Genomic DNA, 203,687 nt, shown 5'->3' with positions numbered 1-203,687 from the left:
ACACCACCTTTTCGATCATCTCGACTGGGGGCTCAAGTCATACCGGGGCCGAAGGCCGGGAGCCTCCTTGCGAGGCCATGAAGAAGGTAACGGGGGATCAGGCGCGGACGGGTACGGCGACGACCGGTGCCGGACCGCGACCAGCGATGGGAAGGCCCGTCAGGCCTGACAGAGACAGCTGGTCGAACGCTTGAGGTCGATGTGGCGCCGACGCGAGAACCGGGAGAACACGGTGGCGCCGGCGAGGCGGGCGCTGACGTCACCACCGTGCCGCATGCCGGTCCTCCTCGTCTTCGGCCCCGGTCACGGGTCCACCACGCGCTTGCGGAGATCGTCGGTGATCCAGGGGGCGCAGGACCGAGTGCGGCTCAGGACCCGCCGCGCTCCCGGGGGATCTTCTGACCCGCCTCGATCGCCACCGGAAGCCGGTTCTCGGCCGGAGGCAGCGGGCAGGTGGCCAGGTCCGTGTACGCGCAGGGGAGGTTCGCGGCGCGATTGAAGTCCAGGACGACCGTGCCGTCCGCGGCGGGCGGTTCGAGGGACAGGGCCCGGTTGGCGGCGTAGGTGGTGACCCCGGAGGTCGCGTCGGTGAACAGCACCATCAGGTGACCCGGACCCTGGCCGGGGAACGCGGTCAGCGACAGCTGACGCCCGGCCAGCTCGAACTCGACCCTGCCCGGAGCGTCGTACACATGCTCAAGGCCCTCGACCGCGGCGCCCACGGTGGTCGGCCGTGGTGTGTCGAAGGGGACGTACCGGCCCGTCACGGCCCAGCGCGGATCGGGCTCGTAGGCGGGTGTCCCGCTGAAGGCGGTGCGCAACGGCGCGTCCGGGTGCCGGGGGCGCACGATGTCCTGGCCGCCGCGCTTGGCGACCTCGATGACGGCGTCTCCCCAGACGGCGTCGACGCCGCCGCGCTCGGGCAGCACCCCGAAGCGGTGTTCACCGCGCACCGGCGTTCCGTCGACGACCAGCTCCTCGCCCTCGTCGAGGTCTACGACGACCCCGTCCGGGCCGGTGCGCCACGCACCGGGCGCGTCCGGGAACCGCTGCGGACGGTCGTCGAGCCAGTGCAGACCGGTGATGGCCAGGAAGCCGTGCGGGGCGGCGAGCCGGGCCTCCTGGGCCCGGTACCACTCCAGCCAGGCCTCCGTGAAGTGGTGGTCTGTCGTGGTGGCCTCGATGGTCATGGGGGCATCTCCTTCGAGTCGGGGCGCAGGAGGGGGGTGTGGGCGGGGATGGCGAAGGTGCCGACGTGAGACCGAACTCCGCGTCCTTCTAAGCCAGTCGTGCGGCGGCTGCGACCTCGCTCGGCGTGTCGGGCGCGTCGAGCACTGCTCCAGCAGCCATGTCAGTCACAACGGGCGCCGGTAGGACCCGCATTCCGGTCCGTGTGTGACGGCTTCTTGTCAGTCATGTGTACCGGCCCCGGCGGGGGTGCTCAGCCGGCCTGTCGTCGGTCCGGCGCCGCCCGGTGGGTGAGGGGTTCGCGCAGACCGAGGTGCTCGCGCAGGGTGGTGCCGGTGTACTCGGTGCGGTAGATCCCGCGTTCCTGCAGTTCCGGGACGAGGAGGTCGACGATGTCGTCGAGGCCGTCGGGGATGAGGTACGGCGTGACGTTGAAGCCGTCGATCGCGCCGTGCCGGACGAAGTGGGCGAACTTGTCGGCCAGGCCGGAAGGAGTCCCGACATGCCCGCGCTGCGGGCCCAGTGCGATGACGGTCTCGCGCAGCGACCAGCCGTGGGCCTCCGCCTTCGCCCGCCATTCGGCCACGACCGAGCGCGGGTCGGCGATGCGCCGGGCGCCGAAGGAGCCGTCGTTCTCGGCGACGACCGGATCCTCCTTCGGCAGCGGCCCGTCGGCGTCGCGGTCGGACAGGTCGATGCCCCACAGCAGCCCCGCGATGCCCAACGCCGTGGCCGGGGTCACCTGTTGCAGCCGGATCCAGTGCTTCTTCTCCTGGGCCTCCTCCTCCGTGGCGCCGAGGATGATCTCGGTGCCGGGCAGGATCCGCAGGTCGTCGTCCGGCCGGCCGGACGCGCGCAGCCGGCGCCGGATGTCGTCGGCGAAGGCCAGCGCGTCGTCGAAGTCGCTGCCGTGCGCGGAGAAGATGACGTCCGCGTTGCGGGCGGCGAAGTCCCGTCCCTCGCCGGAGTCACCGGCCTGGAAGATCACGGGGTGACCCTGGGCGCTGCGCGGCAGGGTCGGGGCGAGGTCGACATCGAACTGCGGTCCCTTGTGGCGCACTCGGTGTACGGCCCCGGGCCTCGACCAGGCGGGCGCGCCGGCGGAGTCGGCGACGGCGCCGTCCTCCCAGCCGTCCCAGAGGGCGCGGGCCACGGTGAGGAACTCCTCGGCGCGCCGGTAGCGGTCGGCGTGGTCGAGGTAGCCGCCGCGGCGGAAGTTGGCGCCTGTCCAGGCGTTGTCCGTGGTCACGACGTTCCAGCCGGCGCGGCCTTCGGAGAGGAGGTCGAGTCCGGACAGGCGGCGGGCCAGATCGGCGGGTTCGTTGAAGGTGGAGTTGGAGGTGGAGACCAGGCCGATGCGGCGGGTGACGGCGGCCAGCGCGGCGAGCTGGGTGATGGCGTCCGGCCGTCCGGCCACGTCGAGATCGTGGATCCTGCCGTCGACCTCCCGCAGCCGCAGCCCCTCTCCGAGGAAGAAGGCGTCGAACAGGCCGCGTTCGGCGGTCTGGGCGACTCGGCGGAAGGAGGCGGGGTCGATCTGGGAGCCGCTGCCGGGGGCGGACCAGATGGTCCAGTGGTTGACACCCTGGAAGAACACCCCGAAGTGGAGCCGGGCGTGCGGCCGGGGGACGTCGAGAGGATCGGTGCGGGTCATCGGGAGCCCTCCTGAGCGGCCAGGGCAGCGGCGGCGAACCGGTTGGCGGGGCGCTCGAGACCGAGGGCCGAGCGCAGGGACGTACCGGGCAGCGGGCGCGCGAGGAGGCGCTGCTCGGACAGGGCTGGCAGGACGAGGCGGGAGAGGACGGGCAGATCCTCGTCCAGTACCAGCGGATGCAGCCGTACGCCGTCGACGTGACGGTGCAACTCCTGGAGAAATGCGACCAGTTGGTCTGCGCGGCCGAGGTGTCGCAGTCTTCCCCGGTCAGCCCACGGCGCGTGCCGTTCCAGGTCGGCGACGCGCTCGGCGGCCGTGGCCTCGGGGGTGTCCAGCGCCACCTCGACCTCGGCGAAGACGCGGGGCGTACCGGCTCCGGCGGCGGCCGCGGCGACCGACGCGAGGTCGCGCCCTTCGACGAGGGCGACGTCGAGCTGCGCGGGCGGAACCCGGTCCGGCCGGCCCAGCACGACGAGCTGGCCCTGCGGCGGGCGCGGCACGATCGCCGGGCCCTTGACGGCATACGTGTCGCCGGTGAAGTCGATGTAGTGGAGCCGCTCGCGGTCGAGGTAGCGGCTGGTGGCCACGGACCGGATGACCGCGTCGTCCTCCCACGAGTCCCACAGCGCGCGGGCCACCTCCACCCCGTCCCGTGACTCCCGGGCACGTGCGTCGGCGCCGGAGACCAGGGGCCGCCCCCAGGCGCGCGCGGCCTCCGGATGCTCCTCCTCCGTCACCACCCACCCGGCGCGACCGGCGGAGATGTGGTCCAGGGAGGCCAACTGACCGGAGACATGGAAGGGCTCGGCGTACGTCACCGGGACGACGGGCGCGATCCCGATGGTGCTGGTGGACGCCGCGACGAAGGCCGCCCGCTCGACCGCGCCGATACGACCCACCGGATCCGGTGCGGCGCCGGGCGGCAGCACGCCGTCGTCCAGCGTGATCAGGGTGAAACCGGCGTTCTCGGCGATGGCGGCGACCCGGGCCACGTGGCGCGGGGTGAGCAGCTGGTCGGGGGAGTGGGCGGCGCGGCGCCAGGCCGCGGGGTGTGCGCCGTCGCCGTCGATCTCGACGGCGAGGTGCAGGGCAGGGCCGGACATGGGGGTTCCTTCCGGGAAGCACGACGACTCGCGGCCACGGGGCGACGAGGTCACGGGGCCACGACGAGACGGCCGGCGGGACGGCCGGCAGGGGTCAGACGTGTACGGAAGGACAGACGGCGGAGGAGGTGCGGCAGTAGTCGACATGCCGCCGGGTGATCAGCCGCGCACCAGTGCACGCACCGCGCGGTGCCACGCCCTGTACGTGCATCACAGCCTCCCCCCTCAGCAACTTTCCCTTTCAACGTACGTGGTTCGCCCCCGACAGTGTCAAGGTGGGGCAGGGGCTGGGACGCCTGGGCGAGCCGCCGCGTCGACACATCCGACCGGGGTGTCCGCCATGCAAGACCTGTCTGGGAAGGCATTGACCAACGTGGTGGGCGTCTGCTGAACTCCCGTCCCATGAACCCGCGCGTGGACCTGACTCGGCGGCGCCACATCGATCTGGCGCACGTCTCCAGCGCGTTTTGTTGTCACTGACCCGACACGTGGCTTTCGCCGGCACCCGGTGTGCGCAGTCGGCGCATCCGGGACCGAGGCGGTGGCGAGCTGCCCGCACTGCGATTCATCCTCGCACGGTCGTCGTATCCGTCTTTTGGGCCGCTCCGTCTCCTCTCCTTCCTGCGTGAGCCGGGAGCGCGTCGGCGCACGCCGGCGTGGTCGCTGAGTACGCAGTGGTAGCGGTGCTGCGATCACGCATCGCTCTTTCCGGCCTGGTCGGTCCGGCCACTCCGGTGTCCTGAGGTCGGTCCATCAGGCCTGCGCACTACTAGACGCTTCGTACAACTCCCGTTCTTCCATTACCAGTTCGAGTGCCCACCTGCCCGGAGGGACCCTTATGCCTGTCTCCATCCGCAAGCTCACCAGCCGCATCGGCGCCGTGGTCGAGGGCGTCGACCTGACGGCGTCGCCCGACTCCTCGACGGTCACGGCGCTGCGTGACGCACTCAACGAGCACAAGGCGATCGTGTTCGACGACGTGCGTCTCGACAACGCCGGCCAGGAGCGCGTGGCCCGGTGGTTCGGCGAGCTGACGACCGCGCATCCGAATGTGCCGCCTGCCGACGGCACGACGAACGTGCTCGCCGTCGACAGCGAGACGTCCAAGGCCGACGAATGGCATACGGATGTCACCTTCGTGGTCAACCCGCCCCAGCTCACCACCCTGCGGTCCATCGTGACCACGCCCTACGGCGGTGAGACGCTCATCGCCAACGCGGCCGCGGCCTACCGGGACCTGCCCGAACCGCTGCGCGCCCTCGCGGACACGCTGCGCGTCGTGCACACCAACCAGTACGACTACGCGCGCCCCGCGGCCACGACCGCACAGCGGCAGGAGTACGACCGCATCTTCGTCTCGACGCCGTACGAGGCTGAGCACCCGGTCGTACGGGTGCACCCGCTGACGGGTGAACGCGGCCTGTTCATCGGCGGGTTCGCCAAGCGGATCGTGGGCCTGTCGGCCGGAGACTCGGCGGATCTGCTGCGCATCCTGCAGTCGTACGTGACTCGCCCCGAGAACATCCTGCGCTGGACCTGGTCCCCGAACCAGCTGCTGATCTTCGACAACCGGATCACCCAGCACTACGGGGTGGACAACTACGACGACCACCCGCGCCGCCTCAACCGGGTGACGGTCGCGGGAGAGGTGCCGACCGGTGTCGACGGCCGCCGCAGCGAACAGCTCGTCGGCGACGCCTCGCACTACAGCAGCGTGCCGGCGGTGGCGGCATGACCGAGCTCGGCCTCAAGGTACCGGCCGTCACCGAGCGTTCGGGCGCCGGGACGACGAGCGCGGGGGAGCGGGAGGTGTTCCTGCCGCGCGACGCCCGCCGCCGGACACCGCTCAGCGCACTGCGCGAGCGCCTGCGCTGGCCGCTGGGCATCTACACGACTCCGGTCGCGATCCTCGTCGCCTGGGAGATCCTCGCCCGGGCCGGCGTGGTGTCGAAGACGTACGCTCCGGCGCCGACGTCGATCGTGAAATCCGCCGTCGATCTGTGGCAGCAGGGCGTCCTCGGCCCCGACCTGGCGATCTCGTTGCAGCGCGCCGGCATCGGGCTCGCGATCGGTCTGACGGTGGGCGTCGTCACCGGTGTGCTCGGCGGGCTGCTGCGCAGCGGCGAGCACCTGTTCAACGGGGTCGTGCAGGTGCTCAACACGATTCCCCTGCTCGCCGTGCTGCCGTTGATGATCGTGTGGTTCGGCATCGACGAGCTGACGAAGGTGCTGCTGATCTCCTTCGGCGCGGGTGTCCCGATGTATCTCAACCTGTTCGCCGCCATCCGGGGAGTCGACCAGCGGCTGATCGAGATGGCGCGCACGACCGGCGCGGGCACCTGGCGTCTGGTGACCCGCGTGCTGGTGCCCGGCTCCCTGCCGGGCTTCCTCGTCGGACTCCGGTTCTCCCTCGCCTACAGCGTCCTGGGCCTCGTCGCCGCGGAAACGGTGAACGCGGACAAGGGACTCGGCTTCCTCATCACTCAGGGGCAGACATACCTCCAGACCAACCAGGTCTTCGTGGGGCTGGTGATCTACTCGCTCCTCGGTCTGCTCGCCGACCAGTTCGTCCGGGCTCTCGAGCGGGTGCTGCTGCGGTGGCGGCCCAGTTATGAGGCGTCATGAGCAGCACGATCGCAACGGAGTCCCGCCCGCAGACCGGGGCCGTCGCCGAGCAGGTGGTCCGTCGGTTCGGCGACCGGGTGGTGCTCGACCACCTCGACCTTTCCATCGCCGACGGGGAACTGGTGATCCTGCTCGGCCCCTCCGGCTGCGGCAAGAGCACCCTGCTGCGTCTGCTCGCCGGACTCGACCGGCCCGACGCGGGGCGCGTGGAGGTCCCGGCACGGCGTGCGATCGTCTTCCAGGCCGACCGGCTGCTGCCCTGGCAGCGGGTCCTGCGCAACGTCACGCTCGGCCTGCACGGGCCGGGCGCGGACCAGCGGGCCCGCGACGTGCTCGCCGAGGTCGGACTCGCGGGCCGTGAGAAGGCCTGGCCCAAGGAGCTCTCCGGCGGCGAGGCCCAGCGGGTGTCGCTGGCCCGAGCGCTGGTCTCCGAGCCCGAACTCGTGCTGCTCGACGAGCCGTTCGCGGCCCTCGACGCCATCACACGGCTGCGCATGCACGACCTCGTACGCGCCCTGCGCAGCAGGCACCACGCAGCCATGCTGCTCGTCACCCACGACATCGACGAGGCGATGGCGCTCGCGGACCGCATCGTCGTCATGAGCAACGGACGCATCGGCGCCTCGCACGAGGTGAGCCTCTCCGCGGCGGACCGCGAGGCGAGCGTCGCACGCGAGGAACTCCGCGCCCGACTCCTGGAAGACCTCGGCCTCGCCGGCCGGCACTGATCTCCCCGAACCCCCTCATCCGGCACACAGAAGGCACGGCAACCCATGCGAAAGACAACAACGAGGCTCATCGGAGCCGTCGGCACGCTCGCCCTGGCAGGCACCCTCGCCGCCTGCGGATCGTCGTCGGACACCGCCGCGCCGCTGAGCAACGCCGCCGACGCCAGCGACGCCAAGCACCCTGAGTGGAGCAAGTACACCTTCACCATCGGTGACAACGGCGGTGACGGCAGCCAGGCCCTGGCGAAGCTGACCGGCGTGTTCGACAGCGCGCCCTACAAGGTGAAGTTCGCCCGCTTCACCTACGGTCCGCCGCTCGTACAGGCCGCCGCCTCGGGCGACATCGACCTCGGCAGCGTCGGTGACGTACCGCCGATCACCGGCGCCGCGAAGGAGTACGGCTTCAAGGTCGTCGCCGTGAACCGCTCGCTCACGCCCGACCAGGCGCTGGAGAACATCATCGTGCCCAAGGGCTCGAAGCTGAAGACGGCCGCGGATCTCAGGGGCAAGAAGATCGCCGTCCCCCAGGGCAGTTCGGCGCACGGTCTGGCCCTGAACGCGCTGAAGAGCGTCGGTCTCACCCCGAAGGACGTGAAGCTGGTCTTCCTCGACCCGGCGGCCGGTGCCACGGCGTTCAACACGGGCAAGGTGGACGCCTGGTCGATCTGGAACCCGCAGTCGGCCATCGCGGTCAAGAACGGCGCGCGAATCCTGGTGAAGGGCCTGCCGCCGATCGACCAGACCAGCAGCTACTACGTGGCAACCGAGGAATCGCTGAACGACAGGACCAAGCGTGCCGCGCTCACGGACGCCCTGAAGCGGCTCTCGCGCGAGTTCGCCTGGGCGGTCAAGAACCCCGACAAGTACGCTCAAGCCCTCTCGCAGGAGCAGGGTGTCCCGCTGTCCGACGCCAAGGCTTCCCTGGCCGCCTACTCGAACCGGGTGACTCCGGTGCGGCAGTCGGACATCGAGCTGGAGCAGCAGCTCGCCGACGCCTTCCTGGAGGCGGGTCAGATCACCAAGAAGGTGGACGTCAAGTCGCTCACCGACAATCTGCTCCCCGCCGGCTACGACAGCTCCAGGCTGAAGGTGACCTCATGAACGCGAGCCGGCGGCCTCCGGCCAGTCACCAACGGCTTCTGCCAGGGTGCCGAGAGCGCCGAGTGCGACCGGCGCATACCGTCGTGAACTCGCCATCGGGGGACGTGAATCAGCCGGAGCGCGCAAGTATCCCTAGTTTTCCTATCGAATTACTAGGGAAGTGTTGACGGTGGTCGAAGGGGAGGGTGAGGATGTTGAAGCCGACGCGTCTCCGCGTACCGCTTTGCTCCCGCAAGGCCCCGCCGGGCGCCGCGTCGACCTCGGCCCCTTGGAGGAAGACGCCATGACCACAGCACTCGGCTGCGCCGACAGCCGCACTGGCCTGAAGCGGGCACGGGTATGACGGTGACGGCGGACGAGGTGACCGACACGGGGGCCGGGCAGGCCGAATGGCTGCACATAGCCCGTGAGGTGGCCGATGACCTCGCCGCGGACGCGGTCGAACGTGAACAGGGCGGCAAAGCGCCGCTCGACGAGGTCGCACAGCTGCGAGAGTCGGGGCTGTTGACGCTGCTGGCGCCGGCCGTGCACGGGGGAGGGGGCGCCGGCTGGCGCACGGGCTTCGCGGTCACCCGGACGGTCGCCGCGGCCGACGGGGCCATCGGCCACCTCCTGGGCAACCACTACTTGCTCTCCTTCAGCCCCCGCTTCTTCGCCGATCCCGACCGTGCCGCCGGAATCGAGCGGGACTCGGCGGCGGGGCAGTGGTGCTGGGGAGGCGGCATCGGATCCCAGGAGCCACCGCTCATCCTGACCCCCACATCGGACGGCGGCTGGCTGCTGAACGGCTACCAGAGGTGTGCCACCGGGGTGGGGGTCGCCGACCGACTGGTGGTCCGAGCAGCCAGGTACGGCACCGGTGAGCCGTTGGCCGTCCTGGTCGACCCGGCCCGCCAGGGCGTCGAGACCGGCAGTGGCGGGGACACCTTCGGCCAGCGGCTGGCGGCCGGTGGCGGCGTGGAGTTCGACTCCGTACCGGTAGGGGCCGACGACGTGCTGGGCTCCCTCTCGCCCGACGAGGGCGTACTGTCACCCTTCGCCTCTCTGGCCGCACCGACCGCGCGCCTGGTCTCCGTCCAGTTCTGCCTCGGTGTGGCCGAGGGACTCCTGGCCGAGGTCCGCGACTACGCCAGGATCCTCAGGGCCCCCTGGCAGCCCCTCTCGCCCCAGCCCTGGCCCGACAGCCCGCCGCAGGATCCGTACGCCCTCACCACGTACGGCGAGCTCGCCGTCGTCGCACGTGCCGCGTCCGCCCTCGCCGACCAGGCGGTGGACGCCCTGGTGCACGGCCTTGCACAGGGCGAGGGCGTCGGCGACGAGGAGTGCGCGGAGATCACCGTACTCGCGGGCGCGGCCGAGGCCACCGCTTCCCGGGCGGTACAGGAGATCACCACCCGAGTCCTGGACGTGATCGGCACCGACGCCGCCTCGGCGCGGCACGGCTTCGACCGCTTCTGGCGCAATGCCCGGACGCACACCCTGCGTGAGCCGGTCGCCCACCGGCTGCGCGAGGCCGGGGACTACTTCCTGAACGGCGCGCACCCGCCGTTCACCCTTCCTGCCTGACGGCGCAGCCGGTGACGGGCGGACACGGCGGTGATGGATAATCGGGGCATGCGGATCTCGGCGCGGGCGGACTATGCGGTGCGGGCGGCGCTGGAACTGGCCGCGGCAGGAGACGAAACCTCACTCAAGGCGGAGGCGATCGCCTCGGCGCAGGGCATCCCGCACAAGTTCCTGGAAGGCATCCTCGGTGACCTGCGCCGGGGCGGTCTCGTGGTCAGTCAGCGGGGCGGCAAGGGCGGCTACCGGCTGGCCCGCCCGGCGGACTCCATCGCCATCGCGGACGTGATCCGCGTGGCGGACGGTCCCCTGGTCTCGGTGCGGGGGGTGCGGCCGCCCGAGCTCTCGTACTGCGGCCCCGCGGAGTCGCTGCTGCCGCTGTGGATCGCCGTACGCGCCAACGTCCGCAAGATCCTCGGCGAGGTCACCCTGGCCCATGTGGCCGCGGCCAAGCTGCCCGAGGACGTCGTGAGCCTCGCGGAGGACCCGGAGGCCTGGACCAACCCCTGACGGGCGTCCGGTGATGCCGACGAGCAGGAGCAGGAAGACCGCCAGGAGAACGCCCACCCCTTCTTGAGCAGGGTGGACTCACCGCAGCCGGAGGCCCCCAGGGGGTGAGCGGCACACGTCACCGCCGCGGCGTCGCCGGCACTCACGGTGATCGCGGTGGTCATGGTCGTCACCCCCTGGGAACTCATCGGTCAGCGGGCCTGATTGATGCTTACTCTGCGCCGAGACCGGCGTCGTCGACCTCGCTCTTGCCCTCGGCCTTGAGGATCTTGTTGAGGAGTGTGAGGTCGTAGATGCCCTTCAGATCGGGCTTGTCCAGCAGGCCGGCCTTGACCGCGTGCTCCGCCTCGGTGTTGAGGGTGGAGGCCAGCGGGTCGTCGAGGAAGGTGATCGACTTCCAGGCCGGGTCGATGACGGCGGCGGGAAGCGCCTTGCCGGACAGCTTCTCCAGCGCCGCGTTGGCGGAGGCCTTCGCCTTGTCCGGGTTGGCGTTGATCCACGCATTGGTCTTCACCGAGCCGCGCAGCACGGCCTCGACGACGTCCGGGTGCTGCTTGAGGAAGTCCTGCCGCACGATGATGTTCGTGATCACGAACTTCTTGTCCGGCCACAGCGACGACTCGTCCAGCAGCACCTTGGCGCCCTCGGCGACCAGCTTGGACGCGGTCGGCTCCGGCACCCAGGCGCCGTCGATGGAACCGGAGGCGTAGGCGTCCGGGGTGATCTTGTTGTCGGAGCGGACGACCGTGACGTCGCCCTTGCCGCTCTGCGCGTCGACCTTCCAGCCCTGGTCGGCGACCCAGTTGAGGAAGGCCACGTCCTGGGTGTTGCCGAGCTGCGGCGTGGCGATCTTCTTGCCCTTGACGTCCTTCAGGGACTTGATCTTCTTCGGGTTGACGACGAGCTTCACGCCGCCGGAAGCGGAACCGCCGATGATCCGGAGGTTCTTGCCGTTCGACTTGGTGTAGCCGTTGATGGCGGGGGAGGGGCCGATCCAGCCGATGTCGATGGAGCCGGAGTTGAGGGCCTCGATCTCGGAGGGGCCGGCGTTGAAGGTCGCGGCCTTGATCGTGGTGCCGCCGAGCTCCTTCTGGAACAGGCCCTCCTGCACACCCACGAGAGCGGTGGCGTGGGTCAGGTTCGGGAAGTAGCCGATCTTCACTTCGTCGACGGAGAGCTTCTTGGCGCCCGCCGCGGCCGCGGTCTGCTTGCCGTCGTCGTCGGTGGACTTGGAGCCGTAGCCGCATGCGGTGAGCAGGAGGGGGAGCGCGGCCATGACGGCGAGGGTGCGCAGGGCGGTGCGCGGTCTTTCGGCAGACACGGAGGTGTCCTCTCAGGGAAGGAGTGGTGATCAAGGAGGTGTGGAACGGCGTGCTGAGGTCTCAGACCGGCCGACAGATGGCACTGGACGTACGGCCGAAGTCGACATGACGACGGGAGGTCAGCACGGGCAGCACCGGGTCCGCGCAGCTGAGCGCTCCCATCGCCACCCCCTGATTCCTAGTTTTCCTACCTGGCTGCTAGGGATCGTGGCAGAAGGTGATACCGACCCCAAGAGGCCGTTCACATGACGGACATGGCTATCTCAATAATTGGGATCCCTTCGGGCGGGCCGAGTTCCTGGGCGTATGACGTCGCCGCTCGTCATGAGCGATTCGGTGTGGCCCGAGGGGCGGCGCAAGGGCATCGTTCCACCGTAGGATCCGGCGATGCGCGGCCTGCACCTGCGATCCAGCACGTCGCACACGGCTCGCTGTCCCTCGGCCAACTTCTCCCAGCGTCCCCGGAAGGACACGAGGACAGTCCGCCGGCACCCTGGCACTCCTTGTCGGCCCAGTCGGTCGGCGGTGATCCGGTCGATACCCGGAAGGGTGCCGTTGAGGATCACGAACGCCTTGTGGCCCCGCGGCGCGGCCGGCGGTCGCGAGCGAGCGTGGACAGGACGTGCACACTGGGCGCGGTCCTGGTGGGCAGAGATCACACGCTGCCTGTCGCAGGGCTGCGCCGCGGTGGCGTGCGAGTTCGTTCGGCGGCGCAGCCACTGTCCAGGACGTGTGCACGGTCGCGCTGCCCGCTGCGCCGGCCGACCACCACCCCGGCTATCGGGAGCCTGCGACGGTCCGCATCAGCCAGGTCCGCTACGACGGCCGTGGCCGCGACGGCCGCTCCAACCGGGCGCCGAACAAGACACCTCAGGTGCCTGACACGTCACGTCGTCTGTTGCCGCTTACTCGGCATCGAACAGTGCGTCCAACGTGTCTCCGATCCGGACGAGGTCTCGGCGGAGAGGTCGGGCGCAGCCCAGTGATGCGTGCGTGCGCGGTCGACGAATGCCTGGTCCACCGGGACGTGGTAGCGCTCGACGTAGTGGGGGAGGTCTGAGTATCAGAACCACTCGCCATGGTGTGCAGTTCCAACGCGCCGATGAGCTCCTTGCCGCTGCTCAGGACGTCGTGGACCGGTGTGCCGCTGACTGCGAGCGGTGATCCTGAACGGAGGCAGCCCACGAGTTTCTCCTCGTCCGGAGAAGCTTGGTCACGTACGGATTCACGGAGCGCAGGGCCGTCAGGGCGTCCGTGTTGCAACTCCTGGAATTCTCCGATGAGCCGGTTATGAGGAAAGGACGCGTCGGGCCACGCGCGGCAGCCTAGTTCAGGTGTGGGTAACCGCAACTGGAGTTCACGCGGGTTCCTTGAGACGTACTGCGGTCGCATCCGTGCAAGTACGCAGGTGAGCACCCTGCACCGGGCGAATCAGCGAGCGTACGAGATTCTCGCGCTCACGGGCAGCTTCCGCGAGCTGAGCCGGGAACTTGCCCGTGAGTGCGGCAATCCGGAAGATGCGCGTCAGTCAATCCACGCCTCGCCGTGTCGATGCCGGCCCAACCCGACAGCTGAGAACTCGTCCTCGCCGGCGATTGCCAGTACGCCCAACCGCCGCAGCGCTTGAGAGATCGGACTGCCGGCTGGCGGGAAGGGCCGGCCCTCCTCCACGTGAAGCGGGCCCAGCACGATGGTGCCGCCATCCCACACGGCAGCCCGCTGCTCGCCCACGCCGCCGAAGTACTCGGCTTCCACGTAGGCCACCGGCCCACCGACTGACCAGGCAGCGAGGGTCTTCTCGAATCCTCCTGGCAACCGCCAGAACCCCAACGCGCCTATGCCGCTGCCGTCTGCGACGGAATCGAACAGGGCGTCCGTCATCGGCATCATCGACAGCCCGTGTCCGATCGACGCCAGCCGAGCGGCAGGCAGGTTCCGCGCCACACCCCGCAGCGCCTCCCCGTCAGCGATCACTGCTTGCAGGTCGTAACCCATCCCAACGCCCCCTCCAGATCGGAGGCCCCCATCTTGTCCCAGACGACGAACGCGAACCCGCGTGGTACTCCCTCCCAGGACCACCACACCCCCAGCGGGTTCTCGCCGGAGCACCGTCCAGATCGCTCAAACCCGCTGGTTTCTGCCTGCACTTCGCAGGAAGCGCTCGATCGCCCCGGGACCAGAGTTCTCCTGGTGGGCGGCGTGAGGGTGGGGGAGGTCCTCGAGGGTCAGCCCCGTGATCCCGGCCTCGGGCTCGCGGACAGCGAGGGCTTGCACGAGCGTTCCATTCCGAGGCGGATTCAGTGGCCGCGAGACCCGGACGTGGGGCCGTCTCCGCCCGAGGGCGAGTGACACACGTCGGCTCTCTTCGTCCTTTTCGTCGCAGCGGTACGGCCGGTGGGGACAGTCGAGGTACCGCGATGGACGTGGCCACCGGCAGGTGATCCGGCCGCGTGGACCAGCGTGATCAGTGACAGCGACCCGACGAACGCGACATAAACGAGGCTGGTGGTCCGCAAGCCCCAGACCGGTGTGAGGAAGCCGGCCGCGAGGGCGGGAAGACTCAGGGCCGCATAGCTCACGACGTACACGGCCGAGAACACGCCGGAGCGTGACTGCGCGGTGGTGACCTCGCCGATGGCGCGGAGGTTGCCGTTGTACGTCAGGCCGACGCCGAGGCCCGCCACGACGGCCCCGCAGGCGTAGACGTACGGGGACGGCAGCGTGATGGCCACGGCGAGCCCGGCCGATCCGAGGGTGAGGAGGGCCCCGCCCAGCAGCGTGGCCCGCCGCACCGTGTGCCGGGCTGACCACATACCGCCCAGGCCGCCGGCCAGGAACAGCGCGGCGATGTCCATGCCGCCCGCGGCGCCCCGGCGAACGTGGAGCACACCGGTGACCACGGACGGGGTGAGGGCGAGGAACAGGCCCGTGACGGACCAACCCGCCACCAGCGCGGGTACGGCGGCCAGGAACCGGTGCCGGGAGCCGGGCGGGACCCGCACGCTCGGGCGGAACCTTGGCGGTGCGTCCGGCGCCGGTGCCGCGGTCTCGGGGATGTACCACACCGCCACCGTGAGGAGCAGGAAGACGCAGGTGAGGACGGGGAAGACGCACGTGTCCGGGTGGGCCACCGATTCGACCAGCAACCCCACCACCGCGGCGCTGGCAGCCAGGCCCACGCTCGTCCCGACCGCCGTCACCGTGGTCCCCGCGTGCGGGCGTTGCGACGGCGAGAGGTCCACCAGCCCTGCGGCCAGTGCTCCGACGGCGGTTCCGGTGGCGAGACCCTGCACGGTCCGTGCGACGACCAGCGACAGCACACCGCCGGCCGTCCAGAAGATCGCGGTGCTGGCCGTGGCCAGCAGCAGCGCGGCGAGCAGCACGGGACGGCGACCCAGGCGGTCGCTCACCGGTCCCAGGAGCAGGAGCGCTCCGAGGAGTCCCACCACGTACACCGCGAAGACGACCGTCAGCAGGGTGACCGAGAAGTCCCAGCGTCGCCTGTACAGGGGGTAGATAGGGGAGGGCGCGCTCGCGGCTGCCATCAGCACGACCGTGGTGACCGTGAGCACGCCGAATGCTGCGCGTCGGCTCAGACGAGGAGGCGTACGGCGAGAACGCGACGAGAACATCGGACCGGTCCTGGCTTCCACCGGGTCACCGCGGCCAGGGGGCGCCGAGGACGCGCTCCACCGTGGACCCGCGCCGGAACCCGGGGACGAAGTGTTGGAGGATGTCCGCGTTGAGGGTCCCGTAGGCGGTGTCCGGGCGGTCCTTGAACGTGCGCGCGTGGAGGGAGCCGGAGAGAAACACCCGGCGCGAGTGGTGGAAGATCAGGGGATTCGTCCTCTCTCTGAGGAATTCCGTGACCTCCGCGACGACCGAGGTATCGGGTAGTCCCACCCCTGCGATGGTGTCGGCCATGATGCCCGCGCTTTCCGAATGCGATGTGCTGCGAGTGGACCGTGCGTCCGTACTCCACGGTGCCGACCACACGGGCCCCGGCGCCGCCTCGGTCCGGCCATGAACCACTCGAATCCGGTCGTCGCACGAGCAACCACCCGCTGGAAGATCGCGAGCGAACTCGTCAGCACAGCGCCATCGCACGCGGCTGTTCCGGGAGGTGCCGGGCACCGCACCGACCCGGTGCCTCGAGTGGCGCCTCTGCGCCAGACGGCCGGCCGCACGCGACGCCGTCCACGCCGCGCACGCGACGCCGTCCAAGCCGCGCCCGCGACGCCCCGCCGAGACCGTCCTCACCACCGCCACGCCCCCCCCGAGGCCACCACGCCCCCGAGACCACCACGCCCCCCGAGACCGCCGACCCCCACGACACCACGCGCGTTTCGTGCAGCCCACGCGTGAATCGTGCAGGACGTCAACCCGCCTCCCCTGCATACTCGGTGACGCCGGCGACGGACCGACCGACCGACGTACACGAATCCGGATGACACGCGGAGGCAGAGCGCAATGCGGACGTTCGTCTATACATCCCGCCCCTCGCGGGTGGTGTTCGGGGCCGGCACGGTCGGCCGGGTCGCCGAGGAGGTCGAGCGGCTCGGCTGCTCCCGTGTGCTGCTGCTGGCCGGCCCGTCCTTGGCCGGCATCGCCGCGCGGGTCCGCGAGGTGCTCGGGGACCTGGTCGTCGCGGAGTTCGACGGCGCCGCCATGCACACCCCCGTCGAGGTGACCGCACGGGCGCTCGACGTGCTCACCGAGGTGTCGGCCGACGTGATCGTGGCCGTCGGCGGTGGCTCGACGACCGGCCTGTCCAAGGCGCTGGCCGTACGCACCGACCTGCCCCAGGTGATCCTTCCGACCACCTACGCCGGCTCCGAGGTGACCCCCGTGCTGGGCGAGACCCGCGACGGGCGCAAGACCACCCGGTCGTCCCCGGCGATCCTGCCCGAGACCGTCGTCTACGACGTCGACCTCACCCTCAGCCTGCCGCTGCCCCTGACGGTCACGAGCGGGATCAACGCCCTCGCCCACGCCGTCGAGGCCCTCTACGCGCCCGACGCCGACCCGGTGACCGATCAGCAGGCCCTCGACGCGATCGCCCGCATCGGGCGGGCGCTGCCCCGGCTGGCCGCCGATCCCGCCGACCCGGAGGCCCGGAGCGACCTGCTGTACGCGGCCTGGCTCGCCGGGACCTGCCTCGCCACCGTCGGCATGGGCCTGCACCACAAGCTGTGCCACACCCTCGGCGGCAGCTTCGGCCTGCCGCACGCCGAGACGCACACCGTCGTCCTGCCGCACGCCATGGCCTACAACGCGCCCGCCGCGCCCGAGACCATGCGCCGTATCGCCGAGGCCCTGGGCGTACCCGACGCCCCGAGCGGCATGTACGACCTGATCGTGTCCCTCGCAGGCCCCACCTCGCTGCGCGATCTCGGCATGGCGGAGTCCGACCTGGCCCGCGCTGCCGACCTGGCCGTCGCCACGCCGTACCCGAATCCGCGCGAGCTGACCGCCGACGGCATCGCCGGACTGCTGGCCGGCGCCTGGCGCGGCAGCCGTCCCGAGGGGCCGCCCTCCACGGAGGCCGCGCTCGCCCGGCTCACCGAGGAAGTGGTGGCCAGCTTCGCGCGGACCCCCGACCCCCGGGTCCGCACGCTGATGAGCGACCTCGTCCGCCGCCTGCATGCCTTCGTCGCGGCCAACGACGTCACCGACGCCGAATGGCAGTACGCCATCGACTTCCTCACCCGCACCGGACAGATCTGCACCCCGACCCGGCAGGAGTTCGTGCTGCTGTCGGACACGCTCGGCATCTCCAGCGCCGTCGACCTGCTCACCAACTCGCGCACACCCCACACCACGCCCTCCGCGGTGCTCGGCCCCTTCTACGTGGCGGGCCCGCCCGAGACGCCCCTCGGCAGCGACATCTCCGGCGGACTGCACGGCACGCCGCTGTGGGTGGACGTGCGTGTCACCGACACCGACGCCCGGCCGCTGAAGGACGCGGTGGTGGACGTGTGGCAGTCCAACGAGGACGGCTTCTACGACGTCCAGCTCCCCGACCTGGACGGGCCGGTGCTGCGCGCCCGGCTCCGCAGCGGCGGCGACGGCCGGATCACCTTCTGGTCCATCCTGCCCGCGCACTATCCGATCCCCGCCGACGGTCCGGTCGGGCAGATGCTCGACGCGGTCGGACGCCACCCCTACCGGGCGCCCCACCTGCACTTCATGTTCGACGCGCCCGGCCACCGCCGGCTGGTCACCCAGCTGTTCGTGGCCGGCGGGGCGTACCTCGACAGCGACACCGTCTTCGGGGTCAAGGACGCACTCGTCGTCGGATTCACCCCGCAGTCCGGGCCCACCCCCGACGGCCGCCGGGTCGACGGCGAGTGGCGCCGGCTCGACTACACCTTCCGCCTCGCCCCCCTGGCCGGATGACCGAGGAGCGCCCACCCATGACGGCCCCCGACCCGCACGACCACGACACCGACGTCCTCGTCGTCGGCAGCGGCCCCGCAGGCGGCTCCGCCGCCCTGCTGCTGGCCACCTACGGCATCCGCACCCTGCTGGTGACGAAGTACGGCTGGCTCGCCAACACACCGCGGGCCCACATCACCAACCAGCGCACCATGGAGGTGCTGCGCGATCTCGGCGTCGAGGCCGAGGCGCTGGCCTTCGGCAGCCCCTCGCACCTCATGGGCGACACGGTGCTGTGCACGGCCCTCACCGGCGAGGAGGTCGGCCGCATCCGCAGCTGGGGCACCGGCCCCGCGACGGCCACCGAGTACGCCGCCAAGAGCCCCTGCCAGATGATCGACCTGCCGCAGACCTATCTGGAACCCGTCCTCGTCGGCAACGCGGCGGCCCGCGGGGCCAAGGTGCGCTTCGACACCGAGTTCCTCCGCTTCGACCAGGACGGCGACGGCGTCACCGCACTGCTGCGCGACCGCGTCCGCGGCGACGAGTTCACCGTACGAGCCCGCTACCTGATCGGCGCCGACGGCGGACGCAGCGCCGTCGCCGAGCAGCTGGGCCTGCCCTTCGCGGGCCGCATGGCCAAGGCCGGCAGCATGAACATCGTCTTCAAGGCCGACCTCACCCGGTACTGCGCCCACCGGCCGAGCGTCCTGTACTGGGTACTCCAGCCCGGCGCGGACACGGGCGGTATCGGCATGGGACTGGTCCGGATGGTCCGCCCCTGGAACGAGTGGCTGCTGGTGTGGGGTTACGACATCGAGCAACCGCCGCCGCAGGTCGACGAGGACAGCGCGCGGAAGATCGTGCGCGACCTGGTCGGCGACCGCGGCCTGCCGGTGGAGATCACCTCGACCTCGCTGTGGACCGTCAACCACGCCTACGCCGAGGAGTACTCCCGCGGCCGCGTCTTCTGCGCCGGCGACGCCGTGCACCGTCATCCGCCGTCCAACGGGCTCGGTTCCAACACCTCCGTCCAGGACGCGTACAACCTCGCCTGGAAACTGGCCATGGTGATCCGCGGTGAGGCCGGTCCCGCGCTGCTCGACACGTACACTGCCGAACGCGCCCCCGTCGGACGGCAGATCGTCGAGCGGGCCAACCTCAGCCGCGACCAGTTCGGGCCGATCTTCGAGGTGCTCGGCGTCGGCGGCGGCAGCGACGCGCAGGCCATCGCCGACGGCATCGCGGCGATACGCGCCCGCACACCCGAGGGCGCCAGGAAGCGGCGCCTGCTGGAAGAGGCCGTCCAGCTGAAGAACTACGAGTTCAACGCGCACGGCGTGGAGATGAACCAGCGCTACGCTTCCTCCGCGGTGCTGCCCGATGGCAGTCCCGCCGAAGTGTGGGAGGCCGACCGCGAGCTGGTGCACCGGCCGACGACCCGCCCGGGTGCCAAACTGCCGCACGCGTGGCTCGTCGACGCGCAGGGCGAACGCGTCTCCACGCTCGACACCGTCGGCCACGGTCTTCTCACCGTGCTCACCGGCCTGTCCGGCGGCGTCTGGCACGGCGCCGCAGGGACCTGCGCGGACACCCTCGGCGTCCCCCTGCGCGTGGTGCGGATCGGCGACGAGGACCACCGGGACGCCTACGGCGAGTGGAGCCGCGTCCGCGAGATCGCCGAGGACGGCGTGCTGCTGGTACGCCCGGACGGACACATCGCCTGGCGCCGCGCCACCGCCGCAGAGTCCGACGAGGCGGCGTACGAGGAACTGCTCGGCGCGCTCCGTCACGTCCTGGCGCGCGAGGCCCCGCCCGAGTCCGACGACAGGGTGCAGGTGGACGGAGGGTGCACCGTGGTCCCGTAGCCGGGGACGGCCACGGCGCCCCCGGCGTCGTAATCCGCACGTGGCTTCGGCTGCCTCGGGGAATGCAACGCCGGCGGCGTCGGTTGTCGCCGTACGGCACGTGACCCGGTCCCAGGAGGAAAGGAGAGCTGCGGGCATGGCCCTTTCCGTCGTCCTGGCCGTCCTCGCGGCCACCAGCAACGCGCTGGGGACGGTGCTGCAACGGCGGGCGGCCCTGACCGTGCCCGCGTCGACCTCCTTGCGCCTGGGACTGCTGGCGGACCTGCTGCGCACCCCCGTATGGCTCGCGGGCATCGTCGGCGTGACCCTGTCGGCGGTCCTGCAGGCCGCCGCCCTGGGTTCCGGCTCGCTCGCCGTCGTCCAGCCGGTCTTCGTCCTGGAACTGCCGCTGGCCCTCGTGATCGGCGGGATGGCCTTCCATGTGCGCCGCTCCCGCGCTTCATGGGCGTCGGTGGCGTTGATCGCCGTGGGACTCGCCGTCTTCCTGCTCTCCCTCGCCCCGTCCGGCGGACGGGACCGGGTACCGGCCCTGTGGTGGGCGCCGGCCCTCGCCATCACCGGCGCCCTGGGCGCCGCCCTGGTGCTGGCCGCCCTGCGCCACCCCTTCGGCCCGGCACGAGCGGCCGGCCTCGCCGTCGGCGCGGCCCTCGGCAACGCGCTCGCCGCGGCACTGATGAAGTCGGCCATGGGCGTCCTGGAGGACCAGGGGCTCGGCGCGTTCCTCCTGTCCTGGCAGACGTACGGCTTCGCCGTGATCGGCGGTACGTCCCTCTTCCTGCTGGGCACGGCCATGCAGGCCGGCCCGCTCATCGCCTCCCAGCCGGCGCTGGTCCTCACCGACGCGGCCGCCGGAGTGGTGCTGGGGATGACGCTCTACGGCGAGCAGCCCCGGACGGGACCATGGCTCCTACCGGCGCTGCTCGGCTTCGCCCTGCTCACCTCCGGTGTGTTCGCCCTCGCCCGGACGCGCTGCCTCGCGGGCTGTCTGAACGCCGAGGCGGAGGCACCGCGGCGGGGCAGGGACGACGGCGCAGCCGTACGGGACGACCGGGACGGCACGACGGCACCGCAGCCTCGGACGGGGGCCGCGGCGCCGCAGTACCGGACAGAGTCCGCCACGCCGCAGGACCGTGCGGAGTCCGCCACGCCGCCGGGCCGGGCGGCCGCCTGACCGTCAGCCGATGCGCAGGTCGGCGATCAGGCCGTCGCGCAGGCGGAAGGTCATCGGACCGGTTCCGTTGTACCGGTCGCTGGTGACCTTGAGCGTGACGACGTAGCTGCCCTCCTCCGGTCCGGCGGTCGCGTCGATCACTTCGAAGCGGGCCTGGACGCCGATGTTGTCGGTGCGGTTCCAGTCGAGCACGCCGTCGCGGCCGTGGAAGTCGCGCCCGTAGTCGTACAGGTGGGCGTCCTCGGTGAAGGCAGCGGCGAAGGCCTCGCTGTCGGCGCGGTTGGTGGCGTCGACGAAGGCGCGGACGGCGGCCGGGAGGTCGGCGGTGGGCACGGTGTCTCCTTGGGGTGAGGTGGCGGTCGAGAGGGACTCTTCTCGCGGAGTTGTGAGCGGCTGGGACCCTATGCCTTGAGGAGCGCGGCGGTCAGCTCGTCGGGTCGCGTGAACTGGGCTTCATGACTGCCGGCGAACTCGATGACGGGCGTACCGGGGCCGAGCCGCCGCCGGGAAGCGGGGTGTCCATCCGTACTCCTCCGGCGGCAGAGCCAGGTCCTCACTGCCGATGACGTACGAGGCGGGGATGCCGAGCGCCGCGGGGTCCACGGGGGTGACCGTCTCGGTGAAGTAGCGCAGGGGGTGCGGCACCAGAAGCCCATGGACGAGGCGCTGGGTGCTCTCGTCGGCGTCCTGCATGAAGCCGGCCTTGAAGACCTCGTACGGGAAGACGATGCTGTCGTTCCCGGACGCTGCGGCGATCTGCCGGAACATCTCCGCGTAACTGAGGCGGCACTTCGTCCAGCAGGGACCGCCCCTCCTGCGGCACGAAGGTGCTCCAGTACACGAGCTTGCGCAGCCGCGGTGCCAGCCGCGCCGCCGCCGCGGTGAGCGGATAACCGTCCCAGCTGTGACCTACCACGGTAGGTCCGGCGCCAGTACCCGATGGCCGGTGGCGCGCAGCCGTTCGGCCACCAAGCGCCAGGTCCAGCCGCTGTGGCAGGCGCCGGATATGAGGACATAGGTCTCCGCCAAAGTGTCTCCCAGGACAGGGAGCGGCAGGTTAAGTTATAGATACTGTATGTAATGAAACACTCGCCGGCAATGGGCTGACGCGGGAACGTGACGATGGGGTGCAGCCCATCGGACGCCTCACTGCGGTGCGGCGCCGTGTTGCCCTGATGCGGTCGTCCTGACCGCGGACGTCAGCCCGACCGGCGCAGGGCCGCGGGCGTGGTGCCCAGTCGGGCACGCATCACCCGGGTGAGATGCTCCTGGTGGGAGAACCCGCAGGCGACGGCCACCTCGGTGATCGGTGCGGAACCGGTGCGCAGCATCCGGCACGCTCGCTCCAGGCGCAGAGCGAGCAGGAACTGATGCGGCGTCCGGCCGGTGGTCGCCCGGAACTGCCGGGTGAACTGACTGCAGCTCAAGGAGACCGCTGCGGCGAGGTCCGTGATCGGCAGCGGTTCGGCGAGGCGTGCCTCCATGAGCTCGCGGACGGTGGCGAGCCGGCGTGCCGACAGTCCCGCCCTGCCGCCCTCGGACGACGCGGTGCGGACGCCGTACCGCCGTACGAGCTGTGCGGCGAGCATGGCGGTCAGGTGGTCGGTGTAGGTGCGCGCCGACGGCTCCCACGCACGCACCGCCCCCGCCAGCGCCAGCAGGAGCTGCTCGGTCAGGGGATCCGTCGCGCCGAGTTGTTCGGACAGCTCCATCTGTCGGCTGTCATTGGCCTCGCGCAGGGCTGCGTCGGTCAGGTAGGCGTGCACGGTGTCCAGCCTGCCGCCGAGTTCGACGGCGAGGGGGCGGCCGGCGGGCTGCAGGAAGAGTCCGCCCGCCGGAATGGTGCGCGAGCGCGTGCTCGCGCCGTGTCCCCGCCGGACAGTGACGGGTCCGCTCGTGTGGAGGATGAGGAGGTGGGTGGGGGCGGGACCGAAAGTGGCCCGGTAGGGCTGCTCCTCCTGCGTGGAGAGGTACAGCCGCTCCCACCCGAGACCGGTGCTGCTGTGGCGCTTTCGCACGCCGGGCTGCCGCAGGATGCCGATCGTGTCGGCAGGACCCAGTTCCGCCATGGTGCGACCTCCTCGTGGCACCCAGGTGGTTGAAGTGTAAACCGATGCGCCTAACCCTCAAGCGGTGTGCTGCGCGGACTCTGGGGGTCTTCTCCGAGGCGCGGCCGACCGCCTTTCCGAGACATGGTTGACCGTTGAACCAAATGGTTTAATATTCATCTACCGCGTCGGTGATCGCCACCGCGTCGCACTGTGTCTGTGCCCCGGGTGGCCCTCTTCCGGCGTCTCCAGCAACGCGTCCTGAGGATCGGAGATCACGTCCATGACCACCCCTGTCCGCCTCGCGGTCATCTACTACTCCTCCACCGGCTTCTCGGCCGAGATCGCCAAGGAGATCTCCGAGGCGGCCGAGAAGGCGGGCGCCGAGGTGCGCCTCCTGAAGGCCGCTGAACTGGCTCCCGAGGCCGCCATCGCCTCCAACGAGGCCTGGGCCGCCCATGCGGCCGCCAGCGCGGGCATCCCCGAGGCCACGACCGCCGACGTCGAGTGGGCGGACGCGATCGTCTTCGGCACGCCCACCCGCTTCGGCAACATCTCTTCCCAGCTGAAGCAGTTCATCGACACCCTGGGCGGCCTGTGGGCCCAGGGCAAGCTGGCCAACAAGGTCTACAGCGGCTTCGTGACCACCGCCACCGCGCACGGCGGCCAGGAGTCCACGCTGCTCGCCCTGTACAACTCCATCCACCACTTCGGCGGCATCATCGTGTCCCCCGGCTACACCGACCCCGTCAAGTTCGTCGACGGCAACCCCTACGGCACCTCGCACGTCGACGCCCAGGGCAACAACCCGGTCGGCGAGCAGACCCGCAACGCCGCCCGCCACCAGGCGGAACGCGTGGTCCAGGTCGCCGCCGCGCTGAAGGCCGGTCTCGCCTCCTGAGCCGTCCGGCACGCGGTTGCCCATTGCGGGCACCGTGTGCCACGGGGCGTTCCTTCCGGAGGTGTGAGGAAGGAACGCCCCGCGCGGCGACATGAGGCGTACTTGATCGGGGGTAGGGAGCAGGGCCGGAAGGTGCGCGGCAGAACGTGCCGTCGCACGCGGGAGGGGCTTACTCCGCGGGGTCTTCGTGGAAGGTCGTGAAGGCGGCGACCGGTTCGCGCGGGGTGCGCAACTGGTTCAGGGGGTGCGCCTGATCGGCGTAGCCGAGGGCGAGTCCGCAGACGATCAGCTGGTCGTCCGGGATCAGCAGATGCCGGCGCAGGACCGGTGAGAAGTCGATGAGCGATGCCTGAGGGCAGGTGTCCAGGCCTTCGCCCCGCGCGGCCAGCATCAGGGCCTGCAAGAACAGACCCGCGTCGACAAGGGCGCCCTGCAGCGGATGGCGGCTCGTCGTGAGGACGATTCCGACGGGCGCACCGAAGAAGTCGTAGTTGCGCCGGTGATGGCCCAGGCGCGCGGCGGTGTCGCCGGCACGGATTCCGAGTGTGTCGCGGTACAGGCTCTCGCCGAACCTGCGGCGGCGGGTCCGGAACGGCTCGCGCCATCCGTCCTGCGGGGGCTGGTAGGCGTAGTCCCTTCCCCGTTCCTGTCCCCGTCCCTCGTCGTCGCCGGACTGAGCCTGGAGCAGGGCGGCGGTGAGCGAGCGTTTCGCCGCTCCGGTCACCACGTGCACCTGCCACGGCTGGCAGTTGGAGTTACTGGCGGACCGGGAGGCCAGCGCCAGCAGCCGTTCGACCGTGGACCGGGGAACGGGCGTCGGGAGGAACGCGCGCACACTGCGGCGGCTGCGCAGAGCATCCTCCACGGTCGAGGATGCGGCCGAGGGTACGGGGCTCGGTGCAGGGACGGCCGCCGACGCAGAGGCGACCGAGACCGGCGTAAAGACCGACGTCGGGGTCGAGGCCGACGCCGGGGTCGGGGGGTGGTTCATGGTCGCTTCCATGGTTGGTCAGGTCCTGGCGAGTGCGGGGCCGGTGGAAGCGCACCTGGCCGCCGGGGCGAGCGGCGTGCTTGCCGCGGGAGAACGGCGGGGGTGGGACCACGGTGGCGCCCCGCAGGCCGGGCGGCCGATCAGCCCGTGAGCAGTCACCATCGTGAACTCCTCGTCTTCGATCACGTCACCACGCTCTGTGGTTCACGTCACGCTAAAGGGTAGTTCCATTACAGTCAATAGGTGTAAAGGAAGGGCTGCCCCGCCCTCGGTCAGACGCTCCCGGTCGCCCCGGGGGGTGCCGCCGGTTTCGCGTAGGGTGCTGCTGCGGCGGGGAAGCGTGTGCGTACCCCGGCTCCGACGGGACCTGTGCCGGGAAGGGAAGAGATGGCCAAGGCGAAGACGACGCGCGCGGGCGGGCGAGCCGGCGAGCGGGGGCGCGTGAGCTCGGAACCGGCGGCGCCGACGGGTGGTCGGCCGCGGGATCCGGCGATCGAGGAAGCGATCATCCAGGCCACGCGCAAGCGGCTGGCCACCGACGGCTATTCCTCCATGACGATCGGGGACATCGTCGCCGACGCCGGCGTCACCCGGCCGACGCTGTACCGGCGTTGGGCGAACAAGTACGACCTCGTCATCGACGCCCTGGAGTACGGCCTGCGGAAGCAGCGGGATGCCTACCCCTCGCTGGACCTGGACCAGCTTCCCCCGCGTGAGGCGCTCGTCGAGGCGGTCCGGCGTCTCGACCCCCGCTATCACAACGAGCGGGCCATGGCCCTGCACGGCAATTTCATGGCCGAGGTGGAGCGGGCGCCGGGGCTGCTGGAGCAGCTGCGGGAGCACGGTGTGCGGCCTCGCTGCGAGGAGCTGCTGATGACGCTCGTGTCGCTCCAGCGTCGTGGCGCGGTGCGCGAAGACGTGGACCTCGACATGGTCGTCACCCTCTGCTTCGGCAGCTATTTCGCCGATTACCTCCGCACCGGCCAGGAGGTGCCGGCCGACTTCGCCGAGCGAGTTGTCGCGACGATCTGGCCCATGCTCGCCGTGGACGGCGGCGACCGCGGGGTCTGAGAACGGCTTGCCCGTGCCGCTCGCGAGCGGCAGCGGTCGTCGATCGGCTGCCGATGGCATTTCGTTACAGATATTGACTGTAACGAAATGCTGGGGGATGGTTGTCGCGTCAGACGTAGTGGCGACACGAGAGGAGCCCCGCCCATGAGCGAGGACAGCCGCAAGGCGCTGATCGAGCGCAGCATCCCCTTCCTGGCCGAGGTGAGGAACCGAACCGCAGGCAAGGACCTGGAGAGCTGGCTGAACACGACCTACGGCCCCGACAGCGCCCTGTACCAGGACCTGGCCCGGCTCATCAGGATCGGTGTGCTGGACGAGGGCTGGGCGGCGAACATCGAGGTCGACGGCCCCCGCTACCGCCGCAGCCGCATCGCCGAACCCACGGAAGAGACGCACTACTTCAGCATCACCGCCGTCTACATGAACAGCGTCGAACGCTACCGTGGCCAGTACCACGCCCACCCCTACGGCGAACTCAACCTGGTCGTCCCCATCGACCCCGGCGCCGAGCTGGTGGGACCGAACGGCTGGCAGGGACCGGGCTGGACCGCCCCCGCGCCCGGCAGCCACCACTACCCCGAGGTGCGCGGCGGCGCGCTGATCGCCCTCTTCTACCTCCCCGCCGGACGCATCTCCTACGACATCCGTCCTCCCCGGCGCGCCGACGCCGACGCCGACGCCGTCGCCTAGAACGCGCCTCTGGGCGTGCAACGGTCATCCAGACCGCCGCTGAAAGCAGAGAACCCGTCCCGATCAGAATGGCTCGCGCTCACGACCAGCCGCGACCGCCGGCCCGCGAACATGCTTCGCGGGCCCGGGCTTCACGGTTCCGTGCAGCGAAGACTCCACGCTCGTCCACGCGGACGCCCCGGCTTCCCCATGGAGAAGTCAAGCTCTGTCGGGGGCCGGTGGCCCGTGATCAGTCGAACCAGACCACGAGTCGCACGTGCTCTGGTCCATGCAGCTCGGCTAGCGTCCGCATCACGTCCCAGACGGGTGCCCAGTGGCTCCCAGGCCCGGCGACCGCGCTGCGGCTGCGTGCGCCGGACCTGTCGGTCTCGTCCCGATCGGCAGCTGCCAGCTCGGCCCAGCTGATCCACGTCGTTCCGTGTACGTCCCTTGGCCCGCCAGCCGCGTTGAACGCGTCTCGAAGTCCGTCTGAGGCGTCGTGCGGGAGGCCACGGCCTTCGGTGAGCGGCCGGAACCCGAAGGCATTGCGGACACCGAAGAGGCAGGCGAGTGCGTCATAGGCGTTGCCGGTGTTGAGGAGGAAGAGGTCGATGGCTGCGTGCCAGACCGCGTCCTCGTCGTCCTCTCCCCAGATCCGGGCCAGAGGTCTGCACTCGATCATCCCGCTCACGTCGGTGGACATGTCCGCAGTCTGCCGAGAACCGACAAGGCTCGTCGCCTCGATTTCCAACCGGCAGGCTGGGGCGGTGCGGCTTCGTAGAGGCACCGGTCCGGGATCAGGGCCCACAGCGCGTTGACTCCGCGGCGGGCGAGGGCGATCACAGCCGACAGTGTCGTAGTCCTAGTCGGTGGTGCGCCGTCGCGCCCGTCGCCACGATGGTGCAGGCGGGCGGCTTGCTCCGCATCTGCGCGGCGCAGGCCTCACGCGCCGTAGCTGACCGGCATGCCGAGCGTCCGGCCCAGGTCCTGGACGCTCACGTCGACGCGGTGCAGATGCCGCAGCACCCGACGCGTGGCCCGGGTGTCATCGTCACCCGCCCCGGTTCCTACGGCGGCGAGCCGGGCGGCGACCCCGCAGCCGCCCTCGAGCGCGCGGCCGTCCCTGCCCGCCACTCGGCCGATCAGCGACGCGAGATTGCGGTCGATGCGGCACACTTCCGCCACCAGGGCCTCGTCCACCAGGTCCGCGTCGGTGCCCATGGGCACTCCGGCCCGCGCCATGCCGTCGGCTACTCCGCGGGTGTGAAAGGCGGCCGTCTCCAGCAGCCCCAGCACGGCGAGGGCGGTGCGCCGCCGCGACCGCAGCGGGCTGACCGGGATGACCAGCGGCTCCATCGACACGCGCAGCGCATCCAACGCCGAATCCAGCGCACGGGACGGACCGAACAGGTCCCCGCCGGGCCCGCCGTACCACCGGGCCGACGACTCGGCGAGCGCCACCCGCAGGCGCTCCAGCACCTCGCGCAGCAACTCGTCCGTGCGCTGCCCGGTCCCCACCGGCAGGACGAGGACCGCGGCGACCAGCCCGCTGCCCACGCCCAGCGCGGTCTCCTCGATCCGCACCACCAGCACGGCCGGCGTGAGCGTGTGGAGCAGCGTGTACAGCATGCCGATCATCGTGGTGACGAACAGGGACATCAGCGTGTAGGACACCGCGGTCGTGTAGTACATCCCGAACACGCTGAGGATCGCGAGGGCGAAGGCCCACCGGGAGTCGTGGCCGATCAGTGCGGCGAGGGCCAGGCCGGCGAAGACTCCCGCCACGGTGCCGACGAGCCGCCGCAACCCTCTGACCAGGAGGTCGCCGGTCGAGGCGGTGCCGATGTAGACCACCCAGGAGGTGAACACCGCCCAGTACCAGCGCTGCGGCGACAGCAGTTCTCCGCCCACGACGGCCAGCGCCGACCCGGTGGCCACCTGGAGCGCGGTCCTCGTGGTGGGACGGACACGGACGCACGCCGCATCCCCAGCGTCTTCTGGGAGGTGTTCCTCACGCGACTGTTCCCCGGACCTCGACGTACTCCCGACGACGGGCGCGGTGTTCTCGGCGACGGCCGCGGTGCTCCCGGCAGCGGTGGCAGGACTCCCGGCCACATCCCCGATGCCCTCATCGGGCGTTGCAGCCGAGTCGCGTAGGACGGAGGCGAGTTCACCGACCGAGCGGAAGACGTCCTGCAGCGCCGGTGACGCGTCGGGCAGGCGCTCCTCGCCGCCGCAGCCGGGCGGCAACCGCCGACGGGTACGGTCACCGGCCGGCAGCATCCGACCGGCACCCAACGCGCCGCGCAGTGCGCGCAGTTCACCGATCACGGTCGTCAGCGCCGCCGCATCACGCCCGTCGACGGCCGGCCCCACCAGGCGGGGCGAGCTCCGATGCCGGGTCAGCGTGGTGATGTCGGCTTCCGGCCACAGGAATCGGAGCACGGTGATGGCCAGCCGTTCCACCGCCGTCATCGCCTCGACCACTTGGCCCCGGCCCTGGAGCGGCGTGGCGGCGCTCCGGCCGGACGCGCCGCCGGCGGGCTGCCGGTCCCGCACCATCGAGGCGGCCCCGTGCAGGTGGACCACGCGCCGGCGCAGGCCGTCGACCGCCCGCTCGGCCCGTGGAGCCTGTGGGCCGCCCTCGGCCACCTCGATCAGTGCGTCGAGCACATGAGCCAGCCGTATTCGGAAGGCCCGGTGCAACCGTGCCGACGTCCGCTCCTCGCTCGCGCGCAGGACGGCGAACCGGACCAGCGCCGAGCTGCCGAAGGCCACCGTCACGGCGAGGAACAGCTGCGGCAGGCGTGCCACGCGGGCCTCGAGGAACTGCGTCACGAAGAAGAGCTGGAAGGCGAAGACGCCCAGGGTGGTGGCGCGCGGACCCAGTCGCCGGACATGGAGGGCGGCGAAGATCAGCAGCACGAACACCACGTCCGCGACGACCCGGTACGGCGTCAGCGCGCTGCCGAGCGCCGTGATCGCGAGTGCGACGGGCACCCCGGCGGCGAGGGTGAGCGCCTGGTCGCGCGGGCGGGGCTCGGTCACCGCGACCGTGCTCACCATTGCCGTGAGAGCGCCCGTCACGAGGACGGGCACCGTCGCGTGCAGCGCGGCCAGGACGCCGAGGGCGAGCAGCACCGCGCACACCGTGCCGCCGGCCGACAGCAGCCGGATCAGTCCGGGATCGGAAGCCAGGAACCGGTCCCGGACGCACGCCGTCTTCCGCCAGAGCTCTTGCATGCCCGCCTGCTCCTCTCACCCGGGCGATGGGGAGCGGGTCACGCAGCCGACCGGTCGAGCGAGGCCAGGAAGTCGTCCACGCCGACGACGCTGTGGGAGACCATGTTCAGCCCCCGCATCATCGCCTGGTACGTCACCAGGCCGCCGGGAGCGGCGATCGCGTCGGTGAAGGTCGTGACGTGGTAGCCGCGCTCCATGGCGGTACGGGCCGTCGACTCCACGCCCATGATCCCCGAGACACCGGCGATGGCCAGGTACTCGATGCCGCGTCGCCGCAACTGGAAGTCGAGGTCCGTGTGGGGGAAGACGTCGATGCCCTGGTGCGGCGGGAGGATCAGGTCGCCCGGTTCGGGAGCGAGGTCCTCGTGGAACCGGGTGCTCCAGGTCCCGGCCTCGAACATCCGCTTGTCGAACATCTGGCGGTGGATTCCGGAGACGTGCTTCCACGACGTGTAGTCCGCGTCCGCGAAGGCCGTCGTCGAGTACAGGAGGGGTATGTCCCCGCGCCGCCGCACTCCGGCGATCAGCTTCTTCAGGGCGTCGATCGTGCCCAGGCGCTCGTACTCCGGGGCGTAGACGGCGTACCCCTTGCCGTCCTCGGAGAAGTTCTCGTTGACCAGGTCCACGAGGAGCAGCCCGACTCGGCCGCGCTCGTAGTCACTCGCCATGACCTGTCCTCCACTCTGGAAGTCGCCGGACCGGCTCGCCGGCTCCGGCTGTTTAATTACAGATAATGACTGTAACGAAACTTGGGTCGTCTGTCATCCCTTCCGCGCCGCGCGACCGACCCGGCGGGCCGGCCGGCCGCGCTCTTGTGGGAGCCGTCGCGACGGTGGACCCCGGCGGCCTGCCTGTCCCGATTCGGGTGAGTCGTGGCCGGACCGAGGCGGCGCCGGACGCCGGGTGGGGCGCAGTGTGGAGGACGGACGCACCCGTCCATTCGTGGCAAACCCAGAACCGGAAGGCCAAGAGGTCATGAGCGAGATCATCGCCGGCGTCGAGATTCCCGAAACAGCGGCGGTCGCCGAAGCGAGCCGAGTGATGCAGAAGATGACCAGCCCCCTCATCTACCACCACTCGCGGCGCGTTTTCGTCTTCGGCGCCATCCATGCCCGCAGGCTCGGCCTGGAGGCCGACCCTGAGCTGCTCTATCTGTCCGCCATGTTCCACGACACCGGACTCGTGACGCCGTTCTCCGGCGAGGAGCAGCGCTTCGAGGTCGACGGAGCCGACCACGCGCGCAAGTTCATGCTCGAACACGGCTTCTCCGCCGCGGCCGCCGACGTGGTGTGGACGGCGATCGCGCTGCACACGACACCCGGGATTCCCGGGCGGATGGGCCCGGAGATCGCCGTCACGAGCTTCGGTGTCCTGACCGACGTGCTGGGGTGGGGCCTGGACGAGCTGGACCGCGGTGAGGTGGACGAGGTCGTCGCCGCCCATCCGCGCGGCGACTTCAAGAACGAGTTCCTGCGGGCCTACGTCGACGGGCTCAAGCACCGTCCGGAGACCACGAACGGCACCGTGAACTCGGACGTCCTGGAGCACTTCGTCCCCGGCTTCCGTCGCGTCACCACGGTCGAGCGCATGGTCGGCGCCCCCTGGCCGAGCTGACTCCGGACCGGCCCGACGGACGACGACACCCGGCGAACCGCCGCGCCTGATGCGCGTGTTGGCAGCCGGCCGCCCGAAGCCATGGCCCGGGCACGCGGCAGACGCCCGCACGCCCCACGAGCCGAGCCTCGCCGGACCACTCCCTCCGTCCGTCACCGCAACACCCACCCGAACCACAGAGCACACACCGCACGAAACGAACGAGTCGAAGGAACCATGACCGACACCGACATCCAGCGCGTCAACATCGGCAAGCAGCACCCGGCCGCCTACAAGACCCTCATCGCCCTGTCGTCGGAGGTGGACGCGGCCGCCGCTGCCGCGGGCCTGGACCCGCTTCTGGTCGAGCTCTTGAGGATCCGCACCTCCCAGATCAACGGCTGCTCGTTCTGCTTGCGCATGCACACCCGCGACGCCCTGGCCAAGGGCGAGAACCCCGACCGCATCGCCGTGCTGCCCGCGTGGGCCGAGACCGGCTACTTCTCCGCGACCGACCGCGCGGCGCTGCGCCTGACCGAGGCGATCGCCCGCGTGGCGGACGGACACGTCGCCGACGAGGACTACGCCGCCGCCGCAGCCGTTCTCGGCGCGGAGCAGATCTCGGCCGTCGCGTGGCTGGCGACCGTGATGAACGCCTTCAACCGCGTCGCGATCACCAGCCGTTACCCCGTCGGCAAATGACCAGGCACGGCATCCTTCCCCGGCCGGCCCGGACACGCCTCGGCACCGTCCGGGCCGACCGCGTGCCACCGCGAGGGCGCCGTGGTCCGTCCCCCCGAGCCGACCGCGGCGCCCCTCGCGGACGCATCCCGGCGACGACGGAGGCGGGTTGCTCACCTCCGGTGAGCTCAGGCGTCGCCCATGACCAGACCCTCGATGGTGTGCTTCTGCGTGACGGGGACCAGCTCGTCCACGACCGGGCAGTCGAGATGCCGGCGCACCCGCTCCGGCAGCCGCTCCCAGAAGCCGTGCGTGACGGCGAGGTCGTGCCGCTCGCCGTTGTTCGCCTCGGGACCGTCGACGCCGAGGACGAGGACGGGGCGGGACCGCGCGGAGCGGTTCTTGGTGCCGCGGTGGATCGTCAGGGCCGTCCGGGCGGAGATGTCACCGCGCCGCGGGTACTTGCGCACGGCACGCTCGACGTAGCGGTCGTACCGCGACTTGGGCGGAAACATGCCGTGCTCGAACTCGGGGCCGTCGTCCCACTGGGTGCCCGGGGCGATCTCGAAGGGCCCCATGTCCTCGGTGGTGTCGACGGTGGTGACGTTGAACGCGAGCGAGGTCAGACGGCGTTCCCTGCGGGTCTCCTCCGGCATCGGGAAGTCCCGGTGCCACGGCTGGTTCACGGCGCCCTCCAGCGGTACGTCGAAACCGACCTCGACGATGCGGTAGTCCGGGCCGAGCACGACGGTGCACAGGGAGCGCACCCAGGAGTGGTCGACGAGGTCCACGAAGCCCCTGATCTGTTCGGGATGGATCTCGACGTAGTAGCGGTTCGGGCCGCGGCCCACCGCGCCGCCCGGCCGCGACAGCGCTTCCTCGAAGGCGAGGTCGATGTCCTCGCGCAGCCTGTCGGCCCAGTCCACGCTGAACGCGCCCTTGCGGGCGGTGATGCCGTCCGAGTAGATGGCCTCCACGTCGGCCGTCACCTCGGCGTCAAGGGCGGAGGGATCGATGCCGGGAAAGAGATGTGCACTCACGAAGCGGCTCCTCGGGTGGGGACGGGTCCATATTGCAACGTTGCATTCCACGTAGCAATACCTACGAGCGTCCCGTTTTCAGCGCCTCCGGCCGCGTGCGAAAATGACCGGCGTGACCAGCCGCCTCAAGGACGTCGCCGCCCTCGCCGGGGTGTCGATCAGGACCGTCTCCAACGTCGTCAGCGGCTCCGGTGCCGTCGCCGAGCACACCCGTGTCAAGGTGCAGGCCGCGCTGGACGAGCTGGGTTACCGCCCCAACGTCGCCGCCCGTAACCTGCGGGCCGGCCGGACGGGGCTGATCGGTCTGGCCATCCCGGAACTGCACTCCCCGTACTTCAGCGAGTTGGCGGGGCTCGTCGTGCAGGCGGCGCAGCAGCGGTCCTGGACGGTCGTCATCGACCAGACCTTCGGCGACGCCGACGCCGAGCGCCGGCTGCTGGAGGGCAGCGGCGGACGGCTCGTCGACGGGCTGATCATCAGTCCCTGGGCCCTCAGTCCCGAGGAACTCGCCGCGCGCGCCCAACGGGTGCCCCTCGTCTTCCTGGGCGAGCGCAGTCCCGGCGGCCTCGCCGACCGGGTCGCCGTGGACAACGTCCTGGCGGCCGACGAGGCGACCTCCCATCTCCTCGCCCTGGGCCGCCGGCGCATCGCCGCCCTCGGTCTGCAGCCCCGCCTCCACAACGGCACCGCCCGCCAGCGTCACGCGGGCTACCACGCGGCGCTCGAACGCGCCGGTCTCGCCCCCGACCCCGCCCTCGAACGAACCGTCGGGACCTTGCACCGCGCGGACGGCTACGCGGCGATGTCGGCGCTGCTCGACGAGGGCGTCGAGGTCGACGCCGTCTTCGCCTTCACCGACGAACTCGCTCTCGGCGCGCTGCACTGCGCCCACAACCGGGGGCTGCGCGTCCCGGAGGACCTGGCGGTCATGGGTTTCGACGGCATCGACGACGCCCGCTTCGCCAACCCCGCCCTGACGACGGTCGTACCGGACAAGCGACAGATCGCCGAGCGCGTCCTGCAGTGTCTCGCCGACCGCATCTACAGCCCCTCCTCGGCGGTGCCGCCCCAGGACATCGTCGTCCCCCATCACCTGGAGGTCCGGGCCAGCACAGTGGGGCGCGAGACGGAAGGCCCCGAGCCGACGCGCTGACATCTCCGCGCCCGGTGCAGCCGTCGGCGTAACCCCTTTCCCCTTGCGTGGTAACAGAGTTCGGCATCCCGGCGCCCGCTAGGGTGGGACTGCTGTGGCCGAGATCTTGAACGGAACCGGGAGCGAGGGCTGAGGTGCCGGACACGAGCGAACCCGCGGCGGAGGGAGCTTCCGAGCGCGTGCTGAATCCGCTGTGGATCATCTCCCTCTTTCTGGGTCTGGCCGAGGTGACGGTCGGGGTGGCGGCCACCCAAGCCCAGGGCTGGATCCAAGGGATGCTCGCGATCTTCTCCGTGGCCTTCCCGTCCGCCGTCGCAGTGGCGTTCTTCCGGATCCTGCTCACCCGCCCGTTTGTGCTGTACGCGCCGCGGGACTATCCGAACTCGCCGAGCATCGAGGCGTATGTGACCGCCGTGTCAACGGCTGCCGGCCGCAACGTCGAGAACGTCGAGGCTGCCGTCAGGCTGGCCGTCGAAGAGGTCGTTGTTCCCCGGCTGCCGACAGCCGATGCGGACAGGACTCAAGACCTGGTCGAAGACGCCGTGCGGGCTGCGGTCGGTGACTTCCAGCGACGCTCGGTACAGGTGGACCTGAGCGGCATCGACCCCTCGATGCAGGTCGCAGTGCTCACGTTTCCGTTGGATGAGGTGACGGTGTCCCACTTGCTGGACACCGTCTACCTGACCATCTCCGACCACGTGGACGCGTACGCCTACGAACGGCAGTGGATCCTCGTCGACGCCGCCACAGGACGCCCGTTCAGGGGAATCGGCAGTACCTCCATCTCTTCGGGAGGCATACCGGGGGAGGACAGCCGCAACCTCCGGCAGATAGGCGTGCGCCCGGGCAGCCGCCTACTGGCAAAGCGCCTACTGCCGGGCGGACCTCAGCTCTGACGCACGGTTTTACAGGTACGCGGCTGGGGCAGGGCTGTGCCGAGCGGTCGGCCTGACGCGGCGGCTGCCTGACGGGCGGGGCCGATGGACATCGTGGACGAGCCGGACGGCCCCGGCCGCGCCATCACCGGTCACACGTTCGGCCGACTCAGCACACGATCAGCCTGCGCAGCGGGAAGGGATGCGGGGACCGTGGCCACGAGGCCAGGGAGTGCCATGTACGGGACGAGCACCACCCGCTCCAGGACGCGACCATGCAGACATTCCTGCCCTATGCCGATTTCCGGCGCTCCGCCCTGCTCCTGGACCGTCGCCGCTTGGGCAAGCAGCGGGTCGAGGCGCTTCAGGTCCTTCGCGGCCTGACCGTTCCCGGATACGGCTGGCGCAGGCACCCGGCCGTGCGCATGTGGAGCGGATACGAGGAAGCCCTGGTCCGCTACGGGCTCGAGGTCTGCCGGGTCTGGCGCGAGCAGGGGCATCAGGACAGCTGTGCCGCGTCGCTGATCGCCGGATACGCGGCAGGCCGTCCGGGTGCTCAGGTGCGCGAGCAGCCCGCGCTCGCCGCCGCGGGGGAGCTCCCGCCGTGGCTCGGTGACGAGGCCTTCCACCGCAGCCATCAGTCCGCGCTCGTCCGCAAGGACCGGGACACGTACGCGGCCGTGTTCCCCGGCGTTCCGGACGATCTGCCCTATGTGTGGCCGTCCTCCGACCGGGAAGGGGAGGCGGCCTGAAACCTTCCGTGCGGAGCAGGTACGCGTGGCGTGCCGACCACCGGCTCGGCATGAGGGCCGGTGGTTCCATGGCGGCCGTTTCTTTGGTGGCCGCCTGCGCCTCATCCTGGGGCGACTCGGTGGATCGCCAGTGCGTCGAAGCGGTGCATCCTCGCGTCGGAGGGCGCGCACACCAGACGCCCGACCGTGGAGGAGGGACGGGACAGCGGGTGCTCGCCGCGCAGGGCGGCCTCGACGAACCGGCTCAGCCGGTCGGCACATCTGCGGTAGAACCGCAGTTGGGTGCGGCGGCCGAACAGGCGCCATCCGAGGGCAGTGATCCGGTCCAGTGTCGGGGCGCCCTGCGAATGGCATGTGACCACGAACAGCACCTCGCCGGTGTCCTGCCGCTTGACGACCTCGTAGGTGACCTGGCCGCGTTCCAGGTGGCCCTCCAGGGTCTCGTAGGCCCATCCCCAGACGCGGTCGGTCTCGTCGCGGGTCTCGTCCACCACCTTGGTGACGCGCACACCGCAGTAGAAGTGCATGCCGTGGAACCGGGCCTCCAGCAGCATGTCGCGGCCGAGCAGCGGTGCGGCCGGGTCGTAGAGTGCCCGCACGATCTCCGGTGGCGAGAACTCGTAGTCGCGGACCAGGCGACAGGCCTGCTCCCAGGGGCCTCCCGGCTCCGGCGTGCCCGGTCGCTCCGCGGGCAGCGCGGTGCGGTGGACGTCGATGTTCCAGGAGGGCCGGCGTACCTCGTCGACCGAGTAGTTCACGCGTGCGTTCGCGAGGTTCGCCCACACCTGTGCGGCGTCGAGCCGTCCGAAGCCCCAGTCACCCAAGGAGATCACTCGAACTGTCGAGCGAGTCGCCGATCAGCCAGAGAGTAGGCGGCCACAGACCCACGAAGAGTGCGCGCCGCTCGGCGTTTCCCCGCTGCTCCTGGTCGACGGTCTTCGCGCGCACCCACAGCGTCACGCACAGACCGACGGTGGCGAGGGAGGCGAGGTGCAGATGAGCACTGCGCACACCAGCACGGTGCAGGAGCCGTACCACCATGGGGAGCCTCCGGGGTCGCTTGCCTATGACGGCATCACGTGGTGAGTACCTTTTTGTCAGGGTATACACCTGTTAATGATGTTTCGTGGGATCTCTTCGGGTCGAGGGTGGGGAATGACGCGTCCACAGTGTCCTCGGATGGTTGCCGTGCTCGCGCGGTGGCTGCTCGGCACAGGGTTGGTCACGTGGCGCTACCTGTGGGAGACGACGCCTCTGCACCGTGGCGGTGAGTGCCGGGGTGACGAGTCGGACCTTCCACCGCAGTTGTCGCCCGAACTGGTCGATGGCCGGGTGCAGTTGGCGCAGGACGGCTGTGGTCCCCTGTTCCACCGCCTCTTTCGCGTGCGCATCGCGGACGCCGACATCGGTCCGGAAGCCCTCATCGAACGGATCTGTTGCGACTTCAAGCGGTTCGTGCCGTCCGAGGTCGTCGACGTCCACACGGGTGAACTCCGCGACCACGGTCTCGACGTCGCCGACGAACTGCTGGTGGAGATGCCAGGACCCTGGAACGGACCCGTCAAGGTCGTGCGCCGCGACGCCGATCTGCTGCACCTGGTGACGCTGCGCGGTCACATGGAGGCCGGTCAGGTGCAGTTCCGTGCGCGCCAGGACGACGGCCTGCTGGTGTTCGAGATCGAACTCTGGGCGTGCCCGGGCAACCGGCTGGTGCATCTTCTGTACTCGCACCTGCGCTTGGCGAAGGAGATCCAGCTCAACATGTGGGTCCGGTTCTGCCTGTCCGCCGCCTCGATGTCGGGAGGACGACCGGTCGACGGTGTGCACATCTCCACCCGCCGGCTGGATGCGCCCGAAAGGGCACCGGCCAGCCCGCTGCCCTCGGTCGGGAAGAGCTCTTCGGGCGGGGTGCCGAGCCGGGCGGCACAGCCGACGGGAGGGCTGCGCGAACCCGGCGCCCATCGGGACCGCCGGCGAAGGAACGACACGTGACGGCCAACCCGCTACGGGACCGGATCGTCGTGATCACCGGAGCCGCACGCGGGCTCGGGGCGGCACTGGCGCGCGAACTGGCCCGGCGGGGGGCGCGCCTGGCACTTCTGGGCCACGAGGGGCCCGAGCTGGATGTCCTGGCGGCGTCCCTGCCCACCACGGCACTGGCCGTCGAAGTCGACGTCACCGACAGCTCCGCGCTGGACGAGGCGGCAGGGCACGTCCGCGGCCGCCTCGGCCGGCCGTCGGCGGTCGTGGCCAACGCGGGAATCGCCGAGGGAGGCCCTTTCGCGACGTCGGACCCCGCCTCGTGGCGCCGTGTCATCGATGTGAACCTGACGGGCAGTGCCCACACGGCACGGGCGTTCCTGCCCGACCTGACGGCGACGGCGGGCTACTTCCTGCAGGTGGCGTCGCTTGCGTCTCTCGGAGCCACCCCCATGATGAGCGCCTATTGCGCCTCCAAAGCGGGTGCGGAAGCCTTCGCGCACACCCTGCAGGCCGAGGTGGCGCACGAGGGGGTCGCGGTGGGCGTCGCCTATCCCGCCTGGGCGGACACCGACATGATCCGCGCAGCCGAAGGCTTCCCGGCCCTGCACAACCTGCGCGTGCGCATGCCCCCTGGCGTCCGGACCATCCATCCGGCCGATGCCGTCGCCGTCCGCCTGGCGCGCGCTGTCGAGCGCCGCAGCACGGCTGTGTACATCCCGGCGTGGCTGCGTCTCGTGCAGCCCCTGCGCTGGGCGCTGCCGCCCGTGGTACTACGGCTGGCCCGGCACGATCTGCCCCGCTGGGACACGGGACACCCGCTGAGTGCCACGGGCAGGCTGGGCGCCGGCGGACGGGCCGACCGCGCTGCGGCCGCACAGGACGACGGCCGGCAGCGCTGATCCACCTCCACAGCGCCGGACGAGAGCGGGACCACGTCGGACTGTCGCGGGACAGCGCCCGGGCGGGACAGCCCCGCGTCGCGGCATCGCCCGGAGACCCCCACGCTGGAAGAGCAGCAGCCGGACCGTCGAGACCGGCGCGAAGGAGAACCGGCACGGCGAAGAAGCGCGACGGCGAGGCCGCGGGCCGTATGGTCCGGGCTTCGCGGTGATGGCCGGCAAGGCGCAGGGCCGGCGCGGCCTTCGATCCGTCGCTCCCACAGGGCGATCGACAGCACCCGAAGGAGTCCGTAGATGAACGCCCCACCGCATGCCGGCGCGCGCCGGCGCCGTCCAGCCGGACAGGGCGCCGACCTGAAGCTGCTCGGCATCTATCTCAACGACCACCTCGCCGGCGCCACCGCCGGAGCCGCACGCGCCGCCCGTCTGGTGCGCGCCTCCCGGGGTTCCGCGCTCGGCCGCGCCCTCGGGCCCGTCGCGGTGGAGATCGCCCAGGACCGGGCAGCGCTGTTGGCCATCATGCGCGATCTCGGCGTTCCCGTTCGCCGCTACAAGGTGTACGCGGGATGGGCCGGTGAGAAGGCGGGGCGTCTGAAGCCCAACGGCGGCCTGGTACGTCCCTCTCCGCTGGGCGTCGTGCTGGACCTGGAAGCGCTGCGGCTGGCGACCGAGGGGAAGGCGGCTGTGTGGCAGACCCTGAGCCGACTGAGCGCAACCGACGAGCGCCTGGACAGCACACGGCTCGAGACGCTTCTGGAACGCGCCCGGCGGCAACAGGACACCATCGAGGAGTGGCGGGCCCGCAAGGCTGAGGCGGCGTTGCGTGGGACGGCCGACTGAATCCGCGGCCACAAGCTGCTGCGGCCCTACGTCCGCCCGTCGCCCCGTCGACCCGTAGCGCGCGGCAGCCCTGCGATCAATGGCGCCTGGGGAGACTTACGAGCCCGGGCCGGTGTGCGGGATGCGCAGGGCGAGCAGGGCGAGGTCGTCGTGGCCGTCGCTGGGGTGGTGGTCGGCCAGGGTGCGGCACCACTGGTCCAGGGGCAGGTGCTGGTGGGCGCGGGCGAGGGCGGCCAGTGCGTCCAGGCACTGCTCCAGGGGGCGGTCGGGGTGTTCGACCAGGCCGTCGGTGAAGAGCAGCACCGTGTCCCCGGGGGCCAGGACGTCCGTGTGGTCGGGGCGGGGCAGGTGCTCGTCCACCCCGAGGGGGAGCCCGGGCTCGCCCTCCAGGTAGCGGGTGTGCCCGTCGGGGGTCATCACCAGCGGAGGCATGTGGCCGGCGGTGGACCAGTGCAGGCGCCAGTTGCCGACGGCCGGTTCGATGCGGGCCAGGCACGCTGTGGTGACGGGGGCCTCGGTGATGGCGTGCAGGGTGTGATCGAGGCGGTACAGGACCAGGCTGGGCGGGGTGCGCCGGTCGTACAGCAGGGCACGCAGCATGTTGCGGATCTGCGCCATCGCCGCGGCGGCGGTCAGGTCGTGGCCCAGGACGTCGCCGATGATCATCGCGCAGGAGCCGTCCGGCAGCATCAGTGCGTCGTACCAGTCGCCACCCAGGTGGTGGCCGGGGGCGGTGGCGGGCCGGTAGACCGCGGCCGCGGTGAACGGCGTCAGATCGGGCAGGGTGGGCAGCAGCAGCCGCTGGAAGCGCTCGGCTGAGGAGCGGGTCTGCTCGAAGAGGCGGGCGTTTTCGATGGCGACACCGGCCGCGCCCGGCCAGTGCGGTGACGATCTCCTCGTCGTGGCCGTCGAAGGGCTTGCCGTCGCGCCGGTCGCACAGGTAGAGGTTGCCGTGGATCCGGCCGCGCACGCTGATCGCCACCCCGAGCAGCCCGCGCATCGGCGGATGTCCCTGCGGGAAGCCGACGGAGTCCGGGTGGCGGGTGAGATCCTCGACGCGCAGCGGCTCGGGATGGTGGATGAGATGGCCGAGCAGGCCCCTCCCGTGCGGGAATTCGCTTCCCGCCAGGTCCTCGTACTCCTGGGGACTGAGGCCGAGGGGGATGAACTCCTCCAGAGCCGTGCCGTCCGGGGTCAGCACGCCGAGCGCGCCGTAGCGAGCGTCCACCAGTTCCATGGCGGTGCTCACGATCCGCCGCAGCACCGAGGGCAGCTCCAGCTCCCGGCTGACGGCGAGGACCGCATCCAGCAGGGCCTGCATCCGCCGCTGCGCCTGGGCGAGCCGGCCGATCCGCTCCGAGATGCGGTCCAGGTCCTCGTCCCAGCTGAGTCGGGGCAGTTCCGGGCGCCGCCGGTCGTCGTCCCGGACCACTGTTCCCACCTCTCCTCGCACAATGACACGGCACTGGCAACCCTAGAACACAGAGCCGTCGCATCGACGTCTCCCGCAGTGCCGCGACGATGCGCTGAGCGGGGACTGTTCCTGCCGGCAGGGGGTAGGCGGCCGCTGCTGGCCGGGGCGGGCGGCGTGGTCCTGGGGAGGTCATGCGCCGCCCTGCCCTTCCGCTCATGAGGGTGACAGGGGGACGGTCCGGTGTCTGTGCCTGGGGGCCGGCTTTGGGGGAAGGAAAGCTGCCGCCGAGTTCTTCGGCGCGGCTGCCGAGGCGGCCGATTCGCTGCGGCGGGTGCCAGCGGCGTTGATGTCGCGGCCGTTGTCGGCCAAGACCAGGCGCGGGGTGTGATCTGGTGCCGCGGGCAGTACTTGTGGTTCTCCGGCCGCTCGGCGATCGTGTGGTCACGGTGGGAAGCGGAGCGTCGGCCTGGCACTCGCAGCCGTCTTCGGTCGGGTAGGGGCGGAGGGTGGCGCGTAGGGCGGCGGGGCGTGCCCCATCGGCTCTATTCGGCCCAGGCATGCTCCAGCAGGGTCCGGAAGGTGGCGGGCTCGCGACCGGTCAATTCGGCGAGGGCCGGGTCGACGGTGGTGAACTCACCGTCTCGTGCGGCCGTGAAGATGCTCAGCATCAGGTCGGCGATCGGGGCGGGGACGCCGTGCGTCAGAGCCTGCTCGCGGAAAGCGTCGTCGGGGACGGCGGTGCGGGTGAAGGGCCGCCCGGTGACCTGGGAGGCCGTCTCGGCGATCGCGTCGAAGTCGAGCGCCGCCGGGCCGGTGAGCGGCGGGGTGGGCCCCTCGAAGCAGCCCTCGTCGGTCAGGATCGCCGCGGCGGCCTCGGCGAGATCGTCGTGGCCGGTCCAGGCGACGGGGCCGTCGGCGGGAAGGGCGATGTCGCCCGTGTGGCGGGCGGATTCCAGGAACCGCAGGGCGCTGGCGGCGTAGAAGCCGTTGCGCAGCGCGGTCCAGGGCAGACCGGTGGCGCGCAGTAGATCCTCGGTCTGGGCGTGGTCACGGCATGCCTGGAAGTGGGAGTCGTGGGCGGCGCCCACCTGGCTGGTGTACAGGATGCGGCCGACTCCGGCCTTCACGGCGGCGTCGATCGCGGCGCGGTGGCCGGTGACGCACGCCTCGCCCGTGCGGTCGAGGGAGACGAGCAGCAGTTGCTCGGCGTCTTCGAAGGCGTGGGGGAGTGAGGCGGGGTCGTCGAAGCTGCCCTGCCGGACGCGGACGCCGCGGTCGGCGAGGTCCTGGGCCTTGCGGGGGTCGCGGACACTGACGCCGACGCGGCCGGCGGGGAGGCGCTCCAAGAGGCGCTCGACAATGCGGCGGCCGAGGTTTCCGGTGGCTCCGGTCACGATGATCACGGGATTCTCCCAACGCTGTTTCCAGTGGAATCGTTACGACGATAACATCGATACTCACGATGGAAGCAAATTTTTGTTATCGTCGATACATGCCTGTCCGTGACACCGCCGACGGCGCCCGCCGGCGCATCATCGAGGCGGCCGTCGAGCTGCTGGAGAGCGGCGGTCCCGCCGCGGTGAGCACCCGGGCGGTCGCCGCCGCGGCCGGGATGCAACCGCCCGCCATCTACCGCCACTTCGGCGACAAGGACGGCCTGCTGGAGGCGGTCGCCGAGCACGGCTACACGGAGTTCCTGGAGACCAAGCGCGCGCATCTCGACCCCGCGCCGAAGGACCCGGTGGAAGAACTGCGCCGGGCCTGGGACATCGTGGTGGAGTTCGGCGTCTCACGCCCCGAACTGTTCGCGTTGATGAACAGGGTCACCGGCTCGGAGGCGAACGCGGCGCACCGCGCGGGCCTGGAGATCCTCCGCGACCGGGTGCGCCGGCTCGCGGCCGCGGGATGGCTGCGGGTCGACGAGGAACTGGCCGCCCAGATCATCCAGGCGACTGGCCAAGGCGCGGTCGCAACCTGGCATTCCACCCCCGCGGAACGCCGCGATCCCGCCCTGCTGGCCGTCCTTCGCGAGTCGATGATCTCTGCCGTCACCCGCGCCGAACCGCTGGTCCCCACCGCGGAGACAGGCCCCGCCCCAGCGGCCCGCGCGCTGCGCGCCGCCCTCACCGGCGGCACCGGCGTACTGAGCGACGCGGAGGAGCGCCTGCTGTCCGAGTGGCTCACCCGTCTCGCGGCGGACAAGCCGAAGGCCTGATCCTTTGCCGGCCCCTCTCAAGCTCCAGGGCGGCGTCAGCCGGCCGTCACCGTGTCGAAGTCGTGGCAAGGAACCCGGCGAAGCCCTGAATCGCTTCCGTGCGTCGTCAGTGAGAGGTGATGACGTGACGGAGGAGCATCCTCGTGCGCGGGAGGCGTTCAGCCTCTCGTGAGGTCCAGCACGGTGTCGAAGCGTGTGCTTCGGTCCGCCTCGGCGAGGATCCGGGCGGCTGCGGCGTTCACCTGAGCCGGTATGTCACCGCGTTCCGCGACGAGCTTGTCGTAGATCGGCGCGTCGCCCCAGGCGTGCCGGATGCCGTCCTGCTGATTCACTGGGTGTCCTTTCCCGGGTGTACAAACGGCTGAAGAGTGTAGAGGTGTTCGGCGGGCTCGGCACTTCAGCACGAGACCGGCGCCCCTTCACCTGCGTGCTCTTCGAACACTGCCTGCGCCGCAGCGCCGACTTGCGAGTCGCCCTGGCCTGAGGGAGCCGCCTTCCCTGAGCTCTCTCGATCGGTTCGCCGGGAGGTGAGCAGGCAGGCGCCGTGCTCCCCCGCGAGCCCGGAGTCCCCATCCCCCGGTGGAGGCGGCGGCCTGCAGTGTCCCCCGCCGGAACGGCAGCGCGCTCTGCCGGTGGTGCTGCGTCTTCTTCCCTATGGGCCGCGCCGGGCCGGCGGCAGTCTGCTGGAAAACACGGCTGGGAGGCTCACAGTGACGACAGGCCCGGCCCCTGACGGGGCACCGAACGACGTGGACACCCCTGCGGCATCCTTCGCCCAGCGCCGGCTGTGGTTCCTGGACCAGCTGGCGGGCTCCTCCACCGGATCGATGCTCCCCCTGGTGCTGCGGCTGCGCGGCCCCCTGGACACGGGCCGGCTGGAGCGGTCGCTGTCCGGGATCGTGGACCGGCACGCGGTGCTGCGCACCCGGTTCACCGCCGTCGACGGCGAGCCGGTGCCGGTCGTGGACCCGCCGGCGGGCGTGGTGCTGGAACACACCGACGCCACCGGCCCGGCCGACCTGTTCGAGCGCCTTCTGGGCCGTCCGGTGGACCTGTCCGCTCAGCATCCGATCCGGGCGACGCTGGCCCGGGTGGCGCCCGAGGAGCACCTGCTGCTCGTCGAGGTCCACCACATCGCGGTCGACGGCTGGTCGTGGGGCGTCCTGCTGGACGAACTCGCCGCCGGCTACCGCGGCGAACCGGTCGCCCCGCCCGCCGTGCAGTACGCCGACCTCGCCCGCAAGCAGACCGAACGCCTCTCGGGTGAGCGCCTGGAGCGCCTGCTCGCCCACTGGCGGGACCGGCTCGACGGGCTGGCCCCGCTCGACCTGCCCACCGACCGGCCGCGCCCCCGCGTCTGGGACGGCTCCGGCGACGTCGTCCGGTTCGGGCTGAGCGCCGACCTGGTCGCCGCCGTCGACACCCTGGCCCGCTCCCGGCGTGCCACCCGATACATGGTGCTGCTCACCGCCTACCAGGCACTCCTCGGCCACTGGTCGGGCCGTACCGACGTCGCCGTGTGCAGCACCCTCGCCGACCGCGCGCAGCGCGGCGCCGATGCGTTGATCGGGCCTCTGGTGAACACCGTCGTGCTGCGCACGGACCTGTCCGGCCGGCCCGGGTTCGGCGCGCTGCTGGACCGGGTGCGCGGCCGGGTCCCGGCCGACCTCGCGCACGCCGAGGCGCCCTTCGACCTGGTGGTGGGCGCGCTCGGCGGCTCCCGCGACCTGTCCCGGCATCCGCTCGCCCAGGCGTCGTTCACCCTGCTCAACTCCCCGATCCGGCCGATCCGGATGCCCGGCCTGGACGTGAGCCTCGTCGAGCCGCCGCTCACCGAGACCCCGCTGGACGTCTTCCTGGACCTGACCCTGCGCCACAACGGCAGCATCGCCGCCGTCCTGCAGTACGCCACCGCCTTGTTCGACGCCGGCACCATGCGCGCGTTCGCCCGCGCCTACCCGGCGCTGCTGCGCGCCGTCCTCGCCGATCCCGACACACCCGTGCAGGACCTGGTGCGTGCGCTGCCCACCGGGCCCGGGGCGCCGGCCCGCCCGCGCCCCGAGTGGCACCGGGCGGACGACCGGCCCTCGGGTCCGGTGCCGCCGGTCGCCTTCCAGGGACGGCCGGACGCGACCGCCCTGCGCTGCGGCGCCGACAGCGTCACCTATGCCGAACTGGACGCCATGACCGGCGGACTCGCCGCCGCGCTGCGCGGGGCCGGGATCAGCGCGGGCAGCGCGGTGGGCGTGCTGCTGCGCCGCGGGCTGTGGTCGGTCGCCGCCATCGGGGGGATCTGGCGGGCGGGCGGCGCGTACGTCCCGCTCGACCCGGAACTTCCCGCCGAGCGGCTGCGCTTCATGGCGGAGGAGGCCGGGCTCGCCTGCGTGGTCACCGACCCGGCCACCTCCGGTGCCGCGACCGGCCTCGCCCCCGTCACGGTCGACGTCACCGCCGTCGTACCGGCTGCGGACGGCCCCCGGCACCGGCCCGACCCTCGTGAACTCGCCCATGTCATCTTCACGTCGGGGTCCACGGGCCGGCCCAAGGCGGTGGGCGTGGAACACGCCGCGCTCGCCTCCCATGTCGCCGCCGCCACGCAGCGCCTCGGCATCACCGCCGACGACCGGGTGCTCGCCTTCGCCTCCTTCTCCTTCGACGCCTCCCTCGACCAGGTGCTGCCCGCCCTCACCACCGGCGCCACTGTCGTCATGCGTCCCGACGAGCCCTGGCTGCCCACCCAGGTCCCCGAGATCGTCCAGCGGCACCGCCTGACCGTCGTCAACGTGCCGCCCACCTACTGGTCGGAGCTGACGCTGTGCCTCGACCGCCGGCAGGCCGCGGCCCTCGCCTCCCTGCGCCTGCTGGTCCTCGGCGGTGAAGCCGTCCCGGCCGACACCCTCGCCGCCTGGCGCGCCGCCGTTCCCTGGGCCCGCGTGTGCAACGCCTACGGACCGACCGAGACCACCGTCACCGCCACCACGTACGACGCCGACGAGCCCCCGGCGGGCAGCGTCCCCATCGGCAGGCCGCTCGGCGACCGGCGGGTGTACGTGGTCGACGCCGACGACGAACCGGTGCCCGTCGGCGTGTGCGGTGAACTGCTCATCGGCGGCACCGAGGTGGCCCGCGGCTATCTGAACCGGCCCGCGCTGACCGCCGAACGCTTCGTGCCCGACCCCTACGGGCCGCCCGGCGCCCGCGTGTACCGCACCGGCGACCTCGTCCGCTGGCAGCCCGGCGGAGACCTGGAGTTCGTGGGCCGCCGCGACGACCAGGTCAAGATCCGCGGCTTCCGGATCGAACTCGGCGAGGTCGAGACCGTGCTGCGCGCCTGCCCGCTCGTCGGCGCCGCCGCCGTCCGCCCCGACCGGGCCACCGGACGCAGCCTGACCGGCTACGTCGTACCGGCGCCGGACGCGCCCCGCGCGCCGGACCGGGCGGAACTGCGCGCCTGGTGCGCGCGCCACCTGCCGCACTACGCCGTCCCCTCCGACTACGTCGTCCTGGACGCGCTGCCGGTCGGCGTCTCCGGCAAGCTCGACCGCTCCGCCCTGCCCGATCCGGACCGCACCCGCTCCGGCGACGACCACGGACACACCGAGCCGCGCGACGAGACGGAGCGGATCGTCGCCGAGGTCTGGGCCGACGTCCTCGGCCTGGACCGGATCGGCATCGACGACAGCTTCTTCGACCTCGGCGGGCACTCCCTGCTCGCCACCATGGCGGTCTCCCGGATCGCCCAGCGGCTGGGCCGCGACATCGAGCTGCGCACCGTCTTCGAGCACCCCACCGTCCGCGGCTTCGCCCCCCGGGTGAGCGCGGCACGCGCCAGCGGGGCCGGCGAGGTGACGCCGGTCGACCGCGAGCGGCCGCTGCCCTTGTCGTTCGCCCAGGAACGCCTGTGGTTCCTGGACCGCACCTCCGACCGCGGCGACTCCTACCTGCTGTGGTACTGCTGGCGGGTGCGCGGCGGCCTGGACCGCACCGCCTGGCAGCAGGCCCTGGACGACCTGGTGGTACGGCACGAGGTGCTGCGCACCGCGCTGGTCGAGGCCGACGGCCGCCCCGTGCAGCAGGTCTGCGACCCGGTGGGAGTGCCGCTCCACTGGGAGCCGGCCCCCAAGGCCCCGGACGAGCCGTCCCGCCTGGAGGCGGTGCGCGCGGCCGCCGCCGCCCTCGCCACACGCCGCTTCGACCTCGCCCGGCCGCCCCTGCTGCGGGCCGGAGTGTGGGAACTGGCCGACGACGACCACGTGGTCCTGCTCGCCCTGCACCACGCCGTCACCGACGGCTGGTCCAAGGGCGTCCTGCTGGACGAGCTCGCCCGGCACTACGCGGCCCGCCGCACCGGCCGGAGTGCCGAACTGGCGCCGCTGCCCGTCCAGTACGCCGACTTCGCCGTCTGGCAGCGCGACCGCGCCGACAGCGGCGCCCTGGAACCCCAACTGGCCTACTGGGAAAGCACGCTGGACGGCGCGCCCGTACTGGAGCTGCCCACCGACCGGCCCCGCCCAGCGGTGTTCACCGGCCGGGGCGGCGCCGTGGAGGTCGAGCTGCCCGCCGCCCTCGTGGACCGCGTGGACGCCTGGGCCCGCCGGCGCGGCGCCAGCCGCTTCATGGTGCTGCTCGCCGCCGCCCAGGCCGTACTCGCCCGCTGGACGGGACAGCACGACGTGTCCGTGGGCACACCCGTCGCCGGGCGCGGCCGGCTCGACCTGGAGCCGCTGGTCGGCTTCTTCGTCAACACCGTCGTCCTGCGCACCGACCTGTCCGGGCGGCCGACGTTCGCCGCCCTCGTCGACCGGGTGCGCGACGTCGTCCTGGGCGCATTCGACCACCAGGAGGTGCCGTTCGAACGGGTGGTGGAGCGGCTGCGCCCGGAACGCGACCTGTCCCGCAACCCCCTGTTCCAGGTCATGGTGGACGTCCAGGACGCCTCCACCGGCGGCTCCGGCCTGCCCGGACTGGCGACGACCGACTTCACCCTGCCCTGGGCCTCGGCAAAGTTCGACCTGACCGCGACCTTCGTGATCCGCCCGGACCGGTTCGCCCTCAACGTCGAGTACGCCGCCGACCTGTTCGACCCGGCCACCGCCACCCGGTTCGCCCGGCACGTCGGCCGCCTGCTGGAGACGTTCCTCGCCGACCCGGGCGTCCGCGTCGACGAGGCGCCCCTGCTCACGCCCGGCGAGCGCGCGCGGCTCCTGGCCGCGGCCGGGGCGGACGCGGCGCCCGCGCCGGGGTTCCGCGTCGCGGGCGCTGCGGACGCGACCGCCGTCGTCTGCGAGGACACCGCCCTCGACTACAAGGGACTGCACGCCCTGACCGGCGGACTCGCCGCCGCGCTGGCCGGCGCGGGTGCGGGCACGGGCGACGCCGTGGGCGTGTGCGTCGGCCGGGGCGTGTGGTCGGTGGCCGCGATGCTCGCCGTGTGGCGGGCGGGCGGCGTGTACGTGCCGCTCGACCCCAGGCTGCCCGAGGAGCGGCTGCGGTACATGCTCCAGGAGGCCGGAGTACGGCACGTGGTCTGCGACGGCGGCACCCGGGACACCGTGGCGGCGCTCGGAGCGGCCGCGGTCGACGTCCGCGACGTCCGGCCGGACCCCGACGGCCCCCGCCACACCCCCGACCCCGACTCCCTCGCCTACGTCATCTTCACCTCCGGCTCCACCGGCCGGCCCAAGGCGGTCGGCGTCGAACACCACGCGCTGGACGCCCATGTGGCCACCGCCCGCGAGAAGTTCGCGCTCACCGCGCAGGACCGGGTGCTCACCTTCGCCTCGACGTCCTTCGACGCCTCCCTGGAGCAGATCCTCCCGGCCCTGAGCGCCGGGGCCACGGTGATCGTCCGCCCGGACGAGATCTGGACCCCCGAGCAGCTGGCCGCACGCGTCGCACGGGAGCGGGTCACCGTCATGGAACTCACCCCCTCCTACTGGGCGGAACTGGTGGCCCGCCTGGACGAGGCGGCGCCCCACCTGGCCTCCCTGCGGCTGCTGGTCACCGGAGGCGAGGCCCTGCCCGCCGACCCTCTGGAGCGCTGGTTCGACCGCCTGCCCTCGGTCCCCGTGGTCAACACCTACGGCCCCACCGAGGCGGTGATCTCCGCGACCGCGCACACCGTCGACTCCCCGCCGCGGGGCCGGGTGCCCATCGGCCGCGCCCTGGGCAGCCGCCGCGCCTACGTGGTCGACGCCCTCGGCGAGCCGGTGCCGGACGGCGTACCCGGCGAACTCCTCATCGGGGGCGCCGAGTTGGCGCGAGGATACCTGGGCCGGCCGGGACTGACCGCCGAGCGGTTCGTGCCGGACTCCTTCGGCCGGCCCGGCGGGCGCCTGTACCGCACCGGCGACGTCGTGCGCCGACTGCCCTCCGGAGAGCTGGAGTTCCTCGGCCGCAACGACGACCAGGTCAAGATCCGCGGCTTCCGCGTCGAACCGGCGGAGGCCGAGGCGGTGCTGCGCCGCCACCCCGGAGTCACCGGCGCGGCGGTCGTCATGCGCACCCTGAACGGCGAGCCCGCCCTGGTGGGCTACGCCGCCGGCAGCGGACTGTCGGAAGAGTCCCTGGCCACCCACTGCCGGGCCCACCTCCCGCACTATCTCGTCCCCTCCGCGTTCGTCCTGCTCGACGCCCTGCCGCTGACCGTGCAGGGCAAGCTGGACACCGCCGCCCTGCCCGAGCCCGCCACCCGCGCCCCGCGCGCCCTCGTCGCGCCGCGCACCCCCGCCGAGACCGTCGTCGCACAGGTGTGGTGCGAGGTGCTCGACCTGCCCCGGGTCGGCGTCCACGACGACTTCTTCGCCCTGGGCGGCCACTCCCTGCGCGCGGTCGCGGTCGCCTCCCGCCTGCGCACCGCGTTCGACTGCCCGCTCGCCGTCCGCGACCTGTTCGAGCACCCCACCGTCGAGCGGCTGGCCGCCGAAGTGGAGCGCAGACTGCTGGAACTGATCTCCCAGATGAGCGACGACGAGATCGACCTGTCGCTCACCGCCGACTTCTGAGGGCGCCACCGCCCTGCCCCGGCTGCTTCCCACAGACCTGAGATCGGAGTGCCCTCATGACCACATCCGACGTACGACCCGGACCCCTGGCCTCACCGGACGCCCTGTCCCCGGCCGCCCGACGGCTGCTGGAGCGGCGGCTGCGCGGCCACAGCGCCGCACGGGACGCGGGACCCGCCCGGGTCCTGCCCCGCCCCGAACGCGTCCCGCTGTCCGCCGCCCAGCAGCGCCTGTACTTCCTCGACCGGCTCGACCCCGGCGCCCCCACCTATCTGCTGCCGGCCGCCTGGCGGTTCACCGGCCCGCTGGACATACCGGCCCTGCGCGCCGCCCTCGGCGACCTCGTCGCCCGGCACGAGCAGCTGCGGGTCGTCTTCCCCGAGCACGAGGGCGTCCCTCACCAGCGGGTCCTGCCCGCCGGCGGGACACAGCTGGACGTGGTCGAGGTGACCGGGCCGGCCGGCGACGACCGCGAGCGGCGCCTGACCGCCGCCGTGCACGCCGCCGCCCTGCGCCCCTTCGACCTGGCCCGCGAACCCGCATTCCGGGCCACCCTGGTCCGCGCCGCCGACGACGACCACGTCCTCGTCCTCGCGATGCACCACATCGTCTCCGACGGCTGGTCCCTCGGCCTGATCGTCCGCGACCTCACCGAGCTGTACCGGGCCCGGACCGAGGCACGCGCCGCCCGGCTGCCCGAACTGCCCCTCGACTACACCGACTACGCGATCTGGCAGCGGGAGAGCGACCAGTCCGCCGCCCTCGACCACTGGCGCACCCGACTGGCCGGCCTCACCCCGCTGGACCTGCCCACCGACCACCCGCGCCCCGACACCCCCGGCAGTCTCGGCGCCACCCACACCCTCGCCCTGCCGCCCGACCTGTCCGGCGCGCTCGCCGACCTCGGCCGACGGGCGGGCACGACGCCGTACATGACGGTGCTGGCCGCCTTCCAGGCCGCGCTGGCCTTCCACAGCGGGCAGCGCGACATCGCCGTCGGGACCGTCGTCGCCAACCGCGAACGGGCCGAGACCGAACAGCTCGTGGGCTTCTTCGTCAACACCCTCGTGCTGCGCGCGGACCTCTCCGACGACCCGACCCCGGCGGCGCTGCTCGCGCGCACCCGGGAGCGCGTCCTGGAGGCCTTCTCCCACCAGTCGCTGCCGTTCGAGCAGGTCGTCGACGCGCTCAGCCCGGACCGGGACCTGGCCCGCAATCCGCTCGTCCAGGTCCTCTACACCCAGACCGACACCACCGGCTCCGACCTGGCCCTGGGACAGACGCACGGGACGCCGTACCGGATCGACCTCACCACGGCCAAGTTCGACCTCACCCTCGACCTGCGCGACGGCGACGGGCGCACCGACCTCGTCTTCGTCTACCGGCCCGACCTGTTCGCCGAGTCCTCCGTCGCCGCCCTGGCCCGGCACACCCTCGCCCTGCTGGAGGCGTTCCGCGCCACCCCCGACCTGCCGCTCAGCGCCATCGACCCCCTCACCCCCGCCGAACGCGCCCATCTCCTCGGCCCGGACGGACCCGCGAACACCGGCCACCGGCACGCACCCACCGGGCGCGCCGCCCCGGAACGGCTCGCCGAGCACATCCGGCGCGCCCCGCACGCCACCGCCGTGAGCGGATCGGGCCGCACCCTGACCTACGCCGAACTCGACGCCGCCGCAAGCACCCTGGCGCGCCGGCTGCGCGGCGCCGGGGTCGGGCCCGGCTCACTCGTCGGCGTCTGCCTGGGCCGCACCCCCGACCTGGCCGTCGCCCTGCTCGCCGTGTGGCGCGCCGGCGCCGCCTACCTGCCGCTCGACCCCTCCCACCCCCCGGCGCGCCGCGCCTTCACCGTCACCGACTCCGGCATCGACTGGATCGTGACCGACACCGCCACCCGTGCGGCCGTGGAGCAACTGCCGGTCCGGCTCGTCGTCCTCGACGAGGAACCGTCCGACCCGCCCGCGCCGGGCGACGACCTCCTGCCCGGCCCCGACGACCTCGCCTACGTCATCTACACCTCCGGCTCCACCGGCCGCCCCAAGGGCGTCGAGCTGACCCACGCCAACCTGGCCTGGCTGCTGGACGCCGCCGACCACCACTTCGACTTCGGGCCCGCCGACGTGTGGACCCTGATGCACTCGCCCGCCTTCGACTTCTCCGTGTGGGAACTGTGGGCGCCGCTGACCAGCGGCGGACGCGTCGTCGTCCTCACCGGCGACGAGGTGCGCGACCCGGAGGCGGTGCACCGGGTGCTGCGCGAGGAGCGCGTCACCGTCCTCAACCAGACCCCGGCCGCCTTCAAGGGCCTGCGCGCCCACCTGAGGGACAGCGGCGCCTCCTTCGCGGACCTGGCGCTGCGCACGGTCGTCTTCGGCGGCGACGCCTTCGACGTCCGCGACTACCGCGACTGGTTCACCGCGCCCGGACACCGGCCCGCCCTGGTGAACATGTACGGCATCACCGAGACCACCGTGCACGTCACCTTCCGCCTGATCACCGAGGAGGACGTCGCCGGAACGGTCCGCTCGCCCATCGGCCGGCCGCTCGCCGGGCAGCACGGTTACGTCCTCGACTCCTGGGGCCGGCTCGTGCCCCCCGGCAGCGTCGGCGAGCTGTACGTCGCGGGCGGCGGCGTGGCCCGCGGCTACCGCAACCGCCCCGAGCTGACCGCCGAACGCTTCCTCGACGACCCCTTCGGTCCGCCCGGCGCCCGCATGTACCGCACCGGCGACCTGGTCCGGGTGCTGCCCGACGGCCAGCTCGGCTACGTCGGCCGCGCCGACCACCAGGTGAAGATCCGCGGCTACCGCATCGAACCCGGGGAGATCGAGACCGCCCTGCGGGCGCTGCCCGGGGTCGCCGACGTCGCCGTGGTGGCCCGCCGCGACGGCGGCACCGCCCGGCTGGTCGCGCACGTCGTCACCCCCGAGGGCCGCCCGCTCGACCCGCCCGCTCTGCGCGCGGGCCTCGCCCTGACCCTGCCCGACTACATGGTCCCGGCCCTGTTCGTCCGCCACGAGCGGCTGCCGCTCACCGCCAACGGCAAGGTGGACCGGGGCGCGCTGACCGCCGTCGCCCCCGCCTCGACGGGACAGCGCGCGCACGTGCCGCCCCAGGGCCCGGTGGAGCAGGCCCTGGCCGGGGTGTGGAGCCAGGTGCTCGGCGCCGAACACGTCGGCCGCACCGACAACTTCTTCGAGCTGGGCGGGGACAGCATCCTCGCGCTGCGCCTGGTCGGGCTCGGCCGGCTGGCCGGGCTCGGGTTCACCGTCGCCGACGTGTTCCGCGCCCGCACCCTCGCCGACCTGGCCGCCCTCGTCACCGACGCGGCCGACACCCCCGCCCCGGTCGCGCCCTTCTCGCAGCTGGACCCCGCCGACGCGGGCCGCCTGCCCGACGGGCTCGCGGACGCCTACCCGCTCACCATGCTCCAGGCGGGCATGCTGCACGAGATGCTCGCCGACCCCCGCCGCGGCGCGTACCACAACGTCACCGACCTGAAGATCACCGTCCCCGAGGGCTTCGACCTCGGCGCCTTCCAGGCCGCCGTCGACGCGGTGGTCGCCGGCCACCCCATCCTGCGCACCTCCGTCGACCTCGTCTCCTACCGCGAACCCCTCCAGCTCGTCCACCGCACCGCCCACCTGCCCGTCGGCTACACCGACCTGCGCGGCCTGCCCCGGGAGGAGCAGCGCGAGCGGCTGCGCCGGTTCGTCGACGCGGAGTTCGAGCGCCGCTTCGACCTGGCCACCGCGCCCCTGGTCCGCATCCACCTGCACCACATCACCGACCACGACCTGCGGCTCGTCCTCACCGACTGCCATGTCGTCCTGGACGGCTGGAGCCTGACCTCACTCGTCGCCGACCTGCTCGCCCTGCACCGCGACGCCGTCGCCCACCGCATCGCCCCGCAGCCGCCCGACGCCCCCGCCTTCGCCGAGTACGTCGCCCTCGAACGCGCGGCCGTGAACAGCGAGGAGTCCCTGCGCTACTGGCGCGAACGGCTCGCCGACCTGCGTCCGGTGACCTTCCGCCGGCGCCCCGCGGGCGCGGACACCGGGCAGCCGCCGGTGCACGAGGTCCGCCGCTCCTACGCCCACCTCGCCGAACGCATCGGCCGGCTGGCCAAAGAAGCCGGCGTGCCCCGCCGTACCGTGCTCATCGCGGCGTTCCACCACACCATGAGCCTGTTCGCCGACCGCGACGACAGCGTGTCCGGGCACAGCATCGGGCTGGTGACCAACGGGCGTCCCGAGGTGCCCGGCGCCGACCGGATGCGCGGGCTGTTCCTGAACACCGTGCCGTTCGGCGTGGCCCGGCCGCGCGGCAGCTGGCTCGCCTACCTGCGGGACGTCTTCGCCGCCGAACAGGAGATGCTCCCGCACCGCAGGGTGCCGCTGGTGCACATCGCCCGGTTGCGGCCCACCGAGCCGAACCTGACCGACGCGGTGTTCAACTACGTCAACTTCCACCGGCTCTCGCACGACTCCTGGGACGACTCCCTGGAGATCGCCCGGACCATGTTCCCGCTGCTCGTGAACGCGAGCGTCAACGCCTTCACCCTGGACGTGGACCCCGCCTTCGTCGCCCCCGCCACCGCGGAGCAACTGGCCGACGTGTACTGCGCCCAGCTGGAGGCCATGACCGCAAACCCGCACGCCCGGGTCACCCGCCCCGCGCTGACCGGCGCCGCCCGCGCCACCGCCCTCGACGTGTGGGCGCGCGGACCGGAGATCCCCTCCTCGCCCCTGCTCTTCCACGAGCACATCGCCGGCCACGCCGCCCGCACCCCGCACGCGGTCGCCGTCGAGCACCGCGGACAGCGGCTGACGTACGCCGAACTGCAGCAGCAGGCCGAGCAGTTGGCGCGCAGGCTGCGGCGGCTCGGGGTCGGCCCGGAGACGGTGGTCGGCATCTGCGCCGAACGCGGCCCGGACCTGGTGCGCGCCGCCGTCGCCGTGCTCCGCTCGGGCGGCGCCTTCCTGCCGCTGGATCCCCAGCACCCCACCGAGAGGCTGGCGTTCATGGCAGAGGACAGCGGCATGCGGGTGCTGCTGACCCAGCGCGCGCTGGACGGGACCGTGCCCTTCGCCGGACCCGTGATCCACCTGGACGCCCCCGCGGAACCGGTGGACCCCGTCCCCGGCAGGGAGCCCGACGCCGACACCCTCGCCTACATCATCTACACCTCCGGCTCCACCGGCACCCCCAAGGGCGTCGCCATCCCGCACCGCGGCCTGTCCAACATGATCGAAGGCCAGCGCGACCTGGTGCGCCCCGCGCCCGACGACCGGGTGCTGCAGTTCGCCTCCTTCGGCTTCGACGCCTCGATCCTCGAACTCACCTGGTCCCTCGCCAACGGCGGCCGGCTCGTCACCGCGCCCAAGGAGGAGCTGCGCCCCGGCCCCGACCTCGCCCGCACCCTGCGCGAGGCACACGTCACCTGCGCCATGCTGCCGCCCAGCGCCCTCGCCGTGCTCGGCGACGACGACTTCCCCGGGCTGCGGGTGCTCCAGGTGGCCGGCGAGGCCTGCCCGGCGGAACTGGCCGACGTCTGGGCGCGCGGCCGGCGCTTCCACAACGTCTACGGCCTCACCGAGACCTCCGTGTGGTCCGTCGCCGCCGAACTCACCCCCGGCCAGGGCACCCCGCCCATCGGCACGCCGATCCGCAACACCCGCATCCACGTCCTGGACGACGACCTCCAGCCCGTCCCGGCCGGCGTACCCGGCGAGATCTACCTCGGCGGACAGGCCGTCGGCCGCGGCTACCTCGGCCGGCCCGCCCTCACGGCCGCCACCTACGTCCCCGACCCCTACGGCGCCCCCGGCGAACGGCTGTGCCGCACCGGCGACCTCGGCACGCACCGGCCCGACGGCTCGGTGGAATGGCTGGGACGCCGCGACTCCCAGGTCAAGCTGCGCGGCTTCCGCATCGAACTCGGCGAGATCGAGCACGCGTTGCGGCAACTGCCCGAGGTCCGCCAGGCCGTGGTCCTGCACCGCACCGACCTGCCCGGCGAACCCGCCCTCGTCGCCTACCTCGTCGTACACGGCGCGGACCGGCCCGCCCCCGAGGAGCTGCGCCGCGCGCTGCGCTCCTCGCTGCCCGCCTACATGGTGCCCGCCCGGTTCGTCGTCCTCGACGGGCTGCCGGTCAACCGCAGCGGCAAGATCGACAAGCGGGCCCTGCCCCTCCCGCCGGCCGAACTCGACCGGCGCGACGCCGAGTACGTCGCCCCGGCCACCCCGGCGGAGAAGATCCTCGCCGAGATCTGGCGCGAGGTCCTCGGACTGTCCCGCATCGGCGTCCACGACGACTTCTTCCGCATCGGCGGCAGTTCGCTGTCCACCGTCCGCGTCTCCCTGATGGCCGCCGGACGCGGGCTCACCGTCTCGGTCGGCGACCTCATCGAGCACCCGACCGTCGCCCAGCTGGCCGCGCACGCCACCAGGAACGCGGGAACGGCGCTGCCCGCCGCCGTCACCTCCGAGGTACGGCTGCGCGAGGGCGCGGGGCAGCCCCTGTGGTGCGTGCACCCCACCGGCGGCAGCGCCGCCTGGTTCGTGCCGCTCGCCCGCGCCCTGCCGCCCGGCAGGCCCGTGCACGCCTTCCAGGCGCGCGGACTGCTCGGCGGCGTCGACCCCAGCACGGTGACCGGCATCGCCGCCAACTACGTCGCCGAGATCACCGACCGGGAGGAGAAGGGCCCGCACGCCCTGCTCGGCTGGTCCATGGGCGCCAACATCGCCCTGGAGATGGCCACCCAGCTGCACCGGGCCGGGCACGAGACGGCACCGCTGGTCCTGATCGAGCCGTACCTGCCCAACAGCGCCGCCCGCGCCCGGCTGGACGGCGTCACCCGTGACCTGCGCACGGCACTGCGCCTGCGCGACCGGCTGCGCGAGATGCCGCCGTCCCCGCAGCGCGACCGGACCACGGCCGAACTGACCGCCACCCTGCTCGGCGCCGGCATGAGCCCCGCCGAGGCGGCGCTGGTCGAGGGCGCACCGATCGAGGTGTGGCACTCGCTGCTCGCCGCGCTCGCCGCCTACGAGGTCCGCCCGTACCCCGGTCACATCCACCTCGTCGTCGGCAGCGAGGCCGCCGGACTGCCGCGCGGTCGCACGATGCCGGGTCTCGACGTCGACTACGACACCTACGTCGAACGGTGGCGCGAAGTGGCCGGCGGCGGGCTCACCCTGCACATCAGCGACGGCGACCACATGTCGATGATGGCCGAGCCGAGGGTGGCCGGCATCGCCGGACTCCTCACCGCCATCGAGACGGAGGCCACCCGATGACCACCGCCGCCCCCGCCCCCGCCTTCACCGAGCGGTACCTGCTCTCCCCGGACATGGTCGCCGACCCCTACGGCTACCTCGACGCCCTGCGCGAGCACGCGCCGGTGCACTGGAGCCCGATGCACCACGCCTGGCTCGTCACCGGCTACGACCAGGTGATGCGCTGCCTGCGGGATCCCGCCGTCTCCGCAGACCGGGTACGGCCCCTGATGGACGCCGTACCGCAGGGCGCCCGCGAGGACGCCGAACGGGCCTTCGGGATCCTGTCCCGCTGGATGGTCTTCAACGACCCGCCGCAGCACCGCAGACTGCGCCAGGTCTTCCAGGAGGCCTTCGCCGCACGCGCGGTGGCCCGCTACCGCGCCTTCACCGAGAAGGCCACCCGCGCCGTCCTGGCCCGCAAGGCGGTCCCCGGCCGCGGCGGCGACCTCATGGCCGACGTGGCCAAGCCCCTGCCCGCGCTGGTCTTCGCCCGCTGGCTGGGCATCCCGCGCACCGACGCCCCCTCCTTCTGGTACTGGAACGCCCGCGTCGCCGACCTCGTCCTCGGCACCGCCCAGGAGGAGAGCGAGTACCGGGCCTCCCTGCAGGCGCTGGTGAGCCTGGAGGACTACCTCGCCAGCCTCGTGGCCCGGCGCCGGGCCGAACCCGCCGACGACCTGATCAGCCAGGTGCTGCGGGAGGGAAGGGTGGGGGAGTCGGTCACCGAGGCGGAGTTCGTCGGCATGCTCACCCAGATGGCGTTCGCCGGCGGGGAGACCACCAGCAACCTGATCGCGAACACCGTCCTGGCCCTGCACACCCGCCCCGCCCGGCTGGCTGCCGTCCGCGAAGCGCCCGAACTGGCCCAGGGCGCAGTGGAGGAGACCCTGCGCCTGGACGGACCGTCGAAGATGTCCATCCGCACCGCCGCACGCGACCTCGACCTGGACGGCCACCGGCTGCGCGCTGGCGACCGGATCTTCCTGGTCACTGCCGCCGCCAACCGCGACCCGGACCGCTTCCCCGACCCCGGCCGGTTCGACCTGCGCCGCACCGGCGCCACGCATCTCGGCTTCGGCTTCGGCGCCCACTTCTGCATCGGCGCCGCACTGGCCCGGCTGGTGGCGGTGACCGCCGTGGAAACCCTGGTCCGCGACCACCCGGACCTCGCCCTGGAGGCCCCGGAGCGGCTCAGCTGGCAGCCCTCCCTGCTCAACCGCAGCCTCACCGCCCTGCCCGTGCGCTACTGACCGGACCCGCCAACGCGTCCGCACCACGAAAGGCACACCATGGCCACCACCCTCGCCGGAGCCGGTCCGCGGCTGTGGGCACCCGCCCGGCACCGGCCCTTCCGACTCCTCTGGCTGGGCCAGTCGCTGTCCCTGCTGGGCGACGGCTTCAGCGTCGTCGCCTTCTCCTGGATCACCCTCGGCCTGACCGGATCCACCCTCACCCTCGGCTACGTCCTCGCCTTCCAGGCCGTACCGCGTGCCCTGCTCACCCTGGTCGGCGGCAGCCTCGGCGACAGCCTGTCCACCCGCACCCTGATGATCGCCTCCAGTTGGACCCGGGCCGGGCTGATGACCGGGGTCGGCGTGGCCGGCCTGACCGGACATCTGACGGTGTGGATGCTCTGCGCGGCGGCCGCCGCGTTCGGCGCCGTCGACGCCTTCTTCCAGCCGGCCCGCGTGTCCATCCTGCCCTCGGTCGTGGACGAGAGCCTGCTCACCCCGGCCAACGCGCTGCTGGGCGCGGGCTCGCGGACCGCCGCCGTGGTCGGACCGGCCATCGGCGGCCTGGTCATCGCCCTGACCCGGGCACCGGTGGCCTTCCTGGTCGACGCCGTCTGCTTCGCCCTGTGCGGCTGGTGCGTGGCGAGCATCCGCACCCGCCCCCGGACCGCCGACCGGGAGAAGCCCGGCGTCGCGGCACCGCAGGCGTCCCTGGCCGCCCGGATCCGCGAGGGCGTGGCCTACACCCTGCGCGACCCCCGGCTGCGCACCGTCGTCGCCCTCGACACCGCCGTCAACTTCTGTTACGCCGGGCCCTTCACGGTCGGCTTCGCCACCCTCGCCGAGCAGGTGCTGCGCGGCGGCTCCACCACGCTGGGCGTGCTGAACGGCTCCCTGGCCGGCGGCGCCATGCTCGGCACGCTGGCGGGCGGCGCGCTCGGCGGCCGGCCCCGGGTCGGCCTGCTGGTGGCCGCGCTGGCCGGCTGGCTGGCGGCCGGCATGGCCGTGCTGGGCCTGGTCCACAGCACCGCGGCCGTGGTGGCGACGGTCCTCGCCATGGGCTTCGCCATCGGGTTCCAGGGCGTGTTCGGGCTCAGCTGGATCCAGCGCAACATCCCGCAGGAGGTGCTCACCCGGGTCGTGTCGGTCGACATGGTCCTCGGCTACGCCGCGGCTCCGCTGTCCCTCATCGTGTGCGGCGCACTGGCCCGCACCGGCGCCCTCGCCCTGTTCGGCGCGGTGGCGGCGGTCCTCGCGCTCACCGGCCTCGCGGTGCTCGCCTCCCGTCAGGTCCGCGCGATGCGCTAGGAGTCCCGCAGGGCGGCCGACCGCGCGCACAGGTCCGCGCGGTTGGCCGCCCCCGTCTTCGTGATCAGACTGGCGATGTGCTTCTCGGCCGTACGCGGCGAGATGAACAGCCGGTCGGCGATGTCCTTGTTGCCCAGCCGCTCCGCGAGCAGCCGGAACACCTCGAACTCCCGCACCGTGACGCCCTGGGCGCGCAGATGGTCGGGGATGCCGCTGGTGCCGGTGCGGTGCTGGTGCACCGAGGCCCCGAGCCGCCGCAGCCCGGCCCGGCAGGCTCCCGTGACGGCCTGCACGTCCCGCTCGTGGAAGTAGTGCTCCGCCCGCCGCAGCCAGCTCACCGGATCACCCCAGCCGTCCTGGTGCGCCGCGTCCGCGACCAGCCGCAGCCCCAGGTGCTGGGCCAGCGGATACGGCTCGGCCACCGTCAGCGCGGACTCCACCGTCGCCGCCGCCCGGTCGCCCGCGCCCTCCCGGCCCAGCAGGACCGCGTCGGCCAGCAGCACGAACTGGCGGTTCCAGCGCATCCGGGCGACGGCGGTCGCGGTGACCTCCTCGTGCCGGGCCCGGTCCGCGTCCCCGGCCAGCACGTCCAGCAGCAGCACCAGGCCGTGGGTGCCGCTGAGATGGTAGGTGGAGGGGTTGCCCGCCTCCAGCGCGAGCACCTCCCGCAGTTCGGCGCGGGCCAGCTGGCGGTCCTCCTCCAGCAGGGCGCAGAAGGCGCGGGCCAGGCCCCGGCTGAGCGGCTCCTCCTGGGAGCCGGCGCCGTCCCACTCGGCGAACGCCGCGAGCGCCCGCTCCATCGCGGCCCGGTCGGCGTGGTGGGCCTCCAGCACGGCCTGCGCCATCAGGACGTACCGCACGGCGGGCGCGAGGCGCAGCCGCCGTACGACGGCCAGGCACTCGGCGGCGGCCGACCGGGCGGCGTCGTACCGGCCGCGCAGCACGGCGTCGAGGACGAGGATGCCGTCCACGGTGTGGACGATGTTGACCGAGCCGAGCCGCAGCGCCTCCGCGCGGGCCGCCACCAGCGCCGAGTTGTCGCCGTCGACCAGCCAGGTGTTGCCGGCGAGCCGGGTGGCCGCGTACATGCGCTGCAGCGGCAGGCGATGGCGTTCCGCGGTGGCGAGGGCCTGTTCGAGCATCGCCTCGGACTCGGCCGGGTCCCGCTTGCGGGCCACGGTGGCGAGGAGTTCCAGGGCCTGGCAGGCGACGACGGGCAGGCCGTACCGCTCGGCGGTGTCGGCGGCGGACCGGGCGAGCTTCTCGGCGTGCTGGGTGCGGTCGGGCCCCGGGGTGTCCAGGGCCAGATAGGCGGCCGTCACGTCGGCGGCCGCGGTGGCGGGCTCGTCCGGCGCGGCCGCCAGCACCTCGCGGGCGCGCGCCGTCTGCCGGTTGCCGTCGCTCCACCGGCCTGCCGTGTGGGCGACCTTGGCCAGCTTGGTGTGCAGCGTGGCCAGGCGCACGGGGCTCAGCCCGGAGCCGTCCAGCACGTGCAGATCCTCGGCCAGGTCCAGGGCGCGGGCGAAGTCGCCGGCCTCGGCCAGCGCGGGCAGCAGGTTCTCCAGCACCGCGGCCCGCGCCTGCGGATCACCCGCGTCGGCCAGCAGGTTCTCGGCCCGGCCGAGCAGGGTCACCGCGGAGCTGAGCGCCCCGGCGGACAGCGCCCGCTCGCCGGCGTCCGCGAACAGCAGCCCGGCCCGCACCGTGTCGCCGGCCGCGCTGCGCAGCCCGGCGGCCAGCGCGCACCAGTCGCCGGGCAGATCGGGGTGCAGTTCCTCGACCGCCTCCGCGCCGCGCCGGGCCAGGTCCGCGCGCTGGCCCGGGGTCATCTGCGTGAACAGGGCCTCGACGGTGAGGGAGTGCCGGAAGGCGTACCAGTCGGGGGCCGGCTCGTCGGGCAGCACCAGCCGGGCGGCGACGCCGGCGTGCAGATGGCTGAGCAGCGCGCGGTCGTCGACGCCGGTCATGCGCTGCAGCACCGTGAGGGGGAAGCGCCGGCCGAGCACGGCCGCGGCCGACAGCAGCGTCAGCCCCTGGGCGCCGAGCCGGTCGATGCGGCGCAGTATGCCGCGCGCCAACGTGGAGGAAACGTCACTGCGCAGATCGCCGACGGCCCGCCAGCCCTCCGGCCCCTGCACGAGGGTGCCGACGCCGATCATCGACTGCAGCAGTTCCTCGATCAGGTACGGGCTTCCCGAGCTGTCCTCCCACAGCCGCTCCAGCACCGCCGCGGGCACCTCGCCGGGGCTGTCGGCACCGAGCTGGGCCGCGATCATCTCCTGCGCCTGGTGCCGGGTCAGCGGCGGCAGTTCGACCAGGGTGGCGGCGCCGCGGCGGCGGGCGGACTGGGCGAGGTCCAGGGCGTCGCTGAAGTCGGTGCGGACCGTGGCCAGCAGCAGGACGGGCGTGGACTCCAGGTTGTCGATCATGTACTCGAGGACCCCGAGCGTCTCCGGGTCGGCGTCGTGCAGGTCCTCCAGCAGGAGTAACTGGCCCTGCCCGCGCCCGGCGGCGATGAGCAGGCGCAGCACCGCCTCGCCCAGGATCACCATGGACGTGCTGTCCCGTTCCCCGGTGTCCCACTCCGGGATCAGCCGCCCGAGAACCGGCCGGTACGGGCCGAGGGCCAGGTCGTCCAGGGGCGCGCCGCTGCGGAACAGTGCCATCAGGGCCTCGGTCAGGGGCCGGAACGGGACGGCCGGGCCCGTGGTGCTGCTGCGCCCCCGCAGCACCCGCATCCCGGCGTCGAGCGCCCCGGCGACGGCCTCGGCGGCGACCCTCGACTTGCCGACGCCCGCCTCTCCCACCAGGAAGACGACACCGCCGCGGCCCTGTCGCGCTTCGGCCAGGGCACGGTCGAGCAGGGCCAGTTGGGAGTCCCGTCCGACCAGAGAAGGCGCATGGGAACGCATGAGCGCAGATAGTAATCGGAACTGCGGGGCCGTGGCAGGTCGCGCAGACTCGCACCCGTTCCGTCACCGCTCATGGGGATTCCTGTGCCGAACGCGGCGGCGCGGGCCCGCCGAGCGGGCCCGCGCCATCACATCCGCCGGAAACCGGCCCGGCGTCACCGAGGGGCGGAGACCGAGGTGTCGAGAGTGCTGAGCGTGATGACGATGCCGCTGGTCAGGACCATGCCGGCCAGGACGCGGGCGCGGGCGCAGGCCCGGTTGCGGCCCTTGAGCGCGATCCCGCCCGCGGCGTCCTGCTCCTCGGCGGCGATCCCGGTGACGGCAGCGGTCTCGGTGGCGTCGGCGGAGACGGAGGCGAGGTGCTGGTCCATGACGGTGGTCCCCTTCTGGTGTCCCGTGCCGTACGCACGGGGGTGGTGGAGGAAGTGCCGTTAAGTCGGATGGAGCGGTGGAGCGTGCTGCGGTCAGTTGCCGGGCCGTCCCAGGAGCAGGACGGACGGCACGGTGCCGGGCTGGGCGAGGCGGAGCAGTCCGTAGCCGATGCCGGACAGGCCGGTCAGCAGTCCGGGGGAGGGCACGTGGTCGGGGGTGGCGCAGCGGTGGCTCTGCGCCTCGACGAGGGCGAGCACCTGTCCGGTGCGCCGGCTCAGCGCCCGCGCACAGTCCGTGTCGCCCCGTTCGGCGAGGACGGCGAGGGCCTCCAGCGTGCCGAGCGTGCCGTGTCCGAGGCTCAGACCGGGGGATACGGTGACGTCGGCGAGCCGGGCCGCCAGCGCGGCGGCGGACTGCGGGGCGGCGGCTGCCACTCCGGCGAACCCGGAGGCCCAGGACGGGTCCGCGGGCGCGTCGGACACCTGGCGGACTGCTGCTCGCAGCAGGGTGTCGGCGGCGCTCGCGTGCGGGTTGGCGCGCTCCGGGCGACGGTCGGCGTAGCGCCGCAGCGCCCAGCCGATGCCCGCCGCGCCGTCCGCGAACCCAGGGTGCATCCCGGCGGCCTGCCGGGCCGTCCGTTGCGAGCCGTCGCCGTGCACCCCGGTGCCGGGTCCTTCCGCCGGGCCGTGCCCCGCGACGGGGCCGCGGTCGTCGCCAGTCGTGCCGTCGGTGCGCGCGGCGGTCCGGTCCGGACCGCACGCGGTCGCCAGCAGCAGGTCGGCCACGGTGTCCGCCAGCCGCAGCGCCTCCGGCGCCCCGGTCGCCTCGTGGATGGCGACGGCCGCGGCCAGCGCCCCGGCCCTGCCACCGGCCAGCCCCGGATCGGGGCAGGCGGAGACGGCGTTCCCCAGCGCGGTGAGCGCGTCGGGCAGACAGTCCGTCAAGTCCTCGTCCAGCAGCACCGACAGCCTCGGCAGCGCGTACAGGATGCCTCCGAGCCCGTCGTAGGCGCCGGGTCCGGCCGCCGCGCCCAGGTCGGGATCGGCGGCCAGCGCCTTCAGCAGGGAGGGCAGCGGCCGGACCGCCTCACGGGCCAGCGCGGCATACCGCCCCGCACCGGTCAGCGCGTCCGCCTGGGCCAGGAACAGCGCGACGCCGCAATAGCCCTGCGCCAGCCCGGCGCCCATCGGCAGCACCGCCCAGTGCGGGCCCGAGACCCGCTCCAGACCGAGCCAGTTGGTCCGGCCGCCGCCGCGTACGGCGCGGGCGACGATCTCGTCGGCGATCCCGCACGCGGCGGCCAGCAGCCGCGAGGCGTCGGGCACGACCTCCGGCACCGGGGCCACGGCGAGTTCGGACCGCCGGGCCAGGGGTGAACCGCCGCCCCGCGCCGCCAGCGTGGCCGAGATGATCCACTCCTGGTCATGGCAGTCGACCTCGTCCATCCTGGCCAGCTTCGCGTCCACCGCGGCGAGACTCGCCACGGGCAGCACCTCCGGCAGCCATGTGCCGTCGGCCGTCCGGACCCCCGTGCCGGACGGCCGATGCACGAACAGGGGTACGTCGCCGCGCCACAGGTCGGCCGTCTCGTGCTCGACGAGCCTCCGGCGTGCCTCGTCCTGCTCGGACTCCGTCCACAGCACGGCGAACACACCCTCTCGGGCGAGAGCGTTCCCGAGCAGGGAGGGGTGGGTGGACTCCTCCAGCAGCGTGGCGTACAGACGGGTGGAGCGGACGATGAGCCGCGCCGGGCTCTCGGCGGCCGGCGCCAAGGGCCCGCCACGAGCCAGCAGTTCGCGGCCGTGCGCGGCGAGGGCGGCGTAGGCGGTGCGGAATCCCTCCAGCAGGGCCGCCCGGTGGTCGGCCCTCTTCAGGGGCGCCCCGTCGGGCAGCGGCTGGTTCTGCGCGGCCGGGCTGACGACCGGGGCCCGTACGGCCCGCATCGTGTCCCTGCCGCTGTCCTCCCAGCACAGACCCTCACTGGGGAAGGCGCCGTCGGTGGACCGGCCGAGCGCGGAGATGTCCAGCGCGCCGTGCTCGCCGATCAGCAGGTGGGGCAGCAGGCAGGTGCGGTGCACGGAGGCCTGCAGCGCGTCCGCGGCGGGGTCGGCGCCGGCCGTGGTGGCGTGCGGCAGGCCGGTGTGCAGCAGGGTCTCGGCGTCCACCAGCACCGGCTGGTCGCCGCAGGCGATGACGTTCTCGTAGTGCATGTCGGCGCCGTCCACCGCGTACAGCAGGGCCAGCAGTGCCCCCTGACGCCGGTAGAAGGCATCGGTCTCGGCCACCGACCGGCACCAGCGGTGCTCGACGAACTCCAGCCAGCCGTACTCCGGCCGGCGCACACTGCGGGGCGTGCGCAGCGCGAGGCCGGGCACCTTGGCGTTGAGCCACGCCACCAGGCCGTCGAGCAGGGCGTGCTGGTCGAGCGGGCGGGGCTTGTACACCAGCCGGTCCCCGCCGGCGAAGCGCAGGACCGCGACCGCCCGGTTGCCCTGGTGGGCGTCTCCGAGACCGAGCTCGACCCCGGCCAGCGCACCGGGCTCGCGCCCGTGGAGCACCCCGGCGACCAGCTCGTCCCGGTCGGCCTGGAACCGTGCCGCCAGCTCCGCCGCCGCCTCCACCGCGTCCAGTGCGGTCTGGGCGAGCATCCGGGCCAGCACCGGGTAGGCGGCGACGAGTCCGGCCAGACCCCGCCGGGTGCCGATGGCGGCGACGAACGAGGCGAACCGCTCGCGGGGGTCCGCTCCGGCGAGCCGCCGGGCACGCCGGGCGAGGGAGAGCTCATGGACCAGGGTGCGGGCGGCCTGCCGGACGAGCTGGTCCGTCAGCCGCCGCTCGAACGCGCCCCGCCAGACGGCCTGTTCGGCGACGGGGACGCCGGTCATGAGGCGGTCGAGCCGGTCCGCCGCCGGGGTGAGGAACGGTCGTACGACGGTCGCGAAGACCTCGGGACCCGTCCCGTCCGTGGTCAGCTCCTCCAGGCTCTCGGGCGCGGTCGCCACGGCCTGTTCGGCGTACCCGGCCCAGCGCGGCTTGGCCGCACGGGCGGCGAGCAGGTCGGCGGGTTCCGCCGCGAGCGCCGCCGCGGTCGCCCCGTCCACTCCGAGGCGGGCCAGCCGCAGAGCGAAACCCTCGCTGTCCCCGGCGGCCCAGGGAGCGGGCCCGCTGGGGGAGTCGCCGGCGGACGCCACCGGCCGTCCGGGGGCGGCGAGCCGTTCCGCGAGGGTCAGCGCCGGGGCCCACCAGTCGAGCGGCAGGCCGGCGCTCCGGGGAGTCGGGAGGCTGGCGGTCTCAGTCACGTCAACGAAGGTGGCAGACGCCCCGCGATCCCCACATGGGGAACTGGCCCCCATATTCCCTGCGGCCCGTACCACCGGTGGGGAACGGCCGCGGCGTCGGTACCGCGCACCGGGGAGAACCGCAGGTCAGCGGGGATACCCATCCCCTCCCCGCGACTGGGGGCGGGCCGCCCGCCGTACGGCCGCATCCCGCCCGGCGCACGGGCGTACCCCGCCTGCCGCGGCCGCCCGCCCCCATGCCGCACACCCGGCGCCCCCATACGGTCACGGCCCTCCACGCCCGCCCCGGGGCCGTACGCCCCCATCTTTGCGGCGTGCCGCCCCCACTCCCACCCGGCGCGCCCTCCTCCTGCGGGTGCCGGCCACCCCGTCCACCGCCGGACGGGCCCTGCGGGGCGGAAACACCGGACCGGTGCCGCCGATCGCGGCGGCCGGGGCCGGAAAAGGTGGGGACCGACTACCGATGCTCCCGCATTCCCGGCGGGCGCACGCTGCCGTGCAGAACCCCCCAGACCGCCCGGCCCGCATCGCCACCGGGTGGACGACCTTCCAAGGAGCAGCAGATGGGAGCACCTGTACCCGTCGGCGTGATCGCGCTCGACCCCGTACTGGAAGCCGGCACCCGCAGTACCCTCCTGGCCTGCCCGGAGCTGACCCTGTGCGAGCCCGCCGACGCCCGGGTCGCCGTGCTGACCGTGGACCGGCTCCGCCCGGCCGAACTCGACACCGTGCGCCTCGCCCGCGCCTACCCGCAGCGCCCCGCCGTCGTCCTGGTGGCCGGCGCCCTGGCCCCCGGCGACGCCCTGCACGCCCTCGCCGCCGGCGCCCGCGGTCTGCTGCTGCGCCGCGAGGCCGACGCCTCCCGCCTCGGCCACGCGGTGCTGGCCGCGGACCAGGACGAGTGCACCCTGCCGACGGACCTGCTCGAACAGGTCCTCCAGGGCCCGGACACCCGGCACGGCAACGGCGGCTGGGCCGGAGGCGCCCTGTCGGACCGGGAGCGTTCGGTGCTGCGCCTGGTCGCCGACGGGCACGAGACCGCTGAGATCGCCGAGCGACTCGCCTACTCGCCGCGCACGGTGACGACCGTCGTCCACGACATCACCCAGCGGTTCCGGCTGCGCAACCGCACGCACGCGGTCGCCTACGCCCTGCGGGCGGGTCTGCTGTGACGGCCACCCTCACGCCCGCGGTCCGCACGTCCGCCGGCCCCGCGGGCACGGCCGTACCCGCCGCTGCGCCGGTCCTGCGGGTGCTGCCCGGACGCGGTGCGGACCGGGTCCGGTCCCTCGCCCGACGCGCGGGCCTGAGATGCGCGGACGAGGGCGACGAGGAGGAAGGGACCGTCACCGTGGTCGTCGCGGAGGACGCCGAACAGGCCGTGCCGGGCCTGCGGAACACCGGACCGCTGCTGCTGGTGTGCGAGACCGTCAGCCGCAGCGGTCTGGTACGGGCCCTGCGCGCGGGCGCGGTCGTCCTGCGGAGCGCGGACCTCTCGCCGGAGAGCCTGGCAGCCGCCGTCCGCCGCGCCGGGCACCCGCACCCGACCATTCCCTACCCGGAACTGTCCCACCTGCTGAGCACCGGGCCCTCGGCCGACGGGCCGTCCCGGCGCGGGACCCGCCCGCCGGCCCTGACCGCGCGTCAGAAGCAGGTGCTGCGCCTCCTGGCCGACGGGCACGCCAACGCGGACATCGCGCGGCTGCTGGAGTGCTCCGAACACACCGTGAAGAACGTCGTCTACGAGATCATGGCGCGCCTGCAGGCCCGCAACCGGTCGCACGCGGTCGCCCGCGCGCTGCGGCACGGCCTGGTCTGACCCCCCGGGGACGGCCTCGACGCGGGCGACGGGAGACAGGGGCTGCTCGCACGCCCTCCCGTCGCCCCGCGCGGCCGACGGCGCGTGCCGGGTCAGAACCGGGGAGAGGGCAGCGACCGCGGTTCGATCCGCTCCTCGACGACACCGCCGTCCCCGCGGCCGACCACATAGGCCGCTTTGCCCGGCAGTTCCGTCACCGCCTCGACCAACTCGGTGCCGCGGTAGACCAGTCCTACCCCGTCGTCGGTGCAGTGGGCCGTGCGGAACACGCCCTCGGCCACCAGCCGGTGGATCAGCGGGCGCCGGCCCGCGTCGGAGTCGTAGTGCACGCCGTTGCCGTACGGCAGCAGCCCCAACCCGTCCGTCACGGGTCGCAGTCCGGGGCCGAAGGAGTCGGTCGCGCCGCCCTCGAACCAGCAGATGGAGCCCGCGCTGACCCCGGCGAGCACCACGCCCGCCCGCCATGCGCGCCGCATGATCCGGTCCAGACCGTGCACCCGCCACACGGCGAGCAGATTGGCCACCGACCCGCCCATCACCCACACCACGTCGTGATCCAGGACCGTGCCCTCGACGTCCTCGACGTTCGGCATGGGGAAGAGATACAGCGGCGTGAGATCGAAGCCCGCGGCCCGGGCCGCCTCCGCCACCCGCGCGGTGACGTGCTCGGCGTCGCCGGTCGCCGTGCCGACGTACAGGATGCGGGGGCGCCTGCCGTGCACACCGGAGAGGTCGACCGCGTGGTGCACCAGGGCGTCGAAGAGGATCCGGGTGCGCGTGCCGACGCGATGCCCTCCGGACGTGGCGAGGATGGTGGGTTCCGGGGCGGTCACGTGCGTGATCGTAGCGCCGTTTCCCGCCCGCACGCGGGGAGTTGACGAAGGCGACACCCCACCGGCACACGCGGAGCGGGGACCGGCCGTCCGGCCGGTCCCCGCTCCTGCTGTGCGGCCCTCACCCTGTCCGCAGGGCCACCGCCGCCGCGTATCCCGCCGGGACGAGGACGTCCCGCAGGGTCCACCGCGGGTCCGGCGCCGCCGGCAGCGCCCCGGTGCCGACGTAGTCCAGCGCCGGATCACGCACCAGCCCGGTGCCCAGACCCTTGAGGTAGGCCTCCTTGCGCACCCAGGTCCGGGTGAACGCCGCCGCGCGTTCGTGCGCGGGCAGCAGCGCCAGCTCCCGCCCCTCCACCGGGTGCAGGGCGGACTGGGCGTCGAGCACCGCCTGCGTGGTGGCCAGCCCCTCCACGTCGACGCCGACGGGGATCGGGGCGAGCGCCACCATCACCAGATCCCCGCTGTGCGACAGCGAGAAGTGCACCCCGGAGGTACGCAGCGCGGGCCGGCCGTGCGGACCGCCGCAGCCCGCGCACGGCTCACGCACCAGCGGCAGCGCGTCGGCGGGCACGCCCAGCAGCAGGCTCAGCACGCCACGCAGGGCCGCGTGCGCGATCACGTACGCGTCGCGGTCCCGGGACCGGTGGAAGGCGTCGGCCCGCGCCCGCTCCTGCGCGTCGAGCAACTCCTGCGCCCGCCGCAGTCCGCCGCGGTCCTGCCGTCCCACCTCCGCCAGGTACAGCTCCACCGGCCGCAGGGGCGCCCGCGGGCACGGCGAGCGGGCGCCGAAGTGCGGCACGGACAGGTCCATCACGGCCGGGCACAGCGGCCCGGGCGGCGGCGCCGACGGCGGGGCGTGCGCCGGCCGGGCGAGCAGCGGACCCGGGCGGGAGTCAGACATCGGCCCCGGCCAGCCGACGGCGCAGGCTGAGCGGGCGCATGTCCGTCCAGACCACGTCGATGTGGTCCAGGCACTCCTGCCGGGTGCCGCGCCGGCCCTCCGGGTGCCAGCCGGCCGGCAGCTCGCGGTCCGCCCGCCAGATCGAGTACTGCTCCTCGTCGTTGCGCACCACGAGGTACACCTCGTCGGTACCCGGGCGGACCTCCTCGCCGCCCGCGCCGGTCGCGGAATCGGTGTGTGTCACGGTGAACCTCCCGCAGGTGATGGGGCCGGCCGCAGGTCAGGGGCCGACGAGGTCAGCGTGCCCGCCACCGGCGCCCCCGGTCAGGGACGAACGCGCCGAACCGGGGGCGCGCGTTGCTGCCGGAACTTCCCTGGTGGGCGGTGAGCGCGGCGCGGGACCGTGCTGTCCGGTCGCGGGGCGCCCGGCACCCCTGGCGGAGCCCGCCGCCCGGTCCAGCCGCGCGATGCCCGCGCACCCCCGTTTCGGAAGGAGCACGCGATGTCGGACCAGCACGCACCTGTCCTGCTGCCGGGCGGAGGCTGGCGGCTGTGGGAGCAGTTCGCGCTGCGCGGCCCCGGTTTCCCCGCCGACGGCGTGCTGCGCCTGGCGCCGCCCGGACTGGCCGAGGCCGCCGACAAGTTCGGCCCCGACGCCGAGCTGTCCGGGCCCGAGTGGCAGGCCTTCGCCGACGACCTCGCCACGGCCGCCGTCCACACCGCCCGCCACCTGCAGCAGATCGCCGCCCAACCCCGCTTCCAGGCCGCCCTCGCCTGGCAGAACCCGGCCGTGCTGCGCACCGGCATCGCGCCGTTCCTGCGCTGGACGCCGAGCGCGGACAGCCGCAGCAGCATGCCTCGCCAGCGTGAGGAACTGGTCGCGCACTACTGGCAGCGGTTCTGCGTGAAGAACGACACCATCGGCTTCTTCGGGCCGGTCGGCTGGGGCCGCTGGGACCTGTCCGCGCCGGCAGCGGTCGCCGTGGACCCCGGTCGCGGCTTCCTCGCCGCGCAGGAGGTGTACTTCTCCGGCTGGGCCATCGACGCCCTCGCCAAGGTCCTCGCCGAGGACCCCGAGCTGATGCGCTGGATCCCGCCGCGCCGCGTGTCCTTCGTGCGCTGCGCCGACGGCGCCGTCCGGATCCCCGGGCGTCCCGCCCAGCCGGTCGGCGCCACCGAACTGGCCGTCCTCGAGTTGTGCGACGGCACCCGGCACCCCGACGCCGTCGCCGCCGAACTGGGCCTGCCCGCACAGGAGGTGACCCGCGTCGTACGCGACCTGGTGGCCCGCCGCTGGGTGCAGTGGCGCCTCGAGGTGCCCGCCGCCACCCACCCCGACCGCGCCTTGCGCCGCATCCTCGAACGCGTCCCGGACACCGCCGCCCGCACCCGGGCACTGGACCGGCTCGCCGTGCTGGAACGCGGCCGGGACGCGGTACGCGCCGCCGGGACCGACGCCGCCGCCCTGACCGCCGCGATCGGAGCGCTGGAGGCCGACTTCGCGGCGCTCACCGACAGCGAGGCGCAGCGGGCCAAGGGCGAACGCACCGCGCCCTGCCGGGGACTGGTGTACTGCGACGCCCGGCGGGCGGCGACCGCCACGGCCGGCACCGGGCTGCTCGCCCACCTCGAGCCCCTCCAGCTGTGCCTGACGGCCGCCCGCTGGATGACCAACCGCTTCGCCGACGCCATCCGGGTGCGCCTGCGCACCGCGTACAACCGGCTGCGCGCCACCGGCGAACCGGTGGACCTCGGCACGCTCTGGCTGCACACCCTGCCGTCACCGCACCCCGACGCGGGCGACCTCATCGACGCCGTCCAGGTTGAACTGCGCGCCAAGTGGGCCCGCGTGCTGGACCTCCCGGCCGGCGTGCGGCGGGTCCGGCTGTCCACGGCCGACCTGGCCGAGCGGGTGCGCCGCGAGTTCGACGAGCCGGGCGACGGCTGGTCGCTGGCCCGGTACATCAGCCCCGACCTGCTGGTGATCGCCGACGACGAGACCGCACTGGCCCGCGGCGACGTCCGGCTCGTCCTCGGTGAGATGCACTGCGCCCTCAACACGATGGGGGCCTCCCTGTTCGTGCACCAGCACCCCGACCGCGACGCGCTGCTCGCCGAGACCAGCCGCGACTTCCCCGGCCCGCGCCTGCTGCCCATGCTGCCCAAGGAGCTGCCCCTGAAGTGGTCCACCCGCAGCAGGCCCTCGCTGGACCGGCCCGAGGACCACTACGTGGCCCTCGTCGACCAGACCGGCGACCCGCACCGCCCGCGCACCGTGCTCGGCGCCGACGTGACCGTCGAGGACCGGGACGGCCGGCTGACCGCGATCCTGCCCGACGGCACCGGCTACGACCTGCTCGACGTCTACGCCAACACCCTCACCCAGCGCGTCATGGACCGCTTCACCCTCCGCCCCGAGGGCGTCCACACCCCGCGCATCACCGTGGACCGGATGATCGTCGCCCGCGAGACCTGGCACCTGCCGGTCGCCGGGCTCGACTTCGCCGACGAGAAGGCGGAGGCCACCCGTTTCGTCCGCGCCCGGCACTGGCAGCGCCGGCACGAACTGCCCCGCTTCGTCTTCGTGGTCTCGCCGACCGAACCCCGCCCCTTCTACGTCGACTTCGACAGCCCCGTCTACGTCACCATCCTCGCCAAGGCAGCCCGCCGGCTCGCCCGCAAGGACCCCGAGGCCCGGCTCAAGGTCAGCGAGATGCTGCCCACCCCCGAACAGGCCTGGCTCACCGACGACGAGGGACGCCGCTACACCTCCGAACTCCGCTTCGTCGCCGTCGACCAGACCGTCACCGCGGAAGGGGACGCGTGATGCGCACGATCGCCGACGACATCGCCGCACACGCCGCCCGGCACCCCGACCGCGTCGCGCTCAGCACCCCGCACGGCGAGGTGACGTACGGCCGGCTCGCCGCCCGCATCGAGGAGATCGCCCGCCGGCTGCGGGCGCACGGCGCCGGACCCGAGACGGTCTGCGCCGTGGCCGTCGAGCACGGCACCGACGCCGTCGCGGCCATGGCGGCGGTGCTGCGCTGCGGCGCCGCCTTCCTCACCCTGGACGTCGGCCAGCCCCGCGACCGGCTCGCCGCCTTCACCGAGAGCGCCGACGCCCGCCTGCTGCTGACCAGCGCGGCCCTGGCCCCCGCCCTGGACCTCGGCCTCCCGGCGATCCTGCTGGACCGGCCCCCGGCCGCAGACCCTCTCGCCGCCCCGCCGGACCGGCCCGCAAGCGCGGAGGGACCCTCGCCGGGGCCGGTCCACCCCCGCGCCCTCGCCTACGTCAGCCACACCTCCGGCAGCACCGGCCGGCCCAGCGCCGTCCTGGTCGAACACGGCGCCCTCGACGCCTATCTCCGCGACACCGCCGAGGCGTTCGGCCTCGGCCCGGACACGGTGGCCCTGCAGACGGCGCCGCTCGGCTACGACGCCTCGATCCGGGACACCTTCGTACCGCTGCTGGCCGGGGCCCGACTGGTGATCGTGGACCGCGCCCGGCTGCTGCGCCCCGAGGAGTTCGCCCGCACCGTCCGCGAGCACCGCGTGACGGCACTGCTCAGCGTCACTCCCTCCTTCCTGTCCCACCTCGCGGCACAGCCGCGGCTCACCGATCCGCTGGCCGGTGTCGGCCTGGTCGCCTCCAGCGGCGAGTCCCTGCGGCCGTTCCTCGCCGCCGGCGGACGCACGCTGGTGCCGGGCCGGCTCGTCAACCAGTACGGCCCCACCGAGTGCACGATGACCACCACCCGGCACAGCGTGCCCGTCCCGCCGGACCCCTCCGCCGACCTCGTGGGCACCCCCCGCACCGGCGCCGTGGTCCGCGTGCTCGACGCGGACCTGGCCCCGGTCCCCGACGGCACGGTCGGCGAGGTCTACATCGGGGGAGTGGGCGTGGCCCGCGGCTACGGCGGACGCCCCGCCCGCACCGCCGAGTGCTTCGTGCCGGACCCCTACGGGCCGCCTGGGGCCCGCCTGTACCGGACCGGCGACCTCGGCTGGTGGGGGCCCGGGGGACTGCACTACGCCGGCCGCACCGACCGGCAGGTCAAGATCCGCGGCTACCGAGTGGACCCCGCGGAGGTCGAGGGCGCCCTGCTGGCCCACCCCGGCGTGACCGGCGCGGTGGTGACCGCGCACACCGACGACCGGGGACGCGTGCACCTGCTCGCCCACCTCACCGGCGACCTGGCCGGCACGTCCGACGCCGCGCTGCGCGCCCACCTGGCCCGGACCCTGCCGCCCCACCTGATGCCGCGCCGGTTCCTGCGGCTGGACGCCCTGCCCACGACGCGCGGCGGCAAGACGGACCGCCGGCTGCTTGCCACGAGGAGCACCGCATGACCGCCCTCGACCTGCACCACACCGCCACGAACCCGCGGCCCGCCCCCGCGCCACCGCAGCCGTCCGCAGGGCCGCAGTCCGACGGCCGCGGGCCCGCGGCCGGCTTGACGCCGGGGGGTGCCGCTCCGTCGTCCGCGTCGCTGCGGTCGGCGGCGTGTGGCTCGGTGACGGCGGTGGGGCAGGAGTCCGAGGGCCGTGGGCCGGCGGCGGGGTTGGGGTCGGGTGGTGCCGCTCCGTCGTCCGCGCCGCCGCGGTCGGCCGTATCCCGCCTGGTGACGGTCGTCGAGGCGAAGCCGGAGCCCGGGGCGGGCGGCAGGCGGCCTGCCGGTGGTCTGCCGGCGTCCGGTGCTTCCCGTGCGGTGGCCGCCGCCGGGCCGGAAGCCGGTGTTCCCGGACCGGGACCCGTCGTCGCCGACCTGTGGGACGCCGCCGCCCGCATCGCCCCCCACGTCGTCCGCACGCCCCTGCTCCACGGCCCGGCGGTGCACGCGCTCGGCCCCGGACTGCTGCTGAAGGCCGAACACCTGCAACGTGGCGGCTCGTTCAAGATGCGCGGCGCCGCCAATGCCGTACTCGCCCTGGGCGCCGACCGGGTCGTCACCGGATCCTCCGGGAACCACGCGATCGCGCTGGCCCGGCTGGCACGCTCGCTCGGCATCCGGCTCACCGTGGTTCTCGCGGCCGGAGCGGCACCGGCGAAGGCCGCCGCCATCCGGGCCCTCGGCGCACAGACCGTGCAGGTCGGCGGGGGAGTGGCCGAGCGCGAGGAGCGCGCCCGCGCCCTGGCGGCCGAACAGGACGCGGTGTTCGTCCCGTCGTCCGACCACCCGCTGGTGGTCGCCGGCGCGGGCACGGTCGGCATCGAACTGCTGGCCGACGCGCCCGACACCGAGACCGTCTATGTGCCCACGGGCGGCGGCGGGCTCCTCGCGGGCGTCTGCCTCGCGGCCCGGCACCATCCGGTCCGGGTGGTCGGCGTGGAACCGTCCCGCACCCCGCGCTACGCCCGCTCCCTGGCCGCCGGCCGGCCCGTGCAGCTGCCGCCCAGCACGACCGTGGCCGACGGGCTGCGCGGCCAGCGCCCCGGAACCGTCCCCTACCCGATCATCCGCGACCGCGTCGACGAGCTGATCGCCGTCGACGACGAGGACATCCTCGCCGCCGCGGCCCTGCTGCACCGCCACGGCATCGACGCCGAACCGAGCGGAGCGGTCGCCCTGGCCGGAGCGCTGAGCGCCGGCCGCCGTGAACGCGCCGTGGCCATCGTCTCGGGCGGCAACACCCCCGCCCGTCTGCACGCCCCGCACCGCACGCGGACGCCCGCGGAGGGCGACGGCATCACCGTCAGCGGCTGACACGCCGTCCACCGCGGCCACCCGCACCCCGACCGTCTGCGACAGACACCCACCACATCACCGAAGGAGCACGGACATGACCCCGAACGCCGCCACCGCCGCCGCCCCCACCACCGACACCGTCGATCTGCTCGTCGGCATCTTCCGGGACGTGCTGCGCCTGCCCGAGCTGACCTGCGAGACCGACTTCTACGAGGCGGGCGGCGACTCGCTCACCGCCTTCCAGATCACCGGCCGCCTGCAGGAACTGCTCGGCGCGGACGTCCCGGTCTCGCTGGTCTTCGCCTACCCCACCCCGCGCGAGCTGGCCGAGGTCGTCGACGCGGACTACGGCACCGCCTGACCGGGCCCGCGAACCGCGACCGCGCCCGCCCGCACCTGCCCGCCTCCGTCCCCGCCGTCCACCCGCGCCACCCGAGGAGAGCCGTGCCATGACCGAAGACTTCGTGCCGTCCCTGGGCCGCTGGCGGCTGTGGGAGCAGTTCGCCCTGCGCGGGCCGGGCTTCCCCGCCGACGGCGTGCTGCGCCTGGCCCCTGCCGGACTGGCCCAGGCTGCCGACAAGTTCGCCGTCTACGACCTCCTCCAGGGCGAGGACTGGGAGGACTTCACACGGCTCTTCGCGGACGCCGCCGTGGAGACCGCGCACACCCTCCAGGACATCGCCCGCACCCCGGCCTTCCGGGAGGCGGTGGCCTGGCAGAACCGGCCGGTGCTCAGCTCCGGCATCGCGCCGTTCCTGCGCTGGACGCCGAGCGCGGACAGCCGCAGCAGCATGCCCCGGCAGCGTGAGGAACTGGTCGCGCACTACTGGCAGCGGTTCTGCGTGAAGAACGACACCATCGGCTTCTTCGGACCGGTCGGCTGGGGCCGCTGGGACTCGGCGGTGCAGGGCCTCGTCGTCGACCCCGGCCGGGGACTGACGGAGAAATCGACGGTGTACTGGGCGAGCTGGGGCATCGACGCCCTGGCGCGGACCCTGGACGGCGACCCCGCCCTGCGCGAGTGGGTCGCCCCGCGCCGCGTGCCGTTCGTCGCCGTCGAGGGGGACCGGGTCCGGGTGCCGGGCCGGCGCCCGGTGCCCGTGTCCGCGGACGCCGCGGCCGTCATCGCCCGCTGCGACGGCGTCCGGCCCGCCCGCGGCATCGCGGAGGAACTCCCCGGTGTCGACGTGCCCGCCGTCCTGGCCGACCTGGTGGCCCGCCGCTGGGTGGTGTGGCGGCTGGAGGTCCCGGCCTGCACCCATCCGGACCGGGCGCTGCGGGCCTGGCTGGAGGCGGTCGGCGCGAGCGGCCCGCGACGGCGGGGGCTGGCCGCGCTGGACAGGCTGGAGCGGGCTCGGGAACGGGTGGCGGCCGCCCGGGACGCGGGCGGCCTGGTCGAGGCGATGGAGGCGCTGGAGAAGGAGTTCACCGCCCTCACCGCCACCGCGGCGGTCCGGGAGAAGTCCGAGTCCACCGCACCCTGCCGGGCGCTGGTGTACTCCGACACCCGCAGATCCGCCACCGCCCGGCTCGGCCCGGCCGTGCTCGACGCGCTGCGCCCGCTGCGGCTGCTGATGGACAGCGCCGGCTGGCTCACCTCCCGGCTCGCCGAGGCCGTCGCCGCGGAGACACGCCGCGTCTACGACCGCCTCGCCGCCGCCGGCCCGGTGGATCTGGCGTCGTTCTGGTTCGCGTGCCTGCCGGTGCTGCACGGCTCCGCCCGCGACACCGCCGCCGCACTGCAGCGGGAGTTCGCCGAGCGCTGGCAGCGCATCCTGGCGGCCCCGGCGGACGCCGCCCGGGTCACCGTGCGGGCGTCGGACATCGAGGCGGCCGTGCGCGCCGAGTTCGGCGACTCGGCCGGCGGCTGGACGGCGGCCCGCTATCTGAGCCCGGACGTGATGATCGCCGCCGAGGGGGCCGAGGCCGTGGCGCGCGGCGACTTCACCGCCGTACTCGGCGAACTCCACGTCGCCTCCAACACCTTGGGCGCTTCCCTGTTCACCCACCAGCACCCCGACGTGTCGGAGCTGTTCCGGCTGACAGACCGGGACCACCCGGGCCCGCGTCTGATGCCGCTGATCCCCAAGGAGCACCGGGCACGCCTGTCGGCCCGCGTCCGCCACACCCTCGTGCGTCCCCAGGACCACCAGGTGGCCCTGGCCGACTTCACCGCCGACCCGGCTCGTCCGCGGGTCGTGCGCAGCGCCGACGCGACGGTCGAGGAGCACGGCGGCGACCTCGTGGTACGTCTCCCCGACGGCTCCCGGTTCCCGGCCGTCGACGTGTTCTCGCACGTCCTGACGACCCTGGCGATGGATCTCGTGCGCGTCCTGCCGCAGGCGGAGCACACCCCGCGGGTCACCGTCGACCGCCTGGTGATCGCCCGGGAGACCTGGCGGCCGTCCGCGGCGAGCGCGTGCTTCGCCGACGAGAAGGACGAGGCCCGGCGCTTCGTCCGGGCCCGCCACTGGCGCACCGGACTCGGACTGCCCCGCTACGTCTTCGTGGTCTCCCCGACCGAGTCCCGCCCCTTCTACGTCGACTTCGACAGCCCCGTCTACGTCACCATCCTCGCCAAGGCCCTGCGCCGCCTGGCCCGCAAGGACCCGGGGGCCCGCGTCACGATCACCGAAATGCTGCCCACGCCGGAACAGAGCTGGCTCACCGACGACCAAGGGCGGCTCTACACAGCGGAGTTGCGGTTCGTGGCCCACGACACGGCGGCCGACTCCTGAGGCGAACAGCGGGATGCCGGCCCGGGCGGAGAGCCCGCCCGGCCGGCATCCCGCTCTTCCACGTCGGCTCAGGCGAGGTCGAACCGGTCGAGATTCATCACCTTGTCCCACGCTGCCACGAAGTCGCGTACGAACTTCTCTCCCGCATCATGGCACCCGTAGACCTCCGAGATCGCTCGGAGCTGGGAGTGCGCACCGAAGATCAGGTCGACGGCGGTGGCGGTCCACTTGATCTCGCCGGTGGCGCGATCCCGCCCCTCGAAGACGTTCTCCTCCGTGGCCGACGCGTGCCACTCGGTGCGCATGTCGAGCAGGTTGACGAAGAAGTCGTTGGTCAGCGTTCCCGGCCGGTGGGTGAAGACACCGTGGGGCGACCCCTTGAAACCGGTGTTGAGAGCACGCATGCCACCGATCAGCACCGTCATCTCGGGAGCGGTCAGTGTCAGCAGGTTGGCGCGGTCCAGCATGAGCGTCTCCGGCGAGAGCTTCTCCCCGGACGGCAGGTAGTTGCGGAAGGCGTCGGCCTTGGGCTCCAGCACGGCAAAGGATTCCGCGTCGGTCTGCTCCTGCGAGGCGTCCGTGCGCCCCGGCGAGAAGGGAACCGTCACGTCGTACCCGGCGTCCCGCGCGGCCTGCTCGACGGCAGCGCACCCGCCGAGGACGATCAGGTCGGCGAGCGAGACGCGCGTTCCGCCGGTCTGGGAGCGGTTGAACTCCTGCTGGATGCCCTCCAGCGTGCGCAGTACCTCGGTCACCTCGGGGAGGTTGTTGAGCTCCCAGTCCTTCTGCGGCGCGAGACGGATGCGTGCTCCGTTCGCCCCGCCGCGCTTGTCGGTGCCGCGGAAGCTGGCCGCCGACGCCCACGCGGTGGTGACCAGCTGCGGGACGGAAAGGCCCGACGCGAGGATGCTGCCCTTGAGGGCAGCGATGTCGGCGTCCCCGACCAGCTCGTGATCGACGTCGGGGACGGGGTCCTGCCACAGCTGCGGCTCGGGGACCCACGGGCCGAGGTAACGTGAGACGGGGCCCATGTCACGGTGCAGCAGCTTGTACCAGGCCTTGGCGAACGCCACCGCGAGCTCGTCCGGCCTCTCGTGGAACCGCTTCGTGATCGGGCCGTAGACCGGGTCCACCTTCAGCGCGATGTCCGTCGTCAGCATCATGGGGGCGTGCCGTTTCGACGGATCATGGGCGTCGGGAACGGTGTCCCGGGCCGCGGGATCCGAGGGGGTCCACTGGTGGGCGCCGGCGGGGCTGCTCGTCAGCTCCCACTCGTACCCGTAGAGGTTGTCGAGGTAGCCGTTGTCCCACGTGGTCGGCGCGGTGGTCCACGCACCCTCCAGACCACTGGTGAGCGCGTGCGGGCCCGTGCCGCTGCCGTAGGTGTTCCGCCAGCCGATGCCCTGCTGCTCGATGGGCGCGGCCTCGGGCTCCGGACCGATGTAACTGGGATCGACCGCGCCATGGCACTTGCCGAAGGTGTGGCCGCCGACGATGAGGGCGACCGTCTCCTCGTCATTCATCGCCATGCGCCCGAACGTCTCCCGGATGTCCCGGGCCGCGGCCAACGGGTCGGGGTTTCCGTTGGGCCCCTCCGGATTGACGTAGATGAGTCCCATCTGCACGGCGGCGAAAGGACCGGTGAGTTCCCTGTCGCCGCTGTAGCGTTCATCGCCCAGCCATGTGTCCTCGGGGCCCCAGAAGATCTCCTCGGGTTCCCAGATGTCCTCGCGCCCGAATCCGAATCCGAATGTCTTGAATCCCATGGATTCCATGGCGCAGTTCCCGGCGAATACCAGGAGATCGGCCCAGGAGATTTTCTTCCCGTACTTCTGTTTGACGGGCCAGAGCAGACGGCGCGCCTTGTCCAGGCTCGCGTTGTCCGGCCAGCTGTTGAGGGGAGCGAAGCGCTGCGCGCCGCTGCCGCCACCGCCGCGGCCGTCCGCGATGCGGTACGTTCCCGCGGCATGCCAGCTCATCCGGATGAAGAGCGGACCGTAGTGGCCGTAGTCGGCTGGCCACCAGTCCTGGGATGTCCTCATCAGTTCGAAGAGGTCGCGCTTCAGCGCGTCGACGTCGAGCGTCGCGAACTCTTTCGCGTAGTCGAAGTCCTCGCCCATCGGGTTGGCTCGGGGCGAGTGCTGGTGGAGAACCTGAAGGTCCAGTTGATTCGGCCACCAGTCCCGGTTCGTCCTGGGCCGCCGAGTCGGTGTGGGCGTCGGCGAAGGGATTGCCGGATTCTCGCTTTCACTGCCGGACATGCCCGTCCTTCTTCCTGTCTGGAAATGTGCTGTGCCGCGACCGTATGGTCGCGCACCGCAGACCACATCTCCATGAAACACGCAGAGGCCTTCGCATGACAGATGCCAGAGAAGGCGAGCGACATTCGCCTGGCGGTATGCCGGAGAACGCCTGGGTTCGCGTCTACGGCGAGGTGGGCGGGTGCGGGGAGCGGAGCACGAGCAGGGTGATCTCGCTGGGGGCGAAGACGCGGAACGGCGGGCCCCAGAAGCCGGTGCCGCGGCTGGTGTAGAGGAGCGTGCGGGTGCCGTGGCGGCTGAGGCCGGCGAGGGCGGGCTGGTCGATGCGGACCAGGTGGTGGAAGGGCCAGATCTGGCCGCCGTGCGTATGGCCGGACAGCTGGAGGTCGATGCCGGCGGCTGCCGCCCGGTCGACGAACTTGGGCTGGTGGGCCAGGAGCAGGACGGGCAGCTCGGGGTCGGCGCCGTTCAGGGCTCCGGCGAGGTGCGCGCGGTGGCCGGCCAGGCCGGAGGACTCGGCGGTGACGTCGTCCACGCCGGCGACCACGAGGGTGTCGCCTTCGCGTTCGAGCAGCAGATGGCGGTTGCGCAGCGGCTCCCAGCCCAGCTCGTCCATCATGTCGACCCAGCCCTGGGCCTCGCTGTAGTACTCGTGGTTGCCGGTGACGTACACCCGGGCACGGGTGGCCCGCACGGTGCCGAGGGGCGCGGCCTGGGCGCGGCGGCGTTCGGCCGTGCCGTCCGCGATGTCACCGGTGTGGCAGACCAGGTCGGCGTCGAGGGTGTTCACCCTCTCGCACACCTTTGCCGACCAGCGGGCGCGATCGAGGGGGCCGTAGTGGGTGTCGGTGATGAGGACGACACGGAGGCCGTCCAGCCCGGCGCCCAGCCGCGGGAGGTGCACGTCGAGTCGGCGCACGCGAGGCACGCGGCGGGCTTCGACGTACCCCCAGGCGAGCAGTACGGCCGCGACGCCGAGGACGGCCCAGGTGACGATGCGGGCCCGGCCCTGACTCTCGCCGACGCCGGCCACGGTCAGGGCGAGCCGCAGCAGGACACCGAGCAGAACGGACCAGGTGAACAGGACCCAGCTGGTGCCCAGCAGGGTGTCACCGACGATCGCCGCCCGGTCCTGCTGACGCCGGCCGTGGCCGCGCACCATCGCGAGCGGCATACCTATGAGGCCGAGGGCGAACAGTGCGGTGCCGGACAGCGTGCCCGGCAGCGGCCAGTGCTGGCCGCCGTACAGGAGCACCCCGCAGGGCACGGCCCACAGCAGGACGGGGGCGATCCGGGGGATGTAGCGCATCAGGCGGTGCAGCCGGCTCTGCCGCGGCGCTCGCGCTTCACCCTCGGCGGGTCGGATGTTGCTGGTGGCGCTCACGCTTCCCCTCCCAGGCCGGGCTGCCGTCTCGCGCACTGTATCCCGACCTCTCGTCGGCCCTGGGCAGGTCTGTTGCGGCCGGGTGCGAGGATGCCGTCGTGTCCGATGCGATCGACGGCGTGAACTGGGGCGGTGTACCGGGCCCTCCCGGCTGGTACGAACCGGCTCGTGCCGCCCGTGGGCTGCGCGCCCTGGCGGATGCATCGAACCTGGTACAGGCAGCCGAGGCCGGCTCGGTGCTCGGCGGAGGCGGAATCGTCCACGGCCACAGTGCCGCGGTGTTCCCAGCGGCCGCGGTTGCGGCGCCTCTGCTGCTGGGCATCGCCGAGCAGGGTCACCCGGCGGCGAGGGACACCGCGTTGGGGCTGCTTGACGAGGCCCTCTCGTCCTATCCCCACGCCGGGTACACGCGGGTGGCGACGCCCTACGGCACAGCGGTCCCGATCTGCTGCGCCATCGCCCAGCACCTGCGAACCCGCACCGCTCTCCTCGGCGGGTCGGGCAAGCGGGGCAGGGAGCTGCTTGCCGATGCCGCCGAGCACTGGCGCTTCGAGATCCGAGAGTGCGTCGATGACGGAAATGACACGGCAGTCTTCGGCGCCTTGGCAGGCCGTTTCCCGGACGGCGTGCAGGCGGCGGAACTGCACCTTGCCGGTGACTTCACCGTGCTGGACGGGGTTGCCCTCGAATACCCGCCTGCGGAGGGCTCCCGCGAGGCATGCCTGCGGGTGATGGGACGGCATGCGGGGGAGCTGCCGCCCGGCGCCACCCTGCTTCCGGCGGAGTGCGGGGAACGCGTGCACTGACCGGCTTCGCTCCTTCAAGGGCAATCCGGTCCAGGGACTGGCTCCTGTCGCGGCGCGGTGAGACGCCTCCAGCAGATGAGTGATCGGGAACGCGCTCAGCGTTCGGCGATGCCTTCCTGGGGGCCGCGGCCAGCCGCCTGCTCGCCGCAGTCGGTTCTGCGACGAGATGCCGGTGCGGTGGCCATCTGAGTCACGCCGAGCCCGTATTCGACCATGGCGATCTGCGAGGTCACCGACCGCGCCCAGTGTGCCGGGACGGGACTGAAGCCGGCTGTCCGGCACAGGGCCGCCATGGCGTCGTGGTGGTCGGGCGAGATGTGGCGGTGCAGCCATACCCATGGATCGCCCGCGAGGTCCGCGACGAACCGGTCGGCGAGGAGCGAGGTCGCGGTGATGCCGCGCACCGGGGCGGTCTGGCGCACGATCGCCCAGTCGAGCGAGCGGTCGAGGAGGCGCGGCGCGGCCTCGTGGGTGTCGATCGTGGCCCCGCCCTCCCGCCCCCCGCCCGCCGGACCCGCTCAGGGATAGAGGCCCGCCCGGAAGGTGAACGAGACGAGTTGCGCTCGATCACGTGCGCCGACCTTCGTCATGGCCCGCACCGCGTGCGTCTTCACGGTGAACGGCGACACGGACATCCGGGCCGCGATCTCGTCGTTGCCTAGACCGCTTGCGATGAGAACGACCACGTCCCGCTCCCTGGGGGTCAGAGCTTCGAAGCGTCGCAGCAGTTCCCGGTCGATCACCGGGGGCGGACTGTCGGTCATGTGACCGATGAGCGCGGCTGTCGCGGCGGCCGACAGCGCACCGCCACCGCCGGCGACCTCGGTGATCCCGGCGACGAGTTCGGCAGGGCTCACGGTCTTGCTCAGGAATCCATTGGCGCCCGCGCGCAGGGCGGCGAGAACGATGTCGTCCTGGTCGAAGGTCGTCAGGACGATGATCCGCGTCTTTTCGGGCGGGTGCTCCTTGCGGATCCGACGGGTGGCTTCGACACCGTCGATGCCGGGCATCCGGATGTCCATCAGGACCAGGTCGGCGGGGTGCTCCCGGAGGTAGGGCACGACCTGGAGCCCATCGGAGAGGTCACCCACGACGACGAGACTCGGGTCGAGCCGGAGCATGGCCCGGATCCCGGCCCTTATGTCGTCCTGGTCGTCGACGATCAAAATCCGCGTCATCGGACGTCGACTCCCAGGGGGCTGAACTCCGCGTGTACCCGGAACCGCCCGTCGTGACGGTCGATCGTCAGCCGCCCGCTGGACGACTCGACGCGTTCGCGCATCCCCACGAGTCCGAGTCCGCTGCCCGGGTCGGAGCCGCGGGGCGAGTCGGCGACGGGGTTCTCCACGGTGACGCAGATCCTGCCGTCCCGCTCGCGCACATCCACCGTTGCCGTCCCCTCTCCATGTCGGTATGCGTTCGTGAGCGCTTCTTGAACGACCCGGTAGACCGTCACGCCGACGCTGGGCTCCACGAATCCGGCGGGGATGTCGATGGAGGGGCGGATGTCGAGGCCGATGCTCTCGAAAGAGGCGACAAGGCCTTCCAGGCCGCTGAGCGCCGGGGTCGGACGGAGCGCCTCGTCGTCGTGGGCGTCGTCCCCGAGGCGGAGGAGCGAGAGGATGCGCTGCGTTTCGACGACGACGGTGCGGGCGCAGGACCTGGCCGAGACGAGGGCCTGCCGGGAGGACTCGGCGTCTGCCGGCAGCCCGATTTCCGCGGCACCGAGGTGCAGGCTCAGCATCGCGACCTGGTGACCGATGACGTCGTGGAGGTCTCGGGCAATGCGGAGCCGTTCTTCGGTCACCCGTCGGGTGGCTTCGATCTCGCGGGTGGCGATGGCGTTTTCGGCCCGTTCCGCCAGGGTCCACCAGTGGTCTCGATGGATGCGGAGCGCGGCCCCTGTCGCACCTCCTGCCACCGCTGAGAACAGAGCCGCGGCTCCCACGACCGCGCCCCCACGGAATCCTCCCAAGGTCATGAACGCTCCCAGGAAGAACGCCGCCACGATGCCGGTTCCGGCCAGCGGCTGTTTTCCCCTGAGGGTGACCGAGAACAGCACGAGCACCGCCATCATCCACACCGACAGGGGGTCGTGGCCCACCGCTGTGACGGCGAAGGACGCCGCGCTCGTCACGACCAGTCCTGCCCACGGCTTCCACCATGAAAGGGCGACACCGCCGCCGGCGAGGAGCACGGACAGTGCCGTCGGCCAGTCCGACCCTCTCAGCAGCACCGCGACGATCTGGCCGGTGAACACCAGTGCGGCCACTGCATAGGCGACACGGTGCAGCGCCTCGGGGCGGCGGACCCACAGCGGTGCCTCGGGCCCGTCCTGACTGTTGTGCGCCTGGACCATGAGCACATTCTCGTTCACATGTGTGGCGGCCGTGTACTTCGAATGATGTAGACGGCGACGCTCGATGGAGACGGCAGAACTCATCCATCGCAGGGGATGGCACAACTACTTCGTTCGAAGTACACGGCCCCGGCCGAGGCCGCTGAGACTCGTCATCGAGGCGACCGTCTCGCACCGTCACGATCACCATGGGACACCCGATGACGCAGACCACCGTAACTTCGCCGGCTTCGGCCACGACCGCCACGACGCCCTCCGGGCTCCGATCGCTCCACCTGATCCGGGTCGTCTTCTCCCTCATCTGGGTGGCACTCGTCTTCACGACCTCCGCCTCGCTCGTGTCGACGGACCGGCCCACCGTGATCGCGGCCGTGCTGCTCGTCGTCTACCCCCTGTGGGACGTCGTCGCCACGCTCCTCGAGCGCCGCCTGGCCGGGACCGGCTCCACGAACCGCGTCAGTACCGTCAACATGGCTCTCGGCCTCGCCACCGCCGCCGCAATGATCATCGCCGTCTTCGCCACCATCGGGACGGTTCTTCTCGTGTTCGGTGTCTGGGCCCTCCTTTCCGGAGCGATCCAGCTCGTCGTGGCGATCCGACGCAGGCGCAGCGTCGGCGCCCAGTGGCCCATGGTCATCAGCGGCGGACAGTCCGTCCTCGCCGGTGCCACCATCGCCGCCACGTCCGCCTCGGCGACGAGCGGCCTGTCCACGGTCGCCGGCTACTCAGCCTTCGGTGCCTTCTGGTTCCTTGTCTCCGTCGTCGCCCTGAGCGTCCGCGCCCGGCGCGAAAAGCGCTGACCACGGCCGCCTGAACCACCGCCTCTCCCAGAGATGCGGCGTCTTCACCGGAAGTACGAGGACCTGAGGAGGCTCCGGGCCGCCGCGAGTCCGGATTGCTCACAGCGACTTGGGCCGGAGGGTGCTTTGCGCGCGGAGGTTGCCGTGATCGTCGAGGTCGTCCAGCACCGCCGGAAGGCCCTCGGTGAGCATCTTGGCGCGGACGCGGCCGAGGAGCTTGGCCATGACGAATCCGCCGACGCCGGTGAAGCCGGTGTGGTCGTAGGTGAAGCGCGTTCCCGTGCCGTGCGGTTCGAGCCGGTAGGCGACCTCGGTCACCTCCCCTCCGCTCTCGTCCCGCCAGGAGTAGCGCAGCAGGGAAGGCTCCTGTGCCTCCAGTACTTCGCACACCACAACGCCGCTCCAGCCCGGTTTTGGTCGGGCGACGAACTTGAACACGGTTCCGGGTGCGGCGGCGAAGCCTTCTGGCCGCGCGCCGGCGCCGGTGGCCGTCCACAGCGGGATCAGCTCGGGGTCGGTGACCGCACGCCAGACCTTCAGCGGCGGCTGAGGGTAGTCGCGGACGATGTGGATGGCACTCATGTGGGCTCCTGGGGCGCGGACGACGGCAAGGGCAGCAATAATAATTCAGTCACTGTACTTTTACAGTAACAGAAAATCTTCTGCGGCTGGATATGCTGAAGACCGTGACGATGCGCACTGTGGACTGGACGGCACTGCGCCGCGACGACGAGGCGCCCGCCGAGGGTTTGCGGGCCCGAAAGAAGCGGATGCTGCGACGGCAACTGTCCGACACGGCCACCGAGATGTTCCTGGAGCGGGGCTTCGATGCCGTACGCGTCGCGGAGGTCGCAGAAGCGTGCGGGGTGTCGGAGAAGACGGTGTTCAACTACTTCCCGACGAAGGAGTCTCTCGTTCTCGACCTCGGCGAGGCCACGCTGCATTCCTTGCGGACCACCCTGGCCGACCCCAGCCTGTCGCCGCTCGAGGCAGTGCTGAAGATCCTCTCCGGCGAGCTCGACGCCATCACGTCATGGCTGAGCGCCCAGGACGACCCGGCCCAGGCCAAGGCCCTGCTTCTGCGCTTCGGCATGCTCATCAGATCCACCCCGTCTCTCCGAGCCCACCAGGGCGACATGAAGGAACAGCAGGTCGCCGCAGCCGCCGAGGTTCTGGCCCGGCGCGCCGAGATGAACTCGGACGACCCCGAACCCCGGATCGCCGCGACTGCCCTGCTGGGCCTGTGGTCCATCCAGTTCCAGGCCCTGCGCAGGCACCTGAACCACGCCGAGAGTCCCACGCAGCTACACGAAGCGGTGAGCGCCGACGTCCAACGCGCGGCTCGGCTCATCGGCAGTGGCCTGAACGCGTTCGCCTGAACGTCTACGGCACCCGCATCGCCGATGCCGACCTGACGGATAGTCAGAAGCCTGCTGTCAGGGCGGTGGTCGCACAGGGCGAGCCGTGGCCATCCGGCAACTCGTCGAAGCTATCGGGCCATGACTGCCGTAGTGGTGCGGCCGCCGTCCACGTCGAGCACGACGCCGTGCACGAAGTCGGCCTCGTCGCCGGCGAGGTAAACCGCGGCGTGAGCGATCGCGTCGGGTGAGCCCATGCCGTTCGCAGGTGTGCCCTTCATCATGATCTCGCCCGGGTGGACCTCACCCGGGGCGCCTTCGTTGACGACGCCCGGCGAGATGGCGTTCACGCGCACGCCGTGGGGGCCGAATTCCGCCGCCCAGGCGCGGGTCAGCGTCTCCAGGGCGCCCTTGGACGAGGCGTAGAGCGAGGCCATGGGGATGCCGAGGCGCACGATCCAGGAGCCCAGGTTGACGATGGCGCCGCCACCGGCTTCGGTCATGGCGGGGGCGATCGCGGCGGTGAGGAAGAACGGGGCCTTCACGTTCACCGCGTAGACCTGGTCGAAGGTCTTCTCGTCGGTGTCAGGGGTGGTGTCGCCGGGGAAGATGCCCGCGTTGTTCACGAGGATGTCGATCCCCCCGCCCAGCACCGACGTCGCCCGTTCGGCCAGCGTCCGCGACGCCTGGGCGCTGCCGTCCAGCTCGGCCTGTACGAAATCGGCGCGCCCGCCGCGGGAACGGATCCCGTCGACCACCTCGGCGCCGCGCTGCCGGTTGCGTCCCGACACGATGACGTGGGCGCCCTCCGCGCCGAACGCCTCGGCGATGGCCCGCCCGATGTTGCTCGTCGAGCCGGTCACCAGCGCCCGCTTGCCCTGCAGTCGTCCGCTCATGTTTCGCTCCCGCATATTCGTGGTCATCAGCAGGCGTACGGCACAGGTGTCCCGTCTGGGCCGCGCCCGGTCCGCTCGGACTTCCCGGGCGGCTCTGCCACTGTGCGGAAAGAAAAATGGACTCGCAAGTCCAATCGAGCCGGGGGCGAGCACGGGGATCATCGGGAGCGAACTCCGGTCAGAGCGGGAGGACGTTGAACCCGGACCGCGCGTATGGGCCCGCCTGCGCATCAAGGCGCTGCAACTGCCTCCTCGGCACGGTCGGCCGCCTGATCTCGTGCCGCACGGCGCAGGCCGGCGATGCCCTCGTCGAGCGCGACCCGCAGGTGATAGGCCTGTCCTGTCGCCTGGAGGATCGCGACGCCACCCTGAATGGCCGCCAGCAGGGCCGCCGACCGCGCCTCGACGTCCAGGTCCGCGGGCAACTGCCCGGCATCCTGAAGCGCACGGATCCCGGATGCGAGGTCTTCCTGCCACGAGTGCATCAGTTCCACCACGACAGCTCGGGCGCCAGGAGTACTCCGCCCCACGTGAAGGAAGAGGGCACCGAGCGGACAGTCGTCGGTCTGCTCCTCATAACGCTCGACCAGGAGATCACGCCAGTTCTGCCAGGCCTGCCAGGAGTCGAGGCGCCCGAGATAGGGCTGCTGTTCCGCCAGCACTCGTTCCGCTTCGAACCTCGCCACGGCAAGGAGCAGTTCGTCTTTTCCACCCGGGAAATAGTGGAAGAGCTGGCTCTTGCTCGTCTGCGTGCGGGCCATGATGTCGTCCAGTGTGGCCAGCGCAACGCCCTTCTCCCGCAGCACATCCGAGGCTCCCTGGATGATTCGCTTCTGCGTGGCCTCGCCCTTGGCCGTCAGCTTCCTGGACACGGCGCCTCCTACAGTGGACCTAGCGGTCCATTTTACCGTGCCCGGCCTGCCTGTCCCGCCGAGTCGGCGCATGCCGGAGCGCCCGGTCAGCACAGGAAGCGCCGACTGTTTGACGAGTCAACATGTCTCCGTTGGACACACCATCCAAGGAGAGAGACGCTTTTAAGAACCGACTGCCCGACAGCAGCGGCATGCACATCCGAGCCGTTCCGATCAGAGGCGTGCGGTCATGGCCTCGCTCAAGCATCTCGTCGGAGAGACGCTCCGCATCGCGGTTTCCGAGCCGTTGGCCGGTGCTCGTCGAGCGCGGCGGATCTGGTTGCTGTGGTGCAGGACGCTGGACAGTGCGAACAAGATCCTGCTCTTCATGGGCGTCGTATGTGTGGCCCTGGTTCCGCTGGCAGTGACGGGTGCCGATCACTTCAGCGCGGTGCCTGCCGCGGGTTGGGCATGTGCGGGTCTCGGCGCTCTGCTCGTGGCCGCACTGCTGTGCCGCTCCCGCTCGGTCCGGATCCTGCCGTTCAAGAACCTCACCGACGCGGCAGCCGACCCCCGGCGTGAGGCCCCTGTCGCCCCGGGCTTCGCCGAACTCCTCGACAACGAGATCCGCCGGATCGTCGACCTGGTCCGGCAAGAGCCGTTCATGACGCCGGCGGACGTGCTCAACCCGGCCGGGCACCGGGGTGACATGGTGCGACGGTCGTCCGCCCGGGTTCCGTTCAAGACCGGCGTGGCGGTGACCGGTCTGCTGCCGGCGGACATCAAGCCGACCGAGGTCGGCACGGTCGGTCTGGGACCGCTGAAAATCCAGGTAGGCACCGTACTCACCTGGCTGGAGCGGTTCTTCGGCACGACGCTCCAAGGGTGTCTGGTGGAGGCGGACGGGATGCTGAGGGTCGTCGCCGCCCAGTCGGGGCTGCGCGGCGGCCCCACGTGGTCGGCGCAGGTGCAGATCGACGGCGGCACCCGCTCGGCGGACGCACGCCTCGCCAGGGAGCTGGCACACCGCATCGAACTCGAGCGTCCCCGAGCCTCCGAGTCGGGAGCCGACGTCGTGAGCTTCCAACGGCTGGTGGACGGTCTGGAAAGCTACAAGCGCTTCCAGGAGGAGGGCGCACTCCAGGATCTCGACGACGCGGAGGACCACTTCCGGGCGGCCCTCGCCCGCAGCCCGGAATACGCCGCGGCGTACCACAACCTCGGCCTCGTCTACCACGAACAACTGCGCGTGCGGACGGACATCCATCTCACGGTGTCGGAGGCTGTGGAGGGCGGCCCGATCCGCATGTGGCAGAAGGCCGTAGGCCTCGACCCGACGCTGGCTCCGGCCCGCGTCCAGTTGGCCCGGGCCTTCATCGAAAGAGCCGACCGGCCGGACGAGGAGGACGACAAGCGAGCCGACCTCCTGGAGCAGGCGGTGCAGTCGGCGCGCAGCGCGCTCAAGCAGCCTTCCGGCACCCACCCCATGGAGTCCGCGCTCGCCAGGTACTGGCTTGGATACGCACTGCGCAAACAAGGCGCCCACGAACAGTCACGGGAAGCGCACCGCTCGAGCACCCTGACGCAGGAAGCGCTCCACTGTTTCTGCCGCACGGAACAGGACCTGTTCGACGAGCGGGCCCGAAGACTCGCGATCGACGGGGACGTGATCGCGGTACGGCCGTTGGCCGAGCGGATCGCCCAGGTCGTCGGCCAGCAGGCCTCGTGCTGGGCCCAGCTCGCGGACGGAGCGAGTGGCGACGAGCGGCTGCGGTGCGTCAGCAAGGCGAAGGACCGCGCCCGTACCGCGATCTCCTGGGCTCCCGGCATACCGGAGCTGCACGCCCTCCGCGGCAGCATCCTCTTGAGGTACGGCGACGGCGAGGCTCGGCAGGCGTTCATGGAGGCCCTCCAACGCGACCCCCAGAACCATCATCTCACGCCCAGAGACCTCGGTGTGTTCGCCGTCGTCACCGGTGACAGGGACGAGGACCGGCAACTGGCCGTGGACCTGTTCGTCCTGGCCACCCACAGACACCCGGACGACGCCATGGCCTGGCTGCTCCTCGCGTTGCTCGCGCGCACCGCCCGTGACGCCCGGTCGCTCGCCGGCAAGGCGCTGGCCTTGGCCCCGGACGACGCGGAGTTGGGGCAGGCGGTCGATGAACAGCTGCCGACCGTCGGCACCCCGTACGCCCAGCGGCAGTTCACCAGGAGGTGGGCGGAAGCCTGGTACACCGCCCGTCAGGCGGAGCGTACGGGCAACGCGCATCGTCTGCGTGAGGCACTCGACTGCGTCGAGCAGCTCTGCGACGAGTACGGCCGGACCCGGCCCGAAGCGTCCTGCGTCTCGCGCGAGATCGGGCTTCTGCACACATCCCTGGCCCTGCTGACGGAGGCATCCAAGGATCGGCGCGCGCAGTTGGACGCAGCGGTCGGTCACCTGACCCGGGCCGTCACGCGCATGCCGTCCCCAGGCGTGGAGACACCCCCGCTGTGGTACGTGGAGCTCGCCGACGCGTACGCCGCGCTCGCGGACTCCCGGTCCGGCAAGGGACGCGACGACAGGGCCGCGCGCAGGGACTACGAAGAGGCCATCAGGTACTACAACGAGGCGATCGACCACTCACCCAAGACCCTCCGCCCCCGCTACCGCACGGGGAGCGAGGGGCAGGAGCGGTTCGTGGAGCTGACCGCCGAACAGCCGGACCTGGCCCCGCGAGCACGTGCGACAGCGGGCCGGGCGGCGGTCTACGCGAGGCAGGGACGCGTCAACGACGCCATCCGCGACTGCCGGGACGCCCTGAAGCTGGCTCCCCTCTACGCGTATCCGCGATTCACCCTGGCGTATCTGTACCGGGAACGCAGAGCGCAGTACGACCTGGCCCAGCAGACGCTCAAGCGGCTGATCGAGCTGCTGCCCGCCGGTGTGGAGCGGGACAGGGCCCGGCTGGATCTGGCACGTACCTACCGCATGCACGCCGAGGCATCGCTCTCCGAGGACCGCGACAGGCTCCTGACCCTGGCTCTGGACGGGTTGGTCAAGGCCACGCGTGAGGCCTCGCTGAGCGCGGTTCTCGAGGAAGGGATGTACGAGGAGCTGGCCACCGTGCTCGCGCTCATGGGCCGCGCCAGAGAGGCCATCGTCGCCCTGCGCTGCGTCGGCGACGCCGACGAACCGTCACATGCCGCCCAGCATCACGAGCGCATCGCGCGCCTGCTGGCCCGCGGGGATCAGCCCCTCGAAGTGGAGCAGGAACTGAGGGCCGCTCAGCAAGCGTGCCGGGCCCGGCTGAAGAATGCTCGTGGCTCCGACGACGAGCAGGCACTCTGGACAGACCTCGTCAGGCTGAGGGCGCAGATCGCGATGTTCTACGCGGAGCAGGGCATCAAACTGAAGGAAGCGCATCACATGGCGAAAACGGCCCGGCGGGCCGCCCCGCGCGTCAAGGACGCGCACGCTCTGGCGTTGTGCGAAGAAGCCAGGGGGTGGGTCGCCTACCGTGAGGGCCACGTCCACAAGGCCGTCCGTCGCCTGAAGAACGCCGTGGAACACTCCGCCGGCGACGCACAGGAATGGGCCCATCTGGCCCTCGCACTGGAAGCGCGCTCGACGTCCCGGCTCGGGCGCCGGAAGAAGGACCTCGACCAGGCACGGGACGTCTGGCAGCAGGTGATCGATCAGTGCCCCGAGGGCCCCGCCGCAGAGCAGGCCAGGCATCACCTCGCCCTGCTGCCCGAACACCCGCACCGCCCGAGGCCGCTCGCGTCACGGGGCCTGAAGATGGGATGAGAAGCGGGCGCTTCCCCTTCACAAGGAGGGATCGTCATGGCCAAGCGCCTTGTCCTCTGCTGCGACGGGACGTGGAACTTCGCCGACCAGCCGAGCCGGACGAACGTCGCCAAGGTCGCGCTGTCCGTGCGCTCCGGGGCCGTCGGCGGAGACGAACAGTGCGTCTACTACCACAGCGGCGTCGGAACCAGACCCTGGCAGCACCTGAGCGGGGGCGCGTTCGGCGTGGGTCTGTCCCAGAACGTGATCGACGCCTACCGCTACCTGGTCCAGACGTACGAGCCTCCGGACGAACTGTACTTCTTCGGTTTCAGCCGGGGCGCGTTCACCGTGCGAAGCCTGGCGGGCCTCGTGCGCAACTGCGGCATCCTGCGCCGGGAGCACGCCGACCGGATCCCGGCAGCCTGGAGCCTCTACCGCGACCGGCTCGAGATGCCGAGCGGCGCGGCCTCCACGCTGTTCCGCCGCTCCTACGCGCGCGAGACGGAGATCCGGTTCATCGGGGTGTGGGACACGGTCGGTGCCCTCGGCATCCCGGTTCCGGCCTCCCCGAAGCTCGAACGGGTGGTGGACCGCTTCAACCAGCAGTGGGCGTTCCACGACACCACGCTGAGCAGCTGGGTCACGGCGGCCTGCCAAGCGCTGGCCATCGACGAGGAGCGCCCGGCGTTCCAGCCGACGCTGTGGCACCAGCAGCCCGGAGCTGCCGGGCGCGGCCAGGAACTGGAGCAGGTGTGGTTCGCCGGTGTGCACTGCGATGTCGGCGGCGGCTACCAGGAGACGGGGCTGTCCGACATCACCCTCGGCTGGATGATCGACCAGGCCCGCAAGCACGGACTGGCCTTCGATCTCCAGGCGCTCAGCACGGCCGGGCCACCCGATATGACGCCGCGGGACAGCATCGATTTCCGGGTGCAGCCGAACATCCTGGGCCGGCTGCACCAGTCACGGACAGGACTGTGGCGACTGGCTGAGCCGCTGCACCGGCCCATCGGATGCGCGGCGGATTCCGACCACCGGCTCGACGGAAACGAGTTCCTGGCAGTGCAGGTCAAGGAACGTTACGACAAGGATCCCGCCTACCGGCCCCCGGAACTCGTGAAATACCTCGCCGACCAGCACCGAGTCCGGCTGGCTCGTTGATCAGTACCCGGCTGCACTCAGCCCCCCTCGGGCCGCCACATCCAGCGGAGGGCATCGGGGAGCAGGACGCCGCCGTGGTTGGGGCTGTGACCGCCGTCGCCCAGGACCAGGCGGAAGTCGTAGCCTGCTTCCGCGAGCGCGGCCGCGACGCGCAGGTTTTCGGCGAGCCAGTTCCGCTCGGGCTCGTTCCAGCGCAGGTCACGATGGCCCGCTTGGAGGAAGATGCGCAGCGGCTTGCGGGGAACGCGGGGAAGGAGTTCCGGGTAGGGGTTGCCGCCGGGCATCTGCGTGAAGCTGGACAGGTACGCGATGACCCGGCGGAACTTGTCGGGGCGCAGCCATGCCGCGGTGAACGCGCAGTTGCCGCCGCTGCTGCCACCGCAGATGCCCCACCGGTCGGGGTCCTCGGCGATCGAGTAGCGCTTGCCGACCTCGGGGATGATCTCGTCCAGGAGGAAACTGACGTACCGATCGTCGAATGCGTCGTACTCGTTGTTGCGGTTCTTGGGATCCTCGGCGTCGGGAAAGACTCCGGGATCGACGAACACGCCGACGCTGACCGGGATGTCACCCCGGTGCACGAGGTTGTCCAGCACGATCGCACCGCGGATCTCTCCCGCGGGGTCCAGGTACCACCACCCGTCCTGGAACACCATGAGCGACGCCGGGGTGGCAGGGTCGTAACCCGCCGGCACATGGACCCAGAACTTCCGGGATGTGCCCGGGTACACCGCGCTGTCGTTCCAGTCGAACTAGATCGTCTCGCCGGCGGGCACGCCGGGCTGTGCAGCGGAATCGGGGCCGTGGGCGTAGCGGACGCCCGACTGGTGAATCGGAAGCGGCTGGTAGGGCACTTCGATGCTCACGCGGGCCAACCTAGGAGAGAACACAGCAGACCTCAAAGGGGTTTGAGGTCTGCTGCGAAGCTGCCGGTCACAGCGATCACGGTCTGGACGTAAATCCCCTTGTCTCCCTGCGAGTTCGGCTCTGCCCCTGTCCGCTGACGAGCCCGTTAGGGTGGCCCGGTGAGCGACGAGACCGTGGACAGACTGAACCGCTTCCGGGCCGAGGCGGCATCCCAGGGCCTGCCGTCGGAGGAGGTGGAGGAATGGGTACGTGTCGCCCTGCCGGCGGTGTACATGGCCGAGGGCGGTGACGGTCCCCTCGTGGCCCGGGTCGGCGGCGACCCCCTGCTGCCGCACGGCGTGCCGAAGCCGTCCGATCCCTTCGTGGCCTCCGTCGACCTCGCGGCCCTCCCGCCGGGCGCGACCGGCCTTCCGCTGCCCGCCGACGGCCACCTGCTGTTCTTCTCCGGCACCGACGTGCACGGTGTCGAGGGGCAGGTGCCCGACGCGGTGCTGTACGTCCCCGCCGGAACCCCGACGACCCCGAGCCCCCTCGAACACAGCTGGCGCGAGCCGTACCAGCCACGTGAACTGCGCACGGTCTGGCACCAGTTGAGCGCGAAGATGCCGGAGAGCTTCGCCGTCGACAGGTGGGGCGACTTCCCCGAGGACGAGCAGTTCGAACTCGCCGACGAACTCGGCGGCGCCTGGGAGGACATGGGCGGTTACCGCCCTCCCTGGACCTTGCAGATCGGCGGCCATCCGGTCTCGCCCCAGAACGACCCCGTCCACTACGCCCGCGATCCCGAGGAGTCCGGCCCCGTCGAACACGGCGGTGCGGGCCACCGAGAGGGCGCCGACGACTGGGCTCTCCTGGCCACCTGGAGGTGCGGCGACGACGTCACGGAACTGGACTCCGGTGTGGCCCACTGGGTGATCCGCCACCGGGACCTGGCGGCCCGGCGCTTCGACCGGGTTCACCGCTACGTCGAAATGGCCTGACCGTGTGGGTCGGGGACGAGGCGCTGCCACAGACCCGTGAGGCGCTGCCATGCCCTGGCGAGCGGCGCCGGAATGCCCGAGCCGCGGCAGCGGCCGTAGGGAGGCGCCCGCGGCCGGGGTGCCGGGCTCAGCGGAGCAGCAGGTCGCGGATCGCCCCCGTGATCTCGTCGGGGGCCTCCTCGGCCATGAAGTGCCCCGCCCCGGTCAGCCGGTGGTCCAGGTCCGGCGCCCACGCGCGCCAGACCGCGGCGGCGTCGTAGCCCAGATGCGTGCCCCAGTCCTGCTGGACGACCGTCACGGGCATGGCCAGCTGGGAACCGGCGTCCCGGTCCGCCTGGTCGTGTGTGATGTCGATGCCCGCCGAGGCCCGGTAGTCCGCGACGATCGACGGCACGGCCGCGGCGCATGCCCGCAGGTACGCGGCCCGGACCGGTTCCGGAAGGGCGGCCGGATCCCCGGCCCAGGCATCGAGGAAGGAGCCGAAGTAGACGTCCGCACTGTTGGCGATCATCGTCTCCGGCAGCCCCGGCGGCTGCGCCATGAGGAACAGGTGATAGCCGACCGCCGCCGGAACACCGTGCAGGACGTTCCACATGTCCAGCGTCGGCACCACATCGAGGATGCCCAGGTGCGTCAGGGTCTCGGGATGGTCCAGCCCCGCCCGGAAGGCGACCAGGGCGCCCCGGTCGTGGCCGACCAGAGCGAAGCGCTCATGCCCGAGCGCCGCCGCCAGAGCGACGACATCGGCGGCCATGGTGCGCTTGGAGTACACCTCGGGTCCGGTGGCCGCCGGCTTGTCGCTGGCGCCGTAGCCGCGCAGGTCGGGACAGATCACCGTGTGCTCGTCTGCGAGCCGCTGGGCGACGTGCCGCCACATCAGGTGGGTCTGCGGAAAGCCGTGCAGCAGTACGACCGGGCTGCCGCTGCCGCCGACGGCGGCGGCCAGCTCCACTCCGTCCGTGCCGGGCAGGCGGACCTGGTCGAAACCGGGAATGGTGAGCGTCATGAAAGGCCCCTTCCTGGGGTCGGTGGACCGATGAATGCCTTGGTCCGAGGACTGACGGGATCAGCGTCGGCGACGGCGATCAGCAGCCGATCAGTACGCTTCGACGCCGCGGACCCGCGGCACGGAAGATGGAGGGCATGCGAATCGACGTACTCGGTGCCGTGCGGGCCCTGCGCGATGACGGCACCCCGGTCGACCTGGGCGGACCCCGCCACCGCGAGGTGCTCGCCCGGCTCGTCGCCGCCGAGGGACGGATGGTCGCCACCGACACCCTCGTGGACGACCTGTGGGCCGAGCCGCCGGTGCGCGCCGTGGGTGCGTTGCGTACGTTCGTCGCCGCCCTGCGCCGCGCCATCGAACCCGACCGGCCGCCCCGCACTCGGCCGCGCGTCCTCGTCACCGAAGGTCCCGGCTACGCGCTGCGCCTGCCGCGTGACAACGTGGACGTCCACCGGTTCGAGGACGCCCTGGCCCGCGCCCGGCGTACCTCCGACGCGCTGACCGACCTCGACGCGGCCCTCGCAGCCTGGCGCGGTCCCGCGTACGCCGACGTGACCGGCTCCGCGTGGGCCCAGCGGGAGCGGACCCGGCTGGAGGAGCTGCGGCTGGAGGGCGTGGAACTGCGCGCCCGCCTCCTGCTCGACTCCGGTGCAGGGGCGGAGCTCGTCGCCGAACTGGGCGCCCACGTCGCCGAGCACCCCTGGCGCGAGCCGGCCTGGGGACTGCTCGCCCGCGCACTGCACCGGGCGGGCCGTCAGGCAGACGCGCTGGCCACCCTCCGCCGCGCCCGCACGATGCTCGCGGACCAGCTCGGGCTGGACCCAGGCGCCGACCTACGGCGCCTGGAGACGGACATCCTCCACGGAGCTACGACGCTCCGGCCCCCGCGTACCGTGTGGACCGCCGGCGTACGACTCGGCCCGCGCACCACCGTGGAACTGGCCCGCACCCTGGCCCTGGCGGGTGGCGACGCCCTCGTCCACTCGCGGCGCGACCGCCTCGCCGCCGTCCAGGCGGCGGAGCGCACCGGAGACGTCGCCCTGACCGCCCGCGTCATCGGCGCCTACGACGTGCCCGCCCTCTGGAGCCGGGCCGACGACCCCGAGCAGTCCCGCGCCGTCGTCGCGGCGGCCGAACGCACGCTCACCGCGCTCGGCGCCGACGGCCCCGCCGAACTGCGCGCCCGACTGCTGGCCACCGTCGCGGTCGAGAGCCGCAGCGCCGATCTGTCCGGCACCGGATCGAGGCGCGCCGGACAGGCGGCGCGCGAGGCCGAGGCGCTGGCCCGGGAGCTGGGTGATCCCGCACTGCTGGTGTTCGCCCTCAACGGGGTGTTCCTCCAGTCCTTCACCCGGCCCGGGCTCGCGGCGGCACGTGACGCGATCGGCGCCGAGATCCTCGACCTGGCCACCCGGCACGCGTTGCCGAACTTCGCCGTGCTCGGCCGGCTCATCCGCCTGCAATCCGCCTCCGCTCTCGGCGACCTCGACGCCGCGACCGCACACGCCGAGGCCGCCGAGCAGCTCGCCGTCACCACCGAGGCCTCTCTCGTCCCCGTGCTCACCGGCTGGTTCCGGGCCCGGGTCACGGCCGCCCGCAGCACCGCACCGGGCGGACCGACCGCCGCCACGGCCGCGGCGCACTACCGCGCCGCCGAGGACGCCCTCGCCGGAACGGCGGGCATGCCGGGGCTGCACCGGGGCCTGTTCGCCCTCGCACTCCTGGGCCTTCGTCTCCTGCACGGACGTCCCGCGCCCACCGACCCCGCCCTCGACTGGGGACCGTACCGCCCCTGGACACACCCCTTGGTACTGCTCGCCCGCAACCGGGTCGAGGAGGCCCGCACCGCTCTGACCACGGCACCCGAACCACCCCTCGATCACATGCAGGAGGCACTCTGGTGCCTGACCGCCCACGCCGCCGCCCGCCTCGGCGAACGCCCGGCCGCCGCCCGCGCCGCGGCGGCCCTGCGCCCCGCCCACACCGAACACGCTGGCGCGGCGAGCGGAATGCTGACGCTGGGACCGGTGTCGCGGTACCTGGCGGAGGCGGAGGCATGCGCCGGCAGGAGATGACCGACTTTCTCCGCGCACCCGCTCCCAGCCGGCGCGGACGGCCGCAATCGGCCACTTCCCGCGCATCCTCGGATGCGGGTGAACGATGTCGCGTAGGATGGGAGTTGCCGTCCCGGTGGTCTCCCCCGTCCACCGGGACGCTCCCTTGTCGCCGGCCGCACATCTGGTGGATGCACCGTCACCGACCGCGTCTCCCGCCCGCCGCAAGTCCCCGTCAGGCGGACTCTGGGCTGGTCTCAGGAGGCGTCCGGGGCCGCGCCGGCGGGATCCGTGCCGTCAGCTCCAGACAGCGCCAGCCGGTTGCGTTCGGCGCGCCGCGCGACCTGCGAGGCGCACTACTCCGGTCTGGGCTTCGTCGGTACGCACAGCGATGCGAGGCCCGCGGCCGTTAGATAGGCGAGCGCGCCCATGGCCATGCTGGTGCGCAGACCGGTGGTGTAGTCACCGGCTGTGGCAAGCAGGCTGCCGCCGATCGCCACGCCGGTGGCGCTGCCGATCTGGCGGGTGGTGTTGAACAGGGCGGAGGCGGTCCCCGAGTACGCCGGGGGTGCGGCGCCCATCACGGTGGCGGTCGAGCCGGTCAGGGCGAAGGACGTACCGAAGCCCGCGGCCATCATCGGAGCCACCAGCAGCGGATAGGCCGGATGGGCTCCCGCGGCGGCCCAGCCGGCCAACCCGAGGGCGGCCAGGAGCATGCCGCAGACCACCAGCGGACGGTCACCGGTACGGCGGCTCAGCCGTCCCGACAGGACGGAGGCGAACATGGTCATCGCCACCGCCGGGAAGAGCGCCAACCCGGTGCCCAGGGCGCTGAAGCCACGCTGGTGCTGGAATTCGAGGCTGGCGGTGAACACCATGCCGTAGAAGGCGAAGTTGAACAGCATGCCGAGGACGGCCCCACCGCTCATCGCACGGGAGTCGAGCAGGCCCAGCGGAAGGGCGGGGGAGCGGGCCAGCCGCTCGCGCACCGCGAACGCCGCGGCCGCCGACACGCTCAGGCCCAGCCCGGCGAGAACCGCCGGATCGGTCCAGCCGCGCCGCCCCGCCTCGTTGAGCGATGCGGTCAGCAGCGCCACCGCCGCCGCGACCGCGCACTGCGCCGGCCAGTCGAGCGACCGGGCGGTGCGCCCGGGGGAGCGGGTCACGTGCCGGAGCGTCAGCACCAGGCAGGCCACACCGACGGGCAGATTGATGAGGAACACCCAGCGCCAGCCCACCGTCGAGACGAGCAGCCCGCCCAGCACAGGCCCGGCGGAGGCCGCGATGCCCGCCATCGAACCCCACAGGCCGAAGGCCCGCGCGCGTGCGGCCGGTGCCGGGTAGGCCTGCTGGAGCAGAGCCAGGGAGGCGGGCACGATCAGCGCCGCGCCGAACCCCTCGGCCATCCGGGCCGCAACGAGGAAGGAGGCGGTCGGCGCGAGCGCGCACGCGGCCGAGGAGACGGTGAACACCGTCACGCCCCAGCAGAAGACCCGACGGCTGCCCAACCGGTCACCCAGCGCACCACCGGTCAGGAGGAACCCGGCGAAGACCAGGGTGTACCCGTCGGTGATCCACTGGATGCCCGTCAGGGAGACCGACAGGTCCCGGCCGATCACCGGCACGGCGACGTTGATGACCGTCACGTCCAGAATGACCATGAAGTACCCGGCGCACACCGCCAGCAGCGGTGCCCACGACCGCCGCGCGGGGTTCGGCCCGGACGTCGGCAAGGACGTGGTCTCGTCGTCCCCGGCCGATCCTTCGCACGCCACGGCTCCCACTCCGTCCCGTACGTGCAGACCCCGGCTTCAAGAATCGTACGGCCTGATGCCCGCGTACCCGATGAGGGCCGCACCGGCGACGAGCAACAGCAGCGGCATCGGAGGGTTCAAAGATCCTGAGCGGCGCAAAGTACGCGCGGCGGTGCCGCTGGGGCCTGCTGTCGCCCGGTTCCCGGCGTTCGGCAGGCTCGCTCCGGTCACTGCGCCGGGATCGTACGCACCGGGTGCTTGCTCATGATCGAGACCCGGTTGAAGGCGTTGATGGTGATCGCCACCCAGACCACCGCGGAGATCTCGTCATCGGTCAGGGCCTGGCGGGCGGCGTCGTAGGCGTCCTGCTGTCCGACGATGTCCGCCGGGTTGGTGGTCGCCTCCGCCAGGGCGAGCGCCGCCCGCTCACGGGCGCTGAACAGCTCGGTGTCGCGCCACGCGGGGAGCACGCCGAGGCGCTGAGTGCTTTCTCCGGCGCGCAGCGCAGCCCGGGTGTGGACGTTGAGGCAGTAGGCGCAGCCGTTGATCTGGGAGACCCGCAGGTTGATCAGCTCCACCAGCCTGCGGTCCAGGCCGGCGTCCGCGGCGACCGCCCGGACATCCTCGGCGGTCCGGGTCAGGGCCTGGTAGGCCCGGGGGCTCTGCTTGTCGACGAACACCCGTCGGTCGGCCTGCGTCTGGGTCGGACCGTTCACCTGCACTCCTTCGGGCGGGCCGCGTCCGGCGGCTCCTGGACAGGTCGCCCTCAGGGGTGGCGCCCGCGATCCTCCTCATGATAGTTGAACAAGTAACGAAAGTGGGGTGTTGCCTGATGAGCAACCCAGAGGCGCGTCTCGTCGAACGACTACGCGGACCAGGGCACGGCGGGGAAGCAGATCTCCAGGTCGAGGTCCTCTCCGCACGGGACGTCCCCCTGGGCGGTCCTCGCGCCATGACCGTGCGACGCACCCTGCCGCAGCGGGCCCGGACCCTGATCGGCGCCTGGTGCTTCGCCGACCACTACGGGCCCGACGACGTCGCCGAGACGGGCGGGATGGATGTCGCCCCGCACCCGCACACGGGACTCCAGACGGTGAGCTGGCTCTTCAGCGGCGAGATCGAGCACCGCGACAGCCTGGGCACCAGGGCTTTCGTACGCCCCGGGGAACTGAACCTCATGACGGGCGGACACGGCATCGCCCACTCGGAGGTCTCCACCCCCGACACCACCGTCCTGCACGGAGTGCAGTTGTGGGTGGCCCTGCCCGAAGAGCACCGGCACGCCGCGCGCGCTTTTCACCACCACGTCCCACGCACCGTCCCGCTGGGCGGCGGCGAGGTACGGGTCTTCCTCGGCTCGCTGGCCGGTGACACGTCACCTGTCCCCACCTTCACGCCGCTGCTCGGTGCCGAAGTCGTGCTCCAGCCCCGCGCGACCGTCGTCCTCGCCGTCGACGAGCGCTTCGAGCACGGCCTGCTGGTCGACCGTGGAGAGGTCCGGATGGCCGGAACACCGCTGCACCCGGCCGAGCTCGGCTATCTCGCCCCCGGTCACGCGGCGCTGACCGTCGCGAACACCTCCGACGTCGCAGCCCGGATGATCCTGCTCGGCGGACCGCCCTTCGACGAGCAGATCCTCATGTGGTGGAACTTCGTCGGCCGCAGCCACGAGGAGATCGTCCAGGCCCGCGAGGAATGGCAGAACGCCTCCGACCGTTTCGGCGAGGTCGTGGGCTACGACGGGGACCGGCTGCCCGCCCCGGCGCTGCCCAACGCCGTCATCCGCCCACGCCGCAATCCCGCACCGCACCCCCGGCTCCCGGAAGGCACCCCATGACCACGTCCGCCCCCACCGCCGTCGAACGAGCCGATGACAAGCATCGCTACGAGATCCTGGTCGACGGCGCGCTCGCCGGCTTCACCGAGTACCTGGACCATGACGAGCAGCGCGTTTTCTACCACACCGAGATCGACGACGCCTTCGCCGGACAGGGGCTCGCCTCCCGCCTGGTCCAGCAGGCCCTGACAGACGTGCGGAGCACCGGTATGCGCATCGTGCCCGTCTGCCCGTACGTGGCCAAATTCCTGCAGAAACACGACGAGTTCGCCGACATCACCGATCCGGTCACGCCGGACATCAAGCGGTGGCTCCGCGAGGCACTGCACTGACCCGTCCCCGCTGCCGGTCGCAGCGGGGACGGGGATGAGGGCGACACCGAGCACGAGGATGGGCTCAGATCGCGCACCGATAAGTTTCATGCGCCGCGCCGGTCTGTACGCGTGAGACCGACCCACGGAAGGCAGGCGGCATGCGGAAACTGATCTACGGCATGAACCTGAGCCTGGACGGCTACATCGCCGCGCCCGGCGACGACATCGGCTGGAGCGTGCCGAGCGACGAGCTGTTCCAGTTCTGGTCCGACCAGTTGCAGGCGACCGACCTGACGCTGTACGGGCGCAGGCTGTGGCAGACGATGAGCTCCTACTGGCCGACCGGCGACCAGCAGCCGCACGCGACCCCGGCGGAGACCGAGTTCGCGCGCCGCTGGCGGGACATGCCGAAGGTGGTGTTCTCCTCGACGATCGACAAGGTCGACTGGAACACCCGCCTGGTCACCGGTGACGCGGTCGCCGAGATCACCCGGCTCAAGGCCGAGGACGGCGGCCCGATGGACATCGGCGGCGCGACGCTCGCCGGGGCGGCCATGCGGGCCGGGCTGATCGACGAGTACGTGCTGGCCACCGCGCCGGTCCTGGTGGGCGGCGGCACGCCGTTCTTCACCGCGCTGGACAGCTGGGTGAACCTGAACCTGGTGGAGACCCGGACGCTTCCCTGCGGCGTGATCCTGACCAGGTACGCGACGAGGCGCTGAGCGCCCGTCCGGGAGTCACGGGCCATCTGCGTGCACGAAGGGCTCGGGACGGTCGTGCCCGCCGGTGGCCGGCGGTGCCGTGTTCACCGGCCGGGCGCCCCCGTGCGCAGGCCGTCCATGACGAGGTCCAGGAGCCTGGTGGCGCGGGGCCTCCAGTCGCCGTGGGGGCCGAGCTGCCACAGGCCGCCGATGGCGAGGAGGAAGTCGTCCGCCGTGACGCCGGGCCGGATGGTGCCGGCTTCCTCGTTGGCGCGCAGCAGCAGTTCCGCCGCCTCGGTCACCGGCGTGTGGGCCGGCTTCGCCGGGCTGCCGGGCGCGCTGGTGACCTGCCGGATCGCGTCGGCCAGGCCGGCCTTGGTCATCGCGAACTCCGCGAGCCGGTCCATCCAGGCCCGCAGTGCCTGCTCGGGCGGCCGGGTCCGGAGCAGGTGGGCCGCGCTGTCGGCGACGTGCTGCATCTCGTGACGGTAGATCTCCAGGACGAGTGCCTCGCGGCTGGGGAAGTTGCGGTAGAGGGTTCCCTGGCCGACGCCGGCCTTCTTGGCGATCGCGCTCAGCGGGGCGTCCGCGCAGCGGGACAGCTCGGCGAGTGCCACCTCCAGGATGCGCTCGCGGTTGCGTTGTGCGTCCGAGCGCCGGGGTGCGTCGTTCATCTGCGGCACTCGTCCTCCCCGAGGGTTCGTGGCCGAACCTCGCCCTTGCTAAGCGGACAGCTGTCCGTTACGTTTTCCAGGTAGCGGACAGCTGTCCGATTGATGTCCACCATAGCTGCGGACGTGCCCCTGCGGCAGTCCGCGGTCCCTTCGCTTCCAGCACCACGCACCGCCGACCGACCCCGCGGCACAGTGCCGCACCCACGACTCCTGCGCACCACCCGGTTCACCTCGGTTGCCGACCCCCCTCATCTGCCCTGGAAATGCGAAAGAAGCTGCTCATGGCCTCATCGACGTCCAGTGTCATCACCCTGAACATCAACGGCGAGAAGTACACACTGCCCGTCGACCACCGCACCACCCTGCTCGACGCCCTGCGCGAGCGCCTCGCGCTGACCGGCTCCAAGAAGGGCTGTGACCAGGGACAGTGCGGCGCCTGTACGGTCCTGCTGGACGGCCGTAGGGCCGTGTCCTGCCTGCAACTGGCCGTGGCGGCCGAGGGCCGGGAGATCACCACCATCGAAGGCGTCGCCGAGGGCGACCAGCTGCATCCCGTGCAGCAGGCGTTCCTCGACCTGGACGGTTTCCAGTGCGGCTACTGCACTCCGGGACAGATCTGCTCGGCGATCGGGGTGATCCAGGAGCACGCGGCGGGCTGGCCCAGCGCCGTCACCGACGACATCCGGCCCGAGGCCGGACCGCCGCCGCTGACCGCCGAGGAGATCCGCGAGCGCATGAGCGGCAATCTGTGCCGGTGCAGCGCCTACGTCTCGATCGTCGAGGCCGTGGCCCGGGCGGCCGAGGCACAGCCGGACGCAGGGCGCGCCGGGCTCGGGACGGAGCCGAAGGAGGCCGTGGCATGAGGGAGTTCGACTATCGGCGGGCGTCCGACGTCGCCGGCGCCGTCGCGCTGCTCGGCGCCGATCCGGACACCCGCTTCCTCGGTGGCGGCACCAACCTGGTCGACCTCATGAAGGCCGGCGTCGAACGTCCTGCCCGGCTCGTCGACATCCGCGAACTCCCGTTGGATCAGATCGAGCCGACTTCGGAGGGCGGCCTGCGCATCGGCGCCACCGTCACCAACGGCGACCTGGCCGCGCACCCCGAGGTCCGCCGCCGCTACCCGGCGCTGGCCCAGGCGGTGCTGGCCGGCGCCTCCGGGCAGCTGCGCAACATGGCCACGGTCGGCGGGAACCTGCTCCAGCGCACCCGCTGCGGCTACTTCACCGACGTCACCAAGCCCTGCAACAAGCGCGTCCCGGGCAGCGGCTGCCCCGCCGTCGAGGGCGAGCACCGCAACCACGCGATCCTGGGCGCGTCGGAGCACTGCGTCGCCGTACACCCCTCCGACATGGCGGTCGCGCTCGCCGCCTTCGACGCCGTCGTCCACTTCGAGACCGCCGACGGGCCGGGCGAGCTGCCCCTGACGGACTTCTACCTGCCCGTCGGCGACACCCCGCACCGTGAGACCGCCCTGCCGCCGGGCGCCCTGATCACGGGCGTCGTCCTGCCGCCCCTCCCGGTCGCCGCGAACTCGCGCTACCGCAAGGTGCGCGAGCGCGCCTCGTACGCGTTCGCCATCGGCTCGCTCGCCGCCGCGCTCGACGTGCGGGACGGCGTCGTACGCGACGCGCGCCTGGCCTTCGGCGCCGTCGCCTCCCGGCCCTGGCGCGCCCTCGCCGCCGAACGCGTCCTGATCGGCGCCCCGGCCGACGCCGAGACCTATGCCGCCGCGGCGGATGCCGAACTGGCGGCGGCACGGCCACTGCCCCAGAACGGATACAAGGTGACCCTCATGCGCAACCTCGTCGTGGCCGAGCTCAGCGAACTCGCAGGGGAGGCCGCCCGATGACCACCGTCACCACGTCCGCACACACGCAGACGCGCTCCGTCGGCACCGCCCACACCCGCGTGGAGGGCAGGGACAAGGTCACCGGCACGGCCCGTTACGCGGGCGAGATCCCCTTCGCCGACCTCGCGCACGGCTGGCTGGTGCTCTCCACGGTCGCCCGCGGCCGCATCCGCGCCATCGACAGCGACCCCGTCCTCGCCATGCCGGGCGTCCTCGCCGTGATCGACCACCGCAACTCCCTGCGCGTGAACACCGACTACACCGGCCTGATGGGCATGAAGCCCGACCCGACCTGCGCCGTCTTCCAGCACGACCGGGTGCCGCACCTGGGCTGGCCGGTGGCGCTGGTCGTGGCCGAGACGTCAGAGCAGGCCAGGGAGGCCGCCGAGGCGCTCGTGGTGCACTACGACCAGGAGCCCCACGACATCGACTTCACCGCGGGCCACCCGCGCGCCTACCCGGCGAACGGGCACATGCCGGCGGTGACGGAGAAGGGCGACCTGGACGCCGAACTGGCCGCGTCCGCCGTCGTCGTGGACGCCGAGTACCGCACCCCCGAAGAGCACCACAACCCGATGGAGCCGCACGCGGCGACCGCCCACTGGGACGGCGGCCGGCTCGAGGTGGTCGACTCCAACCAGGGCGCCACCTGGGTCATCGGCGAACTCGCGAACCTCTTCTCGCTCGACCCGGCGTCGGTGCGGGTGCGCTCCGAGCACGTCGGCGGCGGCTTCGGCAGCAAGGGCGTACGCGCCCACCAGGTGTCCGCGGTGATGGCCGCGACCATCCTGCAGCGCCCCGTACGCGTCGTCCTGACCCGCCGTCAGATGTTCTCGCTGGCCGGCTACCGCAGCCCCACCATCCAGCGGGTCAGGCTCGGCGCCGACGCCGAGGGGCGGCTGCGCGCGCTGGAGCACAGCTCCCTCAGCCTCACCTCCACCGTGCACGAGTTCGTCGAGCCGAGCGCCGGGGTGGCCCGGGTGATGTACGACGCCGACGCCCACCACACGGCCAACCGCCTGGTCCGGCTCGACGTGCCCACCCCGACGTTCATGCGGGCCCCGGGCGAGGCGCCGGGCTCCTTCGCACTGGAGGCGGCGCTCGACGAACTCGCCGAGAAGGGCGGCATCGACCCGGTCGAGCTGCGCCTGCGCAACGACCCCGAGCGGGGCCCGGTGTCCGGCCTGCCGTTCGCCGGCCGCAACATGGCCGCCTGCTTCCGGGAGGGCGCCCGCAGGTTCGGCTGGGCGGACCGGGACCCGCGCCCCGGCGTGCGCCGGGACGGCCGCTGGCTGCTCGGCACCGGCACCGCGGCGGCCTCCTTCCCCGCGGGCGCGGCGCCCTCCACGGCGACCGTGACCGCGCACCCGGACGGCGGCTTCACCGTGCGGATCGCCGCGGCCGACATCGGCACCGGCGCCCGTACCGCACTCACCCTGGTCGCCGCCGACGCGCTGGGCGTGCCCCCGGAGCGGGTCCGCGTCCGCATCGGTGACAGCGACTTCGGGCCGGCGATGATCGCCGGCGGTTCCATGGGCACCCGCTCCTGGTCCTGGGCGGTCGCGGCCGCGGCCGAGGAGCTGCGCGACAGGCTGGCCCTCGGGGCCGACATCCCCCCGGAGGGCATCACGGTGCGCTCGGACACCACCGAGGCCATCGGCGCCCTCGCGCCCGCCGAACGCCACTCCTTCGGAGCCCAGTTCGCCGAGGTCGCCGTGGACGTCACCACCGGCGAGGTGCGCGTGCGGCGCATGCTCGGCATCTTCGCGGCGGGCCGGATCGTCAACCCGCTCACCGCACGCAGCCAGCTCGTGGGCGGCATGATCTGGGGCATCTCCATGGCCCTGCACGAGGAAGCCGTGCGGGACCGCGCCTCGGGCGGCCACGTCGGCGCCGACCTCGCCGGCTACCACGTGGCCACCCACGCCGACGTCCCGCACGTCGAGGCCGACTGGATCGACGACACCGACCCGAACGACCCGGTCGGCATCAAGGGCATCGGCGAGGTCGGCATCGTGGGCGCCGCGGCCGCCGTAGCCAACGCGGTCTGGCACGCGACGGGCGTGCGCCACCGTGCCCTGCCCATCCGGCCGGACCGGGTCCTGACCGCGGCAGCGGGAGCGCTTGATGCTTGACCTGGCCGACGAGCTGGCCCGGTGGATCGAGGAGGGCCGGGAGTTCGCCGTCGCCACCGTGGTGGCCGTCGGCGGCAGCGCACCGCGCGGTCCCGGCGCCGCGCTCGCCGTGGACGGCGCGGGCACCGTCATCGGCTCGGTCTCCGGCGGCTGCGTCGAGGGCGCGGTGTACGACCTGTGCCTGGAGGCGCTGCGCACCGGAAAGAGCGTGCTCGAACGCTTCGGCTACAGCGACGAGGACGCCTTCGCCGTCGGACTGACCTGCGGCGGCACGATCGAGGTGCTGGTCACACCGGTGTCCGGACAGGCACCCGACCGGTCGGTCCTCGCGGCGGCCGTGGCGGCCGCCGCCGAGGGCCGGCCGGCGGCTCTCGCCCGGGTCGCCCGCGGGCCGGCCGGGCTTCTGGGCCGGGCCCTGCTGGTGCGTCCTGACGGCACGCAGGAGGGCGGTCTCGGCGGCCACCCGGACCTGGACGGCACGGCGGCGGCCGAGGCCCGTGCCCTGCTGGAGGCGGGCCGTACCGGCACGGTGGAGATCTCGGCGGACGGCTCGCACTGCCCCGGCGGCCTCACCCTGCTGGTCGAGTCGAACGTGCCGCCGCCGCGCATGATCGTCTTCGGTGCGGTGGACTTCGCCTCGGCGCTGGTGCGGGCCGGCAAGTTCCTCGGCTATCACGTGACCGTGTGCGACGCCCGCCCGGTCTTCGCCACGCGGGCCCGCTTTCCCGACGCCGACGAGGTCGTCGTGGACTGGCCGCACCGCTACCTGCGGCGCACCGCGACCGACGCCCGCACGGTCCTGTGCGTCCTCACCCACGACGCGAAGTTCGACGTACCCCTGCTCAAGCTGGCCCTCGGCATGCCGGTGGCGTTCGTCGGCGCGATGGGCTCGCGCCGCACCCACGAGGACCGCAACCGGCGTCTGCGGGCCGAAGGCGTGAGCGAGCGGGAGCTGGCCCGACTGCGCTCCCCGATCGGCCTCGACCTCGGTGCCCGTACGCCCGAGGAGACGGCTCTGTCGATCGCGGCGGAGATCGTCGCCACGAGGCGCGGCGGCACCGGTGCACCGCTGACCGGCTCCCGGACACCGATCCACCGCGACCTCCAGCCAGCGGGAGCACCGGGGAGATGAGCTTCATCGACCGATGAGCTACTGCCCACTTCGGTGCCACGGGCCAAGTGCAGCGCCGGGCGCGGGCCCCGCACTCTACGATCAGCTGGTACGGCTGCTGGAGAGGGGCGGGAATGCTTGAGGGCAGTGAGGACGGGGCAGCGGCGGCCCTACGGCTCGCCAATGGTGCGTCGCTGGAGAGCACGCTGGACGTCGCCGACCCCGGTGACTGGCTCGCCTTGGACGCAGGAGCGCGTCAGGTGGCCTGGTACCGGCCGCGGTTCCTGCCGGAATGGGAGTACGCCGCCCCGCTGCCCGCCGAACTGAGCGGGCTCGGCGAGTCCGGGCTCGCCCTCGCCCTCTGCCACCGCGACGGACGCATCCGTCAGGAGGCGGTGCGCCGGGCGGCTGATCATCCCGGTCTGATGCCGTTGGTCGTGATCCGCTGCGCCGACTGGGCCGGTCCGGTGCGCGAGTGTGCCCGGCAGGTGCTGCGCGAGGCCCTGGATGCAGAATCCGCCCTCGACGCGGCATCCCTGATCCTTCGCGTCGGCCGCCGCGACAGAGGTGCCTTCGGTGTCGATGTGCTGGGTCAGGTGGTGCGCCGGGCATCCAGCGGGCAACTCGGTGCTCTCTTCGCCGACCGAGACCGCATGGTCCGGCGGTTCGCATACCGGCATGCCGTCGAGGGCCGGCTGCTCCCTGCCGGTGAGCTGGCCCGCGCGGCCGCCCAGGACGAGGACACCGTGGTCCAGGACCTGTGCGCCACAGCGGCACTGGAAGCCCTGGGCAGTGCGGGCGCATACACGGACGTGCTGCCTCCACTTCTGTCCTCGCGCAACCCGCGTGTCCGCTCAGCGGGCGTCACCGGACTGCGGCGGGCGGGATGGTCACAGCGGGCGGAGTCGTTTCTGAGCGACCGGTCCGCGCTCGTGCGTGCGTGCGCCCGGTATGTCGTACGGCAGCAGGGAGGTGATCCGGCGGCCTGGTACCGGCAGCGGTGCAGGGAACCGGACGACCTCGAGCTGCCGCCGGGCGCGGTCATCGGACTGGCCGAGTGCGGCAACCGCGCGGACGCCGCGCTGCTGTGGCCACTGCTCGCGCACCCCGCGGGCGGCGTGCGGGCGCGGGCGGTGGCAGGCCTGCGGACACTGGACTGCGTGGATGCCAAGCGGTTGCGGCCGCTCCTGGACGACCCTGGCGCCGGCGTCGTCCGCGAGACAGTCGTCGCCCTGCTGCCCTCGGTGAAGGAACTGTCCGCCGACTGGCTACTGGAACGCACCGGCTTCGAACGGCCGCGGCACGTCCGCGTCGGCGCGTTCCGGCTGCTCGACGCGCGCGGCGACATCGTGGCGCTGCGGGCGGCGGTCGGCCTGCTGCAGGACCCGGACGTGAAGCTGCGCACCTGGGCCCAGCAGAGCGTGCAGCGCTGGCATCCGTCGGCGGACGTGCGGCGCGGCGACCCGGAGGTGGAGGAACTGCTCGACCGGAGCCGGCACCTCTTCAGCGACTACGTGCTGCGCCGGCGCAAGCGGGAGGCGGGGGTGGGCTGTTGCTCTTCCCGGACGTGCCGATGTACTGCCTCGACACCCCGGCCGGCGCCGTGAGTATCAGAAGAAGACCCCGCATCGCAGCAGCACGTTCGCGTACGGGTGGGCCTCGCCCGTCCGTACGATCAACTGTGCTCCGGACGACAGCTCCTTGAGGTGCCCGTGAGGGACGAGTACCAGGCCGGGAAAGTGCCCGTCCAACAGCGCGGCCGCCGTGGGATTGGCGGTCCGGATCTCCTCGGCGGCCGTGGCGCCTTCGACGACCAGTTCGGCGAGCAGGCCGTCCAGCACCTCGGCGAAGGACGGCACGCCGGCCCGGAAGGCCAGGTCCACCACGCGGGGACCCCTGGGTATGGGCATGCCGGCGTCGCACACCAGCACCTGGTCGGTGTGGCCCAACGCGGCCAGTTCGCCCGCCAGATGGCGGTTGAGAATCCCTGCCTTCTTCACAGTGCGTCGACCTCCTCGGCGGTGGGGTAGGAGTCCTGGGCCCCGCGGCGGGTCACGGCCAGGGCGCCGACGCGCGCCGCATAGGTGGCGGCTGCCTCCAGCCCCGCTCCCGCGCCGAGGCCGTAGGCCAGCGCCGCGGTGAAGGCGTCGCCGGCGCCGGTCGTGTCCACCGCGTAGACCGTCACCGGCGCGATGCGGGTGGTGGCCTCCCGGGTCGCCACCAGGGCGCCCTCGCCGCCCAGGGTGACGACGACCGAGCGCGGGCCGCGTGCCAGCAGGCCTCGTGCCCAGTCCTCGGGGGTCTCGCCCGTGACGGTGTCGCCGAGGATGACCTTCGCCTCATGTTCGTTGACGATCAGCGGGTCGCACGCGGCGACGACCTCGTCGGGCAGAAGGCGCGGGGGCGAGGGGTTGAGCACGAAACGGCCTCCCGGTGCCAGGCCGCGCACCACCTCCACCACCGTCTCCAGCGGAACCTCCAACTGCGCGGAGACCACCCGGGAGGCTCGCAGCAGACCGGCCGCGGCCTTCACGTCCTGGGGTGTGAGACGCGCGTTGGCGCCCGGGGAGACCACGATGCTGTTGTCGCCCGACGGATCCACCGTGATCAGCGCGACGCCGGTCGGCGCCCCGCCCGTCAGCACGCCGGCCGTGTCGACGCCGGCGGCCCGCAGCGAGTCGAGGAGCATCCGGCCGTGGGCGTCGTCTCCGACGCGGGCCAGCAGGGCGGTGCGGGCGCCGAGCCGGGCGGCCGCGACCGCCTGGTTGGCACCCTTGCCGCCCGGGTGGACGGCCAGGTCGGAGCCGAGCACCGTCTCCCCGGGGCCTGGACGCCGCTCGACCCCGACGACCAGGTCGGCGTTGGCGGATCCCACGACCAGCAGGTCGTAGTCGTACATGAGAGGGACCTTCCCGATAGGCGGCCGGGGGCGGAGCGCCACCGCGGTGGCATCCCGCCCCCGGCCGGAGCGCCGCTGTCAGCCGTGGAAGCCGGCCACGTTCTGCTGCGTGACCACCTTCACCGGGACCTTCACCGTGCCCTGGACCTTCTTGCCCTGCACGGCCTTGAGCGCGTTGTCGACGGCGATCCGGCCCAGCTGGGTGGGCTGCTGTGCCACCGAGGCGTACAGGGTGCCGTTCTGGACCGCCTTGAGTCCGTCCGGAGTGCCGTCGAAGCCCATGACCTGGACCGACTTGCCGGCCTTGGAGCCGAGCGCCTTGATCGCGCCGAGCGCCATCTCGTCGTTGGCGGCGATGACGCCCTGGACGTCGGGATGGGCCTGCAGCAGGTTGGACATGACGTCCAGGCCCTTGGTGCGGTCGAAGTCGGCCGGCTGCTGGGCGACGACCTGGATGCCCGGGTAGGCCTTCAGCCCCTTGGCGAAGCCTTCCGCGCGTTCGCGGGCGGCGGAGGTGCCGGCCTGGCCCTGCAGGATGACGATCTTGCCGTGGCCGCCGAGCTTCTCGGCGAGCGTCCTGGCGGAGAGTTCACCGCCGGCGATGTTGTCGGAGGCGACGAGGGTGTCCACGGACGCCTTGTTGACGCCGCGGTCCACGGCGATCACCGGGATCTTCGCCTTGTCGGCGGCCTTGACCGAGTTGCTCGCCGCGTCGGAGTCCACCGGGTTGACGATGATCGCGCCGTAGCCGGAACTGGTGAAGTTCTGCAGCTGGTTGGCCTGCTGCGAGGCGTCGTTCTGCGCGTCCGTGACGGTCAGGTCCACGCCCAGCTTCTTCGCCTCGGCCTGCGCGCCGGACCGGATCTGCACGAAGAAGGGGTTGTTGAGCGTGGACAGCGACAGACCCATCTTCGGGGTGCTGCCGGCGGAGCCGTTGTGCAGGAAGGAGGTGGCGCCCACCAGCGCGACGGTGACCGCCGCCGCCAGGGCGTACGTGCCCGCCTGCCGGCCCTTGTTGCCGCCCGTGCCGGCCGCGACGGGTGTCGCCCCCGCCTTGCGGCGCAGCGTGTCCAGGAGCACCGCGAGCGCGATGACGACACCGATGACGACCTGCTGCCAGAAGGCGGACACCGACAGGAGGTTGAGGCCGTTGCGCAGCACGGCCAGGATCAGCGCGCCGATCAGGGTGCCGGACGCCTTGCCGGTGCCGCCGGCGAGGGAGGCGCCGCCGATGACGACCGCCGCGATCGCGTCCAGTTCGTAGCCGTTGGCCGCCTGGGGCTGGGCGGAGGACAGCCGGGAGGCCAGCACGATGCCCGCGGCCGCCGCGAAGAGGCCGGACAGCGCGTAGATGGCGAGCTTCTGCTTGTTCACCCGCAGGCCCGACAGGCGCGCGGCCTCCTCGTTGCCGCCGATCGCGTACATCGAGCGGCCGATGTAGGTACGGCCGAGGACGAACGCGGCGATCAGCCCCATCACGACCATGACCAGCACCGGGACCGGCAGCCAGTTGCCGACGGTGTCACCGAGGTGGGAGACGGAGGACGGGAAGGGGATGGGCACGCCACCGGAGATCACCAGCGACAGGCCGCGGGCCACCGACAGCATGGCGAGCGTCGCGATGAACGGCGGCAGCTTGCCGTAGGCGATGAGGAAGCCGTTGACCAGGCCGGCCACGATGCCGGTGGCGACCGCGAGCAGGAGGGCCAGGACGACGGGTACACCGTGCGATGTGGCGCTCCAGGCGAGCACGGTCGACGACAGCGCGGCCACCGATCCGACCGACAGGTCGATGCCCGCCGCGACGATCACGAAGGTCACGCCGAAGGCGAGGATCGCCGTCACGGCCGCCTGGACACCCACGTTGAGGAGGTTGTCGGTCGTGAGGAAGTCGCCGGACAGCGCCGACAGGGCGATGAAGAGGACGATCAGCGCGGTCAGCGCGCCGTTGTCGAGCAGGACGCGGCGCAGGCCGCTCGTGGCGCCACCGGCGCCCGCCTTGCTCTTGAGCGTGTCAGTGGCCACGGCTGGCCTCCGTTCCTGTAGTGGGGTTGCTGACGGCGAGCGCCATCACGGCGTCCTGGGTGGCCTCCTCGGCGGCGAGTTCGCCCGCGATGCGGCCCTGGGCCATCACCAGCACCCGGTCGCTCATGCCGAGCACCTCGGGCAGATCGCTGGAGATCATCAGGACGGCGGCGCCCGCGGCCGTCAGTTCGTTGATGAGCTGGTAGATCTCGACCTTGGCGCCGACGTCGATCCCGCGCGTCGGTTCGTCGAGGATCAGCACCTTGGTGTCGGCGAGCAGCCACTTGCCGATGACGACCTTCTGCTGGTTGCCTCCGGAGAGAGTGCGCACCTGCTGGTCGAGCCCCGCCATGCGCACGCCCAGCTGTCCGGCGATCCGCTCGGCGGCCGTGTGCTGGCTCTTGCGGTCGACCAGCCCCGCACGGGTCGCCTTCCGCATGGTCACCAGGCCGAGGTTCTCCTCCACCGACGCGTCCAGCACCAGCCCCTGCCCCTTGCGGTCCTCGGGGACCAGGCCGATGCCGGCCGCCATGGCCGCGTTGACGTCGTGCCGGCGCAGCACCTTGCCGGAGACCGTGACGGTTCCCGTGTCGTAGGGGTCGGCGCCGAACACGGCACGCACCACCTCGGTACGGCCCGCGCCGACCAGACCGGCGATGCCGACCACCTCGCCCGCGTGCACCTCGAAGCCGATGTCGTGGAAGACCCCGTCGCGCGCCAGACCCTCCACCGTCAGCAAGGCGGGGCCGGCGGCGGCTCGCTCGCGTGGGTACTGCTGCTCGATGGAGCGGCCCACCATGAGCCGTACGAGTTCCTCCTGCGGCGTGCTCGCCGGAACCTGCCCGACGCTCCTGCCGTCACGGATCACGGTGACGCGGTCGCCCAAAGCGGAGATCTCGTCGAGGTGATGGGTGATGAACACGATGCCCACGCCGTCCTCGCGCAGGGTGCGCACGATCGCGAAGAGCTTGTCGACCTCCTCGGAGGTGAGCACGGCGGTCGGCTCGTCCATGATGAGCACACGCGCGTTGAGGCTGAGGGCCTTGGCGATCTCCACCATCTGCAGGCGAGCGATGCCCAGGTCACGTACCCGCGCGCGGGGCGACACCGTCACGCCGACGCGCTCGAGCAGGACGGCCGCCTCCGCCTCCATCGTCCGGCGGTCGATCATCCCGAAGCGGCGCGGCTGACGGCCCAGGAAGATGTTCTCCGCGACCGTCAGATCGGGAACGAGGTTGAACTCCTGGTAGATCGTGGCGATGCCGAGACGCTCGGCGTCCTGCGCACCGTGGACCCGGACCTCCTCGCCGCCGACGAGGATGCGTCCGGCATCCGGTGTGTGCGCGCCCGACAGCATCTTGATGAGCGTGCTCTTGCCGGCGCCGTTCTCACCGAGCAGCACATGCACCTCGCCCCTGCGCAGGTCGAAGTCGACGCCGTCGAGCGCGACCACCCCGGGGAACGACTTGCGTATGCCCTCGATGCGCAGCAACTCCTCCGAATTGCTCACGACTGACTCCTGTTCGTTGCGGGGAGCTCGCCGCACGAGCGGCGTACGACGAGACGGGCGGGGAGGGTGACGGACTCAGGGGTGCGCCCCTCGATGCGGTCGACCAGCGCGCGCACGGCTGCGCGGCCCAGCTCGCCCGTGGGCTGGGCGATCGCGGTGATCGGCGGATCGGTGTGCACGAACCACGGGATGTCGTCGAACGCGACGAGCGCGAGGTCGTCCGGCACGCGCAACCCGCGCGCCCGTACGGCGTCCAGCGCGCCCAGTGCCATCAGGTTGTCGGCGGCGAACACGACCTCGGGCGGCTCGGGCAGGTCCAGGAACGCCTCGGTGACCCGCCGGCCGCTTCCCGCCTGGAAGTCGCCCTGGCCGATATAGACATCGGGCAGATCCAGCCCGTGCTCGGTGAGCCCCTCCCGGAAGGCCTCGATCCGCTCCTGTCCGGTCGTGGTCGCCGCGGGCCCCGCGATGATGGCCAGCCTGCGGTGCCCGAGCCCGTACAGGTGCGCGACGAGATCCCGTACGGCGCCTCGTCCGTCCGAGCGCACCACCGGCACGTCCATGTCCGCGATCCAGCGGTCCACGAAGACCATCGGCGTGCCCGCGCGTGCCGCGTCCGCCATCAGCGGGGAGCAGCCGTCGGTCGGAGAGACCAGCAGCCCGTCGATCCGGCGGTCCAGCAGAGTCCGTACGTGGTGGTCCTGGAGGTCGGGCCGCTCGTCGGCGTTGCCGATGATGACGCTGTAGCCCAGCAGCCGGGCCTCCACCTCGACGGACCGGGCCAGCTCGGTGAAGTAGGGGTTCAGCACGTCGCTGATGACCAGGCCGAGAGTGCGGGTCTGGTCGGTGCGCAGCGAGCGGGCGACGGCGTTCGGGCGGTAGCCCAGCTTCTCGACAGCGGCCAGCACCCGCTCGCGGGCGTGTGCGCTGACCGACGGATGGTCGTTCAGCACGCGGGAGACCGTGGCGACGGACACACCCGCCGCGGCGGCCACGTCCTTGATGCTCGCCATCGCCGCTCCACCTCCTTGTGGACGTCGTGTAATCGATTACTCGATTGCGTAGAAAGGATTGGAATCGATTACACGAGCGGGAACAAGATGTGCCGGCGGTGACGTCCGTCACGCGGCGCGGGGCTCGGGGCGGGGGCAGGGGGACGAATGTCGCCGGTCACAATGAACGCCGTCGGCCACCTGGAGATGCACCCCCGGACTCCACATCCGCGAGGTTGCACCCGGCGTGCGGCCCCTACGACACCCGCACCGGCCGACCTCGAGACACGCCGTCCGTTTCCCGCAGGGCTGCTGCCAACGCGGCCGGTGCCGGGCGTCTCCCCGCATCAGGGACCCCTCGCCCGGCCAGGTCGACCGCCGACGCCGACGGCAAGCTGCTGCCGCCAGTGGTTGTCACCGACGACATCCACGATGTGGCCACGGCGCCGAGCAGTCGGCGCCCGCAGACGGCGATCCACGACGGGGCTTGGCGGGCGGGCTTGCGGGCGCGGACGTCGGCACCGAATACGGCGCGGAAGCGGGCGTTGTCATCGGCTCAGCTGTCCCTGGTGCCGGAACGGCTGCCGGTGCTGTCGTCGGTGGCCTTGTGAGGGGTGTGGCTGGCAGCGGTATCGGTGAGGGCATTGCGGAGCGGATCGAGGTTCTGGTCGAGATGAAGAGCTGGCTTGCGAGGCTGTTCGGGAAGGAGCGGCCCCGCAGTGCGGGTGAGAACTCGGCGGCGGTCTCGCCGGCGGTCCCCGTCTGGATTGATCCGGGCATCCCGGACGAGGAGCGGGCGGTTCTGCTCGTACGCCTCATCGAAGACCCCTCGGCACGTGAGGACGAGCAGGACGACGCGGCGTCGGATCTGGAGTACCTCTCCGGACCGTTCGTCGAAGCGGCCCTGATCAGGACCATCCGCGCGGGGGACTTCAGCAGCGACTTGGCGCAGCGCTGTGCCGAGTCCCTTGCCGGGATCTGGGCCAGGGAGGGCCGCGTGGAGCCGGCCTTCCTGGAGGAACTGCGCAGCCTGGCGAAGGAGAAGGTCTTCGGCATCCTCGGCGCACGCGCCCCGCACCTGCTGCCTCCTGGTGCCCACCAGGGCTCGTCCGGCGGATCACGGTCCGAGTCGGGGCCGGACCGAGGCGAGGGCCCGCCAGTGTCCTAATCGTGTTGACCGCTCCTGGCAGGCAGTGCTGGAGTCGGCACGTGGACAGCATCCCCGCCAACAGGCGGCTCTGGAACCGGATCAGCAGCGCCTACCAGAACGAGCACGATGCGCAAATCGGCGCCGCACCCCGGCTGTGGGGCATGTATTCCATCCCCGACGCGCGCCTGCGGGCGCTGGGCGACGTCACCGGCAAGCGCGTCCTCGAACTCGGCTGCGGCGCCGGCCAGTGGTCCAGGGCGCTCGCCGCCGAGGGCGCCACCGTGGTCGGGCTCGACCTGTCCGAAGCCCAACTCGCCGCAGCGTCCCGCGCGATGAGAGCAGTCCCTCACTCGCTGGTGCAAGGCGCCGCCGAACAACTCCCCTTCGCCGCCGGCAGCTTCGACCTGGTGTTCTGCGACTTCGGTGGGCTCAGCTGGGCGTCTCCGCACCAGGCCGTCCCACAGGCCGCGCGCGTCTTGCGCCGAGGCGGGCGCCTGGTGTTCAACGTCGCCAGCCCATGGTTCGAAGCCTGCTACGACGAAGCCGCCGGCCGCGTGACCACGACGCTGCAGAAGGACTACTTCGGGCTGAACACCATCGCCGAAGGCGACGGCGCGACCAGCTATCAGCTCACCTACGGCGACTGGGTCAGGGTCCTGCGCGGCGCGGGTCTCATCATCGACGACCTCATCGAGCCGCGGCCCGAGCTGGGAACCCCCAACGGCTACAACGAAACCGACCCACCCGACTGGGCACACCGCTGGCCGGCGGAACTGCTCTGGGTCACCCACAAACCGTAGGTTCCGCCGGGCGGAGACGTGAGCCGTTCCCTCGCCGGAAGACTTCGGCGCCCGTGGCATTGGTCCCCAGGACGGATCATGTGGCTGCGGGACGCCCAGACGTCACTTCACGACTCGCCGGCGATATCACGCTCGGCTCGTAGGCGGCCTCTACCCTCTGGAGGGCTTCGAGCAGGTCGGAGCGGTGGCTGTCGTCGATGAGCTTCTGGCCTCGGGCATTCCAGGCGGGGGGAGGGCTGGTGCGCCCGGTGCTGTTGGTGGATGTGGACGGGCCGCTGAATCCGTATGCCGCGAAACCGCATCGCCGGCCCGAGGGCTATCAGACGCACCGGCTGCTGACACCCCGATGGGAGGCGGCCGAGGGGCGCCGGCTGGCTGAGTGGGGGCTGCCGAACAAGCCGGTGAAACCACTTCGGGTGTGGCTCAACCCGGCTCACGGCCCGGCATTGGAGGCGCTCGGCTTCGATCTGGTGTGGGCGACAACGTGGGAAGAGGAAGCCAACCGTTTCGTCGCGCCGCTCCTGGGACTGCCCGAACTGCCCTTCATCACCTGGTCCTCGCCGCGGGCCGAGCCCGCGGACGGTGTGTTCTGGAAGACGCCACAGGTCCTCGCGTGGGCGCAAGGCCGGGCCTTCGCCTGGATCGACGACGAGATCACCGAGGCGGATCACGCCTGGGTGAAGGAACATCACCGAGGTCCCGCCCTACTGCATCGAGTGGACCCCCGATGCGGCCTCGCCCACGACGACTTCGCCGCACTCACGGCATGGGCGATCAGCTTGCGCTGACCCACAACCGGTCGGTAACTGCCTGCAATGCCACTCCGGCGCTACGGGGGCCTCAGGCGATCAGTTCCGTCTGTACGGATGCCGCAGTCACGAGGGCATGGCGGATGTACCACTCGGTAGCCAACAGCCGCTCCTGTGCGTCCGGCGGAAGGCCGGCGATCACCCCCGGCAGGGCTCCCCGCTCCACCTCGGAGCGATGCGCCAGCACCGCGGCGATCTTCTGCTCCAGCCAAGGCCTGACATCGACCGTTGCGGTGACCTGTTCGTCCGGAACGCTGTACACCGCCTTGCGCGCACCGATCACCTCTCTCAGCGCCGGGACGGCCGAATGAGGGTGTGTGGCCAGGTAGAGGGCACGGGGCTGCCATGGGGCACCGGCATCCGGGTAAAGCCGGCCGAGCCCGGCCGCTTGAGCAGCCAGCATGGTCACCCGATGGGTGTGCACGTGATCCGGGTGGCCCGGCAGACCGCCGTAGGCATCATGAGTGACCATGATGTCCGGACGGAAGTCACGGATGTGCCTCACCAGGCGCTGCACCGCCTCGTCGAGCGGTGCCTCGCACAACCGTACGCAGCCCGGAGCCGACTGCGGCACGCGTGCATCGGCGTAGCCGAGCATCCGCGGTTCGCCGGCGCCGAGAATACGCAGCGCCTCGGCCAGCTCGGCAGCCCGGGGGGTGTCCGTGGCCCAGGTCGCCGTGACGACTGCGGTACGTGCGCCCGCAGCCGCGTGACGGGCCAAGACTCCGCCTGCCGACAACGACTCGTCGTCCGGGTGAGCGAACACCGCCAGCAAGCTCGGCACGGACATGCACGGACCGCCTTCCACCACGAAGGGTCAATTCGGTTCAAGCAGTCTCTGCCAGCCATTCATCGAAGTTCCACCCCGGATGACAAGCACTCAAGGACTTTCCGACCCTGCTCGGCTCAAGCCGCGGACCCTTGTCCTCGAACGTCCAGTCCGGTCAGCTCAGCAGGGCAGCCGTGAACGTCTTGCGGTGGTCCACCAGCCATGTCTGTATACGGTCCCAGCGTTCCCATCCGCCACGCTCGGCCAGCGCGTGGAGATAGACGGGGTCACCGTCGGCCACGCGGCGGGCGACGAAGGTCCGGCAGACCTCCGTGGACTGCTCGATGACGCCGGGCAACTCGGCGCGGTCCCCCGCCGAGAGGCCGTAGCTGTCGGCAAGGATCCGTAGTCGTGCGGGCGCATCCAGCCCGGAGGGGTAGAAGGCAGCTGTCGATACGGGATCGACCATGGGCACCCAGTAGCGTGCGGTCATGGCGATGTCCCAGAGGGGACGGCCTGGGGCCGCCAAGTCGAAATCGATCAGGGCAGCGGCACGGCCGTCGCGGAAGACGACGTTCTCCGGGCACACGTCGTTGTGGCACAGCATCGTTCCCCCCTCCGGGTCGGCCAGGTCCCGGGGCCACTCGGCGCGGGTGTCGACCGCCACGGACGCGCTGGTCTCATGCAAGCGCCGCAGCAGGCTCCCCACCGATTCGAGAGCCGCCTTCGTCATCGCCCAGTCCGGGAACGGCGGCAGGGCAACCTCGCCTGGGATGAAGGTCAGCTGCTCACGGCCGTCCGCGGTGAGACCGACAGGCGCCGGCGCCATGTCGAAGCCGTGCTCCTTCAGCGCGAGGAGATAGGCATGCAGGGCGCGCGCGTTGCGTGGCGCCGGGCGCTCAACCAGCGCACCCCGGCGGAAGACCGCCCCCGCGTTCACCATCCCGCCGACCAGCGACTCGCCCTCAGCCGTCATGACGATCACCCTATCGCCAGATCGACCCCGCGAGGGCCGGTCCGCGAACTCGGTGCGGGCGGTCGGTTCCTACGGCTGGGAGGTGCTCTCCCGGATCAATCCCAGGGAACGCGCCCGCCCCAGAGCCATGGAGCGGCGTTTCGTCAGGTGCTCCAGGAGCCGTCGGTCGTTCGGCGGCAGTGTCGTCACGAGGCGTCGGCGGGCCCGGAGTTCCGACCGGGGCAAATGGGACGCCTGCGCGCATGTGCCGTCTGCCACCGCGATGTGGATCTCCTTCGCGGGTGTCTTCCCCGGGGCACCGGCAGGGCCGTGCACCGCCTTGGCCGCAGCCTCGGCCTCGGTCGGAGACGCGAAGCTGTAACCGCGTGACTTCATGCAGGCGGACCATCGTCGCAGCACCGCTGTGTACTGCGGATCAGCCGTGGCCGCACGGGCGAGTCGCTCGTCGATGTCCTCTGCGGTGTAGGTGATCCTGGCCCAGGTGGCGACGTCACCGAACAGGGTGAGACGGCTCTGCGCGGTGCAGCCTCGGGTGGGCACGCTCACCGTGCCCATACGGAAGCGTCCGACGGTCCTCCTCTTGTCGTCCGGGCCGAACAGTACGGCGGTGAACCGGCGCTTCTCCCTCGCCGCCAACCGGTCGTAGAAGGCGTCGGAAGGCGGCGCCGTGGGCTGGGTGCCGAAGCCGTAGCCGTGTGCCCTGCGCTCGGTGAGGCCGACGGCGGCGGCCTCGTTCTCCGGGTCGGTGAACGGCGCCGGTCTGACGACGGGGTAGTCGAAACCGTTGGCGCGCAGGCAGCGGCGCTCCAGCGCGGACAGGGCGCCCTCGATCTCTTGCTCGGTTCGGGGCCAGGTGCCGCTGTGCGTGGCCAGGTCGATGGCCGATGCGCTGGGTGCGGTGACCGGTCCGACGGGCCGGCCGGCCGTGTGCTGTTCCGCGCAGCTCGTCAGGCCGACGCTGAGCACGACTCCTGCCAGGGCGGTCCGCGCCAGAAGCGCGGACCGCCGGTGGGCGCGCAGGCTCACGAAGAGCACCACTTGTTGGAGCTGATCACGTCGTTGAAGCCGGCGTCGTTGTACCCGGTGGCGAAGTCACTCACTTCGTCGCCCCGGCTCAGGCTGTGCCAGCGGTGCGTCTTTCCGTAGTTGTAGTCGTCGTAGAAGTAGACCGTGCACTGGGTCCCGCGGTTGGCGATGGACCGGATGCAGTTGTTCCAGGTGCCCGTGCACCCGTCGCTGCTGCTGGTCAGGGCGCGGTAGTCGGGGTTGTTCCCGGCCACCTTGCCCATGTTGCCGGCGTATCCGGACCACCCCCAGAAGCAGGCGTAGCCCGAGGGACAGCTCGACAGACCGCCGGCCGTGACCGGCCCGGACGCATGGGCCTGCGTGAACGATGCTCCGGCGAGCAGGGCGACGGTCCCGAGCGCGACGGACATCTTCCTGGGCAGCCGCACAGTAGCCTCCTTGTGACAGGCCGGGTTCTCAGCGGTTGAGGACCTGGTCTTCTCGGCCTGCCGGTGTCCACCACCGTTCCAGCCGGTCCCCAGCCGCACATTGACGTGGCGCGCCAACTTGTCGGCATGCAGCGCCATGTGTCCGCTGGGATCAGCGGCCGCCCGCTGCGCAGGATCCGTCGCGGAACGCGCTGGGAGACATCCCGGTGTGCGCCCGGAACGCCCGGGAGAACACATCGGCCTGCGGATACCCCCAGTGCGTCGCGATGGCGTGGATGGGCACGTGACGCTTCGAAGGGTCGGCGAGATCCCGGCGGCAGCGTTCGAGACGTCGACCGCGTACCCAGGAGCGGACCGTCACGCCGTGCTGCTGGAACAGCCTGTGCAGCGAGCGAACCGAGATGTGGTGGGCCGCTGCTATCTCGGCCGCATCGAGGGTGGCGTCGCCGAGGTGACGCTCGATGAAGGAGGTGATACGCAGGTACAGGACGCGTTGACGGGAGTCGCAGGGAACGTCGTCCTCGCGCTCCAGGAAGTGCGCGAGCGTAGCGGTGACCAGGTCCAGGCCGAGGGTGCCGAGTCGCGCGGCGTCATGCGACGTGTAGGTGGGGCCGTCGTCTGTCAGGTGGATGAGGAAATCGGCCAGCAGTCGCCCGAGGCCCTGATCGCCGGGAAAGGGACGGCAGATGAGGCGATCCACGTGGCCGGCGGGTAAGGGGAGCAGCGCACGGGGGAACTGGATGAGCGTGTTTCCGCCGTCGGCGTAGGTCTCGAAGGGGCGCGAGCTCTCGAAGAGCAGGAGTTGACCCGGCTGGAGCGCGGCCCGATGGCGATGCTGCTCGATCACGTGTGTGCCGGAGTTCGTGAGGCCGACGGCGAGGATTTCCGGGTCCGAGGCGCGGATCAGCCTCGGGGTCCTCCGTGTGAGGTAGGACGAGTACGCCATCGCTGACAACTGGACCGCTCCCAGCGGCATCGTGCTGAGCCACCCACGGAAGACATCCGTACCGATCAGCTTGGGCGATGTCGGCATCACTGCGTCCGCGGTGGCCTTCTCCCACGCTGACAGCGCGTCTCGCGCCGGGAAGTCGTTGCTGTCGAAAACCTTCTCCACGGCTCTCCCCACCAGCCTCCGCGGCTCGACACCGTGCTCGGCTTCCTCATGCCGGGCCCGGCCGGCCGTCCCGTCGCTCGTCCCCTCTCAGAGGGTCCTCCCGGACCTGGTCAACCCGCTGGGCATCCCGCAGCACGTGACTCGAAGATGTTCACCGGTGACGCATTCCGGTCCGGCGCACTGAACGCGGGATGTACCGCGGGCGGCCGGTGCGGCAGGGGAGTGCGGCGCAGCGGTGCCCAGTGGTATGAGCGGAGTGTGGGGGAAACCCTACGGGTATGAGACTGATCAGCGAGCAAGGCGGCCAGAAGCTCAGTGTCGGTCGGCTGGCGCCCTTCGCCGCCGCCGGGGCCGCCGTCAGCGTGGCAGCCGCGGCCGCAGGGCTGGCTGTCGATGCCGGCAGCATCTGGTACAGATCGCTGCGCAAGCCCGTCTGGCAGCCACCGCCCTGGGCGTTCGGCGCCGTCTGGACACCGTTGTACGCGATGATCGCGTACGCTGGCGGCCGAGCGCTGCGGGGTTCCTGCAAGCGGCGTGAGCGAGTGCGCGTGGCCGTGAGCCTGGCAGTCAACCTCACCCTGAATGCCGGTTGGAGGCTGTTCTTCCGCCTGCGCAGTCCCAAGGCCGGTCTTGCGGGCACACTGCTGCTCGATCTCAGCAATGTGGAGCTCGTTCACCGAACCGCGCAAACCGACCGCACGGCAGCCAAGGCCCTGCTGCCCTACGCGGCATGGTGCCTCTTCGCCACAGCACTGAACGGGGCCATCGCCCGGCAGAACCACGGAGTCATGTCGGCGTCGAAGCGGGGGAGGGACTGAGGCGAAAGCTCAGTGCGCCACCTTGCGTCGGTTCACGTTCGCGTTGCCGTTCACGGGGCAGACGGGACAAGCAGGTGCTCGGTCTGGAGGAGAGAAATGGCGCAGGACCCGTCACTGAGGGCGGTCGGATGGGCGCGGTCGCTGCCCCTCGGCAGCGATGTGAAGGCCGCCCGGGACTGGACCCGTGCGCATCTGGCGGACCTCGGCTGGGAGCAGAGGGCACCGGATCTGGTGGACTCCGTGGTGCTGGCCGTGTCCGAGCTGGTCACCAACGCCCATCTCCATGCCGGCAGCACCGCGCAGCTCATCCTCACCTGGGACGAGGAATGCCTGCATGTGACGGTGCATGACCCTTCCAGCCGGCTGCCTGAACGGCGCGGGGCGAGTGACAGTGCCCTGGGCGGGCGCGGGCTGTTCCTCGTCGATGCCCTTGCCGACCGCTGGCAGGCCCGCCGTTGCCCCCACGGCAAAGACGTCACCGCCTGTTTCCAACCACCCAGGACCGCCCAGCAGTCCTGAGCCGCCGCGGCGAAGCATCCTCTCGCCGGGGACCTGACACCCATGCCCGGCACCGGGAACAGGCTCGCCCCCGGCGCAGGCCCTGGCACCTTGTGCCCACGCCCGGAAAGTGAGTGCGGATGACCAGGCGACCGACGCCGAGGTCCGAGCAAAGAGCTCGCGAGGTGGACGCCGGTGAGGCGCCGACCCCACCGCTGCTGCCCGACGGCTACGATCCCGCCGACTACGCCGCCGTCGTGATCCGTAGCGCCCAAGAGGCGGAAGTGTCGCCTCTGCTGGTCATGACCGTGCTTCACAACGAGGCGTACAAGCCCCACCACCCGCTGCTGGAGCGCCTGTGGCAGTGGTGGAAGCCCGGGGCGTCCTTCGGCGTGGCCAACATGCACCGCGCGACGTTCGACCGGGTCAAACGGGCGCACGGCCTGGCGGGGCGGTGGCAGGGCCTTCGCGACGATCCCGCCTTCGCCATCCGCGTCGCCGCCTTGCACCTGAAGGACCTCGACCAGAGCCTTCCACAGCGGCATGTACGCCGCTACACCCGCGACGAACTCCTGGCCCTGGGATACAACACAGGCGAGCGCAACATGCGGGCCTTTGCCCGAGGCGTCCCCCCGGGCCCCATGGCACGCTCCTATCTGCGCCGGTTCCGTGCCCACAGGATCCGCGCAGCCAAGGCCCTTGCGGACTGCGGCACGCCGAGCGGGCCCGGGGCCGGTTCCGGACCGGGATGAGCCCTGCCGTCGCCGGGGCGACGCGCCTGAACGCTGCCCGAAAATAGTAGCCATGGCTATAGTAGCCATGTAATCTATTGGGCATGAGCAAGGGTTCGGCGGGCCCCACGCCCGGTTTCCTGGTATGGCGGCTCGCCAACAAGTGGCGCGTCGCGGTCGATCGCGCGGTGGCTCCTCTGGGCCTCACCCACGCGCAGTACTCACTGGTCGCGTCGCTGTACGGCATGCAGCGCGCCGGCGAGCGGCCCAGTCAGCGCCGGCTCGCCGACCATACGGGCCTGGAAGCCCTGTACGTCTCGAAGCTGGCGCGCGCCCTGGAGTCGGCCGAGCTGATCGAGCGCACCCGCGATCCCCGCGACCCGCGCGCCGTACAGCTCGCCCTCACCGAGCGGGGACAGGCCGTCACGCGGCAGGCCGTCGCGGTGGTCCAGGACCTGCTTCAGCAGTTGCTGGAGCCGCTCGGCGGCCTCGACGCCCCGCGGACGCGCGCGTTCACCGACGAGCTGACGACCCTGCTCGACGCACCTCTCTCTCCGTCCCCACCGGACGACCAGAGCACTCAGGAGACGACACCATGACCACCACCGCATCCACTTCCGCCCCCCTCGCTGACGCGCGCGCCCTCGGCCTGGCCCACTACGCCGCCCGCGGCGTTCTGGAGCAGGCTCTGGCCCGGCACGGCATCACCTTCGAGCAGCAGATCGCCGTGCGCGCCGCCGTCACCGCCGACACCCCGCAGACACCGGACGACCTCGTCGCGCAGGTCCAGGGCTCGATCAAGGCTGATCCGGCTCACATCCGGGTCACAGTCGACGAGCTGCTGGCCAAGCAACTGCTCGTCACGGACGGCGCGCACCTCCGCCCGACGGACGCCGGGCGCGAGCTGCTCGACGCCGTCGGCGCGCAGACCGCCCCGCTCACCGCCCGCATCTGGGGCGGGATACCCGCCGAGGACCTGGCAGCCGCCGGGCGCGTCCTCGCCCTGGTCACCGAACGCGCCAACGCGGAACTCGCCGCGCTGACCGCCTGACCTCCCACCCGGCCCTGTAACCGACTGCTCGTGCCGGCCTCCTCGGGCCGCAGTGATCGCAGTCGACTCGACTGCGGCGGCGACCGCCAGGCCGACCGCGCGTGGCACGCCACCGTGCTGGTCTGCATGCGTCACCTTTCACGCACCGGCAACTACGTCACACGCCGCACGCAGCCTGTCAGGACGAGGCAGGGCGGGCCGCTGAGGACCGGACGGTGATCGTTGCCGTGCCGCCGAGGCACGGCCGATGAGTTTCCGGTGGTCGCGCAGTCCATCCGTCGACACGAAGCACGAAGGGAGCGCGCCATGCGTAAGATCATCGTTTGCACCTTCCTGTCGCTGGACGGCGTCATGCAGGCACCGGGCGGTCCGGACGAGGACGCGGAGAGCGGCTTCGAGTACGGCGGCTGGCAGAAGCCGGTGTCCGACGACGAGGTCGGCGCGGCCGTCGCCGGCTGGTACGAGCACTCCGACGCGATGCTGCTCGGCCGCAAGACGTACGACATCTTCGCGGCGTACTGGCCGACCGCCGATGCCGGCAACCCTTTCACCGAGCGGATGAACGGCATGCGCAAGTACGTGGCATCCAGGACCCTGACGTCCCTGGAGTGGGAGAACTCCACGCTGCTGGAGGGCGATGTCGCCGACGCCGTACGCGAGTTGAAGGCGTCTGAGGGCGGTGACATCAACGTCGTCGGCAGCGGCGATCTCGCTCAGACGCTCATGCGGCACGACCTGGTCGACGAGTACCGGCTGACCATCCATCCGGTGATCATCGGCACCGGAAAGAGGCTGTTCGCCGACGGAGCGGTCCCCACCGCTCTGAAGCCGGTCAGTGTCTCGACGACGAAGAGCGGCACCGTCGTCGGCGTCTACCAGCCGACCGGCAAGCCCAGTTACGACAGTTACTAGCCAAGGCCTGTCGGCGAGCCGGGCCGCTCGATCGCGGCCGGCGAGTCCGTCGCGACGCGAAACTGCTCGGCCCAGGACGCGTCGTCCGGCTCAGGACCACACCACCAGGAGGAACCAGCTCGCCGCGTTCAGCCGGGCGAGGATCTCCGCGGCGACTCCGGCGCGCGTGTCCGGGCCGGCCTTGCGCCAGGCCGCCGCGGCGTCCTTGGCGGCGGCCACGGCAGCGGCCGGTGAAAGGCGCGGGTAGCTGACGCCCAGCGGGAAGCCGTACGGGGAGTGCTCCTCCGGTGCGACGCGCCCGTCCGCCGGGTGTCCGGGAAGGTCGAAGGGCCTGCCGATCTGCTCCCGGAAGGCCGCCTCGCCGAGGTGGGCGGCGTCCTCGCCGTACACGGACTTGCCGGGCGACTCGGGATAGGGCGTCCAGTGCTCCCGGCTCTCCGTCGCGGCCACCGCCCGTTCCAGCAGGGTGCGGTGGCGGGCGAAGAGGTCGGGCGCCTCGATGGCTGCGGGATGCATGTGACTCCCTCTTGACAGGCCCTGGCATGGCTTGAATTACTGGCCACGCCGCAAGCTAACCGAATGTTCGGTCGGTAGACAAGGTGGTATAAGTCATGGCAGAGGTAACGCCCTCCCTCACGGATCCGACGGCGCGCATGTTCGCCGCCGACCGGGCGTCCCGCCGTCTCGGCATCGAACTGCTGGAGCACGGCGAAGGGACCGCGGTGCTCCGCATGACGGTGACGGAGCCGATGGTCAACGGCCACGGGATCGCTCACGGCGGATACCTGTTCCTCTTCGCCGACACCGCCTTCGCCTGTGCCTGCAACAGCCACGGACCGGTCACCGTCGCCTCCGGAGCGGATGTCACGTTCGTGGCGCCCGCCCACGAGGGCGACGTGCTGACGGCCAACGCCCGGGAGGTCACCCGGTTCGGGCGCAGCGGCATCTACGACGTGACTGTCCTGCGCGGTGAGACGGTGATCGCGGAGTTCCGCGGCCGCAGCCGCAGTGTTCGGAGCAAGGAATTCGAGGAGCCGCAATGACCAGCGAACCGACCGCACCGGTGGGCACCACGCGCCGCCACGGCGAACCCCTTCCGGCCGAGCTGCTGGACGACGCCGAGCGCATGCCCCGCGAGGAGGTCGAAGCCCTCCAGCTGCGCCGCCTGCGCCGGACACTGCGGCACGCCTACGACAACGTCGAGCTGTACCGCAAGAAGTTCGACCAGGCCGGTGTGACGCCCGATGACTGCCGGACCCTGCGGGACCTGGCCCGGTTCCCCTTCACGACCAAGGCCGACCTGCGCGAGACGTACCCGTTCGGCATGTTCGCCGTCCCCATGTCCGACGTGCGGCGCATCCATGCCTCCAGCGGCACGACCGGCCGCCCCACGGTGGTCGGCTACACCGAGAAGGACCTCTCCACGTGGGCGGACCTGATCGCCCGCTCGATCCGCGCAGCCGGCGGCCGCGCCGGGCACAAAGTCCACATCTCTTACGGGTACGGCCTGTTCACCGGCGGCCTCGGCGCCCACTACGGCGCGGAGCGCGCCGGATGCACGGTGATACCGGCGTCCGGCGGCATGACCGCCCGGCAGGTCCAGATCATCCAGGACTTCCAGCCCGAGATCATCATGGTCACCCCCTCCTACATGCTCACCCTGCTCGACGAGTTCGAGCGGCAGGGCGTGGACCCGCGCTCCACCTCGCTGAAGGTGGGCATCTTCGGCGCCGAGCCGTGGACGGAGGCGATGCGCAGCGAGATCGAGGAGCGCATGGACATCCACGCCGTCGACATCTACGGGCTGTCCGAGGTGATGGGCCCCGGAGTGGCGCAGGAGTGCGTGGAGACCAAGGACGGCCTGCACGTGTGGGAGGACCACTTCCTCCCCGAGGTCGTCGACGCGTTCACGGACGACGTCCTCGCCGACGGCGAGAGCGGCGAACTCGTCTTCACGTCGCTCACCAAGGAGGCGCTGCCGGTCATCCGCTACCGCACCCGCGACCTGACCCGGCTGCTGCCCGGCACCGCCCGCCCCGGCTTCCGCCGTATCGAGAAGATCACCGGCCGCTGCGACGACATGATCATCCTGCGCGGGGTGAACGTCTTCCCGTCCCAGATCGAGGAGGTCGTACTGCGCACTCCCGGGGTCGCCCCGCACTTCCAGATCCAGTTGACCACCCGGGGGCGGATGGACCACATGGCCATCCACGTGGAGGCCGGGCCGGGCACGGGACCGGAACAGCGCGAGGCGGCCGCCCGCATGATCGCCAAGGGCGTGAAGGACGGTGTCGGCGTGACGGTCGAGGTGGTGATCGTGGAACCCGAAACCCTGGAGCGCTCCCTCGGCAAGCTCCGCCGGGTCAGGGACCGACGCGAGGCGTGACTTCCTCGCCCAACGGCCTGCGCCGCTGGGCACACTGCGCCCCGAGGGGTTCGCCGAGGGTGAGCCGGCGTGCATGGGGTCGGCCGCCGGGGCTCGACGCGGCCATGAGAAGAGCCGTGCGGGGCGGTCCGGCAGGCCCGCACGGCTCGATCCTCACACCGTTCACGCCGCCGGCGGCACGTACGGGAAGGCTTGCGAGGGCTTGGCGGTGACCGACTCCTTGCCGATGCCGAGCGTCACCGGCGTGTTGCTCGCGAAGGAGAACATGACGTCCGGCGCGTTGTCGGTGAGCGTGCGGCCGTTCCACCGGGCGAAGCCGTAGGAGGCGGGCGTGCCGACGACGTACGGGAGCACGTTGGGCAGGATGCGCTCCACGACCGTCTGCGCGTAGGCCTCGGGGTCCTCGGCCGTGCCGTAGGCGCGGACCACCCCGGCCACCGACTCGGTGAGCGCCTTGCCGTACAGCGCCACGTCGTCGGCCGGTGCGTTCTCGTTGAGACGGTCGCCGAGGGACTCGTCGTACTGGGTGAAGAGCGGGTGGATCATGGGCAGACCGGCCCGGTTGATCGGCCGCCAGCCGCCCGCGTCCGTGGCCAGGGAGGCGACGGCCCACACGTCGATCCTGCGGTCCGCTCCGGCGGCCGGCAGCAGCTCGCCGTCGGACACCTCCAGGACGATGGAGTAGACGGTGTGGCCCGCGAACAGGTTCGACGCCTGCTGCGCGTCCCAGGCGGAGAGATCGACCTTGGTGCCGTCCTGGAAGGCGTGGCCGACCGCGTGCAGGACGTCCGGCTCGATCCAGAAGGGGTCGCCCGCCTTGCCGACCCAGGCGCGGCTGCCGCCGGGGAGTTCCACGGTCTCGCCCGTACGGCCCTCTGTGATGAGCGTGCCCTCGGCGAAGTCGTCGCGGGCGTCGGGACCGGCGAGCCGGCGCACCTGGTAGGTCTGCGCGCCGTTCGCGTCGGCCTCGGCGAAGGTGAAGCGGTAGGTCACGTCCTCGACGGCGTCGCCGTCGGAGTCGATCTTGAACTCGTACTTGCCCTCCGGATGCAGACCCCGGGGGATGTCCTCACCGGCGAGGGAGTGGCTGTGGTTCGTGACGAACACGGTGCCCTGCTCACCCCGGAACAGGTACAGGTCCGTGATGTCCAGGCGGGGGTCCTGGCGGGCGATGGGGGAGTCGAGGTGGTGGGACATGGTGTTCTCGCTTTCGTGTCGAAGCCGTGCTCCCCAGTCTGGTGAGCTCGGGTGCGGCAATCTGTCGAGGCGGCTCCAGATTCGGCTGAGCGCTGCCCATATGGCATCTCTCGGGTTAACCCCACAGCGCCGCGCAGGGCGCACCGCGGGTCAGGAGGGCGCGGCGGCAGGCTGGTCCACTTCCTGCAGATAGAGGCGGGCCAACTGGACCCGGGACCGGACGCCCAGTTTCTCGAAGGCGTGCCGCACATGCGTGTTCACGGTGTGGGGTGACAGGAACAGCCGCTGCGCCGCCTGGCGATTGGTCGCTCCGCGAGCGATGAGACGTACGACGCCCAGTTCCGCCGGGGTCAGCCCGCGCCAGCCGGTGTCCGGAGCGCCGGAGCCCCCGGCGGTCTTGATCCCCGGCTTGCGCAGCCGGCTGCGCGTGCGGCGGCTCTCCCGCTCGGCGCCGCAGTCGTCGTACCCCTCAAGGGCCTGCTCGAAGCAGGACCGTGCGTCGCGGGCGGCGGTTGCCTCGAGGAACGCGCCGGCGTCGTCCAGGGCCTGTGCCCTGAGCAGCGGCCGTGCGCTCCCGTACCGTTCGGCCGCCGCCAGGAGCCCGGCCGGGTCGGACTCCAGGAGACCGCGGGCATGAGCCGCGGCTGCCCCGAAGAGGGGAAGCCGCGGGTTGCGTTGTGCCCGGCCGTCGGCGAACTCGACGGCTCGCTCGGCGGCTTGGCGCAGTCCGGCGGCCAGCGCCACGCGGACCAGCAGGACCGTGTCGCCTGGATCGGCCACGGTCGCGTGGACGAATCCGCTTCTCAAGTACAGGTCTGCCGCGTCGAGTTGCTCGGCGGTCAGATGCGTGCCGCGGTATGCCGCCGCAAGCAGCGTGATCCACGCGCCGATACGGCGCTGCTGGGGATCGTCGCTCCGCAGGCAGGCGTCGGCCTGTGCCGCGCAGGCCTGGATACCTGCGTCGTCCCCGGTGTGGAAGGCCACACGGGCCCGGATGCACAAAAGCGCCGGCTCCCCGGTGAAGGACAGCCCGGTTGCCTCGGCCGCCTCCTGCGCGGCCGACAGTTCGCGTGCGGCGGCCGCCAACCGGCCGCCGTCCAGCAGCAGACGGGCCCGGGCGGTCCGCCACAGGGGCAGCAGCGCCCGCCGTCCGCGCCGTTCCGCCTCTGCGACGGCCTCCTCCACCACGGCTCGCGCGTCACCGTACTCACCGGACAGAGACATGAGTGAGGCTCGCCATGCCATGGCGATGGCCGCCTCCGGAAGCGCGGCGGCGCGGCCCGGGCCGAGGTGCGCGAGGTCCGCCGCCGCGAGGTCGCCGAGTCTGACGGCGTCCGACCAGTTCTGCCGGCGGGCGGCGCTCATCGACTGCAGGGTTCGCTGCGTCAGTGCGCCGACCGGGTGCACACCGCGCGTCCGCGTCGGGGACGCTGCCGCGGCGCCGAGCACGTCCTCTGCATCGCCCGCCAGCACCCGGTTCAGCATGGTGATCGACAGCAGCTGGTCCTTCACGGAGACCGGGACGTCGCGCCGGAGATGGACGTGCCGGACGTGGACCTCCGGCCGGTGGAGGCGGAACTGGCTGCTCATGCGGGCCAGTTCCAGACAGACCGTGGCGTGGGTGACCGGATCCGGCGGCGCCTGGACGACCTCGCGGGCCCGCTGCTGGGCCTCGGCGACGTCACCGGTCTGCCACAGCAGCGGCACGAGGGCCGCCGACAGGCGCTGACGCTCGGGGCCCACGTCCTCGCTCAGTTCCACGGCACGTCTGAGATACCGGGCCGCGGTGCCCGGAGCCACGAGGGCCAGTTCGCGCGCGGCGTCCCGCAGAATGCGTCCGCCCCAGACGTCGGAGGCCTCGGCGCCGTCGATCAGCTCGGCGGCCAGTGCCACCGTCGGCACGCCCGCCTTGGCCCGGGCCTCGATCGACCGTCTGCGGACGGACAGGCGCACGGGCCGGGGCAGGGTCGCCGCGACCGCTTCGCGCAGCGGCGGGTGCGGGAAGGCCAGGCGGTCGTCCTCCGCGTGCAGAAACCGGACGGCCAGGGCCTCGTGCAGCGGCGTGAGCAGGGCGGGCTCGGAGCGTTCGAGGACCTGGGACAGGTGCTGGACGGTGAAGGCACCGCCCAGTACGGAAGCGATCAGCACCAGTTCCCGGGCGTCTTCGGAGAGCTGTTCGAGACGTCGGGCGGCCAGCCAGGCGAGCACCGTCTGCGTGTCGGGCGGCCCCGCCGTCGCGCCTGGGACGACAGGGGGCAGATCCCGCAGATACGCGCACAACTGCCCTACCCCACCCGGGAGTCCGTCGAGAAAATGGAGGTAGGGAGCGGCCACGGCGGCCCGTGGCCCGAGCAGGTCCAGTGCCATCTGCCGTACCGCTTCCGGGGCGAGCGGGGGCAGCGCGAGCTGGGTGGCCTGCCGGGCGAACAGGTCCCGGCGCAGACTCCGCACGGCCGGTGCGTCGGCCTGCGTCCGGGCCGTGAGGACCCACATCAGCGGAAGGCCGGCGAGCTGGACCGGGAGGGTGCGCAGCGCCAGCAGGGTCAGGTCGTCGCAGTCGTGGACGTCGTCGACGAGCAGGACGACCGGCCGCTCGCGGGTGAGTTCGCGCAGCCGGCCGGCGACTTCCCGGAGCAGCCAGTAGGAGGCGCTCTCCCGGCGGGCGCGAGTGCTCAGCCCGTGGGCGAAGCCCTCCGCGTCGGCGGTGAGCGCGTCCAGCAGCGGCGCCAGGGGAGTCATGCTTCCCCGCGCCATCGCGGCACCCGTGAGCACCCGCGCTCCGGCCAGGGCCGCTTCGCTCCCGGCGCAGGCCAGCATGCGGGACCTGCCCGCTCCGGCCGGCCCCTCGATCCACAGGACTCCGCCGCCGTTGCGGTGGACGTGGCGGCGCACCCATTGGGTGAGCCGTTCCAGCTCCGCTCTGCGTCCGCGTACGGGCAGTGAGGACACCTCGTCGGCGGCACCGGACGCCGCCCGCAGGGTGTCAATCGCCTGGCTCAAGGCAACCTCCAGGAGGGTCTGTTCGCTACGACCGGCGGGGCGCGGAGCGACGAGGTGTCAGTGCCGGGCATCCGGCGACCGATGGCAGGACGGGCGCGTGCCGGTGCGTGTCCGGCCTGTCAGACGCAAAGCCGCCCTGTACGGCGCGCGGCCTTCCCCGCGTCATCGACCATCCTGGGCGGTCCCCGGCCGCCCTGGCTGTCGAGACCGCCTGAGAAGCGGTCCGGGCGCTCCCCACGGGGGATGTCGGGACAACCCCACGAGCCGGCCTCCGGGCCGGGCTTACCGGCCGGCACTTGCGGGACGCGAACCTCTCCCCGGACGGACGTCGCCGCAGGTCCGCACCAGCGTTGTGGGGTACTCCCGCGGCCGGACGCCGGGATGTCCCGTGGACGCCGTCGAGAGCGCACTACAGCCGCGGCAGCGGACCCGTCGCGACACTGAGGCGGACGGTGGCCGGTCGAATCGGCGACCTGCTCAGGAGAGCGCCGGATGCGCCCCGCACCGGCCGCGCCGACGGGAAGTGAGCACATGGCCCAGCTGGAGACCGCGCGGTTCGAGGACCAGCGTTCTTCTCACCGGGCGACGGTGAGCACGGTCCGCGGTGTCCGTGTGGGGCGCCGTGCCGCCCGGCTTGCCGGAGCCCTGGCCTCGGTGAGCACCGGCGCCACATTGCTGGTGACGCCGGGACCGACCCGGACCGCTGCGGAGATCGCCTTCGGGGCGCAGTTCGCCGTACAGGGGGTGCTCCAGCTGCTCGCCGCGCGGCAGGCGCCGGTGCCGCGATGCGTACGCCGGCTCCTGGCCGCCGGCGGGCTCGTCGTGCTGGTCCTGGCGGCTTTCTTCTTCCGTGGCCACGCCGACTCGGTGTTCCTGCTCGGTCTGCGGACAGGCTTCGGACTGCTCCTGCGGGGCTCCACCATGGCGGTGTCGGTGACGCCGTCCTCGGTCGGCCACGTCGTCGCCTGCGACGACCTGCTGAACGCGGTGATCGTCTCCGCCGGGCTCTTCATGACCGCCTTCCCCTTTGCCTCCCTGGGGCAACTGGCCGATCTCGCCGGTTTGGCCATGGTCATGGCAGGGCTGGTGGAGGCTGTCGGCGCCTCCCGCCGGCGCAGCCGGGTGCTGCGCCCCCTCTACTGAGCACGTCACCGGCGGCAATACGCGGTTGTCCCGAAGGTCATTCGCCCGGCTGCGTCGGGCAATTCACAGGAGGTTTCACATGACGAAGTCCAGCCTCGCGCTCCAGATCACCCATTGGGTCGCCCGTCGTCTGCCCTTGCCGATCGAGTGCGAGTTCTCGTACCACTGCGCCGATCCACTCGCCGTCACGCTGATCTTCCACCCCGCGGGGGAGTATCCGGTGCGCTGGGTGTTCGCCCGTGAGTTGCTGACCGAGGGGCTCACCGCACGGTCCGGCCGGGGTGAGGTGGAGATCTGGCCCGTCCACCGCGAGGGCCGGCGCTCCCTGTGGGTCCGGGTGGGCGACACCCGTACCGGGCACACGGCCCTGTTCGAAATACCGGCTCAGCCGGTCGTCCAGTGGCTCGGCCGGTCCTACGCCCTGGTGCCGCGCGGCCGGGAGATGGCGAACGTGGACTGGGACGAGCTGACACAGCTCATCCTGTGAAGTAGTGCATCATTCAACAAGAGGTTAGTTAGTTGACTCGGGGAGCCAAGGACGGTGGATTGACATTCGCTTGGTTGCTGACACAGGCAGGCAACCCCTGAGGCGGACCTGACCAGGGTCATGAGACAAGGCGTACTATCTGGGGGAGCGCCTGAGACACGTCCCCTCAGTAACCGCATGACACAGCGACACAGAGCCTTTGCCCTGGAGCCGACCAAGGAGGGTCTGCGGCATGCCTGACGCCAGCCTGACCAGCACTGAGCTGCTGACGCATTACAGTTCCCAGCTGGCAAAAGATCTCGAACGGAACGTGCAGGAACAGGATCAGATCCGACACGAGATCGAGTCACTGCAGGCCCGTCTGCTGTCCCTGCAGCATGACCACACCGTGCTCGCGACCATGCAGCAGGCTCTGGAGAGCGGAATCCCCCTCCAGCAGGTCCCCATGTCACCCGCTCAGGGCTACGACCTGCCTGTGACCTCCAGGCCGGGCGCCACGAGGCGGAAGCAGCAGACACCGACCCTGGTGTCCCTGATCAGGGCGTATCTCGCCGAGCAGCCGGAGCCGTGTTCCGCGGCGGAGGTCGCGACCGCGCTGAGCGAGGCGCACCCGGACCGCGTCATCAAGACGACCGTGGTGCGCACCACTCTGGAGGGCCTGGTCGCCCGGAGCAGCGCGGAGCGCATCAAGCAAGGCCACTCCGTGTTCTACCGGAGCCTCGAGAAGAACGGGGAAGCGAAGGACGGAACGGGCGCGGCCGGCTGAGCCCGCTCGCTCCGCTCCCCCGTGGAGCGGCGTCCTCCTGCGCCCCGCTGGGGGTGCGGCCCTTGCCGCGAACTCTTGTCATGCTCTGATCAGCAGGCAGGTGGTCCTGGTGTCAGTCATCTGACGGATGCCTGACAGCACCTGTCGAAATGAGGATGACGGCAGTGAAGCCCCGTGCGGTGGCCCGGGGTTCGGGCCGCGCGGGGAAGTGAGGAGGAAGAAGGGCGCCGATGTCTGAGACCGGAGTTCCCATGGCCCGCGGCACGGACTTCGCCGCCCTCCTGCTCGGCAGCCATCTGCGGATCGTGGGCAGACCCCTGTGGCCGGGGGAGTGGGCGGGTGAGGCGGAGGCCGCCCACTGGCCGTACGAGCAGGCACCCTTCGGGCTGCTCGCCCACGACACCTCGGACGATCCCCGCTTCATCTATGCCAACCGCACCGCGCAGCGCTGTTTCGGCTACGGCGAGGCGGAGTTCGCCGGCCTGCCGTCCCGGCTCTCTGCGGCGCCGGACGGCCAGCAGGACCGCGACGCGTTCGTCGCCGCGGTGACCCGGCGGGGTTTCGCGGACGGCTACCGGGGCCGCAGGGTGCGCAAGGGCGGCGGTCTCTTCTGGATCGAGGACGTCTGCATGTGGGACCTGGTGGACGCGGACGGACGCAAACACGGCCAGGCCGCGGTCTTCCGGTCCTGGACCGACGACACGGGCGGGGGCCGGCCGGCCCCGGCGGACCCACGCCGAGGAGAGTGAGACGACGGACGGATCCGGCACCGGGGCGTCGTACGGCGATGCCGGCGGACACACCGAGACCGTCGAGGTGTTCTTCGACGCTCTGGACGCCTTCGGCATGCTCTACCACGGGCGGTTCGCCGCCTTGCTGGAGCGGGCGATCACGCGGTACTTCGCCGGACTGGGGATGTCACTGGGGCATCCCGACCTCAACGTGGTGGTGCGGGAGTTGCGCGTCGTCTTCGAACGGCCCGTCACCCGGATCGGCCGGGTGAACGTGACCTTCGGGCTGGGCCGGCTGGGCCGCACGAGCGCGGAGTTCGCCTTCCGGTTCCACTCCGGCGACGTCACACACGCCCACGGACGACGAGTGATCGTCAAGATCGCCCCGAGGACCGGCACCCCCGAGGCGTGGACGGAGAAGACACGTGAAGTCCTGGAGCGCGAGCTGCTGATCCCGCGCTGATCCTTCGCGCCTTCGCTCAGTCCCGCCGCCACGCTCCCGTATGACTTCCGGCATGAGAGTCATGTTCGCAGTTACTTATCGCGTGAACGTGTGATGTTGGCTCGCCGACCGCACGACAGCATGAGGGCATGGCGAACCACCCTGACTCCACCGGCCGTCGGGCCCACCCCATGTCGGCCCACCGCCCCAAGACCGCGGTGCCTACCGCGGTCACCGTCCCGGCACCGCTCCGCCGGGTCCGCACCCGGTCCGCGGCCCCGCGCCGGACGTGGGGTCCGGCGCGGGCGGGGCGTGGGCTAGTCGGCGCCGCCGCGGGTCGTGCCGGCGGCGAGGCGGGTCAGCCACTCCGTGAGCAGCAGGTGCTCGCCCGGCGTGAAGGGACGGTCGTCCTCGGCTTCGTCGAGCAGTGCCTTCAGGGCCACGGCGTGCCGGGCGCCGCGGGCGGCCCGCGTGGTCTCGGCGGGTGCGGTCGGTTCCTCCTGGGTGACCAGGGCCGACAAGACGGCCTCGCGGGTGTTCTCCGACAGGCCGGCGTGGTCGGCGAGCCGCCCGGCCTGCTGGGAGCCGATCAGCGTGACGGTCACGCCGATGCCGGCGGCGTTGATCATCTCCGCAGCCGCCTCGACGCCCATCCGCAGCCGGCCCGACTCGGCGACCCGGGTGACCAGGTGCACGAGGATGCCGTACGCCTCGTCCGTCGCCGCCTCGCCCTCACCGGGGCGGGGGTCGGTGTAGAGGAGCCGGTACAGGGCCGGGTTGGCGAGGCCGAAGGACACGTGCAGGTCCCAGCCGCGGCGCAGCTGTTCCACCGGGTCGCCGGATGCCAGGTTCGCCTTCTTGTCGGCGAGGTAGGCCGCGAGGCCTCGCCGGGCCACCTGGTCCAGCAAGCCCTGCATGTGGCCGAACTGCCGGTAGATCGTCTGGGCCTGAACTCCCGCCGCCGCGCTGACGGAACGGGTGGAGACCGCCTCCCGGCCGCCCTCGTCCAGCAGGGCCGCCGCTGCGCGCAGGATGCGCTCGCGCGGCTGCAGTGTCGTATCGATCGCTGTCATGCCATCAATGATAACGCTTGACTGTGATCGCTGCTATGTTATCGTCGATGTATCAAATCGGTGAGCGATGATCCGCCGGGAGAGCGGAACGTCGACGCCCTTGACAGGAGGAAGAGCAATGTCCGCTGATACCTCGCACACGGTTCTCGTCACGGGCGCCGGCACCGGCATGGGAGCCCTCTCGTCCGTCTCCCTCGCCCACGCCGGCCACCACGTCTTCGCCTCGATGCGCGACCCCCGGGGCCGCAACGCCGAGAAGGCCCAGGCCCTGCTGGACCAGGCCAAGGGCGCGCCGGGCGAGCTGTCGGTCGTCGAACTCGACGTCCTCTCCGAGGAGTCGGCGGCCCGGGCCGTCGACGAGGTCGTGCAGCAGACCGGCGGCCTCGACGTCGTCGTGCACAACGCCGCCCACCTCCTGGTCGGGGTGACCGAGGCGTTCAGCCCGGAGGAGATCATCCGGGCCTTCGACGTGAACGCGGTCGGCGCCCTGCGGGTGAACCGCGCGGTCCTGCCGGTGATGCGGCGCCAGGAGTCCGGTCTGCTGCTGTGGATCGGCTCGGGCACCACCCGCGCCATCCCGCCCTTCCTGGCCCCGTACACCGCCGCGAAGGCCGCCTTCGACGCCTTCGCCGAGTCGACCGCGTGGGAGGTCACCGCCTACGGCATCGAGACCACCATCCTGATGCCGGGCGTCTTCACCCACGGCACCGCGCACTTCGCCAACGCCGCCTTCCCGGCCGACACCGAACGCACCGCCGCGTACGAGAAGATCACCCCCTTCCTCGCCTCCATGGGAGACGACACCGAGCGCATGATGGTGAACGGCGTCAGCGCCGATCCGCAGATCGTTGCCGACGAGGTCGTCCGGATCGTCGACCTGCCCGTGGGCAGCCGTCCGCGCCGCACCGTCGCCGACGGCTCCGACTACGGCGCCGAGATCATCAACGGCGCCGCGGAGGAACTGCGGCTGCGCCTCGCCCGCCGGATGGGTGTCACCCGCCTGCTCGACCGCATCTGAGAACCGCCCCGTCCCGCCTCGCCCGCGGCGGGATCCGCCCCGCATTCACCCGATCCTGAACACACCGCCCTTCCCACAAGGAGAATCGTCATGACTGTCACCCGGCGCAAGCTCGGCACGTCCGGCCCGGAGGTCTCCACGATCGGCCTCGGCGCCATGGGCATGTCGGACCTGTACGGCCCGGCCGACGACGCGGAGAGCATCGCCACCCTGCACGCCGCCATCGACGCGGGCGTCAACCTGATCGACACCGGCGACTTCTACGGCTCAGGCGCCAACGAGATGCTGATCGCCCGCGCCCTGCGCGAGCGGCGTCGCGAGGACGTGGTGCTGAGCGTGAAGTTCGGCTCGCGCCGCACCCCCGACGGCGCCTTCCAGCCGGTGCCGTACGACGTCTCGCCGGAAGCCGTCAAGGACCGCCTCGCCTATTCCCTGCGGCGACTGGAGACCGACTACATCGACATCTACCGCCCGGCCCGGCTCAACCCGAGCATCCCGGTGGAGGAGACCGTCGGCGCGCTGGAGGAAATGCGCCAGGCCGGCTACATCCGCCACATCGGCCTGTCCGAACTGGGCGCGGAGACCATCCGCCGCGCCGCCGCCGTGGCCCCGATCAGCGACCTGCAGATCGAGTACTCGCTGATCTCCCGGGGGCCGGAGGAGTCGATCATCCCGACCCTGCGTGAACTGGGCATCGGCCTGACCGCGTACGGCGTCCTCTCCCGTGGTCTGCTCAGCGGCCACTGGTCGCCCTCGCGGGAGCTGAGCGGCAACGACTTCCGCGCCCACTCGCCGCGCTTCCAGGGCGAGAACCTGGAGGCCAACCTGCGCCTGGTGGAGGCGCTCGGCCGGGTGGCGGAGCGCCTGGGCGCCACGACCAGCCAGGTGGCGATCGCCTGGGTCGCGGCTCAGGGCGACGACATCGTGCCGCTCGTCGGAGCCCGCCGCCGGGAGCGGCTGACCGAGTCGCTCGGCGGCGCCGCCCTGACGCTCGACGCGCAGGCGCTGAAGGAGATCGAGGAGGCCGTCCCGGCCGGCGCCGCGGCCGGCGAACGGTACGCCGCCCCCCTGCTCGCCACTCTCGACAGCGAGCGCTGAGCCCCGCCGAGACGCCGGAACGATGGGTCACGGCCCGGGCAACCCGGGCGGTGACCGCACGTCATCGGCCATCACCCTCACGTCGGCCACGTACGTCGGGCTCACTGGTGGAATGACAGCCCTGCCTGAGCTCCCGTGGGGTGCGCCCGCAGCCTCCGCTCCCCGGCACCCGGCGCACCCACGAGCCGAAGACCAGAGATGAAGGAAGCCCCCGTGACCGCGACCGCGGAACAACTCATCGACGTCCACGCCCACTTCGTCACCCCCGACTACGTCGAGGCGGCCCGGGCCGCCGGCCACCTGCTCCCCGACGGCATGCGGGGATACCCTGCCTGGTCCCCCGCGGAGCACCTGGAACTGATGGACGCCACCGGTGTCCGCACCAGCGTGCTGTCCGTCTCGTCCCCCGGCACCCACTTCGGTGACGATGGCGCCGCCCGCCGGCTGAGCCGACGGGTCAACGAGTTCGCGGCCGAGGTGGTGCACGAACACCCGGGCCGCTTCGGCCACTTCGCCTCCCTGCCGCTGCCCGACGTGGACGGCGCGCTCGCCGAGGCCGCCCACGCCCTGGACGTCCTCGCCGCCGACGGCGTCGCCGTCGAGACCCATCACGGCGGCGCCTACCTAGGCAACGCCCTCTTCGAGCCCCTGTGGAGGGAACTCGACGACCGCGGCGCCGTCGTCTTCGTCCACCCCACCTCACCGCCCTGCCACGAGGCTGTCTCGCTGGGCAGGCCCCGTCCCATGCTGGAATTCCTCTTCGACTCCGCGCGCACCGTCTCCGACCTGCTGTTCAGCGGGGTGCTGCACCGCCATCCGCGCATCCAGTGGGTCTTCACCCACGGCGGTGGCGCGTTGCCGCTGCTCGCCGACCGGATGGAGCTGTTCCGCACGGTCTTCGGCATCGGCGCCAACGACGGCCCCACCGCGCAGGAGCAACTGCGCGGCCTGTGGTTCGACATGGCCGGCAGCCCCTTCCCGCACCAGGTTCCGGTGCTCGCCTCGGTCTTCGGCTACGACCGGCTGCTGTACGGCAGCGACTACTGCTGGACCCCGGCCGCCGGCGCGGTCGCACAGATCGCCTCGGTGGACGCCGCCGAGCAGCCGGCGGGCGGCACCTGGCGCGCGCTGACCACCCGCAACGCGCTGCGGTTGCTGCCGGAGCTGGCTCTAGGGCGGTGAAGGGGACCGGGCCGGCGGCCGTATCCCGTCGAATGACTGATGCCGGCCCGTGCGCGGTCGGGAAGCCTGGTGGCACGAGCAGTCACCAGTAGCCGCACGGAGGAAGAGATCGTGTTCGACGCGCCCGGTCCGGAACGGCCGGACGGCCACCGGCTGCTCCACTGGCCGATCGGCTACTCCCCGGAGCTCGCGGACCTCTGGGCCATCGGTGAGACCGACATCCACGCGCGGCCGGACGCCGTCTTCGGGCACCTGGCCGGCATGTGCGGAGGCGAAGGGGACTTCACCGGAATCGACGACGGACCTTCGACGGACACCGAGCCGCCGGAGCTGCGGACCGACAGCGAGTTCGTCTACCGGATGGACGGGCCGGCGTTGCACGCCCGGGTAGGCGAGTGCATTCCGGGCAGCCGCCTGGCCTGGTTCGCGCAGGGCATCGACCTCGGCCTGTACCAGGAGTGGCTGCTCCTCGCCCGCGGCGGCCGGACCCGGGCCCTCCTGGGCTTCGCCGCCCGTGGCCCCGCCGCCATCGCACACCGGGAAGCGGACCCGGCGGGCGCCCGGCGCCTGGTGGACGGCTGGCTGGCGGAACTGCGGACACGGACGGAGCGCCGACCCGGCAGCGCTCGAACGTCCTAGACGTCGTCGCTGCCGATCGCGTCCCGCAGTGCCGCCCGCTTGGTGATGCCCAGCTTGGGGAAGACCTGGTACAGGTGACTGCTCACCGTCCGCGGCGAGATGTACAGCCGCTCGCCGATCTCCTTGTTGGTCATGCCGGACGCCGCGAGCCGGGCGATCTCCAGTTCCTGGGGCGTCAGCGCAGCCGCGCCCGCGACCCCGGAGAGGCCTCGCGTGGCCTGACCCGCCGCTCTCAGCTCCCGCTCGGCGCGCGCCGCCCAGGGCGTGGCGCCGAGCTTCTCGAAGGCGCCGAGCGCCTGCTTGAGCTGGGCCTTCGCCTCGCTCGTCAGGCGCGAGCGGCGCAGCAGCTCGCCGTAGAGGAGGCGGACGCGCGCCGTTTCGAAGGGCCACTCGGCCACCCGGGGCATGCCCAGGGCACGCTCGAACAGCTCCGGAGCCCCGTCGCAGGCGACGAGCGCAGCAGCAGCCGCCTCGCGCATCGCCAGCCGGGGCGAGAGGGCGGCGACGCCGGACTCGCGCAGCACCAGCGCGTGCCGTTCCGCCTCCGTCCTGCGGTCCGTGCGCACCGCGGCCTCGACCAGCTCCAGGGCCACCCACAGACTGTGCGGTACGTGCGAGGCGAGCGTTCCGGCGGGACTGATCTCCGTCGCCCGCTGGTAGGCCGACTCGTAGTCGCCCTCTCCGAGATGGGCCAGGACCAGGGCCTGGCGGGCGTACGTCTGGGCCATGCCCACACCGCGCGGACCGGCCCAGCCGATCATCTGGTCGGCAAGGGCCCGGCTGGTCTCGAACCGGCCCTGAACGGCGGCCAGGAGAGCCTGCTGGTAGCGGAAGTAGTAGCTGAAGAACCTGCCGGACTCCTCGGACACGGCGAGCCCCTCGGCCGCCAGCTCACCCGCCTCCGCCCACTCGCCTCGCACGAAGTCGTCGAAACACACGTCCATGAGGGCGACGAGCCGCCTTCTGCCCGGCGCGCCGGCCCGCCCTTGGTGGATGGCCCGCCACAGCGGCTCGCGCACCTCGGCCATACGGTCCGTGTAGATCGTGGCCGACGCGACGGACTGCACCACCGTCGGATCGGGTTCCTGGTGGATCGTCGCGAGCCTGCTGTCCAGAAGCGGCAGCAGAGGCACCCCGGTGCGCACGGGATCGGCGGCGTACAGACCGGGGGCCAGGACCAGCAGCTCCGGCGGTTCGGGCCGGAGCCGGGCCAGCGCGGTGTGGAAGGCCGCCCACAGCTCGGCCCGCCCTCCGACGAGGCAGACCAGGGCCAGGGTGAGCAGCGCGTTGAACAGTTCCTGGTCGTGCGCGTCCTCGCGGTTCGGCCACGACTCGATCGCTGCGGCCAGCAGGCGGTGGGCCGTGTCCACGTGCCCGTCCGATTCGAGCAGCTGGAGCGCCGCCGCCGACGCGTAATGCAGCGACACCGGCTCCTGCCCGTGGGACCGGCGCACCCCCTGCAGCAGTTCCGTGGTGGTCTTCGCCTGCGCGAGTCCCTCGGCCCCGATGTAGGCGGCCTCGGCCAGACGGCTGCTGCGTGCATGGGGGTCGGGGCTGAGATCGGCGGCCCGGCACAGCAGGGTGATGACCGCCTGGTAGTCGCCGCGCTCGCGGACACGGCGCGCCGCCGCCTGCAGGAGCGCCGCCACTTCTTCGTCGGGCTCCACGGTGGCCTCGCCCAGATGCCACGCCCGCCGTTCGAGGTCGTCGCGGAACACCTCCGCCAGCGTCCGGTGCACGCGCCGGCGTTCGGCGGACGTCGACCCGGCGACGACCGCCGACCGGATCAGCGGGTGCCGGAAGACCACCTTGTGCGGGGCGGTTTCCAGCCGCACGAGCTGCTCCTGCTCGGCGGGTGCCAGGTCGTCCAGCCGGTGACCGGCGCCGGACGCGGCCTGGAGCACCGTGAGGTCGCCGGTGCTCTCCAGGGCGGCGGTGAGCAGCAGCGCGCGGGTGGCGGCGGGCAGGGCCGCGACCCGGTCGGCGAACAGTCCCTGCAGGCGCTGGTTCAGCGGAAGTATCCGGGGCACGGGCTCGGCCGGCCCGCGCCCGGACTCCCGCAGGGCATGGGGCAGTTCGAGCAGGGCCAGGGGGTTGCCCTGGGCGGTGCCGAGCACCCGCTGGCGGACCTGGGGGGCGAGGCCGGGGAAGCGCTGTGCCAGCAGGTGGGCGGACGCCTCGTCGTCCAGCGCCCGCAAGGCCAGCTCGGGCAGGCCGGAGACGTCGAAGTAGCCGGCCGATCCGGTTCGGAAAGCGGCCAGGAGGCCGGCCCTGCTGCCGATGAGCCGGCGGGCCGCGAAGCTCAGCACCGCCGCGCTGGCCCGGTCCAGCCAGGGCAGGTCGTCGATCACGAGCAGCAGCGGGGTACGAGCCGCCATTTTGCGAAGCAGCAGGATCACGGCGTTGGACAGCATGAGCCGGTCCGGAGCGGTGCCGGTCTCGAACCCCAGGGCGACCCGCAGCGCTCCGGCGTGTTCGTCGCCCAGTTCGGAGAACGCGGGGAGCAGGGGGAACAGGGCCTGGTTGAGTCCGGCGAAGCTCACTTCGGCCTCGAACTCGGTTCCGGTCACCCGCAGCACGGTCGTGCCGGCCGCGCGGGCGGCGTCGGCGGTCGTCTCCAGCAGCGCCGTCTTGCCCACGCCCGCCTCTCCGGACAGCAGCAGCGCGCCCCCGTTCACTCCGGTCTGCCGGAGGAAATCCCGGAGGAGGCCGATTTCCCGCAGGCGTCCCACGAGGTCTTCGGGTCGGTTGCCGGGCTGGATCACCCGTGAAGTGTGCCTCAGGGCGATCGGGGCATCAAGGCCGATATGCAGCGACAGGTTCTTTCCAAACCACATGTCCCGATGTCGGTGTCTTTGGGCGTCATGGCTTCACCGCACCGCCCTCGGCGGTGCCGGCCAGCTTGTAGGTGAGCGGCTCGCGCAGCTGGAACCTGCGGTAGAGCAGATGGTGCACCGACGCGCCGAGTACGGCGCCCGCGACGGGCGCCGTCAGATAGATCAGCAGGTCGGTCTGCCGGTCCGCCAGCACCGCGGGCCCGAACTGCCGTGCGGGATTGGCGGAGCCCCCGCTGAGCGGGCCGAGGATCACGATGATCAGCGCGACGCACGCGCCCACCGTGTGCGGCAGCCACCGTCCGAACGACGGGTAGGCCAGCAGGAATCCGACGGCGAGGACCAGGACCAGCATGCACCCGGTCTCCGCGAGGAACACCGCGGACGGCGGCCAAGCAGCGGCGGGCCGCACGGCGCCGTAGCCGACCTGCGAGACCGCCGGCCCCCACACGAGTCGCCCCGAGGCCGCTCCCAGAAGGGACCCTGCCAACTGGGCGGCGACGTAGGGCAGGACGCTCACCCCGGGGAAGACGTCCATCAGCCAGACGGCGACGGTCACGGCGGGGTTCATGTGCCCGCCGCTGCGGCGTCCCCACGGCGACAGGATCAGTGCGGTGATCAGCAGACCGGCGACCGGCCCGATCACCGCGAGAGCGAGCGGCGGATCGCCGATGTACAAGGGGGACCCGGGGACCCGCAGCCAGCGGACGACGGTCACCACCAGGAACAGCAGCACGGTGGTGAGGCCCAGCTCGCGCCACACCTGTCCGGCGGGTACGGCCGCGGGACGGCGGGCGGACGCACTCATGGGGCTCACCTCGTACGTGATGGCGAAGTCGCTCACGGGCAGCCTCGCAGTCCGTGGGCCGCCGTCGAATCGGGCCCGCCCCAGCCGTGGCGTGGGGTCAACCCCACGATCCGACCTGCCCACCGCGCAGGATGTTCCTCTGGTGAAGTCACATGTCTGCGTTCATGCCCGCTGCTTGTGTTGCATGATGTCAGCATGCCCATACATCACATCGGTCTTGTCGTACACCAGGGTCGGGCCGCCGCCCGGGAGGCGGCGCTCACTGTGCACCGGTGGAGCGAGACCCGCGGCATCCCCTGTACCGACATCGACGTGTGGGCCGAGGACCATGCGCGGCGCGGCGGCCGGGAGGAGGGCGAGGCCGCCGGCAACCCCGACCTCGTGGTGACGCTCGGCGGGGACGGCACCTTTCTGCGCGGGGCGCGGATCGCCGTCAAGAACGGGGCGAGCGTGCTGGGGGTCGATCTGGGCAAGGTCGGCTTCCTCACCGAGGTGCCGGTGGACGAGGTGACGGCCGCCCTGGACGCCGTGCACGAGGGCCACGCCGTCGTCGAAGAGCGCATGACGCTCACCATGCGCGCCTCCCGCCCGCTGGAGGTCCCGCCGGAGATGAAGGCCCTGCTGCTCTACGGCCGAGGGCCCGCGCTGCCCGCCCCGCGCGTCAGGCCGGAGACCACGGAAGGCCAGGGCTGGGGCGTCGCCCTCGACGTCAACGCCCTCAACGACGTGGTCCTGGAGAAGCTGGCCCGTGACCGGCAGGTCGGCGTCGGCGTCTACCTCGCCGGGCGACTGCTGGCGTCGTACTCGGCGGACGCGCTGACCGTGGCCACGCCCACCGGGTCCACCGCCTACAGCTTCGCCGCCGGGGGGCCGGTGCTCTCTCCCCACATGGACGCGGTCGTCTTCACGCCCATCGCCCCGCACATGACCTTCGACCGCAGTATCGTCGCCGCGCCCGACGAACCGGTCGCCCTGCGCGTCCTGCCCCACTCCGGACGGGCGGCGGTGAGCGTCGACGGGCAGTTGCGCGGCGTGCTGGATCCCGGTGACTGGATCGCGGTGTTCCGCGCCCCCGACCGGGTGCGGCTGATCCGGTTGCACCCCACCGACTTCTACGGCCGGCTCCGGGGCCGATTCCATCTGACCGACGCGCCCGCCACGGCGCCGGACGGGCCGTCGGCACCCTTCTTCCGGCCCGAGACGCCGATCCCGCCCGACCTCGTCGGCATGCGGCTGCCCCCGCCGGCCGCCGCCCGCTGACCGTGGCTCAGCTGATGCGCAGGCTCGCGATCAGTCCGTCGCACAGCTGGAAGTCCATGGGCCCGGTGCCGTTGTAGCCGTTGCCCGAGACCTTCAGCGTCAGCAGGTAGCGGCCGTCCTCGGCCGCCTGCCGGGCCGAGACCAGGTCGAAGTGCGCCTGAACGCCGATGTTGTCGGTCCGGTTCCAGTCGCCCACCCCACGGTGGCCGTGGAACTCGCGCCCCCAGTCGTTCAGATACGCGTCGGGTGCGAACGCGGCCACGAAGGCCTCCGAGTCACCGTTGTTGGTGGCCTCGATGAACACGCGGATGGCGTCGGGAAGTTCGATGTCGGTCATGGGTAACACCTCACAGGTCGAAAGCCGGCATCAGGGCACGGACGGTGTCAGTCGGAGGATCCGGAGAAGAGGTGGTACTCGGATGCGGTGGTGAAACCGAAGCGGCGGTACAGCGGCTCGCCCATCGGACTGGCCCCGAGCGCGGCCAGCCGCATCCCGCGTTCCCGCCCGGCGCGCAGGGCCGCCGCCGTGAGCGCGCCGCCGATGCCGCGCCGGCGGTGCTCCCGCGCGACATGGACCAGAAAGACGCCGGCCACCTTGTGCGCCATCATGACGACCGTCGTACCGACCACCCGTCCCTGCAGCACCGCGGCGAGGCGCACGACGTCCGCGAGGTCGGTGCGCCCGGCCTCGACGCGCACCACGCCGTCCTCCAGAGCCGGGGGCACCCCCATCGAGGCGCTGTAGACGCGCACCAGCTCCCTGAGCCGGTCCGTGTCCCGTACCTCCTCGATCCGCAGCCCGGGAGGTGGCTCCTCCGTCTCCTCCAGGCTGTCGAGGGACCGGGTCATCAGCGGTACGGCGCCCAGGGACACCAAGCCGAGCGAGGCCAGCGCGGAGACGGTCCCCGCCGGGCTGTCCGGGCCCACCCACCACCACCAGGGCACGCCGGCGAGGCGTGCTCGGGCGGCGGCCAGCGACTTCTCCACGACGTCAAGGGACCTCAGGCGAACCACGCCGTTGAACTGGGCCTGGGCCAGCCCGCTGCGGTAGCGGTCCACATCTCCCCGCGTCCGCTCCTGGGTTCCCCATCCCATCAGGTACTGGCGGAAGTTGGCGGTCACCCGTGCCAGATCCGGGACGTCCGCCCCGGTGGAGGGCTGTGCCGCTTCTTCCCGGCTCGGCGTCACCACCATATGAGTCACCTTCGACGGATCCCCGCGCGGAACTCAAGTGAGCACCGCACCTATATGACTCATACTTTACCGGGTGCTGATATCAAGTGTGTCCCAACCGTATGCGTCCGGCCACGCCCACCGCAGCCCCACCAGCACGAACATCCTCGCTCCCGCACAAGGCGCGCGCCTCCGGACGGTACGGCGTAGCGTGTACGGCGCAGGACCTGCCGCCCGCTCGGGGGCCGTGCGGCGGCCGACAGCGGCCGGCGATCGCATGGCCGGCCGTCTTCCCACCAGCCGCCCGTCTTCTTTCCCGGACAGGAGCGCCTGCATGAGAGCACATCTTCGCCGTCCCGGAGCTTCCCGTCCGGTTGCTCTGCGTACCGGTGTCCCTCTCGTCAGCATGATGCTGGCCGCGGCTGTCTGCGGCGAGCCCGCCGCGCACGCGCAGGCCGTACGCCCGGTGCCCTCCGTGACGGCCTCCCCGGCCGCCGCCGCGACCACCTGCGCCGACCGCGTCTACAACGGCATGACCCAGGCACAGCGCATAGGACAGCTCTTCATGGGCGGGATATCGGCCGCCCGTCCCAGTACGACCGACCTGAACACGCTCCGCGCCCAGCACGTCGGCTCGGTCATGCTGACCGGGCGGAGCAGCGCCGGCACCAAGGCCACCCGCAAGGTGGTGGACGGCGTCCGCGCCCAGGCGGACACGGTCTCCGGCCGGAAGGTGGGGCTGCTGGTCTCCACCGACCAGGAGGGCGGCAAGGTCCAGGTGCTGAACGGCCCGGGCTTCTCGACCATCCCGGCCGCACTGACCCAGGGCGGCTGGTCGACGTCCACGCTGCGCAGCCGCGCGGCGGGCTGGGCGGCCGAGCTCAAGTCCGCCGGGGTCGACCTGAACCTGGCCCCCGTCGCGGACGTGGTGCCCGCGAGCCTCGGCACGCGCAACGGGCCCATAGGGCGCTACTACCGCGAGTACGGCCACACGCCCGACACCGTCACCTCGCACAGCGGGGCGTTCGCCGCCGGCTTCGCGCAGGCCCATGTGCTGACCACGCTCAAGCACTTCCCCGGACTGGGCCGGGTGACCGGCAACACCGACACCACCGCGAACGTGGTCGACTCCGTCACGACCACCACCAGTGCCGACCTCACGCCGTTCAAGTCCGGGGTCAAGGCGGGCTCGCCGTTCGTGATGGTCTCCCTGGCCACCTACACGAAGATCGACTCCCACCACATCGCGGCGTTCTCACCCACGGTGATCGGCAAGCTGCTGCGTACCCAGCTCGGTTTCAAGGGCGTCGTCATCTCCGACGACCTCGGACAGGCCGTCGCCGTCCAGAAGTTCACACCGGCCCAGCGCGCGGTGGACTTCCTCGCGGCGGGCGGCAACCTGATCCTCACCGTCAAGCCGTCCACCCTTCCGGCGATGGTGCAGGCGGTCGGCGCCCGCGTGCAGAAGGACGCGGCGTTCCGCGCCGCCGTCGCCGACAGCGTGCACCGCATCCTCACGGCGAAGGCCGGCGCGGGACTGCTCAGCTGCGGCTGAGCGGCTGAGCGGCTGAGCGGCTGGGCAACTGAGGGGCTGGTCGGCGGCGGGACGACAGCCCGGCTGCTGACCGACCGCAGACCGGCTGCCGACCGACGGCCGGGGCGACGGCCGGCACCTCACCGTGCCCGAAGCCGCCGCCCGTGCCCGCTCACGCCTGCACTCAGGGGAGCTGCCGGCGGTTCCGAGGCCTCGGATGGGGCCGCGCGGCCGGAGCGGCCCGCAGCGGTCCCGCCATGCCCCGGTACCGGGGCATGGCCGGGCGGTCATCACCGTCACTTGACGTATGGGAATGCCGCGCGACGGTCCGCCATGCTGAAGAAGCGGAACGGGGGGTGTGGGGCCGCCCCTGTCCCAGGAACGGGAAGCGAGCAGATGAATCAGCCGGAAACACCGAATGACGACCTCTATTTCTCATCTGCATGGGGGTGGACGGAATGAGGAAGGCGCACCTCACCACTGCCGCCACATATTGGATCGCCAAACGGCTTCCGGTGCAGATTTCCTGCGAATTCGCCTATGACGTGCGGGACCCCTATGCCATCACGCTGATCCTCGATTCGGAGGGCGAGCAACCGGTGCGATGGGTGTTCTCGCGGGAACTGCTCGCCGACGGACTGGCCGGACGCGCCGGCCAGGGCGATGTCAGCGTGTGGCCGGAGAGCGGCGGGGCGGACTGCTGGTTCCTGTGGCTGGAAGTGGGCCGTGCCCCCCACACCGCTCTCTTCGAGATGCGGTCCGAGCCCATCACCGAGTGGCTTCTGGAAACCTATCGCCTCGTGCCGGAAGGAGAGGAAGCGACCGGTGCGGAGTGGGACCAGCTTACCCACCTGATCGAATGAGACCGACTCGTCAAGTCACGTCGTTTGATTCGCCGGCACCACGCACAGACACCTTACTCACTGAAGACACAAGGCGTTCCCATGCCTTTCACCGTGGGGCGGAGCATGAGAGTACGACCGTGGCACGCAGGCCGGCGACTGGGGCTGACGCGCGTCACCGTCGCGGCGAGCAGCCTGCTGGCCCTGCTGATAGGCGTCGCGTTCGCCGTCCTGCTGTGGGCGATCGACGATGCCAACGACTCCACGTCCGCGAGACGCGCCTCCCGGACGGCCCTGGTCGAGGCGGGCGGCATGGAACAACTGCTGCTGGACCTCGAAACGGGTCAACGAGGCTTTGTGATCACGGCGCAGGAGGAGTTCCTCCAGCCCTGGGACGAGGCACGCAAGGAACTTCCCGCCGAGACGCGGCGGTTCACCGAGAGCACCACCTCGGCCCATCAGCGGCGTGCCGCCGCGCGGATCGCGCGGGGCGTCGAGTCGTATGTGAACGACTACTCGGTCCCGCTGGTCGAGGCCGTCCGGCGAGGCGACCCCGCCGCCTCCGGACCCGCGTGGACACGTGAGGGCAAGCGCCGCGTCGATGCGCTGCGCGCCCGGTTCGACCGCTACATGGCCGACGAACGCGCCCAGCTCGCCGCGCGGGAGGACGCTGCCGGGGCCAACGGGCACCGGGCGGTGATCGCCGCGGGCGTGGGTCTGGCGGCATCGATCGCGCTGGTGGCCGCCTTCACCGTGCTCCAGCACCGCGCCGTCGTCCGGCCGGTGCGCGGGGCGGCCGCGGCGGCACAGCGGCTTGCGGACGGCGATACCGGCGTGCGGATCACCCCGAGCAAGGTCGCGGAGATCGGAGCCCTCGGCAGGTCCTTCAACACGATGGCGGCCTCCCTGCAGGACAGCCGCAGGCGCATCATGGAGAGCGTCGAAGAGGTGCATCGCCGCACCGCCCGCGACCTGCACGACGGGGCGCAGCAACGGCTCGTCAGCCTGATGATCGGACTTCGGCTGGCCCGCGAGATGGTTCCCGACGAGGACTCGCCCGTGACCGAGCTGCTGGAGGACTCGATCGCCAACGCCCAGACCGCGATCGACGAGCTGAGGGAACTCGCGCGGGGGATCTACCCGTTGTCTCTCACGGTCAAGGGGCTGGCGGGAGCGGTGGAGGATCTGGCGTCCCGCTGTCCGATACCCGCCGTCCTCGACGACAAGTGCGGCCGGCGGTTGGCCTCCGCCGTGGAGTCCAACGCCTATTTCATCGTGGCGGAGGCCGTGACGAACGCCGTCAAGCACGCGCAGGCGTCCCGTATCGACATCTCTCTGGAACTCACCGACGGGGCGCTGGACATCCGCGTCACCGACGACGGCGTCGGCGGGGTGGCCCAGGCTGCGCCGGGCAGCGGGCTGACCGGGCTGAGAGACCGCGTGGCGGCGTTCGACGGCACGCTGGCCATCGAATCGCCCGCCGGCGAAGGCACCTCGGTCCTCGTACGGATCCCCGTCACACCGTGACACCGCGAGCGAGACCGATCAGACCGGCTCCAGCGGACCTTCGACGGGTGAGCCGGTGCCGGCCACCTCGCAGCCGAGCCCTCCGCTCGGCGCTCCGGGGCGCTCTCACCTGGTCGAGTACCATGCGCGGGATATCGCTGCACGGCCGAACCGGCGTCAGGCGGGCGGCGGGGTGCTCGTGTCGGCCCGCCCTCATGACCCGGGCGCTATGAGGGGGAGGGCGCGATGGACCAGCCGGCCACGCGGTCGCCGGCCCTGCCGGAACGCGACGCTCACGACCACTGGAGCGGAGCACCGTACCTGTACGGCCGCGAAGAAGAACTGCGCAGGGTGCGGGACTTCGTCGCCAAGGCCGCGGACGACCCTGTTCACCCTGGCCGCAGAAGCGCTCGTAGCGACGGACGAGGACGCCCCCGCCCTCTTCGAACGCGCCGTGTCGACCCCCGGCGCCCACCACTGGCCGTTCGACCACGCCGCGTGCAGCTCCTCTACGGCGAGCGCCTGCGGCGCCTGGGCGATCCGGCCGGGGCGCGGTCCCGGCTGACGGCCGCGCTGACCGTCTTCCAGCGGCTCGGAGCAGGCCCCTGGGCCGCCCGGACCAGCGCCGAACTGCGGGCAGCCGGCCGCAACCAGTCGCTTCCGGCTGCCGAGGGCACCGGCACCGAAAGCCTCACGGCCCAGGAGCTGGAGATCGCCCTGCTGGCTGCCGAGGGCCTGACGAACAAGCAGATCGGCGAACGGCTCTTCCTCTCCCACCGCACGGTGAGCACCCACCTCTACCGCGTCTTCCCCAAGCTCGGCATCACGTCCCGCGCAACCCTGCGGCACGCGCTGTCGCAGTAGCGCGTGGTCAACCATGAGAAACACTTGACATCAATGTCACGGGTCCGACTGTACGTTTAAAGTACACTCGGCGAGTCATGTGTCAGACCTGTGCTTCTTGAGCGGGAAGAGGGCGACAGGCGCTGCAACGGCTGATCGGGGAGTTCCCAGCGTGCAACCGTCGATCCGTAAGGTCCTGCCCGACATCCTGGACAGCGTCTCGCAGGTCGTCTGGGTCGTCGACCACCGAGGAAGCATCCTCTACACCAACCCGGCGGGCGTGGCGGCGCTCGGCTACGACGACGCCGAGGAACTGGTGGGCCGCTCCAGCCACCAGACCCTGCACCCCGACCGCCCGGACGGCACGCCCTTTCCCGCCTCCGAGTGCCCGATGCTCCGGCCGGCCACCACAGGCGTGCCTGCCCACGGGAACGACGAGTGGTTCAAGCGGCGGGACGGCTCCTTCTTCCCCGCCTCGTGGTGGGCCGCGCCCATCGACCTGCCGGAGGGGCGGGGAGTCGTCTACTCCTTCTTCGACGCGACCGAGAACCGCGAGCTGGAGCGGGCACGGCGGGAGCGGGACGCGGCGCGCATCCGGGCCGACGAGTCACGGGCCGCGCAGCGCCGGATCATGCAGAGCATCGAGTCGGTGCGCCGGCAGACGGCACGCGACCTGCACGACGGCGCGCAACAGCGGCTGGTCAGCCTGCTGATCGGACTCCGCCTGACCCGCGATCTGCTGCCGGACTCGGCCGCCGACGCCACCGCGCTCCTCGACCAGGCCATCACCGACGCGCAGACCGCGATCGACGAGCTGCGGGAGCTGTCCTATGGCGTCTACCCCTCCGTCCTGCAGGCCAAGGGACTGATGGCGGCGGTGGAGTCGCTGGCCGAGCGCTGCCCGGTGCCGACGACCGTGGAGGGGGCGTACCCGCACCGGTTGCCGGCCGAGGTCGAGTCGAACGCGTACTTCGTCATCGCGGAGGCGCTGACCAACGCCGTGAAGCACGCGAACGCGTCGCAGATCCGCATATCGATCCAGCTGAAGGAAGCGCTGCGCATCGAGGTCGCCGACGACGGCATCGGAGGCGTCTCCCCGGACACGGGCAGCAGCGGCCTCACCGGCCTCGGGGACCGGGTGGGAGCGTTCGACGGAGTCCTCGCCATCGACTCGCCACCGGGCCGTGGCACCTCGGTGCGCGCGGAGATTCCGGTACCGCGATGAGCGGCAAACCGTGGGGCTGCCCCTATGGCCGGGGCCATGAGGTACCGGGCATGCTGGGAAACATGTCCGTCAACATCGTGGTCGTCGACGACGACCCTGGGTTCCGTCGCATCGCGAAGACGCTGCTGACGGCGCGCGGTCTGCACGTCGTCGCGGAGTCGGATGACGGTGCGTCGGCCCTGGCGGCGGTGCGTGAACACCGGCCGGACGGTCTGCTGCTGGACCTGCATCTGCCCGATCAGGACGGGGTGGCCGTCGCCCGCATGCTGCGCGGCGAGGAACAGGCGCCGCGGATCGTGCTGACCTCCACCGAGCAGTCGTTCTGGTCCGCGGACGAGCTGCGGGAGGCCGGGGTCGATTCCTTCATCGCCAAGGACCGGCTGTTCGACGCCGACCTCAAGTCGATTTTCAGCCGGACCGCCTGAGCCGGGGGCTCAGGCGGTCGAGCAGCCGGCGAGACGCCTACTGCTTGAGGTAGCGCAACACGGCCAGCACCCGGCGGTGCTGGCTGGACGTCGCATGACTGAGCCCCAGTTTCATGAAGATCCCCGTGACATGGCGTTCCACCGCGGGCACGGTCACCACGAGTTTGCGGGCGATGCCGGAGTTGGAGTGGCCCTCGGCCATCAGCGCCAGCACCTCCTTCTCCTTGGGCGTCAGCGCCGCCAGCGGATCCTCCTTGCGCTTGCGTCCGACCAGGGTGGAGATCACATCCGGGTCGAGAGCCGATCCGCCGGCGACCACCCGCTTCACGGCATCGGTCAGGACCTGCGGGCTCGCCACCTTCTCCTTGAGCAGATAGCCGACGCCGCTCGGATCGTCGCCGACCAGATCCAGGGCGTAGGAGGCGTCGAGGAACTGGGAGAGCACGATGACCGCGGTCTCCGGCTGCGCGCTGCGGATCTCCTGTGCGGCCTGCAGACCGTCCGCCGCGAGGTTGGGGGGCATCTGGATGTCGGTGATCACGACATCCGGACGCTGCTCCTTGGCGACGCGGACGAGGTCCACCGCGTTGTCCACCGCTGCGATCACGGTGATGCCGGCATTGCGCAGGATGGTCGCGATCCCCTCGCGGACAATGGCCTGGTCTTCTCCGAGCACCGCTCGCAGGGGTTCATTCATGACAACATCCTAGTCCCCGGTTGGTGAACGGGTGAGACTTCATGTGTGCTGTCACTCGGCAGTCATGTGACATCCGCGTCAGTCAGGTCCTGCTAAGTCATCCACCGGGTGACTGTTCGGTCGAGCAGCCATGGTGACATGGGCAGTGTCGACCTTCTGCCGGGACTGGCAACTGATTCGGTCACGGAGGCCGGTGTCCAACGCCTGCACGTGCGTGCGGTGCCCCCGTTGTCGGGTCAACCCCACACCGTGTGCGGGCAGACCACACGCCCGATGACCGGTCTGCCTGATGGTCGCCGGAAAGTGCCGACGGAAGACTTGTCCGTGCGCCGACGGCCTCCAGCACCTGCCGCGGCCGGCGCACACCCGGTCGTTATCAATGCTCACGAGCAAGCGTTGTCGACGCTAACAAACTCTGTTATCGTCGATGACGTCAAGGTGTTAACGCTGATGACGAGGGCGGCCTGCGCGCCGAACACCCGTCACCCCATTTCGAAGGACTGGTCAACATGACGGACACCAACAACCGCGTCGCACTGGTCACCGGCGGCACCGGCGGCATCGGCCTCGCCGTGACCAACCGGCTGGCCCAGGACGGCTACGCGGTCGCCGTCCACTACGCGGGCAGCAAGGCCAAGGCGGACGAGGCGGTGGAGGCCATCAAGGCACAGGGCGGCAAGGCGATCGCCGTCAGCGGCGACGTGGCAGACGAGGCGGCCATGGCCGCGGCCTTCGACGCCACCGAGGCGGAGTTCGGCGGCATCGACGTGGTGATCAACACAGCGGGCATCATGCTCCTCTCGCCGATAGCGACGCTCGACCTGGACGACCTGGACCGCATGCACCGCACCAACATCCGGGGCACCTTCGTCGTCTCCCAGCAGGCGGCCCGGCGTCTGCGCCGTGGCGGCGCCCTGATCAACGTCTCCTCGTCCCTCACCCGGCTGCAGTTCCCCACCTACGGCGCCTACGCCGCGAGCAAGGGCGCGGTCGAGGCGATGACCCTCGTGCTCGCCCGCGAGATGCGCGGCAAGGACGTCACGGTCAACGCGGTCTCGCCCGGCCCCACCGCCACCCCGCTGTTCCTGGAGGGCAAGGACCAGACGGCGCTCGACAACCTCGCCAAGGCGGCTCCGCTGGAGCGGATCGGCACCCCCGAGGACATCGCGGAGGCCATCGCCTTCCTGGCCGGCCCGGCGCGCTGGATCAACGGCCAGACCATCTACGCCAACGGCGGCATCGCCTGAGCACCCTCATCGTCACCTCTCACCGGACTCACCAGCACCCGGCCCCATCGACGCCGGCATCCCGGCCTGATCCGGCTCACTGGTTCATCGGCGGCTGATCCCCGCCGATGGACGTTCCGGGCCGATCCCGCCGACTCGGCCGAGCCCCGCTCGTCTTCCCTCTCTTACTCCTCTTCTACCTCACTTCCTCAGTGACCCGCTTTCGCGGCAAGGAGATTCCCATGAGCAACATCGTCGTCATCACCGGCGCCTCCAGCGGCTTCGGCGCCCTCACCGCACGAGCCCTCGCGGACGCCGGCAACACCGTCTACGCCGGTATGCGCGAGACCGCCGGACGCAACGCGCCGCAGGTGCAGGCCGCCACCGACTACGCCAAGGAGCACGGGGTCGACCTGCGCTCCATCGAACTGGACGTCAACTCCGACGACTCCGTCGACTCGGCGATCAAGCAGGTGATCGAGGAGCACGGCCGTATCGACGTCGTGATCCACAACGCCGGCCACATGGTCACGGGCCCCGCGGAGGCCTTCACGCCGGAGCAGTTCGCCCAGCTCTACGACATCAACGTGCTCTCCACGCAGCGGGTCAACCGCGCCGTGCTGCCGCACCTGCGGAAGGCCGGTCGGGGCCTGGTCGTCTGGGTCTCCAGCTCCAGCGTCAAGGGTGGTACCCCGCCGTACCTCGCCCCGTACTTCGCCGCGAAGGCAGCGATGGACTCCCTCGCGGTCAGCTATGCCGGTGAGCTGGCTCGTTGGGGGGTGGAGACGTCGATCGTGGTGCCGGGTTCCTTCACCAGCGGCACCAACCACTTCGCCCACTCCGGTCACCCGGCCGACGGCGCCGTCGAGGCGGAGTACGAGACCAAGTACCCGGGCCTGCTCCAGCAGGTGTCGCAGAAGCTCGCCGCGCTCGCTCCGGAAGGGGCCGAGGCCTCGCTGGTCTCCGACGAGATCGCCCGCATCGTGGCCCTGCCCGAGGGCGAGCGCCCCTACCGCGTCCACATCGACCCGGCGAACGACGGCTCCGAGGAGGTCTCGGAGGTCGCCGACCGGATCCGCCGCGAGTTCCTCACCCGCATCGAGTTGGCGGACCTGCTGACCGTGCGCCCGGCCGGCGCGTGACACAGCGGCTCCCCGACAGGGGCCGGCCCACGGGGCCGGCCCCTGCAAGGGCAGTTCGGCCGCGAGGCGGAACCGGGTCCGCTCGACTCCGACTGGCCGCCGCTGTTCGACGAGATCGACCGGCTGGTCCCCGGACTGCCGGAGATCATCCGACTGATGAGCAGGGCGTCCCCGGACATCGTCCGCGCCACGGCCGAGACCGGCGGCTGGCGCGCTCATCGACTGCCAGAGCGCCGAGTCCGATCCCGCCTGTCTGGGGTGGGTCGACACCTCCGCCGTCTACGTGGATCTGCTGGAGATGGCGGCGCACGGCTAAGGCTTCCACGAGGCTCGGCTTGTCGCGGTGCCTGCCGTCTATCGCCCGTCGAGCGCGTCGGCATCGGCCCTGGAGATCTTCGAGAAGCTGGGCGGGGCTCTCTGGACAGCACGGACCGCCACCGAACGGCCGCAGGCCAGCGCAGCCCAGTTCCGCGGTCTTCTCCGCCGCGGCAGCGGGGCTGACCGCGCAGGAGATCGAGATCGTTCTGCTGGTTGCGGAGGGTCTGACCAACGTGCAGATCGGCGAACAGCTGTTTTTCTCGTACCGCATCTTCCTCAAGCTCGACATCACCTCCCGGGCGGCCCTGCGCGACGCCCTGCCTCGCTGAGCAGGCAATATCTGCCGCATGCTCCCGCTTCGGCGGTGCCCGGACTCCCGAACTCCTCCAGGTGGGCAAAAAAGCGCCATCCTGGCCGGATCCCATCCAGCGTCAAATGACGGATGCCCTCGGACGGCGCAGGCTGCGACAGTCGTCTTCAGCAGCGGCGAAGAAGCCGGCGCACGACGAATCAGCCGGGCGGCGCCCTGACCGGAACGGGGACGAGAAGCGGGACCGCGGTCGCTGGACGCGCCCGGGCCGTCGAGCCGTGATCGAGGCACGTTCTCGAATCCCTAGGGGAAGGGGCAGCGCGATGACGTCAATCGCCGATGACCTGGGAAGCATCCTTGACGTCATGCAGCAGCCGGCCTGGGCTGTGGACGCCGACCACCGGGTGTGCCACGCCAATCCACCGGCTGCCGAGTTCCTGGGCTACGGCCGGCCCGCCGATCTCCTGGGCGCCGACGGCAGGCCGGCTGAGCATGCGCAGGCGGAGGCGCGCAGCCGTGCCGCGTCGCACGCCGTCCGCTGCACCCGGCGTGGCACGGTCACCCGCGCGGACGGCTCCCTACTGTGGGTCGAGTGGTCCGTGGTTCCCCTGACCGGGCAGGGCGCGGCCGCGGTGTACGTCTTCCGTACGGGCACCGGCGCATCCGCGACCGCCCGCGCGGCCAAGAAGGAGGGACCACCGCCGGCACTGGCCGCGCGCCGCGGCGCCGACTGGCGCCGCGCTGCCGCCGACTCGCTCCAGCACGGCGCGCAGGAACGTCTCACCTCACTGCTGCTCGGCCTGCACCTGGCTCGTGAGCACCTGGGCGGCGAGCATCCCGGAGCGTCGGCGGCCGCACTGCTCGACGACGCGATCCGCGACGCGGAGGAGGCCTTGGGCCACGTCCGGGACGTCACAGCCGGGCTGTATCCGGGGGTGCTGCGACTGCGCGGCCTGCCGGCCGCGCTCACCGCGCTCGCGGGGCGGTGGGCGGCCCCCGTCGGCGTCTCCGGCAACCTGCGCGAACGACTGCCGGACACGGTGGAGATGCACACCTACCTCCTCGTCCGGGAGGCCGTCGACCGGGCGGTGCACGACGCCCGGGCCAGCAGGGTCCAGATCGTGACGGACCTGGACCTGGATCTCGTGGTCACGGTGGCCGACGACGGCGCCGCCCCCGGCGGGAGCCCGGCCTCGGCCCCCTTGGCGGCCATGGCCGACCGGGTGGCCGTCCTCGACGGGTCGCTCCGTGTGTGGCATGCACCGGGAGAGGGCACCACCGTCCGCGCGGTGATTCCGGTCCAGCCGCACACCGACCTCCACTGAGGCGTCACCAGTACATCAAGGAAGGCCGAACGGCCGCCCGCATCCTGGGCGTTCTCACATGTTCGTGTGATGCGGATCCGACCGGACGACCAGCAAGCTGAGTCGCAGGAAATCGACGAAAGGTATGTGTCATGTCGTTTGTGACGGTGGGGCAGGAGAACTCGAACCCGATCGAGCTGTACTACGAGGACCATGGCAGCGGCCGTCCGGTGGTGCTGATCCACGGGTACCCGCTGAACGGGCACTCGTGGGAGAAGCAGGAGCGGGTGCTGCTGGAGGCCGGCTACCGCGTCATCACCTACGACCGGCGGGGGTTCGGTCAGTCGAGCCAGCCCACGGTGGGCTACGACTACGACACGTTCGCGGCCGATCTGAAGGTGCTGCTGGAGCACCTGGATCTGCGCGACGTGGCGCTGGTGGGGTTCTCGATGGGCACCGGCGAGGTGACGCGCTACCTGGGCAAGTACGGTTCGCAGCGGGTGTCGAAGGCGGCGCTGCTGGGGGCGATTCCTCCGTTCCTCCTCAAGACGGAGGACAACCCGGAGGGCGTGGACGCCTCGGTGTTCGAGGGGATCAAGGCGGCGGTGCTGAAGGACCGGCCGGCGTACTTCAAGGACTTCCTGGACAACTTCTACAACGTCGACACATACGCGGGAACGCGGATCAGCGACCAGGCCTGGCAGAACAGTTTCAACGTCGCGGTCGCGGCCTCGGCGTGGGCGGCGTACGCGTGCGTGGACACATGGCTGACGGACTTCCGGGCGGATCTGCCGAAGATCGACGTGCCGACGCTGCTGGTGCACGGCGACGCGGACCGGATCCTGCCGTACGAGAACACCGCCGAGCGGCTGCCCGGGCTGATCAAGGACCTGACCTTCGTCACCGTCGAGGGCGGCCCGCACAACATCGCCTGGACCCACCCCGAGGAAGTCAACAAGGCCCTGCTGGACTTCCTCGCCAAGTGAGGACCGCTTCCGCCCGGTCGAGGGCCCCAGCTGAAGGCCCTTGACCGGGCGGAGCGACCGACAGCAGCGCCTCCGGGAGCTCCAACCGCGCCTCGTTCCCCGCCCCACAGAGAGCACAGTGACATGACAGCATCCGATGCCGACCCGGCAGCGAGCCCGCAGGACGACACGGAACGCCGCGCTGACACCGGCGGGGACGGCCCGGCCGACGACAAGCGGCCGTCACACCGCCCGTACCGCCGTCCCGCGGCCGGCTGGGGCGCCGCCAAGAGCGTCGGCCGCGTGCTGATCAGGGAAAAGGCGCTGCTGGACGGGCCACGCGCCATTCTAAGGATGAACCACGAGAACGGCGGCTTCGACTGCCCGGGCTGCGCCTGGCCGGATGACACCAAGGGCCTCAGGCTCGACATCTGCGAGAACGGCATCAAGCATGTCACCTGGGAGATGACGGCCAAGCGGGTCGGCGCCGACTTCTTCGCCCGGCACACCGTCACCGAGCTGAACGCGTGGTCCGACTTCGCGCTGGAGGACCAGGGCCGGCTGACCGAGCCGCTGGTCTACGCCCCGGACAGCGACCGGTACGTGCCGATCACCTGGCAGGACGCCTTCGACCTGGTCGGCCGCGAACTGCGCGCCCTGGCAAGCCCCGACGAGGCCGCCTTCTACACATCCGGCAGGCTGAGCAACGAGGCGACGTTCCTCTACCAGCTGATGGCCCGTGAATTCGGCACCAACAACCTGCCCGACTGCTCCAACATGTGCCACGAGGCCTCCGGCCGGGCCCTGCAGGCCGCCCTCGGCACCGGCAAGGGAACCGCCGACCTCAAGGACTGGGAGACCGCCGACGCCCTGTTCGTCATGGGTGTCAACGCCGCCTCCAACGCCCCCCGCATGCTCACCGCGCTCGCCGAGGCCTACCGGCGCGGCGCGCAGATCGTGCACGTCAACCCGCTCGTCGAAGCCGCCGCGACCAGCACCATCGTGCCGCACGAGTTCACCGACATGGCCCTGTTCAAGGCCACCCGCACCAGCACCCTCAACCTCCAGGTGCGCGCGGGCGGCGACATGGCCCTGCTGCGGGGCATCGCCAAGGCGGTGCTGGAGGAGAGCCGCACCGACCCCAAGGCGCTCGACAAGGAGTTCATCGAGCGCTACACGCACGGCTTCGAGGCCTACCGCGCCCTGTGCGAGGCCACCCGCTGGGAGGAGCTGGAGGAGCACTCCGGTCTGACCCGGGCCGACATCCTCAAGGCCGCCGAGATCTACTCCCGGTCCGACCGCACCCTCATCAGCTGGTGCCTGGGCCTCACCCAGCACGAGCACGGCGTGGACACCGTACGCGAGATCGTCAACGTCCTGCTGCTGCGTGGCAACATCGGCCGCGAGGGCGCCGGTCCGTCCCCGGTGCGCGGCCACAGCAACGTGCAGGGCAACCGCACCTGCGGCATCGACCACCGGCCCCGGCCGGAGTTCCTGGACCGGCTCGCCGACGTCTGTCGCATCGACCCGCCGCGCGAGCACGGCATGGACACCGTGGACACCATCGAGGCCATGAACGAGGGCCGGGTGAAGGTCTTCGTCGGCATGGGCGGCAACTTCGCGCTCGCCGCGCCCGACACCGAGTACACCTTCCGTGGCCTGCGCAGGTGCGAGCTGACCGTGCAGGTGAGCACCAAGCTCAACCGCAGCCATCTGGTGCACGGCAGGAAGGCGCTGATCCTGCCGTGCCTCGGCCGCACCGAGAAGGACCACCAGCGGCGCGGGCCGCAGTCCGTGTCCGTGGAGGACTCCATGAGCATGGTGCACCTGTCGGCCGGCATGAAGAAGCCGGCCTCCCCGCACCTGCTGTCCGAGCCCGCCGTCATCGCCGGCATGGCCCGGGCCGCCCTCCCGGACAGCGAGACTCCGTGGGAGTCGTACATCGAGGACTACGACCGCATCCGCGACACCATGGCCCAGGTCCTCGACGGCTTCGAGGATTTCAACCGCCGGGTGCGGCTCCCGCTGGGCTTCCGCATCAAGCAGCCCGCCCGCGAACTGGTCTTCCTCACCCCGTCGGGCCGTGCGGAGTTCTCCGCGGCACCGCTGCCCGAGGCGCCCCCGCGGGACGACGTGCTGATCCTGCAGACCATGCGCAGCCACGACCAGTGGAACACCACGATCTACTCCGACGACGACCGCTACCGCGGCATCGGCAACCTGCGCACTCTCATCCTCATGAACGGCGACGACATGCGGGCCCGCGGCATCAAGCCCGACAGCCTCGTCGACATCACAGCCATCGCCCGGGACGGCAGCGAACGGCATCTCAAGCGCTACACGGCGATCGAGTACAGCATGCCCAGGGGCTGTGCCGCCGGATACATGCCCGAGATGAACGTCCTGATCGCCGCGAGTGACTACAGCCGGCAGAGCAACCAGCCTCTGATGAAGAACATCAAGGTGCGCGTCGCGCCCAGCGCCCAGGACTGATCCCGGCCACCTAGAGTGACGTTGACTCAGCTACTTGTCCGATGCTGAAGGGATGACCCATGGCCGGAGACGTTCCCGAACCGGTGCCCCAGCAGGTGCTGTCCCCGCTGACCAGCGCGGCCATCTTCCTCGTCGTCACCGTCGACGCCGGCGGCGAGTCCACCGTCCGCGACCTGCTGTCCGACATCGGCTCGCTGGAGCGGGCGGTGGGGTTCCGGGCCGAGCCCGAGGGCAGGCTCAGCTGCGTCACCAGCATCGGCTCACAGGTGTGGGACCGGCTCTTCGCCGGGCCGCGTCCTGCCCTGCTGCACCCCTTCCGGGAGCTGGACGGCCCGGTGCACCGGGCCGTGGCCACCCCAGGCGACCTGCTCTTCCACATCCGTGCCGCGCGGCTCGACCTGTGCTTCGCACTCGCCGCGCACATCATGGGCCGCCTGCGCGGAGCGGTCACGGTCCAGGACGAGGTGCACGGCTTCAAGTACTTCGACGCGCGCGACCTGCTCGGCTTCGTCGACGGCACCGAGAACCCGACGGGTGCCGCGGCGCGGGCGGCCGTCGTCGTCGGCGCCGAGGACCCGGACTTCGCGGGCGGCAGCTACGTCGTCGTACAGAAGTACCTGCACGACCTCGCGGCCTGGGAATCCCTCCCGGTGGAGCTGCAGGAGAGGGTGATCGGCCGGCACAAGCTGTCCGACGTGGAGCTGCCGGACGACGTCAAACCGGCGGACGCCCACATCGCCCTCACCACCGTCGTCGACGCGGGCGGCGCCGAACGCCAGATCCTGCGCGACAACATGCCCTTCGGCCGCGCGGGCCAGGGCGAGTTCGGCACCTACTTCATCGGTTACGCCCGCACGCCCGAGGTGACGGAGACGATGCTGGAGCGGATGTTCCTGGGCACGCAGGACGCCGCGCACGACCGGATCCTGGACTTCTCCACCCCGGTCACCGGCTCCCTGTTCTTCGCGCCCGCCGCCGACTTCCTCGAAGACCTCCCGGCGCCGCCCGGCCTCGCACTCCCCGCCGCCGTCACACCGACCGACATCCAGGTCCGATCCGCCGAGGGCTCCCTCGGGATCGGCAGCATGAAGCGGAGCCTGCCCGCATGAACAACCTGCACCGTGAACTCGCCCCTGTCTCCGCGGCCGCGTGGGCCGATCTGGAGGAGGAGGCCCGCCGCACCTTCAAACGCCATGTCGCCGCCCGCCGCATCGTCGACGTCCCCGAGCCGGGCGGAACGGAACTCGCCGGTGTGGGCACCGGCCACCTGGACACCGTGGAGGCGCCCGCGGACGGGGTGATCGCCCACACCCGCCGCTTCCAGCCGCTGGTGGAACTGCGCGTGCCGTTCACCGTCGACCGCCGGCAGGTCGACGATGTGGCACGGGGCGCCCGGGACGCCGACTGGCAGCCGGTGAAGGACGCGGCCCGGCGGCTGGCCTTCGCCGAGGACCGCGCCGTCTTCGAGGGCTACCCGGCCGCCGGCATCACGGGCCTGCGCCACAGCAGTTCCCACCCGGCGTCGACCCTGCCCGCCGACGTGCGCGACTACCCGGACGCCGTCACCCAGGCGGTGACGGCCCTGCGGCTGGCGGGCGTGGACGGCCCCTGCACGCTCGCGCTGGGCGTCGACGCGTACACGGCCGTCAGCGAGACCTCCGACCACGGCTACCCCGTGATCAAGCACATCGCGCGGCTGCTCGACGGGGACATCGTCTGGGCGCCCGCCATCGACGGCGCCTTCCTGCTCTCCGGACGTGGCGGCGACTTCGAGCTGCGGCTCGGCCAGGACGTGTCGATCGGCTATCTGTCGCACGACGCGACGAGCGTCACGCTGTACTTCGAGGAGACGCTGACCTTCCTGGCGTACACGAGTGAGGCCGTGGTGGCCTTCTCCCCGGCGGGCTCCTGATCCCAATAAAGGCGCGCTTGAATCCCTGCGCGCTCCGAAATATTTCGAATCCATGAGAGCCCTGTGCGCCCATTCACCGGCAAGGGCGCCGGGTGTATTCCGGCCACCGGCCGCTTACCCCGCTTATCCACCGGAGCGTGCGCAGTCTTCCTCGTCACCCCAGGCCACAGACCGTCTCGGACATCGAGATAAAACTCTTCACCCTGGCCATCCCGCAGATACATGCTAACTTTTGGACAGCTTGTTCGAGTGGTCCATGCGGAGGTAAAGGCCGGATAGTGGCGGGACAACTCCGGTCGCGCCGCCCGCCGGGCCGGGCAGGGCGGGAGAGACGGGAGCTGCTGGGGGACATGCTGTACGGGCGTGAAGCCGAACTGCGGCTGTTGTCGGACCTGATCTCCCGGAGTTCCGCGGGTGCAGGCGGCGCTTTGCTGCTGCGCGGAGAGGCCGGTATCGGCAAGACGAGCCTGCTGCGGGCGGCCCGGGAGGCCGGGGCCGGGCAGGGCTGCCGCGCTCTGTCGGCGCTCGGAGTGCAGTCCGAGGCGTCGATTCCCTTCGCCGGCCTGCACCAGTTGCTCAACCCGGTCCTCCCAAACCACGCCCCTTCCCTCCCGGCACGCCAGCGCGCGGCGCTGGCCGCGGCCTTCGGCGCTGCCGAGGGCGCGGCGCCCGAGATGTTCGCGGTCGGGCTCGCCTCGCTGGAGTTGATCAGCGCCCTGGCCGAGGAGTCCCCCGTCCTCCTCGTCGTCGACGACGCCCAGTGGATCGACAGCCCGAGCAGCGAGGTCCTGGCGTTCGTCGCCAGACGGCTGGAGGCGGAGCGGGCCGTCATGCTGCTGGCGGTGCGCGACGGACACGAGACCGTGCTGAACGACGCCGGCCTGGCGGAGCTCGAGCTGGGAAGGCTGGACGACGACGCGGCGCTTCAGCTTCTCGCCGCCCGTGCGCCGGGCCTGGAGCGGCCCGTGCGCGACCGCCTTCTCGCCGAGGCCGCCGGCAACCCACTGGCCCTGGTCGAACTGCCCGTGGCGCTCAGTGCGGGCGCAAGCGTCCCGCAGACCCTCACACCGTGGCTGCCGACCCCCCGTCGCCTGGAGCAGGCGTACCTGTCCCGGGCCTCCTCACTGCCGGATGCGGCCCGCACCGTGCTCCTGATCGCCGCGGCCGACGACGAAGACGATCTCACGGAGATCCTGCGCGGCGCGGAGCTCCTGGACGGCGCGCCCTTCTCAGTCGACTCCCTGACACCTGCCATTCAGGCCGACCTGATCGAGCTGAGCGGCCACCGGGTCCGCTTCCGGCACCCCCTCATCCGCTCCGCCATCTACAACGCGGCCCCCGCGTCGAGACGCCTGACGGCACACGCGGCACTGGCGAAGGCACTGGCAGGCCACCAGGAACGCCGGGCGTGGCACCGTGCCGCCGCCAGCCCCGGCCCGGACGACGACGTCGCGCTCGACCTGGAGGCGGCCGCGTCCAAGGCGTTGCAGCGGGGCGCACCGCGCGCCGCGGCCGAGGCGCTGCAGCAGGCGGCCCTGCTCAGCACCCCCGACACGCACCAGGGGCGTCTACTGCTGCGCGCGGCGGAGCTCAACTTCGAACTCGGCGAGGCCACCGTCGCACGACGGCAGCTCGCCGAGGCGCGCTCCGCGCGGCTCGAAGGAGGGGAACGGCTGCGGCTCACCTTGTGGAGGGAAGCGCTCAACGAGGAGAGCTGGTTCGGCCCGCAGCGGGTACAGGGCTTCGCCGCCGTCGCCGACGAGTTGGCCTGCGCCGAGAACGACGGTGCGAAACTCGCGCTTCGGGCACTGTGTCCTCTGTCCACGGCCTGCTGGTACGGCAACCCGGACCAGGAGACCCGCAGCCTCGTCGTCAGGACGGCCCGGCGGCTGCAGAGGGACGAGCGCGACCTGCCCATGGTTCTGTCCATCGCCGCCAGCGCGGATCCGGTCGGCGAGACGGCGTGGATCATCGACGAGGTGGCCCGCATCCGGCCGGAGTCCGTGCCCCCCGTCGAGCAGCACGCCCTGGGCGCCGCGCTGACGGCCATATGGGCGTTCGAGCTGTCCTGGCCGTACCTGTGCGCCGCCGTCGACAGCCTGCGTCGGCAAGGTCAGCTGGGACTGCTCGGCGAGGCCCTGACATCGCAGCTGTGGGCGGCGATCCACCTCGGCAAGCACCGGCTGGCGAGATCGGCGGCCGACGAGGCCAGGCGGCTGTCCCGTGACACCGGCCGGCCGCGCTGGGCCCTCGTCGCCGACCTCGCCATGGCCACTCTGGCCGGTGAGCGAGGCGAATCCGAAACCGCGGACGAACTCATCCTGGCGGCCGAGACGGAGCTGCTCTCGATCGGCGCCCAGTCCATTCTCGGCTTCGCCCAGTTCACCCGGGGACGCATCGCCCTGGTGAACAACCAGTACGACGAGGCCTTCGAGCAACTGGCTCGGGCGCTGGACCCGTCCGATGTCACGTACCACCCGTTCGTGGGCTACTGGGGGATCGCCGACCTGATCGAGGCGGCCGTACGCACCGGCCGTGACAGCGAAGCCAGGCACCACCTGGCCCGGCTCGACGCACTGGCCGAGAAGACCACCGCGCCGTACCTGAAGGCCATGGCCGCCTACGCCCGCCCTCTCGTGGCCCCCGACGAGGAGGCCGAGCCGCTTTACGAGCAGGCTCTCGCCGGCCGGCTGTCGCACTGGCCGTTCTACCGAGCCCGGCTGCTGCTGGCCCACGGCCGGTGGCTGAAGCGGCAGCGCCGCATCACCGAAGCACGGCGCCCCCTGCGCGCCGCTGTGGAGAGCTTCGACGCACTGGGCATCAAGACGCTGGGCGAGGACGCGCGGGCAGCGCTCCGCGCGACGGGCGAAGCGGTCGCCCGGCCGGCCAGCGACGCCCTGGACAAACTCACTCCCCAGGAACTGCAGATAGCCAAAATGGCCGCCACCGGCATGACCAACCGCGAGATCGGCGCACGGCTCTTCATCTCCCACCGCACGGTCGGCCAGCACCTCCACTCGATCTTCCCCAAGCTCGGCATCACCTCCCGGGGCCAGCTGCACCTGGCCAATCTCGGTGGCGACTGACGCGCACGGATACGCACGCCTGGAAGTGGGCGGCCTGCTGCCGGGGGAGGCGACCGAGCACGGTCTGGACGACCTGGTGACATCCGTCGTACGTGGCTGTCGGCCGTAGCCGGCCGAGGGTCAGTCGACGGACCACTCGCGCAGCTGGCGGGCGATCCGGGGCACGCCCAGCGCACCCGACGCGGCGTCGCGCACCAGGGCCACGGCCGCCTTGGGCGGGTAGTCGAGGTCGTGGCCGGTGAGCATCAGGTACGCCTCGGTGGCGTGCCAGGCGAAAGCCTCGTTGGAGTGTTCCAGACACGGCAGCTTCGCCAGGGTCTGCAGAAGCGCGGCCGCCTTGAGGTACAGGGAACCGTAGATGTCGCGTTCCAGCGCGCGGGCGTTGACGCGGGCGACGGCGGCGTAGAGCGGGCCGTAGTCGTCGACCTGCGGATCGCCGTCGAGCAGTTCGGCCGCGTGCAGGAGGAACGTGACGTCCAGGGCGGGCGGTTCGGGCTGCGTCACGCGGCGTGTCCCCGCTCCTGCCGCTCCAGCTCGAGCAGCGCCCGCCGCTCGGCCTCACGCTGCTGCGGGTCGGGGTCCAGGCCGCCCGCGTCCTCGGCGAACGCCGCGCCGCTGCGCGCCATGGAGCGCTGGAAGCCCTCCAGGAAACGGTTCTCCACCGCCGTAGCGCGCGCATAGGCGGCGGACAGGATGTACTCCTGCAGGCTCACACCGGCCTGGCGGGCGGCGGCCTCGATGGCCGCGCGCTGCTCGGGGTCGCGGAAGCGCAGGTTCATGGCCTTCGGAGCATTAGGCATGGTACCCACGGTACCATCGGTACCACTCGACGTCAGGGATGGTGGAAGGCCGGCGCGGCCCCGGTAGACGGTGCCGTGGATCACCCCAAGGGCACGGGCGACGTCCAGCACGGTGCCCTTGCCGCGCCCGTGCTGGCGCAGCACCTCTCCGACGGCGGCGAGTAGGCCGTCCGGTCCAGCGCCGGGCCACGGGAGATCAGCCCTCATCTGCCTCGACGGCCGCGGCGCTTCGCCCGGCGGCGGCCCGGACCCCGGCGCCGGCGCTAGGCCGGCGGGCCGACCAGTTCGCCAGGGCTCGCCCCAGCTCGGTGAGCGGCGGCGCAAGGGCAGGAGCGGAGTCGTCGGCGAAGGCCGGCTCACAAGGATCCACCAGCCTCGCTGCGTGCCGGAGCGCACGAGCCGTGCCGGCGGCGTCGGCCCGCAGGGCTGGCGTGTGGCCCAGGGCCTGTTCGGCCACGCCGAGCGCGGCCGTCGCCACGTCCTCCAGCGCGGACGCGGCGACGCGTACGCCACGGCGCTCGCCCGCGGTGCGCTCGCTCACCAGACGGAGCAGGGCGGCGGCGTCGCGCAGCCGTGCCTCGCGCCGCGGCGCGGGCCCGTCCTCGATCAGCCCGGCCGTCGCCGTGAGCACCTCGGTCACGGCTTCCCGGCGGTGCCGGACCGCCCAGCGCCCGGTCACCAGCTGGCCTGCCATGGCGGCGGCGCCACAGCCCAGAACCGTCTCCAGGAGACGGTCGGCGGTGATGGTGACCGCGGCGGAGGCACCGGTCGCGGAGGTCACGAGAAGAACCGACAGAGGGGTGACGAAGACCATGGCGACGGCGTAGTTGCGGGCCACGACCAGCTCGATGACGAAGGTGAGCGCGGCGAGCAGGACGGCGATGGCGATGCCCTTCGGACGGGTCGCGGCCAGGGCCCCGGCGAGCAGACAGCCCACGAGGGTTCCGGTGCCGCGCAGCACAGCCCGGGTGCTGGCGCTGACGGCGTGAGTGCCGCGGGCGAGGACCGCCGCGGCGGCGGCCATGGCCCAGTAGGGGCGGCCCACCTGGCACAGCAGGGAGGCGGCGCCGGCGAGGCCCACGGCCGCTCCCGTTCTGACGGCCATCCAGGGCAGCGGGGAGAACGGCAGGGCCCGCGGGGCGACCAGCAGGCGGCTCCCGTCCCCGGTGCCGCGCCCGGAGGGATCGACGGCCGGGGAGGCCTTGGCGACGAGCCAGGACAGCACCGTCGCCGCACAGCCCACGGCGGCCACGGCCAGAACCCGCTGCCCGGTGTGTCCGGGCGGAAGCCCGGTTCCGACCGAGCACACCAGCACCGGCATCACGATGCCCGGAGGCCGGACCCGGGTCAGCGCGAACACCAGCGTGACGGCCGCGGCCCACAGGGCGGTGCCCAGCACGGCGAGCCAGGTGTGCCCGGCGAGCGAGCTGCCGGTCGCCATGCCCGCCGCGAGCGCGGCGGCGGCGCCCCCCACCGCCCCGGCTTCCTGCCGGGGGGTGCCGCGGCCGCCGTACAGGGCGGCGAGCGAACCCGTGCTGGCGACGAGCCCGAGAACCAGGTGGCCCAGCGCCTGTCCTGCGAGGACGGGGGCGCCGGTGCAGACGGCGGCGATGGCGGCGCTGCGGTGCCTGGAGGGCATCGGGTGCAGGACGAGCAGCTCCCTCACGGGAAGCGGCAGCGGCCGCCGGCTTCCGGGGCCGGTGTCCGAGGTGTGCGTGGTGTGCGTGCGGGACATGGAACTGATTCCTCGCAGGAGCCTTCGACGGGGGGACGGACAGGCGGGAAAGCCGGTTCCGAGGCCGGAGCGGGGAGGTGTCTCCGCCCCGGAACCGGCCGGTCTGATCAGAGCGGGTAGACGGAGTGCCGGTCGGCGAGGGTGACCCAGCGTGTCTCCGTGAAGAACTCCACGCCCCAGTCGCTGCCGAAGTGACCGAAGCCGCTGTCCTTCACGCCGCCGACCGGGGCTTGGGGCTCGTCCGCGACCGAGTGGTCGTTGATGTGGACGTTGCCGTGCCGCAGCCGCCTGGCGACGGCGAGACCGCGGCCGGCGTTCTCCGTGTACACCGCGCTTGACAGGCCGTAGGCGGTGTCGTTCGCGAGGTCGACCGCCTGGTCCACCGTGTCGACGCGGAAGATCGTCGCGACGGGCCCGAAGACCTCCTCGGAGTAGATCCGCATGTCCGGCGTGACGTCGTCCAGGACGGTCGCGGGGTAGAACGCGCCCTGGGCGGGCCCGCCGCCGTGCAGCACGGTGGCGCCCTTGTCGACGGCGTCGGCGACCAGAGCGGCGACGCGTTCGGCGGCACGCGCGTTGATCATGGGGCCGACGAGGGTGTGCTCTCCGTCGGGGTCGCCCTGGCCGAGCGCGCGGACCTTCTCCAGGAAGGCCTCCACGAACGCGTCCGCTATGCCGCGCTGGAGGATGACCCGGTCGACCGAGAGGCAGATCTGACCGGCGTTCATGAACTTGGCGACGGTGACGCCGGCGGCCGCGTAGGCGGGATCGGCGTCGTCCAGCACGACGATCGGGTTCTTGCCGCCGAGCTCCAGGATGACCGGCTTGAGGTGCTCGCCGGCGAGCCGGCCGACGATCCGGCCGACCGGCGTGGAGCCGGTGAAGTTGACCCGGCGCACCCGCTCGTCCGCGATGAGCGCCTTGACGACGGCGGGCGCGTCGGCGCGGTCGTTGGTCACGACGTTGACCACACCGTCGGGGACCCCCGCCTCGGCGAGGATGTCGGCGAGGAAGTACCCGGAGGTGACGGGGGCGTCCTCGCTGGGGCGGATCACGACCGGGTTGCCGGTCGCCAGCGCGACGGCGATGGCGCGCGTGCACAGGATCAGCGGGCCGTTCCACGGCACGAACGCCGCGACGACGCCCGCGGGTTCACGCACCGCCACCGACCACTCGCCTGCGACGTCGCTGGCCAGCAGCGAGCCGGTGGGCCGGGTGGCCATGGTCGCCGCCTGCCGTATGAGGTCCACGGACATACGGATGTTGAACGCGGCCCAGGTCCGGGTGCCGCCGGTCTCGCGCGTCATGATGTCGGTGAACTCGGCGACCCGCGCCTCCAGCAGGTCCGCCGCCTTCTGCAGCAGCCCGCGGCGTACCGACGGCGCGGTGGCGGCCCAGCCCGGGAACGCGGCGTGCGCGGCGTCGACGGCCCGGGTGACGTCCTCGAGGCCGGCCGCGGGCACCTTCAGGTACACCTCGCCGGTCACGGGATCGACGTCGTCGGTGGTGCGACCGGACAGGGCGGGCACGTCCTTGCCCGCGATCAGAAGCCCGCGGGAGGCGGTTGCGGTGGCGAGGTCGGTCATGGTCACTCCTTGGTATGCGGTATGCGGGCTGCCCCGGGCGTGGGAGCCGGCCGCGCGAGGATGTGACGACTGTGTCAACCGCGCCCCCTCGGGGGCTGTAAGGCCGCCCGCAGGGTCCGGTGTGGGGCGGTCGTACGGGCGGGCCGTGGCGGGCCGTACGCCGGGGGTGGGGACAGCCCGAGAAACTGCTGCTAGCGCGTGTCCGTCCGCCGGTGACCCCGTGCTGCCGGTACGGGCCGCCGCGATCGTGGCGAGGACAGCCAGTCCCACGGCCGAGCCCACTCGCTGCGTGGTGACGAACATGCCGACCGCGAGGCCCCGTTGACCCGGCGGGAAGTCGGCCGTGCGGCGGGGCTCGTCACAGCATGACGTGCTTGGCCTGCGTGTAGTCGAGCAGGCCGGACAAGGAGAGGTCGCTGCCGTAGCCGGAGTGACGCACTCCGCCGTGCGGCATCTCCGACACCGTGGTGCCGTGCGTGTTGACCCAGACGATACCGGTGCTGAGCGCACGGGACGCGCGCATGGCGCGGTCGTGGTCGCGCGTCCAGACGCTGGCGGCCAGCCCTTGCGGGACGGCGTTCGCCATGCGGAACGCCGCGGACTCCTCGGTGAACCGCTGGACGGTGACGACCGGTCCGAACACCTCGCTCTGGGTGATCTCGTCTTCCTGGCGGACCCCGGCGATCACCGTGGCCGGGTGGAAGTAGCCGGGTCCGTCCAGGGGCGTGCCGCCGCAGACCGTCTCGGCGTGCGCCGGGAGCCGGTCCAACAGGCCGCTGACGGCGGCGAGCTGGGCAGCGCCGGCGAGCGGACCGAAGTCGCTTCGCTCATCGTCGGGGGCTCCGGGCCGTCGCCGGGCGGCGCGTTCGGCGAAGGCGGCCAGGAAGGCGTCGTGGATCCGATCGTGCAGCAGCAGCCGGGTGGCGGCGGTGCAGTCCTGGCCGGCGTTGTAGAAGGCCAGTGACGACAACTGCTCGACCGCGTAGTCGAGATCGGCGTCCTGGTGCACCAGCACCGGTGCGTTGCCGCCGAGTTCGAGGTGCAGGCGTCTGAGACCGCCGGCCGCCGCCGCGGCGATCTCCTGCCCCGCCCGGACGCTGCCGGTCACGGCCACCAGCCGGACGTGCGGGTGGGCGACGAGCGAGCGGCCGGTGTCACGGTCGCCGCACACCACGTTGAGCACGCCGGGCGGCAGGTGCCCGGCGGCCAGCCGGGCCAACAGCGCGGCGGAGGACGGTGTGGTCTCCGACGGTTTCAGCACGACGGTGTTCCCGGCGGCCAGTGCGGGAGCGATCTTCCAGACCGCCATCATCAGCGGGTAGTTCCACGGGGTGATCTGGGCGCAGACCCCGATCGGCTCGCGGCGCAGGATCGAGGTGCGCCCCGGCGTGTACTCGGCTGCCGCGGCCCCGGGCAGGTTCCGGGCGGCTCCGGCGAAGTAGCGCAGCACATCCACGATCGCGGGCAGTTCGTCGGCGCGGAAGAGGGCCCGCGGTTTGCCCGTGTCGGTCACCTCGGCCCGGGTCAGCGCATCCGACTCCCGCTCCACGGCGTCGGCGATGCCGAGCAGCGCCGACTGCCGCTGCGCCGGAGTCGTCGCCGACCAGCGGGGGAAGGCGTCCTGTGCCGCCCGGCAGGCGGTGTCCACGTCCTCGGCGCCGGAGAGCGGGGCCGTGCCGTGCGGGAGAGCGGTGGCGGGGTCGATCAGCCGCAGGGTCGTTCCGGAGGCGGCCGGCAGGTCCTTGCCGCCGATGTGGTTGAGGACGGTCGTGAGGTCGGTGCGGTCAGCCACGGCGCAGTGCCTCCTCGGCGGCGGCGCGGCCGGTGCGGACGGCGCCTTCCATGTACCCGGCGACCCACTGGTCCGAGCCGCAGACGTAGAACGGTGGTTCGTGCGTGCCGTGCAGCGGTCCGACCGCCATGACCTCACCCGGCGGCCACTGGGTGATGTAGCCCTGCGTCCACCGGTCGGTGCCCCACAGCCGCAGGTGGCAGGCGGTCGGCCGGTATGCCTCGTCGCCGAACAGGGCGGCGATCTCGGTGAGCAGCTCCGGGGTGCGCCGGTGCGGCGGGGTGCCGAGCAGCACGCCGTAGCGTTCGGGCGGGATCAGCGCCGACAGCACGCCCTCGCTCTGCGGCCAGGTGCTGCCGAGGACGCCCTCTGCCTCGGACAGGCCGTTGAGACCGCCGGCACGCCAGAACGGGCGGTCGTAGACGGCGGTGAACTTCGCCGAGACCGCCTGGCGTTGCCGGTGCAGCGAGGCCAGGCGGGCGTCGCTGACCCCGGTGACGTGGACCGACCTCAGCGGTCCCACCGGCAGGGCGCTCACCACGGCCGCCGCGGTGAGGATCTCGCCGGTGACCAGGCGCACGGTGCAGTGGCCCGGGCGTACGTCCAGCGCGGCGACGGGCGCGCCGAGGCGGATGCGCGGGCCCAGCTCGCGGCCCATGACCTCGGCGAGCGTCGCCGATCCCTCGGCCAGCCGCAGCCCCTCCCAGTCGGCGTAGTCGTAGTCGCCGGTGCCGGGCACCGCCGCGCTCTTGCGCAGCGCGGCCAGCAGCGAGGTCCGCTCGTACGACCCTCCCGCCAGGCCCAGTTGGCCGATCTCCCACAGCCGTACCACGGCGGGTGCGGCGTGCCGGGAGCGCAGCCAGTCGGCGACGGACAGCCGGTCCAGGGCGTCCGCCTGCGGGTGCGACCAGGGGTCGTCGGGGTCGACCGTGGCGGCCAGATCGCCGAACTCCTTGCTGAGGCGTTCGTGCTGGGCCATGTCGCCGGGCCCGCACCAGTGCGGTGGTTCGCCGGCCGAGAGGCCCTCGGGTGTGGCCCGGGTGAGACGGCCGGGCTCGGCGACATAGCTGGGTACGAGCCGCAGGCCGAGTTCCTCGGCGAGCCGCAGGTAGGCGGTGTGGGCGTGACCGACCACCTCGCCGCCCAGCTGCACGGTACGGCCGTCGGGCGTGCGGGTCTGCTCCACCCGGCCGCCGATGCGGTCCCGGGCTTCCAGGACGAGCACGTCGGTGCCGGCGGCCGCCAGGTCCCGGGCGGCGGCGAGCCCGGCCAGACCGGCGCCGAGCACGATCACGTCGTGATGCATCGCATTCGCTTTCGTCGTCGCAAAGGGGCTCAGGCCAGGACCAGGCAGTGTTCGGGCCGCCAGCCGAACTCCACGGTCTCGCCGCCGCTCCAGCGGTCCTCCATGCGTGCGCGGGCGGTGTTCTGCTCCAGCACGGACAGCGTGACACCCGGGGCGAGCTCGATGAGGTAGGTGGTCGTCGGGCCGCTGTAGACGGTCTGGCGGATCACCCCGGACAGGATGGACATGCCCGGTTCGAAGTCGGAGAGCCAGATCTTCTCGGGGCGCACGGAGACGCTGACGGCGGTGCCGTCCGCGAGGCCGTCGCGGCGCCCCACCGGCAGGGCGGGGCCCTGGTCCAGTGCCACCTCGCCGCCTCGGTAGGTGCCGGTCATCAGGTTGGACGTGCCCATGAAGGAGGCCACGAACCGGCTGGCGGGGTGCTCGTAGACGTCTTCGGGGGTGCCGCACTGCTCGATGCGTCCGTCGTTCATCACGGCGATCCGGTCGGACATGGTCAGCGCCTCGTCCTGGTCGTGAGTGACGAAGACGAAGGTGATGCCGACCTCGCGCTGGATCTGCTTCAGCTCCACCTGCATCTGCCGGCGCAGCTTCAGATCCAGGGCGGCCAGCGGCTCGTCCAGGAGCAGCACCGCCGGCCGGTTGACGAGCGCCCGGGCCAGAGCGACGCGCTGCCGCTGGCCGCCGGACAGGGTGCGCGGCTTGCGGTCGGCGAGTCCGGCGAGCTGGACCAGCTCCAGCATCTCGGCGACGCGTCGGCGGGTCTCCGCCTTGGCGACGCCCTTGCGCTTCAGCCCGAAGGCGACGTTGTCGGCGACGTTCAGGTGGTCGAACAGCGCGTAGCTCTGGAAGACCGTGTTGACGTTGCGCCGGTTCGGCGGCAGATCGGTCACGTCCTCGCCGCCGAGCAGCACCGATCCTTCGCTGGGATCGCTGAATCCGCCGATCATGCGCAGTGTGGTGGTCTTGCCGCAGCCGGAGGGTCCGAGCAGAGAGAAGAAGTGGCCTGCCTCGATGTCGAGGTCCAGGCGGTGGACGGCGTAGGAGTCCGCGAACTGCTTGGAGACGCCGTCGAGGCGGACGGCGGGGATCGCGTCCATGGGTGTCACTCTCCGGAGAGGATGTCGAGGCCGCCGCGGCGGCCGAAGAGGCGCGGGATGAACAGAGCCAGGGCGATCAGGACGACGGAGCCCGCGAGCATCAGGGTGCCGACGGCGTTGATGGTGGGCTGCACCCCGAAGCGGATCGCCGAGTAGATACGCACCGACAGCGGCTGCGGATCGACGCCGGTGGTGAAGTAGGCGAGGACGAAGTCGTCGAAGACGAGCGCGAAAATCAGTACGGAGCTTGCCAGGACGGCGGGCAGCAGGGCGGGAAGGGTGACCAGGCGCACCGCCTGCCAGCGCGTGGCGCCCAGGTCCATGGCCGCCTCGTCCACCTCCGGGTTCAGCGCGGCGATGCGGGAGCGGAGGATGACGGTGACGTACGAGATCGAGAAGGTGATCTCGGCGAGCATCACGGTACCGGTGGACAGGGTCATGCCCAGGCCTTTGAACAGCAGCATCGACGCGACCCCGGTGACGATCTCCGGGGTGACGAGCGGCACCAGCATGATCAGGCCGGCCAGCGAGCCGAGCCGGGTGCGGCAGCGCACGAGGCCGAGCGCGAGGGCCACGCCGAGGACGACCGAACCGGCCATCGCCACCAGCGAGATCCGCAGACTGGTGCCCAGGGAGGAGATCAGGACGTCGTCGTGGACGAAGGCGCGGTACCAGCGCAGGCTGAACCCGCCGAAGACCGTCAGCGACTTCTTGGAGTTGAAGGAGAACAGGGCCACGACGCCGATGGGCAGGTAGAGCAGCGCGAAGAAGAGTGCGGTGACGGCGACGAGGATCCGGGGTCTGCGGCCGGCACGCCGGTGTCGTGTGCGGGTGCGGCCCGCCGGCCGGGCGGGGGCGGTGGCGGAGGGCAGGCGCAGCAGGGTCATCGGCGGGCCTCCGCTTCGTCCTTGCGGGTGCGTCGCAGGTACCCGAACATACCGATGAGCAGCACCAGCATCAGCAGCATGGTGAGCGCCGAGCCCAGCGGCCAGTTCTGGCCCTGGAAGAACTTGTCCTGGATGAGGTTGCCGATCATGATCTGGTCCGGGCCTCCCATGAGCTGTGCGCTGACGAAGTCGCCCATGGCGGGCAGGAAGACCAGGACGAGCCCGGCCGCCGCGCCCTGCCGGGTGGCGGGCAGGGTGACGAAGAAGAAGGTGCGGACGGGGCCGCCGTACAGGTCGCGGCCGGCCTCGATGAGGGAGACGTCGAGCCGTTCCAGGGCCGCGTACAGCGGGATGATCATGAAGACGACGAAGCCGTAGACGAGCCCGGCCACCACGCCCCCGCTCGTGTTGAGGATCTTCGTGTCGCCGTCGGCGAGCCCGGCCGCGCGCAGGGCGCGCAGCACGGGGCCGTCGTCGGACAGGACCACCGACCAGCCGTACATGCGGACCAGGTAGTTGGCGAAGAACGGCACCACGATCGCGGCGATCAGCGCGTGCTTGTACCTCCCGCCGTACAGGGCGATGGTGTACGCCACCGGGTAGGCGATGAGCAGGCAGATCAGGCACGTCAGCACCGCGTAGCCCAGGGAACGTGCCATGACCTGCGTGTAGGCGGGGTCGGTGAGAGCGCGGACGCCGGACAGGTCGAAGCCGAAGCGCGGGTTGCCGAGGTCGTCGGTGGTGCCCACGGCGAGGACGGCGACGAGAAGCAGCGAGGCGAGCAGGAACCCGGTCATCCACAGGGTGCCGGGCAGCATGAGCCAGCTCCACAGGCGAGTGCCGTCGGCATCGCCTCGGCGGGCGCGCGAGGAGGGGCGGAGCAGCGCCATGTCAGCCTGCCTTCACATGGGTCCAGGCGGTGTCGCGGGCGTCCTCCGCCGCGCGGCTGCCGTTGCGGAAGAACAGGCCGGCCTTCAGGTCGTCCTCGGTGACCGTGCACTCGGGGAAGGGCTTGACCAGATCGGCGTACGTCTTCTCGGTGCCGGCCACCGGCATCGGGTAGCCGATGTACTCGATGTTCTTCTTCACGTTCTCGGGCCGCAGCATGTAGTCGATGAACAGCATCGCGGTGCCGGGGTGGGGGGCGTTCCAGGGGATGGCGTAGCAGTCGGAGTTGATCGGCGTGCCCTCTTCGGGCGCCTCGAAGCCGAAGACGGAAGGGTCCTTGGCCTGGTTGAGCATGGCGGCCATGTCGCCGCTCCACGCCTGCGTCATGAGCGCGTTGCCGTTGAGCAGGTTGTTGTAGCTGTCGCTGGAGAAGCCGCGCAGCCGGGGTCGCAGGGTGCCCAGCAGCGAGGTGATGCGATCCAGGTCGTGGCGGTCGCCGGTGCTGACGCCCAGCCCGAGTTCGAGGGCGGCCATGCCGAGCACCTCGTCCCGGTCGTCCAGCAGGAAGACCTTGCCCTCGACCTTGTCGCTCCACAAGTCCCGCCAGGAAGCGCTGAGTTCGCCGATCCTGTCGCGACGCCAGCCGATGCCGGTCTTGTAGACGGTGAAGGGGACGGTGTGGGCCGAGCCGGGGTCGTACCACGGGTCCGCGAAGTAGGTGTAGGTGCCGAACACGGCGTGCGCGTGGGGGAGCTGGGAGTGGTCGATGCGGCGCAGCCGGCCTCCGCGCACCAGGCGCTGGGCCCATTTGGCGGTCGGGAAGACGATGTCGTAGCGGTTGCCCGCGTTGAGCTTGGCGACCATGCCCTCCATCGAGTCGAAGTTCGACTGGACGACTTTGACGCCGTACTCCTTCTCGAAGCCTTTGAACACGGAAGGGTCGACGTAGTCGGCCCAGTTGAAGTAGACGAGATCGCCGTCGACCCGCGCTTTCACGGGGGCGAGTTGCGGGGCGCCGGGCGTTTTGGCGGGCATGAACCCGCAGCCGCCGGCCGCGGCGCCGAGCAGGCCGCAGGCGCCTGCCCGCAGCATGGCGCGCCGGGTCGGGGGGAGTACCTCGGGGGACACGGACGTCCTCTTTCGTCGAGGAACGGCACAACTCCAGGGCTGGACCGGCTGGTCGGCTCACGGAGGCCCTGACTCCGTCGGGGAACCGGTCTGAGGAGGGTGCGGACGTGCGTCAGTGGGGGAGGGGTAAGCCCGGTCCGAGGTCTGCGGGGTGCGGCGTACGGAAGGACATCACCGTGCGTCGCCCTCCAGGTCGTCCCGGATCCGGCGGGCGAACCAGCCGACGGCGGCCTCGCGCTGCGAGAGGGGGCCGGGCTCGAAACCGGGCGTGGCCAGGCCGGCCTGGACGCGTTCCACCAGCTCGGCGTCCTCGTCGTTGGTGACCCAGCCGATGTGGATGTTCAGCCGTCGGGCCAGCCGGGTGCGGAGGCTCTCCCCGTGCCGGGTGTAGAAGGCGCCGGGGATCGCCGCCCGGTCCTGGGCGGTGGGCACGGCGGTCCACGCGAGCACGTGGTCAGGGTAGAAGTCGATGAGCGTGTTGGGGTAGATCACGGCATACCGCCACACGCGCCGGTCCGCCTCGGTGAGTCCCGGCATGGGCGTCGCCAGCCGCTGGTACAGCCGCTCGGCCCAGTTCGAGGAGGGCTTGTCGCGCAGCGGAGACTCGAACAGGACGTAGTGCTCCTGTATGTCCACCGTGTACGCCTGGTAGTCCAGCAGACGCATCAGCGCGGGGTGGGCCACGGGGACGTGGTAGCCTTCCAGGTAGTTGTCGACGATCACCTTCCAGTTGGCGTTCTGCTCCTCGCCGCCCGCCAGGTCGTGGATGCGGTGCTTGCCGACGGGCACGAGACCGCTTCCGGCGTAGCGGCCGACGGCCTGGGCGAGACCGGCGCATCGCTCGGCGAGCGGAGCCGCCTCCATGTCGGGATTGACGAAGACGAAGCCGAGGAACGACTCCACGTTGACCGGATACAGCCCCAGCTTGGGCTTGTCCAGGCAGGGGATCCGGCGCGCCTCGGGGGCGCCGACGAGGCGTCCGTCCAGTTTGTAGGTCCAGCCGTGATACGGGCAGCGGATCGCCTTGCCCGACGGTTCCGGCGCGGTGACCAGGCGGGTGCCGCGGTGCCGGCAGACGTTGAGGTGGGCGGCGAGCCCGCCGTCCTCGGTGCGGACGACCAGCACCTCCCGGCCGGCGGCGGTCGCCGTGAGGCGTGCGCCCGGTCCGGGCAGGTCGGATTCGTGGCAGACGAGCTGCCACGACCTGGCGAAGATGCGGTCGTTCTCGGCTCGGGCGATGGCGGGATCCGTGTAGTAGCGGGCGGGCAGCGCGTCCCCCGGACGCCCGGGGGGCGGCCCCGGCGGGACGGGGCGCAGGGGGGCTGCCCGCGTGGGTGAGGGGTTCATGGCGTCCTCCTCCGCGCCGCGGCGGCGGCGATGGGCGGTGAGGCTGTGGCGTGTCGGCCCTGCCGCGTCGAGGGGCAGCGGCTGACTGATTGGTTAGTCAGAGTGGGCTCGGGGCGCGGACAAGTCAAGACTTGTGAGCTGACTAATTAGTTAGTTAGTGTCGAAGGCGGGCGACCGGGCCAAGGCGTCGGCCCGGCCTGCGTCCCCTCGCACCGGTTCGGACATCTCTCGTCCTCATAGCCGGCCCAGGCCGGCGTCCCGCAGCCACTCCCCGCCCTCGCAACCGGGCGCCGGAGCACCTCCCGCCCACCTCACCGCCGCGCCACCCGTTCCCCGGCCCATCCGGGTACGCCGCGGCCCCGGAGGCACGCATGAGCACTCGCCGACGTCTGCAATGGCTCTGCCTCACGCCGGAGCCCGAACAGGAACTGCCCGCCGCCGTGGCAGCCCTACGCGCCCAGGCGCCCGGCCGACCGCCGCCGCCGGACCTGGTCACCACCGAACGGCGGCGCGTCCAGCGACTGGTGCTGCGCGGCACCCGGCGTGGCTGGCTGCGCTACCTGAGCGAGGTCACCCAGCTGGTCGTCGAGGCCGCGCACCGATCCACCGCAGACGCCCGGCCGGCACTGGTCGCCGGCGAGGTCGTCCTCGACCACCACCGCATGCTCATCGGCCTGCCCGGCACCGGCTACGCGCGCACCGCCGGGCAGCGACGGGACCTCGAACAGGCGCTGGCGCTCCTGCGGGCCCGCCGCCACTCCACCCCCCGCGGCCCCACCCAGTCCAGGAGCACTCCATGACCGGCGTCCTCTCCCTCCTCCCCGAAGGACGACACGGCCTGCTCCGCCCCCCGCCGTACGGCGGCGCCGAGGACCTGGCCGGATACCTCGCCACCGGGGGCTACGCGCCGCCGGCGGAACCCGGCCGGCTGCTCGACCGGATCGGCGCCGTGGGACTGCGCGGCCGCGGGGGCGCCGGCTTCCCCGTCGCCGTCAAGATCCTCGCCGTCCGCGACGCATCCGCCCCGCCCGTCGTCGTGGCCAACGGCGAAGAGGGCGAGCCCGGTTCGGTCAAGGACCGGTGGCTGCTGCGCCACCGACCGCATCTGGTCCTGGACGGCCTGCGGCTGGCCGCGGCCATGACCGGTGCCGCGCGCTGCTTCGTCTACCTCTCGGACACCCTCGCCGAACAGGCCGTCCGCCGGGCGGTCGCCGAGTGCCCCGCCGACCCGCGCATCGAGGTCGTACACACCCGGCACTCCTATGTGGCAGGCGAGGAGACCGCGGTCGTACGCCGCATCGACGGCGGCCAGCCCCTGCCCACGGCGAAACCGCCGCGCCCCTTCGAGGCGGGCGTCGGCGGTGCACCCACCCTCGTCGCCAACGTGGAGACGCTCGCGCGGATCGCGGTGATCCAAGCGCACCCCGGCGACGCGGGCGCCGTCGCAGGAGCCCATCTGGTGACGCTCTCGGGCACTGCCGGTACCGCCGCCGCGCTGGTCGAGGCGCCGGCGGGCACCCACCTGAAAGTCCTCGCCGACCTGGGCGGCCATGGCACGGCCGAAGCGGTCCTGCTGGGCGGGCTGTTCGGCGGACTGTACGGTCCGGGCTGGACCGACCTCCCCCTCGACCACGACCGCCTGGGAGCGGCCGGCGGCGCGCTCGGCTGCGGGGCCCTGCACTTCCTGCACCCGGAGGACTGCCCGGTCGCCGTCGCCGCCGCGGCCACGGCCCATCTGGCGGCCCACAGCGCCCGGCAGTGCGGAGTGTGCGTCTCCGGCACCGCCGCCCTGGCCGGCACCCTCACGGCCGTCACGCGCGGCGAGGCGGGCCACGCCACGACCGACCGACTGCGCCGCTGGGCGGGGCAACTGCCTGGGCGCGGCGCCTGCGGGCTGCCCGATGCCGCCGCCCGCATCGTCGCCACCCTCCTCACCCACTTCCCCGACCGCATCGACGCCCACCGCCGCGCCCCCTGCCCCGCATGCGAGGCCGGGCGACCCCACGACGGCAGCCGGTTCACCGTGCCGGTGCCCTGACCCCGCCCTTCCCTCGCCATGTGAAAGGACCGCCCCGTGAAACTCCTGCTGGACTCCACCCGCTGCCAGGGCTACGGCCTCTGCCAGGATCCCGCGCCGCAACTGATAGACCTCGACGACTGGGGTTATGCGCGGGTGCGGGAGCATGGCGTGCCCCCGGGCGGCGAGGACGCCGCCGAAGCCGCCGTCGCCGCGTGCCCCAACTCCGCCCTGAGGCTGGTGAAGTGACATGGGCCGCGACCTGTCCGCGCTCTTCGACCCCGTCTCCGTCGCCGTCGTGGGAGCCAGCGACGACCCGGCCAAGTACGGCCACGCCATCGCCGCGCAGGCCCTGCGCGCCGACGGCCGCCGCCCCGTCCACCTGGTCAACCGGCGCGGCGGCACGGTGCTCGGGCGCGCCGCCGCGCACAGCCTGAGCGCGCTCGGCGAACCCGTCGACCTCGCGGTGGTCTCCGTGCCCGCCGCCGCGTTCGAGGAAACCGTCGACGAGGCCCTGCGGTGCGGGGCGCGGGCGATCGTCGCGATCACCGCCGGCTTCGCGGAGACCGGCGGCGAAGGGCGGGACCGCCAGCTTGCCGTCGCCGAGCGCGTGCGGGCCGCGGGCGCCGTGATGGTCGGGCCCAACTGCCTCGGCCTGGCGGACAACACCACCGACCTCTTCCTGGCCTCCGACGCCTTCACCCCCGGCGGCGTCGCCCTGCTCAGCCAGAGCGGCAACCTCGCCCTCGAACTCCAACTCCGGTTCCGGCCGCACGGCCTGGGCTTCTCCCGCTTCGTGTCCCTGGGAAACCAGGCCGACGTCACCCTCGTCGACCTGCTCACCGACTGCGCCCGGCACGAAGGCACCCGGGCCATCGCCGTCTACGCGGAGGACTTCGCCGACGGCCGGGCCTTCGCCGAGGCGGCCGCCGGCGCCGGGAAGCCCGTGGTCCTGCTCACCGGCGGCCGCGGCGACGCCTCCGCACGCAGCGCCCGGTCGCACACCGGGGCCCTGACCACCCCGGCCGAAGTGGTGAGCGCGGCCTGCCGCGACGCCGGGGTGGAACTGGTCGCCACCCCGCGTGAACTCACCGTCGCCATGGCCGCGTTGAGCGCCAGCCGCCGCGCGGCCGGCCGCCGGGTCGCCGTGCTCACGGACGGCGGCGGCCACGGCGTCGTCGCCGCCGACGCCGTCGAGGCGGCCGGCCTGGACGTGCCCGAACTGTCCGAGCCGACCCGGGAACGCCTGCGGGAGGCCCTGTGGGCACCCTCGGCCGTCGCCAACCCAGTGGACCTGGCCGGAATGGGCGAGCAGGACCCGGACTCCTACGCGCGGACCGTCGCCGCACTGCTGGCCGCCGAGGAGGTCGACGCGGTCCTGCTGACCGGCTACTTCGGCGGCTACGCGGCGGACGACGGCGGACTCGGGGCAGGAGGCACCGCGCTCGCGGACGGGGAACGGCAGGCCGCCCGCCTCATCGCCGCCCGGCACCGGGCCACCGCCAAGCCGCTGGTCGTGCAGTCGATGTATCCCGCATCGCCCAGCTGCCGCACCCTGGCCGAAGCAGGCGTGCCGGTCTTCGCCGCCACCGAGGACGCCGCCCGCGCCCTCGCCGCCACCGCACCCACCGCGCACCACACCGGCGTCCCGTCCCTTCCCCCGCCCGCGGCACCCCTGCGCGCATGCGGCTACCTCCACACCCGCAGGGCGCTCGAAGCGGCCGGACTCGCCTTCCCCGCCGCACGGGAGGTCCACGACGAGACCGAAGCGCTCGCCGTCACCGAGGAGTTCGACGGGCCGTACGTCCTCAAGGCCCTCCATCTGCTGCACAAGTCCGACGAGGGAGGCGTGGCGCTGGGCCTGGCCGGACCGGACGAACTGCGCGCCGCCTTCCGCGAGATGCACACCCGACTCGCCGCCCCCGCCTACTCGGTGGAGGCGATGGCGGACCTGACCGACGGCATGGAGCTGATCGTCGGCGTCCACCGCGACCCGCGCTTCGGCCCGGTGGCCATGGTGGGACTCGGCGGGGTGCTGGCCGAGGCCCTGCACGACGTGGCCTTCGCCCTGGCGCCGGTATCCGCCGACCGCGCCCTGCGGCTGCTGCGCGGACTGCGCACCGCCGCCGTGCTCGACGGAGTGCGCGGCAGACCCCCCGTCGACATCGCCGCGGCCGCCGCGGCGATCGAGACGATCACGGCCTTCGCCGCCGCCCACCCGGAGATCGCCGAGACCGAGGTCAATCCGCTCCTCGTACGCCCGCACGGCGTCCTCGCCCTCGACTCCCGCGCCGTACTCGCCTGACCACCACCTGCCACCCCACCCAAGAGGCTCCCATGGACATGCGCTACACCCCCGAGCAGGCCGACCTGAAGCGCCGGGCCGCCGACTACGCGCGCCTGCTGATGCGCCACGAGGACCAGTCGGAGCGGGCCGGCGGCCCGTTGCCGCGACCGCTCGTCGCCGAACTCGCCCGGGCCGCCATGGACGCCGGCGTGTACGCCATCAACATGCCCGCCGAGTGGGGCGGAGCCGGCCTCGGCCTCCTCGACCAGGTCATCGTGGAGGAGGAGTTCGGCAAGGTCACCAACTGCCTGTGGGACATCCCCTGGCGGCCCGCCAACGTCCTCGCGTACGGCGACGAACGACAGCGCGAGAAGTACCTCCTGCCCGTGATCCGGGGGCAGAAGTTCGACGCGTTCGCCGTCACCGAGCCGGGCGCCGGCTCCGACCCGTCCTCCGGCACCTCCACGGCCACCCGCGCCGACGGCGGCTGGCTGCTCAACGGCGAGAAGTGGTTCGTCACCTGCGGTGACATCGCCGACTTCCTGCTGGTGCAGGCGGACACCGGACCGGACCGGCTGCCCACGCTGTTCTTCGTGGACCGGGCCGCGCCCGGCGTCGAGATGACCCGCGTGCCGCGCTTCATGCACTCCGCGGTCAACGGGCACCCCGAGTTCACCTTCAGGAACGTCTTCGTGGCCGACGAGGACGTCCTCGGCGGCGTCGGCAACGGCTATGAGCTGACCAAGGAATGGTTCACCGACGAACGCCTGATGATCGCGGCGCGTACCGTCGGTGCGGCCGAGCGTGCGCTGGAGCTGGCCCGGGACTGGGCGGTGCGGCGGGAGCAGTTCGGGGCGCCGATCGCCTCGTACCAGCTGATCCAGGGCATGCTCGCGGACTGCGCCGTGGACATCGCGGTCAACCGCGCCTACACCCACCAGGTCGCCTGGGAAGCCGACCAGCCGGACACCGACCGCAAGACGCTGCACGCCAAGGCCTCCACCGCCAAGCTCTCCGCCAGCGAGGCCGCCGGCCGGGTCGCCGACCGCTGCCTGCAGATCTTCGGCGGCCGCGGCTATGACCGCGCCTACGCCGTCGAACGGCTCTACCGGGAGCTTCGGGTCGACCGCATCTGGGAGGGCACCTCCGAGATCCAGCGGCTCATCATCGCCAACGAGCTGATCAAGCGCGGCACCCGCGCCCTGGCCCTGCCCACCCCCTGAAACCGCACCCGACACCGCCCCCCGACACCGCCAAGCGAGGACATCCATGGACTTCCGCCTCACCCCGCGCCAGGCACGGCTCAAGGCCGACGCACGCGCCCTCACCGACTTCATCGCCGCCTACGAGGTGCAGTGCGAGGAGCAGAACGGTCTGCCCGCGAGCGCACACGCCAAGATCCGCGACGCCGTTCTCGACGCGGGGCTCCAGGCCGTCAACATGCCGGCCGAATGGGGCGGCGCCGGACTCACCATCGCCGAGCAGGTCACCGTGCAGGAGCAGCTGGGACGGCTCACCGGCGCCCTCTGGGACACGGTGTGGCGGCCCGCCAACGCCCTGCGCCTGTGCACCCCGGAGCAGCGCGAACGCTTCCTCCTCCCGGTGATCAGAGGCGAGCGGCGCGACTGCTACGCCGTCACCGAGCCCGGCGCCGGCTCCGATCCGCAGAACCTCGCCACCACGGCGACGAAGACCGGCCAGGGTTGGGTGCTCAACGGCGAGAAGTGGTTCGTGACGGTCGGCGACCACGCCGACTTCATGATCGTGCTCGCCGCGGCAGGACCGGAACGCGCACCGACGCTGTTCCTCGTCGACAAGGACGCCCCCGGCATCGAGATGACACGCGTGCCCCGGTTCATGCACACCTTCGTCTACGAACACCCCGAATTCACCTTCACTGACGTCCACGTCGGCGAGGACGCCGTGCTCGGCGGTGTCGGCGAGGGATACGACATCACACGCTCCTGGTTCACCGAGGAGCGCCTGATGATCGCGGCGCGTACCGTCGGTGCGGCCGAGCGTGCGCTGGAGCTGGCCCGGGACTGGGCGGTGCGGCGGGAGCAGTTCGGGGCGCCGATCGCCTCGTACCAGCTGATCCAGGGCATGCTCGCGGACTGCGCCGTGGACATCGCGGTCAACCGCGCCTACACCCACCAGGTCGCCTGGGAGACCGACCAGCCGGACACCGACCGCAAGACGCTGCACGCGAAGGCCGCCATCGCCAAGCTGGCGGCGAGCGAGGCCGCCGGCCGGGTGATCGACCGGTGCCTGCAGATCCACGGCGGCCGCGGCTATGACCGCGCCTACGCCGTCGAACGGCTCTACCGGGAGCTTCGGGTCGACCGCATCTGGGAGGGCACCTCCGAGATCCAGCGGCTCATCATCGCCAACGAACTGATCAAACGCGGCGCGGGCGTCCTGACCCTGCCCACCGCCTGACGACCACGGCCGACACGGACCGAAGGGACCCCGCATGACCGGTATCGAACGCGTCGGAGTCGTCGGGTGCGGGCTCATGGGCGCGGGCATCGCCGAGGTCTGCGCCCGCGCCGGCCTGCCGGTGACCGTCGTGGAACGCGACGCGCAGGCGGCCCGGTCGGGCTGCCTGCGCATCATCCGCTCGCTCGACCGGGCCACCGCGCGCGGCAAGCTCAGCGCCGAACGGCGTGATGCCGCCGCCGACCTGATCACCGTGGTCGACCAGATGGAGGCACTGCACGACCGCGACCTCGTGATCGAGGCCGTGGCCGAGGACGAGCGACTCAAAGCCGACGTCTTCACCTGCCTCGACGCCGTGGTCACCGGCGACAGCGCCGTCCTGGCGACCAACACCTCCTCCGTCCCGGTCATCCGGCTGGCCGGCGTGACCGGCCGTCCCGAAAACGTCCTCGGCGTGCACTTCTTCAACCCTGTGCCGGTACTTCGGCTGGTCGAACTCGTCCCCTGCCTGCTCACCTCGACCGAGACGGCCACACGGGCCGAGGCCTTCGTCACGGGCAGGCTCGGCAAGGAGGTCGTACGCGCCCCGGACCGGGCCGGCTTCGTGGTCAACGCGCTGCTCGTCCCCTACCTGCTCGCCGCCGTCCGCATGGTGGAGTCGGGCGGCGCGAGCGCCGAGGACATCGACCGCGGCATGGTTCTAGGCTGCGCGCACCCGATCGGCCCGCTCGCACTGACGGACCTCATCGGCCTGGACACGACGAGGGCCATCGCCGAGTCGCTGTACGCCGCGTTCCGCGAGCCGCGGTTCTCCCCGCCTCCGCTGCTGTCCCGGATGGTGGAGGCCGGACTGCTGGGCCGGAAGTCCGGGCGGGGCTTCCACACGTACGCCACAGAGCCACAGGGTGAGGCGGCGACGCCTGCGGGACCGCGGTGAGGGAAAATGGCCGCGGCGTACGACCACCGGACGAGGGGAGCGGCAGGGTGTCCACCAAGGTGCGCACGGCAGACACGCGCGAGCGCATCCTGACCGCGGCGTGCGAGGTCATCGCCGAGATCGGCTTCGAGAAGATCCGCATGCGCATGGTCGCGGAACGCGCCGGCGTGTCGACCGCGCTGCTGCACTACCACTTCGACACGCGCGAGAAGCTGTTCACCGAGGCGATGACCCACTCCTTCGCCCACACCGCCGTGGACGTCGAACGCGACGCGGAGACGGCGCCGGCCGCGGTCGTCCTGGCCCGGATCCTGCGCAGTCTGCTGCCGACCGACCCCGAACTGCACCAGGACTGGCGGCTGTGGCAGGAACTGTGGGCCCGGGCCCTGCGTGACGAGACCACCCGGGCCTTCGCCGTCGACCTGTACGCGCAACTGCACGCCTGGGTGGCCGGTGCGGTACGGCGCGGCGTCGCCTCCGGCGAGTTCACGCCGACCGATGTGGACGAGCTGAGCACGCTGGTCCTGTCCCTGAGTGACGGCTACGGAATCCGTCTGATGCTGCGCGACCCGACGGTCACCCTCGACAGGGCCCTCACCGCCATCTGGCGCCAGATCTCCACCGCCCTGGGCCTGCCGGACTCCCTGCCGACGGAGTGAACGCCGCAGAGCACGCCCTTACGGCGGCCCGCAAGCCGCAGTGCCCGGTGTCCACGGTTGCGCCCAGCGCTGCGAGCGGATCCGGACGAGCCATGGCGCCGGGCGGATCCAGGCGTAGAGCGGCCCCTCCTAGGCGCGTGCACCACCTCTGGAAGGGGGCATTGGGGTGGCACCCGCGGCAGCCAGCGTCGTACCGGCGCTTTGTTGGCGTGTCGGTGGGCGGCCGTATGGAGCAGTGGCCTGGGCGATGGCCGCGCGACCAGGGGAAACTTGGTCGTGCCGCCCACACTCCGGGGGCTCAGGCCGCTATCTCATTGGCGTACCCAACATCACCTGAGCAAAGGCACGGGCGCATGGCGGCAGGCGGCAGCGGCATTCTTTCCACCCCATCGCGGCGGGGTTTCCTCGTGGCGGGCGGCTCACTGGCCTCCGCTCTCACTGCGAGCGGCGCGGCACGGGCCCTGGGACGTGAACCGGGCATCCGCGGCGAAGTCCGGGCAGGGCTGCAGCATCCAGTCGTGACACACCCGGCGGACTGGCGGGGCGTCGCCGAGGTGCTGGGCGGGGTGGGCGGGCTCGGCTCGGACGGCCTGGTGTACCGCGTCGAGTTCCCCCGCTCCGATGTGAACCTGACCTCGTACGGGGTCAGCGGCCTCATGGAGGCGTCGTACGCGGCGTTCGCCCGCTACCCCGACGGCCGTACGATGCTCATGGGTGACCTGGTCGTCACCGAGGCCGAACTGCAGCGTGTCACCGACGCCGTACAGACCCATGGCCTGCAGCAGTCCGCCATCCACAAACACCTGCCCGCGCACCGGCCCACGTTGTGGTGGACGCACGTGACCGGCATGTCCACCAACCCCGTGGCCCTGGCCCGTGCCATGCGGACCGGCCTGGACGCCACCGCCACACCCGAGCCCCTGGCCCCCGACACGACACCGCCGGCGGGCCTGGACACGGCCGCCCTGGACGCCGCGCTCAAGGCGAAGGGCAGGAGCGCGAACGGTTACCGGTTCACCTTCGCCCGCCGGGAGACCATCAGCGACGACGGGCGTGTGGTGCCGCCCGCGATGGGCGTGACAACAGCATTCGCCTTCCACCCCGTGGGCGACGGACAGGCCGCGGTCACCGGGGACTTCGTCATGACCGCCGACGAGGTCCAGCCGGTCATCAAGACCCTGCGCAACGGCGGGATCGACGTCGTGGAGCTGCACAACCACTCTCTGACCGACCAGCCCCGCCTGTTCTACCTGCACATCTGGGCCGTGGCCGAGGCGGTGTCCCTGGCCCGCACCCTCCACACGGCCGCCTCCGCCACCAACCTCGCCGCCACCGGCGCCTGACATGACCGTCCGACACCTGTTCCGAGGCGATCACCACATGTCCATGACGTACCACTGTCTGGGCGTTGTGCCGTGTAGATACAGGTGCCGTCCCCGTCCAACAGGGCGCGCGTACTTCTTGAGCGGTGTGCCGTTGGGAAAGGTGAGGCACGCTTCTTCGAGCAGCAGGGCCTCGCTCGCCGTCATGCGGCATCGGTGGAGGCGGTCGTCCTGCCGGTTGCCGCCGAGCATGACGACCTGGTCCTCGTGCACCGCAATGCCCCGCGGCGCGGTCACCGGCGTTCTTCGAACCGTGATCTTCCCGTCGGCCCGGGCCTCCAGCAGCGGGAAGGTCGGATAGTAACTGGCCCAGGCGGCACCGTCATCGACATTGAGAGCGTAGACCGTGTCGATGTACTCGACGCCTCCTGGAGCCGAGTAGCCCCACTGACGGTTGCCGCCGCTGTCCCAGCGCACCAGACCGTCGTAGCTGATCGGATCGCTGTAGACGCCCTCGTCACCGTAGGCGCTCCACAGATGGTGCCGTCGGTCGGCCATGAGGAACTCGATCGCGCGTCCCAGCTCGAAGCTGTGGCGTCGTCGTCCGTCGCGGCCGTAGATCTGCGCGCTCTTCTCCTCCACCGCGCCATAGCCTTCAAGGACGAACCGGCCGTTGGGCAGCGCGTCGAGGTGGCACACCCGCAGCCTCACATCGTGCAAGGTCTGTTCCTTTGCCGTGCCGTCGTCGTTGATGACGAGAAGCGCGTCGTAGGGATACGTGCGGGGCCGGACGGAAGGCCTGCCGTGCCCACTCGGTTCACGTTCCGCATCGGGGCAGATCAGCCAGACGGCTCTTCCCCAGGCATCCACGGTGGTCGCGAGGACCTTCCGGTGGTCGTACTGCCGAGGCAACAAAGCGTGGGGACGCAGTGCCACCTTCCTCAAAAGATCACCTCACGGGCGAACGAACAGAGCTCACCCATGATCGCAGACACTGAGTCGCCCGGCCCACCTCGGGTCAAGCGACCACCTCAAACGGCGTCGGTCGCGAAGTTCTCGCTCAGGTAGGCCTCCAGCGAGCGGCTCGTGCGGGCGAGTTCGTCGGCCTGGTGGGCGAGCCGATCGCGTAGTTCGGCGATTCGCTGCTCGAGCCCGGCGCACGCCTCGGTTCGCGGGCCGGTGTCGTCGCACGGAAGGATGTCACGGATCGTGGCGGTCGGCAGGCCGAGACCGAGGAGTTCCTTGATCCGGCGTACCCGCCCTGGTGCCTCCGGTCCGTAGTCGCGGTAACCGTTGAGGCCGCGCCGCGAGGTGAGGAGCCCCTGCTGCTCGTAGTAGCGCAACGAGCGTGCGCTGACGCCGGTCCGTCGACTCAGCTCACTGATCAGCATGGGGCACCTCGCTCCGGTCTTCGATGTCCGTCACAACACGCCTGTACCCGTGGGCATTCCGGTCAGCTCGGCCGAGCGTTGCCACAGGGCTGCGGCCAACTCGTGGTCGAGCGCCGGCCCGGTCAGCTTGTCGGCCTCGACGTGCGGATCGGTCAGGCTGCCGCCGGGCCCGTAGAGCCGCGCGCTGTCGGTGGCAGTGGTGGCCGCGTACAGGATTCCGACCGAGGCCGGCCGGGGTGCGCGGCCGCTCTCGGCGAGCGCGGCCCGGACCATCTGCGTGGTCGCCTCGTCGGGGTAGGTGTCGTGCATGCTGGTGTCCGCCAGGCCGGGGTGCGCCAGCAGGCTGCGCACGCTCGAGCCGCTCTCGCGCAGCCGCCGGTTCAGTTCGGTGGCGAACAGGACGTTCGCGAGCTTGGACCGCACGTACGCCGCGCCCGGGGAGTCGGCGTGGTCGAGCCGGTCGAGGTCGAGGCTGCCCATCGGGTACAGCGCCGAGGTCACCGTCACCACCCGGCCCTCGTCGCGCATCGCGGGCAGGAGCAGGCGGGTCAGCTGGACGTGGCCGAGGTGGTTGACGGCGAGCTGGGACTCGACGCCGTGCGAGGTCAGCGCGAACGGCTGGTTGCTGATCGCGGCGTTGTTGACCAGCAGGTCGATGCCACCGGCCCGGTCGCGGATCGAGTCGGCGAACCTGTCGACGCTGACGGGGTCGGCCAGGTCGAGCGGCGCGGTGTGGGGCCCGGAGGCGTTCCGGGCGCCGGTGAGTACGGTGGCACCGCGCTCGCGCAGAAGCGAGGTGAGGGCGAGGCCGAGGCCGCGGGTGCCGCCGGTGACGACGGCCACCCGGCCCGCGAGGTCGGGCAGGTCATTCAGTGTCCAGGTGATGGTGGTCATGACGCGAACGTAAGGTCCGACACCGGTGTCAAGGTCAAGCAGCAGGCACCACACGTTCCCCGTCCGGGTGGAGGACGCCCGGCGTCGTGCGGTCGAAGCCGGCCGGCTGCTGGGCGACGACCTGGACGCCGGGGTAGGCCTTCAGTCCCTTGGTGAGGCCTTCCGCGCGCTCGCGGACGGCGTTCTATCTCCAACCTGTGTTGTTCCTAGAATGGCCGGGTGGAGGACATTGACGCGATCGCGGCGTTGCAGGATCCGGTGCGGCGTCGCCTGTACGAGTACGTGGTGGCGCAGGGCCGCGAGGTCGGGCGTAACGAGGCCGCCGAGGCGACCGGGGTTGCGCGCACGCTCGCTGCGCACCATCTGGACAAGCTGGCGGAGGTCGGGCTGCTGCTAAGCGGCAGCCGCCGTCTGTCGGGCCGCTCGGGGCCGGGGGCGGGCCGTCCTGCCAAGGTGTACACACGGGCTCAGGCGGACGTGTCGGTGTCGCTGCCCGCCCGCGACTACCGCACGGCCGCCGAGCTGCTCGCCGAGGCGGCCGAGCAGGCGGGGCTGGATGCCGGGCTGCGTGCGGCGGCGCGCCGCCGGGGTGAGGTCCTGCGCGGCTCGGCGGTGCCCTGCGGCGGTTTCGAAGAGGCCATGGAGGTGCTGGCCGCCCGCGGCTACGAACCACGCCTGGAAGGCGCCGAAGACGCCGAAGGGGGGTCGGAGGCGGCCACGGCTGTCGTGCGTATGCGCAACTGCCCCTTCCATGCCGTCGCCGAACGCTTCCCGCCGTTGGTCTGCGGCATGAACCTCGCGCTGCTGGAGGGGCTGTTCGGCACGGACGGCCCCGTCCGCGCCCGCATGGACCCCCGGCCGGGGGAGTGCTGCGTGGTGGTCGAGAACTCTAAAAACAACATTGATTGACATAGAAATGGGGGCCGTGCTGGGATGAGGCCATGACCGCACCCGTGCATGCAGCCCACCTTGCCCACCTCAACGTCGCCACGCTCCGGCACCCTCTTGACGACCCGCGCATGGCGCCGTTCGTCGAGCTGCTCGACCCGGTCAACGCCTCCGCCGACGCCGCGCCCGGTTTCGTGTGGCGGCTGGTGGAAGAGGGGACGAACGACGCCACCGGCCTGCGCCCGGCGGGCGACGACGTCATCGTCACCCTGTCGGTGTGGGAGACCCAGGAAGCCCTGTGGGACTTCACCTACCGCAGCGGGCACCTGCAGGCCATGCAGCGGCGCCGCGAATGGTTCGAACGGCACGTCGAGGCGCACCTGGTGCTCTGGTGGATCCCCGTCGGCCACCTCCCGACCGTCGACGAGGCCCTGGACCGGCTGGCGGACCTGCGGGCGCACGGGCCGTCCCCCCGCGCGTTCACCTTCGCCTCCTCCTACACCGCAGCCGAGGCCGCCCAGCACCTTCAGGCCGTACCGCCGACACAAGCTGAAGCAATCAACTGATCCCCAGAACTTGTCGGTTGCTCACTCCGGGGATCGTCAAGAAGCGGCAGAAGCGCCCGACCGGCGTCGATGAGATGGTCATTCGCCGGGGAGACCGGCCACCCCGCATCGGCGGCCGGTCCCAGCCGGGGAGTGGGCCGGCCCGGGCGGCGTCATCGGAATTGACTCCTACCGTGCTGGCCGTGGCGTGTTCCCCGGCGGTCGTCAGTGGCCGGACCGCACCTGGACGGGACGGCCCGGCACCATGTGAAACGGGCGGACACGGCCCCGTCACCTTGCGCGCGAGGTACGGTCCGCCGGCCGAGCCGGTCGGCGGACACGGCGGTCATGTACGGGATCAGCCGAGGTTGTTCCAGAAGGCGCAACGGTGGCGTGCCGCGACGGTCCGCGTGGGGACGACGTGGTCCGGTGCCAGGGAGAGCACGGCCGACCGGGACCAGTGCGGTGACGACGGGCCGTTCGGGTCGGCGGTGCGGGCGAAGCGGGTCCAGTAGCCGATCAGGGTGTCGGCGAGCCGGTGCTGTGCCGCGGTCAGGTGGCGGGGCCGGCCGCCCAGGTCGAAGAGGTACGGCAGTTCGCTCGCGTGCGGTGCGCCGAGCGGGAACGGCGGCGTCCCCGGGGTGAGCGGCGGGGCCTGCTCGTCGGTGAACTCGTAAGTCCACACGGGCACATGAGCGGCGAGCAGACCGCCGGTGCGCGCTGTCGGGCAGGCGAAGTTCGCGTCGCCGATGACCGCGCCGAACACCGGGCCGCCGTCGGTCCGGTGCACCGGGTACGCGCGCACGATCGCCTGCACTTGCCTTTGGGAGGGGAAGAAGGCGGCCACGACGTCGGGCCAGGTGTGCGCAGTGACGGGGCTACCGGCTTGGATGATTCCGGCGGCCCAGCCGTTGCCCTCGTCGTGGTTGTGGCCGGTCAGGACGGGGACGCGGTGGAAGTGGCCGGCGGCGATGGCCGCTGCCGGATCGCTCGGCAGCAACGAGGTGCCGTATGCGGGCTGTTGGTCCGTGTCCTGGGCCGCGAGCAGACGGGAGACGTCCACACGCCGCAGGCAGGCCAGGACGTCACGGACGGAGCCGCAGCCCACCTTCGCCGCGAGGTCCGCACCCGCCGCGCGCGCTGTGGACAGCGGGACGGACGACGGGGCGAAGGGCCGGTCCGGGCGGCCTGTGCACGGGCCGCTCTGGATGATCGCCCGGTCGAAGAGCCCGGCGGCGGTGGGTGAGACGAGCTGGGCGCAGACGCTGTAGCCGCCCGCCGACTCGCCGGCCAGCGTCACGTTGCGTGCATCGCCGCCGAAGGCACCGATCTCGGCGCGCACCCAGCGCAGCGCCGCCTGCTGGTCGGCCAGGCCGAAGGTGCCGGAGCCGGGCAGCCCGCGGTGCGCGAGGAAACCGAGGGCTCCCAGGCGGTAGTTGACGGTGACGACCACGACGTCGCCGCGGGTCGCCATGCGGTGGGCGTCGTACGCGCTGCCCGCTCCGGTGGTGAAGCCGCCGCCGTGCAGCCACACGACGACCGGCCGCGGGTGTGCCGGTGTGACACTGTCGGGTGTCGTGATGTTCAGGTGGAGGCAGTCCTCGTCGGTGCTGCCGCCGGGCACCTCGCCGGGCGGCTGCGGGCAGGCGCTCGCGGGCCGGGTCGCTTCCCGTACGCCGGACCAGTGAGTCGCCGGGTGGGGTGGCGCCCAGCGCAGCCGGCCGACGGGTGGTGCCGCGTAGGGGATGCCCTGGAAGGTGCGGTAGCCGTCGTGGTGGGCACCCCGCACCAAGCCGCCGTCGGTGCGTACGGTCGTGGGCGGGGTGGCCGGTGCGGGCTGGCCCGGTGGTGCTGTCGACCACGCCGTCGCGAGTACGGCGGCCAGGGCGCAGCCCAGGGTGGTCAGGACGCGGTGCGTGGTCATGGTCTCCCCGTTCGGTCAGCTGCCGCCCATGCCGCCCTGTGCGGCGATCATGGTGGTCGGCAGCGTGCGTACTGCGTGCTCCAGGCCGGGCGCGAGGACGGCGAGAGAGCCCGTGCAGGTGTCGATGCGGCTGCGGAAAACCTTCTGGTCCCGGCGGGAGACGACCGTGCGGACGCCGCCCGCCGCGGCCAGCGCCAGCAGCGCGGCGTCGGCGGCGGGGAGTTCACGCACAGGGCCGTCCCCGCGCAGCACCGCGGACACGCGTGCCCGCAGCGCGGTGGTCACGGCGGGATCCGTCACGCGGAGCCGGCGCGTGCCGAAGCGGGTGCGGGGCTCCTTCACGGTCAGCAGTCCCGCCGCGGCGAGCCGGTCCTCCACGTCCGTCAGGGTCTGCTTGCGGTGGTGGCGCAGGAGGTGCTTCCAGCTGTGCCCGCCGACGGCGTCGCGCAGAACGCGGTCCAGGACGGGGTTGCCGGTCGGTCCCGTTCCGGACACGCTGACCGTGCCGCGGTCCTCCGCAAGCCGGCCGCGCATCGCGAGGTCGGTCAGGGCGGCGGCACGGACCAGCAGAGCCGTCCGGGAACGGTCGTACGGGCCCTCGGCTGCTTCGTCGTGGGCGAGCAGGTACATGGCGCAGGTCAGATCGTCGGTCACATCTCGACGCTAGGGCCGATCACCACGGCCCGGCATCGGCCTCAGGAGGGGACGGGCACTGGGAACGCGGGAGGAGCGCGGCCCGGCCTCCTCCTTGAGGAGGATGCGGCGGTCAGGGGCGGCGTGGACGCACGAGACCGTGGTCGTAGGCGGCGACGACGGCCTGCACGCGGTCGCGCAGGCCCAGTTTGCGCAGCACCGCGGTGACGTGGTTCTTGACGGTGGCCTCCGACAGCCCCAACCGCTCGGCGATCTCCGTGTTCGACAGCGCCTGCCCGATCAGAGTGAGCACCTCCCGTTCCCGGACGGAGAGGTCTTGCAGGGAAGGCGGCGGCGCCGGGTCGGACGCGGTGCGCAGGAACCGGTCGAGGACACGGCGCAGGATTGCCGGCGCCAGCAGCGCGTCGCCGCGGGCGGTGAGGCGGATCGCGTCGACGAGTTCACCCGGGCGGATGTCCTTCAGCAGGAAGCCGCTCGCCCCGGCCCGCAGGGCGGCGACCACGTGCGCGTCGACGTCCCACGTGGTGAGCACCAGCACCCGGGCCCGGCTGCCGCTCGCCGCGATCTGCCGAGTCGCCTCGATGCCGTCCACGACGGGCATGCGTACGTCCATGAGCACCACCTCGGGAGCCAGTTCCCGCGTCAGCCGCACCGCCCCCCGTCCGTCGGACGCCTCACCCACCACCTCCAGGTCGTCACGGGCGTCGATGATCATGCGGAAGCCGGTGCGGACCAGGGCCTGGTCGTCGGCCACCACCACGCGCACGGTCATGACGCGCGCTCCAGCGGCAGCCGCGCCGCCACCTCGAACCCGCCTCCGGGCAGCACGGCGGCGTGCACGCTGCCGCCGACGAGCCGCGCGCGTTCCTTCATCCCCAGCAGGCCCCGTCCCGCTCCCCTCACGGGATCAAGGATTTTCGGCGTACGTCCGTTGTCGACCACGGTGATTTTCACGCACTCCCTTCCGGTCGTCACCCGCACGCTCACCTCGTCGGCGCCCACCGCGTGGCGCAGCGTGTTGGTGAGGGCCTCCTGGATGATCCGGTACGCCGCCAGGTCCACCGATGCCGGCAGCCGGTCAGGGGCGCCCTCTCTGCGCACATGCACGGTCATCCCGGTCGCACGCACCGTCTCCGCCAGCTCGTCCAGGCGCGCGAGCGACGGGCCCGGTGCCCGCTGCTCTTCCACGTCGTCCTCCCCGTCGTCGGGGCGGAACGCTCGGAGCACCCGGCGCAGCTCGTCCAGCGCGGACCGGGCGCCCGTCTCGATGGCCCGCAGCGCCTGGCGTGCCTGATCAGGACGTTCGGTGAACACATCGTCCGCGGCGCCCGCCTGGACGACCATCACCGACAGCGTGTGCGCCACCACGTCGTGCACCTCACGTGCGATGCGCGCACGCTCCTCCGCCACGGCGCGCCGCATCTCTGCCCTCGTCCGCTCCCGCTGTGCCCTGCGCCACTGCCCCGCAGTCCACGCCAGGACCACCGTCAGCAGATAGACCGTCAGCCCCATAGGGCCGCCCGCTTCGAACGCCACCGCTGCCGGCAGGCACATCGCGGCGAGCGCCCGCACCGATATCCGCCGCGGCCTGGTCGCCGACAGCACGCACAACGTGACCTGCGCCGCGAGCAGCGCCCCCGTCAAGGTCACCTCGGGCAGCAGCGCCCATACTCCGAGCCCTGTCACGGTGTTCACGGCCAATACGGTGAGCGGGGCGCGCGCCTGCCACCTCAGGGCGCAGACCTGTGCGAGGACCAAGGCCACGGCCATGAGCAGTCGACGGCCGTGCTCCGCACCGGCGACGACGAGCACCGACGTACCGAGCACAGCGAGCACCAGGCCGGCCGACGCCCACCACAGTGCCCGAGACGTCCGGAGCGGCAGCTCACCCCGCGCTCCCGCGGCGAACGCGTCGTCGTGCACTCCACTGCTGCGGTCCACATCACGACCCTATCCAGCGGCACACGACGGCGAGCGCTCTGTGAATCGTTCGGCCCTGTGCGGGCCGGTCAAACGTACGGCTCCCGCCGTACCGGTGGTGAGGTCGAGTGGTCAACTCGGGTGGTGTTGCGGGGCGTCCAGGCATACTGGCCTCATGGTGCGGCTGGTGCGGGAGACCCGGCCGGCCACGAGCTGGGACCGGCCAGGTTGGTCGCATCGCGTCCTCGCTGCCCGGAGCAAACGTTCATGCACATGCTGTCGCCACGGCCGCAGCCGTTACCGTGATCAGCGCGATCAGCAGCATGACAGCCCGCAGCCAGCCCGGTAGGTCCACACCGTGACCTGCGGCGACGGGCGCGGCATCCTCTTGCCTCCCGGCCAGGACATGGCACTCCCGGCAGTCGGTGCTGGTGTCATCCAGCCAATAAGCATCCGTGAGTTGAGCGAAGAGCACGCGGTCCCCGTCATCCATCAAAAGGCTCATACCAAGGACAACGAGGCACCCCCCAATGCGCTACCGCCCTCCATGCCTCGGCTGCGAAACCGTGATCAACCGGCTCTCCCATGGCGACAACAGAGGCCCTGGCCCACTCCATGCCCAGTGCCTGCATGGCCAGTCGGGTCCGAGGCCGGGCAGCCGCTGCACCTGCTGCGTGCTCAGCTTGGCACGCCTGGTCTTTGAGGGGAGGGCAGCCGTGCAGTCGCCGTAGAGGCGGCCGGTGATGCCGTGGACGAGCGGGGAGGACGACGCCGGCGGTCCGGAGTTGGTTGGACAGGGGCATCAGCGCGGCGGCGTTGCGGGCCGGTCGCTTGGGCTCGTGGACGGAACGCGATACGGCCAGGTGGCAGCAGCAACCCTTGTGAGGAAACAAGTTGCCGGCCCCAGGTGGATGGACCAAGGCCTTCACCGACCCCCGCCTCTGCGCTGCCATCGTTGATCGCCTCCTTTCGGCGGCAACATCATCGAGACCGGCACCGACTACTACCGCCTCGCGACCACTCGCGCCCGAGGCGAAGAACAGTCCCTGGGCTGAGGGGACTTGATCGATGAGGCGAGAAGAGTTAGGACTGCGCGGTCCGGAACGCGAGATACCGGCTGAAGGCTTCGTGGCTGTCAGGAGTGAAGTGCCACTCCAACAGGGCCGAGTGAAGCTCGGACTCGGTCAGCCAGCCATGCCAGGCGACCTCCTCAGGATCGGAGGTCACAGCGTCCGGAACCACGGCTTCATGCACGCCAAGCCAGTGAGGGCTCAAGCCGCTGCGGTTGATGAACGTGAACAGCAAGCGCGGCCGGCCACGGATGCCCAGCTCCTCGGCCAGCTCCCGCGCGGCAGCCTGTTCATAGGATTCGCCGACATCCACGGCGCCACCGACCATGACCTCGTAGAGCCCGGGGAAGCGCGACAGCTGCTCCGACCGGCGATGGACAAGGATCCGGCCACGCTCATCACGGCACACCGTCGAGGCGATGCGATGCAGCCAACCTTCCCGGATGGCCTGCCGACGGGTGACCACCCCCAGGACACGATCTTGACAGTCGACTCGCTCCACCAGTTCATCCACGAATCACACCCTGGCAGGACCCACTGACAACGCCGTGTCTCGGGCGAGCCGTTCTCGGAACCCGACAACACTCTGGACCCGCTTGATCAACGTCTGGTTCCTGAACAAGACGCCGTCAAGTAGACCTCGAGGGTCGGCGCAACCCGCTAGGTGTGCCGTCTCGTGACATTGGTTCCTCGCGGTCAGGCTTGGCGGGCGCAGGACCTGAGGCGGTCGGCGAGTGCGATGACGAGGTCGCGGAGTTCAGCGGGGCGCTCGATGACGAAGGGCCGGTCGAGTGAGGCGAGTACCGGAGGCAACCAGTCGAGCCGCTCCGCGCGCAGCTCGACACGCAGCCAGTGCTCGGCTGCAGGGTCCTGGTCGGCCGCGGGCTCGTGCTGCTCCAGGCTCGCGACGCTGGCGGGGAGGTGCGCGCGGATCTGCTCGACTGTCCCGTGGATCCGCAGGGTCACCTGATGCCGGTACTCGGCGGTGGCGAATCCTGACAACACGCGCTGTGCCGGACCGGGACCGACAGGCGCTTCGAATGAGCCGGGCAGGGTCCGCGCGTCTGCGATGCGGTCGAGCCGGAAGGTTCGGTCCTCGTCGATCTGGGTGTCCTTGCCCGTGACGTACCACCGGCCCGCATGGGCGACGATTCCGTACGCGTGCAGTGTGCGTTCGCTGCGCCGTCCGTCGCGGTCGGTGTAGCGGACCGAGACCGGCCGGCGGTGGCGCACCGCATCGGCGATCGTGAGCAGCACCCCGGCGTCCGGGGTGTCGCACTCGCCGGGCTGATCCGTGAAGGCGAGGGATTCCAGGAGTGTGTCGAGCCGGCGGGCGATGTGCTTGGGCAGTACCCGCCGGATCTTGGCTGATGCCGTCTCGTTTGCCGTGCGCTGCGTCGTCGTCAGCCCTGCTCGGCGGCCGGCGACCAGGCCGAGCAGCACGGCCAGCGCCTCGTCGTCGCTGAGCATGAGCGGAGGCAGGCGGTACCCGGGGGCGAGCCGGTAGCCGCCGTAGCGGCCACGCACCGATTCCACGGGCACGTCGAGGTCGATCAGCTGGTCCACATACCGGCGCACGGTGCGCCCTTCGACGCCGAGCCGGTCGGCGAGTTCGGCCACTGTCCGGGTGCCGCCCGATTGCAGCAGCTCCAGGAGGGTCAGTACGCGGCCGGTGGGTCGAGGCATGTTCTCAGCCTAACGCAAATACAGGACCGATTCTGTCCGCTATTTCTCCTAGCCTGCGACGTGCACGCCTCCAGCACAGCCAAGGAGATTCCCATGGACTTCGTCTCGATCCGCATCATCACCAGTGACGTAGCGCGCCTCGTCGAGTTCTACGAGCGAGCCACCGGGGCGCAGGCGACGTGGGCCACCGAGGACTTCGCCGAACTCAAGACCGCGGGCGCCACCCTCGCGATCGCCGGCACCCGCACGGTCCCGCTGTTCGCCCCCGGCTCTGCCCGCCCGGCGGACAACCACAGCGTGATCACCGAGTTCCTCGTCGACGACGTGGACCGCGTTCACCAGAACCTGACCGGCTTCGTCACCGACTTCGTCGCCGGGCCCACCACGATGCCCTGGGGCAACCGGTCGCTGCTGTTCCGTGATCCCGACGGCAACCTCGTCAACTTCTTCACCCCCGTCACCCCGGCGGCCATCGAAAAGTTCGCACGCTGACGCCACGCTCAGCCGTTCACGCGGGAGCCCCGAGATCCCAGGTCTCCCGGCGCTGCCTGGCCAGGTGGTACGCCCGCTGGCTCGCTGCCGAACTGGAGAGGCTGCACGACATCACCCTGGCCCGGCCACCGTTCACCGATTCCTCGTCCGGCGAGGGCTCAGCCGCCTGCGCGAAGTCGTCCGCTACGAGCACGACCGGGTCGGCGACCTGGTCCCCGTTGACGTCACGAAGCTCGGTCGCATCCCTGCCGGTGGTAACTGGCGGATGCCGGCCACTCATCACCCGGACTTCAGTCGGACTTCCGGCAGCGACTACCGCATCCTGTTCGACCAGCCACCGAAGCCGCTCGACACGATCCCGCAGCCGCTCACCTTCGATGACACCGTGGAACCAACGTCCTGAGACATCACAGCTAGTAGGACTCCGTTAGGTCTTCCGGTTCGGGCTGTTCCTGGGCATGTTGGGTGTGTGGATGCACACGAAGTAAAGCGTGTACGGGCCAGGTTG

At 71.8% G+C, this 203,687-nt stretch carries 173 protein-coding genes and 3 pseudogenes; 96 read left to right on the top strand and 80 right to left on the bottom strand.

Features of this window, described 5'->3' with window-relative positions:
- Window positions 1-159: 159 nt before the first annotated feature.
- From ACGFZN_RS32865 to ACGFZN_RS32850, 4 genes are all read right to left on the bottom strand, one after another.
- Complete coding sequence (locus ACGFZN_RS32865) at window positions 160-276, bottom strand: putative leader peptide (protein WP_393862110.1); 117 nt, start codon at window positions 274-276, stop codon at window positions 160-162.
- 92 nt (window positions 277-368) lie between these two features.
- Window positions 369-1,190, bottom strand: a complete 822-nt coding sequence (locus ACGFZN_RS32860; RefSeq protein WP_393862109.1) for a DUF1684 domain-containing protein — start codon at window positions 1,188-1,190, stop codon at window positions 369-371.
- Window positions 1,191-1,441: 251 nt separating this feature from the next.
- Window positions 1,442-2,842, bottom strand: a complete 1,401-nt coding sequence (locus tag ACGFZN_RS32855; RefSeq protein WP_393862108.1) for an NtaA/DmoA family FMN-dependent monooxygenase — start codon at window positions 2,840-2,842, stop codon at window positions 1,442-1,444.
- On the bottom strand, window positions 2,839-3,945 hold the full coding sequence (locus tag ACGFZN_RS32850) for an LLM class flavin-dependent oxidoreductase (protein WP_393862107.1): 1,107 nt from the start codon (window positions 3,943-3,945) through the stop codon (window positions 2,839-2,841). The genes ACGFZN_RS32855 and ACGFZN_RS32850 overlap by 4 nt, the downstream gene beginning before the upstream one ends.
- Before the next feature lie 838 nt (window positions 3,946-4,783).
- Between ACGFZN_RS32850 and ACGFZN_RS32845 the strand changes: the two genes are divergently transcribed.
- The 6 genes from ACGFZN_RS32845 (at window position 4,784) to ACGFZN_RS32820 (ending at window position 10,472) form a co-directional block, all read left to right on the top strand.
- The gene (locus ACGFZN_RS32845) at window positions 4,784-5,680 is read left to right on the top strand and encodes a TauD/TfdA dioxygenase family protein (RefSeq protein ID WP_393862106.1); all 897 of its coding nucleotides are present in this window, start codon (window positions 4,784-4,786) and stop codon (window positions 5,678-5,680) included.
- Window positions 5,677-6,570 (top strand): ABC transporter permease, encoded by an 894-nt coding sequence (locus ACGFZN_RS32840; protein WP_393862105.1) that lies wholly within the window; start codon window positions 5,677-5,679, stop codon window positions 6,568-6,570. The genes ACGFZN_RS32845 and ACGFZN_RS32840 overlap by 4 nt, the downstream gene beginning before the upstream one ends.
- Complete coding sequence (locus ACGFZN_RS32835; RefSeq protein WP_393862104.1) at window positions 6,567-7,298, top strand: ABC transporter ATP-binding protein; 732 nt, start codon at window positions 6,567-6,569, stop codon at window positions 7,296-7,298. The genes ACGFZN_RS32840 and ACGFZN_RS32835 overlap by 4 nt, the downstream gene beginning before the upstream one ends.
- Window positions 7,299-7,343: 45 nt before the next feature.
- Entirely contained in the window at window positions 7,344-8,399 is a 1,056-nt protein-coding gene (locus ACGFZN_RS32830) for an aliphatic sulfonate ABC transporter substrate-binding protein (RefSeq protein WP_393862103.1), read from the top strand.
- Between the two features lie 339 nt (window positions 8,400-8,738).
- The gene (locus ACGFZN_RS32825) at window positions 8,739-9,965 is read left to right on the top strand and encodes an acyl-CoA dehydrogenase family protein (protein ID WP_393862102.1); all 1,227 of its coding nucleotides are present in this window, start codon (window positions 8,739-8,741) and stop codon (window positions 9,963-9,965) included.
- Between the two features lie 48 nt (window positions 9,966-10,013).
- A complete protein-coding gene (locus tag ACGFZN_RS32820) occupies window positions 10,014-10,472 on the top strand; it encodes an RrF2 family transcriptional regulator (RefSeq protein WP_393862101.1) in 459 nt (152 codons plus the stop codon).
- A 211-nt stretch (window positions 10,473-10,683) separates the two neighbouring features.
- On the opposite strand, the gene ACGFZN_RS32815 is transcribed toward ACGFZN_RS32820, so the two are convergent.
- From ACGFZN_RS32815 to ACGFZN_RS32800, 4 genes are all read right to left on the bottom strand, one after another.
- Window positions 10,684-11,793: an aliphatic sulfonate ABC transporter substrate-binding protein gene (locus tag ACGFZN_RS32815; protein WP_393862100.1), complete on the bottom strand. Its 1,110-nt coding sequence runs from the start codon at window positions 11,791-11,793 to the stop codon at window positions 10,684-10,686.
- Between the two features lie 1,525 nt (window positions 11,794-13,318).
- Complete coding sequence (locus ACGFZN_RS32810) at window positions 13,319-13,789, bottom strand: hypothetical protein (RefSeq protein ID WP_393862099.1); 471 nt, start codon at window positions 13,787-13,789, stop codon at window positions 13,319-13,321.
- Window positions 13,790-14,091: 302 nt separating this feature from the next.
- Window positions 14,092-15,366, bottom strand: a complete 1,275-nt coding sequence (locus tag ACGFZN_RS32805; protein WP_393862098.1) for an MFS transporter — start codon at window positions 15,364-15,366, stop codon at window positions 14,092-14,094.
- 85 nt (window positions 15,367-15,451) lie between these two features.
- Window positions 15,452-15,718 (bottom strand): hypothetical protein, encoded by a 267-nt coding sequence (locus ACGFZN_RS32800; protein WP_393862097.1) that lies wholly within the window; start codon window positions 15,716-15,718, stop codon window positions 15,452-15,454.
- 546 nt (window positions 15,719-16,264) lie between these two features.
- Here ACGFZN_RS32800 and ACGFZN_RS32795 point away from each other — a divergent pair.
- The 3 genes from ACGFZN_RS32795 to ACGFZN_RS32785 all read left to right on the top strand — a co-directional run bounded on the left by ACGFZN_RS32795 (window position 16,265) and on the right by ACGFZN_RS32785 (window position 21,211).
- Entirely contained in the window at window positions 16,265-18,193 is a 1,929-nt protein-coding gene (locus tag ACGFZN_RS32795) for a maleylacetate reductase and hydroxyquinol 1,2-dioxygenase domain-containing protein (protein WP_393862096.1), read from the top strand.
- A gap of 17 nt (window positions 18,194-18,210) precedes the next feature.
- Window positions 18,211-20,040, top strand: a complete 1,830-nt coding sequence (locus ACGFZN_RS32790) for an FAD-dependent oxidoreductase (RefSeq protein ID WP_393862095.1) — start codon at window positions 18,211-18,213, stop codon at window positions 20,038-20,040.
- Between the two features lie 136 nt (window positions 20,041-20,176).
- Entirely contained in the window at window positions 20,177-21,211 is a 1,035-nt protein-coding gene (locus ACGFZN_RS32785) for a DMT family transporter (RefSeq protein ID WP_393862094.1), read from the top strand.
- A 3-nt stretch (window positions 21,212-21,214) separates the two neighbouring features.
- Here the strand turns inward: ACGFZN_RS32785 and ACGFZN_RS32780 are convergent, their stop codons facing one another.
- From ACGFZN_RS32780 to ACGFZN_RS32770, 3 genes are all read right to left on the bottom strand, one after another.
- On the bottom strand, window positions 21,215-21,544 hold the full coding sequence (locus tag ACGFZN_RS32780) for a nuclear transport factor 2 family protein (protein WP_393862093.1): 330 nt from the start codon (window positions 21,542-21,544) through the stop codon (window positions 21,215-21,217).
- Between the two features lie 120 nt (window positions 21,545-21,664).
- Window positions 21,665-21,979, bottom strand: coding sequence for a hypothetical protein (locus tag ACGFZN_RS32775; RefSeq protein ID WP_393862092.1), 315 nt, complete (start codon window positions 21,977-21,979; stop codon window positions 21,665-21,667).
- A 431-nt stretch (window positions 21,980-22,410) separates the two neighbouring features.
- Window positions 22,411-23,280, bottom strand: a complete 870-nt coding sequence (locus ACGFZN_RS32770; RefSeq protein WP_393862091.1) for a helix-turn-helix domain-containing protein — start codon at window positions 23,278-23,280, stop codon at window positions 22,411-22,413.
- Between the two features lie 262 nt (window positions 23,281-23,542).
- On the opposite strand from ACGFZN_RS32770, the gene wrbA reads away from it, so the two are divergent.
- Complete coding sequence (gene wrbA, locus ACGFZN_RS32765) at window positions 23,543-24,160, top strand: NAD(P)H:quinone oxidoreductase (protein ID WP_393862090.1); 618 nt, start codon at window positions 23,543-23,545, stop codon at window positions 24,158-24,160.
- Between the two features lie 169 nt (window positions 24,161-24,329).
- Here the strand turns inward: wrbA and ACGFZN_RS32760 are convergent, their stop codons facing one another.
- On the bottom strand, window positions 24,330-25,025 hold the full coding sequence (locus tag ACGFZN_RS32760) for a nitroreductase (RefSeq protein ID WP_393862089.1): 696 nt from the start codon (window positions 25,023-25,025) through the stop codon (window positions 24,330-24,332).
- A 513-nt stretch (window positions 25,026-25,538) separates the two neighbouring features.
- Here ACGFZN_RS32760 and ACGFZN_RS32755 point away from each other — a divergent pair.
- Window positions 25,539-26,222: a TetR/AcrR family transcriptional regulator gene (locus ACGFZN_RS32755; RefSeq protein WP_393862088.1), complete on the top strand. Its 684-nt coding sequence runs from the start codon at window positions 25,539-25,541 to the stop codon at window positions 26,220-26,222.
- A 144-nt stretch (window positions 26,223-26,366) separates the two neighbouring features.
- The gene (locus tag ACGFZN_RS32750; protein WP_393862087.1) at window positions 26,367-26,912 is read left to right on the top strand and encodes a DUF4863 family protein; all 546 of its coding nucleotides are present in this window, start codon (window positions 26,367-26,369) and stop codon (window positions 26,910-26,912) included.
- 229 nt (window positions 26,913-27,141) lie between these two features.
- Here the strand turns inward: ACGFZN_RS32750 and ACGFZN_RS32745 are convergent, their stop codons facing one another.
- From ACGFZN_RS32745 to ACGFZN_RS32735, 3 genes are all read right to left on the bottom strand, one after another.
- Window positions 27,142-27,594, bottom strand: coding sequence for a hypothetical protein (locus ACGFZN_RS32745; RefSeq protein WP_393862086.1), 453 nt, complete (start codon window positions 27,592-27,594; stop codon window positions 27,142-27,144).
- Window positions 27,595-27,833: 239 nt separating this feature from the next.
- Entirely contained in the window at window positions 27,834-30,134 is a 2,301-nt protein-coding gene (locus ACGFZN_RS32740; RefSeq protein ID WP_393862085.1) for an FUSC family protein, read from the bottom strand.
- A 38-nt stretch (window positions 30,135-30,172) separates the two neighbouring features.
- Window positions 30,173-30,802 carry a cysteine hydrolase family protein gene (locus tag ACGFZN_RS32735; RefSeq protein ID WP_393862084.1) on the bottom strand — a complete coding sequence of 210 codons (630 nt, stop codon included), beginning with the start codon at window positions 30,800-30,802 and terminating at the stop codon, window positions 30,173-30,175.
- Window positions 30,803-31,109: 307 nt separating this feature from the next.
- Between ACGFZN_RS32735 and ACGFZN_RS32730 the strand changes: the two genes are divergently transcribed.
- A complete protein-coding gene (locus ACGFZN_RS32730; protein WP_393862083.1) occupies window positions 31,110-31,748 on the top strand; it encodes an HD domain-containing protein in 639 nt (212 codons plus the stop codon).
- Window positions 31,749-31,964: 216 nt separating this feature from the next.
- Window positions 31,965-32,429, top strand: a complete 465-nt coding sequence (locus tag ACGFZN_RS32725; protein WP_393862082.1) for a carboxymuconolactone decarboxylase family protein — start codon at window positions 31,965-31,967, stop codon at window positions 32,427-32,429.
- Window positions 32,430-32,596: 167 nt separating this feature from the next.
- Here ACGFZN_RS32725 and ACGFZN_RS32720 read toward each other — a convergent pair whose 3' ends face one another.
- Window positions 32,597-33,448: a phytanoyl-CoA dioxygenase family protein gene (locus ACGFZN_RS32720; protein WP_393862081.1), complete on the bottom strand. Its 852-nt coding sequence runs from the start codon at window positions 33,446-33,448 to the stop codon at window positions 32,597-32,599.
- A 112-nt stretch (window positions 33,449-33,560) separates the two neighbouring features.
- On the opposite strand from ACGFZN_RS32720, the gene ACGFZN_RS32715 reads away from it, so the two are divergent.
- The 3 genes from ACGFZN_RS32715 to ACGFZN_RS32705 all read left to right on the top strand — a co-directional run bounded on the left by ACGFZN_RS32715 (window position 33,561) and on the right by ACGFZN_RS32705 (window position 36,228).
- Entirely contained in the window at window positions 33,561-34,601 is a 1,041-nt protein-coding gene (locus ACGFZN_RS32715; RefSeq protein WP_393862080.1) for a LacI family DNA-binding transcriptional regulator, read from the top strand.
- Window positions 34,602-34,780: 179 nt separating this feature from the next.
- On the top strand, window positions 34,781-35,497 hold the full coding sequence (locus ACGFZN_RS32710; RefSeq protein ID WP_393862079.1) for a hypothetical protein: 717 nt from the start codon (window positions 34,781-34,783) through the stop codon (window positions 35,495-35,497).
- A 254-nt stretch (window positions 35,498-35,751) separates the two neighbouring features.
- Window positions 35,752-36,228 (top strand): MSMEG_6728 family protein, encoded by a 477-nt coding sequence (locus ACGFZN_RS32705; protein ID WP_393862078.1) that lies wholly within the window; start codon window positions 35,752-35,754, stop codon window positions 36,226-36,228.
- Between the two features lie 101 nt (window positions 36,229-36,329).
- On the opposite strand, the gene ACGFZN_RS32700 is transcribed toward ACGFZN_RS32705, so the two are convergent.
- Both ACGFZN_RS32700 and ACGFZN_RS32695 read right to left on the bottom strand, forming a co-directional pair.
- Entirely contained in the window at window positions 36,330-37,061 is a 732-nt protein-coding gene (locus ACGFZN_RS32700) for a DUF1990 family protein (RefSeq protein ID WP_393862077.1), read from the bottom strand.
- A complete protein-coding gene (locus ACGFZN_RS32695) occupies window positions 37,045-37,239 on the bottom strand; it encodes a hypothetical protein (RefSeq protein WP_393862076.1) in 195 nt (64 codons plus the stop codon). Before ACGFZN_RS32695 ends, ACGFZN_RS32700 begins: the two co-directional genes overlap by 17 nt.
- A gap of 105 nt (window positions 37,240-37,344) precedes the next feature.
- On the opposite strand from ACGFZN_RS32695, the gene ACGFZN_RS32690 reads away from it, so the two are divergent.
- The 3 genes from ACGFZN_RS32690 to ACGFZN_RS32680 all read left to right on the top strand — a co-directional run bounded on the left by ACGFZN_RS32690 (window position 37,345) and on the right by ACGFZN_RS32680 (window position 39,950).
- The gene (locus tag ACGFZN_RS32690; protein ID WP_393862075.1) at window positions 37,345-38,220 is read left to right on the top strand and encodes a DUF1990 domain-containing protein; all 876 of its coding nucleotides are present in this window, start codon (window positions 37,345-37,347) and stop codon (window positions 38,218-38,220) included.
- Window positions 38,217-39,110 (top strand): SDR family oxidoreductase, encoded by an 894-nt coding sequence (locus ACGFZN_RS32685; protein WP_393862074.1) that lies wholly within the window; start codon window positions 38,217-38,219, stop codon window positions 39,108-39,110. Before ACGFZN_RS32690 ends, ACGFZN_RS32685 begins: the two co-directional genes overlap by 4 nt.
- Window positions 39,111-39,404: 294 nt before the next feature.
- On the top strand, window positions 39,405-39,950 hold the full coding sequence (locus tag ACGFZN_RS32680) for a hypothetical protein (protein WP_393862073.1): 546 nt from the start codon (window positions 39,405-39,407) through the stop codon (window positions 39,948-39,950).
- 96 nt (window positions 39,951-40,046) lie between these two features.
- Here ACGFZN_RS32680 and ACGFZN_RS32675 read toward each other — a convergent pair.
- A pseudogene (locus tag ACGFZN_RS32675) lies at window positions 40,047-41,271 on the bottom strand (PP2C family protein-serine/threonine phosphatase).
- Between the two features lie 635 nt (window positions 41,272-41,906).
- The gene (locus tag ACGFZN_RS32670) at window positions 41,907-42,767 is read right to left on the bottom strand and encodes an SDR family oxidoreductase (protein WP_393862072.1); all 861 of its coding nucleotides are present in this window, start codon (window positions 42,765-42,767) and stop codon (window positions 41,907-41,909) included.
- 89 nt (window positions 42,768-42,856) lie between these two features.
- Between ACGFZN_RS32670 and ACGFZN_RS32665 the strand changes: the two genes are divergently transcribed.
- Window positions 42,857-43,579, top strand: coding sequence for a TetR/AcrR family transcriptional regulator (locus tag ACGFZN_RS32665; RefSeq protein WP_393862071.1), 723 nt, complete (start codon window positions 42,857-42,859; stop codon window positions 43,577-43,579).
- A 158-nt stretch (window positions 43,580-43,737) separates the two neighbouring features.
- Here ACGFZN_RS32665 and ACGFZN_RS32660 read toward each other — a convergent pair whose 3' ends face one another.
- Window positions 43,738-43,911, bottom strand: coding sequence for a hypothetical protein (locus tag ACGFZN_RS32660; RefSeq protein WP_393862070.1), 174 nt, complete (start codon window positions 43,909-43,911; stop codon window positions 43,738-43,740).
- A 417-nt stretch (window positions 43,912-44,328) separates the two neighbouring features.
- Here ACGFZN_RS32660 and ACGFZN_RS32655 point away from each other — a divergent pair, with 417 nt between their 5' ends.
- From ACGFZN_RS32655 to ACGFZN_RS32640, 4 genes are read left to right on the top strand one after another with little or no spacing between them, the layout of a single operon-like run.
- The gene (locus ACGFZN_RS32655) at window positions 44,329-50,583 is read left to right on the top strand and encodes an amino acid adenylation domain-containing protein (protein ID WP_393862069.1); all 6,255 of its coding nucleotides are present in this window, start codon (window positions 44,329-44,331) and stop codon (window positions 50,581-50,583) included.
- A gap of 56 nt (window positions 50,584-50,639) precedes the next feature.
- Window positions 50,640-57,887 (top strand): amino acid adenylation domain-containing protein, encoded by a 7,248-nt coding sequence (locus tag ACGFZN_RS32650; protein ID WP_393862068.1) that lies wholly within the window; start codon window positions 50,640-50,642, stop codon window positions 57,885-57,887.
- Window positions 57,884-59,119: a cytochrome P450 gene (locus ACGFZN_RS32645; protein WP_393862067.1), complete on the top strand. Its 1,236-nt coding sequence runs from the start codon at window positions 57,884-57,886 to the stop codon at window positions 59,117-59,119. The genes ACGFZN_RS32650 and ACGFZN_RS32645 overlap by 4 nt, the downstream gene beginning before the upstream one ends.
- 39 nt (window positions 59,120-59,158) lie before the next feature.
- Window positions 59,159-60,409, top strand: a complete 1,251-nt coding sequence (locus ACGFZN_RS32640) for an MFS transporter (protein WP_393862066.1) — start codon at window positions 59,159-59,161, stop codon at window positions 60,407-60,409.
- On the opposite strand, the gene ACGFZN_RS32635 is transcribed toward ACGFZN_RS32640, so the two are convergent.
- The 3 genes from ACGFZN_RS32635 to ACGFZN_RS32625 form a co-directional block, all read right to left on the bottom strand.
- A complete protein-coding gene (locus ACGFZN_RS32635; RefSeq protein WP_393862065.1) occupies window positions 60,406-63,321 on the bottom strand; it encodes an AAA family ATPase in 2,916 nt (971 codons plus the stop codon). The two genes, ACGFZN_RS32640 and ACGFZN_RS32635, sit on opposite strands and share 4 nt — an antisense overlap.
- A gap of 155 nt (window positions 63,322-63,476) precedes the next feature.
- Window positions 63,477-63,692 (bottom strand): hypothetical protein, encoded by a 216-nt coding sequence (locus ACGFZN_RS32630; protein ID WP_393862064.1) that lies wholly within the window; start codon window positions 63,690-63,692, stop codon window positions 63,477-63,479.
- A gap of 93 nt (window positions 63,693-63,785) precedes the next feature.
- Window positions 63,786-66,992: a type 2 lanthipeptide synthetase LanM family protein gene (locus ACGFZN_RS32625; RefSeq protein ID WP_393862063.1), complete on the bottom strand. Its 3,207-nt coding sequence runs from the start codon at window positions 66,990-66,992 to the stop codon at window positions 63,786-63,788.
- A 563-nt stretch (window positions 66,993-67,555) separates the two neighbouring features.
- Between ACGFZN_RS32625 and ACGFZN_RS32620 the strand changes: the two genes are divergently transcribed.
- The gene (locus tag ACGFZN_RS32620; RefSeq protein ID WP_393862062.1) at window positions 67,556-68,164 is read left to right on the top strand and encodes a LuxR C-terminal-related transcriptional regulator; all 609 of its coding nucleotides are present in this window, start codon (window positions 67,556-67,558) and stop codon (window positions 68,162-68,164) included.
- Window positions 68,161-68,811: a LuxR C-terminal-related transcriptional regulator gene (locus ACGFZN_RS32615; protein ID WP_393862061.1), complete on the top strand. Its 651-nt coding sequence runs from the start codon at window positions 68,161-68,163 to the stop codon at window positions 68,809-68,811. The genes ACGFZN_RS32620 and ACGFZN_RS32615 overlap by 4 nt, the downstream gene beginning before the upstream one ends.
- Window positions 68,812-68,903: 92 nt before the next feature.
- Here ACGFZN_RS32615 and ACGFZN_RS32610 read toward each other — a convergent pair whose 3' ends face one another.
- From ACGFZN_RS32610 to ACGFZN_RS32600, 3 genes are all read right to left on the bottom strand, one after another.
- Entirely contained in the window at window positions 68,904-69,644 is a 741-nt protein-coding gene (locus ACGFZN_RS32610) for a Type 1 glutamine amidotransferase-like domain-containing protein (RefSeq protein WP_393862060.1), read from the bottom strand.
- 121 nt (window positions 69,645-69,765) lie between these two features.
- Window positions 69,766-70,548, bottom strand: a complete 783-nt coding sequence (locus ACGFZN_RS32605; protein WP_393862059.1) for a 4'-phosphopantetheinyl transferase family protein — start codon at window positions 70,546-70,548, stop codon at window positions 69,766-69,768.
- Window positions 70,541-70,792 carry an MbtH family protein gene (locus ACGFZN_RS32600; RefSeq protein ID WP_393862058.1) on the bottom strand — a complete coding sequence of 84 codons (252 nt, stop codon included), beginning with the start codon at window positions 70,790-70,792 and terminating at the stop codon, window positions 70,541-70,543. Before ACGFZN_RS32600 ends, ACGFZN_RS32605 begins: the two co-directional genes overlap by 8 nt.
- Window positions 70,793-71,050: 258 nt before the next feature.
- Between ACGFZN_RS32600 and ACGFZN_RS32595 the strand changes: the two genes are divergently transcribed.
- The 5 genes from ACGFZN_RS32595 (at window position 71,051) to ACGFZN_RS32575 (ending at window position 78,976) form a co-directional block, all read left to right on the top strand.
- Complete coding sequence (locus ACGFZN_RS32595; RefSeq protein WP_393862057.1) at window positions 71,051-73,375, top strand: lantibiotic dehydratase; 2,325 nt, start codon at window positions 71,051-71,053, stop codon at window positions 73,373-73,375.
- Window positions 73,375-74,901, top strand: coding sequence for an amino acid adenylation domain-containing protein (locus ACGFZN_RS32590; RefSeq protein WP_393862056.1), 1,527 nt, complete (start codon window positions 73,375-73,377; stop codon window positions 74,899-74,901). Before ACGFZN_RS32595 ends, ACGFZN_RS32590 begins: the two co-directional genes overlap by 1 nt.
- 272 nt (window positions 74,902-75,173) lie before the next feature.
- Complete coding sequence (locus tag ACGFZN_RS32585) at window positions 75,174-76,256, top strand: threonine/serine dehydratase (protein ID WP_393862055.1); 1,083 nt, start codon at window positions 75,174-75,176, stop codon at window positions 76,254-76,256.
- A 76-nt stretch (window positions 76,257-76,332) separates the two neighbouring features.
- Window positions 76,333-76,599, top strand: a complete 267-nt coding sequence (locus ACGFZN_RS32580; RefSeq protein ID WP_393862054.1) for an acyl carrier protein — start codon at window positions 76,333-76,335, stop codon at window positions 76,597-76,599.
- Between the two features lie 88 nt (window positions 76,600-76,687).
- Window positions 76,688-78,976, top strand: a complete 2,289-nt coding sequence (locus ACGFZN_RS32575; protein WP_393862053.1) for a lantibiotic dehydratase — start codon at window positions 76,688-76,690, stop codon at window positions 78,974-78,976.
- A gap of 68 nt (window positions 78,977-79,044) precedes the next feature.
- On the opposite strand, the gene katG is transcribed toward ACGFZN_RS32575, so the two are convergent.
- The gene (gene katG / locus ACGFZN_RS32570; RefSeq protein WP_393862052.1) at window positions 79,045-81,237 is read right to left on the bottom strand and encodes a catalase/peroxidase HPI; all 2,193 of its coding nucleotides are present in this window, start codon (window positions 81,235-81,237) and stop codon (window positions 79,045-79,047) included.
- Window positions 81,238-81,400: 163 nt separating this feature from the next.
- Window positions 81,401-82,621: a metallophosphoesterase gene (locus ACGFZN_RS32565; RefSeq protein WP_393862051.1), complete on the bottom strand. Its 1,221-nt coding sequence runs from the start codon at window positions 82,619-82,621 to the stop codon at window positions 81,401-81,403.
- A 98-nt stretch (window positions 82,622-82,719) separates the two neighbouring features.
- Between ACGFZN_RS32565 and ACGFZN_RS32560 the strand changes: the two genes are divergently transcribed.
- Window positions 82,720-83,427 (top strand): hypothetical protein, encoded by a 708-nt coding sequence (locus ACGFZN_RS32560; protein ID WP_393862050.1) that lies wholly within the window; start codon window positions 82,720-82,722, stop codon window positions 83,425-83,427.
- 95 nt (window positions 83,428-83,522) lie between these two features.
- On the opposite strand, the gene ACGFZN_RS32555 is transcribed toward ACGFZN_RS32560, so the two are convergent.
- Genes ACGFZN_RS32555 through ACGFZN_RS32545 form a run of 3 tightly spaced genes read right to left on the bottom strand, consistent with a single transcriptional unit; the run spans window position 83,523 to window position 85,870 of the window.
- Entirely contained in the window at window positions 83,523-83,906 is a 384-nt protein-coding gene (locus ACGFZN_RS32555) for a LysR substrate-binding domain-containing protein (RefSeq protein ID WP_393862113.1), read from the bottom strand.
- A gap of 39 nt (window positions 83,907-83,945) precedes the next feature.
- Entirely contained in the window at window positions 83,946-84,605 is a 660-nt protein-coding gene (locus ACGFZN_RS32550) for a response regulator (protein WP_393862049.1), read from the bottom strand.
- On the bottom strand, window positions 84,602-85,870 hold the full coding sequence (locus ACGFZN_RS32545; protein ID WP_393862048.1) for a sensor histidine kinase: 1,269 nt from the start codon (window positions 85,868-85,870) through the stop codon (window positions 84,602-84,604). Before ACGFZN_RS32545 ends, ACGFZN_RS32550 begins: the two co-directional genes overlap by 4 nt.
- Window positions 85,871-85,986: 116 nt before the next feature.
- Here ACGFZN_RS32545 and ACGFZN_RS32540 point away from each other — a divergent pair, with 116 nt between their 5' ends.
- Entirely contained in the window at window positions 85,987-86,586 is a 600-nt protein-coding gene (locus tag ACGFZN_RS32540) for a DUF308 domain-containing protein (protein WP_393862047.1), read from the top strand.
- Between the two features lie 99 nt (window positions 86,587-86,685).
- Here the strand turns inward: ACGFZN_RS32540 and ACGFZN_RS32535 are convergent, their stop codons facing one another.
- Window positions 86,686-87,168, bottom strand: a complete 483-nt coding sequence (locus ACGFZN_RS32535) for an SRPBCC domain-containing protein (RefSeq protein WP_393862046.1) — start codon at window positions 87,166-87,168, stop codon at window positions 86,686-86,688.
- A 92-nt stretch (window positions 87,169-87,260) separates the two neighbouring features.
- Between ACGFZN_RS32535 and ACGFZN_RS32530 the strand changes: the two genes are divergently transcribed.
- Window positions 87,261-87,965: a TetR family transcriptional regulator gene (locus ACGFZN_RS32530; protein ID WP_393862045.1), complete on the top strand. Its 705-nt coding sequence runs from the start codon at window positions 87,261-87,263 to the stop codon at window positions 87,963-87,965.
- 110 nt (window positions 87,966-88,075) lie between these two features.
- Here ACGFZN_RS32530 and ACGFZN_RS32525 read toward each other — a convergent pair whose 3' ends face one another.
- Together ACGFZN_RS32525 and ACGFZN_RS32520 are read right to left on the bottom strand one after the other, a co-directional pair.
- Complete coding sequence (locus tag ACGFZN_RS32525) at window positions 88,076-88,840, bottom strand: SDR family NAD(P)-dependent oxidoreductase (RefSeq protein ID WP_393862044.1); 765 nt, start codon at window positions 88,838-88,840, stop codon at window positions 88,076-88,078.
- A gap of 230 nt (window positions 88,841-89,070) precedes the next feature.
- The gene (locus ACGFZN_RS32520) at window positions 89,071-89,712 is read right to left on the bottom strand and encodes a TetR/AcrR family transcriptional regulator (protein ID WP_393862043.1); all 642 of its coding nucleotides are present in this window, start codon (window positions 89,710-89,712) and stop codon (window positions 89,071-89,073) included.
- A 475-nt stretch (window positions 89,713-90,187) separates the two neighbouring features.
- Between ACGFZN_RS32520 and ACGFZN_RS32515 the strand changes: the two genes are divergently transcribed.
- Window positions 90,188-93,484 (top strand): hypothetical protein, encoded by a 3,297-nt coding sequence (locus ACGFZN_RS32515; RefSeq protein ID WP_393862042.1) that lies wholly within the window; start codon window positions 90,188-90,190, stop codon window positions 93,482-93,484.
- 36 nt (window positions 93,485-93,520) lie between these two features.
- The gene (locus ACGFZN_RS32510) at window positions 93,521-94,627 is read left to right on the top strand and encodes a DUF2235 domain-containing protein (RefSeq protein WP_393862041.1); all 1,107 of its coding nucleotides are present in this window, start codon (window positions 93,521-93,523) and stop codon (window positions 94,625-94,627) included.
- A gap of 17 nt (window positions 94,628-94,644) precedes the next feature.
- On the opposite strand, the gene ACGFZN_RS32505 is transcribed toward ACGFZN_RS32510, so the two are convergent.
- Window positions 94,645-95,358 (bottom strand): alpha/beta hydrolase, encoded by a 714-nt coding sequence (locus ACGFZN_RS32505; protein ID WP_393862040.1) that lies wholly within the window; start codon window positions 95,356-95,358, stop codon window positions 94,645-94,647.
- Between the two features lie 294 nt (window positions 95,359-95,652).
- Here ACGFZN_RS32505 and ACGFZN_RS32500 point away from each other — a divergent pair, with 294 nt between their 5' ends.
- Entirely contained in the window at window positions 95,653-96,474 is an 822-nt protein-coding gene (locus ACGFZN_RS32500; RefSeq protein ID WP_393862039.1) for a DUF1963 domain-containing protein, read from the top strand.
- A gap of 127 nt (window positions 96,475-96,601) precedes the next feature.
- Here ACGFZN_RS32500 and ACGFZN_RS32495 read toward each other — a convergent pair whose 3' ends face one another.
- Entirely contained in the window at window positions 96,602-97,480 is an 879-nt protein-coding gene (locus tag ACGFZN_RS32495) for an alpha/beta fold hydrolase (RefSeq protein WP_393862038.1), read from the bottom strand.
- A gap of 137 nt (window positions 97,481-97,617) precedes the next feature.
- On the opposite strand from ACGFZN_RS32495, the gene ACGFZN_RS32490 reads away from it, so the two are divergent.
- Complete coding sequence (locus tag ACGFZN_RS32490) at window positions 97,618-99,555, top strand: BTAD domain-containing putative transcriptional regulator (RefSeq protein ID WP_393862037.1); 1,938 nt, start codon at window positions 97,618-97,620, stop codon at window positions 99,553-99,555.
- Between the two features lie 335 nt (window positions 99,556-99,890).
- Here the strand turns inward: ACGFZN_RS32490 and ACGFZN_RS32485 are convergent, their stop codons facing one another.
- Together ACGFZN_RS32485 and ACGFZN_RS32480 are read right to left on the bottom strand one after the other, a co-directional pair.
- Window positions 99,891-101,267: an MFS transporter gene (locus ACGFZN_RS32485; RefSeq protein WP_393862112.1), complete on the bottom strand. Its 1,377-nt coding sequence runs from the start codon at window positions 101,265-101,267 to the stop codon at window positions 99,891-99,893.
- Between the two features lie 248 nt (window positions 101,268-101,515).
- Window positions 101,516-102,004: a carboxymuconolactone decarboxylase family protein gene (locus tag ACGFZN_RS32480; protein ID WP_393862036.1), complete on the bottom strand. Its 489-nt coding sequence runs from the start codon at window positions 102,002-102,004 to the stop codon at window positions 101,516-101,518.
- Window positions 102,005-102,120: 116 nt separating this feature from the next.
- On the opposite strand from ACGFZN_RS32480, the gene ACGFZN_RS32475 reads away from it, so the two are divergent.
- From ACGFZN_RS32475 to ACGFZN_RS32465, 3 genes are all read left to right on the top strand, one after another.
- Window positions 102,121-103,125, top strand: a complete 1,005-nt coding sequence (locus ACGFZN_RS32475) for a pirin family protein (protein ID WP_393862035.1) — start codon at window positions 102,121-102,123, stop codon at window positions 103,123-103,125.
- The gene (locus ACGFZN_RS32470) at window positions 103,122-103,457 is read left to right on the top strand and encodes a GNAT family N-acetyltransferase (RefSeq protein ID WP_393862034.1); all 336 of its coding nucleotides are present in this window, start codon (window positions 103,122-103,124) and stop codon (window positions 103,455-103,457) included. Before ACGFZN_RS32475 ends, ACGFZN_RS32470 begins: the two co-directional genes overlap by 4 nt.
- A gap of 140 nt (window positions 103,458-103,597) precedes the next feature.
- Entirely contained in the window at window positions 103,598-104,161 is a 564-nt protein-coding gene (locus ACGFZN_RS32465) for a dihydrofolate reductase family protein (protein WP_393862033.1), read from the top strand.
- Window positions 104,162-104,244: 83 nt separating this feature from the next.
- On the opposite strand, the gene ACGFZN_RS32460 is transcribed toward ACGFZN_RS32465, so the two are convergent.
- Window positions 104,245-104,814, bottom strand: coding sequence for a TetR/AcrR family transcriptional regulator (locus tag ACGFZN_RS32460; protein WP_393862032.1), 570 nt, complete (start codon window positions 104,812-104,814; stop codon window positions 104,245-104,247).
- 281 nt (window positions 104,815-105,095) lie between these two features.
- On the opposite strand from ACGFZN_RS32460, the gene ACGFZN_RS32455 reads away from it, so the two are divergent.
- The 5 genes from ACGFZN_RS32455 to ACGFZN_RS32435 all read left to right on the top strand — a co-directional run bounded on the left by ACGFZN_RS32455 (window position 105,096) and on the right by ACGFZN_RS32435 (window position 111,519).
- Window positions 105,096-105,677, top strand: a complete 582-nt coding sequence (locus ACGFZN_RS32455) for a (2Fe-2S)-binding protein (protein WP_055705212.1) — start codon at window positions 105,096-105,098, stop codon at window positions 105,675-105,677.
- Window positions 105,674-106,666, top strand: a complete 993-nt coding sequence (locus tag ACGFZN_RS32450) for an FAD binding domain-containing protein (protein ID WP_393862031.1) — start codon at window positions 105,674-105,676, stop codon at window positions 106,664-106,666. The genes ACGFZN_RS32455 and ACGFZN_RS32450 overlap by 4 nt, the downstream gene beginning before the upstream one ends.
- On the top strand, window positions 106,663-108,801 hold the full coding sequence (locus ACGFZN_RS32445; RefSeq protein WP_393862030.1) for a xanthine dehydrogenase family protein molybdopterin-binding subunit: 2,139 nt from the start codon (window positions 106,663-106,665) through the stop codon (window positions 108,799-108,801). The genes ACGFZN_RS32450 and ACGFZN_RS32445 overlap by 4 nt, the downstream gene beginning before the upstream one ends.
- Window positions 108,794-109,933: an XdhC family protein gene (locus ACGFZN_RS32440; protein WP_393862029.1), complete on the top strand. Its 1,140-nt coding sequence runs from the start codon at window positions 108,794-108,796 to the stop codon at window positions 109,931-109,933. Before ACGFZN_RS32445 ends, ACGFZN_RS32440 begins: the two co-directional genes overlap by 8 nt.
- Before the next feature lie 113 nt (window positions 109,934-110,046).
- Window positions 110,047-111,519, top strand: a complete 1,473-nt coding sequence (locus ACGFZN_RS32435; RefSeq protein WP_393862028.1) for a hypothetical protein — start codon at window positions 110,047-110,049, stop codon at window positions 111,517-111,519.
- A 3-nt stretch (window positions 111,520-111,522) separates the two neighbouring features.
- Here ACGFZN_RS32435 and rbsD read toward each other — a convergent pair whose 3' ends face one another.
- The 5 genes from rbsD to ACGFZN_RS32410 all read right to left on the bottom strand — a co-directional run bounded on the left by rbsD (window position 111,523) and on the right by ACGFZN_RS32410 (window position 117,359).
- Window positions 111,523-111,912, bottom strand: coding sequence for a D-ribose pyranase (gene rbsD, locus ACGFZN_RS32430; protein WP_393862027.1), 390 nt, complete (start codon window positions 111,910-111,912; stop codon window positions 111,523-111,525).
- A complete protein-coding gene (locus ACGFZN_RS32425) occupies window positions 111,909-112,811 on the bottom strand; it encodes a ribokinase (protein ID WP_393862026.1) in 903 nt (300 codons plus the stop codon). Before ACGFZN_RS32425 ends, rbsD begins: the two co-directional genes overlap by 4 nt.
- 78 nt (window positions 112,812-112,889) lie before the next feature.
- Window positions 112,890-114,836 carry a substrate-binding domain-containing protein gene (locus tag ACGFZN_RS32420; RefSeq protein WP_393862025.1) on the bottom strand — a complete coding sequence of 649 codons (1,947 nt, stop codon included), beginning with the start codon at window positions 114,834-114,836 and terminating at the stop codon, window positions 112,890-112,892.
- Entirely contained in the window at window positions 114,826-116,346 is a 1,521-nt protein-coding gene (locus ACGFZN_RS32415; protein WP_393862024.1) for a sugar ABC transporter ATP-binding protein, read from the bottom strand. The genes ACGFZN_RS32420 and ACGFZN_RS32415 overlap by 11 nt, the downstream gene beginning before the upstream one ends.
- Window positions 116,343-117,359 carry a LacI family DNA-binding transcriptional regulator gene (locus ACGFZN_RS32410; protein ID WP_393862023.1) on the bottom strand — a complete coding sequence of 339 codons (1,017 nt, stop codon included), beginning with the start codon at window positions 117,357-117,359 and terminating at the stop codon, window positions 116,343-116,345. Before ACGFZN_RS32410 ends, ACGFZN_RS32415 begins: the two co-directional genes overlap by 4 nt.
- A 466-nt stretch (window positions 117,360-117,825) precedes the next feature.
- Here ACGFZN_RS32410 and ACGFZN_RS32405 point away from each other — a divergent pair, with 466 nt between their 5' ends.
- The 3 genes from ACGFZN_RS32405 (at window position 117,826) to ACGFZN_RS32395 (ending at window position 120,076) form a co-directional block, all read left to right on the top strand.
- Window positions 117,826-118,506, top strand: a complete 681-nt coding sequence (locus ACGFZN_RS32405; RefSeq protein ID WP_393862022.1) for a hypothetical protein — start codon at window positions 117,826-117,828, stop codon at window positions 118,504-118,506.
- 41 nt (window positions 118,507-118,547) lie between these two features.
- Window positions 118,548-119,288: a class I SAM-dependent methyltransferase gene (locus tag ACGFZN_RS32400; RefSeq protein WP_393862021.1), complete on the top strand. Its 741-nt coding sequence runs from the start codon at window positions 118,548-118,550 to the stop codon at window positions 119,286-119,288.
- 197 nt (window positions 119,289-119,485) lie between these two features.
- Window positions 119,486-120,076 carry a hypothetical protein gene (locus tag ACGFZN_RS32395; protein WP_393862020.1) on the top strand — a complete coding sequence of 197 codons (591 nt, stop codon included), beginning with the start codon at window positions 119,486-119,488 and terminating at the stop codon, window positions 120,074-120,076.
- 52 nt (window positions 120,077-120,128) lie between these two features.
- Here ACGFZN_RS32395 and ACGFZN_RS32390 read toward each other — a convergent pair whose 3' ends face one another.
- The 5 genes from ACGFZN_RS32390 to ACGFZN_RS32370 form a co-directional block, all read right to left on the bottom strand.
- A complete protein-coding gene (locus ACGFZN_RS32390) occupies window positions 120,129-120,887 on the bottom strand; it encodes a PIG-L family deacetylase (RefSeq protein ID WP_393862019.1) in 759 nt (252 codons plus the stop codon).
- Window positions 120,888-121,041: 154 nt separating this feature from the next.
- A complete protein-coding gene (locus ACGFZN_RS32385; protein ID WP_393862018.1) occupies window positions 121,042-121,842 on the bottom strand; it encodes a phosphotransferase in 801 nt (266 codons plus the stop codon).
- 69 nt (window positions 121,843-121,911) lie between these two features.
- Window positions 121,912-122,880, bottom strand: coding sequence for a hypothetical protein (locus ACGFZN_RS32380; protein WP_393862017.1), 969 nt, complete (start codon window positions 122,878-122,880; stop codon window positions 121,912-121,914).
- Complete coding sequence (locus tag ACGFZN_RS32375) at window positions 122,865-123,296, bottom strand: peptidase inhibitor family I36 protein (protein WP_393862016.1); 432 nt, start codon at window positions 123,294-123,296, stop codon at window positions 122,865-122,867. Before ACGFZN_RS32375 ends, ACGFZN_RS32380 begins: the two co-directional genes overlap by 16 nt.
- Before the next feature lie 151 nt (window positions 123,297-123,447).
- The gene (locus ACGFZN_RS32370) at window positions 123,448-124,410 is read right to left on the bottom strand and encodes a helix-turn-helix domain-containing protein (RefSeq protein WP_393862015.1); all 963 of its coding nucleotides are present in this window, start codon (window positions 124,408-124,410) and stop codon (window positions 123,448-123,450) included.
- Between the two features lie 278 nt (window positions 124,411-124,688).
- On the opposite strand from ACGFZN_RS32370, the gene ACGFZN_RS32365 reads away from it, so the two are divergent.
- From ACGFZN_RS32365 to ACGFZN_RS32340, 6 genes are all read left to right on the top strand, one after another.
- Window positions 124,689-125,228, top strand: coding sequence for a TspO/MBR family protein (locus ACGFZN_RS32365; protein WP_393862014.1), 540 nt, complete (start codon window positions 124,689-124,691; stop codon window positions 125,226-125,228).
- Between the two features lie 96 nt (window positions 125,229-125,324).
- Window positions 125,325-125,747, top strand: coding sequence for an ATP-binding protein (locus ACGFZN_RS32360; protein WP_393862013.1), 423 nt, complete (start codon window positions 125,325-125,327; stop codon window positions 125,745-125,747).
- A gap of 164 nt (window positions 125,748-125,911) precedes the next feature.
- Window positions 125,912-126,478, top strand: a complete 567-nt coding sequence (locus tag ACGFZN_RS32355) for a lytic transglycosylase domain-containing protein (protein WP_393862012.1) — start codon at window positions 125,912-125,914, stop codon at window positions 126,476-126,478.
- Window positions 126,479-126,561: 83 nt separating this feature from the next.
- The gene (locus ACGFZN_RS32350; RefSeq protein ID WP_393862011.1) at window positions 126,562-127,056 is read left to right on the top strand and encodes a MarR family winged helix-turn-helix transcriptional regulator; all 495 of its coding nucleotides are present in this window, start codon (window positions 126,562-126,564) and stop codon (window positions 127,054-127,056) included.
- Window positions 127,053-127,508, top strand: coding sequence for a MarR family transcriptional regulator (locus tag ACGFZN_RS32345; protein WP_393862010.1), 456 nt, complete (start codon window positions 127,053-127,055; stop codon window positions 127,506-127,508). The genes ACGFZN_RS32350 and ACGFZN_RS32345 overlap by 4 nt, the downstream gene beginning before the upstream one ends.
- 306 nt (window positions 127,509-127,814) lie before the next feature.
- The gene (locus tag ACGFZN_RS32340) at window positions 127,815-128,420 is read left to right on the top strand and encodes a dihydrofolate reductase family protein (RefSeq protein ID WP_393862009.1); all 606 of its coding nucleotides are present in this window, start codon (window positions 127,815-127,817) and stop codon (window positions 128,418-128,420) included.
- A gap of 90 nt (window positions 128,421-128,510) precedes the next feature.
- Here the strand turns inward: ACGFZN_RS32340 and ACGFZN_RS32335 are convergent, their stop codons facing one another.
- Window positions 128,511-128,936, bottom strand: coding sequence for a hypothetical protein (locus ACGFZN_RS32335; RefSeq protein WP_393862008.1), 426 nt, complete (start codon window positions 128,934-128,936; stop codon window positions 128,511-128,513).
- A 95-nt stretch (window positions 128,937-129,031) separates the two neighbouring features.
- Here ACGFZN_RS32335 and paaI point away from each other — a divergent pair, with 95 nt between their 5' ends.
- Window positions 129,032-129,463, top strand: a complete 432-nt coding sequence (gene paaI, locus ACGFZN_RS32330; RefSeq protein WP_393862007.1) for a hydroxyphenylacetyl-CoA thioesterase PaaI — start codon at window positions 129,032-129,034, stop codon at window positions 129,461-129,463.
- The gene (gene paaK, locus ACGFZN_RS32325; protein WP_393862006.1) at window positions 129,460-130,806 is read left to right on the top strand and encodes a phenylacetate--CoA ligase PaaK; all 1,347 of its coding nucleotides are present in this window, start codon (window positions 129,460-129,462) and stop codon (window positions 130,804-130,806) included. Before paaI ends, paaK begins: the two co-directional genes overlap by 4 nt.
- A 162-nt stretch (window positions 130,807-130,968) precedes the next feature.
- Here paaK and ACGFZN_RS32320 read toward each other — a convergent pair whose 3' ends face one another.
- Both ACGFZN_RS32320 and ACGFZN_RS32315 read right to left on the bottom strand, forming a co-directional pair.
- The gene (locus ACGFZN_RS32320; protein ID WP_393862005.1) at window positions 130,969-132,003 is read right to left on the bottom strand and encodes a DUF4331 family protein; all 1,035 of its coding nucleotides are present in this window, start codon (window positions 132,001-132,003) and stop codon (window positions 130,969-130,971) included.
- Between the two features lie 150 nt (window positions 132,004-132,153).
- Window positions 132,154-135,003: a LuxR C-terminal-related transcriptional regulator gene (locus tag ACGFZN_RS32315; RefSeq protein WP_393862004.1), complete on the bottom strand. Its 2,850-nt coding sequence runs from the start codon at window positions 135,001-135,003 to the stop codon at window positions 132,154-132,156.
- A 492-nt stretch (window positions 135,004-135,495) separates the two neighbouring features.
- Here ACGFZN_RS32315 and ACGFZN_RS32310 point away from each other — a divergent pair, with 492 nt between their 5' ends.
- From ACGFZN_RS32310 to ACGFZN_RS32290, 5 genes are all read left to right on the top strand, one after another.
- Window positions 135,496-136,146 (top strand): DUF308 domain-containing protein, encoded by a 651-nt coding sequence (locus ACGFZN_RS32310; protein WP_393862003.1) that lies wholly within the window; start codon window positions 135,496-135,498, stop codon window positions 136,144-136,146.
- 79 nt (window positions 136,147-136,225) lie between these two features.
- Window positions 136,226-136,633 carry an SsgA family sporulation/cell division regulator gene (locus ACGFZN_RS32305; RefSeq protein WP_393862002.1) on the top strand — a complete coding sequence of 136 codons (408 nt, stop codon included), beginning with the start codon at window positions 136,226-136,228 and terminating at the stop codon, window positions 136,631-136,633.
- A 232-nt stretch (window positions 136,634-136,865) separates the two neighbouring features.
- Window positions 136,866-137,399, top strand: a complete 534-nt coding sequence (locus ACGFZN_RS32300; RefSeq protein WP_393862001.1) for a hypothetical protein — start codon at window positions 136,866-136,868, stop codon at window positions 137,397-137,399.
- A gap of 230 nt (window positions 137,400-137,629) precedes the next feature.
- The gene (locus ACGFZN_RS32295; RefSeq protein WP_393862000.1) at window positions 137,630-138,148 is read left to right on the top strand and encodes an MEKHLA domain-containing protein; all 519 of its coding nucleotides are present in this window, start codon (window positions 137,630-137,632) and stop codon (window positions 138,146-138,148) included.
- Between the two features lie 67 nt (window positions 138,149-138,215).
- On the top strand, window positions 138,216-138,593 hold the full coding sequence (locus ACGFZN_RS32290; protein WP_393861999.1) for an acyl-CoA thioesterase: 378 nt from the start codon (window positions 138,216-138,218) through the stop codon (window positions 138,591-138,593).
- Between the two features lie 296 nt (window positions 138,594-138,889).
- On the opposite strand, the gene ACGFZN_RS32285 is transcribed toward ACGFZN_RS32290, so the two are convergent.
- Window positions 138,890-139,645, bottom strand: a complete 756-nt coding sequence (locus ACGFZN_RS32285) for a TetR/AcrR family transcriptional regulator (RefSeq protein WP_393861998.1) — start codon at window positions 139,643-139,645, stop codon at window positions 138,890-138,892.
- Between the two features lie 118 nt (window positions 139,646-139,763).
- Between ACGFZN_RS32285 and ACGFZN_RS32280 the strand changes: the two genes are divergently transcribed.
- The 4 genes from ACGFZN_RS32280 (at window position 139,764) to ACGFZN_RS32265 (ending at window position 143,582) form a co-directional block, all read left to right on the top strand.
- Complete coding sequence (locus tag ACGFZN_RS32280; protein ID WP_393861997.1) at window positions 139,764-140,663, top strand: SDR family NAD(P)-dependent oxidoreductase; 900 nt, start codon at window positions 139,764-139,766, stop codon at window positions 140,661-140,663.
- A 90-nt stretch (window positions 140,664-140,753) separates the two neighbouring features.
- Window positions 140,754-141,761, top strand: coding sequence for an aldo/keto reductase (locus ACGFZN_RS32275; protein ID WP_393861996.1), 1,008 nt, complete (start codon window positions 140,754-140,756; stop codon window positions 141,759-141,761).
- A gap of 198 nt (window positions 141,762-141,959) precedes the next feature.
- Window positions 141,960-142,943, top strand: coding sequence for an amidohydrolase family protein (locus ACGFZN_RS32270; RefSeq protein WP_393861995.1), 984 nt, complete (start codon window positions 141,960-141,962; stop codon window positions 142,941-142,943).
- Window positions 142,944-143,012: 69 nt separating this feature from the next.
- Window positions 143,013-143,582 carry a hypothetical protein gene (locus tag ACGFZN_RS32265; RefSeq protein ID WP_393861994.1) on the top strand — a complete coding sequence of 190 codons (570 nt, stop codon included), beginning with the start codon at window positions 143,013-143,015 and terminating at the stop codon, window positions 143,580-143,582.
- Here the strand turns inward: ACGFZN_RS32265 and ACGFZN_RS32260 are convergent.
- Window positions 143,579-146,347, bottom strand: coding sequence for an AAA family ATPase (locus ACGFZN_RS32260; protein ID WP_393861993.1), 2,769 nt, complete (start codon window positions 146,345-146,347; stop codon window positions 143,579-143,581). The two genes, ACGFZN_RS32265 and ACGFZN_RS32260, sit on opposite strands and share 4 nt — an antisense overlap.
- A 97-nt stretch (window positions 146,348-146,444) precedes the next feature.
- A complete protein-coding gene (locus tag ACGFZN_RS32255) occupies window positions 146,445-147,224 on the bottom strand; it encodes an MIP/aquaporin family protein (RefSeq protein ID WP_393861992.1) in 780 nt (259 codons plus the stop codon).
- A 195-nt stretch (window positions 147,225-147,419) separates the two neighbouring features.
- Here ACGFZN_RS32255 and ACGFZN_RS32250 point away from each other — a divergent pair, with 195 nt between their 5' ends.
- On the top strand, window positions 147,420-148,484 hold the full coding sequence (locus tag ACGFZN_RS32250) for an NAD(+)/NADH kinase (RefSeq protein WP_393861991.1): 1,065 nt from the start codon (window positions 147,420-147,422) through the stop codon (window positions 148,482-148,484).
- Between the two features lie 7 nt (window positions 148,485-148,491).
- Here the strand turns inward: ACGFZN_RS32250 and ACGFZN_RS32245 are convergent, their stop codons facing one another.
- Both ACGFZN_RS32245 and ACGFZN_RS32240 read right to left on the bottom strand, forming a co-directional pair.
- Window positions 148,492-148,821 carry a nuclear transport factor 2 family protein gene (locus ACGFZN_RS32245; protein ID WP_393861990.1) on the bottom strand — a complete coding sequence of 110 codons (330 nt, stop codon included), beginning with the start codon at window positions 148,819-148,821 and terminating at the stop codon, window positions 148,492-148,494.
- Between the two features lie 47 nt (window positions 148,822-148,868).
- A complete protein-coding gene (locus ACGFZN_RS32240; RefSeq protein WP_393861989.1) occupies window positions 148,869-149,678 on the bottom strand; it encodes a GNAT family N-acetyltransferase in 810 nt (269 codons plus the stop codon).
- A 385-nt stretch (window positions 149,679-150,063) separates the two neighbouring features.
- On the opposite strand from ACGFZN_RS32240, the gene ACGFZN_RS32235 reads away from it, so the two are divergent.
- From ACGFZN_RS32235 to ACGFZN_RS32210, 6 genes are all read left to right on the top strand, one after another.
- The gene (locus tag ACGFZN_RS32235) at window positions 150,064-151,212 is read left to right on the top strand and encodes a glycoside hydrolase family 3 N-terminal domain-containing protein (protein WP_393861988.1); all 1,149 of its coding nucleotides are present in this window, start codon (window positions 150,064-150,066) and stop codon (window positions 151,210-151,212) included.
- A gap of 437 nt (window positions 151,213-151,649) precedes the next feature.
- A complete protein-coding gene (locus ACGFZN_RS32230; protein WP_393861987.1) occupies window positions 151,650-152,054 on the top strand; it encodes an SsgA family sporulation/cell division regulator in 405 nt (134 codons plus the stop codon).
- Between the two features lie 174 nt (window positions 152,055-152,228).
- Complete coding sequence (locus ACGFZN_RS32225) at window positions 152,229-153,560, top strand: CHASE3 domain-containing protein (RefSeq protein ID WP_393862111.1); 1,332 nt, start codon at window positions 152,229-152,231, stop codon at window positions 153,558-153,560.
- 477 nt (window positions 153,561-154,037) lie between these two features.
- Complete coding sequence (locus ACGFZN_RS32220; protein WP_393861986.1) at window positions 154,038-154,403, top strand: LuxR C-terminal-related transcriptional regulator; 366 nt, start codon at window positions 154,038-154,040, stop codon at window positions 154,401-154,403.
- 151 nt (window positions 154,404-154,554) lie between these two features.
- Window positions 154,555-155,607 (top strand): PAS domain S-box protein, encoded by a 1,053-nt coding sequence (locus tag ACGFZN_RS32215; protein WP_393861985.1) that lies wholly within the window; start codon window positions 154,555-154,557, stop codon window positions 155,605-155,607.
- Between the two features lie 62 nt (window positions 155,608-155,669).
- On the top strand, window positions 155,670-156,032 hold the full coding sequence (locus ACGFZN_RS32210) for a response regulator (protein WP_393861984.1): 363 nt from the start codon (window positions 155,670-155,672) through the stop codon (window positions 156,030-156,032).
- Between the two features lie 37 nt (window positions 156,033-156,069).
- On the opposite strand, the gene ACGFZN_RS32205 is transcribed toward ACGFZN_RS32210, so the two are convergent.
- Complete coding sequence (locus ACGFZN_RS32205; RefSeq protein ID WP_393861983.1) at window positions 156,070-156,729, bottom strand: response regulator; 660 nt, start codon at window positions 156,727-156,729, stop codon at window positions 156,070-156,072.
- A gap of 509 nt (window positions 156,730-157,238) precedes the next feature.
- Here ACGFZN_RS32205 and ACGFZN_RS32200 point away from each other — a divergent pair.
- The 8 genes from ACGFZN_RS32200 to ACGFZN_RS32165 all read left to right on the top strand — a co-directional run bounded on the left by ACGFZN_RS32200 (window position 157,239) and on the right by ACGFZN_RS32165 (window position 169,485).
- Complete coding sequence (locus ACGFZN_RS32200; RefSeq protein ID WP_393861982.1) at window positions 157,239-157,976, top strand: SDR family oxidoreductase; 738 nt, start codon at window positions 157,239-157,241, stop codon at window positions 157,974-157,976.
- Window positions 157,977-158,197: 221 nt separating this feature from the next.
- Entirely contained in the window at window positions 158,198-159,097 is a 900-nt protein-coding gene (locus ACGFZN_RS32195) for an SDR family oxidoreductase (RefSeq protein WP_393861981.1), read from the top strand.
- Window positions 159,098-160,048: 951 nt separating this feature from the next.
- The gene (locus ACGFZN_RS32190) at window positions 160,049-161,050 is read left to right on the top strand and encodes a PAS domain S-box protein (RefSeq protein WP_393861980.1); all 1,002 of its coding nucleotides are present in this window, start codon (window positions 160,049-160,051) and stop codon (window positions 161,048-161,050) included.
- Between the two features lie 131 nt (window positions 161,051-161,181).
- A complete protein-coding gene (locus tag ACGFZN_RS32185) occupies window positions 161,182-162,015 on the top strand; it encodes an alpha/beta fold hydrolase (protein WP_393861979.1) in 834 nt (277 codons plus the stop codon).
- 123 nt (window positions 162,016-162,138) lie between these two features.
- Window positions 162,139-164,487, top strand: a complete 2,349-nt coding sequence (locus tag ACGFZN_RS32180) for an FdhF/YdeP family oxidoreductase (protein ID WP_393861978.1) — start codon at window positions 162,139-162,141, stop codon at window positions 164,485-164,487.
- 59 nt (window positions 164,488-164,546) lie between these two features.
- Complete coding sequence (locus ACGFZN_RS32175; protein ID WP_393861977.1) at window positions 164,547-165,596, top strand: Dyp-type peroxidase; 1,050 nt, start codon at window positions 164,547-164,549, stop codon at window positions 165,594-165,596.
- Window positions 165,593-166,399, top strand: a complete 807-nt coding sequence (locus ACGFZN_RS32170) for a family 1 encapsulin nanocompartment shell protein (RefSeq protein WP_393861976.1) — start codon at window positions 165,593-165,595, stop codon at window positions 166,397-166,399. The genes ACGFZN_RS32175 and ACGFZN_RS32170 overlap by 4 nt, the downstream gene beginning before the upstream one ends.
- Window positions 166,400-166,749: 350 nt before the next feature.
- Window positions 166,750-169,485 carry an AAA family ATPase gene (locus ACGFZN_RS32165; RefSeq protein ID WP_393861975.1) on the top strand — a complete coding sequence of 912 codons (2,736 nt, stop codon included), beginning with the start codon at window positions 166,750-166,752 and terminating at the stop codon, window positions 169,483-169,485.
- 120 nt (window positions 169,486-169,605) lie between these two features.
- Here the strand turns inward: ACGFZN_RS32165 and ACGFZN_RS32160 are convergent, their stop codons facing one another.
- The 11 genes from ACGFZN_RS32160 to ACGFZN_RS32110 form a co-directional block, all read right to left on the bottom strand.
- Window positions 169,606-169,989 (bottom strand): fic family toxin-antitoxin system, toxin component, encoded by a 384-nt coding sequence (locus tag ACGFZN_RS32160; protein WP_393861974.1) that lies wholly within the window; start codon window positions 169,987-169,989, stop codon window positions 169,606-169,608.
- Complete coding sequence (locus ACGFZN_RS32155; RefSeq protein WP_393861973.1) at window positions 169,986-170,285, bottom strand: DUF1778 domain-containing protein; 300 nt, start codon at window positions 170,283-170,285, stop codon at window positions 169,986-169,988. The genes ACGFZN_RS32160 and ACGFZN_RS32155 overlap by 4 nt, the downstream gene beginning before the upstream one ends.
- A 196-nt stretch (window positions 170,286-170,481) precedes the next feature.
- Window positions 170,482-172,020, bottom strand: a complete 1,539-nt coding sequence (locus ACGFZN_RS32150) for an FUSC family protein (RefSeq protein WP_393861972.1) — start codon at window positions 172,018-172,020, stop codon at window positions 170,482-170,484.
- Window positions 172,021-172,127: 107 nt separating this feature from the next.
- Window positions 172,128-173,606, bottom strand: a complete 1,479-nt coding sequence (locus tag ACGFZN_RS32145) for an aldehyde dehydrogenase family protein (RefSeq protein ID WP_393861971.1) — start codon at window positions 173,604-173,606, stop codon at window positions 172,128-172,130.
- A gap of 358 nt (window positions 173,607-173,964) precedes the next feature.
- Window positions 173,965-175,398, bottom strand: a complete 1,434-nt coding sequence (locus ACGFZN_RS32140; protein ID WP_393861970.1) for an aminobutyraldehyde dehydrogenase — start codon at window positions 175,396-175,398, stop codon at window positions 173,965-173,967.
- Window positions 175,391-176,704 carry a flavin monoamine oxidase family protein gene (locus ACGFZN_RS32135; RefSeq protein WP_393861969.1) on the bottom strand — a complete coding sequence of 438 codons (1,314 nt, stop codon included), beginning with the start codon at window positions 176,702-176,704 and terminating at the stop codon, window positions 175,391-175,393. The genes ACGFZN_RS32140 and ACGFZN_RS32135 overlap by 8 nt, the downstream gene beginning before the upstream one ends.
- A gap of 29 nt (window positions 176,705-176,733) precedes the next feature.
- Window positions 176,734-177,804: an ABC transporter ATP-binding protein gene (locus ACGFZN_RS32130; RefSeq protein WP_393861968.1), complete on the bottom strand. Its 1,071-nt coding sequence runs from the start codon at window positions 177,802-177,804 to the stop codon at window positions 176,734-176,736.
- A gap of 5 nt (window positions 177,805-177,809) precedes the next feature.
- Window positions 177,810-178,691 carry an ABC transporter permease gene (locus ACGFZN_RS32125; protein ID WP_393861967.1) on the bottom strand — a complete coding sequence of 294 codons (882 nt, stop codon included), beginning with the start codon at window positions 178,689-178,691 and terminating at the stop codon, window positions 177,810-177,812.
- A complete protein-coding gene (locus ACGFZN_RS32120; RefSeq protein ID WP_393861966.1) occupies window positions 178,688-179,581 on the bottom strand; it encodes an ABC transporter permease in 894 nt (297 codons plus the stop codon). The genes ACGFZN_RS32125 and ACGFZN_RS32120 overlap by 4 nt, the downstream gene beginning before the upstream one ends.
- Before the next feature lies 1 nt (window position 179,582).
- Complete coding sequence (locus ACGFZN_RS32115; protein ID WP_393861965.1) at window positions 179,583-180,707, bottom strand: spermidine/putrescine ABC transporter substrate-binding protein; 1,125 nt, start codon at window positions 180,705-180,707, stop codon at window positions 179,583-179,585.
- Between the two features lie 171 nt (window positions 180,708-180,878).
- Window positions 180,879-182,054 carry an aromatic ring-hydroxylating dioxygenase subunit alpha gene (locus ACGFZN_RS32110; protein ID WP_393861964.1) on the bottom strand — a complete coding sequence of 392 codons (1,176 nt, stop codon included), beginning with the start codon at window positions 182,052-182,054 and terminating at the stop codon, window positions 180,879-180,881.
- Window positions 182,055-182,425: 371 nt separating this feature from the next.
- On the opposite strand from ACGFZN_RS32110, the gene ACGFZN_RS32105 reads away from it, so the two are divergent.
- The 9 genes from ACGFZN_RS32105 (at window position 182,426) to ACGFZN_RS32065 (ending at window position 191,736) form a co-directional block, all read left to right on the top strand.
- Window positions 182,426-182,854 carry a hypothetical protein gene (locus tag ACGFZN_RS32105; protein ID WP_393861963.1) on the top strand — a complete coding sequence of 143 codons (429 nt, stop codon included), beginning with the start codon at window positions 182,426-182,428 and terminating at the stop codon, window positions 182,852-182,854.
- Window positions 182,851-184,092, top strand: coding sequence for an NADH-ubiquinone oxidoreductase-F iron-sulfur binding region domain-containing protein (locus ACGFZN_RS32100; RefSeq protein WP_393861962.1), 1,242 nt, complete (start codon window positions 182,851-182,853; stop codon window positions 184,090-184,092). The genes ACGFZN_RS32105 and ACGFZN_RS32100 overlap by 4 nt, the downstream gene beginning before the upstream one ends.
- A gap of 36 nt (window positions 184,093-184,128) precedes the next feature.
- Complete coding sequence (locus ACGFZN_RS32095; RefSeq protein WP_393861961.1) at window positions 184,129-184,320, top strand: ferredoxin; 192 nt, start codon at window positions 184,129-184,131, stop codon at window positions 184,318-184,320.
- A 1-nt stretch (window position 184,321) separates the two neighbouring features.
- Window positions 184,322-186,376 carry an acetate--CoA ligase family protein gene (locus tag ACGFZN_RS32090; protein WP_393861960.1) on the top strand — a complete coding sequence of 685 codons (2,055 nt, stop codon included), beginning with the start codon at window positions 184,322-184,324 and terminating at the stop codon, window positions 186,374-186,376.
- A gap of 32 nt (window positions 186,377-186,408) precedes the next feature.
- A complete protein-coding gene (locus ACGFZN_RS32085) occupies window positions 186,409-187,581 on the top strand; it encodes an acyl-CoA dehydrogenase family protein (protein WP_393861959.1) in 1,173 nt (390 codons plus the stop codon).
- Window positions 187,582-187,627: 46 nt separating this feature from the next.
- Complete coding sequence (locus tag ACGFZN_RS32080) at window positions 187,628-188,797, top strand: acyl-CoA dehydrogenase family protein (protein WP_393861958.1); 1,170 nt, start codon at window positions 187,628-187,630, stop codon at window positions 188,795-188,797.
- Between the two features lie 34 nt (window positions 188,798-188,831).
- Window positions 188,832-189,734, top strand: coding sequence for a 3-hydroxybutyryl-CoA dehydrogenase (locus tag ACGFZN_RS32075; protein ID WP_393861957.1), 903 nt, complete (start codon window positions 188,832-188,834; stop codon window positions 189,732-189,734).
- A gap of 47 nt (window positions 189,735-189,781) precedes the next feature.
- Window positions 189,782-190,393: a TetR/AcrR family transcriptional regulator gene (locus tag ACGFZN_RS32070; protein ID WP_393861956.1), complete on the top strand. Its 612-nt coding sequence runs from the start codon at window positions 189,782-189,784 to the stop codon at window positions 190,391-190,393.
- A gap of 518 nt (window positions 190,394-190,911) precedes the next feature.
- Window positions 190,912-191,736, top strand: coding sequence for a DUF1259 domain-containing protein (locus ACGFZN_RS32065; protein WP_393861955.1), 825 nt, complete (start codon window positions 190,912-190,914; stop codon window positions 191,734-191,736).
- Window positions 191,737-191,766: 30 nt separating this feature from the next.
- On the opposite strand, the gene ACGFZN_RS32060 is transcribed toward ACGFZN_RS32065, so the two are convergent.
- From ACGFZN_RS32060 to ACGFZN_RS32050, 3 genes are all read right to left on the bottom strand, one after another.
- Window positions 191,767-192,651, bottom strand: coding sequence for a hypothetical protein (locus tag ACGFZN_RS32060; RefSeq protein ID WP_393861954.1), 885 nt, complete (start codon window positions 192,649-192,651; stop codon window positions 191,767-191,769).
- Between the two features lie 95 nt (window positions 192,652-192,746).
- Window positions 192,747-193,106, bottom strand: coding sequence for a MerR family transcriptional regulator (locus tag ACGFZN_RS32055; protein ID WP_393861953.1), 360 nt, complete (start codon window positions 193,104-193,106; stop codon window positions 192,747-192,749).
- Between the two features lie 30 nt (window positions 193,107-193,136).
- On the bottom strand, window positions 193,137-194,000 hold the full coding sequence (locus ACGFZN_RS32050; RefSeq protein ID WP_393861952.1) for an SDR family NAD(P)-dependent oxidoreductase: 864 nt from the start codon (window positions 193,998-194,000) through the stop codon (window positions 193,137-193,139).
- A 219-nt stretch (window positions 194,001-194,219) separates the two neighbouring features.
- Here ACGFZN_RS32050 and ACGFZN_RS32045 point away from each other — a divergent pair, with 219 nt between their 5' ends.
- Together ACGFZN_RS32045 and ACGFZN_RS32040 are read left to right on the top strand one after the other, a co-directional pair.
- Window positions 194,220-194,909, top strand: a complete 690-nt coding sequence (locus ACGFZN_RS32045; RefSeq protein WP_393861951.1) for a helix-turn-helix transcriptional regulator — start codon at window positions 194,220-194,222, stop codon at window positions 194,907-194,909.
- Between the two features lie 32 nt (window positions 194,910-194,941).
- A complete protein-coding gene (locus ACGFZN_RS32040; RefSeq protein ID WP_393861950.1) occupies window positions 194,942-195,454 on the top strand; it encodes a DUF3291 domain-containing protein in 513 nt (170 codons plus the stop codon).
- A 337-nt stretch (window positions 195,455-195,791) separates the two neighbouring features.
- On the opposite strand, the gene ACGFZN_RS32035 is transcribed toward ACGFZN_RS32040, so the two are convergent.
- From ACGFZN_RS32035 to ACGFZN_RS32015, 5 genes are all read right to left on the bottom strand, one after another.
- On the bottom strand, window positions 195,792-197,357 hold the full coding sequence (locus ACGFZN_RS32035; protein ID WP_393861949.1) for a carboxylesterase/lipase family protein: 1,566 nt from the start codon (window positions 197,355-197,357) through the stop codon (window positions 195,792-195,794).
- A gap of 15 nt (window positions 197,358-197,372) precedes the next feature.
- A complete protein-coding gene (locus ACGFZN_RS32030; protein ID WP_393861948.1) occupies window positions 197,373-198,011 on the bottom strand; it encodes a GPP34 family phosphoprotein in 639 nt (212 codons plus the stop codon).
- A gap of 112 nt (window positions 198,012-198,123) precedes the next feature.
- Window positions 198,124-198,783, bottom strand: coding sequence for a response regulator (locus ACGFZN_RS32025; RefSeq protein WP_393861947.1), 660 nt, complete (start codon window positions 198,781-198,783; stop codon window positions 198,124-198,126).
- The gene (locus tag ACGFZN_RS32020; protein WP_393861946.1) at window positions 198,780-199,952 is read right to left on the bottom strand and encodes a sensor histidine kinase; all 1,173 of its coding nucleotides are present in this window, start codon (window positions 199,950-199,952) and stop codon (window positions 198,780-198,782) included. Before ACGFZN_RS32020 ends, ACGFZN_RS32025 begins: the two co-directional genes overlap by 4 nt.
- 244 nt (window positions 199,953-200,196) lie before the next feature.
- Window positions 200,197-200,436 (bottom strand): hypothetical protein, encoded by a 240-nt coding sequence (locus tag ACGFZN_RS32015; protein ID WP_393861945.1) that lies wholly within the window; start codon window positions 200,434-200,436, stop codon window positions 200,197-200,199.
- A gap of 401 nt (window positions 200,437-200,837) precedes the next feature.
- Between ACGFZN_RS32015 and ACGFZN_RS32010 the strand changes: the two are divergent.
- A pseudogene (locus ACGFZN_RS32010) lies at window positions 200,838-200,986 on the top strand (AAA family ATPase); the annotation flags it as partial.
- A 28-nt stretch (window positions 200,987-201,014) separates the two neighbouring features.
- Here ACGFZN_RS32010 and ACGFZN_RS32005 read toward each other — a convergent pair.
- Together ACGFZN_RS32005 and ACGFZN_RS32000 are read right to left on the bottom strand one after the other, a co-directional pair.
- The gene (locus ACGFZN_RS32005; RefSeq protein WP_393861944.1) at window positions 201,015-201,515 is read right to left on the bottom strand and encodes an NUDIX hydrolase; all 501 of its coding nucleotides are present in this window, start codon (window positions 201,513-201,515) and stop codon (window positions 201,015-201,017) included.
- 182 nt (window positions 201,516-201,697) lie between these two features.
- Window positions 201,698-202,687: a helix-turn-helix transcriptional regulator gene (locus ACGFZN_RS32000; RefSeq protein WP_393861943.1), complete on the bottom strand. Its 990-nt coding sequence runs from the start codon at window positions 202,685-202,687 to the stop codon at window positions 201,698-201,700.
- Window positions 202,688-202,780: 93 nt separating this feature from the next.
- Here ACGFZN_RS32000 and ACGFZN_RS31995 point away from each other — a divergent pair, with 93 nt between their 5' ends.
- Together ACGFZN_RS31995 and ACGFZN_RS31990 are read left to right on the top strand one after the other, a co-directional pair.
- On the top strand, window positions 202,781-203,179 hold the full coding sequence (locus ACGFZN_RS31995; RefSeq protein ID WP_393861942.1) for a VOC family protein: 399 nt from the start codon (window positions 202,781-202,783) through the stop codon (window positions 203,177-203,179).
- Between the two features lie 121 nt (window positions 203,180-203,300).
- Window positions 203,301-203,447 (top strand): annotated as a pseudogene (locus tag ACGFZN_RS31990) (IS481 family transposase); the annotation flags it as partial.
- Between the last annotated feature and the right edge of the window lie 240 nt (window positions 203,448-203,687).

The sequence above is a fragment of the Streptomyces sp. NPDC048192 genome (assembly GCF_043202415.1).
GTDB lineage: Bacteria > Actinomycetota > Actinomycetes > Streptomycetales > Streptomycetaceae > Streptomyces.
Note: the sequence above shows the minus strand (reverse complement) of the source record. Positions and strands in the feature narration are given on the sequence as shown.

Excerpts from the sequence above, each read along its gene's own strand:
- ACGFZN_RS32340 (WP_393862009.1), top strand. The coding sequence starts at position 127,815 with ATGCGTAAGATCATCGTTTGCACCTTCCTGTCGCTGGACGGCGTCATG.
- ACGFZN_RS32450 (WP_393862031.1), top strand. The coding sequence starts at position 105,674 with ATGAGGGAGTTCGACTATCGGCGGGCGTCCGACGTCGCCGGCGCCGTC.
- ACGFZN_RS32050 (WP_393861952.1), bottom strand. The coding sequence starts at position 194,000 with ATGACCACCATCACCTGGACACTGAATGACCTGCCCGACCTCGCGGGC.
- ACGFZN_RS32755 (WP_393862088.1), top strand. The coding sequence starts at position 25,539 with ATGGCCAAGGCGAAGACGACGCGCGCGGGCGGGCGAGCCGGCGAGCGG.
- ACGFZN_RS32705 (WP_393862078.1), top strand. The coding sequence starts at position 35,752 with ATGCAGACATTCCTGCCCTATGCCGATTTCCGGCGCTCCGCCCTGCTC.
- ACGFZN_RS32190 (WP_393861980.1), top strand. The coding sequence starts at position 160,049 with ATGACGTCAATCGCCGATGACCTGGGAAGCATCCTTGACGTCATGCAG.
- ACGFZN_RS32545 (WP_393862048.1), bottom strand. The coding sequence starts at position 85,870 with ATGAGTTCTGCCGTCTCCATCGAGCGTCGCCGTCTACATCATTCGAAG.
- ACGFZN_RS32690 (WP_393862075.1), top strand. The coding sequence starts at position 37,345 with ATGATGTTTCGTGGGATCTCTTCGGGTCGAGGGTGGGGAATGACGCGT.
- ACGFZN_RS32795 (WP_393862096.1), top strand. The coding sequence starts at position 16,265 with ATGCGGACGTTCGTCTATACATCCCGCCCCTCGCGGGTGGTGTTCGGG.
- ACGFZN_RS32820 (WP_393862101.1), top strand. The coding sequence starts at position 10,014 with ATGCGGATCTCGGCGCGGGCGGACTATGCGGTGCGGGCGGCGCTGGAA.
- ACGFZN_RS32250 (WP_393861991.1), top strand. The coding sequence starts at position 147,420 with ATGCCCATACATCACATCGGTCTTGTCGTACACCAGGGTCGGGCCGCC.
- ACGFZN_RS32840 (WP_393862105.1), top strand. The coding sequence starts at position 5,677 with ATGACCGAGCTCGGCCTCAAGGTACCGGCCGTCACCGAGCGTTCGGGC.
- ACGFZN_RS32605 (WP_393862059.1), bottom strand. The coding sequence starts at position 70,548 with ATGTCTGACTCCCGCCCGGGTCCGCTGCTCGCCCGGCCGGCGCACGCC.
- ACGFZN_RS32235 (WP_393861988.1), top strand. The coding sequence starts at position 150,064 with ATGATGCTGGCCGCGGCTGTCTGCGGCGAGCCCGCCGCGCACGCGCAG.
- ACGFZN_RS32035 (WP_393861949.1), bottom strand. The coding sequence starts at position 197,357 with ATGACCACGCACCGCGTCCTGACCACCCTGGGCTGCGCCCTGGCCGCC.
- ACGFZN_RS32195 (WP_393861981.1), top strand. The coding sequence starts at position 158,198 with ATGAGCAACATCGTCGTCATCACCGGCGCCTCCAGCGGCTTCGGCGCC.
- ACGFZN_RS32230 (WP_393861987.1), top strand. The coding sequence starts at position 151,650 with ATGAGGAAGGCGCACCTCACCACTGCCGCCACATATTGGATCGCCAAA.
- ACGFZN_RS32510 (WP_393862041.1), top strand. The coding sequence starts at position 93,521 with ATGGCCAAGCGCCTTGTCCTCTGCTGCGACGGGACGTGGAACTTCGCC.
- ACGFZN_RS32440 (WP_393862029.1), top strand. The coding sequence starts at position 108,794 with ATGCTTGACCTGGCCGACGAGCTGGCCCGGTGGATCGAGGAGGGCCGG.
- ACGFZN_RS32530 (WP_393862045.1), top strand. The coding sequence starts at position 87,261 with ATGCTGAAGACCGTGACGATGCGCACTGTGGACTGGACGGCACTGCGC.
- ACGFZN_RS32240 (WP_393861989.1), bottom strand. The coding sequence starts at position 149,678 with ATGGTGGTGACGCCGAGCCGGGAAGAAGCGGCACAGCCCTCCACCGGG.
- ACGFZN_RS32385 (WP_393862018.1), bottom strand. The coding sequence starts at position 121,842 with ATGACGGCTGAGGGCGAGTCGCTGGTCGGCGGGATGGTGAACGCGGGG.
- ACGFZN_RS32310 (WP_393862003.1), top strand. The coding sequence starts at position 135,496 with ATGCGCCCCGCACCGGCCGCGCCGACGGGAAGTGAGCACATGGCCCAG.
- ACGFZN_RS32785 (WP_393862094.1), top strand. The coding sequence starts at position 20,177 with ATGGCCCTTTCCGTCGTCCTGGCCGTCCTCGCGGCCACCAGCAACGCG.
- ACGFZN_RS32495 (WP_393862038.1), bottom strand. The coding sequence starts at position 97,480 with ATGACGCTCACCATTCCCGGTTTCGACCAGGTCCGCCTGCCCGGCACG.
- ACGFZN_RS32090 (WP_393861960.1), top strand. The coding sequence starts at position 184,322 with ATGGGCCGCGACCTGTCCGCGCTCTTCGACCCCGTCTCCGTCGCCGTC.
- wrbA (WP_393862090.1), top strand. The coding sequence starts at position 23,543 with ATGACCACCCCTGTCCGCCTCGCGGTCATCTACTACTCCTCCACCGGC.
- ACGFZN_RS32345 (WP_393862010.1), top strand. The coding sequence starts at position 127,053 with ATGACCACCACCGCATCCACTTCCGCCCCCCTCGCTGACGCGCGCGCC.
- ACGFZN_RS32320 (WP_393862005.1), bottom strand. The coding sequence starts at position 132,003 with ATGTCCCACCACCTCGACTCCCCCATCGCCCGCCAGGACCCCCGCCTG.
- ACGFZN_RS32305 (WP_393862002.1), top strand. The coding sequence starts at position 136,226 with ATGACGAAGTCCAGCCTCGCGCTCCAGATCACCCATTGGGTCGCCCGT.
- ACGFZN_RS32665 (WP_393862071.1), top strand. The coding sequence starts at position 42,857 with ATGCCTGTCCGTGACACCGCCGACGGCGCCCGCCGGCGCATCATCGAG.
- ACGFZN_RS32280 (WP_393861997.1), top strand. The coding sequence starts at position 139,764 with ATGTCCGCTGATACCTCGCACACGGTTCTCGTCACGGGCGCCGGCACC.
- ACGFZN_RS32435 (WP_393862028.1), top strand. The coding sequence starts at position 110,047 with ATGCTTGAGGGCAGTGAGGACGGGGCAGCGGCGGCCCTACGGCTCGCC.
- ACGFZN_RS32210 (WP_393861984.1), top strand. The coding sequence starts at position 155,670 with ATGTCCGTCAACATCGTGGTCGTCGACGACGACCCTGGGTTCCGTCGC.
- ACGFZN_RS32460 (WP_393862032.1), bottom strand. The coding sequence starts at position 104,814 with ATGAACGACGCACCCCGGCGCTCGGACGCACAACGCAACCGCGAGCGC.
- paaI (WP_393862007.1), top strand. The coding sequence starts at position 129,032 with ATGGCAGAGGTAACGCCCTCCCTCACGGATCCGACGGCGCGCATGTTC.
- ACGFZN_RS32865 (WP_393862110.1), bottom strand. The coding sequence starts at position 276 with ATGCGGCACGGTGGTGACGTCAGCGCCCGCCTCGCCGGCGCCACCGTG.
- ACGFZN_RS32640 (WP_393862066.1), top strand. The coding sequence starts at position 59,159 with ATGGCCACCACCCTCGCCGGAGCCGGTCCGCGGCTGTGGGCACCCGCC.
- ACGFZN_RS32790 (WP_393862095.1), top strand. The coding sequence starts at position 18,211 with ATGACGGCCCCCGACCCGCACGACCACGACACCGACGTCCTCGTCGTC.
- ACGFZN_RS32595 (WP_393862057.1), top strand. The coding sequence starts at position 71,051 with ATGTCGGACCAGCACGCACCTGTCCTGCTGCCGGGCGGAGGCTGGCGG.
- ACGFZN_RS32150 (WP_393861972.1), bottom strand. The coding sequence starts at position 172,020 with ATGTCCCGCACGCACACCACGCACACCTCGGACACCGGCCCCGGAAGC.
- ACGFZN_RS32130 (WP_393861968.1), bottom strand. The coding sequence starts at position 177,804 with ATGGACGCGATCCCCGCCGTCCGCCTCGACGGCGTCTCCAAGCAGTTC.
- ACGFZN_RS32740 (WP_393862085.1), bottom strand. The coding sequence starts at position 30,134 with ATGCAAGAGCTCTGGCGGAAGACGGCGTGCGTCCGGGACCGGTTCCTG.
- ACGFZN_RS32185 (WP_393861979.1), top strand. The coding sequence starts at position 161,182 with ATGTCGTTTGTGACGGTGGGGCAGGAGAACTCGAACCCGATCGAGCTG.
- ACGFZN_RS32275 (WP_393861996.1), top strand. The coding sequence starts at position 140,754 with ATGACTGTCACCCGGCGCAAGCTCGGCACGTCCGGCCCGGAGGTCTCC.
- ACGFZN_RS32770 (WP_393862091.1), bottom strand. The coding sequence starts at position 23,280 with ATGGCGGAACTGGGTCCTGCCGACACGATCGGCATCCTGCGGCAGCCC.
- ACGFZN_RS32490 (WP_393862037.1), top strand. The coding sequence starts at position 97,618 with ATGCGAATCGACGTACTCGGTGCCGTGCGGGCCCTGCGCGATGACGGC.
- katG (WP_393862052.1), bottom strand. The coding sequence starts at position 81,237 with ATGTCCGGCAGTGAAAGCGAGAATCCGGCAATCCCTTCGCCGACGCCC.
- ACGFZN_RS32015 (WP_393861945.1), bottom strand. The coding sequence starts at position 200,436 with ATGAGCCTTTTGATGGATGACGGGGACCGCGTGCTCTTCGCTCAACTC.
- ACGFZN_RS32470 (WP_393862034.1), top strand. The coding sequence starts at position 103,122 with ATGACCACGTCCGCCCCCACCGCCGTCGAACGAGCCGATGACAAGCAT.
- ACGFZN_RS32850 (WP_393862107.1), bottom strand. The coding sequence starts at position 3,945 with ATGTCCGGCCCTGCCCTGCACCTCGCCGTCGAGATCGACGGCGACGGC.
- ACGFZN_RS32855 (WP_393862108.1), bottom strand. The coding sequence starts at position 2,842 with ATGACCCGCACCGATCCTCTCGACGTCCCCCGGCCGCACGCCCGGCTC.
- ACGFZN_RS32085 (WP_393861959.1), top strand. The coding sequence starts at position 186,409 with ATGGACATGCGCTACACCCCCGAGCAGGCCGACCTGAAGCGCCGGGCC.
- ACGFZN_RS32125 (WP_393861967.1), bottom strand. The coding sequence starts at position 178,691 with ATGACCCTGCTGCGCCTGCCCTCCGCCACCGCCCCCGCCCGGCCGGCG.
- ACGFZN_RS32535 (WP_393862046.1), bottom strand. The coding sequence starts at position 87,168 with ATGAGTGCCATCCACATCGTCCGCGACTACCCTCAGCCGCCGCTGAAG.
- ACGFZN_RS32180 (WP_393861978.1), top strand. The coding sequence starts at position 162,139 with ATGACAGCATCCGATGCCGACCCGGCAGCGAGCCCGCAGGACGACACG.
- ACGFZN_RS32100 (WP_393861962.1), top strand. The coding sequence starts at position 182,851 with ATGACCGGCGTCCTCTCCCTCCTCCCCGAAGGACGACACGGCCTGCTC.
- ACGFZN_RS32620 (WP_393862062.1), top strand. The coding sequence starts at position 67,556 with ATGGGAGCACCTGTACCCGTCGGCGTGATCGCGCTCGACCCCGTACTG.
- ACGFZN_RS32475 (WP_393862035.1), top strand. The coding sequence starts at position 102,121 with ATGAGCAACCCAGAGGCGCGTCTCGTCGAACGACTACGCGGACCAGGG.
- ACGFZN_RS32110 (WP_393861964.1), bottom strand. The coding sequence starts at position 182,054 with ATGAACCCCTCACCCACGCGGGCAGCCCCCCTGCGCCCCGTCCCGCCG.
- ACGFZN_RS32580 (WP_393862054.1), top strand. The coding sequence starts at position 76,333 with ATGACCCCGAACGCCGCCACCGCCGCCGCCCCCACCACCGACACCGTC.
- ACGFZN_RS32575 (WP_393862053.1), top strand. The coding sequence starts at position 76,688 with ATGACCGAAGACTTCGTGCCGTCCCTGGGCCGCTGGCGGCTGTGGGAG.
- ACGFZN_RS32465 (WP_393862033.1), top strand. The coding sequence starts at position 103,598 with ATGCGGAAACTGATCTACGGCATGAACCTGAGCCTGGACGGCTACATC.
- ACGFZN_RS32105 (WP_393861963.1), top strand. The coding sequence starts at position 182,426 with ATGAGCACTCGCCGACGTCTGCAATGGCTCTGCCTCACGCCGGAGCCC.
- ACGFZN_RS32285 (WP_393861998.1), bottom strand. The coding sequence starts at position 139,645 with ATGACAGCGATCGATACGACACTGCAGCCGCGCGAGCGCATCCTGCGC.
- ACGFZN_RS32525 (WP_393862044.1), bottom strand. The coding sequence starts at position 88,840 with ATGAGCGGACGACTGCAGGGCAAGCGGGCGCTGGTGACCGGCTCGACG.
- ACGFZN_RS32245 (WP_393861990.1), bottom strand. The coding sequence starts at position 148,821 with ATGACCGACATCGAACTTCCCGACGCCATCCGCGTGTTCATCGAGGCC.
- ACGFZN_RS32120 (WP_393861966.1), bottom strand. The coding sequence starts at position 179,581 with ATGGCGCTGCTCCGCCCCTCCTCGCGCGCCCGCCGAGGCGATGCCGAC.
- ACGFZN_RS32630 (WP_393862064.1), bottom strand. The coding sequence starts at position 63,692 with ATGGACCAGCACCTCGCCTCCGTCTCCGCCGACGCCACCGAGACCGCT.
- ACGFZN_RS32540 (WP_393862047.1), top strand. The coding sequence starts at position 85,987 with ATGACGCAGACCACCGTAACTTCGCCGGCTTCGGCCACGACCGCCACG.
- ACGFZN_RS32775 (WP_393862092.1), bottom strand. The coding sequence starts at position 21,979 with ATGTTCCGGCAGATCGCCGCAGCGTCCGGGAACGACAGCATCGTCTTC.
- ACGFZN_RS32810 (WP_393862099.1), bottom strand. The coding sequence starts at position 13,789 with ATGGGTTACGACCTGCAAGCAGTGATCGCTGACGGGGAGGCGCTGCGG.
- ACGFZN_RS32055 (WP_393861953.1), bottom strand. The coding sequence starts at position 193,106 with ATGCTGATCAGTGAGCTGAGTCGACGGACCGGCGTCAGCGCACGCTCG.
- ACGFZN_RS32135 (WP_393861969.1), bottom strand. The coding sequence starts at position 176,704 with ATGCATCACGACGTGATCGTGCTCGGCGCCGGTCTGGCCGGGCTCGCC.
- ACGFZN_RS32725 (WP_393862082.1), top strand. The coding sequence starts at position 31,965 with ATGACCGACACCGACATCCAGCGCGTCAACATCGGCAAGCAGCACCCG.
- ACGFZN_RS32680 (WP_393862073.1), top strand. The coding sequence starts at position 39,405 with ATGAACGCCCCACCGCATGCCGGCGCGCGCCGGCGCCGTCCAGCCGGA.
- ACGFZN_RS32410 (WP_393862023.1), bottom strand. The coding sequence starts at position 117,359 with ATGGCGAGCATCAAGGACGTGGCCGCCGCGGCGGGTGTGTCCGTCGCC.
- ACGFZN_RS32635 (WP_393862065.1), bottom strand. The coding sequence starts at position 63,321 with ATGCGTTCCCATGCGCCTTCTCTGGTCGGACGGGACTCCCAACTGGCC.
- ACGFZN_RS31995 (WP_393861942.1), top strand. The coding sequence starts at position 202,781 with ATGGACTTCGTCTCGATCCGCATCATCACCAGTGACGTAGCGCGCCTC.
- ACGFZN_RS32735 (WP_393862084.1), bottom strand. The coding sequence starts at position 30,802 with ATGGCGAGTGACTACGAGCGCGGCCGAGTCGGGCTGCTCCTCGTGGAC.
- ACGFZN_RS32650 (WP_393862068.1), top strand. The coding sequence starts at position 50,640 with ATGACCACATCCGACGTACGACCCGGACCCCTGGCCTCACCGGACGCC.
- ACGFZN_RS32845 (WP_393862106.1), top strand. The coding sequence starts at position 4,784 with ATGCCTGTCTCCATCCGCAAGCTCACCAGCCGCATCGGCGCCGTGGTC.
- ACGFZN_RS32550 (WP_393862049.1), bottom strand. The coding sequence starts at position 84,605 with ATGACGCGGATTTTGATCGTCGACGACCAGGACGACATAAGGGCCGGG.
- ACGFZN_RS32590 (WP_393862056.1), top strand. The coding sequence starts at position 73,375 with ATGCGCACGATCGCCGACGACATCGCCGCACACGCCGCCCGGCACCCC.
- ACGFZN_RS32445 (WP_393862030.1), top strand. The coding sequence starts at position 106,663 with ATGACCACCGTCACCACGTCCGCACACACGCAGACGCGCTCCGTCGGC.
- ACGFZN_RS32025 (WP_393861947.1), bottom strand. The coding sequence starts at position 198,783 with ATGACCGTGCGCGTGGTGGTGGCCGACGACCAGGCCCTGGTCCGCACC.
- ACGFZN_RS32645 (WP_393862067.1), top strand. The coding sequence starts at position 57,884 with ATGACCACCGCCGCCCCCGCCCCCGCCTTCACCGAGCGGTACCTGCTC.
- ACGFZN_RS32000 (WP_393861943.1), bottom strand. The coding sequence starts at position 202,687 with ATGCCTCGACCCACCGGCCGCGTACTGACCCTCCTGGAGCTGCTGCAA.
- ACGFZN_RS32075 (WP_393861957.1), top strand. The coding sequence starts at position 188,832 with ATGACCGGTATCGAACGCGTCGGAGTCGTCGGGTGCGGGCTCATGGGC.
- ACGFZN_RS32830 (WP_393862103.1), top strand. The coding sequence starts at position 7,344 with ATGCGAAAGACAACAACGAGGCTCATCGGAGCCGTCGGCACGCTCGCC.
- ACGFZN_RS32170 (WP_393861976.1), top strand. The coding sequence starts at position 165,593 with ATGAACAACCTGCACCGTGAACTCGCCCCTGTCTCCGCGGCCGCGTGG.
- ACGFZN_RS32835 (WP_393862104.1), top strand. The coding sequence starts at position 6,567 with ATGAGCAGCACGATCGCAACGGAGTCCCGCCCGCAGACCGGGGCCGTC.
- ACGFZN_RS32825 (WP_393862102.1), top strand. The coding sequence starts at position 8,739 with ATGACGGTGACGGCGGACGAGGTGACCGACACGGGGGCCGGGCAGGCC.
- ACGFZN_RS32270 (WP_393861995.1), top strand. The coding sequence starts at position 141,960 with ATGAAGGAAGCCCCCGTGACCGCGACCGCGGAACAACTCATCGACGTC.
- ACGFZN_RS32390 (WP_393862019.1), bottom strand. The coding sequence starts at position 120,887 with ATGTCCGTGCCGAGCTTGCTGGCGGTGTTCGCTCACCCGGACGACGAG.
- ACGFZN_RS32365 (WP_393862014.1), top strand. The coding sequence starts at position 124,689 with ATGAGACTGATCAGCGAGCAAGGCGGCCAGAAGCTCAGTGTCGGTCGG.
- ACGFZN_RS32205 (WP_393861983.1), bottom strand. The coding sequence starts at position 156,729 with ATGAATGAACCCCTGCGAGCGGTGCTCGGAGAAGACCAGGCCATTGTC.
- ACGFZN_RS32200 (WP_393861982.1), top strand. The coding sequence starts at position 157,239 with ATGACGGACACCAACAACCGCGTCGCACTGGTCACCGGCGGCACCGGC.
- ACGFZN_RS32395 (WP_393862020.1), top strand. The coding sequence starts at position 119,486 with ATGAGCTTCTGGCCTCGGGCATTCCAGGCGGGGGGAGGGCTGGTGCGC.
- ACGFZN_RS32750 (WP_393862087.1), top strand. The coding sequence starts at position 26,367 with ATGAGCGAGGACAGCCGCAAGGCGCTGATCGAGCGCAGCATCCCCTTC.
- ACGFZN_RS32255 (WP_393861992.1), bottom strand. The coding sequence starts at position 147,224 with ATGAGTGCGTCCGCCCGCCGTCCCGCGGCCGTACCCGCCGGACAGGTG.
- ACGFZN_RS32350 (WP_393862011.1), top strand. The coding sequence starts at position 126,562 with ATGAGCAAGGGTTCGGCGGGCCCCACGCCCGGTTTCCTGGTATGGCGG.
- ACGFZN_RS32745 (WP_393862086.1), bottom strand. The coding sequence starts at position 27,594 with ATGTCCACCGACGTGAGCGGGATGATCGAGTGCAGACCTCTGGCCCGG.
- ACGFZN_RS32455 (WP_055705212.1), top strand. The coding sequence starts at position 105,096 with ATGGCCTCATCGACGTCCAGTGTCATCACCCTGAACATCAACGGCGAG.
- ACGFZN_RS32860 (WP_393862109.1), bottom strand. The coding sequence starts at position 1,190 with ATGACCATCGAGGCCACCACGACAGACCACCACTTCACGGAGGCCTGG.
- ACGFZN_RS32145 (WP_393861971.1), bottom strand. The coding sequence starts at position 173,606 with ATGACCGACCTCGCCACCGCAACCGCCTCCCGCGGGCTTCTGATCGCG.
- ACGFZN_RS32155 (WP_393861973.1), bottom strand. The coding sequence starts at position 170,285 with ATGCCTAATGCTCCGAAGGCCATGAACCTGCGCTTCCGCGACCCCGAG.
- ACGFZN_RS32080 (WP_393861958.1), top strand. The coding sequence starts at position 187,628 with ATGGACTTCCGCCTCACCCCGCGCCAGGCACGGCTCAAGGCCGACGCA.
- ACGFZN_RS32300 (WP_393862001.1), top strand. The coding sequence starts at position 136,866 with ATGCCTGACGCCAGCCTGACCAGCACTGAGCTGCTGACGCATTACAGT.
- ACGFZN_RS32165 (WP_393861975.1), top strand. The coding sequence starts at position 166,750 with ATGCTGTACGGGCGTGAAGCCGAACTGCGGCTGTTGTCGGACCTGATC.
- paaK (WP_393862006.1), top strand. The coding sequence starts at position 129,460 with ATGACCAGCGAACCGACCGCACCGGTGGGCACCACGCGCCGCCACGGC.
- ACGFZN_RS32335 (WP_393862008.1), bottom strand. The coding sequence starts at position 128,936 with ATGCATCCCGCAGCCATCGAGGCGCCCGACCTCTTCGCCCGCCACCGC.
- ACGFZN_RS32040 (WP_393861950.1), top strand. The coding sequence starts at position 194,942 with ATGACCGCACCCGTGCATGCAGCCCACCTTGCCCACCTCAACGTCGCC.
- ACGFZN_RS32175 (WP_393861977.1), top strand. The coding sequence starts at position 164,547 with ATGGCCGGAGACGTTCCCGAACCGGTGCCCCAGCAGGTGCTGTCCCCG.
- ACGFZN_RS32800 (WP_393862097.1), bottom strand. The coding sequence starts at position 15,718 with ATGGCCGACACCATCGCAGGGGTGGGACTACCCGATACCTCGGTCGTC.
- ACGFZN_RS32730 (WP_393862083.1), top strand. The coding sequence starts at position 31,110 with ATGAGCGAGATCATCGCCGGCGTCGAGATTCCCGAAACAGCGGCGGTC.
- ACGFZN_RS32295 (WP_393862000.1), top strand. The coding sequence starts at position 137,630 with ATGTCTGAGACCGGAGTTCCCATGGCCCGCGGCACGGACTTCGCCGCC.
- ACGFZN_RS32425 (WP_393862026.1), bottom strand. The coding sequence starts at position 112,811 with ATGTACGACTACGACCTGCTGGTCGTGGGATCCGCCAACGCCGACCTG.
- ACGFZN_RS32360 (WP_393862013.1), top strand. The coding sequence starts at position 125,325 with ATGGCGCAGGACCCGTCACTGAGGGCGGTCGGATGGGCGCGGTCGCTG.